This is a genomic window from Nonomuraea typhae (assembly GCF_009760925.1).
GTDB lineage: Bacteria > Actinomycetota > Actinomycetes > Streptosporangiales > Streptosporangiaceae > Nonomuraea > Nonomuraea typhae.
This window is the reverse complement of sequence record NZ_VRLV01000002.1, coordinates 906094-1132952: the sequence shown is the minus strand read 5'-3', so window position 1 is coordinate 1132952 and position 226859 is coordinate 906094. Positions and strand designations below refer to the sequence as shown.

The window sequence follows — 226859 nt, the reverse complement described above, 5'->3', positions numbered from 1 at the left end:
CCCGGCCAGCGGCGCCCCCAGACCGTCCGTGGCGGCCACCGCCGCGGCCAGGCTCTCGCGGGCGCTCTCGGCCAGAGCGGGCATCTCGGCCGCGCCGGATCCCGAGGCCGCGCCGGATCCCGAGGGCATGCCGGGTCCTGAGGGCATGCCGGGTCCCGAGGGCATGCCGGGTCCCGAGGGCATGCCGGATCCCGAGGGCATGCCGGATCCCATGGGCACACCGGGTCCCCAAGCCAGGCCGGGCAGCGACGCGTCCATGGTCGCCCGGTAGGCCGCGGTGCCCACGCTGCCCAGGACCGCGATGCCGACGGCCAGTCCCAGCTCACCGCTGGTCTCACCCAGCGCCGAGGCCGCACCCGCCTTCTCCGGCGGCGCCGCGCCCACGACCATGTCCGTGGCCAGCGCGCTGACCGGCCCCGAGCCCGCGTACAGGACGAAGAACGCGGCCAGCATGAGCACCGGGGCGTCGGCCGTGGCCTGCGTCAGCCACAGGTAGCCCAGCGCGGAGACGGCCAGGGAGCCGGCCAGCACGTATCCGGGCCGGATCCGCCGGGCCAGCAGGGGCGCCGCCATCGAGGTGGCGATCAGGCCGATCGCCGGGACCAGCAGCCACAGCCCGGCCGTCATGGGCGGCAGCTCCGCCACGAGCTGCAGGTACTGGGTGACGAACAGGTAGATCCCGCCCAGCACGGCCAGGCTGACCATCATGACCAGGAGCGCCCCGCGGAAGGCCCGGTTGCCGAAGAGTCGCAGGTCCAGCAGGGGCTCGGTGAGCCGGCGCTGCCGGTGCACGAACGCCGCCCCGGCCGCCAGCCCGGCCGCCAGGGCGAGCAGGGGAAGGGGCCGCATGCCGTACACCGGCAGCTCCTTGACCGCGAACGTGATCGGGAGCAGGGTCGCCAGCGACAGCAGGACGCTGACCAGGTCCAGCCGCCCGGCGCCCGGGTCGCGGAACTCCGGCAGCAGGACCGGCCCCGCCGCCAGCAGCAGCACCATCACCGGGACGCCCAGCAGGAACACCGACCCCCACCGGAAGTGCTCGAGCAGCAGCCCGCCCACGACCGGGCCGAGCGCGATGCCCACGGAGAACATCGTGGCCCACACCCCGATCGCCAGCCCGCGCTGCCGCGGGTCGCGGAACATGTTGCTGATCAGCGACAGCGTGGACGGCATGATCGTGGCCCCGGCCACGCCGAGCAGCGTGCGGGCGGCGATGAGCATCTCGGCGGTGGTGGAGTAGGCGGCCAGCACCGAAGCGGCGCCGAACGCCGCGGCTCCCGCCAGCAGCAGCTTGCGGCGGCCGATGCGGTCGCCCAGCGTGCCCATCGTCACCAGGAACCCGGCGATCATGAAGCTGTAGATGTCGATGATCCACAAGGTCTGGGTGGCGCTGGGATTCAGGTCGGCGCCGATGTGCGGCACCGCCAGATGCAGCACGGTGACGTCCAGCGACAACAACAAGGTAGGCAGGGCCAGGACGGCCAGGCCGATCCACGCCTTGGGACCGGCGGCGGCTTCAGTGCTCACAGTCATGCGGCCCAGGGTGCGGCCAGGCGCTGAGGGCCGGCTGAGGATGGGCTGAGGGTACGGTGGAGCCCATGCGATTCGGGGTGCTCGGGCCGCTCGCGGTGTGGTCCGGCGAGGGCGAACCGATCCGGGTCCCCGAGGTCATGGTCAGGACGCTGCTGGCCCGCCTGCTCGTCGACCCCGGCCGTCCCGTCAGCGCCGACCGGCTCGCCGCCGACCTGTGGGGCGAGGACCAGCCCGCCTCCCCGGCCAACTCGCTGCAGGGCAAGGTCTCCCAGCTGCGCCGCGCGCTCGGGGGCAGGGACGTCGTGGTGTACGGCCCGGCCGGCTACCACCTGCGGGCGGAGCCTGACGCGGTGGACGCCGGCCGGTTCACCGCCCTGCTGACCGAGGCCCGCGCGATCGCCGACGCCCGCAGGCGGGCAGGCAAGCTGACGGCGGCGCTGGCCCTGTGGCGCGGCCCCGCCTTCGCCGACGTGGCCGACGAGCCGTTCGCCGCCCCGGCCATCGCCCGCCTGGAGGAGCAGCGGCTGGCCGCCCTCGAGGAGCAGGCCGAGGCCCGCCTGCTCCTGGGCGAGCACCGGGCGCTCGCCGCCGAACTGGCCGCCCCGGCCGCCGCCCACCCCCTCAGGGAACGCCTGCGCGCCGCGCACATGAAGGCCCTCTACCTGTCCGGACGGCAGAGCGAGGCGCTGGCCGCCTACGCCGGCCTGCGTGAACGGCTCCGCGACGAGCTCGGCCTGGACCCGGGTCCGGAGGTGGCCGCACTGCACCAGGCCATCCTCGAACACGCCCCCCACCTGCGCGTCCCCGTCCCGATCTCGCCGTCGGAGCTGATCGGCAGGGACCACGAGGTGGCCCAGGTGTGCGCCGCGCTCGGCAGCGCCCGGCTGGTCACGCTCACCGGCCCCGGCGGCGTCGGCAAGACGCGCCTGGCGCTGGCCGCCGCCGAGGGCGTCGAGGGCGCGTTCGTCGTCGAACTGGCCGGCCGCCACCGGCCGGGCGGCGACGGCGTGGCCGAGGTGGCCGAGTCGGTCGCCGCCGCGCTCGGCATCCGCGACGACGTCACCGCCCCCGTGGCCGAGCGGCTGGTGGGTGCTCTGCGCGCCCGGCGGCCCCTGCTCGTCCTGGACAACTGCGAACACCTCGTCGAAGCGGTCGCGGAACTGACCGGCACCCTGTTGCGGGAGGCGCCCGGGGTCCGCGTGCTGGCCACCAGCCGGGAGCCGCTGGCCCTCACCGGCGAGGTGCTGCTGGCCGTACCGCCGCTGCCGGTCCCCGCGCCGGACGCCGGCCTGGACACGATGCGGCGGGCCGGCGCGGTCCGGCTGTTCGCGGCCCGCGCCGCGGCCTCCGCGCCCGGGTTCACGCTCGACGAGGGCAACGCCGCGGCGGTCGCGGCGATCTGCCGCCGCCTGGACGGCATCCCGCTGGCGCTGGAGCTGGCCGCCACCCGGGTGCGCGCGCTGGGCGTCCAGGGGCTGGCCGACCGGCTGGACGACCGCTTCCGCCTGCTGGCCACCGGCAGGCGCGACGCCCCCGCCCGCCAGCGCACGCTCCGCGCGATGATCGACTGGAGCTGGGAGCTCCTCGGTGAGCCGGAGCGCGTGGTCCTGCGCCGGCTGGCCGTCCACGCCGACGGCTGCACGCTGGAGGCGGCCGAGGCCGTCTGCGCCGGAGGCGAGGTCGCCGCCGCGGACGTGCTCGACCTGCTGTCCCGGCTGGTGGACCGGTCGCTGGTGGTGACCGCCGGCGGCACCCGCTACCGGCTGCTGGAGTCCGTCGCCGCCTACTGCCTGGAACGCCTGCGGGAGGCGGGCGAGTCCGGGCCGGTACGGCGCCGCCGCGACGAGCACTACGCGGACCTGGCCGAGCGGGCCGAGCCGTACCTGCGGGGCGGTGACCAGCGGCGCTGGCTGTCGCGGCTCGACGAGGAGGCGGCCAACCTCAGGAACGTCCTGGAGGAGGCCCTGCAGCGCGGCGCGGCCGGGCCGGCGCTCCGCCTGGTCAACGCGCTGGCGTGGTACTGGTATCTGCGCGGCCGCCACCGCGAGGCGCATCGGGCGAGCGGCGCCGTGCTGGAGCTGGTGACCGACGGCCGGGCGCTGGCCTGGCACACCGGGTTCGCGCTGCTGACCGAGGACGGCGAGGGCCGGCGGGAGCGGGCAGACCGGGCGCTGGACCTGCTGGCCGGCGACCCGGCGGCGCACGCGATGGCCGCCTGGTTCATGGCCTGGACCCATCTGGGATTCGGCGATCTGGGGGCCAGTGAGAAGCTGGGCGAGCCGGCGCTGGCCGGGTTCGCCGCGACGGGTGAGGCGTGGGGACTGGCCGCCGCGCGGGCCCTCCAGGCGCAGCACGCGACCTTCCGCGGCGACCTGGCCGCCCTGGAGCGTCACGGCGCCGACAGCGCCGAGCGGTTCGGACGGCTGGGCGACCGCTGGGGCCTGGTCCAGATCGGCGAGTCGCTGGGTTTCCTGGCCGAGATCAACGGCGACTACGAGCGGGCCGCGGCCCTGCACGCCGAGGGCGTCAGGATCGCCGAGGAGATGGGCCTGGTCCTGGACGTGTCCTTCCGGCTGTCCGGGCTCGGCCGCATCGCCATGCTGACCGGCGACTACGCGGCGGCCAACCGCCATCACGAGCGGGCGCTGCGGGTGGCCGAGGAGCAGTCGCACACCTTCGGCGTGCAGTTCGCCGAGGTCGGTCTGGGCATGGTGGCCCGCCGGCAGGGGCGGCTGGACGCGGCCGAGCGCTATCTGTCGCGGTGGCTGGCCTGGACCCGCGAGCTGGGCGCCGACTACGCCGTGGCGCTGCTGCTGGCCGAGCTCGGATTCGTGGCCGAGCTGCGCGGCGACGCCGTACGCGCCATGGCCCTGCACGAGGAGGGGCTGGCGGCGGCGATCCCGAGCGGCGACCCCAGAGCCAGGGCGCTGGCCCTGGAGGGGCTGGCCGGGGCGCACTCGCTGGCCGGGGCGCGCGAGAAGGCGGTCGCGCTGCTGGCGGAGGCGGCGGCGCTGCGGGAGTCGGCCGGTGCGCCGCTGCCACCCGCAGAACGCGGGGACGTGGACCGGATCTCGGCTCGGGTGCATCCCTGAGGGCGAGTCAGGGCTACCCCCGGATGTGTGCGGGGTGCCCGTCTTGCCAGGATGGCGGGCATGAGGAAGACGATCGTGTTGGCGGGCGGCCTGCTGGCCTCCGCGCTGGTGTTGACGGGGTGCGGGCTGGGCAACCTGGTGGGGGCGAAGGCCCACAACAAGGAGGTGAACGAGTACACCGTGACCGACAAGGTGGCGAAGCTCCGCCTGTCGAGCGGCTCGGGCGACACCGAGATCCGCGAGGGCAGCGCCGCGGCCATCAAGATCGTGGAAACCCTGCTGTGGAACTCCGACAAGCCGAAGGCCGAGCACAAGGTCGAGGGCGACGCCCTGGCCGTGACCTACGACTGCCCCTCGTCCATGGACAACTGCAGCGTGAACTACAAGATCGAGGTGCCCAAGGGCCTGGCGCTCGAGCTGGAGACCGGTTCTGGAGACATCTCGCTCGTGGGGGTCACGGGGGCGATCAAGGCCGACGTGGGCTCGGGGGACCTGGCGGGCACGCGGCTGGGCGGTGAGCAGGTCTCGGTGACAACCGGTTCCGGTGACGCCTCGCTGAAGTACACCACCGCGCCCAAGCTGGTGAATCTGGTCGTCGGGTCCGGCAACGCCGCCATCGAACTGCCCGAGGGGCCCTACGCCATTGATGCCAAGACCTCGTCGGGCGATGAGGCGATCTCGGTGAAGAGCGACCCTGCCGCCAGCCGGAAGGTGACCGTCCGCGCGGGCTCCGGCGACGTCAGCGTCACGCCCGCGCAGGGGTGAACAGCGCGAACGCCTGGTCGACGAGGGCGAGTCTGTCGGCTCGCCCGTCGGAGCGGGTCCAGGCGCGGGCCACGCTGTCGAGCGCGGCCCCGGCCGCGGCGGTGAGCAGGTCGGCGGTGAAGGCGTCGAGCCCCGACCTGGCCTGGAGCGCCTGCGCGATGTGCCCGCGGGTCTCCTCCCGCTTCTGCTGATAGCGAGCCCGCAATGCCGGGCTCGACTCGATCAACCGCAGGCGTTCGAGCGCCTGCCGCTCGTCGTCGATGCGCTGCTCCCAGTCTCTGAGCACCGCGTGCAGGCTGGCCCAGGGCTCCTCGCCCGCGGGCCGGGCGGCGAGCTCCGCGGCGATCCGCTCGCCCATGAAGTCGATCTCGCCCAGGACCACGTCTTCCTTGACCGGGAAGTACCTGAAGAAGCTGCGCTTGGACATGCCGGCGGCCCGGGCGATGTCGTCCACGGTCGTCTCGTCGAAGCCCTGCTCGGCGAAGAGCCGCTGGGCCACCTCCACGAGCTCCGCACGCACCGCCCGCTTGGTCCGCTCCCGCAATCCCGTCATGCCATGAGTGTACCTCGTTGACATCTGTGTCACTCGGTGACACCTTTAGGGCGTCGCTCTATTGCGAGGAGGAGTCATGCGGGGAAAGACCGTCCTGATCACCGGGAGCACCGGCGGCATCGGCAGGGAGACGGCCCGGGCACTCGTGGCCAAGGGGGCGCACGTCATCGTCGTGGGCCGTGACCGCGGCCGCGCCGATGCCGCGGCCACGGAGCTGGGCGCGGAGGCCGAGACGGCCGACGTCTGCGAGCCGGCCGACGTCCGCGACCTGGTCACACGGGTGCGCGCCCGGCACGGCGGGCTGGACGTGCTCGTCAACAACGCGGGCGCCAACACCAGCCGCCGGAGGCTGAACACGGCGGGCGTGGAGGTGATGGTCGCCGCCCACGTGCTGACGCCCTACGTCCTGACCCGGGAGCTGATGCGCGACGGCGGCCGGGTGATCAACGTGACCGGCGGCATCCCGGGCGCCCCGATCGAGCTGGACAACCTCCAGGCCGAGCGCCGCTTCATCGGCTGGACGTTCAGCCAGTACAACCACACCAAGACCATGATGATGGCGATGAGCTGCCGCATGGCCGAACGCCTGGCCGAGCGGGACGTGGCGGTCAACGTCGCCTACCCGGGTCACGGGCACACCCCGATGAACCGGCGGCTGCCGCTCTCGGCCTTCCCGTACGCCTACCGGCCGGTCGCGCCGCTGGTCAAGGTGCTGGCCCCGGTGCTGTTCGGCGACCTGGCCAAGCCCAGCCGCTCCAGCGTCCACCTGGCCTCGAGCCAGGAGGTCGCGGGCGTCACCGGCGCCTACTTCGGCATGGACTGCCGCAGGCGGCCGTGGCCCGCGACCGTCCTGGACGAGCGGGTGCGCGAGGCGGTGTGGGAGATGTGCGAGAAACTGGCCGGTTAGCCGGCCTTCGGGATCGGCGGGCCCTCACTGGCCTGCACCAGCACGAAGCCCTGCCCCTGGAAGGCCAGCTGCATCGCCTCGCCGCTGCCCCGGCCGATCAGGGCGCCCGCCTTGAACGTGCGGTTGACCCCGACCTGGAGCCCGGCGCTCCAGCACACCGCCGACTGCCCGTCGGCGAACGTCGGCGCCTGCCCGGTGTTCAGCATGACCGGGCTGCCGTGGGCGGTGACCGCGACCCAGCCGGTGCCGGTGACGGTCGTGTTGAACAGCCCGCCCGCCGCCACGCCGGCGCCCTGCACCCGGCCGATGTCCCAGGTCAGCTGCGGCTCGAAGGCGAGCAGGTTGCGGCCGTTGACCGTCAGCCCCTCGTTCTCCAGATAGAACAGGTGGATGTCGTCGGCGTTGTCGGCGAGGAAGAGCAGGCCCTCGCCCTTCACCCGCATGAGCGGGACGCCCTCGCCCGTCATGACCTTCTTGAACAGTTTGCCCACGCCGCCCGAGCCTTCGTAGTCGAAGTTCATCTGGCCCTGGAAGGCGACCATGGAGCCCTGGCGGGCCAGGACTTCCTGCGGCAGCCGTACCCGGAGCATCTTGGCGTTCTGCAAAGCGAAGTTGCCGCCCGACGCCTGCTGGGGGTCGAGGTTGCCGAAGAGAGCGCTACGCATGTCCTGGTCAACGCGCGGATCGCCGCTTCGGTTCCCCCGGCCCCCGTCCGGTTACAGCCAGCCGTCGGGCAGCGGCTCGGGCACCGGCGCGCTCGTGCGCAGGCGCCTGAACTCACCCCGCTCGGCCGACTCCGTGATCGCCGTCATGATCTCCAGAACGTGCAGGCCCAGCTCACCGGAGGCCCGGTGCGGCACGCCGTGGCGCAGCGACCTGGCCAGATCCAGCACGCCCATGCCCCGGCCCACCTCGGACCCGGTCACGGGCAGCTCGCGCCACTCCCGCTCACGCGGCCCGCACACCAGCAGCGGCCCGCCGAAGGTGTTCGGGTCGGGCAGCGACAGCGCCCCCTCGGTGCCGAGGATCTCGATCCGCCGCCGGTGCACGGCCGAGTCGAAGCTGAACGTCGCCGCCACCGAAGGCCCGCTCGCCAGGTCGATCAGCGCGTGCACGTGCGTGGCCACCTCCACGGGGAAGAGCGAGCCCGCCCGCGGCCCCGCGCCCGCCACGCGCTGCTCGTGCGCCCTGCGCGTGCTCCCCGACACCTGTACGGCGGGGCCGAGCAGCGCGGCCAGCGCCGTCAGGTAGTAGGGCCCGAGGTCGAACATGGGCCCGCCGCCCCGCCGGTAGAAGAACTCGGGACTCGGATGCCATGCCTCCGGCCCCATCCCCTGCACGGCGGCGGTCACGGCGACCGGTTCCCCGATGATCCCCGAGCGCAGCGCCCGCGCGGCCGACTGCAGCCCGGCGCCGAGGAAGGTGTCTGGGGCGCTGCCCACCCGCAGGCCCAGCCCGGCGGCCTCGGCCAGCAGCTTCTCGCCCTCGTCCAGGTCGAGCGCGAGCGGCTTCTCGCCGTACACGTGCTTGCCGGCCCGTAGCGCGGCCAGGCCGACGGCGGCGTGCGCGGCGGGGACGGTGAGGTTGACCACGATCTCCACCTCGGGCACCGCCAGCACCGCGGCGACGTCGCCGGAGACGGGCACCCCGCGCTCGGCGGCGACGGCGGCGGCGCGCTCGGTGTCGAGGTCGGCCACCGCGATCACCTGGATCTCGGGGAAGGACGTGAGGTTGTCCAGGTAGGTGCCGCTGATGTTGCCCGCGCCCACGATGGCCACGCCGGTCATCGCACCTCCAGCGCGCTCAGGTAGGCGTGGCTGGCGGCCAGGGCGTCGAAGACGTCGCCGTCGCAGGAGTCGAGTTCGACGATGCGCAGCGCGCCCGGCCTGGCCGACAGGATCTCGGGCACCGGCAGGGCGCCGGCGCCGACAGCCGTGTGCGGCCGGTCCTTGACGCCGGGGCCGTCCTTGACGTGCAGGGCGAGCACCCGGTCGCCGAGCCTGCGCAGCAGCGCGGGCACGTCGGCGCCGCCCACGTGGGCCCAGTAGGTGTCGACCTCGAGGAAGATACCCGGATCCAGGTGTTCCAGGGCGTGCCGGCCGTCGATGACCGGCTCGATCTCCCACCAGTGGTTGTGGTAGCCGATCCGCACGCCGTACGCGCTGCCCTGCTCGGCCAGGGCGAGCAGGCGATCCGACGTGCGCGCCAGCCCGCCGGGGGTGGCGAAGTCCTCGTGCGGGATGCCGCCCGGGATGATCGCCAGCTCGGCGCCGAGCGTGGCGATGGCCTCGAAGACCGGGGCGGTCTCCTCGCCGAGCAGCGCGTACGCGTGCGTGCCCGGGATGGCCAGGCCGAGCTCGTCGCAGATCCGGCGCATGCCCTTGGGGTCGTTCATGGGGTCGTAGGGCTCGACGGCGCGGTAGCCGATGCCGGCGATCCGGCGCAGCGTGCCGTCGCGGTCGGCGGACAGGTGGTCTCGGACGGTGTAGAGCTGGACGTTGAGGGGATTGATCATGAGTCTCCTCGACAGGGGGGCCGCACCACCATTCGACCACGGCGCTACCGTTGCCTTGTGACCTCCCCTATCAAGCTCGACGTCGCCCTGGGAGCCGGCCTGCGCGGCGGGTGCGGCTGCGCCACCGTGGCCGTGCTCCTCCTGGTGGCCATGGCGAGCCTGTCCGCGCTGGGCGCGGGCATGACGACCTTCCAGACTGTGGTGACGCTGAGCCTGTTCGCGGGGCTGCCGATTCTGGGGCTGATCGGCTTCTGGATCTTCCTGCGCCGCGGCACCCGGGCCTGGCTGGAGGGGACGACGCTGGTCAGGAAGGTCGCCTACCGCACCAGCCGGATCGACCTGACCAAGGCCACGCTCGTCTACACCGGGCAGTCGCTGATCGTGCGCGATCCGGACAGCGGCGCCTTCCGCCTCGGACTGCGCACGCCGCTGCCGGAGGAGGTCGTCGACTTCCTCAAGCAGCACGCCGGGTCGCGGCGCGCGGACGTCACGCGCGAGCGGCCGTCCGAGTGAAGGTGTTGCGGTAGGTCAGGGGCGCCACCCCGACCGCCGCGTGCAGGTGCTGGCGCAGCGAGACCGCGGTGCCGAACCCGGCGCGCCTGGCCACCTCGTCCACCGGCAGGTCCGTGGCCTCCAGCAGCTGCCTGGCGTGGCCGACGCGCTGGCCGGTCAGCCACTTGGCCGGGCTCAGCCCGGTCTCCTCGCGGAAGCGCCGGGTGAACGTGCGCACGCTCATGCCGGCGTGGGCGGCCAGAGTGGCCAGGTCCAGCGGCTCGGTCAGCCGGTCGAGCATCCAGGTGCGGGTGGCGGCGGTGCTGGTGCCCGCCGGGTCGGGCAGGGGCCGGTCGATGTACTGGGCCTGCCCGCCGTCGCGGGAGGGCGGCATCACGCAGCGGCGGGCCGCCCTGTTGGCCACCTCGCTGCCGAAGTCGCGCCGGATCACGTGCAGGCACAGGTCGAGCCCGGCGGCCACGCCCGCCGAGGTGAGCACGTCGCCGTCGTCGATGTAGAGCACGTCGGGGTCCAGCTTCACCCGGGGGAACAATTGGGCGAACTTCGCGGCCTCGCGCCAGTGGGTGGTGGCCGGGCGGTTGTCGAGCAGCCCGGCGGCCGCCAGGACGAACGCGCCGGTGCAGATCGACATGATCCGCCGGTGCCCCTGGAGGGCGTCCCGCACGTCCTTGGGCAGCGTGCCGTCCACCATGACCCGGCCTTTGTGCACGCCGGTGACCAGCACGGTGTCGGCGCTGCCGAGGACGTTGAGGCTGTGGTCGGGGGTCACGGTGTACCCGGCGTCACACCGCACGGGCCGCCCGCCGGGGGAGCAGGTGACGATCTCGTACAGCTTCTCCCCGTCCGGCGTCTCGGCCACCCGGAACACCTGGCCGGGCACGCCGAGGTCGAGCGTGGCGAAGTGGTTGAGCACGACGACGGCGATGCGATGGACCATGGCCGGATTCTTTCACATATTGGCCGCTCGGCCACTTTCGCCGCCTAAGCCGGATAAATGACCATGAGTCGGGTGAGAAGAATCCACCGTGCTTGGCTGGTGGCCGCCGTGGCCTTTGTGGCCATCCTGGGCGCCGCCGGGTTCCGTGCCACCCCCGGCGTCCTGATCGACCCGCTTCAGCGTGAGTTCGGCTGGTCCACCGCGACGATCTCGCTGGCCGTCTCCGTCAACCTCGTCCTGTACGGCCTGACCGCCCCCTTCGCCGCCGCCCTCATGGACCGCTTCGGCATGCGCCGCGTGGTCTCGGCGGCGCTGCTGCTCGTGGCGCTGGGCAGCGGCGGCACGCTGGCCATGAACGCCTCCTGGCAGCTCCTGCTGTTCTGGGGCGTGCTGGTCGGGCTCGGCACCGGCTCCATGGCGCTGGTCTTCGCCGCCACCGTCACCGACCGCTGGTTCGTACGGCACCGCGGCCTGGTCACCGGCGTGCTCACCGCCGCGGGCGCCACCGGGCAGCTCATCTTCCTGCCCGTGCTGGCCCACCTCGCCGAGGGGCCGGGGTGGCGGGTGGCCTCGCTGACCGTGGCCGCGTCCGCGCTCGTCGTCGCGCCGCTCGTGTGGTGGCTGCTGCGCGACGACCCGGCCGACGCCGGCACCACGGCGCTCGGGGCGGAGCCCGGGGCCGTGCGCGCTCCGGCCCCTTCGGTCAACGCGGCCGTCCGGGCCGTGGGCGTGCTCAGGTCGGCGGCGCGCACCCGGCCGTTCTGGTTCCTGGCCGTCGGCTTCGCCATCTGCGGGGCCAGCACCAACGGGCTGGTCGGCACCCACTTCATCCCCGCCGCCCACGACCACGGCATGCCGCAGACCACCGCCGCCGGCCTGCTCGCGCTCGTCGGCGTCTTCGACGTGGTCGGCACCGTCGCCTCCGGCTGGCTCAGCGACCGCATGGACTCACGCATCCTGCTCGGCGTCTACTACGCGCTGCGCGGGCTGTCGCTCATGGTGCTGCCCGGATTGTTCGCCGCCAGCGCCCACCCGAGCATGCTCGTGTTCATCATCTTCTACGGCCTCGACTGGGTCGCCACCGTCCCGCCCACCGTCGCCCTCTGCCGCAAGATCTACGGCCCCGACGGCGGCGTCGTGTTCGGCTGGGTGTTCGCCTCCCACCAGGTCGGCGCCGCCATCGCCGCCGTGCTCGCCGGCCTCAGCCGCGACCAGCTCGGCAGCTACGACCTCGCCTGGTACGGCGCCGGCGCCCTCTGCCTGATCGCCGCCGCGCTCTCGGTGGCCATCGGCCGGGGGTCGCGACCGCGCGCCGACGCGCCGTCGGGCATGCTGGTCCCCGATGAACGACGAGCGTGAACTGATGGTCCTCCCCCTGGTGGTCAGGCTCGAGCGGGCCACCCCGCCCGAGCGGGCCGACGCCCTGGAGGCGGCCGCCATGGCCGTGCTCGGCGTCCTGGCCGACCCGGGGGAGTGGAGCGAGGAACTGCACGCCTGGCAGGCCACCGGGCGCATCCGCAAGGTGGTGCGCCGGGCCCGCGGCGCCGAATGGACGCGGGTGCTCGCGCTGCCGGGCCGTACCGTCGAGCACCGCACGGCCCAGGTCAGGGTGCACCCGCCGATCCCGCTCGACGGCTGGCCCAAGGACCTGTCGCGGCTTCAGGTGTCCGGCACCGACCTGGCCGACACCGCCGAGCCCGGGCCCGCCGTACCCCCGGTGTTGTGGGAGAACCCGGCGCTGGAGATGACCGCCGGCAAGGCGATGGCCCAGGCCGGGCACGCCGCCCAGCTCGCCTGGTGGTCGTGCGGCCCGGCGGAGCGGGCGGACTGGATCGCGCGGGGGCTCGCCGTGTCCGTGCGCACCTCGCCCTCGCAGGAGCACTTCGACAAGCTGGCGGCGAGCGGGCTGCCCGTCGTGCGCGACGCCGGATTCACCGAGATCGCGCCGGGCTCGTGCACGTTCGTCGCCGAGCTCACAACGTGATGACGTCCGCCAGCACGCCGCCCTGCGTGGTGTGCCGGTGCGGCCCCGGGCTGTCGTAGACCACGAGCAACCGCCCGTCGGGCATGATCGCCAGGCCCTCGGGATGGTCGCAGCCGATCCCGTAGGGCAGCTCGGCCAGCGTCTCCAGGTCGCCGGGGCCGACCACGTCGGCGTGCTTGCCCACCCGCCAGCGCACCACCTTGACCGGGCCGTCGAGATCCATGCTGGGGCCGGTGAGCAGCAGCAGGTCGCCGTTGTACGGGCACAGGTCCCGCACGCCCAGCCCGCCCAGGTCGAGGAAGTGCTTGCGGTAGACGGCCCTGCCCTCGTTCCCCGGGTACGGCGAGGCCAGCCGCAACCGGCCGCGGTCACCGGCGACGGGGGCGAGTTCCAGGACCACCGCCCAGCCGCGCAGCACCGGGCCGCGCAGGCCCAGGAAGACCCGCCGGCCCATGACCGCGATGCCCTCGATGTCCAGGCCGTTGTCCTTGCCGGGAAGGGCCAGGAACGGGGCCAGGTGCTCGTCGTCGTCCAGGTGCCGGGTGAGGTTGTCCTTGCCGGCCAGGATGTCGCCGGGCAGCGGGGCGTTGGTGACCGGGTCCAGCGGCAGCCGTACCAGGATGAAGCGGTTCTCCTCCCGGATGACCGAGGCCAGGCGCTTGACCGCCTTCTCCGGGTCCTTGGACTTGGGCTTGCGGCGCTTCAGGCTGTGGGAGCCGACCAGCCAGAGCTGGCCGTCGGTCCTGGCCAGGCCCTCGATGTCGGCCTCGTCGTCGGGGCCGGCGGGCAGGTCCACGTAGTCGGCCAGCCGGAAGGTGCGCTGGGCGTCGTAGCGCTCGCCGGTCCATGCGAGGTGCTCGATGGTGGCCGTCTCGTCGCCGGCCAGCCAGAGGCCGGTGGCGTCGTGGCGGACGGCCGACAGGTTGGTGTGGGTCAGCGTGTCCCGGGAATCGGGATGGAATCGAAGCTCCACCTGGTGCACCCTGCCATGATGACACTTCGGTAGCTTCTTGCACGCATTAGCGGGATTTGTCGTACGCTCCCGTCGTGCTCGATGGGGAAGGTGGGACCGTGGGTTCCCGTGTGACAACGGCCGGCAAGCCGCGGACGACTTCCCCGCCCAAGCGCTCCCGGATCGGCGACCTGCGCATGCGGGACGTCTACCGAGGGTCCGCCGTGCTCGCCGCGGCAGCGGTCGTCGCCGCCGCGGTGTGGCTCGTGCTCCCCTCGGGGCCGGGCGAGGGGGAACGGCCGGTCGCCGCGCCATCGGCCGCTCCCACCTCGTCCGGCGCGCCATCCCCCGCCCCCACGGACACGCGGCAGCCCACGGACGCCCGCCAGCCGGTGGGCGTCGCCCAGCCCGCGGGCTCCGCCCAGCCCGTCGCCCGGCCGACTCCCTCCCCCGGGACGACGCTGGCTCCCGGATACACCGCCATGGAGGCCCTCTACGCCGACAGGCGGCTGCCCCGGCTGCCGGGCAAGCTCAAGCAGGTCACCCGGGCCGACCCCGGCAAGAAGGTGATCTCCGACAAGCGCACCGGCCTCGCCGTACCCAGGCCGGGCGGGACGTGGAAGGTGCACCGGCCCGCGCCGTTCACCAGCAAGCAGGTGCTGCCCAAGGTGCGCGGCCAGGCCGAGCGGGGACTGCTGGTGAGCTGCCCCCTGCCGATCGAGGCGCAGAAGCATCCGCGCGACACCGCCCTGCTCGCCGCCCGCTGGACCCTCAACCACCACCCCGAGGACTCCGTCGTCCGCTGGGTCTCCTCACAGCCGGTCAAGGGCGGCTGGGCCCTCGTCTACCAGGTCACGTACGGCAAGCGGTCCTCGCTGGCCGCCGTCGTCGTGATCGACGGGGGAATGAGCAAGCCCGGACTGGTGTTCGCTTCGGTGCCGGACACGCAACGTAAGCGTTGGCGTGACATCTACCGCGTCGTCTCAGGTGCCCGTGTTCTAGGGTAGAGATCATGGATGCGGCGATTTGGGGGAGTGACGCCGTGGTGGAACGCTCAGGGCCGCCTCAGGAGCAGGACAAGAACAAACAGAAGCCCTGGCGCGCCGAGGGCCTCCCGGGCGGTTCCGGCAGCGGACGACCGAAGATCAACTGGTGGCGGTTCGTCGTCACGTTGCTGGTCGTGTACGCGGGTTTCTTCCTCATCTCCTCCTTCTTCGACAAGGAGCCGGTGGAGACGATCTCCTACACGGAGTTCACCAAGCAGGTGACCGCGAACAACGTCAAGGACGTCTACGCCGAGGGCACCTCCGTCCAGGGCGACCTCAAGGCCGGCGCCACCGACCCCGACGACAACAAGCAGTACACGAAGTTCGAGACCGAGATCCCGGTCTTCGCCAACACCGACCAGCTCTACCAGCAGCTCAGCACGGCCGGGGTGCGGATCACCGCGCAGCCGATCGGCGGGCGCGGGCTGTTCGTGAACCTGCTGCTGTCGCTGCTGCCCGTGCTGCTGCTGGCCGGCCTGTGGATCTGGATCATGCGCCGCGGCGCCAGCATGATGGGCGGCGGCGGGCTCGGCGGCCTGGGCAAGTCCAAGGCGGCCAAGCCGGTCGAGAGCTCCAAGATCCGCGTCACCTTCGACGACGTGGCCGGCATCGACGAGGTCGAGAACGAGCTCGTCGAGATCGTGGACTACCTCAAGGACCCGGACAAGTACCGCAGGCTCGGCGCCAAGCTGCCCAAGGGCGTCCTGCTGGCCGGCCCGCCCGGCACCGGCAAGACGCTGCTGGCCCGCGCGGTCGCCGGCGAGGCCAACGTGCCGTTCTTCTCCGCCAGCGCCTCCGAGTTCATCGAGATGATCGTCGGCGTGGGCGCCTCCCGGGTGCGCGACCTGTTCGAGGAGGCGCGCAAGGTGGCGCCGGCCATCGTGTTCATCGACGAGATCGACGCCATCGGCCGCGCCCGCGGCGGCGCCTCCGGCCTCGGCGGGCACGACGAGCGCGAGCAGACGCTCAACCAGATCCTCACCGAGATGGACGGATTCTCCGGGGCCGAGGGCGTCATCGTCATCGGCGCCACCAACCGGCCCGAGGTGCTCGACCCGGCCCTGCTGCGCCCCGGCCGCTTCGACCGGACCGTCCAGGTCGGCCTGCCCGACGCGGCCGGCCGTACCGCGATCCTGAAGGTGCACACGCGCGGCGTCCCGCTGGCCGGAGAGGTCAGCCTCGACCAGCTCGCCAAGACCACGCCGGGCATGACCGGCGCCGACCTGGCCAACCTGGTCAACGAGGCCGCGCTGCTGGCCGCCAAGCGCGGCAAGGAGAAGGTCGGCACCGCCGACTTCGCCGACGCGCTGGAGAAGTTGCAGCTCGGCGCGGCCCGCAGCATCGTGATGCCGGAGGAGGAGCGGGTCAGGACCGCCTACCACGAGGCGGGGCACGCGCTGCTCGGCATGCTCCAGCCAGGCGCCGACCCGGTCAGGAAGATCTCGATCATCCCGCGCGGCCGGGCGCTGGGCGTCACCCTGTCCACGCCGGACACCGACCGGTACGCCTACGACGAGCAGTACCTGCGCGGCCGGATCGCCGGCGCCCTCGGCGGCATGGCGGCCGAGCAGGTCGTCTACGACGTCATCACCACCGGCGCCGAGAACGACCTGGAGCAGGTCACCATGATCGCGCGGGGCATGGTGGGCCGGTGGGGCATGTCGGCCAAGGTCGGCCCCCTGACGATCCTGCCGAACGACGGCCAGCAGCCGCAGGCGTCGCCCGCCACCCTCGCCACCGTGGACGAGGAGGCCCGGCGGATCGTGGACGAGTGCTACGAGGTGGCGGTCCGCATCCTCTCCGACAACCGCGACAAGCTGGACGCCATCGTGGAGGCGTTGCTGGAGCACGAGACGCTGGACGAGGCCGGGGCCTACACCGCCGCCGGTGTGCCGCGGCCGGTGCACACCCCGATCGAGCAGCCGCGCCAGAACGGGCAGTTGCCCCGGGGCGAGCAGGCGGGCATCCAGGCGGGCGCCGAGGCCGCGTCCGGTCCGGCGCCGGTCCCGGAGTCCTGACCGACAGTTAGTTCAATTCTGGAAATAGCCAGATAAAGCCACGGGTAAGTCCCCCCGAGACGAACGATCGGGGGGACTTGTCGTGTCACTCAATGACGAGCTCATCGCACAACTGGGCGATTCCGGCCTGCAGCAGATCGCCGGGCTCCTCGGCACCGACGTGGCCACCGCGCGCACCGTCGTCGAGGCCGCCACGGGCACCATCGCCGGCGGCATGGCCCGCAACGCCGAGAACCTCGACGGCGCGCAGGCCCTGCGCAGCGCGCTCGACCAGCACGTCGACGCCGACCCCTTCACCGGTGACGTGGCCAACCTGACCAGGGACGGCCAGGGCATCCTGGGCCACGTCCTCGGCGCCCAGGGCACCGAACAGGCGGCGGACGGGCTGGCCCAGTTCGCCGGCATCAACAGCAACACCATCATGAAGCTGCTCCCGCTCATCGCACCGATGATCATGTCCTTGCTGGCCGACCGCGCGAGCCGGCAGAACATGGACGCCGGAGCCGTCGCCGACGACCTCAACCAGGAGCACACCGGCATGCAGGATGGCGGCCTCGGTGACCTGCTGGGCGGCCTGCTCGGCAGCATCTTCGGCGGCACGCCCGAGGGCCAGCTGCCCCAGCAGCCGCCGCAGCCACACCAGCAACAGCAGCCGAGCTCGGCCACCCAGGGCACGTCGAACCCCGACTGGTGACCGGTAAGCTGGGGCGATGATCGTCCTCGCCTCAGCTTCCCCCGCCCGCCTCGCCCTGCTGCGCAACGCCGGGCTCGATCCCAAGGTGATCGTCAGCGGGGTCGACGAGGACGCCTACACCGCCTACTCACCGGCCGCGCTCGCACTCGAACTGGCCAGGGCCAAGGCCCGCGCGGTGGCCGCCGACCTCGACGAGGGGCTGGTCATCGGCTGCGACTCGATCCTGGAGCTGGACGGCCGGCCGTACGGCAAGCCGGGCACGCCGGAGGAGACGCTCAAGCGCTGGCGCATGATGCGCGGCCGCACGGGCCGCCTGGTGACCGGCCACTGCGTCATCGACGTGGCGGCCGGCAAGGAGGCGGCCGAGACCGGCACGACCGTGATCCGCTTCGGCCGGCCCACCGACGCCGAGCTCGAGGCATACATCGACTCCGGCGAGCCGCTGCAACTGGCCGGCGGCTTCAGCATCGAGGGCAAGGGCGGCTGGTTCGTCGAGGGCATCGAGGGCGACCACGGCAACGTGCTGGGCATCTCGCTGCCGCTCACCCGCGCGCTCTTCGAAGAACTCGGCCACTCCGTGACCGGCTACTGGCGCTGACCGTGGCGCGCACCTTCGACGAACTGGTGGCCGAGGCGTCCTCCGTCTCCGTCGAAGGCTGGGACTTCTCCTGGCTCGACGGCCGCGCCACCGAAGCCCGCCCCTCCTGGGGGTACCAGCGGCTCATCCGCGAGCGCCTGGCCCGGGCCGAGACCGCACTCGACATCCAGACCGGCGGCGGCGAGGTCCTGGCCGGGGCCGCCCCGCTGCCCCGCCTGATGGCCGCCACCGAATCCTGGCCGCCCAACCTCGCCAAGGCCACCGCCCTGCTGCACCCGCTCGGCTGCGTCGTGGTCGCCAACGCCGACGAGCCGCCGCTGCCCTTCGCCGACGCCGCGTTCGACCTGGTCATCAGCCGGCACCCGGTGACCGTGTGGTGGACCGAGATCGCCCGCGTGCTGCGGCCGGGCGGGGCCTACCTGTCGCAGCAGGTGGGGCCGGAGAGCGTGTTCGAGCTGGTCGAGTACTTCCTCGGGCCACGGCCGGCGGAGGATCGGCGCTCACGGCACCCGGACGACGCCACGGCCGCGGCGGAGGAGGCCGGGCTCGAGGTGGTCGACGTACGGCTGGAGCGGCTGCGGACCGAGTTCTACGACATCGGGGCGGTGATCTACTTCCTGCGGAAGGTGATCTGGATGGTGCCCGGGTTCACGGTCGAGCAGTACCTGCCCAGGCTCCGGGAGCTACACGAGCGGCTGGAATCGGAGGGGCCCTTCGTGGCGACGACCACCCGGTACCTCTTCGAGGCGCGCAAGCCCGCGGCCGCCGGGTGACGTCCGGCCGTGACGGCGGGGCATGCGTCCGACGTGAGAAGCGACCCCCACGATCGGCGCCCGCGCACGGCGGCGGGTGGTGTGGGGGCGGCCTGCCGTAATGGCTGATGGGTTTTGTCGGCGAGGTGCGGCACCATAGCGTTGTGCTATTGATCGACGTGGTCCGGGTCTCCGAGGCGGTGACGCGGACGTCAGCCCGCCTGGGGAAGGTGGGCCACCTGGCCGAGCTGCTCGGCAGGGTCGGCCCCGACGAGGCCCGCATCGCCATCTCCTACCTGTCGGGCGAGCTGCCCCAGCGGCAGGTCGGCGTGGGGTGGCGGAGCCTGCAGGACCCGCCCGCGCCCAAACTGGTCGCCACCGCCACCCTCACCGAGGTCGACGCGCTGCTGAGCCGCATCAAGGCGGTCGCCGGGCAGGGCTCGCAGGCCGCGCGTAAGGATCTGGTGAGCGAGCTGTTCGCCGGGCTGACGAGCCAGGAGCAGGCGTTCCTGACCCGGCTGCTCGGCGGCGAGCTGCGCCAGGGCGCGCTCGACGGGGTGATGATCGAGGCGGTGGCCAAGGCGTCCGGCGCCCCGTCGGCCGACGTCCGGCGGGCGCTGACCCTGCGCGGCTGGCTGCCCGCGGTGGGGGCGGCGGCGCTGTCCGGCGGGGTCGAGGCCCTGCGCGCGTTCCGGCTCGAGGTGGGGCGGGCGGTCGCGCCCATGCTGGCGGGCAGCGCCCCCAACGTGGCCGCGGCGCTGGAGAAGGCCGGTGGGCAGCCGGTCGCGCTGGAGTGGAAGCTCGACGGCATCCGGGTCCAGGCGCACCGTTCCGGCGAGGTGGTGCGCGTCTTCACCCGCACGCTCGACGAGATCACCGCCCAGGTTCCCGAGCTGGTCGAAGCCGTGCTCGGCCTGGCCGAGGACGACCTGGTGCTCGACGGCGAGGTGATCGCCCTGCAGCCGGACGGCCGTCCGCACCCGTTCCAGGTCAGCGCCTCCCGCGTGGCCAGCAAGCTCGACGTGGCACGGCTGCGCGAGCAGACGCCGCTGAGCGTGTTCTTCTTCGACGCCCTCCGCGTGGGCGGTGCCGACCTGCTCGACCTGCCCTACTCCGAACGCCAGGAAGCGCTGGCCCGCACGGTCCCGCCCGGCCTGCTCACCCCGCGCCTGGTCACCGATGACGTGGCCAAGGCCGAGGCGTTCTTCGCCGACGTGGTCCGCGCCGGTCACGAGGGCCTGGTGGTCAAGACCCTCACCTCGCCCTACGCCGCGGGCCGCCGGGGCGCCGGGTGGATCAAGGTGAAGCCCCGGCACACGCTCGACCTCGTCGTCCTGGCCGCCGAATGGGGCCATGGCCGCAGAGAGGGCAAGCTGTCCAACCTCCATCTGGGTGCCCGTGACCCGGAGGGCGGCTACGTCATGCTGGGCAAGACGTTCAAGGGGCTGACCGACGAGCTGCTGGCCTGGCAGACCGAGCGGTTCCTGCAGATCGCCGACGGGCCCACCGACGGCTGGACGGTGCGGCTGCGGCCCGAGCTCGTGGTCGAGATCGCCTTCGACGGCGTCCAGCGCTCACCGCGCTACCCGGGCGGCATGGCCCTGCGCTTCGCCCGCGTCCTGCGCTACCGCCCGGACAAACGCCCCGACGAGGCCGACACCGTGGACACCGTCCGCGCGCTCATGCTCTAGCGTTTCGGCCACTTCCAGCTGGGCCCGTCCAGCGGCCCCTGCCCGGCGACGCCCGTCTCGCCGAACTCCTTCACCAGCTCGATCGTGGCCGCCTCACGCTTCTGCAGCGCCTTGACCAGCGGCTGGGCGTGCGTGACCACGATCACCTGGGTCTCCTCGGCGGCCGCGGCGATCAGCTCGCCCAGCGGTTCGAGCAGGTCCGGGTGCAGGCTGGTCTCCGGCTCGTTCAGCACCAGCATCTCCGGCGGCCGGGGCGTCAGCAACGCCGCCACCCACAGCAGGTACCTCAGCGTGCCGTCGGAAAGCTCCGCGCTGCCCAGCGGACGCAGCAGCCCGTGTTGCCTGAGCCTGAGCTCCATCAGCGTGCCTTCGACGCCGATCTCCACCCGGCTGCCGGGGAAGGCGTGGTCCACCGCCTCGTCCAGGGCCTTCGCGTTGCCGATCTCGCGGATCGTCTGCAGCGCCGCCGCGACGTCCCCGCCGTCGTGGCTCAGCACCGGCGTGCGGGTCCCGATCCTCGCCTGCCGGGCCGGCGCGTGCGCGTCGGTGCGTAGATGGTCGTAGAAGCGCCACGACCTGATCCGCTCCCGCAACGCCAGCAGATCGGGCGCGCGCACCGGATCCGCCATCTCGCTCAGCATGCTGTCGAACGGCTGCAGGTCGTGCGGCACGAACTCCCACCGTCCCGCGCCATCACGAATCTGTACGGCGGGGCCGCCCCGCTGGGCCAGCATCGTGGCCGGGCGCAGAATCGGCCCCGCCCAGGTGGCCTCCGCCTTGATCTCCGGATCCAGCGAGAACGCCGACGGCATCCCGTCGCTCCCACCGCCCGGAATGGGCAGCCCCAGGTCCATGGCGTAGCCGAAGTCGTCCCCGGCGAACCCCAGCTTGAGGCTGACCGGCGCGGAACGCGTGGTGCCCTGCACCGGGTATGTCCCGTCGCGTACCTTGCGCCCGATGCTCTCCGGCCCCGCCCACAGGGTGGAGGCCAGCCCGCCCTCCCTGGCCAGCGCGGCCACGGCGCCGTTGCGGGCGGAGTCGGCCAGCAGGCGCAGGGCCCGGTAGAGGCTGGACTTGCCGCTGCCGTTGGCGCCGGTCACGACGTTGAGCCGCGCCAGGGACACGTAGAGGCGGCGCAGCGACCGGTAGTTCTCGACGGCGAGCGTGGTCATCACCGTGCCAGGGTACGGCGTCGCCGCCTGGGCTCCGGACTCCCATAATGATCACGGAGCGTGATTTACCGAATTTCCCGGACTTCGGAAGATCAACCGCGTACTCTTTCAAGGCAAGGTAAAGATGTGATCAAAGTGAGATATATCACTACTTGACTCATTAAGTTGCCTTTGCTCGGCCTTTGTCGCGTATGTTCGCGGAATCGCCGGGGCGCAGCGCCGCCCCGCCCCGCAGGGAACGGCACCGGCACGCCCCCACACCCCTCTCCGCCTGGCCTTTCCCTGTCCTGTCCCCTATCTAGGACTGTGGTCTCCCTTGGGTCAGCATTCGGCCAAGCCCGCCCGCGAAAACACCTCAACCCGTCCGCCCGCCTCCACCCGGCGCCGCTGGGCCACCGTGGCCGCCGGCGCCGCCGTACTCGCGGTCGCCTCGACCACGGCCTGGGCAGCGGTTACCAACGGTAACGAAGCCAGCAGAGCCGGAGCCATGAACCTCCCCCCAGCCCCCGCAGGGGGCACAGGAGCCGCCGGAGCCGCCGGCGGTACCGGCGGCGCTGGAGCCGCAGGAGCCGCCCCCACCCCCGGCGCCCCGGCCGGAGGCGCCCCCTCAGCCGCAACCGAAGCTCCCGCCGGAGGCGCTCCTTCGGCACCCACAGGCGGCACCCCCTCGACGCCGGCAGGTGGCAGCCCTTCGGCGCCGGCAGGCGACACCCCCTCCACCACAGGGGCCGCCACCCCATCGAAAACCGGCCCGTCCAGCACCAAGCCGCCCGCGGACAAGCCCGCCCCCAAGGCCGAGGCCAAGCCCACCTCGAAGCCACGCGCCCGCGTCGTCTCCTCGGGAACCTGCGGCGCCTCCTTCTACGGCGAACCCCAGATGACCGCCAGCGGCGAACGCTTCAACCCCTCCGCCATGACCGCCGCCCACAAGACGCTGCCGCTGGGCAGCCGGGTCCGCGTCACCAACCCGTCGAGCGGCGAGTCGGTGACGGTCCGGATCAACGACCGCGGTCCCTACGTGGGCGGCCGCTGCCTGGACCTGTCCGAGGCCGCCTTCGACCGCATCGGCAACACCGGCGCAGGCGTGATGACCGTCAAGTACGAGGTCCTGGCCAGATAACCACCCCACCCCACCACCCAGTCAGCCCCCGGCAGCCTGGGCACCACCCTGCCCCCCGGCCAGGCACCGCCCTGTCCCACTGGCCAGGCAGCACCCCTAGCGGGACGGTCTCGCCGCGTAGCACTCCTGTCGCGCCGGCCCCGGTCCGGAAGCGCTCTGTCGTGGGCCGGTTGGGGTGATGCTCTGAAGGCCGGTTGGGGATGCTCCGCCGCACGTCTTGCTCGCGCGGCCGTCTACCGGGTGGACCGGTCGCGCGGCGTTCTATCGGGTGGACCGGACACGTGGTGTCTACCGGATGGACCGGTCACGCGGCGCTCTGCCGTGCGGCACGTCGGACCGTGGCCCGTCGCGCAGGCTGGCTGTTTCAAGCGCTTGCCGCCACGCCGACGGGCCACGAGGCAGGCGCTGGCCGTTGCGGCTACGGGTCGCGAGGTAGGCGCTTGCCCCTACGTCAGTGGAGCGTCGGCGGTTACTTGACGAGACGGACGGTCAAGGGGTACTGGAAGTCGCGGTCGGCCAGGGCGGAGACACCGCCGGCGATCGAGAGGACGACGGCGGCGATCCACATGAACGGGATCAGGATGACGCCGATGATCGTGAACGGGAGCAGGAGCGTGGCGCCCGTGACCGTTAGGTGGAAGTTCAGGGACTCCAAGGCGTGGCGGCGGATGAACGGCGAGGTTTTGCCGCCGGTCAGCAAGAGGATCAACGGGCCGATCACCGGGAGGCCGACCAAGGCCAGGAGGTGGGCCGCTGAGGCGCCCAGGCGTTCGTTGCTTTCCGTGGGTGCGGAAACTCGGGGTGGGGCGGTGGTCGGCCGCAGGGAGTCGCGGAGGTGGGCCGAGGGGCGGGAGCCGTACAGCTCGGTCATGATCGGCATCAGGTCGCCATGGGTGCGGGCGGTCATGGCGCGTTCGAGGCGGTCGTCGAACTCGAACTTGTCGAACCTGCCCTCGGCGTAGGCGGCCTTGACGTGCTCCACCACGTGCTCGCGGTCCTGATTGGTCACTCGCATGTTGGCCTGCGGCACCTGTCCGGGGCTGCCCGGATACGTGGATGCCCCTGTCATCGCTGCCATGCCTCTCCTTAGTTCAGGGCGCTCTGCCCCTATGGTGCCCTGTTCTTCTTGGGTATGGATCGGGAGGAACCCCGATGTCTCCCTTAGAACAGCCCCGACGCGACGGGCGCGGAACGGATATAAAAAGGAACTATGAGATGGCGAGACCGCTATGGGCTCCGGCGTCTGCGCGGGCCGAAGGTCGCCAAGTTCGACCGTGAGGCGACAGATGCTGACATCGAAGCGCTCATCGACTTCGCCAAGTCCCGGCGTGGTGTTGAGTTCTATGTCGAACCGGAGACCTTTGCCACCGACACCACCGCCGTGGCCGTGGCCGACGATGGAGAGTGGACACGGAGACGGGTTGGCTCTCCTGCCGTGATCCACAAGGTAGCGCGGGACCTCGCGTTGCCTGTCTACGACGTACAGCTCACTGGATATCCGCCACGGATGCGGGCCTACAACGAACGGCGCCGGAAGGAAGGGCGCCCCGAACTGTAGGCCGCCCCGTCTCCAGGGTTCTCCCATTCCCTTCCGCCACGCCCCGCTCCATTTCCGCGCCCCCTGCCCCCGCGCCCCCTACCCACGCCCCACGCCCCCTGCCCCCTGCCCACGCCTATGCCCCCCTGCCCACACCTGCGCTTCCCGGTCCACACCTGCGCTTCCCGGTCCACACCTGCGCTTCCCGGTCCACACCTGCGCTTCCCGGTCCACACCTGCGCTTCCCGGTCCACACCTGCGCTTCCCGGTCCGCGTCTGCGCTTCCTGGTCCGCGCCCCTGTCCACGCCGCCGCCCGTGGCCCACCACCTCTGTGCCTTCGTCCCAACCTCTGCGTCAGGGGGTGGCTGTCTCGGAGAGCGTGTGTTGCTGTGCGGCGCATGTCGCCGGATGAGTTCTGGGTGGCGTGGGTGTTGGCAGGGGTCCCGTTTGTGCATGGCTGTGGTCTTAGTGTTCGGGCGGTGGAGTGGTGTTGTGGGTGCTGCGGGGTGGTCAGGCCGTGGCGGATTCCTGGGGGTCGTCCAGGAGGGTGGTCAAGGGGAGGAGCCAGGCGGCCTTGGGAGTGCCCATGGCGGTCTCCAGTTCGGCGGGGGTGGGGAGGCGGCCCCGGAGCATGGCGGGGGAGAGCAGGTGTTGCAGGGCGTGCATCAAGAGGTTGGCCATCGAGTAGGCGGGGTCTATGGTCAGGGCGCGTTCGAGGGCTATGACCGCCAGGACGCTGTCGCCTGCCCGCCAGCTCGACATGGCCAGGAGGGACGCGGCGGCGGGGACGAAGCGGGGTTCCAGCCTGCGGGTGAGGTCTTTCCAGAGAGGGACGTGGGCGTCGTCGATCAAGGTCCAGGCCTCGTCACGGACTCTGATGACCGTGAGGTCCAGGCCCAGCCTGGCGGCTTCGGTGTCGTCCAGGCGCCTGCCGGCCGCTTGGGCGGCGATGGCGGAGCGTACGCGGACCAAGCCCTCGGCCACGAACGTGCGGGCGAAGGCTTCTACGTCTGTCGAGTGGGATAGGCGGGATCTTACGTCCGCTATTGCGCTGGCTGTGGCGGTGCGCATGGACATGCGGACCGGGCCCGGGAAGGGGGCGATGGTGCGTTCCAGGGCTTGGCGGCTGGGGAGGGCGACCATGCCGTGGACGGTGGCTTGCGCGGCCACTGGGCTGGACGTCGGGTCGTAGGGGGTGCCGGTCGGCAGGCAGCATTCGGGGCGGTCGCACACGTAGGACCAGTAGCGGCCGTGCTCTGCTCTTAGGGCTTCGGCCACCTTCACGCCGGTTCTTGTGGCCAGGGTCCGGGCTTTGTCTATGGCCGGGGTGACCAAGGGGCCGGGGCCGTAGCCGACCAGGATCAATTCGGTGATCTTCTCCCGCTCCAGGACGGGGAGGAGGGGGGTCAGGGCGTCGGGCGGGAGCGGGAGGTTCCAGCGGGCGGCGATCTGGATCTGGTCCTCGGCCATGCCGATCACGATCAGGCTTTCGGCTGGGTGGAAGCCGACCAAGTACGGGATCGCGGACAGGATGTCGGCAGGGCTGACGAGGGTGAGGTAGGGCTCGGGGGTCATGCGTTGTAGGGTGCCCGGGGTCGGGCGGCCCTTGAGGGGGCGAACGGGGTTCTGGGGATGAGGGTGCGTACGGCGCTGCGGGGTTGTGGATAAGGTCCCCTGGGCGCCTCCGGTCAATCTGCGGGCCGCCCGGTCAACGTGTGGGCCGCCCGGTCAATCTGCGGGTCGCTCCGGCCGACCTGTGGCCGCCCCGGTCAACCTGCGGGTCGCTCCGGCCGACCTCTGGGTCGCTCTCGTCGACCTGTGAGTCGCTCTGGCCGGCCTCTGGGTCGTTCTCTGGCCAGCTGACTGGCCGTTCCGGTCAGGGTGCCTCGGTGGGGGCCGGGGACAGGCGGTCGCGGACCAGGAGGGCGGCGCCGGCCACTGCGGCGGGCATGGCGATCACGGAGATGAACGGGATCAGGAACAGCAGGAAGACCGCCACCCCGAAACCCAGCGCGGAGGGCTTGCTGGCGCGGAGTACGGCGAAGCGTTGCCTGCGGATCAGGCCCCGGCGTTCCAGGGAGAGCGTGGTGAGCTCCACTGTCAGGAAAAATCCGGAAATGGCGGCACCGATCACCGGGATCACCGTCTGGCCGACCACCGGGATGAAGCCCAGGAAGAACAGCGGGATCGTGAACATCAGCACCCAGCCCAGCGTCACCAGGCTGTCCTTGATCGACCGGGGGATCGACTTCCACCAGGGCTGCTCGACCTCGCCGGGCAGCGGGTCCACGGCGGCCGACAGCTTCTCGTAGAACGGCTCCCCGATGGCGAGGGTTACCGCCGTGAACGTCACCACCGCCAGCGCCAGCCCGCCCGCGAAGATCACAATCGCGATCATGACCCGGAACGCGTCCCGCCACCCCCACGAGTCGGCGAACGGCGTCATCCAGTCGGCCAGTTCCATGGCGTTGTTGCCCAGGTACACCAGCGCCGCCACATAGATGGCGAACGCGATCAGCGCGGGGATCAGCCCGAACAGCCACCAGCGGCCATGACGGGCCACCCATCCCAGGCCCTGGAAGAAGAAGCCGACGCCGGCGAAGAAGTCCCGCACAGGTTGCATGCCCGGCATGCTAGCGCCGCCCACCCTGATCCACGCACGGGGCAAACCCCCGCACAAACCCATATATCCGGATGTGTGCCCAGGCCCACCCACCCACGCGCCCCAAGCAGGCCCACACGCACCACGGGCCTGCCCCCGAAACCATGGAGGCAGGCCCGCACGCGCACAGTTCAGCTGACCCCGAGCAGGTCCACCACGAAGATGAGGGTCTCGCCGGGCTTGATGCGCGCCCCGGCCCCCCGGCTGCCATAGCCCAGGTGCGGCGGGATGACCAGCTTGCGCCGCCCCCCGACCTTCATCCCGGCCACGCCCCGGTCCCAGCCGGCGATGACCCGGCCGCCGCCCAGCGGGAACTCGAATGCCTGCCCCCGGTTCCACGAGGCGTCGAACTCCTCGCCCGTGGAGAAGGCCACGCCGACGTAGTGGACGCGGACCTCGTGCCCGGGCTTGGCCTCCTCGCCCTCGCCCACGACAAGGTCGACGATCTCCAGGTCGGCGGGCGGGTTGCCCTCGGGGAAGTCGATTTCCGGCTTCGTGAGTGCCACGAAAGTGCTCCTGATGAACGATGGGAATGGACCCGACGACTCTATGCTGTCGGGATATCCTCATCGTCCATGGCGGCCCTTTCTCCCGACGGGATCCTGCTGACCGGGCGCGTCGCCGTCGTCACCGGCGGTGCCAGGGGGATCGGGCGGGCGGTGACGGAGGCGTTCGAGGCTTTCGGCGCGTCGGTGGCGGCATGCGACCGCATCAAGGCGAACGACGTCCACGACTCCGAGCGCCGCCTGACGATGACGCTCGACGTGCGCGACCCCGTCGCCGCAGAGGTGTTCGCCCAAGCCGTCCACGAGCGGTTCGGCCGTGTCGACATCCTGGTCAACAATGCCGGCGGCACGTTCCACGCGGGCTTCGCCGACACCTCGGCCAAGGGCGAGCGCGCCCTGATCGACGAGAACTTCATCCAGCTCACCGCCATGATCCGCCGCCTGCTCCCGATGATGCACGCGGGCTCGTCCATCATCAACATCACCTCAAGCGAGGCATACCAGGCGGCCCCGGGGTTCGCGATCTACGCGGCGATGAAGGCGGCCGTGGTGAGCCTCACCAAGTCGCTGGCGGTGGAGCTGGCGCCGATCAGGGTCAACGCGATCGCCCCCGACGCCCTGCCGACCGAGGGCGAGGAGGAGGTAAGGGCGAGCATGCGCGACGAACCGCCCCGCCTGCCCCCGCTGGGCCGCCTGGGCGACCCGGCCGACGCCGCGGCGGCGGCGATCTTCCTGGCGGGGGAGATGGCGCGGTTCATCACGGGAACCACCATCCACGTGGACGGCGGCATCAACGCCGCGGGCGGACGGCGGACCTGATCACCAGCTCTGGTGCAGCGGCATGCCCTCGGTGTAGCCGGAGGACGACTGGATGCCGACCACGGCTCGCTCGTAAAACTCCTCGAGCGTCGTGGCCCCGGCGTAGGTGCACGAGGACCTGAGGCCGGCCACGATCGCGTCGATCTGGTCCTCGACGCTGGGCCGCTGCGGGTCGAGGTACATGCGCGAGGTGGAGATGCCCTCCTCGAACAACGCCTTGCGGGCGCGGTCGAACGGGCTGTCGTCCGCGGTGCGCAGCCGTACGGCTCGCGCGGAGGCCATGCCGAAGTTCTCCTTGTACTTGCGCCCGTCGGCCGCGGTGCGGGTGTCGCCCGGCGACTCGTAGGTGCCGGCGAACCAGGAGCCGATCATGACGTTGGAGGCCCCGGCGGCCAGGGCGAGCGCGACGTCGCGGGGGTGGCGCACGCCGCCGTCGGCCCACACGTGCTTGCCGAGCTGCCTGGCCATGTGCGCGCACTCGAGGACGGCGGAGAACTGTGGCCGCCCGACGCCGGTCATCATGCGCGTGGTGCACATGGCGCCTGGCCCGACGCCGACCTTGAGGATGTCGGCCCCGGCGTCCACGAGGTCGCGCACGCCTTCCGCGGTGACGACGTTCCCGGCCGCGACGGGCACGCCGGGGTCGAGGGCGCGTACGGCACGCAGCGCGGAGATCATCTTCTCCTGGTGCCCGTGGGCCGTGTCCACGACGAGCACGTCGATGCCCGCCTCGAGAAGTTCCTTGGCCTTGGCCGCCACGTCGCCGTTGACGCCGACGGCGGCGGCGACGCGCAGGCGGCCGCCGGTGTCGAGCGCGGGCTGGTAGAGGGTGGCGCGCAGGGCGCCGGTGCGGGTGAGGATGCCGATGAGGCGGCCTTCGCCGTCCACGATCGGCGCTAGGCGGTGGCGGCCCTCGTGCAGCCGGTCGAAGGCGACGCGCGGGTCGAGCCCGGCGGGCAGCGTCAGCAGTTCGGCGGACATCACCTGCGACAGCTGCGTGAACATGTCGACGCCCTGGCAGTCGGCCTCGGTCACGACGCCGACCGGGCGGTGGTCCCCGTCGACCACGATGACGGCGCCGTGGGCCCGCTTGGGCAGGAGCTGGAGGGCCTCGCCGACGGTGTCGTGGCCGGTGAGGGTGAGCGGCGTGTCGTGGACCAGGTCCCGCTTCTTGACCCAGTCGACGACGTCGGCCACCACGTCGATGGGGATGTCCTGCGGGATGACGGTGATGCCGCCCCGCCGGGCGACGGTCTCGGCCATGCGCCGACCGGCGACCGCGGTCATGTTCGCCACGACGAGGGGGATGGTGGTGCCGGTTCCGTCGTTCGTCGAGAGATCGACGCCGAGCCGGGATCCGACCGAGGAGCGCGACGGGACCATGAACACGTCGCTGTAGGTCAGGTCGTGGGACGGCTGGAGACCGTTGAGAAACTTCACGTTCGTCCATCCTATGCGGTGTCAAGTCAAGTCCGGCCATATGATCAGCCCTGGATACTTATGGGGGCTGGAGGAGCCGTGGACGTCACCGAGCGCGCCGAGCTGCTGGTCGTCGGCTTTGCCGTACGCACGACGAACGCCGACGAGATGGACCCCTCGCGCGCCCGGCTGGGCGCGCTGTGGCAGAGGGCGGGGGCGCCGGGGGCCTTCGCGCACGTGCCCGGGCGGATCGACGAGAACCTCTACGCGGTCCTGAACGACTACGAGAGCGACCACAACGGCGCCTACACCCAGGTCGTGGGCGTCGCGGTCAGGACCGTTCCAAGGCTGCCCGAGGGCATGGTGGCCGTGCGGGTGCCGGCCGGCCCCGCGCTGACGCTGGCCGCCCGCGGGCCGATGCCGCAGGCTCTCATCGAGGCGTGGCAGCAGGTGTGGAAGCACACCGAGTCGGGCGGCACGCCGCCGCGCGCCTTCACCACGGACCTGGAGGTCCATCACGCCGAGGGCGCGGACCTCTACCTAGCCATCTAGGCCCAGTGCGCCGCAGCCCGCGCGGACGGCGGCGGCGCGCAGGTCCGCCTCGGGCCGGTCGCGGAACTGCACCGCGCAGTCGGCCACCCCGCCCAGCGCCACGGTGGCGCGCGCGGCCTGCTCCAGCGTCGGGTTCTCGCCGACCAGCAGGACGGCCAGCCGTTCGCGCGAGTCGAAGGCCCAGTCCACCAGGCCCAGCTCGGTCAGCGCGATGAGCTCCTTGAGCAGGAGCATGACGAGGTCGCGGTGCCGGTAGTGGAAGTCGAAGTACTCGCCGAGCAGGTCGGCCGCGCTCACCTGCCCGCGCGACTCCAGTGACGACACGTACGCCTCGCCGTCGGCGAAGAGCGGCTGGATGATGCTGCGCACCAGCTCGTCGCGTGAGGAGAAGTGGTAGTACAGCGCCGGTTTGGTCATGCCGAGCCGGTCGGCGATGTCCTGGAGGCTCGTGCCGCGCACGCCCTTTTCCAGGAACAGCTCGCGAGCGACCGCCTGGATGCGGCTCTTGGTGTCACCGGGTCTTGCCATGCCTTCGAGTATGACTTACCTTCCGTTAAGTAACCTACTTACCTACCGTTAGGTAAAACGATGCGCGTTCTCATCTCCGGTGCCAGCATCGCCGGCCCCGTCCTCGCTTACTGGCTGTCCCGGTACGGCTTCGCCGTCACGGTCGTCGAGCGTGCCCCGAGCCTGCGCAAGACCGGCGGCCACGCCGTGGACCTCTTCCGCCCCGCCATGGACATCGCCGAGCGTATGGGCGTCATCGACCAGGTGGAACGGGCCGAGACCGGCACCAAGCAGCTCGTTTACCACCGCGCTGGCAAACGCCCCGTCGAGCTCGACATCACCCGCCTGATGGGCGCGGTCTCCGACCGGCACGTCGAGATCATGCGCGACGACCTGAGCGAGATCTTCTACGAGCGCTCCCGCGACGGCGTCGAGTACGTCTTCGGCGACTCCATCACCTCGATCTCCGAGGCGGGCGAGGTGACCTTCGAGAAAGCCGCCCCACGCCGCTTCGACCTGATCGTGGGCGCCGACGGCCTGCACTCCAACGTGCGCCACCTGACGTTCGGCGCGGCCGAGGAGCATTGGATCGGCGCCTATCTCGCGGTCGCCTCCGTCCCCAACCACCTGGGCCTCGACGGCCGCATGGAGATGCTCGCCGAGCCCGGCAGGCTGGCCGGGATCTACGGCGCCCGCCGCCTGCCGGACGCGCGGGCCCTGTTCCTGTGGCGTCCGGAGGCGCGGCTCGACTACCACCACCGCGATCAGGCCCGCCAGAAGGAGCTCCTGCGCGCGCACTTCGGCCACCTGGGCTGGGAGGTCCCGAGGCTGCTCGACGCGGCCGAGCACGCCACGGCCTTCTTCTTCGACTCGATCACCCAGCTCCGCCTGAACTCGTGGTCACGCGGCCGGGTCACGCTGGTCGGCGACGCCGGCTACTGCCCCGGCCCGGCCGTGGGCGGCAGCACGAGCCTGGCCGTCGTGGGCGCCTACATCCTGGCCGGCGAACTGGCCACGTACGGCGGAGACCACACCAAAGCCTTCCCCGCCTACGAAACCGAAATTTCAGACTATGTACGGCGAAGCCGCGCCTTCGCGCTCACCGCTGCCCGACACCTCGTCCCCAGCCGCCCGAGAGACGTGTGGGCCCTCGCCCAGGGCGCCCGCCTGATCAACCACCTCCCGACGGCCCTGTCCCGCCGCCTGGCCAAGATGAACAGCGGCGGCGTCCGCCTCCACGACTCGATCACCCTGAAGGACTACGACGGACTCCGCCTGACAACACGATCGGGAACGAGGTGACCCCGCGCACGAAGGAGTTGCGCATGATGCGCGGCCCGTCCGCGTCGGCCCACGCGGCGTCGTCCACGCGGGCCACCCACTCCTCGAAGAAGATCTTGAGCTCCAGCCGGGCCAGCGCCGCCCCCAGGCAGAAGTGGGTGCCGAGGCCGAAGGCGATGTGACCGCCGGGCCTGCGGGTGAGGTCGAACTCGTCAGGCCGTTCGAACACCGCCTGGTCACGGTTGGCGGCGCCGTACATGAGCAGGACCTGCTGGCCCTTCTTGATCGTCTGGCCGTGGAGCTCGGTGTCGCGGGTGGCGGCGCGGCACATGTTGAGGATCGGGGTGGTCCAGCGGATGAACTCCTCGACGGCGCCCTCCATGAGCGACGGGTCCTCGCGCAGCAGGCGCCACTGGGCGGGGTGGCGGATGAGGGCGTCGATGGCGGTGGCGATGACGGTCCTGGTGGTCTCGGCGCCGCCGTCCAGCAGCAGGAGGGCCTCGTTGGCCAGGTGCTCGTCGTCGTAGTCCGGCCGGTTCGACCACACCGACAGCAGGTCGTCGTGGGGGCAGGTGCGGCGCTGCCCGGCGAGGTCCAGGACGGCTTCGCCGAACTCGCCCGCCGCCACGGCCGCCTCGTGGGTGACGTAGCGCAGGCCGCCTCCGGCCGCGATCGTCGTCTCCGACCAGTGCTTGAGCCTGGGCCAGTCCTCGTCGGGGAAGCCGAGCAGCCAGCCGATCATGCGGGCGGGCAGCGGGGCGGCCAGGGCGGTGACGGCGTCCACGGTGCCCTCCTCCAGGGCGCGGGTGATCTGCTCGACCACCACGGCGCGGATCCGGCCGGCGTAGCGCTCGTGGACGTATCGCGGGGTGAAGCGGCGGTAGACCAGGCGGCGGCGCTCGGCGTGCATGGGGTCGTCCATGCCGATCATCGACGGATCGGAGGGCAACTGGGGTCGGTAGCCGCCGGTGCTGGTCCACAGTTTGGCGTCGCGCTCGATCGCGCTGATGTCGGCGTGGCGCGAGATGCCCCACAGGTCGTTGGCCGCGTCGTAGTGGACGGGCGAGTGCTCGCGCAGCCACGCGTACAGTGGCCAGGGGTCGTCGGCGTACATGTCACCGTCGAGCAGGTCGATCCCATCGTGCATGGTCAGCTCCGGGGGTCAGAGCCGCCTTCATCGCTCGCGCCGACGACTGGGCGGTCAGGGGGTCAGATCGGTTTGCTCCAGAGGGGTTCGTCCACGGTGAAGCCGACCGGCTCGCCCCAGCGGTTGCGGTAGCTGACCTCGTGGACGGGCCGCCTCGGGGCCACGTCCCAGCGGCCGGTCGGGTAGCCGAAGGTGACGGCGCAGGCCAGCCGCCAGCCCTCGCCTTCGGGTACGCCGAGCACCCGCAACGTCTCCTTGGGATGGAACAGGCCGAGGATGGTGGTCAGCGAGGTGCCGACGCCGTACGCCCGGGCCGCAAGCTGGGCGCTCCAGACGGCGGGGAAGACGGAGGCGCCGCTCGGATCGTGCTGGACGAAGGCGAACAGCATGAGCGGGTAGCCCTCGAAGTGGTCGGCCAGGTGCTGCGCGGAGGCGAAGACCCGGCGCCCCTGGTCGTCGGCGTTCTCCCGGGCCTCCTTGTAGTGCGTCTCGAACAGCCGGTGCAGGCCGTCGCGGTACAGGGGTCCGAGCTCGGCCTTGATCGCCGGGTCGTCGGCCAGCAGGAAGCGCCAGTTCTGGGCGTTGCCGCCGCTGGGGGCGCGCACGGCGGCGTCCAGGATCGCGCGCTGCACCTCCACGGGGATCGGGTCGGGCCGGACCCGGCGCATGGCACGGGTGGTGTAGAGCGCTTCGAAGAGGTCCATCAGGCCAGCACCCCCGCCTCGCGCAGCTTGCCGGTCTCGGTGGCGTCGAGGCCCCACGCGCCGAGGTCGGTCAGGCGGGTGGCGGGCGACAGGTCGGGGGCGGGCGCGCCGTCCAGCCGGGGCGCGGGCAGGGGCTGCTTGTAGTCGCCGACCTGCACGAAGCTGCCGCGGGCCACGTTGTGCGGGTGCTCGGCGGCCTCGGTCATCGACAGCACGGGCGAGACGCAGGCGTCGGAGCCGTCGAAGACCGCCTCCCACTCGGCCCGCGTCCTCGATCGGAACGCCTCGGCCAGGCGGGCCTTCAGCGCCGGCCACTGGGCGCGGTCGTCGCGGTCGGGCAGATCGGTCAGGCCCATGAGGCGGATCATCTCCTCCCAGAACTGCGGCTCCAGCGCGCCGACCGCCAGGTGCTGCCCGTCGGCGGTCTCGTAGGTGTCGTACATGGGGGCGCCGGTGTCGAGCAGGTTGGTGCCGCGCGGTCCCCAGAACCCGGACTGCGCGCCGTGGCTGAACATGGCGAACAGGATGGCGGCGCCGTCCACCATGGCGGCGTCGATGACCCGCCCCCTGCCGGTGCGCTCGCGCTCGAACAACGCCAGCAGGACGCCGTAGGCGAGCATCAGGCCGCCGCCGGCGAAGTCGCCGAGGATGTTGATCGGCGGCGTCGGCTGCTCGCCCGCGCGCCCGAGCATCGACAGGACGCCGGAGATCGCGATGTAGTCGATGTCGTGCCCGGCGGTCGGGGCCAGCGGCCCGTCCTGGCCCCATCCGGTCATGCGCCCGTAGACGAGCCGGGGGTTGACCGCGTGGAGGTCGGCGGGCCCGATGCCGAGCCGTTCGGCGACGCCGGGGCGGAACACCTCGATCACCACGTCGGCGTGCCGGGCCAGTTCCTTGAAGGCGCCCACGCCCTCGGGCGCCTTCAGGTCCAGCCCGATCGTGTGCTTGCCGCGGTCCATCACGTCGGTGCGCGGCCGGTCGTGGACCGCCTTGACGCGATCGACGCGCAGCACGTCGGCGCCGTGGTCGGCGAGCATCATCCCGGCGAACGGCCCGGGCGCGAGCCCGGCCAGCTCCAGCACCCGCACGCCGGCCAGGGGACCTTCACGCATGCACATCTCCTCGACTCTAGTCCGGTACGGCTGGCTCAAGCAAGCGCTTGGTAACAAGCTCCAGCCGCGTTCTCCCAAGTAGAACAACATTCGGGATCAGCCCGCAAGCATGCCGGGGTGTGGTGATCACGCTTCCCAGGACCCCCACATATGGGAAACTTGCCCACTGTTGTGGAGGTTGGACATGATTTCGGAACGGCTCGTCGCTCGGCGGTACCAGTTACTGCGCGAGCTGGGGCGCGGCGGCATGGGCGTGGTCTGGGAAGGTCGCGACACGCTCCTCAACAGGCAGATCGCGATCAAGGAGGTGCTTCTGCCGGAGGGCGTGCCCCCGGCCGATCGTGAGCGGCAGCTCATGCGCACTGCCCGCGAGGCCCGCACCGCCGCACGGCTCAACCACCCGTCGGTCGTCGCCATCTACGACGTCGTCGAGGAGGACGGCCGCCCCTGGATCATCATGGAGCTCATCAGGGCCCGCTCCATCGAGGAGATCGTGGCCGGCACCGGCGCGCTGCCCATCCCGCAGGCGGCCGACGTCGGCCGGCAGGTGCTCTCCGCGCTGCGCGCCGCCCACGAGCAGGGCATCCTGCACCGCGACGTCAAACCGAGCAACATCCTGCTCGACGCGGACGGCAGAGCCGTGCTCACCGACTTCGGCATCGCCACCGCCGAAGGCGACTCCTCGCTGACCACGACCGGCATGGTCACCGGCTCGCCCAGCTTCCTCGCGCCGGAACGGGTGCGCGGCGCGGAAGCAGGGCCCGCCTCCGACCTGTGGTCGCTCGGCGCCACCCTGTTCGCCTCGCTCACCGGGCGCTCGCCCTTCGAGCGCGGCGACCCCATGGCCACGCTGACCGCGCTGCTCAACGACGAGCCCGACTACCGGCGCATCCCGCCCGCCATGCATCCCGTGCTGCGCGGGCTGCTGCGCAAGGAGGCGCACGAACGGCTCAGCCCGGAGGAGGCCGACCGGCTGCTGGCCGGGCTGGTGGCCGGCCGTACCGAGGAGTCGAGTGAGGCGGCGGGCAGCAGGAGGACGCTCATCGCCGCGGTGACCGCGACCGTCCTCGTGCTCGGCGGCGGCGTGGCCGCCTATTCGGCATGGGCGGCCGATCCGTCGGCGGACCCGCCGCTGGCGCAGCGCGTGGCCAGCAGCTCGGTGCCCACCGTCACCACCGCGCCGCAGCCGCTCCAGACGACGACCCCGGCGCCGTCGCCCGTCACCCCGACGCCGACCAGGACCAGGCCGCAGGTGCGCACGTGGGCCTCGCCGGACGGCTGGTCCATCTCCCGGCCGACCGGCTGGCGCGGCGCCCGAGGGGAGGGCGCGGCCACCTGGACCCGGCCCGACCGGCGTGGCCACCTGGCCGTCGAGACCGTCTTCTCCGAGCTCGACCCGCACCAGCTCCTGCGCGACTCCGAGGAGATGTTCAAGGAGACCGGGCAGGAGTACGCCAACGTCGGCCGCAAGGTCGTGCGCCATCGCGGCCGGACGGCCGTGGAGTGGGAGTTCACCTGGCGGGCCACGGGGGTCCCCGGCGACACCGGCTGGGCGCGGGCCGGGCAGAACTACCGCGAGATCAGGCGGGCGGTGACCGTCGGCGAGACCGCCTACGTCGTGTCCTGGACCTTCACCGAGGAACAGTGGCGGCGCCACCGCGTCCTCATGCGCAGAGTGATCAACAGCTTTACCGTGGGGACATGACACCCTGGGATCTGCTGGCGCTGCCCCCGCTGCCGGAGGGCGTCCTGCGCGCCCTCGTCGCGCCTTTGGGGGAGCGGGTACGGCTGCGCGTGCCCGCACGACGGGACCGGGCGGCGCTGCTGGAGGCGCTGCCCGAGGCCGAGATCGTGCTCGGCGACTGGTCGGGGGAACTCGCCCTCGACGCCGAGGCGGTCGCGGCCGCGCCGCTGCTGGCGTTCGTCCAGCAGCCGTCGGTCGGCGTGGACGGGCACGACCTGGCCGCCCTGGCCGCCGCCGGGGTGCCGCTGGCCAACACCGCGGGCGTCAGCGCCGTGGCCGTGGCCGAGTGGTGCCTGTCGGCGGCGCTGGCCGTACGCAGGAAGCTGACGCAGGCGGACGCGGCCGTGCGCGCGGGAGGGTGGCCGCAGCTGGAGCTCGGCACGAGCGAGCTGTCCGGGTCGAAGGTCGGGCTCGTCGGCTACGGGCCGATCGGCGCGGAGTGCGAGCGCCTGTTCGGCGCGTTCGGCTGCGAGGTCTCCTACTGGACGCGCACCCCGCGGGAGACGGCCGCGTTCCGGCCGCTGGAGCGCGTCGTGGCCGAGTCCGACGTGCTCGTCGTGGTCATCGCGCTGTCGGAGCAGACCCGCGCCCTCGTCGACCCCCGGCGGATGAAGCAGGGCGCGGTCCTGGTCAACGCCGCCCGCGGCGGGGTCGTGGACCAGGCGGCGCTCGTCGAGGCGCTCGGCGGGCACCTGGGCGGGGCGGCGCTGGACGTCTTCGAGACCGAGCCGCTGCCCGCCGGCGACCCGCTGCTGGGATTCGCGCACGTGCTGCTCTCGCCGCACGTCGCCGGCGTCACCGGGCAGTCGACCGGCCGGGTGGTCGAGGCGGTCATGGACAACCTGGGGGCCGTCCTCGACGGCCGGCCCGTGGCGCACGTGGTCAACGGCCTCGCCCCGGACGTCTCCCGGAAGTTTGGTCATTCTCCTGTGGTGTAAGGTCTCCACCTGCCACTATGAACAGTTTTCGGCTCTGTAACAGACCCCGGGCTGTTCTAGGGGTTAGCAGGGTTATACGGTCTTACGGACGATCTCTACCAGCTCCAGGGGGTGTTCCGTGGCGACGGACATGTCGGCACACCAGAGGGCCGTAGAGCAGATCCGGCAGTCATACGCCGAGATTCCCGGGGACGCCGCGCCCCGCCTGGCCAAGGCCACGTCCAACCTCTTCAGGTTCCGCGACAACGGCAAGACGGCCAAGCTCTCCGCCCGTGACCTCGCCGAGGTCATCAGCGTCGACCCGGTCACGAAGACGGCGGAAGTCCAGGGGATGACGACCTACGAGGACCTCGTGGACGCCACGTTGCCCCACGGGCTCATGCCGTACGTCGTGCCCCAGCTCAAGACCATCACGCTCGGGGGAGCGGTGACGGGGCTGGGCATCGAGTCCACCAGCTTCAGGGACGGGCTCCCGCACGAGTCGGTCGAGGAGCTCGAGATCCTCACCGGCGACGGGCGCGTCGTCATCGCCCGTGACGACAACGAGCACCGCGACCTGTTCCGTGCCTTTCCCAACTCGTACGGCACGCTGGGCTACGCGCTGCGCATCCGGATCAAGCTCAAGCCGGTCCAGCCGTACGTGCATCTGACGCACGTGAGATTCACCGACGCGGACAAGTGCATGCTGGCCATGCAGGAGATCTGCGACACGATGGTCCACGACGGCGAGCAGGTCGACTTCGTGGACGGGGTGTTCTTCACCCCCGACGAGATGTACCTCACGCTCGGCCGCTTCGCCGAGCGCGCCCCGTACGTCTCCGACTACACGGGGATGCGCATCTACTACCAGTCCATCCGCAAACGCAACCGCGACTGGCTGACCGTCCGCGACTACCTGTGGCGCTGGGACACCGACTGGTTCTGGTGCTCGCGGGCCTTCGGCGTGCAGCAGCCCGTCGTGCGCTCGCTCATCCCGCGCCGCTACATGCGCTCCGACGTCTACCGCAGGCTCGTCGCCCTCGACCGCAAGTACGGCCTGACCGCCCGCATCGACCGGTGGCGGAACCAGCCCGTGCAGGAGTCGGTCATCCAGGACGTCGAGACCCCGGTCGAGCGGGGCGCCGACTTCCTGCGCTTCTTCCATGACAAGGTCGGCATGACGCCGGTCTGGATGTGCCCCCTCAAGTCGAACAGCGAATGGCCGCTGTATCCGCTGGAGAAGGGCAAGCTGTACGTCAATTTCGGGTTCTGGGGGCTGGTCCCGTTGCCTCGGGGGCAGTTCGACGGGTACTACAACCGGCTCATCGAGAACTCCGTGCACGAACTGGACGGGCACAAGTCGCTGTACTCGACCTCTTTCTATGCCCGTGAGCAGTTCTGGCAGCTGTACAACGGCGATGCTTACTGGCCGGTCAAGCGGGAATACGATCCGAACGGTCGTTTGCTTGACCTGTACGACAAGTGTGTGCGGGGAAGGTAAGTGATGGCGCTCGCAACCATCTTTGAGAAAATCGTCGGTTCCAATGCAAATGTGTCGTTCCTGGCCTACGACGGCAGTAAGGCCGGGCCGGACGGCGCGGACATCACCATCGAGGTGAAGTCACCCATCGCGGTGGCTTACCTGTCGCAGGCTCCGGGGGAGCTTGGTCTGGCGCGTGCCTACGTTTCCGGTCACATCGATGTGCATGGCGACATGTACACGTTGCTCGACCGGATGTGGAACATCACCACCAACGACCTGACTTTTGCCGAGAAAGTGGATGCTGTCCGGGCTTTGGGGATGAAACCCCTCCTCATGCGTGTTCCGCCGCCCCCGCAGGAGATGCGGCAGAGCACTCTCGCCAAGCTCGGCTCCCGCCACGCCAAGCAGCGTGACGCCGAAGCCATCCACCACCACTACGACGTCTCCAACCGCTTCTACGAGTGGGTCCTCGGCCCGTCGATGGCCTACACCTGCGCCGTCTACCCGGAGCAGGACTCCTCCCTCGAAGAGGCCCAGTTCACCAAGTTCGACCTGGTGGCCAGGAAGCTCGACCTGAAGCCCGGCATGCGCCTGCTCGACGTCGGCTGCGGCTGGGGCGGCATGGTCATGCACGCCGCCAAGCACTACGGCGTGAAGGCCCTGGGCGTCACCCTGTCCAGGCAGCAGGCCGAATGGGCCCAGGCCGCCATCAAGGAAGCCGGCCTGGAGGACCTGGCCGAAGTCCGCTTCATGGACTACCGCGACGTGCCGGAGTCGGATTTCGACGCCGTCAGCAGCATCGGCCTGACCGAGCACATCGGCGCGGCCAACGTCCCGTCGTACTTCGCCTTCCTGTACGGCAAGCTCAGGCCGGGCGGCCGCATCCTCAACCACTGCATCACCCGGCCCACCGGCAAGGAGAAGACGTTCAACAAGGGCGGCTTCATCAACCGCTACGTCTTCCCCGACGGCGAACTCGAGTCGGTCGGCTGGCTCGTCCGCCAGATGGAGGACCTCGGCTTCGAGATCCGCCACGAGGAGAACCTGCGCGAGCACTACGCCAAGACCCTCCGCGCCTGGTGCGACAACCTGGACGCCAACTGGGAGGACGCCGTCCAGGAGGTCGGCATGGGCACCGCCCGCGTCTGGGCGCTGTACATGGCCGGCTGCATCGTCGGCTTCGAGCGCAACAAGGTCCAGCTCCACCAGGTGCTCGGCGTCAAACTGGACAAGGAGGGCCGCTCCGGCATGCCCCTCCGCCCCTCCGTCACCTGGCCCTGACCCCTCGTCACCCCGTGAGGCCCATCCCGGGCCTCACGGGGCGGTGAGACTCCCGAACGGGATCGTGACGAGGAAGGGGGCCTCCAACTCCAACTCCGTGCGATGCAGGCGGTGCAGCCGGTAGCTGCGGACCACCGCGTCCAGGTGGAACTCTCTGACCTCCTCGATCTCGTGTTTCTCATCGAGCAGGATCACCAGGTAGAGCGGAATGCCCGCCGTGCTGTACTGGATCAGCTTGCTGGTGAGATCGTCGGTCATGGTGCCCGGCGTGGACACTTCCACAACCCCCACGGTCTCCGACGCGTCGGGACTGCGTCCGGGGACGTCCAGGCAGGTGTAGATCACGACATCGGGGCGCCGGACGATGGACTCCGGCGGCCGGGACAACAGGACGTCGATGCCCGTCTCCACCTTCAAGGGCTTCCACGCCACGCACGGCGCGGACTCCAGGGCGCAGGCCAGCCGACGGGCGATCCGGTTGTGCAGCGGACTCGTCACGCCGGGAACCGTATCAGCCGGTGACCGGGTCGAGGCGTTGGAACAGACCGTAGACGAAGCGGGCACGGTAGGCGGCCGTGCCGTACCGGAAGGACACCACCCAGTGGTGCGGCGCCGAGCCCTCGTCCTGGGTGGCGCCCGGGAAGGCGACGTCCGCGACCACGTACTCCCACGGGACCAGGCCGGCGACGTCCGGCACGCGGGCCGCGCCGGGGCGGACGAACCATGCGTTCCACACCTCGCCGCCGGGCCCGGTCAGCACCTCGAACTCCAGGCCGGGCCAGGATGGCAGCGGCCAGCTGAGGGCGTCGCAGGTCAGGCTGCCGACCGGGCGTTCGCTCAGCGACGGCGGGCGGCCGAGGGCCGTGACGAAGCGGCGGGCGCCGCGGGGTGCGGCGGCGGTCAGGCGGGTCCAGTGGGCGTGTGCCTGGCGGAGTTCGGCGCGGGTGGCGTCCATGGCGGCGAGCGCGTCCTCCACCCGGTCGGGGTTGAGGTCGCGCATGCGGTGCATCAGGGCCAGCTCGAACTCCCGGACGCCGAATCCCATGGCCATGATTCTGCCTCCTGAGCACAGATGACTCCATAGTGGTGCCATCATGGGTTGTCGTGGCACCATCGACATGTCATAGTGGTGTCATGGAACTCGCGCCGTATGTCGACCACCTCCGCCGCGAGCTGGCGGTCGCCGCAGAAGCAGGCGGGCCAGAGGCCCGTGCCACGGCTGACAGGCTCATCGCCACGCTGGAGTCGGCCACCCGCATGGCCATGCTGGAGGCGTTGTCCGCCGCCGCCGCCGAGATCACCCGGGAGCTCGCCCCTGGCTCGGTCGACGTACGGCTGCGCGGACGCGACCCCGACTTCGTCGTGACCCCGCCACCGGCGCCGCAGGTGCGCGAGGCGGAGCCGGTCGCCACGGCCCGGCCGGTGCGGCAGCCGGAGGCCGACGACGGCGGCACCACCCGGGTCGCGCTGCGGGTTCCCGAGCACCTCAAGCCGCGCATCGACGAGGCGGCGGCCCGCGAGGGGCTGTCGGTCAACGCCTGGCTGGTCCGGGCGGTCTCGGCGGCGCTCGACTCCGGCGAGGCGGGCGGGGGTCCGAGAGCCTCCCAAGGGGGCCAGCGCTACACCGGCTGGGTCCGCTGACACACAACGCACCGCTCAGGAAGGCAGCGCCATGCCCCAGTTCGACACGAACGAACCGATCTCGGCGGTCATCGAGGTCGGCACCGGATATATCCGGATCGTCGCGAGCGAGCGCACCGACACCCTGGTGGAGGTGCACCCGTCCGATCCGGGGAGCGACGGTGACGTCAGCGCCGCCGCGCAGACCAGGGTGGAGTACGCCAACGGCCGGCTGACCGTGAAGGCGCACAAGAACGCCCACCAGCACTCGTGGTGGTGGTTCTGGGGCGGCTCGGTCGAGGTCTCGATCGAGCTGCCCGCCGACTCCGGGGTGGACCTGCGCGCCGACGCCGAGGTGCGCGCCATGGGACGCCTCGGGGAGTGCCGCTTCACCACCTCCATGGGCGACGTGGAGGTCGACGAGACGGCCAAACTCCTCGTGCACACCGGGGACGGCGACGTCTCCGTCTCCCGCGCCTCCGGCTTCGCCGAGATCACCACCGCCAACGGCGACATCCGCGTCCGCGAGATCGACGGCGGCGCCCTGGTCAAGACGTCCAACGGCGACATCAGCCTCGGCCGGGTCGGCGGCGACGCCCGGCTCAACACCGCCAACGGCGACATCCAGGTCGAGAGCGCGCTGGCGGGCCTGTCCGCCAGGACCGCTTCCGGCGACGTACGGCTGGGCCAGGTCGTCCGGGGCGCGATCACCCTCGACACCGGCACCGGCGAGGTGGAAGTCGGCGTCAGGAAGGGCACGGCCGCCTGGCTCAACGTGTCCTCCCAGTACGGCGACGTCCGCGTCACCATGGACGCCCACGACGGCCCCGCCGAGGCCGACGACCTGGTCGAGGTGAACGCCACGACCGCCTACGGCGACATCCTCATCCACCGCGCCTGATCCACCCCTTTCCGCCGCGGCCGCCCGCCCGGTGCCCGCTCCCGGGCCAGGCCCGCGTGCCCCCCTTTTTCATCAAGCCCCGAGAGACGAGGCATCATGCCGACCTCCCATGCCCAAACCGCCATCGAGGTGACCGGTCTCCGCAAGTCCTACGGCGACAAGCTCGTCCTGGACGGCATCGACCTGACCGTCAGAGCCGGCACCATCTTCTCCCTCCTCGGCCCGAACGGCGCAGGTAAGACCACCGCGGTGGAAATCCTCGCCACCCTCAAGAAGGCCGACGCCGGCCGCGCCCGCGTGGCCGGGTACGACATCGACACCCAGGCCCAGCGGGTGCGCGCCGCGATCGGCGTCACCGGCCAGTTCGCCGCGGTGGACGGCTACCTGACCGGCGAGGAGAACCTCCTGCTCATGGCCGACCTGAACCACCTGCCCAAGCGCGAGGGCCGCCGGCGCGCGGCCGGCCTGCTGGAGCGCTTCGACCTGGTGGAGGCGGGCAAGAAGGTCGCCTCCACCTACTCCGGCGGCATGCGCCGCCGCCTCGACCTGGCGATGACGCTGGTCGGCCGGCCGAGCGTCATCTTCCTCGACGAGCCCACGACCGGCCTGGACCCGCGCAGCCGGCACACCATGTGGCAGATCATCCGCCACCTGGTGGCCGACGGCGTGACGATCCTGCTGACCACGCAGTATCTCGACGAGGCCGACGAACTGGCCGACCGCATCGCCGTACTCGACCATGGCCGGATCGTGGCGGAGGGCAGCGCGGAGGAGCTCAAGCGCCGCATTCCGGGTGGCCACGTGAGCCTGCGCTTCGCCGACCCGCGCGCGCTGCACGCGGCGGCGGGGGCGATCGGCGGCGGGGCGACCCGCGACGACGAGGCGCTGACGCTGCAGGTGCCGGGCGACGGAAGCTTCCGCTCGCTGCGCGCCCTGATCGACCGCCTGGACGGCGCCGGCGTCGAGGCCGACGAACTGGCGGTGCACACGCCCGACCTCGACGACGTCTTCTTCGCCCTGACCGGGCACTCCCACGAGCCTCGGAAGGAGGCCCTGCGATGAGCGCGTTCTCCCACGCCATGGGCGATTCCCTGACGATGTTGCGGCGCAACCTGCTGCACGCCAAGCGCTACCCGAACATGACGCTCTCGATCGTGTTCATGCCGATCTTCATGTTGCTGCTGTTCGTGTTCGTGTTCGGCGGTGCGATCGGCGCCGGGCTGGCCAAGGGCGACTACATCGACTACGTCACCCCCGGCATCATCCTCATGACGGCCACCTCCGGCTCCGTGGTCGTCGCCGTCGCGGTCGCGGTGGACAAGACCGAGGGCATCATCAACCGCTTCCGCACGCTGGCCATCTCGCCGGGCTCGGTGATGACCGGGCAGGTCGTGGGCAGCGTCATCCAGACGATGCTCAGCGTCGCGCTGGTCACGGGGTTCGCGGTGCTGATCGGCTTCCGGCCGGCGGGCGGGCCGCTGGGCTGGCTGGGCGCGTTCGGGCTGCTCACGCTGGTGGCGCTGGCGGTGACCTGGTGCTCGGCGGCGTTCGGCCTGATCGCCAAGGGCGCGGAGACGGCCAGCAACATCGCGTTGCCCTTCCAGTTCCTGCCCTTCCTGGGCAGCGCGATCGTGACGCCGGAGTCGATGCCGGCGGGGATGCGGTGGTTCGCCGAGTACCAGCCGTTCACGCCGATCATCGACACGCTGCGGGGGCTGCTGATGGGCCAGCCGGTCGGCGGCGGCACCGCTCTGGCCGCGGTGGCCTGGTGCCTGGCGATCGCTGCGGGCGGATACCTGTGGTCTCGCTCGCTTTTCCACCGCCGCAAGGACGCTTGACGCGCATACTCGGTTCATGGAGCCGACAGCCGAAGTGCTCGACCTGCCCGACGGATACCGCACCGCGCCACAGACCATCACGCTGACCTGGGACGAAGTGCGGGGCAAGCTCGCGGCCGCGCAAAGCTACTGGCTGGCCACGACCCGGCCGGACGGCCGCCCGCACGTCGTCCCGGTCGACGGGCTGTGGGTGGAGGACCGGTTCTACTTCAGCGGCGGCGAGCAGACCGTGCACATCCGCAACTTGCGCGAGGACGGCCGCGCCGGCGTTCATCTGGAGGACGCCAAGGCGGCCGTCATCGTCGAGGGCCGGGCCGCCCTCGTCCGCCTCGACCCCGCGCTGGCCGCCCGCGTCGAGGCCGCCGACCGGGAGAAGTACGGCTACGGCGCGTTCACCCCCGAGGCGTGGGAGCTGACGCCGGAACGGGTCCTGGCCTGGAACTGGCTGCCGCAGGACGCCACCCGGTTCACCTGGACATGACACATGTCATCTCCAGCCGATGACGGACCGGACTAACCCCGCGCAGCCCGTCCGATCATGCTGAACGCATGAGACGATCACTGATCGCGACCGTCGCCGCTCTCGCGGCGGCGCTCTCCCTGAGCACCGTTCCGGCCGCCGCGACCACCGGCGACCTCGACCCGCGTGAGCTGCAGCAGTCGTCGGACGCCGTCCACGCCGCGGGCATGTACGGGTTCTACTCCCAGGCCCGCGCCGGCCACGAGAGGTGGTCGGGCGCGTCGGGTGTCGCCGACGTCCAGACCCGGCGTCCGGTACGGCCCGGCATGCCGCACCGGATCGGCAGCATCACCAAGACCTTCGTCTCGGTCGCCATCCTCCAGCAGGTCGAACGCGGCCGGATCGACCTGGACGCCCCCGTGGCCCGCTACCTGCCGGGCCTCATCCCCGGCGAACGCGGCGACAAGGTCACCGTCCGGATGCTGCTCAACCACACCAGCGGCATCGGCGACCACATCGCCGGCATCTTCCCTTCGCTCCTGGAGGGCTCCCCGAAGAGCCTCGACGACAACCGCTTCCGCACCTTCACCTCGGCCGAACTGGTCCGGCACGGCCTGGCCGCCCCCTCGCCCGGCGCGCCGGGATCGCAGCCCGGCTCCTACTCCAACACCAACTACGTGATCGCCGGCCTGGTGCTGCAGAAGGTCACCAGGATGCCGGTCGAGGACTACATCACCCGCTACGTCATCAGGCGGGCGGGCCTGCGAGAGACGGCCTTCCCGCGCTCGCCGTACATCCGGGGTGAGCACTCCAAGGCGTACGAGAACATGTACGGCCTGATCGACCCGCCGAAGGACTACAGCGTCTACGACATGTCGTGGGCCGGGGTGGCGGGCAACCTGGTCTCGACCATGGACGACCTCAACACCTTCTACCGGGCCCTGCTGCGGGGCAAGCTGGTCGGCGGCGCGTCGCTGGCGGAGATGCGGCGCACCGTCAAGATCTCGGTGGGCGGCTTCGTCATGGACTACGGGCTCGGCCTCTACCCGCTCGAGCTGCCCTGCGGCCGCTTCTGGGGTCACGACGGCGGCGTGTTCGGGATGGGCACCCAGTCACTGATCAGCGAGGACGGCCGGCGCGAGCTCTCCTTCGGCATGAACCTCATGAAGTACCAGCGCTTTGACGAGAACGGGCAGATGCTGCCCAACGACATCGATCCCGCCGTGTTCAGGTTCCTGATGACGGCGGCCTGCGGTGGTACGGCGGCGCCGAGCCTCAAGGCGGCTCCGTCGATCCCCCTGCTGCCCACCTCGCGTTCCCTCGCGGGAATCCGCTGACCAGATGCAGAGATGGTGTGGCTATTGTGCCTGAGTGAGCGCAATCTTCCGCCTATGTGAGCAGTACATCCTGAAAGCGGCCGCCCTCGACCCGGTCGAGGCCGTCTACCTGGGCCTCGCCGGCGACTTCGGGGCGGCCACCGACTACAGCCCCGACGGCCACGAGGCCCGGCACGAACTGGTCCAGCACACGCTGGCCGAGCTGAGCCGCCTGGCCCCGGAAACCGGCACCGACCGCAGGGCCGCCGCCCACCTGCGCGAACGACTCGAGGCCCAGGCCGCCGTCCACACGATCGGCGAGCCGTACCGGGAGGTCAGCTCGCCCTTCGGGCTGATCACCGCGATCAGGGACAGCATCGACCTGCTGCCGCGCGGCACCGAGGAGCACTGGCGGGAGATCGCGGTCCGGCTGGCCGCCATCCCGGGCATGCTGGCCGGCTGGCGCACCACGCTCGACGCCGGCCTCGGCCGCGGGCTGCGGGCGGCGCGGCGGCAGGCGCTCGGCGCCGCCGACCAGGCCGAGCGGCTGGCCGGCACCCACGACGAGCTGATCGCCGGCCACGGCGACGGGCCGGCCGCCGCCGAGCTCGCCGAGGCCGCGCGGGCCGCCTACCGCGGCTACGCCGAGATCGCGCGCTACCTGCGCGAGGAGTACGCGCCCCGGGCCGACGAGCGGGATGCGGTCGGCGCCGAGCGCTACGCCGTGGCCGCCCGGCTGCAGCTCGGCGAGGAGATCGACCTGCACGACGCCTACCAGTGGGGCTGGGCCGAACTGGAGCGCATCGAGGCCGAGATGGCCGCCGAGGCCCGCGCCATCCTGCCCGGCGCCACCGTGAGCGAGGCCATCGCCCACCTCGACTCCACCCAGTACGTGGTCGGCCCCGACGCCTACCTCGCCTGGCTGGAGCAGGAGCACGAGCGGGCCGTCGCCGCGCTCAACGGCGTCGCCTTCGACATCCCGGAAGCGCTGCGCACCGTGGACGTGGTGCTCGCGCCCGGCTCCACCTCGGGCGCGCCGTACTACACCCAGCCCAGCGAGGACCTCACCCGGCCCGGGCGCACCTGGTGGCCGCTCGGCGGACGGGAGAAGTTCGCCACGTGGAGCGACTTCACCACCGTCTTCCACGAGGGCGTGCCGGGACACCACCTGCAGCTCGGCGCGGTCGCCGTCGCCGGTGACAAGCTCTCGCGGCACGCGAAGATGTCCTGGGTCGGCGGCCACGGCGAGGGCTGGGCCCTCTACGCCGAGCGGCTGGCCGACGAACTGGGCTGGCTCAGCGCACCCGGCGCCAGGCTGGGCATGCTGGCCGCCTCCGCGCTGCGCGCCGCCCGCGTGGTCATCGACATCGGCGTCCACCTGGAACTGCCGCTGCCGGACGGCTCGCGCTGGACGTTCGAGAAGGCGTGCGAGGTGCTGCGCGACCGCGGCCGGGCCGAGGCGCACCAGGTCAACCCCGAGGTGCTGCGCTACTTCGGCTGGCCCGGCCAGGCGATCTGCTACAAGCTCGGCGAGCGCGCCTGGATGGAGGCACGGGCCGAGGCGCAGGCCAGGCCCGGCTTCGACCTGAAGACCTGGCACACCGCCGCGCTCGACCTCGGCCCGATGGGGCTGGGCACCATGCGCGAGGAACTGGCCCGCATCTAGGGGGCGCCATGCGCGAGGAACCGGCCCGCATCCAGCGGCGCCTTGCGCGCGGAACCGGCCCGTATCTAGGGGGCTCCCTGCGCAAGAATCGGCCCGCATGTAGGCGGTCCGGGCAGCAGTACGGCTCGCGCCCCAGGGGGGAGGGCGCGAGCCGTACGGGCCGGTGGGGCTTGCCTTCTAGCGCAGTTCGCGCTTGAGGATCTTGCCGGAGGCGGTCATCGGCAGCTCGTCGCGGAACTCGATGATCCGCGGGTACTTGTAGGCCGCCATGTTCTCCTTGGACCAGCCGATGAGCTCGTCCTCGGTGACCGACGACCCGGCGGTGCGGATGACGTACGCCTTGATCTCCTCGCCGTGCGACTCGTGCGCGATGCCGAGCACGGCCACCAGCGAGACGTCCGGGTGGCTCATGAGGACCTCTTCGACCTCGCGCGGGTAGACGTTGAAGCCACCCCGGATGATCATGTCCTTGGCCCGGTCGAAGATCGAGTAGTAGCCGTCGGCGTCGCGGGTGGCGATGTCGCCGGTGCGGAACCAGCCGTCGTTCATGACCTCGGCCGTGGCCTCGGGCCGGTTGTAGTAGCCCTTCATGATGTTGTGGCCGCGGATGGCGATCTCGCCCGGGCCCTCGCCCTCGACCGTGTTCCACTCGGCGTCGACGAGCTTCATCTCCACCCCCCAGATCGGGGTGCCGATCGTGCCCGGCTTGGTCGGCCGGCCGAGCTGGTTGAAGCTGGCCACCGGCGAGGTCTCCGACAGGCCGTAGCCCTCGAGGATGCCGAAGCCGAAGGTCTTCTCGAAGTCGTTGAGCACCTCGACCGGCGAGGCGGCGCCGCCCGCGACGGCCACCTTCAGCGACGACGGCGGCTCGGCGCCCTCGGCGTGGATCTTCGTCAGCAGGCCCCAGTACATCGTCGGCACGCCCGCGAAGAACGTCACGCCCTCCTTGCCCATGAGCGCCAGCGCGTCACCCGCCTCGAACCGCGGTAGCAGCACGACCGTCGAGCCGCGCAGGAACCCGGTGTTCTGGATGACCGTCTGGCCGAAGGAGTGGAACAGCGGCAGCACGCCCAGGTAGACGTCGCCGCCGTCGGTCCTGGGGAACATCTTGTCGGAGACCATGGCGTTGAGCAGCATGTTCTGGTGGCTCAGCTCGGCGCCCTTGGGCTGGCCCGTGGTGCCCGAGGTGTAGAGGATCACCGCGGTGTCGTCCGGCGCGGTCTGCACGGTGGCGAACTCGCTGGACATCCCGCCCAGCGCCGCCCAGATGGACTCGCCGTGTTCCGACTCGGTGGCCAGCGCGGTGGCCGGCAGCACGAAGAAGTGCTCGCAGCCCTCCGCCGCCTCGAACCCGGCCTTGCCCCGCGCGCCCAGCGGCAGCTCGGGCGTCCCCTCGAAGCAGAACAACGCCTTGGCGTCGCTGTCGTCGAGGTGGTAGGCGATCTCCCTGCCCTGGAGCAGCACGCTCAGCGGCACCACGGTGGCGCCCGCCTTGAGGATGCCGAAATAGACGAACGGGAAGTACGGCAGGTTCGGACAGGCCAGCGCGACCTTGTCACCCTTCCCGATTCCGCGCGAGACCAGCAGGTTCGCCACCTGGTTGGCCACTGAGTCGATCATCGAGTACGGCAGGCGCATATCGCCGAAGACGATGGCCGTCTTGTCCGGAGCGTTCCTTGCGCTGTCCTCCAGGACAATCGACAGGTTGAGCATGGAGAGCCTTCCTCCTCTGTACCGGCTTGGCGCCATCTAAGCAGCCGAGGCATACCAACCGGTAGGTAACTGAGGTTACAACTGCATATGGACGTGATCTTTCTCGTGGCGTATGCAAGTACCAAGTTACTCACGCCACGGAGGGGGCCATGGAGTACGACTACGTGATCGTCGGAGCGGGGTCGGCGGGATGTGTGCTGGCCAACAGGCTGTCGGCGGACACGGCGGTGACCGTGGCCCTGGTCGAGGCCGGCGGGCAGGACGACAAGCTGGAGATCCGGATGCCCGCCGGGTTCAAGGCGCTGTTCAAGACCGAGTACGACTGGAACTACACCACCGTCAAGCAGGCCGAACTGGCCGGGCGCGAGCTCTACTGGCCGCGCGGGCGGGTCATCGGCGGCTCCTCCTCGCTCAACGCCCAGATGTGGGTGCGCGGCTGCGCCGCAGACTACGACCAATGGGGCGTCCCCGGCTGGCGGTACGACGACGTCCTGCCGTACTTCAAGAAGGCCGAGCACCGCGTCGGCAGCAACAACGGCGGCGTGTACGGCACCGCCGGCCCTTTGCACGTCTCGGAGCTGCGCAGCCCCAACGTGACCACCGCGGCCTTCCTCAAGGCGTGCCAGGAACTCGGCATGCACCGCCTCGGCGAACTCAACGAACGCAGCAACGAGGGCTACAGCCCCACCCCGGTCACCCAGGACCGCGGGCGCCGCTGGAGCTCGGCGGACGCCTATCTGCGCCCGGCGCTCAAACGGCCCAACCTGACCGTGCTCACCGGCGCCACCGTGGACCGCGTGCTGTTCGAGGGGAGACGGGCCGTCGGCATCGAGCACGGCGGCATCCGGGTGCTGGCCAGGAAGGAGGTCATCCTGTCGGCCGGGGCGATCGGCTCGCCGTACCTGCTCATGCGGTCGGGCGTGGGCGCGGCCGACGAGCTGCGCGAGGCCGGCGTCGAGCTCGTGCACGACCTGCCCGAGGTCGGCAAGAACCTCCAGGACCACCTGTCCACCGGCGTCTACGTCGAGTGCCTGCAGCCGGTCACGCTGGTCAAGGCCGAGTCGCTGGTGCAGCTGGCCCGCTACATCGTGCTGCGCTCCGGCATGCTCACCACGAACGTGGGCGAAGCGGTCGCCTTCCTCAAGACCTCACCGGCCGAGCCCGCCCCGGACATCGAGCTGATCTTCGCGCCGGGGCCGTTCATCGACCACGGCCTCACCCCGCCGGCCGGGCACGGGCTGACCGTCGGCGTCGTCCTGCTGCAGCCGGAAAGCCGCGGGCGCATCGCGCTGAGCGGGCGCGAGGTGGCCATCGACCCCGGCTACCTCGCCCACGAGGCCGACGTGAAACGGCTGGTCGCCGGGCTGAAGGCGGCCAAGCAGGTGTTCACCACCACGGCCATGAAGCCCTACGCGGGCGGGCCCATGGCGCCTTACTGGGCGCCCGAGAGCGACGAGGAACTCGCCCAATGGGTGCGTGACCGGGCCGAAACGCTCTACCACCCGGTCGGCAGCTGCCGGATGGGCGCGGACGCCGGCTCCGTCGTCGACCCCGAGCTGCGGGTGCGCGGCGTCGACGGGCTGCGGGTGGTGGACGTGTCGATCATGCCGACGCTCAACCGCGGGCACACCCACGCGCCCGCGGTCATGATCGGGGAGAAGGCGGCCGACCTGATCCGTCAACCCTCCCGGCACGGCGCCGCGTAGCCGCCGCCGGAGACGTACCGGGCCCACTCACCGGCGCTGAGAGGAGAGGGGTCCAGCGCGCAGATGCGCTGGGCCACCGGCTCGGGGGAGAGCGCCCAGCGGCGCAGTTCGCCGCCGTCGTCCGCCGAGACCAGGGCGCCGCCGGGCAGGAAACGCAGGGCGTTGCCCCGCGTCTGCCAGATCGCCTGGAGCCGGCCGTCCTGCCAGATCCGCAGGGACCGGTCGGCGCCGATCGTGGCGATCCTGCCGCTCGCGGGGTCGAAGGAGACGTTCCTGACGATGCCGGTATGGCCCGTGAGCCGGGTGGCGGGGGTGGCGCGCGGGTCGGCGAGGTCCCAGATCAGGACGGCGCCGTCATGGCCCGCGCCGGCCAGGTAGCGGCCGTCGGGATGCCAGTCCAGGTCGTCGGAGTAGCCGATGTGGCCGGTGAGGACCCTGAGCCGCCTGGGCGCGCCGGGGCGGCTGATGTCCCAGACCTGGACGTTGCCGTCGCCGTCGCCGACGGCCAGCCTGCCCTCCCGGATCACCACGTCGGTGACGCCCTGGATGCCCTGGAGACGACCCAGTGGTGCGCCGGTCGCCGGGTCCCACAGCAGGACCTGGCCGTCCTCGCAGACGCTCGCGCCGACCCGGCCGTCCGGGCTCAGCGCGACTCCGGCCACGTTGGTGCCGTGCCCGGTGAACCGGCGCAGCAGGTGCGGGCCGCCCGGCCGGGTGGTGTCCCAGATGCCGACCGAGTCGTCGTCGCTCGCCGACGCCATCAGCCCCGGCGCCAGGGCCACGTTGTTGACCGCGCCGTCGTGCTCGCGGGCCGTGCCCAGCAGGGCCCCGTCGAGACTCCACAGGCCCACCTGGCCGTCCTCGTCGCCGGTGGCCATGACCTGCCGGCCGGTGGCCATCGCCAAGATCTCGGAGGTGTGCGGCCGCGCGGCGGGCAGCCGCGACCAGCGGTACACGGTGCCGCCGGTGATCCCGGTCAGCAGGCTGCCGTCGCCGGGGACGAACGCCAGGGCGCGCACCTCCGCCGGATGGACGAGGTCGGTCAGCAGGCGGCCGTCGGGGACGCTCCACAGGCGGACGCCGGGGCCGGTCGTCCCCGCGGCCACGGTCCTGCCGTCGGGGCTGAAATCCAGGGAGTAGATGAAGCCGGTCGTGGCCAGGTCCGTCCGTTTCCCTGACGCGAGCTCGACCAGCCACGCCTTGTTCTGCCTCGCGGCGGCGACCCACTTGCCGTCCGGGCTCAGGGCCGCGAGCGCGGAATCCTGGTCGGTGTCGACCGGCCCCTCGGAGGTCATCTCCATGACCCGGTTGCCCTGCGGGCTGCGCTCCGGGGTGGCGCCCTTCCAGACCAGCAGCTCGCCGTTGGCGACGACCGCCAGAGCGGGCCCGGAAAAGCCCGCGAAGGAGATGCCCGGCACCTTGTGCGTGGCCACGGGGGCCGCGAGGTTCGCCAGCGACCAGTGCCGGACACCCGACATCCCCGCCACCGCCACGGCCTGCCCGTCACCCCTGAAGCCCGCGTAGGTCACCGCTCCGAGATCCCACGGCAGGCGCACGGCCTCCTGCCCCGCGCGGCGCAGCCACACCTCCTGAGCCGAGTCACCGGTGACGACGGACCTGCCGTCCCGGCTGGCGGCCAGCACCGTGATCCGGCCCGAGCCCGCGCTCTCCCTGGAAGCCTCGGGGAAGCCGCTGGAGCCGAGCAGCGCGCCCAGCGACTCGGGGGTCTCGGCGCGCCGCCAAGCCGCCACGCTGAGGCCGGCGGCCAGCGGCGCGTCGTTGGCGCGCAGGGAGTTCGCGGCGGTGGCCACCTGCTGGGAGATGACCTCGTCACGCTCGATCCGGGCTTCACGTATCTGCCAGGCGACCCCGCTGGCCGTCATGGCGGCCGCGACCGCCAGCGCGGTGACGGCCACCGCGCGACGGCGCTGCTTCCGGGCGCCGCGCCGCTCCTCATGCTCGCCCGCCCGCAGGAACTCGGCCTCGACCGGGTCCAGCTCGTCCGGATGCGTCCCCGCCCATTCGCGGGCCAGCGCCAGGGAGGCGCCCCGGTAGGTGAACGACGGATCGCGCCCGGCCTGCTGCCACGCCTCGGCCGCCGCCCCGAGCCGCCGCCTGGCCTGCAGCCCGGCCCGGTCGGTCTCGATCCAGTCGCGCAGCCGCGGCCACGCGCCCAGCAGGGCCTCGTGGGTGATCGACACGCCGGCCGCGTCCACGGTCAGCAGCCGGGCCGCGACCAGGGCGTCCAGGACGGGACGTTGCTCGGCCGGCAACCGGGCCAGCGGCAGCCGCAGCCGGCTCCGGCCGCCGTCGGGGTCCAGCCGTACCAGGCGCGGCAGCAGCCTCCTGGCCACCTCGCGGCCTTGGGCGTCGAAGGCGGCGTAGACGTCCTCGGCCGTGGTGGTGACGGCGCCCCGGATCCCGCCCGTGCGGTGGTACCCGGCCACGGTCAGCGCCCCGTCCTCCCGCTGCTGCCAGAGGGCGCGCAGCGCGTGGGCCAGGAGCGGCAACGGCTCCGCCGCACACGCACCGCTGCCGCGCAGGGGCTCGGGCTCAATGCGGCCGATCTCGCGCGCACCTGCACCGGGTACGGCGGAGCCGCCTGCGGACGGCGGTTCGGCCGGGGCGGCCGCGCCGTCCCGGTGGAGGCCGAGGTCGCGGAGCAGCAGTTCGACCAGCCCCGGCTCCAGGCGGAGTCCGGCCGCGGCGGCGGGCTGGACGATGGCGGCGCGCAGCTGGGTCTCGCTCATGGGCGGCAGGGCGAGCTGGCCCCCGCGCAGGGCCGCGACGAGCTCCGGATAGGCCAGCAGGTGGCCGTAGTAGTCGGCCCGCACACCCAGCACCACCAGCGCCCGGCCGGAGGCGGCCAGGTCGCTGAGGGTGCGGACGAACTGCTCACGTTCCCCGCCTGCGGGGCAGAGCGTGAACGTCTCCTCGAACTGGTCGGCCACCAGCACCGCCTTCGGGGCCCGGAGGCCGGCGAGGATGCCGGTGAGCCGCTCCATGGGCCGGGCGGTCGGGGTGAACAGGGTCACCGGCCACTCGCTGGACCCGGCCCTGGGCAGCGCGCCGCGGGCCAGCGCGGGGAGCAGTCCGGCGCCGAGCAGCGAGGACTTGCCCGCTCCCGACGGCGCCACCACGATCAGGGGGCCGCCGCCGTCCATCCGGGAGGCGAGCCGCATGGTGAGCTCGGCGGTGGCCTCGTCCCGGCCGAAGTACCACTGGGCGCTGCCCGGCCCGAACGCGTCCAGGCCCGGGTAGGGGCACTCGCCTCCGGCGGGCTTGGCCGGCGCCAGCCGTACCAGGGCGCCGTCGGCGCCGAGCGCGCGGTCGCAGGCGTGCGCGAGCTCGGGCGTGGGCCGTTTGTCACTGTTCTCGATCTTGCTCAGGTAGCCCTTGCTGTAGTGCACGAGCTCGGCGAGCCTGGCCAGGGAGATGCCGCGAAGGGTGCGCCACTTGCGAAGCTCGCCACCGAACGCCGGACGTTGCCCATCCATTGCACTGATCGTAGTCAGGTCGTTACGCAGAGACAGGGGAATCGGTGACGTCTTGACGTAAGTGATTGCTTGCACAACGCTGGGAAAGCATGACGGCGACATCCGGCATCGATCTGTCGCAGATACCGTTCTGGGCCCTACCGCAGGCCGAGCGCATGGCGGCCTTCCGCCGGCTGCGCGAGCTGGAGCGGCCCGTGTTCGTCAGGGAGAACCGCGTCCCCTTCATCGGCGGCGGGCCCGGGTACTACGCGCTGGTACGGCACGCCGACGTCACCGAGGCCAGCAGGAACGCGGGCGCGTTCAGCAGTGAGCCGTGCGCCAACAGCATCCCCGACATGCCCCGCTGGCTCGCGGTGTACTTCGGCTCCATGATCAACATGGATGACCCGAGACACGCGCGGTTACGCAGGATCGTCTCCCGCGCGTTCACCCCGCGCATCCTGGCCAAGATGGAGGAGGACCTGGCGCGCGCCGCCGCCGAGATCGTGGACGAGGCGATCAAGGAGGGTCCCGGCGACTTCGTCGAGCAGATCGCCGCCAGACTCCCCGTGCGCGTCATCTGCGACATGATGGGGATCCCGCCGGCATTTCATGCCATGGTGCTGCGGCGGACCAACATCATCCTCGGCAACACCGACGCCGAGTACACCGGCATCGAGCCCGACTTCAAACGCCTGAACGTGGCCCGCGGCCTCCTCAAGCTCCTGCACGCCGGCCGCAGCCTGAACCGCCTGGCCGCCCGCCTCGGCGACCAGCGCCGCAGGGAGCCCACGGGCGACCTGGTCAGCCTCCTGGTCAACGGGGACGAACGCCTCACCCCGCAGGAACTCGGCTCGTTCTTCATCCTCCTCGTCGTGGCCGGCAGCGAGACCACCCGCAACGCCATCGCCTACGGGCTGAAGCTCTTCACCGACCATCCCGGGCAGCGCGAGCACCTCCTGGCCGACTTCGACGGCCGCATCGCCAAGGCGTGCGACGAGATCGTCCGCTATTCCACCCCGGTCATCCAGTTCCGCCGCACGCTCGCCGGTGACCACGAACTGAACGGCGTGCCGTACAAGAAGGGCGACAAAGTCCTGCTCTTCTACAACTCCGCCAACAGGGACGAGGCCGTCTTCACCGACCCCGACGCCTTCGACATCACGCGCGACCCCAACCCGCACGTCGGCTTCGGCGGCCCCGGACCGCACTACTGCCTCGGCGCGCACCTGGCCAAGAGGGAGATGACCGTGATGTTCCGCGAGTTGTTCACCCGGCTCCCGGCCATCAGGGCAGAGGGGGAGCCGGACTTCCTGCTGTCGAACTTCATCAACGGGATCAAGCACCTGCGCTACTCGGTATGACGGTCGGACGCGCTCCTGCGGACTGATCGACGCTCGGAGCGCCGGCCGGCCCGCAGCAGCCCGGTGGCCGGGCAGCGTCGCCGAGCGGCGGAAGGTGCGTCGCCGGCCAGCTCGCGAGCGAGGATTCTCACCAGTTCATAGGGGCGATAGCGGTTGTCCGCGCAGGGCTCCACCAGGTGGGCGTCGAGCAGCCGCTCAAGGACCTGGTCCGCTTCGTTCTGCGAGACGCCCAGCAGGGCCGCCACCACGGCGGTGTCGAGCTGCCGCATGGGCGTCAGGCTGACCAGGGACAGGACATGCGCGGCGGCCTGAGCGCGGGGGTCCCCGCTGTGCCGGAGGGCGATGAAGCTCAGCTCCATGCTCCTGCTCAACGAGACCTCGCCGGTCGCCAGCTCACCGAGCCGCCGCCGCTCGTCGGCCAGCCGATCTGCCAGCCTCTGCACGGGCCAGTCCGGGTGGGAGTTGAGCCGCGACGCGGCGATGGACAATGCGAGCGGCAGGTGCTCGCAGAACCCGGCCAGCCGGGCGGTGGCCGGCGGGTGCGCCGCCGCGCGGCCCTCGCCGATGAGGGCGGCCAGCATCGCATAGGAGGTGCCGGCGCCCAGAGGACGGAGCGCGAGGCCGGCGGCTCCGGGGACGGCCGGCAGCCGGTTACGGCTGGTGATCAGCACTCCGCTGGAGGAGCGGCCGGGCAGCAACGGCCGCACGTGAGCCGCGTTCACGGCGTTGTCCAGCAGGATCAGGACCTTGCGGTCGGCCGTCAAAGAACGAAACAGGCTCGAGGCCTCTTCCTCGTCATCGGGCACCTGCACGCCGGGCACGCCCAGCGATCGCAGGAAACGGCCCAGGACCTTGAGGGGACGCTGGGGCTCCATGCCGGGTGTCGAGCCACCGAGGTCCGCATACAGTTGCCCGTCCGGGAACGATGCGGCGACGGTGTTCGCCGCCCGTACGGCCAGCGCCGACTTGCCGGCGCCGGGCGGGCCGTGGACGACCGCCATCGGCCCCGGGCCGTCCGGGCGGCCGGCCGTGAACCATTCACGCAGCGTGGCGAGCTCGTGGCCGCGTCCGACGAAGGCCGGCACGTCCGGGGGCAACTGCCGAGGCGTGGCCGGGATGCCGGACCTCCGGGACGTGGCGGTGCGCGTGCGCGGGCTGAGCGCCGGATCCGCCCGAAGGATCTGGGCCTGTAAGGTGCTCAGCGATGCGCTCGGCTCCATGCCGAGGTCCTCGACCGACCGCGCTCGCAGCCGCTGGAAGGCGGCGAGGGCGTCGGCCTGCCGTCCGGCACGATAGAGCGCGAGCATGAGCTGCGACCAGAGCCGCTCGCGCAGCGGGTGCCGCTCAGCCCATCTCTCCAGCTCGCCGATCGTCTCCGCATGGTGCCCGAGCGTCAGGCGGACGTCGAAGAGTTGCTCCACCGCCAGCAGTCGGCGCTCGTGCAGATGCTTCGCCGCCGTCGCGAGCGCGCCGTCCTCCTGCGCGGTGTCCTGATAGGCGCGCCCTCGCCAGAGGTTCAACGCATGCTCGAAATGCTTGGCGGCGAGCTGCGGATTCTCCCGTCGCCGGGCTTCGGCGCCATCGGTGACCAGCCGGTCGAAGAGCACGGTGTCCAAGTGGTCCGGCGGAATGTCGATCAGGTAGCCGTGCGACCGCGTCCTGACGGGAGGCTGCGCCGGGTCGCCCGCCGAGAGCAGCTTGCGAAGCGTGCATACATACGTTCGCAGGTTCAGGAGCGCCGAGTCGGGCGGATCGGCTCCCCAGAGTTCGTGCGCCAGCGAGTCCACCGAGACGGGATTGTTGGGGCTGGTCAGCAAGAGGGCGAGCAACTGCCGCACCTTCCGGCGGCCGATCCGCACCTCTTTTCCTTCGGACGAGACCACCTGCAAAGACCCCAGCAGCCGAAACCGCATCCCCTTGACCCCGCTCATGACGTCACCTGCGTGCACCCTTGGAATCGGTCGCCCTTCTGAAACGTGCTCCCCACCGGAAAATAACCAAATATCCTTTCGATGATGGGAATTCAGGCGCGGGCCACGTTACGCGACTTTGTCTCCCAAGGCATGATCATCTCACTTCTACCCTCTCACCGGCTGTCCGCTTTGACAAGCGGATACGGCAGTGTATGCGGCGTGAATCTCACGTGTATGCGGGCCGGTCCGATACCGCGTAGCGTCGCCGCTGGATCGTTTCCCGAAGGAGGTGGAATATGGTCGGTTTCCTGGAGTCGATGGGCGAGCGGCTGGTTCGTCTCGTCGCCCCGTCCGTCACCGCCGACGCCATGGGGTGCACGGACTGGCAATACGATAAGTGCGTCGGCGGCTGCTTCATCCCTTGGCAGAATAAGATCAGATACGTCATGTACTGCGATGGGGAAATCTTCGGCCGGCACAAGTTCGGCGCCTGCGGCGGTTGTGCGGACAGTCCCCACTAATCCACTCCGGGTAAACCCCGGATAGAGATCAGAGCTGCTTTCCCGGCCGGCCGGAGCGCGGCCGGGAAAGCAGCCTGCCCATGGCGGAGGCGGGCCAGAGTGGAATATCTGCTGATCGGCATCCGATGGCTCTTCGGTGTCGTTTTCCTCATGTCCTTCCTGAGTAAGGTCGCCGGCCGGGAGGCGTTCAGGGCGTTCAGGGCGTTCGCGGCCTCGGTCGCCGACCTGGCCGTCGCGCGGTGGGCGGCGCCGGTGGTGATCGTCGCGGAGGCGGCGGTCGCCGTCCTTCTGGCACTGCCCTTCCGGTCCGCCCATCTGGTCGGCCTGGGTGCCGCCGCGGCGCTGCTGACGGCCTTCAGCGCGGGGATCCTGCGATCGCTCGCGCGGGGGGTCCGCGCGCCCTGCCGGTGCTTCGGCCGGTCGCGGACGCCGCTCGGCGCTTGGCACGTGGTGCGCAACTGTGTGCTGACCGCGGTGGCCGCCACCGGCGCCGTGGTGGCGCTGGGATCCGCCTCCGCGGTCGATCTCGGGGGAATGGCCGTGGCAGCGGTCGCCGGTCTCGTTCTGGGCGGGCTGGTTTCCCGGCTGGAGGCCATTGCTGATCTCTTCCGCTCCACCGACGTAGGCATCGAAGCAAGGAGGGCGCATGTCCGTTCTATCGGCGGCAGTGGTACTCGTGGGGGCGTTGGGACTGCTCAATCTGATCTTCACTCTCGGGGTGATCAAGCGGTTGCGTGAGCAGTCGGAGCTCCTCCAGGGCGCCCGCGAGTCGCCGGCTCCCGAGGTCGGCACCGAGATCGGCGACTTCACCGCGCGCACCGTGGACGGTGAACCGGTCTCCCGCGCGTCCATCGCGGAGGAGACGCTCGTCGCCTTCTTCTCCCCCGACTGCCGGCCATGCCAGGAGAAGCTTCCGCTGTTCGTCTCGCACGCGGCGACCCTTCCCGCCGGGCGCGTGGGTGCGCTCGCCGTGGTGGTGGGCTTCGACGGCGAGGAGAGCTCGTCCTTCGTGGCCCAGCTCCGTGCCGTCGCACGGGTGGTGACGGAGGGCGCCGCCGGTCCGATGGCCGCGGCTTTCGGAGTCCGCGCCTTTCCGACGATGCTGGCGGTCGCGCCGGATCACTCCGGGCGACTGGTCGTGGCGAGCGGTGATCTCGAGGTGACGCAGACCGTTCTGGCGGTGGGATGAGGCGGCCCGACGGCATGGCACCGCCTCGGGAGAAGGGCGCCGCGGGCACCGTCCGCGGGTTGGCCTCCTCCTTGTCGCTGATGGGCGGCGCCGCACCGTGGCTGCTGGCGGGCTGCGTCGTCGCCGCCGTCGCGATGGGCACGCTGCCGGTGCTCACCGCCTGGGCGACCAAGACCGTGCTCGACCTGCTGGTCGCCGGAGCGGCGTTGTCCGCGCTGGTGGGCATGGCCGCGGGGCTGGCGGGCGCGGGGCTCCTCGCCGGCGTCGTCCCCCATGCCGCGCACTACCTGCGGGCGGAGATGGACCGGTCGGTCGGGTTGGTGGCGAAGGATCGCCTGTTCGCCGCGGTGGACCGCCTCGTGGGCCTGGAACGGTTCGAGGACCCCCACTACCTGGACCGGCTGCGCATGGCGCAGCAGGCGGGCGCGTCTTCCCCTGCCATGGTGGCCGACGGCCTGCTCGGCATCGCCCGCTCGACGATCATGCTCATCGGTTTCCTGGGTTCCCTGCTCCTCCTCGCCCCCGTCATGGTCGGCCTGGTCCTGGCGGCAGGTGTCCCGATCCTGATCGGGGAGATCGCGATCGCGCGGCGGCGCGCCCGGGTGTTCTACGCGGTCGGGCCGGCCGAACGACGGGAGATCTTCTACGCGACGCTGCTGTCCAGTGCGGAGGCCGCCAAGGAGATCAGGCTCTTCGACATCGGCGGATTCCTGCGCTCGCGCATGCTGGCGGACCGGCGGGCGGCCAATGCGGCGCAGCAGGCCGTCGACCGCCGGGAGGTGTCGGTGCACGCCGGGCTGAACCTCTTGGCCGTCGTCGTCTCCGGCGCCGGGCTCCTGTGGGCGGTCCACGCGGCTCACCGGGGAACGCTCTCCGTCGGAGACGTCACCATATTCGTGGCCGCGGTCGCGGGTGTGCAGTCCGGCCTGGCCACCCTCGCCGGGGAACTGGCCAGGGCCCATCACGCGCTGCTGCTCTACGACCACTACCTCGCGGCGACCACCGCCGGTCCGGACCTGCCGCGACCGGTGGCGCCCCGGCCCCTGCCGGCGTTGCGGCGCGGCATCGAGCTTCGCGACGTCTGGTTCCGGTACTCCGACGAGCATCCCTGGATCCTGCGCGGAGTGAACCTCACTATCCCGTACGGCCAGGCCGTCGGGCTCGTGGGCGTCAACGGATGCGGCAAGTCGACCCTGGTGAAGCTGCTCTGCCGGTTCTACGACCCCACGCGAGGCGCGATCACGTGGGACGGCGTGGACCTTCGCCAAGTGGACGAGGCCCAGCTCCGGAGCCGGATCACGGCGGTCTTCCAGGACTACATGAACTACGCCATGACCGCCGCCGAGAACATCGGTCTCGGCGACCTCCCCAGTCTCGGCGACCAGGGCCTGATCGAGACCGCGGCTCGCCGGGCCCGGACACACGAGGCGCTCATGGCGCTCCCGCGCGGGTACGAGACGCTGCTGTCGCGCAGCTTCGTCATGGACGCCGAGGAGGGCGGACCCGAGTCCGGTGTGGTCCTGTCCGGCGGGCAGTGGCAGCGGCTCGCCTTGGCCCGCGCGCTCCTGCGCGTCCAGCGCGACCTGCTGATTCTCGACGAGCCTTCCGCGGGGCTGGATGCGGAGGCGGAGTATGAGATTCACCGGTCCCTCAGCCGGCACCAGGCCGGTCTGACGAGGTTGCTCATCTCCCACCGGTTGAGCGCCCTCCGGGACGCCCAGCACATCGTGGTGCTCGCGAACGGGCGCGTGTCGGAGGAAGGGGACCACGCGGCGTTGATGGCCGCCGGGGGAACCTACGCCCGGTTGTTCGGCATTCAGGCGTCCGGCTACCGCGATCCGGCGCCCAGCTCGGCGGTTCTGTAGGAGCGCGCATGTTCTATGTCCTGGGGGCGTTCGCGGCGGCCGTCGGCTTCACCGCCGGCGTTCTGCTGTGGATTCGCCGCACTCATCTGCTGGTGACGGTCAAGGGAGCCAGCATGGAGCCGGCCTTTCACGATGGGGAGCAGGTCATCGTCCGGCGCAGGCCGCCAGACGAGCTGCGCCGAGGCCAGGCCGTCGTTCTGCTCGCGCTGGAGTGGGAAGCCGGCTACGTTCCGGCCGAGGCCAGGGGAACCGCCGCACACCCGGCGCCGGAGGTGTCCACGACCTCACACGTCATCAAGCGGGTGGCGGCCGTTCCCGGGGACCCGCTGCCGCGCGAGCAGGTGCCGGTCCTCCGGCACGTCGCGGAGCCGCGCGTGCCGAGGGGCAAGGTGATCCTGCTCGGCGACAACGCGGCCGCCAGCTTCGACTCGCGCCGGCACGGCTACTTCGACATCGAGAACGTCATCGGTCCGGTGATCTGGCCGCGGCCGTCGTAGCGGGAGCGGATCAGAACGTGCACTCCATGTGCTTGATGCCGTTGATGAAGCTGGAGTGGAGCCGGTCGGGCTTGCCGGCCCGCAGGTGGGGGAGGCGGCGCAGGAGTTCGCGCAGCATGACGGTGATCTCGCGGCGGGCCAGGTGGGCGCCCAGGCAGAAGTGCGGGCCCGGGCCGCCGTAGCCGACGTGGGGGTTGGGGTCGCGGGTGATGTCGAAGGCGTAGGGGTCGGTGAAGACGCGTTCGTCGCGGTTGGCGGCCCAATAGAACAGCACGACCTTTTCCCCGGTCCGGTACATGTTGCCGTTCATCTCGTGGTCGCGGGTGACCTTGCGGCGCATGAAGTTGACCGGCGAGGCCAGGCGGACGATCTCCTCCACGGCGCCGGGCAGGCGGGCGTCGAGGTCTTCGGTCAGGAGGGCGCGCTGGTCCGGGTGGTTGGACAGCAGCCGCATGCCGTACGAGATGGCGTTGCGGGTGGTCTCGTTGCCGGCCACGACGAGGAGGATGAAGAACGAGCCGAGTTCTTGCAGGCTGAGCTGCTCGCCGTCGAGGTTGGCGTTGACCAGGGCCGAGGTGAGGTCGGTCGTGGGGTTCTCCCTGCGGTGGGCGGCTAAGTCCTGGACGAGGTGCTGCAGGTCCATGCCCGCGGTCAGGAGGCGCTCGGCGATCTTGGTGACGTCGCCGCCGGTGTACTCGGGGTCGAAGCCGCCGAGGATGAGGTTGGAGCGCTCGAAGATGTAGCCGTAGTCCTTCTCCGGGATGCCCATCATGTCGCAGATGATCTTCAGGGGCAGGCGGGCGGCGACCTCGGTGACGAAGTCGCAGCCGGGACCGGTGGCCACCAGGTCGTCGACGATGCTCGCCGCGGCCGCGTCCACGTCGGCCTCGAACTGCTTGATCATCTTGGGCGTGAAGGCGCGGGAGACGATCCGGCGCAGCCGGGCGTGGCGGGGGTCGTCCATGTTGATCATCGAGCCGAAGTACTCGGCGAACTCCGCGGGCATGTCCGGGATGTTCGTGGCGCCGCCCTGGCCGGAGCTGAACACCTCCGGGTTGCGGCTGGCCTCCAGGATGTCGGCGTGCCGGACGAGGGCGTGGTAGCCGGGGCCCTTCGGCGCGAAGCTGACGTCCATCTCCTCGAAGAAGGCCGGGGTGTCGAGAGCGCGCAGCCGGTCGAAGGCCGCCTCCCGCTCGGCCATGGGCTTGGCCCAGAACCCCTGATCCGACAGGTCGAAGTCAAGTGCGCTCATGGCCCCATGATTCGAGAAAGTGGCTACTTACGTCAATAGTGCGGACGTACACCGTACGTGCACCTGGGAAATTCGGTGGAGTCCGGCCGGGCGGGCCGATAGCCTCGCGCCGTGACCTTCTTCTTCCTGCGTTAGCGAACCGCCGGCGGGCACGCGGCCCGTGACCCACCGCCGGCGATGCGGGACGGCTCGACGCCCTCCCGAGTCGCGACGTGGGAGAAGGACACGTAGGTGCGATCCTCGCAACCTGCGGTGGGCCGCTGTGCGCCGCCCACCGTGCACACTCTCACCGTGGCCAGGTCGGTGCGCGGCATCGAACACCTGGTGGCCGCGGAGATCCGGCAAGCCCGCCTGGGCAGGGTCGTCGAGGTGCGGCATCGGGAGGTGTGGTTCGAACCGCGCCGCCCCGGGCTGCTCGGGCTGCGCCTGGCCGACGACGTGCTGCTCGTCGGCGCGGTCGTGGACGGCATCGGCCCCGGCCGCAGCTCGCTGCGCCGCCTGGCGTCGGCCGCGTCGGCCATCGACACGGCCCGCCTGACCACCCTGGCCGCCCATCTCGGCCCGCCGCCCGGCGCCGCCCCCTGCGCCACGCCGGACCCCGGCCGGGGCGTCGACGTGTCGGCCTCGTTCCTGGGGCGGCGTGGTTACACCCGCTTCGACGTCGAGGACGCCGTCGGGCCCGGGCTCGGCCGGCCGTACCACTCGCGCAGGGACGGGCGGAAGCCGCCGGCGGGCACGACGTCCTGGCGGGTGACCGTCGAAGGCGAGCGGGCCGTCATCGCCCTGCGGGCCGGCGCCCGGCCGCTGCACCGCCGTCCCTACAAGGTGCGGTCGGTGCCGGGCACGCTGCACCCGCCACTGGCCGCCGCGATGGTTCACCTGGCCGAGCCCAAGGGTCTGGTGGTGGACCCGTGCTGCGGCGCGGGCACCACGCTGATCGAGGCCGCCGCGCACACTCCCGGGGTGCGCGCGCTCGGGTTCGACCACGCGTCCCAGGCGGTCGCGGCGGCCGCGGCCAACGGGCCGGACCTGGCCTGGTCGGTGGCGGACGCGGGGCGCATCCCGCTGCCCGCGGGGAGCGTGGACCGCGTGCTGGTCAACCCGCCCTGGCAGCGTCAGGTACGGCTGGCCGGCGAGGGGCACCGGCTCTGGCGGGAGCTGCGCCGGGTGCTGGCCGGCGACGGCAGGGTGGTGGCGCTGGTGCCGGAGGTGCCGCGCGGCTGGGCCGTACAGGAAAGGCTGGAAATTTCGCTGTTTGGGCGGCATCCAGTCCTTGTCATGATGAGTCCGGACAAAAGTTGATCACCCTTTTTGGTGGGCCGGCGACAGCGGGGCACGGGCTCGGGGCTGGCAGCGTGGAGTCATGGGCGAGGTTGTCATCACCGGGCTCGGCGCGCTCACGCCGCTGGGCGCCGACGTGGCCACGACGTGGTCGGGGCTGCTGGAGGGGCGATCGGGGGTGAGGGCCCTGCGCGAGCTGTGGGCCGGGCAGCTTCCCGCGCGCATCGCCGGGCGGCTGAGCGTGGACCCGGCCGCGCTGCTGGGGCGGCCCATGGCCCGCCGGATGGACCGCTGCGAGCAGGTCGCCGTTCTGGCCGCGCGCCAGGCGTGGGCGGACGCCGGGCGGCCCGAGGTGGAACCCGAACGGCTGGCGGTCGTGATCGGCACCGGGCTCGGCGGCGTCACGACCCTGCTCGACCAGGACGACGTGCTGGAGAAGTCGGGCGTGCGCCGCGTCTCGCCGCACACGCTGCCGATGCTCATGCCGAACGGCCCGGCCGCCTGGGTGAGCATCGACCTGGGCGCGAAGGCGGGGGCCCACGCGCCGGCGAGCGGGTTCGCCGCGGGGGCCGAGGCGATCGCTCTGGGGGCCGACCTGATCCGGCTGGGCCGGGCGGACGTGGTGGTCGCGGGCGGCGCCGAGGCGTGTGTGCACCCGCTCACTATGGCCGCGTTCGCCCAGGCCAAGGCCCTGTCCACGCGCAACGACCAGCCCGAGACGGCCTGCCGGCCGTTCGGCGCGGACCGCGACGGGTTCGTACTGGGCGAGGGCGCGGCGGCGGTGGTGCTGGAACGCGCGGATTTCCGCGATCTCCGGGGTACGGCGAAGGCCGGGCTGGCCGGGCACGGGATCAGCGCCAACGCGGAACACGTCACCGCCTCCCAGCGCGACGGCCAGATGCGGGCGATGCGGGCGGCCCTGCGGGAGGCGGGGCTCACGGGCCGAGACATCGCGCACGTCCAGGCGCACGCCACCGCGACCCCGGAGGGAGACGTGGTGGAGGCGGCCGCGATCGCCGGGGCGGTGGGCGTCCATCCGGCGGTGACCGCGATCAAGTCGATGACCGGTCATCTGTGCGGCGCCGCCGGGGCCCTGGGGACCGTCGCCGCGGTGCTGGCGATGCGGGACGGGCTGATTCCCGCCACCCGCAACCTCGACCGGCTCGATCCCCGCGTCGAGCTCGATGTGGTCGCCTCGGCGCCGCGCCGCTGGCGGCCGGGTGCGGCGCTGGTGAACGCGTTCGGGTTCGGCGGGCACAACGTGTGCCTGGCGCTCACCCCAGCCAGTCGAGGATCCGCGCGTTGACCTCCTGCGGACGTTCCAGGTGCAGGAAGTGGCCGGCGCCCTCGACGATCTCGGCCCGCGAGCCCTCGGGCAGCAGCTCCGCCACGTCGGTCACCAGGTCGGCGCTCAGGCAGCCGTCCTGCGCGCCGTGCAGGTAGAGGACCGGGCGCACCGGGCCCTCGCTCGCGGCGGCCTGCTCGGCGGTGAAGCGGCCGGAGGGCGGGGTGGTCCCCAGGATGCTCTTGTAGTAGCCGATGGCGGCGGCGAGGTTCGCCGGGTTGCCGAGGCTCTGCTTGAGGAAGGCCAGCTCCTCGGTGGCGTCGTAGCCGGGTGACCAGTCCTGCCAGAGCCGCTCGAGGAAGTCCGGCGCGGCGGCGGCGCTCTCGGCCAGCGGGGTCTGGAAGAGGAAGATGTAGAAGGACCGCTTGAGCTGGTCGTAGGAGAGGAACCGGCCGCGGCCCAGCCACTTGTTCGGGGGCACGGACATCGCCACGGACCTGCGGAAGCGCTCGGTGGTCCCGTACACGGGATAGGTGCCCCAGTCGTGGCCGATGACGACGGCGTTCTCGTCGCCGCCCAGTTCCTCGTGCAGGGCGTTGACGTCGGCGACGAGCGCGCCGACCTCGAAGCTGTCGGGGATCTCGGTGGGGGCGTAGCCGCGCATGAAGGGGGCGACCGCCCGGTAGCCGCGCTCGGCCAGGGCGGGCATCAGGTGGCGCCAGGTGTGCGCGGTGTCGGGAAAACCGTGCAGGCACAGCGCCAGCGGGCCGTCGCCGAGCGCGAGGTAAGCGAACTCCACGCCGTTGGCGTGGATCGTCCTGATCTCCATGCGCGGAAACCTAGTGGCCTTCCGCCAGTCCGTCTATCGGCCGTCAAACGGATATATAGCCCAGACCATGATGATTGGGACTGTGAGGGAGCAGAACGACGAGGCGGACGGCGTGCTCGACGCCGTCGAGGCGGATTTGCACGCGCTGGTCACCCGGCTGAGCGGGCTTGCCGGTGCGCGGGGGCGCGAAGTCGTCCAGGCCGGGCTCGACGCCGTCGGCGCGCTCCGGCAGATCGCCGAGGCCGACGGGCCGGGTTCGGCCGCCTACGGGATCACCGCCGAGGCGCTGGCCAGGGCGGCGTGGAACCGCGCGGGCGCCACGCCGGACACCAGGCGGGACACCATGCGGGACAAGGTGCTCGGCCAGGCGCGGCTGGACGTCGCGTACGCGTTGTCGCGCCTGGCCAGGGCCGCCCGGGCGCCGCGGGGGCAGCGGGTGCCCCTGGCCAGGCCGTACGCCTATTGGAAAGAGTACCGAGCACACGGGGGAGCAGCGTGATCACCATCAAGGTCGTGGCACTGGCGGCGGGGGCGGCCACCATCGGTCTCATCGCCCTGACCGGCTACCTCGCCGACCGGAACACCGGTCTGGCGCTGGAGCAGATGGAGATCGACCTCAGCGACTGCGCCTGAGCCGTCAGGCCGGCTCGGTGATCTTGAGCTGCTTGACGACCGTGTTGATGTCGGGCAGCAACTGCTTGGCCTCGTCCGGCACGGACATGTAGACGATCGAGGGCAGCTCGTTGGCCGTGTTGACGGCCGCCGCGACGATCGTGGCCTTGCCGGTGGGCGAGGTCAGCTCGTAGGCGATCACGCGCCCGGCGGTCGAGCCGCCGATCTTGAGCGGCTGCTGGGCGATCTTCCTGACCTTGTTGCCGGCCGGGAAGAACCGCTTGCGGGCGTTCAGCACAACCTGCTTGATCACCGGCTCCAGGTCGTCCTTGGAGGTGAACGAGGACGCCAGGTTCTGGGGGAGCGGGCCCGTCAGCAGGTTGGCGTAGGTGTTGACGCCGACCTTGACGTACTGGCGGGTGTCGTAGCCGTACGTCGTCTTGACGATGGGGCGCTGGTCCAGGAGCCAGGTGCCGCCCAGGCGCGGGACCGAGATGCCGGCCCCCGGGTCGGGGAGCACGCCGAGGACCGGGGCGGCCCTGCCCGGGTACCGCTTCAGGGGGCCGATCGAGTTCGACGGCTTGCTCGTGGACGGCTTGGCGCTGCCGGACGGCTTGGTGGCGGGCGGCGGATCGGCCTGCGGGGGCTGACTGGCCAGCGGGCCGGCCACGAACGCCCACACCAGCGCGATCACCAAGGCCACGGCCACGGAGGCGGCCAGCGCGAACAGCCACACCGGCTTGCCGCGCTCGGCGCGGGGGCGCTTCTCGTCGAGGTCGCCCATCTCCTGGTAGTCGTCGCCGAAGACGGTGTTCCAGAGCTCCTGCTGGCGCTCGGGCGGCGGGGTGCGCGAGCCGCTGATCTGGCCGGCGGTCACGAAGGGCCGGTCGGGGTCGGACGGGTCGCGGCTCAGGTTCGCGCCCGGGCGGTCCTGCGGCGGGGACTGAGGAGACTGCGGGGGAGTTTGCTGGGGCGGCGCCGCCGGGGTCGGGTACGCCTCGTTGTAGGTGATCGTGCGGTCCATCGGGTCACCCGCGGGACGGGCGTCCTGGGCCTGCGGCTCGGGCTGCGGCGGGGCCGGCGGCCACGGGTCCTGCTGCGGAGGACCGGCCGGCGGCCAGGGGGCCGGGCTGGACAGGTTCGCCCAGCCGGTCTCGGCGGGCGGGGGCGTCTCCGGCCACACCTGCTGGCCGGGGCTCTCCTTGGCCGGCCTCGGGGTCTCCGGCCAGGCGCTCTGCGTGGCGGAGGCGTCGGACCAGGCGGGCAGCGGGTCACGCGGTGGCTCTGCGCCCAGCGGCCTGCGCGTGTCCAGGGGGTCGGCGGCCCGGGAGCCGCGCGGGCCGGGCGCGTGGGAGCCGTGGGGGCCGGGTGCGTGGCCGCCGCGCGGGTCCAGGGGGTCGGTCCCCTGGGATCCGCGCGGGTCCAGGGGGTCGGCGCCGTGGGTGGCGCGGGTGTCCAGAGGGTCTGCCGCGCGGCCGCCGCGCTGCTCGGGTCCGGGCGGTTCCGGCCAGCCGGGCTGGGGTGGCGCACTCGCGTCCGGCCAGCCGGGCTGCGACGGTGAACCGGCCTCCGGCCAGGAGGTGGGCACCTCGTCGCGTGCCTCCGGCCAGGACGTGGGCACCTCGGGCCAGGATGGCGGCAAGTGTGGTGCTCCGGAATTCTCCGTTGCCATTGCTGCCGTACCTCCCGAGGTTATGTCCGAATTAGACGCATCCGGCATGATCTCATGTGGCCCGTGGGGTTCCGCAGGGAAACGTGCGAAGCCATGCGGATCCGTCGGCGGATCCTGCATCGGCAGGTCAGCCGCTGATCGTTCGGGCTTGGCGGGGTTGGCCACGGCGACGAGGGTAATCTAATAGGACATATGAGGTCACAACGGATAGATCTCAACGCGGTCTCATGAGACCGGGAGGGCCCATTCTGCCGGTCAACCCACGCGTAGTCCCGGCATTCTTCCGAAGAGGTGCGCTAGGCTTGACCTATGCGTTCCGCGACCCTGCTTCTTAGCGGGCCGCGACGGCCCTGAGATCTCGCCGTCGCGGCAGCCCCTCGTTGTGACACGAGGGGTTTTCTTATGGGGTCAGAATCAAACCAGAAGGACAACGCCGTGAGTGAGTACGACCCGCAGGCGCTGCAGGCCAAGTGGTTGCAGCGATGGGAGGAGCAAGACCCGTTCCGGGCCAGCGAGGACGCCGCCGACCCCCGCGAGCGCCGCTACATGCTCGACATGTTCCCGTACCCTTCGGGCGACCTGCACATGGGTCACGGTGAGGTGTTCGCCATCGGCGACGTCGTCGCCCGCTACTGGTTCCAGAAGGGCTACAACGTCCTGCACCCCATCGGCTGGGACTCCTTCGGCCTGCCCGCCGAGAACGCCGCGATCAAGCGCAACGCCCACCCGGCCGAGTGGACCTACGCCAACATCGACGTCCAGGCCAACTCCTTCAAGCGCTACGCGATCTCCTTCGACTGGTCGCGCCGCCTGCACACCAGCGACCCCGAGTACTACCGCTGGAACCAATGGCTGTTCAACCGCTTCTTCGAGCGCGGCCTGGCCTACCGCAAGGGCGGACTGGTCAACTGGTGCCCCAACGACCAGACCGTGCTGGCCAACGAGCAGGTCGTGGCCGGGCGGTGCGAGCGCTGCGGGGCCGAGGTGGTCCGCCGCGAGCTGACGCAGTGGTATTTCAAGATCACTGACTACGCGCAGCGCCTGCTGGACGACATGAGCCAGCTGCAGGGCGGCTGGCCGGAGCGCGTGCTGAGCATGCAGCGCAACTGGATCGGCCGCTCCGAGGGCGCCGACGTGGCGTTCGAGATCGAGGGCCGCGAGGAGCCGGTCCACGTCTTCACCACGCGGCCCGACACCCTGTTCGGGTCCACCTTCTTCGTGGTCGCCGTGGACGCCGCACTGGCCAACGAGATCGTCACCGACGAGCACCGGCCCGCCTTCGAGGCATACCGCGCCGAGGTGGCCAAGCTGAGCGACATCGAGCGCCTGTCCACCGACAAGGACAAGTCCGGCGTCTTCCTGGGCCGCTACGCGATCAACCCGGTCAACGGCGAGCGGATCCCGGTCTGGGCGGCCGACTACGTGCTGGCCGACTACGGCCACGGCGCCATCATGGCGGTGCCCGCCCACGACCAGCGCGACCTGGACTTCGCCAGGAAGTTCGGCCTGCCGGTGCGGGTCGTCGTGCACACCGGCCTGGCCGACCCCGGCGAGAGCGGCGAGGCGACGCCGGGCGAGGGCAAGCTGGTCAACTCGGGCCCGCTGGACGGCCTGTCCAAGGCCGAGGCGATCGCCAAGATCATCGGGATCCTGGAGGCCGGCGGCCGGGGCAAGGGCACGATCAACTTCCGGCTGCGCGACTGGCTGCTGTCCCGCCAGCGTTTCTGGGGCACGCCGATCCCGATCATCCACTGCGCCGACTGCGGCGAGGTCCCGGTCCCCGACGACCAGCTGCCGGTCACGCTGCCCGACCTGCGCGGCGAGGCCCTGGCGCCCAAGGGCATCTCCCCGCTGGCCGGGGCGACCGAGTGGGTCAACGTGTCCTGTCCCAAGTGCGGCGGCGCCGCCAAGCGCGACACCGACACGATGGACACCTTCGTCGACTCCGCCTGGTACTTCCTGCGCTACGTCGACCCCCACTACACCGACGGCCCGTTCGACGTGGAGAAGGTCCGCGAGTGGGGCCCGATCGACATGTACGTCGGCGGCGTCGAGCACGCGGTGCTGCACCTGCTGTACTCCCGCTTCTTCGTCAAGGTCCTGCACGACATGGGCATGGTCGACTTCACCGAGCCGTTCATGCGCCAGCTGGGCCAGGGCCAGGTGATCAACGGCGGCAAGGCCATGTCGAAGTCCCTGGGCAACGGCGTGGACCTGGGCAAGCAGATCGACGACTTCGGAGTCGACGCGGTCCGGCTGACCATGCTGTTCGCCAGCCCGCCCGAGGACGACATCGACTGGGCCGACGTCTCGCCGCAGGCCTCGCAGAAGTTCCTGGCCCGCGCCTTCCGCGTGATAGACGAGGTCGCCAGTGACCTGGGCGCCGACGTCGCCGCGGGTGACCTCGAACTGCGCAGGGTCACCCACAAGACCATCGACGAGGTCACCAAGCTGATCGAGTCCTACCGGTTCAACGTGGCGATCGCGCGCATGATGGAGCTGACCTCGGCGGCCCGCAAGGCGATCGACTCGGGTCCCGGCGCCGCCGACCCGGCGGTGCGCGAGGCGGCCGAGTCGCTGGCGGTCATGCTGTCGCTGATCGCCCCTTACACCGCGGAGGAGGGCTGGGAGCGCCTGGGCCACACGGGCGGCTCGGTCGCGCTGGCCGGCTGGCCGGTGGCCGACCCGGCGCTGCTGGTGGAGGACTCGGTGACCTGCGTCGTGCAGGTGGCCGGCAAGGTCCGCGACCGGCTGGAGGTGGCTCCGACGATCTCCGAGGACGAGCTGAGGACTCTGGCCCTGGCCTCGGAGAAGGTGCAGGGGTTCCTGTCGGGTGAGCCGCGCAAGGTGATCGTCCGCGCGCCGAAGCTGGTCAACATCGTTCCGTGAGGCCACGCCCGCGTCCCGCCGACGTGGGCGTGCCGCCCCTCCAGAAGGTACGGCGAAGCCACCCCCACACCACCCGCCGACCCGGGCGGGCGCCGATCGTGGGGGTCGCTTCTCACGTCGGACCCATGGCCCGCCGTCACGGCCCTTCGTCAGCCAGGGCCGCGGCCCTCTGCCGCAGGAACGCCTTCTCGGCCTGGTTGCCCGTCAGCGCGATCGCCCGTTCGTAGGCCAGGACCGCCTCCCCAGGGCGGCTCAGGCGGCGCAGCAGGTCGGCCCGGACCGCGTGGAAGACGTGGTATCCCTCCAGGTCGAGCGCGTCCACGAGAGCCAGAGCCGGAGCGGCCCCGGAGACTTCGGCCACCGCCACGGCCCGGTTGAGGGCCACGACCGGGGTGGGCGTCATCGCCAGCAGCCGGTCATACAGGGCCAGGATCTGTCCCCAGTCGGTGGGCGGCGGGTCGCTGTGCACCGCGTTGATCGCCGCCTGGATCTGGTAGGGCCCGGGCTGCCCGCGGCGCAGGCAGCGCCGTACCAGATCGCGTCCTTCTGCCATGAGGGCCTGATCCCATGACGTGCGGTCCTGTGCCGTGAGCGGGACCAGCTCGCCCGAGGCCCCCGTGCGGCCCGGGCGGCGGGACTCGATCAGCAGCATGAGCGCCAGCAATCCGGTGACCTCGGGCTCGTCCGGCATGAGGCCGGCCAGCACGCGCCCGAGCCGGATGGCTTCCGCGCACAGGTCCTGGCGGGTCAGGTGGTCGCCGGCCCCGGCGGTGTAGCCCTCGTTGAAGACGAGGTAGATCACGGCCAGGACCGAGCGCAGGCGGGCGGGCAGGTCGGCCGGGCGCGGCACCCGGTAGGGGATGCGCGCGTCCCGGATCTTGCCCTTGGCGCGGACCAGGCGCTGGGCCATGGTCGGCTCGGGCACCAGGAACGCGCGGGCGATCTCGGCGGTGGTGAGGCCGCCGAGCAGGCGCAGGGTGAGCGCGACCTGGGCGTTCCTGGCCAGCGCCGGGTGGCAGCAGGTGAAGATGAGGCGTAGCCGTTCGTCGCGCACGGGTCCCTCCTCGGCGGGCTCCTGGCCGGAGGCGTGCAGGAGCGCGGCCTGCGCGTGCCGGTCCTGGCGGGAGGACTCCCTGCGCAGCCGGTCGACGGCCCGGTTGCGGGCGGTGGTGATGATCCAGCCGGCCGGGCTGGGCGGCAGGCCGTCCTCTGGCCAGCGGCGCAGCGCGGTCGCGAAGGCGTCCTGGACCGCCTCTTCCGCGACGTCGATGTCGCCGAAGGCGCGCACCAGGACCGCGACCGCGCGGCCGTACTCCTCGCGGAAGACGCGTTCGACCTGGTCAGTCACCGTGGATCGGGCGGACCTCGATGGGCAGTCCGGTCGCCTCGGCCAGCTTGCCGGCCCATTCCAGGGCGTCGTCGAGGTCGTCGGCGCGGATGACGGTGAAGCCGCCCAGGTGTTCCTTGCCCTCGGTGAAGGGGCCGTCGGTCATGAGCAGGTCCCCGTCCCCGGCGCGGACGACGGTCGCGGTGGAGGCGGGGTGCAGCGGGGCCGCGAACACCCACTTCCCGGCGGCCTTGATCTGGTCGTCCCAGGCGAAGACGCGGGGCATGACCTCGTCGAGCAGTTCCTTCGGCGGCTCGCCGTCGGGCTGGTAGATCGCGAGCAGGTAGTTCACGTCACTGTCCTTTCCCTCGGATATCTCTTACACGAACGAGGCCGCCCGGATTCGACAGCCCGTTGACCTCAAGTCGAGTTGAGGTTGCACAGTGGAGCGCATGGTGAAGATCGGAGTCGGCCTCCCGGCCATGGACGAGATCGTGAAGCTCGGCCCCAACGGCGTCGCCCAGGCGGCCCGGCTGGCGGAGGCGGTGGGCGTGCACTCCGTGGGCGCGGCCGACGTCCTGATCGGCGACGGCACGACGGCGCTGGAGAGCGTGGTCACCCTGGCGACGGCGGCCGCGGTCACGGAGCGGGTGCGCCTGGACTTCGGGGCGCTGTCCGCGCCCACGCGCCCGGCGGCGATGCTGGCGGCTCAGGTGCAGACGCTGCAGTACCTGTCGCAGGGCAGGGTACGGCTGGGCCTCGGCATCGGCGGCTTTCCCGGCTCGCCGTTCTGGACGGCGGTCGGCGCGGCCGGCAACCGCGGCAGGGCGGCGGACGAGACGCTGGCGGTGGTGCGCGGCCTGATCGCGGGCGAGCCCACGGTGGTCAACGGCGCGGAGGTCACCCTCGCCCCGGGCGTGCAGGCACCCCCGATCCTGGTCGGCGCCGGCCCGAGTGAGGCCGGGCTGCGCCGCGTGGCCCGCCACGCCGACGGCTGGGTGCCTTCGGGGATGACGCCCGCCCAGCTCAAGGCGGCGCTGGCCAGGCTGCGGGAGTTCGCCGAGGAGTACGGCAGGCCGATGCCGTTCGTCCACCTGGGGGCGCACGCGGTGCTGGGGGACGACCACGCCGCCAGGGAGGCCATGGAGTCCATGCTGGCCCAGTTCTTCCGGCTGTCTCCGGAGGAGGTCCGCCAGGCGACGGTCAGCGGCTCACCGGCCGAGGCGGCCGAGCGGGTCCACGCCTTCGCCGAGGCGGGCGCGGACGAGGTCGGCTTCGGCCTCGACGGCAGCGACTTCCTGCACCAGATCGAACTGATCGGGGCCGTCACCGACCAGCTGACCCGGAGTTGAGCGGCCCGCCCGCCTCCATCGCCGCCGTGCCGTCGCGCTCCTCACCGTCGGCCGTGAGGAGTTGCGTACGGCCATGGCCTCCCTCCGGCACGGGACGCGGGTACGTGTCGCCGACCGGCTGCCGATCGAGCTGATCACGGCTCATGGACCTGGCCGCGTCCGCACCCGCGTCCAGCGCGGCCGGCGCGGCTGGGCCTAGCCGCCCCAGGCTTCGAACTCGTAGATCCGGGCGGCCGGGTCGCCGTTCTGGGCCGGCGTGGTGATGTTCAGGCGGACGTAGCGGGCGCCGGTCGCGACCGGGTGGTCGGAGACGGCGGCGGTGTTGGCTCTCACCGTGACCGCGGTGTTCCAGGGTTCGGAGGTGCTCGACCTGGTCTGGACGGTGAAGGCACGGGTGTTCCACGAGGCGGACTCGCCCCCGGCCTGGGCGTGCCTGACGGTGAACCTGGTCAGCGACCTGACCGCGCCGAGGTCCACCTCCAGCCACTTGGCGCCGGTCAGGGCGCACCACTTGTCGGAGTTGCCGCCGCTCACGCTGCCGTTGACCGCCTTGGCCGGGCCCTCGTTCGCGTTGCACTGGCCCGAGGCCGTGGCGGGGCGGTTCAGGGCCAGGTTGGCCTCCGTGCCTCCGCCCCAGGAGACCGTCGTGGTCGCCGGGGCCGAGCGGCCGTACTCGGCGCTGACCGCCTCGACGTCGATGGTCGTGGTGGTCTCGCCGCCCGCGCGGTCGAGCTGGGGCACGAAGTAGGCGTCGTTCGGGGTGGCGCCCAGGTAGGTGCGGGTGCCATCCGGGTCGCGGCGGTAGACGTCGTAGTGGTGGGGCCGGCCGGAGCCGGTCCACGCCAGGCGGAGGGACTTGCGGGTGGCCGAGACGTCCGTCGTGCCGAGCACGCTCACGCCGGACGGGGCGGCCGGGACGTCCACGGCGCCGTCGTAGAGCGCAAGCTGGCCCACGCGGACGTCGTAGGGGCCCGCCGTACCCTCGGCGCGCAGGGCGAGCTGGGCGATGCTCTTGCCCGCGTGCGCCGACAGGTCGAGGACCTTGCGCTCCCAGCCGGTGCCGGTGGTCGAGCCGAGGTCCAGGGTGGTGAAGGTCGTGGGGGCGTCGGTGAAGGAGAGCGCCGCCTTCAGCCGGGTCGCACCCGCCTCCGGCGTCTTCACCACGACCGACAGCTTGGTGTCGGCGGCCACCGGCAGGCGCGTCTGGAACAGGCGCAGGGTGTTGGCGGCGTCGAGCGTGCCGCTCAGGCGCAGGGAGGAGCCGCCCTCGTAGGCGTCGCCGTAGTCGATCGACGGAGTGAGCTTCGTGCCGGGCGAGGTGATGATCCAGCGGTAGGTGGGCGGGACGTCCTGGAGGGACAGGTTGTTCCAGCCGCCGGTGCGCACGCGGGTGCCGCCCACGTTGTAGAAGTCGCCGTGGCCGGTGTTGAAGCCGGTGACGAAGGGCTTGGCGGTGATCGGGCTGGACTCGGCGACGTGGTGGGCCAGGCCCTTCCACGAGGAGGTGGTCGTGGTGTCGGACGGGTCGGCGTTGGCGCCCACCCAGTAGCGGGAGTCGCGGGTGCGGAAGTCGGCGGGGCCGCTGGACGCCTTCCAGGTCCACTCGGGGCGGTAGATGCCCAGCGAGGTCACGTGCGGCCGGCCCGCGGGGAAGACGGCGTTCCAGTTCACGCCGGTGTTGTAGCCGTTGGCCTCGGTGTCGATGCCGCTGTAGAGGTCGAACTCGCTGCGGCCCAGCGTCCGGGCCAGGTCGCGGGAAGAGGTCAGGCCCGACCAGCCGAAGTCGATGAACATGTTGTTGGAAGCCTGGAAGAAGCTGTCGTTGGCGCTGGTCAGCGCGTCCTGCCAGGAGATGGCGCCCGACTCGGTCATCGCGTCGTACCACATCACCTGCATGCCCTTGCCGCGCAGATAGGAGATGACGTTGCGCACCTCGGTGGCCAGCGCGGCGTCGCCGCCGGCGGTCTCCTGGTTGATGAACCAGCCCTCGAAGCCGTAGTGCCGCGCCACCTGCGCGAGCTTGTCGGCGACCGGGTAGGTCGATCCCTGCTTCCGGACGAAGTCGCGCACCCACTGGATCTGGCCGCCGTAGGCGGTGGGCGGGAAGAAGACGGTCCCGTAGACCCGGACGCCGTTGCGGTGGGCGGCGTCGATCACCGTCGGGTTGGGGGCGAGGATCAGGCCCTCACCGGCCGAGCCGCCCCAGAAGACCAGGGTGTCGATGTACTGCCAGTACGTGAAGGCGTAGTAGTTCGGGTCCAGGGCGCCCTGCGAGGGGTTGCCCGAGGTGGGGGCGAAGGCGGCCAGGGCGGCGACGCGGCCCTCGCCGGCGCGGGCGTCGGCGTTGGCCTTCAGCGCGGGGTCGGAGACGCGGGGGCGCAGCGGCACGCGCGAGCGGTTGAACCGGGCGTCGGGGTCGGAAGCCGGATCCCAGGTGAGGATCGAATCCGGGTGCCAGTAGGAGGCGTGGGGCTGATCGCCGGGAGCGGCCTGCGCGGGGAGCGCGACCAGCGTGGCCGCGAGCAGAACCCCGCACAGCAGGGGTAACAGACGACGGGTCATGGAGGGCTCCTTGATGCTAAATCCCTTTAGCAACCTGCGCTGGAGACGGTACTTGACTATCCGTTGTGGTACTAGAGCGCTTTAGCGCGGTGTTTCGCCGATAGCGAGCAAGAGCGTCACGATGGGATGGAGCATTAGTGTTCAGATGTGACAAATGGCGCATACCTGAGATACCCGCATCTGCACGGTGACCTGGTCACCTTCGTTGCCGACGACGATGTCTGGCTGGCCCCCCTGAGCGGCGGCCGAGCCTGGCGGTTCACCGCCGACCGCGCCCCGGTGAACCATCCCAGGTTCTCACCCGACGGCAGCCGCATCGCCTGGACCGGCACCCGCGAAGGCGCCCCCGAAGCCTACGCCGCGGAGATCGACGGAGCCGCCGGCGACCGGCTGACCTTCTGGGGCGACCACACCACCCAGGTACGCGGCTGGACCGCCGACGGCGACGTGCTGGCCGTCACCGCGGCCGGGCAGGCCGGGCGCAGCCGTACCTGGGCCCACGCCGTGCCCCTGGACGGCGGGCCCGCCGTCCGCCTGCCGTACGGATGGGTCAGCGAAGCGGCGACCAGCGGCGCCCGCGTCGCCACGGTCTCGTCCGTCTGGCGCGAACCCTCCCACTGGAAGCGCTACCGCGGCGGCACCGCGGGCAAGATCTGGGCCGACGCGACCGGCGACGGCGAGTTCACCCGCATGTTCGCCGACTCCGCCGCCCAATACGCCTGCGTCATGTGGATCGGCGACCGGCTGGCCTTCCTCACCGACGCCGACGGCACCGCCAACATCCACTCCGCCCTGCCCGACGGCAGCGACCTGCGCCGGCACACCTCCCACGAGGGCTTCTACGCCCGGCACGCGGCCACCGACGGGCAACGCGTGATCTACAGCCACGCCGGGGACCTCTGGCTGCTCGACAGCCTCACCGCCGAGCCCCGCAAGCTCGACATCACGCTCGGCGGCCCGCGCCCCGCCCGCGCCAAGCGGCCCGCGCCCAGCCGGGTCGGCGGCTACTCACCCGACGCCACCGGCCGCGCCAGCGCCGTCGAAATCCGCGGCACCGCCCACTGGCTCACCCACCGCGACGGGCCCGCCGGCGCCCTGCGCGCCGAAGCGGGCGTCCGCGTACGGCTGCCCAACACGCTCGACGCCGACGGCCGGGCCATCTGGGTCTCCGACGCCACCGGCGAAGACGCCCTCGAGATCGGCGTCCCCGGCGGCGACATCCGCACCCTGGCCGCCGGCGAACTCGGCCGCGTCCTCGACCTCGTCGCCGCCCCCGACGGCAAACACGCCGCCGTCGCCACCCACGACGGGCGCCTCCTGATTATCGACCTCGACAGCGGCGACCAGCGCGAACTCGACCGGACCGCCCACGGCGACATCGACGACCTGGCCTTCTCCCCCGACTCCGCCTGGCTCGCCTGGGTCCACCCGCACCCCAGCCCGCTGTCCCAGATCAAGATCGGGCGCATCGACGGCACCAGCACCATCGAGGTCACCCCGCCCCGCTTCGCCGACTACTCGCCCGTCTTCACCAAGGACGGCAAGCACCTGGCCTTCCTGTCCATGCGGACCTTCGACCCGGTCTACGACTCCCACGTGTTCGACCTGTCGTTCCCCAACGCGTGCCGGCCGTACATCGTGCCGCTGCAGGCCACCACGCCCAGCCCCTTCGACCCGAGCCTGCAGGGGCGCGGCTTCAACGGCGAGGACGAGGACAAGGGCGCGAAGTCCGGCGCGGAGAAGAAGAACGGCGACGAGCCGCCACGCACCGAAGTGGACCCCGAGGGCCTCGCCGCCCGCATCGTGCCCGTCCCGGTGCCCTCCGGCCGCTACGGCAACCTGCGCACCGCCAAGGACGCCCTCCTGTGGCTGCGCCACCCGCTCACCGGCCAGCTCGGCGACGGCAGCGAAGCCACCCCCGAGATCGTGCTGGAGCGCTACGACCTCAAGAAGCGCGCCAAGTCCGAACTCGGCAAGGAATACCGCTCCTTCGAGGTCAGCGGCGACGGCAGCCGCCTGGTCACCAACGGCAAGAACGGCCTCCAGACCCGCGCCGCCACCGAAGGCGACGACGTCGTCGGCATCGACCTCGACCGCGTCACCGTCACCGTCGACCCCGTCGCCGAATGGCGGCAGAGCTACTGGGAAGCCGGCCGCCTCATGCGCGACCACTTCTGGCGGGCCGACATGAACGGCGTCGACTGGCAGGGCACCCTCGAACGCTACGCGCCCCTCGTCGACCGGCTCGGCGCCTACTCCGAGCTCATCGACCTGCTCTGGGAAGTCCAGGGCGAGCTCGGTACCTCCCACGCCTACGCCCGCCCCAACGGCGGCGGCTACGACCCCAGGCGCCGCCAGGGCCTGCTCGGCGCCGACCTAGCCCGCGACGACGACGGCGTGTGGCGCGTGAGCAGGATCCTGCCCGGCGAGAGCTCCGACCACGACGCCCGCTCACCCCTGCTCGCCCCCGGCGTGGCGATCAGGGAAGGCGACGCCGTCATCGCCGTCGGGGGCCGTCCCGTGGACCCCGTCCGCGGCCCCCTCGCCTCGCTCGCCGGCACCGCGGGCCAGCCCACCGAGCTCACGGTACGGCCGGCCGCCGGCGGTGACCCGCGGCGCGTCGTCGTCACCCCGATCTCGGACGAGACCCAGCTCCGCTACCACGACTGGGTGGAGAACCGCCGGGCGCACGTCCGCGAGCAGTCGGGCGGACGCCTCGGCTACCTGCACGTGCCCGACATGATCGCCTCCGGGTGGGCCCAGTTCCACCGGGACCTGCGCACCGAGATGGACCACGACGGGCTGGTCGTCGACGTCCGCGAGAACAGCGGCGGCCACACCTCCGAGCTCGTGCTGGAAAAGCTGTCCCGCCGCGTCTCCGGATGGGCACGGGCACGCGGCTACGAACCCCGCCGCTACCCCGAGGACTCGCCACGCGGGCCCATTGTCGTCGTCACCGACGAGTTCGCCGGCTCCGACGGGGACATCGTCAGCGCCGGGGTCAAGATCCGCGGCATCGGGCCGCTGGTCGGGACCCGGACCTGGGGCGGCGTCATCGGCATCGACTCCCGCTACGCGCTCGTGGACGGGACCGTCGTCACCCAGCCGCGGTACGCGTTCTGGCTCGAAGGACACGGGTGGGGCGTGGAGAACCACGGCGTGGACCCCGACGTGGAGGTGGTCATCACGCCGCAGGACCGGGTCGCCGGGCGGGACCCGCAGCTCGACCGGGCCATCGACCTGGCCCTGGCCGCCCTTGACGAGCGCCCCGCCGCCACGCCGCCGGACCTGCCGCCGGTCCCGGCCTAGCGGGTGATCACCGGCCCGCCTCCTTCCGGGGGCGGGCCGTCCGTTTCCGTTTCCGTTTCCGTTTCCGGTGCCGGTGCCGGTGCCGGTTCCGTTCCCGTTCCCGTTTCCGTTTCCGTTTCCGGTTCCGTTTTAGGACAGGGCTGGGACGAGGCGGTCGAGGATCTCGGTGAGCGTGGCCTCCGTCGTGGCGAAGTTGAGCCGTACGTACTCGTCGCCGCCGGGGCCGAAGAGGGCGCCGTCGTTCAGCAGCACCTTGGCCTCGCGTTCCAGCACCTCGGCCAGGCCGGGACGGCCCACGTCCAGCCAGGCCAGGTAGGTGGCCTCGGGGATCCGGTAGCGGACGGTTGCGGGCAGCCGGGCGGCCAGCGCCGACCGGTTGCGGTCGAGCAGGGCCAGGGTCTGCTCCAGCCACGCGTCGCCGTGTCGCCAGGCGGCCACCGTGGCCTCGACGCCGAACACACCGGCCGAGCCGTACAGGAAGGGCGGTTGCTCCTCCAGCGCCTTGCGGGCCGCCGGACTGCCCACGTGGGCGATCGAGCAGCGGATGCCGCCCAGGTTGAACGCCTTGGTGGCGGAGGTGAGGGTGACGGTGCGGTCCGGGAGGATCGTGGCGAACGGGATGTGCCGGTGGGGGGCGTAGGTCAGGTCGGCGTGGATCTCGTCCGACAACACCAGCAGGTCGTGCCGCTCGGCGTGCTCGGCCAGCAGTTCGAGCTCCTGGCGGGTGAAGACCCTGCCGGTCGGGTTGTGCGGGTTGACCAGCAACAGGACCTTGCACCCGGATAGATCGGGCACCTCGCACCCCCACGACTCGCCGTCCGGCTCCAGTTGGATGGGGTGCAGCGGCCGGTCCATGGTGGCGAGGGTGCCCAGAAACGGGTGATAGGCCGGGGTGTGGAGCGCCACCCCGTCGCCCGGCTTGGTCCAGATGTGCAGGAAGACTTGGAGGGCCTGGTTGATGTCGCTGTAGGTACGGCAGTGCCCGATGTCCGGGGTCCAGTCGTAACGGGCGGCCATGCGCTCCCCGAACGCCTCGGAGATGGGGCCCGCCTGATAGCTGTCCAGCCAGGTGGGGTAACCGAGATCGCCTTCGGCTCGCGCCTTCAGGGCCTCCACGACGGCCGGTGCGGTGGGCAGGTCCATGTCCGCCACCCAGGCGGGGATCACCCCCGGGGCCACGCGGGTCCACTTCAATCCATCGCGCTTCACCGGGTCATTGTAGTTTGACCGGATTTTGGTAGATCTGGATGGCGTTAGCTGGATTTTTCAGGACTTCAGCATGGGGCCGTGCCCGACTTACGCTCACATTCACAACCCGGCTCCAGCCCGCCGCCACATTGGCCGGCCTCCTGGTAATGCCACCCTCGCGCAAGCGGGCAGTGCCACCCTCGCGCAAGCCCGCCCTCGCGTTAGCCCGCCCTCGCGCCCGACCTCGGGTTGGCACATCCCGTGGGCTGACCATGCGCTCCTGCGATGTCTGCTTTGTCCCCCGGTTGGCGGATCCCGCGACCTGGCTATCCGCTCGTGTGACGCCTGCTTGGTCCTCGGGCCAGCGCATCCTGTGGTCTCGCAATGGCTCGTGTGCCACCCGCGCCGCCGTACCTGACCGCCAGCGCTTGTGCGCAGGCACGCACCACCCAGAGGCTTGTGCGCAGGCAGGAACCACCACCCCCAAAGGGCCCTATGTGCGCAGGAGACGCGCTCCCGTGCGTGCCCGGCGCCTGGGTGTGGGCGCCGGGCAGGGCGTGGGGCGTCAGAGGCGGCGGAGCACCGCGACGACCTTGCCCAGGACGCTCGCCTCGTCACCGGGGATCGGGTCGTAGTTGGAGTTGTGGGGGACCAGCCAGATGTGCCCGTCCTTGCGCTTGAACGTCTTCACCGTGGCCTCGCCGTCGATCATGGCGGCCACGATGTCACCGCTCTCCGCGACCGGCTGCTGCCGCACCACGACCCAGTCGCCGTCGGCGATCGCGGCCTCGATCATCGAGTCACCGGTGACCTGGAGCAGGAAGAGCGTGCCTTCACCGACCAGCTGCTTGGGCAGGGCGAAGACGTCCTCCACGCTCTCCTCGGCCAAGATCGGGCCACCGGCGGCGATCCGGCCGACCAGCGGGACGTACGCCGCCGTCGGCCTGCTGACCGACGGCTCCTCGTCGGTGGCGTCGGGGTCCACCCACAGCACGGGCTCGCCCGGCAGCCGCACCTCCAGAGCGCGCGGACGGTGGGGGTCACGGCGCAGGTAGCCCTTGCGCTGCAAGGCCGTCAGTTGGTGCGACACGCTGGACGTGCTGGTCAGCTGGACGGCCTCGCCGATCTCCCGCATGGACGGGGGATAACCGCGCTGCTGGACGGAGTCGCGGATCACCTCGAGGATCTTGCGCTGCCGTGGGGTCAGCCCCAGGGAGTCACGCCGGCGCACCGCGAGGTCGCTGACCCCGTTTGCGTCATCCCGCTCGCTCATGCTCTCCTCCTCGCCCGGTGGACCGCCTCTCCGGCGGGCCTGCCGGCCTGTGGTCTTCATGTCGCACACAGCGACGATATCGCCGTCGAAGATCATCCTCAAACAATTGTTCGAGTCTTCCTCGAAAATGTCGCCAGCGTGGTGTACAACATCGTACGGGAGTTCGATCGACACCGTGTTCGATTTGCCGATCTTTATTGGGCCTTTTGTGGAGGCCACAGGGGCGGGAGGCCAATCGTGCGAGCGACCACAACCACACAGCCGACCAGCGACGACGTCCAGGGGCTCACCCTGATCGCCGACATCGTCCTGGCCGGGTCCCGGCGTGCCGCCGGCAACACCCGTTCGAACGCCGCCGGGGGGCAGCGTTCGAACACCGACGCCGCCCCTCACCGGGATCGCCCGGCACGGCGTTCGAACAGCGACGCCCCTGCACACGGGGAGACCACAGGCCGCCCGGGCCGACGCCGTTCGCCACGCGCGGACGCCTCGCCTGGCGGGGACGCCCCGGCTGGTAGGGATGTCCCGGCCCGCAGGAACGTCCCGACGCACGGGGATAGCCCGGCCCGCGGTGATGGCTCAGCCCGTCGGGATGGCTCAGTTCGCGGTGACGGCTCTGTCCGCGGTGACGGCTCGGTTCGCGGTGACGGCTCGGTTCGCGGTGACGTCGGTGCGCGTACGGCGCGGCGGCGCTCGGACACCGGTGCCTCCGGGTGCGGGGAGGTTGGTGTGGCGGGGACACGGCGTACGGGTCCGGAGGATGGTGGCCCGGTTTCCGGGGAGGGCAACGAGCGGGTCGTGGCGCACGCGGGCGGGCAGGGCTCACGTCCCGTCCGCGTACGTCGCGGCCGTCCGGGCGGTCCGACCCTCTGGCTGGTCCCACCGCCGCGTCCCGAAACGGAATCGGACTCTCGGGATCACACGCCTGCCCCTCGGGACCATGCGAACTCTCAGCCCAACGCGCGCTCACGCGCAGACAGCGGCGCGGGGTGCGGGGCGGCTTCGCGTGGCAATACGGGGTCGCCGTCCACGAATACGGAGTCGTACGCGAACGTGGGGCCTTCCGCGGAGGCGGGCCCGTACGCGAACGCGGGGCCGTATGCGGAGGCGGGGCCGTACGCGAACGCGAGGTCCTATGCGGAGGCGGACCCCTACACCCAGGCGGGCCCCTACACCCAGGCGGGGCCGTCTGCGGAGGAGGGCAGCGGCCGGCGCAGAGCTTCGGTCGGGCAGATCGCCACGGGAGGTGTCGCCGGGGCTGCGGGGGCTCCCGGGGACGTCGGAGTGGCGGACACCCGGCCGGGCGGGCGGCGCTCACAGGCTGGCGGGCGCGGATCGGAGCGCGGCCAGTCTGAGGGGCGTCCGTCCGGAAAGCGCGGGTCCGGAAGGCAGGAGTCTGGGGTCCGTGGCGCCGCGATGCGTGGGGCCAGGGCCCGGGAGTCCGAGGTTGGCCGGTCTGAGGTGCACGGGGCTGGGAGGCAAGAACCTGAGGCTCGCCGAGCTGGGATGCGTAAGGCCGGGCGGCGCGGGGTTGGGGAGCGTAAGGCCGGGCGGCGCGGGGTTGGGGAGCGTAAGGCCGGGCGGCGCGGGGTTGGGGAGCGTAAGGCCGGGCGGCGCGGGGTTGGGGAGCGTAAGGCCGGGCGGCGCGGGGTTGGTGGGCGTGGGGAGCGGGTTGGTCGGCCGCGGCCTCCGGTACGGCTGACGCGGCGCGGCAGGGCGGCGTTGGTGGTTGTCGTGGCGGCCTTGGCCCTGGGCGGCTTCTGGCTCGGGACGCGGGCGGTGAGCCTGGCGTCCGTGGGGCAGCCCGTGCCCAGTCATGCGGGGCTGCCCTGGGTGGTGGTCGGGCCGGGCGACACCTTGTGGACCATCGCCGACGCCGTCTCGCCTGCTGACGACGCCACCGCGGTGGCGGACGAGATCATGCGGCTGAACGGGCTGCGGAGTTCCCTGATCCGGCCCGGGACCAAGCTCTACATCCCGTCCGATCGCTGATCCGGCCGCGGGATAAGCGTCCGCTCGTTCGGCGGTCGGCACTCACTGGCGGGCGCCTGCTCCGGCACTCGCCGGCCGGGCACCTGTTCCGGCACTCGCCGGCCGGGCACCTGCTCCGGCGCTCACCGGCCGGGCCTCGCGTCTCGCGGGTCCGGCCTTGCGCCGTTCCGGTCGGTACTTCCGGCCGTGCCGCCTTCACCTACGAGCCACCCCCGGCCGCCGGCCAACGCCGTCCGGGAGGGCCTCGCACCCGCCGGCCGTACCAAAAAGCCACTGCCCGCGGACAGCGCCACAGCACTCCCCGGAGCCCCACGAACCCCCCACGCCCTGAGCCCCTCAGAAACCCCGGGAGAACCACGGAAACCCCCGCCGCACAAGGGCTTCCCGCACCCAATCAAGATCGACAAGCCTCGCCGGCAAACCCCACTCCACCTGCGAAAACAACCACGGGAACACTCCACATCCCCAGGTTGTTGACCGCGACACGCCCGGCTGGAACACCCATCACCGCGCTGATCAGCGACTTCGGCCGGAAGCGCGTCGCCAACTTGCGTTCATGGTCCCGCGCTTCTACGGTTGGACCACAACATCTAGTAGTTACACCGATGTAGTTCACCACACCTTGTGTTTCCGTGACTGCTCCATGGTCAGCCGTGGGGTGTGCGCGAGCGTACGGGGACAACCGCTTTACGCGGACGTTCGAGGAGGCGAAAGCAGCGTGCACTGTCCGTTCTGTCGCCACCCCGACACGAGGGTCATCGACAGCCGTTCCACGGACGACGGCGCGGCCATCCGGCGCCGCCGTACCTGTCCGGAGTGCGGGCGCAGGTTCACCACCCAGGAGACGGTCCTGCTGATGGTGAGCAAGCGTAGCGGGGTGACCGAGCCCTTCTCGCGGGACAAGGTCGTCGCGGGCGTACGGCGGGCCTGCCAGGGCAGGCCGGTGACGGAGGATTCGCTGGCCCAGCTGGGGCAGCGGGTCGAGGAGGCCATCCGGGCCAGGGGCGCGGCGGAGATCCCCTCCAACGAGGTGGGGCTGGCGATCCTGGGCCCGTTGCGGGAGCTGGACGAGGTGGCGTACCTGCGGTTCGCATCGGTATATCGCGGTTTCGAGAGCCTGGCGGACTTCGAGGCCGAGATCGAACAGTTGAAGGCGGAGAAGGGGGAGTCATGACGGAGACGGTCAGCGGTTCAGAGGCGCGCGGAGGCAGGAAGCCTCGCAAGGGCCTGAAGATGAAGCGGATCTTCACCAAGGCGGGCGTGCATCCCTATGACGAGATCACGTGGGAGCGCCGCGACGTCGTCATGACCAACTGGCGCGACGGGTCGATCAACTTTGAGCAGCGGGGCGTGGAGTTCCCCGAGTTCTGGTCGGTCAACGCGGCCAACATCGTGACCACCAAGTACTTCCGCGGCGCCGTGGGCACGCCGCAGCGCGAGTGGAGCCTGAAGCAGCTCGTCGACCGCGTCGTCGGCATGTACACGAAGACCGCGGTGGAGCACGGCTACTTCGCCACCGACGAGGACGCCGAGATCTTCGACCACGAGCTGAAGTACGCGCTCACCCACCAGGTGTTCGCCTTCAACTCGCCGGTCTGGTTCAACGTGGGCACGCAGTCCCCGCAGCAGGTCAGCGCCTGTTTCATCCTTGCCGTGGACGACCAGATGGAGTCGATCCTGGAGTGGTACAAGGAAGAGGGCGTGATCTTCAAGGGCGGTTCCGGCTCGGGCATCAACCTGTCGCGCATCCGCTCCTCGAAGGAGCTTCTGTCCAGCGGCGGTACGGCCAGCGGCCCGGTCTCCTTCATGCGGGGCGCGGACGCGAGCGCGGGCACCATCAAGTCGGGCGGCGCCACGCGGCGCGCGGCCAAGATGGTCGTCCTCGACGTGGATCACCCCGACATCGAGGAGTTCATCGAGACCAAGGCCCGCGAAGAGGACAAGATCCGGGCCCTGCGCGACGCCGGTTTCGACATGGACCTGGGCGGCAAGGACATCGTGTCCGTGCAGTACCAGAACGCCAACAACTCGGTGCGCGTCTCCGGCGAGTTCATGCACGCGGTGGAGAAGGGCGAGAAGTTCGGCCTGCGCGCCCGGCTGACGGGCGAGGTCATCGAGGAGATCGACGCCAAGGATCTCTTCCGCAAGATGGCGCAGGCGGCGTGGGAGTGCGCCGACCCGGGCATCCAGTACGACGACACGATCAACGACTGGCACACCAGCCCGGAGACGGGCCGCATCACCGCCTCCAACCCGTGCTCGGAGTACGTCCACCTGGACAACTCCTCCTGCAACCTGGCCAGCATCAACCTGCTGAAGTTCCTGAAGGACGACAACTCCTTCGACGTCGCGAACTTCGTCAAGCTGACCGAGCTGATCATCACGGCGATGGACGTCTCGATCACGTTCGCCGACTTCCCGACCGAGAAGATCGGCGAGACCACCCGCGCCTACCGCCAGCTCGGCATCGGCTACGCCAACCTGGGCGCGCTGCTGATGGCGACGGGCCACGCCTACGACTCCGACGGCGGCCGCGCGGTGGCCGGCGCCATCACCAGCCTGATGACCGGCGTCTCCTACCGCCGCAGTGCGGAGCTGGCCGGCGTGGTCGGCGCCTATGAGGGCTACGCCCGCAACGCCGAGCCGCACAAGCGCGTCATGCGCAAGCACGCGGCGGCCAACGACAACCTGCGCACGGTCGGCATCATGGACTCCAAGATCCACGCCGAGGCGTCGAAGCAGTGGTCGGAGTGCCTCAAGCAGGGCGAGAAGAACGGCTACCGCAACGCGCAGGCCAGCCTCCTGGCGCCGACCGGCACCATCGGCCTGATGATGGACTGCGACACCACCGGCATCGAGCCGGATCTCGCGCTGGTCAAGTTCAAGAAGCTCGTCGGCGGCGGTTCGATGCAGATCGTCAACCAGACGATTCCGCGCGCGCTGAAGCAGCTCGGCTACCAGCAGGAGCAGATCGAGGCGATCGTCGAGTACATCGCCGAGCACGCCCACGTGGTCGACGCCCCCGGCCTCAAGCAGGAGCACTACGAGGTGTTCGACTGCGCGATGGGCGAGCGCGCGATCGCGCCGATGGGCCACGTGCGCATGATGGCCGCCACGCAGCCGTTCCTGTCGGGCGCCATCTCCAAGACGGTCAACCTGCCCGAGTCGGCCACGGTCGACGACATCGAGCAGGTCTACATGGAGGGCTGGAAGCTCGGACTGAAGGCGCTGGCCGTCTACCGCGACAACTGCAAGGTCGGCCAGCCGCTGTCGGCCGGGGGCAAGAAGGAGGAGGCCAAGACGGCCGCCGCCGAGGAGCCCGAGGTCAAGGTCATCGAGGTCAACCGGCCGACCCGCCGCCGCATGCCCAACCAGCGCCCCAGCACGACGACCCGGTTCACGGTCGGCGGCGCCAAGGGCTACATGACCGCCTCGTCCTACCCGGACGACGGTCTGGGCGAGGTCTTCCTCAAGATGTCCAAGCAGGGTTCGACGCTGGCGGGCGTCATGGACGCCTTCTCCGTGGCGATCTCGATAGGTCTGCAGTACGGCGTGCCGCTCGAGACGTACATGAGCAAGTTCGTCAACATGCGCTTCGAGCCCGCGGGCATGACGGACGACCCGGACATCCGGATGGCCACGTCGGTGATGGACTACATCTTCCGCCGCCTGGCCCTCGACCACCTGCCCTACGACGAGCGCGCGGCCCTGGGCATCTTCTCGGCGGCCGAGCGCGCCGCGCAGCAGCGTGGCGAGGACCCGGCGCCGCTGCAGGAGAGCGTGGACCGGGAGCTCCTGGCCCAGTCGGCCCCGATAGAGGCGGCCAAGCCGGAGGCGCCCGCGCAGCCGGCCAAGGAGCTGACGCTGGAGAGCCACCAGCGCTTCACCGCCGACGCGCCGCTGTGCATGACGTGCGGCACGAAGATGCGCCCGGCGGGCAGCTGCTACGTCTGTGAGGGCTGCGGCTCGACCAGCGGCTGCAGCTAGCCGATACGGCGAGGGGGGATCCGGGGTTCCGGGTCCCCCTTTCGGCTGCTCCGGGCTCGAGGTCCTAGCGTGAACGTGTGAAACGCGGACGTATGCTCGCAGTGCTGCTCGTGGCGTGGTTCATGGCGCAGTTCGACTTCTTCGTGGTCAACGTGGCCGCGCCCGCCTTCGAGCGGGAGCTGGGCGCGAGACCGGCCGAGCTGGAGCTCATCGTCGGCGGGTACGCCTTCACCTTCGCCACCGGCATGATCACCGGTGGCCGTCTCGGCGACCGGTACGGCTACCGGCGGATGTTCGTCATCGGCATGGCCGCCTTCACGCTGGCCTCGGTGTTGTGCGGGCTGGCGGTCAGCCCGGCTCAGCTCATCGCCGCCCGCCTGCTGCAGGGGCTGGCCGGGGCGATCATGGTGCCGCAGGTGCTGGCCATGATCCCGGTGATCTACGAGCCGGCGGACCGCCCCCGGGCGGTCGGCTGGTACGGGCTGGCCGGTGGCGTCGGGGCGATCGCCGGGCAGGTGCTGGGCGGGCTCCTGCTGACGGCCGACGTGCTCGGGCTGGGGTGGCGGGTGGTGTTCCTGCTCAACCTGCCGATCGGGGTGGTGACGGCGGTGCTGGCGGCCAGGCTGCTGCCCGGGGCCGCCTCCGGGTCCTACGCCCGGCTGGATCTGCGCGGGGCCGCGGGGCTGGCGCTCGGGCTGGGGCTGGTGCTGGTGCCGCTCGGCCTGGGGCACGGCATGGGCTGGGCGTGGGCGGCGATGGCGGCAGCCGTACCGGTGCTGGGGCTGACGGCGTGGTGGCAGCACGCGCTGGCCCGGCGCGGCGGGCAGCCCGTGCTGGACCTGGCCTTGCTGAAGGTGCGCTCCTACCTGGCCGGGGTCGGCGCGGTCACCGCGTTCACCGCCTACTTCGTCTCGTTCATGTTCACGCTGACGCTGCTGCTGCAGGGCGGGTACGAGCTCACGGCCTTCCAGGCGGGGCTGGCGTTCGCGCCGATGGCGGTGATGTTCTCGCTCACCTCTCTCACCGGCACGGGCCTCGTGCGCAGGTACGGCTTGCGCGTGGTGCTGATCGGCGGCGGGATCGCGGCGTTCGGGCTGATCCTGATGCTGCTGGCCCAGGGGCTGCCGTCGACGATCGCCGCGCTGGTGATCGTCGGGACCGGCAACGGGCTGGTGCTGCCGCAGCTGATCGGAGCCGCGCTGGTGGAGGTCGAGCCGGGGCAGGCGGGCATCGCCGCCGGGTTCCTGACGACGGCGCAGCAGTTCGCGGGCGCGGGCGGGGTCGCGGTCATCGGTGCGGTGTTCTTCGCCGTGGCGGCGGGCGGCGGCTACATCATGGCCATGCGCTGGGCGGCCGGGATCGACCTGGGGCTGATTCTCGTCGTGCTCGTGGTGGTGGCCTACACGATGCGCCGGGCCGTCAACCGAGCTGCGCCTCCAGCCCCTTCACATCCGACATGACCCAGTATTCGGCGAACCGGTCGCCCTCGGCGCGCAGGATGTCGTGGCCGCTGAAGGCGACCCGGCGGCCCCGGTAGTCGCCGGAGAACGTCCAGCGGGCGGCGACGAGGTCCCCGGCGGCGATCGGGCCGACGTCCAGCGTGACCGCGACGTCGCCGAAGGGGGCGTGGCCCTGCTTCAGGGCCTCGATGAGCTCGCCGGGGCCGTGCACCTCCATGCCCGGCCAGTGGCCGACGAAGCCGTCGGTGACCAGGTCGTGGGCGAGGCCGAAGTCGCCGTTCCACATCTCGAGCAGCCAGCGTTCGTAAAGTCCGTTCCTCATGAACACCGCCCTACCCACTAGGTTGCCCTCCATGAACGTTGCGATTACCGGGGGATATGTCGTGCCCGTGACGGGCGCGCCGATCGAGGGCGGAACCGTCCTGATCCAGGATGGGAAGATCACCGCTGTGGGCGCCGAGGTCGGGATTCCGGACGGCGTCGAGGTCGTGGACGCGGCGGGCGGCTGGGTGCTGCCGGGGTTCGTGGAGGCCCACGGGCACATGGGCGTGCACGAGGAGGCCGACGGCTGGGCCGGCCAGGACACCAACGAGATGACCGATCCGAACGGCGCCCGCCTGCGCGCCCTGGACGCCATCAACCCCGCCGATCTGGGCTTCGGCGACGCGTTGTCCGGCGGCGTCACCACGGCGGTGATCAAGCCGGGTTCCGGCAACCCGATCGGCGGCCAGACCGTGGCCGTCAAGTGCTGGGGCAGGACCGTGGAGGAGATGCTCATCCGCGAGCCGGTCAGCGTGAAGAGCGCGCTCGGTGAGAACCCCAAGCGGGTGTACGGCGACCAGAAGAAGCTGCCCTCGACCCGGCAGGGCGTCGCGGCGGTCATCCGCGACGCGTTCATGAAGGCTCAGGACTACCGGGCCAAGCGGGCGGCGGCGGAGGACGAGGGCAAGCCGTTCGACCGGGACGGCACGCTGGAGGTGCTGGTCAGGGTGCTCGACGGTGAGCTGCCCTGGTGCCAGCACACCCATCGGGCCGACGACATCGCCACCGCGCTGCGCCTGGCCGACGAGTTCGGCTACAAGCTGATCGTCAACCACGGCACCGAGGGGCACCTGCTGGCCGACATCCTGGCCGAGCGGCGGATCCCGGTGATCATCGGGCCGTTGTTCACCAGCAGGACGAAGGTCGAGCTGCGCCACCGTTCCCTCCGCAACCCGGGCATCCTGGCCCGCGCGGGCGTGGAGGTGGCCATCACCACCGACCATCCCGTCGTGCCCATCCACTTCCTCGTCCACCAGGCGACGCTGGCGGTCAAGGAGGGGCTGGACCGGGAGGAGGCGCTGCGCACGATCACGGTCAACCCGGCGCGGATCATGGGACTGGCCGATCAGGTGGGTGCGCTGGCCCCGGGGCTGGACGGCGACGTGGTGATCTGGTCGGGCGATCCGCTGGACGTCATGAGCAGGGCGCTGCGCGTGTTCGTCAACGGGCGTGAGGTGTACACGTTCTCGGAGGAGCGCGGGGAGGGCGTGGTCGCCACGCCGTACTACCGCGAGTCCTGATATTTCGTGAATCAAGGCGCCGTGCTCCCGGCCGGGGGCGCGGCGCTTCTGCGTGTGTAGGGTGGAGAAAATCTAACATTCGTTCAAGTTGTTACCGGGAGCCCTCATGGCCAACCCCTACGCGGCCCTCTTCAGAACCCCCGGCGCCCTGGCCTTCTCGGCCGCCGGATTCATCGGCCGCATGCCCATCTCCATGGCCGGAATCGGCATTCTGACGATGTTGTCGCAGCTGACCGGCGGTTACGCCCTGGCCGGAGCCGTCTCGGCCACCTTCACCCTGTTCACCGCCCTGGCCGGCCCGCAGGTCTCCCGCCTGGTGGACCGTTTCGGCCAGAGCCGCGTGCTGCCGCCGGCCACCGTCCTCAGCGTGACCGGCCTGACCGCCTTGCTGCTGTGCGCCCGGTACGGCCTGCCGGCCTGGACCCTCTTCGCCGGCGCCGCGCTGGCCGGGACGCTGCCCAACCTGGCCGCCATGGTCCGCGCACGCTGGTCCTACGTGCACCGGGGCTCCCGTCACCTGCACACCGCCTTCTCCCTGGAGTCGGTGGTGGACGAGCTGACCTTCGTCATCGGCCCCGCCCTGTCGGTGGCTCTGTCCACGGCGTGGTTCCCGGAGGCCGGGCCGCTGATCGCGGGCATCCTGCTGGTCGCCGGCGTCGTGCTGCTGGCCCCCCAGAAGCGCACCGAGCCCCCCGTCGCGCGGTACGGCCCGGCCGAGGCGACCGGCTCGGCCGTCCGGTCGCCGGCGGTCAGGCTGCTGGCGCTCCTGCTCATGGCCGGAGGCGTGATCGCCGGAACCGTGGACGTGGTCAGCGTGGCCTTCGCCGCCGAGGCCGGGGCGCCGGCGGGCGCCGGGCTCGTCCTGGCCGCCTACGCGGCCGGATCGGCGCTGGCCGGTCTGGCCTTCGGCGCGCTGCGCCTGACCACGCCGCTGCCCCGGCTGCTGGTGCTGAGCGTGACCGGGACCGCGCTGACCACGCTGCCGTTCCTGCTGGCCGGGGGCATCCCGGCGCTGGCCGCCGCGGTCTTCGCGGCCGGGTTGTTCTTCGCCCCTACGATGATCGTGGTGATGAGGCTGGTCGAGCGGGCGGTCCCGGCAGGTGCCCTGACGGAGGGGATGACCTGGGCCATCACCGGCCTGAGCGCCGGCATCGCGCTGGGCGCGGCGGTGTCGGGCGCGCTGGTGGACCGCTTCGGGCCGGCGAGCGGCTTCGGGGTCGCGGTCGCCGCCGGGGCGGCGGCGCTGCTCCTGGCGCTGTTCGCCGCAGGCCGCGTCGGAGAAGCGCGGGTAGAAGAAGGGCGGTAGGAGAGGAACGTGACGGAGCCGACCACTGACGGCCGCCGCCTCAAGGGCGAGCAGCGCAAACGCGAGCTCATCGAGGCCACGATCCGGGTCGTCGCCCGCGACGGCGTCGCCGGCGTCAGCCACCGGACCGTCGCCAAGGAGGCGGGCCAGCCGTACACCGCCGCGGCGTACTACTTCAAGACCATCGACGACCTGCTGACCGCCGCCCTGACCTCCTGCATGGAGGAGGACGCCGAGCGCCTGCGCCGCCTGGCCGACGAATTCACCGGCCCCGTCGAGGGGCTGTGCGACCTGGCGGAGCTGATGTGCCGGGTGGTCGCGGCGCCCGCGCGCCTGCTGGCCGAGTTCGAGCTGTACCTGCTGGCCGCGCGCCGCCCCGAGCTGCGCGCCGCCACCCGCCACTGGCTGGCCGCGGTCGAACGGTTCGGCCGCCGCTACACCGATGACCCGGTACGGCTGCGCGTCCTGGCCGGAACCATCGACGGCGTGCTCATGCAGGCCCTGCTGACCGACGCGCCGCCGGGTCCGCGGGAGTGGGAGGAGGTGCTGCGGGCGATCCTGCTCACGACGGCACCCGGTCGAGAAAGCGGGCGATGAGCGGGGCGATCCCGGCCAGGTCCTCTTCCAGGGCGAAGTGGCCGGTGTCGAAGACGTGCAGCTCGGCCTCGGGCAGGTCGCGCAGGTAGGCGTGCGCTCCGGGCTCGGGGAAGAACATGTCGTTGCGGCCCCAGACGATCAGCGCGGGCGGGGTGTGCGCACGCATCCACTCCTGCCACCGGTCGTACTGCTCGACGTTGGAGTGGTAGTCGAAGGCCAGCGCCACCTGGGCCTCCTTGCGGCCGGGCAGGTCCAGGAAGTGCTGGTCGAGGGTCCAGCCGTCGGGGGAGACGGTGGCGGGTTCCCTGGTGCCGCCCTCGTACTGGCCGCGGGTGCCCTCCAGCGTGAGCAGCCCCCGGATCTTCTCCTCGGCTCCGGGCTGCTCCGGGCGCAGGGCGACGAAGTCGCGGGCCCCGGCCGACAGGCCCTCCTCGTAGGCGTTGCCGTTCTGGACGACGAGCCCGGCGATCCACTCGGGATGGCGCAGCGCGAGGCGGAAGCCGACCGGGGCGCCGAAGTCGAAGACGTACATGACGAACCGGCTCAGCCCGAGCCCTTTCACGAACCCCTCGGTGACGTCGGCCAGCCGGTCGAAGGAGTAGATGAAGCCCGCGGGCGTCTCGGTGTGCCCGAAGCCCGGGGAGTCCGGGGCGATGAGCCGGTACGTCCCGCCGAGCTCGTCGATCAGCCGCCGGAACTGGTGGGAGGCGGAGGGGAAGCCGTGCAGCAGCAGGAGCACGGGCGCGTCCGGCCGGTCCGGGACGGATTCCCGGTAGAACACGCGAACGCCGTCGACGTCGATGAAGCGGTGGAGGGTGCTCATGCCTATGCCTTCCAGCGGAGAAGATGCGTTAGTTCTAGTGTGTCGCCACCTAATGTGTCAACTTGCTGATTTACCATTAGGACGCTTGGCCGCCGACCTCCTGGCCCGCCACTGATCTGAGTACCCCCCTGCTCATTGCCGCCGGGCCTCCGGAGCGGGACATTGTTCGGTGTGAGCAGTGAGTCGCAGGAGGATCCACCCGGAGTGATGCGCGGCGGCGTCGCCCGCAAGGTGCGTGCGGCCGGCGCACGGGCACGGGCGTGGACGCCGTCGGTGCTGCTGGCCACGTTGTCGGCGGGGGCGTTCGCGCCCTTGCTGACGTCGGGGCTGGGCGCGCCGGCCCTGGCCGCCGCGGGCGTCAACGTGCTGGCCGCGATCGGCGGCAACATGCTGACCGACGTGATGAAGAACGGCGTGACGAACCTCCGCAACCGCGGTGGGCAGCCCTCCCGCGAGGAGGTCGAGGACGAGCTGGAGCAGCGCTTCCACGAGGTGCTGGAGTCCGGCGGCGAGGAGGCCGACCGGCTGCGCGCGGAGATGGGCCGGCTTCTGCGGGAGTTCGGGCTGGTGGGGGCGGCGATCGAGGCGGCCGTCGAGTCCGCGGACCGGGACCTGCAGACGGCGCTGGCCGACGGGCTGGCCGGTCTGGGCGCGGAGTTCGCCGAGTTCGGCTTCGTGCTGACCGAGGTCGGCAGCCAACTGCGCCTGATCAGGGAGGGCGTCGACCAGCAGCGCGCCGACCTGCGGGTGACCGTGGGCCTGCAGTACCAGCAGGCGACCGACACCCGGCTGCTCCTGGAACGGCTGGCGGTGATCGAGCGGCGCACCCGCGCGAACGACGCGCCGCGCGAGCCGTCCGCGCCGCGCTGGAGCGACGCCAGCCCCTACAAGGGCCTGGCGACCTACGGCGAGTCCGACGCGGAGGTCTTCTCCGGCCGGGAGGTCGTCACCGCCCAGCTCGTCAGCACCCTGTCCGAGCGCCTGTCGGGACCCGGCCTGGTGGTGGTGACCGGCGCCTCGGGCGCGGGCAAGTCCTCGTTGTTACGCGCCGGCCTGTTCCCCGCGATCGCCAGGGGCGACCTGTCGGAGGCCGCCGCCCACTGGCCGCGCCACGTGCTCACCCTGCCCGCCCCCTCGCCGCTGGCGGTGCTGGCGACGCTGCTGGCGAGCCTGTCCGGCCTGGCCGCCACCGCCGTCCTGGACGCGCTGCGCCGCCGCCCGCACGACGCCTCCCTGCTGGTACGGCAGGCGGTCGACCACGACGCCCGGCGCAAGGGGCGGTCCGCCGCGGCCGCGGCCGGATCGCGGCTGATCCTGGTCGTGGACCAGTTCGAGGAGATCTTCGCGGCCGGGCAGGAGGAACAGGCCGCGTTCATCGCCGCCCTGCACGCCGCAGGCACGGTCCCGGAGGGGGAGGCCGGCATCCCCGCGGCGATGGTGGTGGTCGCGGTGCGCGGCGACATGATCGACCGCTGTGCCGGGTATCAGGAGCTGGTCGGCGCGCTGCGATCGGCGTTCGTCCTCGGCACGATGACCGAGGCGGAGCTGCGCGCGGCGATCACCGTTCCGGCGGAGGTGGCCGGGCTGGAGATCGAGGCGGGGCTGGCCGACACCATCCTGGGCGAGCTGCGCTCCTCGGCGGGCGGGTTCGACGCGGGCGTGCTCCCGCTGCTGTCGCAGACCATGCTGACCGTCTGGGAGCACCGGGAGGGCCCGTTGCTGACGCGGCACGGCTACGCCCGCACCGGCGGCGTCACCCACGCGGTCGCCACCAGCGCGGAGGTGGCCTACAGCCGCCTGGACACGGCGCACCAGGAAGAGGCACGGCAGGTGTTCCAGCGGCTGACCGGGGTCTCGTCCGAGGTGAAGCTGACCCGCCGCAAGGTGGGCCGCGCGGAGCTGGAGGAGGCGGAGGTCCTGGAGGTGTTCGCCCGCAGCCGCCTGATCGTGGTCGACACCGACTCCGTGCAGATCGCCCACGACGCCCTGCTCCAGCACTGGCCGCGCCTGCGCGGGTGGCTGGAGGCCGACCTGACCGGGCACGCCCTGCGCAGCCAGCTCGCCGACGACGCCGACGACTGGGTGCGCAACGAGCGCGCCCCCTCCTACCTCTACCGCGGCGAACGGCTGGCCGCCGTCCTGCACGCCGAGCACCGCTGGCGCGACGATCCGCTCACCGGCCCGGCCCGGCAGTTCCTGGACGCGGGCGTGCGGGAGGAGGCGCGCGGCCGCCGGCGCCGCCGGCAGACGTTCGCCGCGCTCTCGGCGCTCCTCGCGGTCGCCCTGGTCATGGGCGGCGTGGCCGTACTCCAGGTCAGGACGGCGCAGCAGCAGCGCGACGCGACGCGCGAGCAGGAGCTGGTGGCCCTGGCCCGGCAGCTCGTGGCCAAGGCCGAGGCGGCGCTGGACTCCGACGCCAGGACCGCGCTCATGCTCAACGTCGCCGCCCACCGCATCCACCCCGACGTCGAGACGGCCGCCTCCCTGCGCCGCGCGGTCACCACCACGGCGTACGCGGGCCAGCTCATCGGGGTGAACAGCCCCGTCAGCTCGATCGCCTACTCCGGCGACGGCAGGTACCTGGCGGCGGGTTTCAACTCCGGCGCGATGATGCTCTGGGACGTCTCCGACCCGCTGCGCCCACGCCAGCTCGGCGATCCCTTCGTCTTCCTGGACTTCCACAGCAACGTCACGGTCGCCTTCGCCGCCGGGGACACCCGGCTGGTCGCGGCCAGTGACACCGGCGCGGTCACGATGTGGGACCTGGCCGACCCCGCCCGCCCGCGCCGGGTCGGCACGCCGGTGAAGGGCGTGCAGTACCGCCAAGGGGGCGCGTGGTTCTCGCCGGACGCCACCGTGCTGGCCACCTCGACGGAGAAGAAGCCCGCGCTGCAGTTGTGGGACCTGCGCGATCCCGCCCGGATCCGCCCGCTCGGGGGGCCGATGCGGGTCCTGCCCGGATACGTGGACAACCTGGCGTTCTCTCCAGACGGCAACCTGATCGCCGCCGCGGGCAGCTCGCACAAGCACCCCGTGGTCCTCTACGACCTGCGGCGCCGCAAGGAGATCAGCCGCGTCACCCCGAAGGAGTCCGACATCATCGGCTCGCTCTCCTTCAGCCCCGACGGCCGGACGCTGGCCGTCGAAGGCGACTTCCGCGGCATCATGCTGTGGAACGTGAGCGACCCGGCGCGTCCCCGCCCCGCCCGGGATCTGCTGTGGGCGGCCATGGGCGCGAAGGCCACCTTCGGGCCGGAGGGCGCGGTGCTGGCCACCACCGGCGGCCGGGACACCGGCCTGCTGCTGTGGGACGTCAGCGAGATCGACTACCCGTCCCGCACCGAACGGCTGCGCGCCGGGCAGGACGACAACGAGGTGGCCTTCGCCCCGCGCGGCGGCGCGCTGGCCTCCGGCAGCGAGGAGGGCCGCATCACCCTGTGGAACCTGGTGCGCGCCGGGCAGCCCCGCGGGTACGGCCCGCCGTTCGTGGGGCACAAGGAGCGCTACAAGCAGGAGATCTACGCGATGGCGTGGTCCGAGGACGGCTCGATGCTCGTGACCGGCGGCCGGGACACCACGATCGCCTTGTGGCGGGTCGGCGACCGTGCCCATCCCCGGCTGCTGGCCAAGCTCTGGGGGCACATCGGCGAGGGCGTCGACGCCGTCGCCTTCTCGCCCGGCGGCAAGCTGCTGGCCACCGGCGACGGCAAGGGGACCGTCATCCTGTGGGACCTCAGCGTGCCGGAACGGCCCCGCCGGCTGGCGCGCTCGCTGAGCGGGCGTGGTGACATCATCCGCTCGATCGTGTTCTCCGCCGACGGCAGGAGGGTCACGGTCGGCGGCGACTCGCTGATCGACGTCTGGGACGTCGGCGACCCGGAACGCCCCCGCCACCTGGCCAGGGCGCTGGGGGACTCCGCCGGGGTGGTCAAGGCGTGGCGGCTGCGCGACGGCCGCGTGCTGGCGGTGCTGCGCGGGAAGGGGCAGCCGGTCGAGGACGTGGGCGTGCGCCCCTCGGTGCCGCCGTCGCCGGGCGCGGGCCAGATCGTCTCCTCTCCGGCGTCGCAGGAGCCGGGTTCCAACACCGCCGGGCTCTTCGACATCAGCGACCCCGCCCGGCCGAGGGCGCTCGGGCCGTGGCTGAGCGGGCTCAGGCAGTACCTGGTCGGAGCCGAGCTGTCCCCCACGGGCGCCCTGCTGGCGCTGTCGGACCGCAACGGCGCGGTCGTGCTGTGGGACTTCACCGACCGGGCCCGGCCCCTGCGCCTGGGCGACCCGCTGATCCCGCACGGGACGCTGTCCGGCGTGAGCGTGGCCTTCGCCCCCGGCGCCGACCTCATGGTCACCGGCGGCATCGACGGCGACGGCTATCTGTGGGACCTCGGCAACCGGATCCTGCCCCGGCAGGTGGGCGCCTCCCTGGACGACAACGAGGACTCCATCGGGCACATGGCCTTCTCCGCCGACGGCGACACCCTGGCCACGGCCGGGAGCCGGGGTGAGGTCGTGCTGTGGGACCTGCGGCCGACCTACGCGCTGCGCGAGCGGCTGGACGAGACCGCCTGCCTGGTGACCGGTGGCGGGCTGAACCGCGAGCAGTGGTCGCGGTACGTGTCGGCGCTGCCGTACCAGGACGTCTGCGCCCGCTGAGCGGTCAGGGGGCGTAGCTCAGGATGTGCGCCCGCAGCATGGCGGGGGCCTCGGGGGAGCGGGTGCGGAAGGCGTCGAGGAGAGGGCGGTGGTCGGCGGCGTTCTCGTGGAGTTCGGCGCGGAACAGCCGGATCGACAGATGCGTCCACACCTCCAGCCCCAGGCCCTCCCAGACCGACAGCAGCAGCGCGTTGCCCGAGGCGGCCACGATCTCGCGGTGGAAGGCGATCCCGGCGCTCACCTGGTCGGCCAGGGCGCCGTCGGCCGCCGCGTCGCCGAGGCGGGCGGTGCACGACTCCAGGACCTCGACCGAGGGCGCGCCCAGGCGGGCGGCGGTCTCCTCCAGGCCGGCCCGCACCTGGTAGACCTCGCGCAGGTCGTCGCGGGTGAAGGGGCGGACCCGCGCGCCCTTGTTCGGCGAGGACTCGATCAGGCGCAACGCCTCCAGCTCTCGCAGCGCCTCGCGGACGGGGGCCTGGCTGACGCCGAGGTCCGTGGCGATGCGGCGTTCGACGATGCGCTCGCCGGGGGCCCAGCGGCCGGAGATCAGGCCGTCGACGAGCTGACGGCGGATCTCGTCGCGGAGCGGGGATCGCACTACGGGTTTCACAGGGAGATTAAATCGTGAAAACACTCGCCCTAACATCCAATGATCGATCATTGGGTGTTTAATGGATGTATGGAGAAAGATCTGGATCCTCAGGAGACCGCCGAGTGGCTCGAGTCGCTCGACGCCGTCAGGCGGGTCGCCGGTCCTGAGCGGGTCGCGTACCTGCTACGGAGGCTGGCCACGTCCTCCCGTTACGTGAACACCGTGCCCACGGCCGAGGAGCCGCCCTACCCGGGTGATCTGGAGCTGGAGGAGCGCATCGCCGCCTACGACCGCTGGAACGCCGCAGCCATGGTCAGCCGCGGCAGCAAGCTGGGCCTGGGCGGGCACATGGCCACCTACGCCTCCGCGGCCTGGCTGTACGAGGTCGGGTTCCACCATTTCTTCCACAGCGGCCACGACCAGGTCTACTTCCAGGGGCACGCCTCACCGGGCGTCTACGCCCGCGCCTTCCTCGAGGGCCGGCTGAGCGAGGAGCACCTGGACAACTTCCGGCGCGAGACGCGGGGCGGGCTGCCCTCCTACCCGCACCCGCGGGCCATGCCGGGCTTCTGGCAGTTCCCCACGGTCTCCATGGGCCTGGGCCCCCTCAACGCGGTCTACCAGGCGCGCTTCAACCGGTATCTCCACAACCGCGGCATCAAGGACACCAGCGCCGGCCATGTCTGGGCCTTCCTCGGCGACGGCGAGATGGACGAGCCCGAGTCCACGGCGGCGCTGACCCTGGCCGCCCGAGAGGGGCTCGACAACCTCACCTTCGTGATCAACTGCAATCTGCAGCGGCTCGACGGCCCGGTCCGCGGCAACACCCGGATCGTCCAGGAGCTGGAGAGCGTCTTCCGCGGTGCCGGATGGCACGTGGTGAAGGCGCTCTGGGGCGCGGAGTGGGACGGCCTGCTCCATGACGACGAGCTGGTGGCCCGGCTGGGCGAGATCCCCGACGGGCAGTTCCAGACGTTCGCCGCCTCCGACGGCGCCTACATCCGCGAGCACCTGTTCAAGGGGCTGTCCACCACGGCCACCGACGAGGACCTGCGGCGCATCGTCGGCGGCTCCCGCGCCGGGCACGAGCCGCGCAAGGTCTACGCCGCCTACCAGCGGGCCAAGAGCCTCAAGGGCGCCCCGACCGTCATCCTCGTGCAGACGGTCAAGGGCTGGACGCTGGGCGCCGGCGTCGAGGCGCGCAACGCCAACCACCAGATGAAGAAGCTCTCCCTGGAGGAGTTCCGGGTGATGGGGGAACGGCTCGGCCTGCCGGTCCCCGCGCTCGACGGGGAACTCCCGCCCTTCCTGCACCCGGGCCAGGACTCCCCGGAGGCCCGCTACGCCCGCGAGCGGCGGGCCGCGCTGGGTGGTCCCATCCCCCAGCGGGTGTATGTCCCGAAAAATCTGGACCTGCCGGGCGACAAGCCCTTCCAGGCGACGGCCAAGGGCTCCACCCAGCCGGTCGCCACCACGATGGCCTTCGTCCGTCTGGTCAAGGACCTCATGAAGGAGCCGGGAACCGGCCGCCGCTGGGTGCCCATCGTCCCCGACGAGGCCAGAACCTTCGGCATGGAGTCGCTCTTCCCCACGGCCAAGATCTACTCGCCGCTCGGCCAGCGCTACGACGCCGTGGACCGCGAGCTCCTGCTGGCCTACAAGGAGGCGGCCGACGGCCAGATCCTCATCGAGGGCATCACCGAGGCGGGCTCCATGGCCTCCTTCACCGCCGCCGCCACCAGCTACGCCACCCACGGCGAGCCGATGATCCCGTTCTACATCTTCTACTCGATGTGCGGCTGGCAGCGCACCGGCGACCAGATGTGGGCCCTGGCCGACCAGCTCGGCCGCGGGTTCCTGATCGGCGCCACGGCCGGCCGTACCACGATGACGGGGGAGGGGCTCCAGCACGCCGACGGCCACTCCCACCTGCTGGCCTCGGCCAACCCCGCGGTGCTCGCCTACGATCCGGCCTTCGCCTACGAGGTCGGCGTGATCGTGCGTGACGGCCTGCGCAGGATGTACGGCCCGGCCGCGGAGAACGTCTTCTACTACCTGACCGTCTACAACGAGCCGATGCCCCAGCCGGCCATGCCGGAAGGCGTCGAGGAGGGCGTCGTCAGGGGCATCTACCGCTACCGGGCGGGCGGCGGGCAGGCGCACATCCTGGCCAGCGGCACCGCCATGCACTGGGCCCTGGCCGCGCAGGAGCTCCTGGAGGAGGAGTACGGCGTCGGCGTGGACGTCTGGTCGGTCACCTCCTGGAGCGAGCTGCGCCGGGACGCCATGGCCACGGACGGCGTGCCGTACCTGAAGCGGGCGCTCGCCGGGACGGACGGGCCGGTGATCGCGGTCAGCGACTGGATGCGGGCGGTGCCCGACCAGATCGCGCCGTGGATCGAGCGGCCGTGGACCTCGCTCGGCACCGACGGCTTCGGCCTGTCGGACACGCGCGAGGCGGTGCGCGAGCACTTCGGTGTGGACCCGCGCGCTATCGCCGACGCGGTGCTCAAAGCGATCGAGTGATCGGGCGCTGCCGCCGGGTGCTGTAAGCGAAAGTCAAGTGGGCGTTGATGGGCGGGGACGACACTGGAGCATGGCTGTCGATCTCCGTCCTCCCGGCCTGGCTCCGCGGCCGAGCCTCGGGCTGCTCATCGGCCTGGTGGTGTCGAGCGTGCTGGCCGCGCTCGTGCTCGCCGTCATGCTGATCAGCGGCGGCCCGCTCGGGTGGGGCCTCGCCATGCTGCTCGCGCTGGCGCCGCTGCCCGTGCTGCTGGCCGCCGTGCTGTGCCTGGACCGGCTGGAGCCCGAGCCGCGGCTGCACCTCGGCTTCGCCTTCGCGTGGGGCGCGGGGGTGGCGGTCGTCCTCGCGATCGTGTTCACGCTGGCCGGGGAGGCGGTCGTCGCCGGGCTCGGGTACGGCGAAGGCGTGGCGGACGACGTGGGCACGGTGATCCTGGCGCCGGTGATCGAGGAGGCGCTGAAGGGCGCGGCACTGCTGATGCTGCTGCGCCGGAGGCGGGAGATCGACGGGCTGACCGACGGCGTCATCTACGCGTCGATGGCCGGGCTGGGCTTCGCCGCGGTCGAGAACGTGGGCTACTACCTGAGCTCGTACGACGAGGGCGGCCTCGGCGGAGCCGTGGAGACGTTCGTGCTGCGCGGGCTGATCTCGCCGCTGGGGCATCCGGTCTACACCTCGCTGATCGGGATCGGGGTGGCGGCCGCGGTCGTGCACCGGCGGTACTGGGCGATTCCGCTCGGGTACCTGGGGGCGGTGGCGTTGCACGCGATGTGGAACGGCAGCGCCTCCACGGGCTCCTTGGCCCTGTTCGGCCTCGCCTACCTGGTGATCATGACGGTGCTGGTCGTGCTGATCGTGGTGACCGTGCGCGAGCGGCGCCTGCTGGTGGCCAGGATGGCCGACGTGCTGCCGCGCTATCAGGCGACCGGCCTGGTGAGCCCGCAGGACGCCGGCATGCTGAGCACGCTCAAGGCGCGCAGGCACGCGCGCCGGTGGGCCAGGAGCGCCGGGCTGGGCCGGGCGATGTCGGACTACCAGCAGGCGGCCACCGAGCTGACCATGCTGCACGTGCGGGCCGAGCGGGAGCGGATGGACCTGGCGCTGTTCGCGGCCGAACGCGACGCTCTCCTGCATGTGATGGCGGCCACACGCCGCTGGTAGCCACATGTGACCGCTTATGGTCAACAATGGGCGGATGAGCTGGGTCGAAATCGGATCGGAAGAAGAGCTGCGCGACCTTCTGGGCGAGGTCCTGCCGCGAGCCGCCAACAAGGACCGCCCCAAGCTGCACAAGCTGGACAAGGAGTGGCTGGCGGCCTCGCCGTTCTGCCTGATCGCCACGGCCGCCGACGACGGCACCTGCGACGTGTCGCCCAAGGGCGACCCGGCGGGCTTCACCCTCGTGCTCGATGACACGACCATCGCGATCCCGGAGCGGCCGGGCAACCGGCGCGCCGACGGGTTCCGCAACATCCTGCGCAATCCCCATGTGGGGCTGATCTACATGATCCCGGGCAGGAACGAGACCCTGCGCATCAACGGCCGGGCCCGGTTGCTGCGTGACGCGCCGTTCTTCGACGAGATGATCGTCAAGGGGCATCGGCCCCAGCTCGCGATCGTGGTCGAGATCGAGCAGATCTTCCACCACTGCGCCAAGGCGTTCCTGCGCTCGGCGTTGTGGAAGCCGGAGAAGTGGGAGTCCGACACGCTGCCCTCGCACGCGAGCATCGTCAAGGGCGTCCAGAGCGTCTCCGAGACGCTCGAGCAGCTTGAGGCGTACTACGGCGCGGCGTACGCCGACAAGCTCTACAAGGTGTGACCTCAGGCGGCCGGCGTCGGCCCGCCCGGGAACAGGATCACGTTACGGCCGCTGTAGGCGCGCAGATCGACGACCTTGGGGTCGAGAGCGGCGGGCCTGCGGTGGCCGGCCGACCGGATGTCCCGGACCTTATGCCTGGCGATCCGCGGCGGTACCACCACAAGCCTCTTCATCTCCAGCCCCCCGGCGTGATGTTTTTGTTACCGATGTTATCTACAGAAACACCCGTAAGCTCCACGTAAGGAGTGCAATCAGTAAGGAAGTACCCGCCCCGAGGGAGTGCGCAGGTCCAGTTCCGGCCGCTTCTTTGTCGATGGCTTGATCTTCCGAACGCGTCGCATGGTCCGCCCCCTTTCGCTCCCCATTGCTGCAACCTACGCGGCGGGAGGCGGCCCGCTCAACGTATTTCTACCGGTACGGCCGTTACACAACCGCGGGGTCGCCGAGAACCGGCCTAGGGGTACGGCAGGCATCGTCACCAGCATGAACACGCGAAACATCCTCATCGCCGGTTCCCTGGTCGCGGGCGCGCTCGTCCTGTCCCCGGGTACGGCTACCGCCGCCGCCTGTGCCTTCGACCCGAACCGGGTGGAGTACTCCGACGACGCCAAGATCGCCAAGCGGCAGCACCGGACGTACTGCATATACCGCCTCATCGGCCGCGACGGCGCCTTCACCGCCAAGGGCCGCGCCTGGATCGACCTCAGGAACGGCGCCGTCCGCCCGGCAGGGACCGCCGGGAAGGCCGCCGCCCAGCTCAGCCGCTATCGCAAGCTCGGCCTCTGGAACCCGAACAGGATCGAGTACTCCGACAGCCCCGTCCGGGCCGTCAAGCAGTTCACGACCTGGTACGCCAAGGGCTACATCGCCCTCAGCGGCGGCTGGACCAAGCGGGGGCAGGCCCGGTTCCGCTGACCTGACCCGCCCGGAAAAGCAGGTGTTTTCCGGGCACGTGGTCCTTACCGTGGAAAACGGAGGGAGGATCATGACACTGCTGGCCTTCGGCGTGGTGACCCACCCGGGCCGGCAGGCCCGGGTACTAGGCGATGCGCTGCCCGGCGCCCCCGTCGCCGTGGGGCCCGGAGCATGCGACGCGGGTCCCGCGCTGGCCGAGCTCAGACGGCTCGTGGCCGCCGGCGGCGAGGCCGCCGCCGGGGCCGGGGTGGACCTCGGGGCCGGATTCCGCTCCGCGCGGCTGGCCGGGGCCGCCGGGGACCGGCGTGACGCCGTCCTCGCCGCGCTGCGGGTGCTCGGGCCCGAGCAGGCCCACCGGCTCGGGGAGCGCGCCGGGGTGCTGGTCGCCCTGTTCGGCCCGGCCGCCACCAGGCCCGTCGGCGCCGCCGCCTCCCTGGCCGTCGCGGAAAGCCGCTGGGCCGCCCTCACGCTGGCCTCCGCGGCCAGCGACGTCCTGGGGCCCGAGCAGCTCGAGACCGTCCTCCGCCTCGGCCGGGACCTCGAGGTGGAGGGCCCTGCCTCGCGGCTGGCCGGGCATCTGGAGAAGGTGTTCGCGGACGTGCCGCGGCCCCGGCGGGCGCGGCTCCTGACCGACCTGTGGGAGCGCGTCACCGCCGGCCGCGCCAGAGCCGACCGGCGTACGGCGCGGCTGGCCACCCAGGGGAAGACCAGCCGGGAGGACGACCTGAGCCGGCGCCACCAGGAGCACACCGACGAAGTGCTGGTCGGCCTGATGCGGCGGGCGTTCGGGCGGATGCCCGCCCTCGCCGAGGCGGCCCGCTGGACGCCCGCCGCGCACCACTGGACCGTCCTGCTCGACGAGGCGCTCCAGGACGCCATGGCCGCGACCGTTCTGCTGCGCAGCGCGGTGGCAGCGGGCGACCTGGGCCCGGAACGAGGGCTCGAGAGCGTCAAGGCGCAGGTCGGCGCCGTGGCCGAACTGCTGGACGGCTCGCTCGCCGGTCGCCCGGCGCGCAAGGTGGGCGGGAAGGACGGCCTGCCGCCGCGCCCCGGCTCCTACGTGATCGACCTCGCCCGGCGGCCCGGCCACGCCGTCCTGGTGCGGCAGCGGCTGGCCCGCGCCCGTGACTACGGGGTGGTGGTGCTGGAGGCGGTCACGGAGTTGCCGGGGGATGTGCCCGGCCACCTGCACGAGGATCTGCGGCACTGGGCGAGGCGCGACATGCGGGCCTGGCGCGCGGCCGTGCCCGCGACCCGGCCGGGCGCGACGTGGGCACAGCCGGTCCTGTTCGGCGCCGCCGAGCCGCTGGCCACCCGAGCCGGGGACGCCACCTCGGGCGAGCAGCCGGATGCGCCGGCCGCGGGGAGCGAGGAGATCGCCGGCGACCTGTTGTGGGTGGCGGACCTGGCCGACGCCCTGGCCGCGCTGCACGGGCACGACGCCGCCGTGGTCGCCCACGGGGAAGTCGTGCCCTACGCCGACTGGGACCCCGAGCAGCCGGAGCCCGAGCCGCTGCTGCCCAGGACCGATTCGCTGCCCCTGGCCCTCGCGGGCGCGGCGCAACTGGTGTCGCTGGGCGCCCGGGTGCCGCCGCGCTGCCGTACCTGGCCGGAGCTGATCGCGGGCCTCATGGCGGGCACGACGCTGGCCGAGGCCCTGACCGGCGCCTTCCCGGTGCCCGAAGAGCTGAAGCGGCTGGAGGGCAGCCGCGTCCCCGGGACGACGGTCCGGGTGACCTGGGCGCTCGACCCCCACGCGCCGGCCGGCTGGGCGACCTACATGGGCAACTGCATCGCCGGGGCCTATTACCTGAAGGAGGCGGCCGAGGGCCGCAGCGTGCTGGCCGCGCTCCTGGACGAGGACGGGCAGATCACCGTCAACCTGGAGCTCACCCCCCGAGCGTACGGCTGGCGGGTGGCGGAGATCCGCGCCCGGTTCAACGCCGACCCGGACGTGGAGCTGGAGCGCCGGGTACGCGCGTGGGCCGGACGGCTCCCGGTGCCCGCGGAGCGCGGGCAGGCGCGCCCGCCCCGGCCGCCGAAGGGTCCGGGACGGCCGCCCGGCCGCCTGTTCCGCGCCGCGAAGGAGCCGCTGTCGGCGCTGGCCGTGACCGCCCTGGCCGAGGCGGCCCCCGAACTGCGCGCCCTGACCGGCGACGGCCTGTCCGGGCTGGTGGCGCTGCGCCGGGCCGGCGCCGGGGAACTGGAGACGCGCTGCGCCGAGCTCCTGGCCGAGCAGGGCGCGGCCGGGTTCTGGGCGGTGACCGGAGCCCGGCCCCTCAGCGCGGCGATCGGCAGGCTGGAGCCCGCGCTGGCCGCCCGCGTCACGCCGCTGACCAGGGACGAACCTCCGCTCGGCTCCCTGCGCTCGCTGGCGCGCCACGAGGCGATCGCGCAGGCCAGGACGGCCGAGGTGGTGGCGCTGCGGCTGCGGGCCGCACTGGGCAGGCTGGCCGGGACCGGGCATCCGGCGCTCGCGGCGGCGATGGCCAGGCGGCCCGGCGTGGAGGCGCTGTGCGCGCTGACGATCGCCGTCACCTCGTGGGGCGAGTGCAGCCTGCGCCCGATCACCGCGGCCGGGGCGGCGGAGATCCCCGGCTATCCGTCGTCCAGCCTGGCGGAAGCCCCCTGGCAGACCGCCAGGACCGCCGCCGCCGAACTGGGCGCCGACCTCGCCGCCTTCGAGGACCGGGTCGCCGCGCACGGCCTCCTGATCCCCGGCGCCTGGCTGGGCAGGGGCGGCTGGCCGGTGCTGTGGCAACGCGCGCACCGGGGGTGAGCGGTGCCGCTCATCGCCGTCTGCGCGGTCTGGGGAGTGTTCTGGGGGTCATGGGCGGCTCTGCTGCCCGCGGTCAAGGCCGGGCTCGGCCTGTCCACGGCCGGCCTGGGGCTGGCGCTCAGCGCGATCCCGGTGGGCGCGATCCCGGCGATGGCCCTGGCCGGGCGCTGGGCCAGGGGCCGCGAGCGCGCCGGGCTCGGCCTGGCCACGGCGCTGTTCGGGCTGGGGATCCTCGCCGTCGCCGGTGCCGCCTCCGGCCTGCCGTACCCGCTGACGGCGGCGCTGCTCGTGCTCGGCGCGGGCAGCGGCGCGCTGGACGTCACGCTCAACCTCGCCACCGGCCGCGCCGAACGGCAGAGCGGGCGCAGGCTCTTCCAGCCGGTGTACGCGGCCTTCCCCGTCGCCGTCATCGCCGCCGCGCCCGCCACGGGCCTGGCCCGCGACCTGGGCGCGGGGCCGGGGGCGACGCTGGCCGTGGTGGCGGTGCCGGTGCTCGGGTGCGCGTTCGCACCGCTGGCCCTGCCGCCGGGCACCCCGGAGAGTACGGCGCGGCGCACCCGCACCCCGTGGCGGCAGGCGGCGCTCCTCGGCGCGCTGGCCGCCTGCGTGCTGATCATCGAGAACGCCGTCGAGCAGTGGTCGGCGCTGCTGCTGGAGGACCACCTGAAAGCCTCCGCCCTGGTGGCCGCGGCGGCCCCGGCGGGCTACATGGCCGCGCTGACCGCGGGACGGCTGATCGTGCAGGCGCTGCCCCGGCTCGGCCCGCGCGCCCTCTACGCGGCGGCCGGCGCGGGCGGCGGCGCGGGCATCGTGCTCGCCGGGCTGGCGCCGGCACCGGGCTGGGCCCTGGCCGGGTTCGCGCTGACCGGGCTGGCACTGGGACCGCTGGTGCCCGCCATCCTCAGCCGCGCCTCGGCCGGCGACCCGCGCGGATCGCTGGTGGCGGCCGTCTCCACGATCTCCTACGCGGGCTTCGTGGCCAGCCCGCTGCTGGTGGGAGCCCTGGCCGCCGCCGGAGGACTGCGTATGGCCCTGGCGTTGCTGGCGGTGCTGGCCGTGCCTCTGCTGGCGATGTCGGCCGCGCGATGACCGTGCCGCCGTGGGGGAGCGGCACGGTCACTCTGAGCTTTCCCGGTAAACGCCTTCCATGTCCACCCTTCCGCCGCACAATCCTGGTGTGTTGTTGGGGAAAAGCTGTGCTGGAAGGGGGTATTTCCTCCGGGCGTCCATCAACGAGAGGAATCCGGCCGTGGCTGTCTGCGAGACGTGTGGCAACGACTACGACATGTCCTTCGAAGTGCACGCGCAGGGTGCGGTGCATACCTTCGACTCCTTCCAGTGCGCCATCCAGGCCATGGCCCCCATCTGCGAGCACTGCGGGGCACGGGTGATCGGCCACGGCGTCCAGGTGAACCGCGCCTGGTACTGCTGCGCCCACTGCGCCCGCCAGGAGGGCGCCACACAGATCGTGGACCGCACCGGCGTCTACGCCTAATCCTCCAGGTAGCGCAGGATCGCCAGCACCCGGCGGTTGTAGTCGCCGTGCGCGGGCAGGTCGAGCTTGTCGAAGATGGCGTTGACGTGCTTTTCCACCGTGCTCAGCGACACGTGGAGGCGTTCGGCGACGGCCGTGTTGACCAGGCCCTGCGCCAGGTGCTCCAGGACCTCGCGCTCGCGGGCGCTGAGCCGGGACAGCGGGTCGGCGTGGGTGGTCCGGGCCAGCAACTGCCGGACCACCTCGGGATCCAGCACCGTCCCGCCCGCCCGCACGCGCTCCAGCGCGTCCAGGAACTCGGCCACCTCCGACACCCGGTCCTTCAGCAGGTAGCCGACACCCACCCCGGACAGCAGCCGAGCCGCGTACGTTTTCTCGACATACTGCGACAACACCAGCACCCCGGTCTCCGGCCGGCGGGAGCGGATCTCCAGCGCCGCCCGCAGCCCCTCGTCGGTGTGGGTGGGCGGCATCCGCACGTCCACGACCGCCACCTCCGGGCGATGCTCCTCGACCGCCGCCAGCAGCGCGCCGGCGTCGCCGACGGCGGCCACCACCTCGTGCCCGGCGTCCTCCAGCAGCCGGATCAGCCCCTCGCGCAGCAGCACCGCGTCGTCGGCCAGGATCAGCCGCACGGCAGCGCCGCCCGCACCGTGGTGCCGTCCGCGCCGCTGCGCACCTCGAAACTCCCGTCGAGCGCCCGCACCCGCCGGGCCAGCCCGGACAGGCCGCCGCCCGCCGGATCGGCGCCGCCCCGGCCGTCGTCGGAGACCGTCATCACCACCGTGCCCTCCTCCTCGCGCAGATCGACCAGGATGTCACGGGCGCCGGAGTGCTTGACCGCATTGGTGATCGCCTCGCGGGCCACGAAGTACAACGCGGTCTCCACCTCGGACACGGGCCGCTCCCGCAGGCCGTACCTGACCTGCACCGGGACGCCCGCGCGCTCGGCCACCCCGTCCAGCGCGGCGCGCAGCCCGAGCTCGTCGAGCGCGGTGGGGTACACGCGCCAGGCGACGCTGCGCAGCTCGTCCAGGAGCCTGCGCGACTCGGCGTACGCCTGCTCGACCAGCTCCGGCGCCGCCTCCGGGCTGTGCCGGGCGCGGCCGAGCAGCATGGCCAGCGCGACGCCCCGCTGCTGCACGCCGTCGTGCAGGTCCCGCTCGATCCTGCGGCGCTCGTCGTCGACGGCGCGCACGATGCCGAGGCGGGTGTCGGTGAGCTCGGCGATGCGCCGCCGCATCAGCTCCTGCGTCCCCGGCCCGAGATGCCGTACGGCCAGCCGCCGCTCGGCCCAGGCGACCAGCTCCACGGCCGCCGCGGTCAGCGCCAGCAGCACCAGGCCGAGGCTCAGCCCGATCGCCCCGCTCCCGGTCTCCAGCCGGACGCCGGGGTAGGCCAGCGAGACCACCTGGGAGTCGCCGGTGGCCATGGCCCACACCGACCCGCCCAGGAACAACACGCTCACGAACGCCAGCGCGAGCACCGCGTAGCCGCCGGTCACGCCGAGCAGGGCGCGGACCGCCAGGTAGCGGTAGACGGGCGGGCGCTCGTCGGTGCGCTGGCCGAGCCAGGCGAGCCTGCGCCGCTCGGCACGCAGCACCGCCGGGCCCCACCGGGCGCGGGCGGGCCAGGCCAGGGTCAGCAGGCAGAGTTCGAGCAGCCCGGTGACCAGCCCGGCCAGCACCCCGACCAGCCTGATCCCGACATTTCCCGACCCGACGTTCTCCGGCCTCACGTTCCCCGACCCGACGTTCCCTGGCCCGGTGTTCCCCGGCCCGATGTTCTCCGACCCGACGTTCTCCGGCTCCACGTTCTCCGACCCGATGCTCCCTGGCCCGGCGTTTCCCGGCCCGGCATTCACCGACACGGCTGCGCAGTCTAGGCGTCGCGCCGGCGCAGGACGACATACCCCGCCACCAGCGCCGCGGCCGTCCACCCCAGCAGCCACGCCAGCCCCTCACCCCACGGGTACGGCATGGGCCCGCCGGTCAGGTTCTCCGCGCTGTCCATGAACGCCAGCCCCGCGAACAGCGGCAGCCGCATCGACGCCTCGATCAACGCCGCCGACCCCGTCATCATGATCAGCAGCGGCAGCCCCAGCATGAGCATGAACACCACCGTCAGCGTGCCCGCCGCACTCCGCAACGCCGTGCCCGCGCCCACCGTCAGCACCCCCGCCAGCGCGAAGAACACCCCCAGCCGCACCAGATCCGCCACCGTCTCCCCGGCGTTCAAAGTCACCGGCACGCCGAACGCGTCCAGCCCCAGCAGCAGAGAGGTCAGCACCGCCCCCACGGCTCCGCTCACCACCCCCGCCACGAACAACACCGGCGCCACCACCAGGGCCTTGGCCGCCAGCACCCGCCCGCGCACCGGCACGGCCTGCACCGTCACCCGCATCCCGCCGGAGGAGTACTCCGCCGTGACCACCAGCATCGCCAGCGCCACCAGCGCGAACTGCGCGAAGATCGACGCGGCCACCACCGGCTCCGTCGCCGGCAGCGCCTCGGTCCTCGGCTGCCCGTTCTGCGACCCCAGCGCGCCGCCCACCGTCACCGAGGCCAGCACCATCAGCGTGACCGCCCCCGCCAGGCACCACCAGGTGGAGCGGACCGACCACAGCTTGGCCCACTCGGCCGCCACCGCCCGCCTCACACCCGGCTCCCGAACTCGGTGCTGCCCGCGGTCAGCTCGTGGAACGCCTGCTCCAGCGAGGCATCCTGCGCGCTCAGCTCGTGCAGCCTGATGCCCGCCTCGTGCGCCAGATCGCCCACCCGCTCGATCGTCGTGCCCGTGGCCACGAGCTCGTTCTCGCCCGTCCGGCTCACCTCGGCGCCCGCGGCGCGCAGCCGTACCGCCAGCTCGCCCGTGTGCGGCGAGCGCACCCGCACCACGCCGGCGGCGACCACCTCGCGCAGCGGCGCGTCCACGATGAGCCGCCCGCGCCCGATCACCACGAGGTGGTCGGCCGTCTGCTGCATCTCGCTCATCAGATGGCTGGAGACGAACACCGTCCTGCCCTCCCCGGCCAGGCGCCGCATGAGCTCGCGGATCCACCGCACGCCGTCGGGGTCCAGCCCGTTGACGGGCTCGTCGAACATCAGCACCGCCGGATCGCCGAGCAGCGCCGCCGCGATACCCAGCCGCTGGCTCATCCCCAGCGACAGCGCCCCGGCCCGCCGCCGCGCCGCGGACTCCATCCCAACGAGCTCCAGCACCTCGCCCACCCGCGCCCGGCCGATCCCGTTGCTGCGCGCCAGCCACACCAGATGCGCCCGCGCCGAGCGTCCCGGATGCACGGCGCGGGCGTCCAGCAGCGCGCCGACCGTCCGCAGCGGGTTCTCGATCCGCTGGTACGGTCGGCCGCCCACGAGCGCGGAACCGGCGTCCGGCCGGTCCAGGCCCAGGATCATGCGCATGGTCGTGGATTTCCCGGCGCCGTTGGGGCCGAGGAACCCGGTCACCGCCCCCGGGCGCACCTCCAGGCTCAGGTCGTCGACCGCGGTGCGCCCGCCGTACCGCTTGGTCAGCCCGCGTAGTGTGATCATGCCGTCAACGCTAGGGAAAGCCCAGGTGGGAGGGTATGGGGGCGGACCGCCGAGTCCGGTGGGGGTTACCTTCTATCGAAGGGCGAGCTCACGACCCCCTCTTCCACGAGCTTCGACATCATGTTCCTGATCGTGTCGCGGTCGTTGAGATGCGGGAACGGCTCCTCCGGGACCGCGACGCCCAGGAAGGCGCACAGCGGTTCCCAGCCCTCGCGCACGTCGACGACCAGCAGGCGCTCCGCCGGGACGATCCGCTTGACCGTCTCGGTGTGCAGGTCGAAGAACTCCGTCGAGACCTCCACCGGCGGCATGTCCGCGGTCATCGGGAAGTCCGGGCCCATCGCGGCGCGCCGGATCGTGTCCATGACCGGCATCATCCGCCGGAGCTGCCCCAGAACCTGCGCCGCCGCAGGGGGGACGTCCCTGGCGGCCAGCGATCTCGGCCCGTCGATCAGGGTCTGCATGCTGGCATGCCAGCGCACCGGATCCCGGACCGTCAGGATGACCTTCGCCTCCGGGTACAGCTCTGCGAGCTCCCGGTAGAAATGGCTGGCCGGCCAGTCCTGAGTGGATCGGTAGCCGTCGAAGACGCGCTCCCAGTCCATCGGTTCCCCCGAGGCCACGGGCAGCCAGTGATCCACGTGTCCCGGGTGGGTGAGGATCTCGTACATGTGGTAGCAGGGACCAAAACCCAGCCGCTCGAGGGCGGCCTTCATGGAGGAGGTCCCCGTGCGCGGGAGACCCGCGCCGATCACGTCGAGCATGTTGCCTCCTCTCGATCGCGACTTTACGCGATCATTGACTCACCGTATAGAAGAGTCTGACCTGGTGGGGCTCGACTCGCCGGTTCGGGGCAAGGTCGTCGGCCACCTCGCGGACCGGCTCGTCGCCGGGTTCGAGCTGTGCGCGGTGGCGCAGCCGGTACCACATCGGCAGCCCGAACCAGATGAGCAGGAAGCTCGCCAGCGTCGCCGCCACGATGTACCCGCCGCCGGTCAGCCCGATGACGTCGAGAAGCAGGGTGAGCGCGAAACCCACCCCGGCGATCAGGAGCACCAGGCCCATCAGGGTCAGCCGGTGGCTGATCGCGACGAGCCGTTCCCGCATCCGCCGGCCGTACACGATCCGGTGGAAGGGCCGTACATCAGGGTTTGTTGCGAAATATGCCTATCTGTCATGAGGAACAGCCCGATACGCTCCTGCCGATCCATCACATCGGGAGGACCCATGCGGCGCTGGCTGCCCGCCTACCTAGCCCTGGCGGTCATCTGGGGCAACAGCTTCTTCTTCATCAAGATCGCCGTGGGCGAGCTGCACCCGCTGCAGGTCTCCTTCAACCGCATGGTGATCGGCGCCGCCATCCTGCTCGCCGCCGTGCTGATCGGCAGGAAGGCGCTGCCCCGCGACCCCAGGCTGTGGGGGCACTTCCAGATCGCCTCCATCGTCCTGACGACTCTGCCGTTCACCCTGTTCGCCTGGGGCGAGCAGTACGTCTCCTCGGTCGTGGCCGCGATCTGGAACGCCACCACGCCCCTGTGCACGCTCGCCTTCACCCTCATGCTGCGCGCCGAGAAGCCGACCGCCTCCCGGATGGCCGGGCTGGGGCTCGGGTTCGCCGGGGTCATGGTGGTGCTGGGGGTCTGGCAGCCGATGGCCGGTGGGCAGCTGGGCGGGAGCCTGGCCTGCTTCGGGGCCGCCCTCTGCTACGGCGTCGGCGGGGCGTACATGGGGCGCTTCATCACCGGGCGGCGCACCGAGGCGCCCGTCGTGCTGGCCGCCGGGCAGTTGCTCAGCGGGGCGGTACAGCTCGGCGTGATCACGGCGGTGGCCGGGGTGCCGCTGGTGGACACCACGGCCTCCGCCGAGGTCTGGTGGAGCATGCTGGGCCTCGGCGGGTTCGGGACCGGGATCGCCTACCTGCTGCTGTACTGGGTGCAGGGGCAGGCCGGGGTCACGACCACCTCCACGGTCACGTACCTGCTGCCGGTCTTCGCGGCAGCCTCCGGCGTGGTGGTCCTGGGCGAGGCGCTGACGTGGAACCAGCCGGCCGGGGCGGCGGTCATCCTGGTGGCCATCGCGCTGACCCAGGGGGCGATCCGGCTGGGGCGACGCTCCGCCGTACCCGTAGACGGGCCCACGCCGGACCGGGCCGCCGCGAACTCCTCCGACGTCTAGTCTTCCGCGGCCTTGCGGGCGCGGTTCTTGCGGCCCGCCACGAGCGTGTCGCCCGGCGCGGGCGGTTCGCCCGCCCCTCCCGTACGGCGGCGCGGGCGCGGATGCGGCGCGGTCTCCTCCGAAGCCGGGGACGGCGCGTCGTCCGGGGAGGGAGGCTCCTCTGCCTCCTCCTTCGGCGCGGCTTCCTCCGGCCGGCTGGGCTCGCGCAGGGAGGCGATGACCTGGTCGGCCTCGTTGTCGGCGGCGAACTCCGAGGCCGCCTCCGTCTCCCGGCGCCGGATCACCACCATGTGGTCGACGGAGATGCGCCCGGCGCCCACGACGGCCAGCAGGACGGCGGCCGAGCCCAGCGCGATGAGCTCGTTGGTGGTGATGGGGTTGAGCGGTGGCGCTATGAGGAAGACGGCGAGCGCTTCGACGAAGAGGATGAGCCCGGTCACCGAGACGACGAGCCCGGCGATGAGCAGCGCGCCGCCGATGAGCTCGGTGAGCATGGTGACGGTTGCCCACGCCTTGGGCGCGGGGGCGCCCTGCCTGGCGAACTCCGCCCCGGTGGCGTTCAGGCCGACCTGCAGCTTGTTCCAGCCGTTGGCGAAGAACAGGCCGCCCACGCCGACGCGGGCGACTAATGCGGCCAGATCACGAAGAGTCTGTCTCACGGTAGATGCCTGCCCTGATCGGGACATCACACACCTCAATCGCGGCGGAGCAGCATGGCCACCGCGAGGGCGGTCAGGCTGAGGAGGACGACGCTGACCACGACGGTCGTGTGCAGCGCGTTGACGAAGGCCCAGCGGGCGGCGCCGAGGAGCGCGTGCCCGGCGCTGCCGCCGACCTGGTCGGCGACGTGGGCCGCGCCCGCCAGGGACTGCCTGGCCTGGTCCATGCCACCCTCGGGCACGCCGGGGACGGCGGGCAGCGCGGGGGAGTAGGCGAGGGTGGTGATGGTGCCGAGGACGGCCACGCCGAGCCCGGCGCCGAGCTCGTAGGCGGTCTCCTCGATGGCCGCCGCCCCGCCCGCGCGGGATTCCGGGCAGGCGGACATGATCGTGTCGGAGGCGGCCAGCAGCGCCACCTGGACGCCGAAGCCGATGCCGACGAAGCAGAAGGCCAGCATGACGGGGTGGCCTTCGACGCCCCAGGTGAGGGTGGGCGACAGGGCGACGGCCACGAGCGCGAGGCCGCCGCTCATGGTGGCCCGCATGCCGATCCTGGGCAGGATGTGGGCGGCGGCGAGCCCGCCGGTGACGGCCGACAGCACCAGCGGCAGCATGCGGACGGCTGCCTGCAGCGGGCTGTCGCCGAGCACGAGCTGGAGGTACTGGGCCAGCATGAGCTGGAGCCCCACCAGCGAGAAGACGCCGAGCAGCACGCCGGCCACGCCCGTGGTGAACTCCCGGCGCCGGAACAGCTCGACGTCCAGCAGCGGCACGGCCAGCCCGGACTGCCGCCGCACGAACCAGACCAGCAGCCCGGCCCCGGCGGCGAACACCACGAGGGCGGCCGGCAGCGGCATCAGGCCGCGCGAGCCGGCCTCCTTGAGCCCGAAGGCCAGTGCCAGGATGCCGCCGACGGACAGGGCGGCGCTGAGCGCGTCCCAGGGGCGGCCCTGCCGCTCGCGGGTGCCGGGCAGCAGCCGGACGGCGGCGGGCAGGAGCGCGAGGAGGATCGGCACGTTGACGAGGAAGACGGCGCCCCACCACCAGCCGACGAGCACGCCGCCGACGAGCGGCCCGACGGCGGCGCCCGCGGCGGCCACGGCGCTCCAGATGCCGAGGGCGAGGGCCCGCTCGCGCCGGTCGGTGAAGACCTGGCGGATGATCGAGAGTGTGGCCGGCATGATCATGGCGCCGCCGACGCCGAGCAGGGCGCGGGCGGCGATGAGCATGGCGGGGCTGGTGGCCGCGGCGGCCAGCGCGGAGGCCACCCCGAAGATCGCGTAGCCGCCGAGCACGAGCCGTTTGCGGCCGTAGCGGTCGCCGAGCGTGCCGAACAGGACGAGCAGCGGCGCCACGACCAGGGAGTAGACGTCGATGATCCACAGGAGCTGGACGGCCGTGGGCTCCAGGGCGGCGGTCAGCGCGGGCACCGCGATGTGCAGGACCGTGGCGTCCACGGTGATCAGCAGCAGACTCAGGCACAGCAGCACCAGCACGGCCCAGCGGTTGTCGTCTCCGACGCGCCGGGCGCGCTTGTAGGCGGGCGGGGCCTGGGTGACGGTCATGAAACCCCCAGCGGGCCCTCTCGGTCGCAACAGGCCCGCGTAAGCATGCGTGGCAGCTTAGGGGATGTCCGGTACCGGGGATAGCGGTATCGGATGATCCAGCGGGTGCCGTACCTCTCTAGAGAGATACAGGCATATGTCGGGATCTATCAATGTCGGGGGAACCCCCCGATCATGGCCGTGTGGGGAACGGCGAAACAGGCGGCGAACCCGGCCGATCCCCGCGTGAATGGTGTGCCCTGTCCGCCGCCCGGCTGCGCGACGGCCGCCCGGAGGCCGCCCTCGACGCCGCGCTCAGGGCCGCCGGCCTCGACCCCGCCGCCGAATGGGCCCACCGCCTGATCAGCCTCGCCGAGGAGCGCCTCGGCCACGACGAGGAGTCCCTGGTCCACGCCCGCGAGGCCGTACGGCTGTCGCCCGGCTCCTGGGCGGCCCGCCTGCGCCTGTCGGCGGCGCTCCGGCGGCTGCCCGGCGGCTGGGAGCACGCGGTCCGCGAGGCCGAACTGGCCCGCGCCTACGGCCCCGACGAGCTCACCCCGCACCTGCAGCTCGGCGACCTGGCCCTGGTCCGCGGCGACCACCGCGGGGCCAGGACCTGCTACGCCGCCGCCCTGGAGCGTGACATCGCCCACCCCCAGACCCGGGTCAACCTCGGCCTGGCCTGGCTGCGCTGGGACCACCCCCGCGCCCACCACGATCCCGCCTGGCCCGTGGACCCGCGGGAAACCGGCCGGGCCAGGCGCGCCCTGGAGGTGTGGTCCCGCCAGACGCGCCTGCTCCTGGCCCTGGCCACGGCGGCCGTCATCGTGGCCGCCTTCGTCTACGACCTGGGCGCGGCGGCCCGGGCGGGCGGCGTGGCCGTCCTGGCCGCCGTGATCGTGCTCAGCGTGCGCCAGGCCCGCCGGGTCCGGCTGTGGTCGCACGTGCCCGCCATGTTCGGGCGCGACCCCTGGCTGGGCGCCTCCACGGGTTCCGCCCTGGTCGCCGTGGCCGCGTACGCCGCCTGGCTGGTGCTGCCCGTCGTGACCACCTCCCTCGCCCCCGTCTGGGCGGGCTTGACGGGGATCCTGCTGCTCGGCTGGCCCGCCCTGGCCCTCCTGCACGCGCTCGGCGGCATCTGGCGCGGCAGGCCGCTGCGGGCGCTGGAGGAGTTCTCGCTGGCCCGCGGCGAGCGAGAGGGGCGGCGCGACGCCGGGATCGCGCTGTGGATCGTTCTCGGCCGGGTCTGGTCGGTGATGGTGCCGCTGGCCGGCGCCGCCGCGGTCCTCGAGCCCCGGGCCGCGGTGCTCGCGCTGGCGGTGCCGTACCCGCTCATCGAGGCCCGCCGCAAGGCCCGCGCCGTCGCCGACCGCTGGTTGTCCGCGGCGGTGCTGCTGGTGGTGGCGGCGGCGCCCGCGTGCGCGGCCGGCGGCGTGTTCGGCCTGGCCTGGGCCTGGTGGGCGGGGCTGGGCGCGCTGGGCGCGGTCGCGCTGCTCTTCGCGGTGCGCGCCGCCCGCTCGTGGTGGCGCGGCGCGCCCGGCCCGTGGCGCGCCTCCCTGATCATGTGCGAGCCGCTGCTCGGCGACGCGCCGCCCGTGGCGCTGTCTCCCGAGGTACGGCAGGCGTTCGCGTACGCCAGGAGCGTCGTGCTGTCCTACACCGACCCGGCCGGGCCCAGGGTGGTGGGCGCGGTCGCCTCCGTCACCCTCGCGGGCGATCTGCGGCTGATCGCCGAGACGCAGGCGTGGGCGGCGGTCGAGGCCGATCCCCGGGTGGCGGTGTTCGCCGCCGACCCGTTGCAGCGCAGGTTCTGGGTGGAGGTGCGCGGCATCGCCCTGGCCCACGCGGACGCGCTGCGGGTCACGCCCACGAAGGTCCTGGTCGGGGAGTTCCCCGGGCGGCACCAGCGCCGCTAACGCCGGGGCATGGACGTGCTGCGCACTCCCGGCGCGCGCTTCGCCGCCGTGACCGGCGGCCTGCGGATCGTGGCCGGGCACCCGGAGCGTTTCGCCAGGATCGTGGCCGCCAACACGGGCTTGCCCACCGGTGACATTCCCATGCCCGCGGTCTGGCACCGGTTCAAGGACGCCGTCACGAGCGCGCCCGTGCTGGACATCGCCCGTCTCGTCCAGGCGGGCTGCGCGAGCACGCTGCCCCAGGACGTCCGTGACGCCTACGACGCCCCATTCCCGGATGAAAGTTACAAAGCCGGACCCCGCGCCATGCCCGGCCTCGTGCCCGCCACCCCCGGCGATCCGGCCGCCCCCGCCAACCGCGCTGCCTGGCAGATCCTCACCACACTCGGACTGCCGTTCCTCGTCGCCTTCTCCGACGGCGCCCCGATCACCGGCGGCATGGCGCCCATCCTGAAGAAGACCATGGCCGGCGCCGCCGGGCTCGACCACCCGGTGCTCCACGGGGCGGGCCACTTCCTCCAGGAAGACGCCGGAGCCGACCTGGGATGGCACATCGCCGCATTCGTCACCGCCACCTAGCGTGTCAGGTCCGCCCAATCGTCGGTCCGGTGCGGTATAACCGGGGGCGGACCGGGGAGGCGTGATGCGGGAGTCCGACAGGGCCCGGCCGGCGGGCAGAGCCGCCGCACGGGATCTGTTCGAGCAGGTGCGGTTGCGGTATTTCCAGCTTCCCCCGGCCGTGCGGCGGGTGCTCTACGTCGGCGTGCTCGTCGGCGCCCTCGGCGTGGCCGCCGCCCTGCGATGGGACCTGTTCCAGACGTTTCTGTGGACGGCGGGGCTGCTCGCCTTCGCCGCGCTGACGCTGCGCTTCCCGCGCGCCGCCGCCACCCTGCTCGTCGTGGCCGGCTGGCTGCTGCTCCTGCCCGTCTTCGCCATGCTCTTCCCGCAGTCGGCCACGCCATTGCTGCTCATGGCGCTGGCCCTGCCGGTGGCCGTCGCCGCCCACCTCATCCGCTGGGTGCCGCCCTGGCTGAGCGCGCTCATGGCGCTCGTGCCCGCCGGCTCCCTGGCCGCCGCGCTCCACTCAGTTCCAGGGAGTATCGCCCTCTGGGCCGCGTACGGCGCGGCCGCCGCGGTCCTGCTCTACCGCTTCTTCACCGCCCGCCGGGTCAGGCAGGAGCTGAGCACCGAGGAGCAGGTCCGGGTCCGGGTGCGCGAGGGCAGGCAGGAACCTCAGCAGGAGCGCGGCGCCCCCCACAAGCCGATCTCGGTCGAGGAGGCGCTGGCCGAGCTGGAGAGCATGATCGGCCTGTCCCCGGTCAAGGAGCAGGTCCGCTCGATCGCCGCCTCCATCGAGGCATCCCGGCTGCGGGCCGAGGCCGGCTACACCGCCGAGCGCCCGACCCGCCACTTCGTCTTCGTCGGCCCGCCCGGCACCGGCAAGACCAGCGTGGCCCGCACGCTCGCCAAGATCTTCTACGCGTTCGGCCTCCTGGAGACCCCCGAGGTGGTCGAGGCCCAGCGGGCCGACCTGGTCGGCGAGTTCCTGGGCGCGACCGCGATCAAGACCAACGAGCTGGTCGACCGCGCGCTCGGCGGCGTGCTGTTCATCGACGAGGCATACAGCCTGATCAACTCCTCCGACGGCCAGCCCGACCGCTTCGGCGCCGAGGCCGTGCAGACCCTGCTCAAGCGGGCCGAGGACGACCGCGACCGGCTCATCATCATCCTGGCCGGCTACGAACAGGAGATGACCGGCTTCCTGGCCTCCAATCCCGGCCTGGCCAGCCGCTTCGCCACCCGGGTGCGCTTCCCCAGCTACTCGCCGGGGGAGCTGGCCGAGATCACCGAGCTGCTGCAGCGCCGCCGCGGCGACCGCATGGCGCCCGAGACGCACGCCGCGCTGCTCGGCCTGTTCGAGGACGTCCAGCGCCGCGGCCTGGTCGACGAGCTGGGCAACGCCCGCTTCGCCCGCAGCCTGGTCGAGGCCGCCGCGCAGGCGCGCGACGTGCGCGTGGTCGGCGCCGGCGGCACCCCCACCACCGAGGACCTGGTCACCACGATCACCCCCGACGTCACCAAGGCGTTCGAGGAGCTGACGGCCCGCTTCCGCGGCTACGAGGCCACCCCCACGCTGGAGGAGGCGCTCGGCGACCTCGACCGCATGGCCGGGCTGGAGCCGGTCAAGCGCCAGGTGCACGCGATCGCCGCCCAGCTCCAGGTCGCGCGCATGCGCCAGGAGCGCGGCCTGCCCACCCCGCCGCAGATGCGGCACTTCGTCTTCGTCGGCCCGCCCGGCACCGGCAAGACCACCGTCGCCCGCGTGCTCGGCCGCGTCTTCGCCGCCCTGGGCCTGCTGGCCCGGCCCGACGTGGTCGAGGCGCACCGCGCCGACCTGGTCGGCCAGCACCTCGGCGCCACCGCGATCAAGACCAACGAGCTGGTCGACCGCGCGCTCGGCGGCGTGCTGTTCATCGACGAGGCATACAGCCTGATCAACCAGGGCTACGCCGGCGGCGACGCCTTCGGCTCCGAGGCCGTGCAGACCCTGCTCAAGCGGGCCGAGGACGACCGCGACCGGCTGGTTATCGTGCTGGCCGGCTACCAGCGCGAGACCGACGCCTTCCTGGCCTCCAACCCCGGCCTGTCCAGCCGCTTCAACCAGCGCGTGGCCTTCCCCAGCTACAGCCCCCGGGAGCTGTCGGAGATCGCCGCCCTGCTGGCCGACAAGTCAGGCGACCGCTTCGACGAGGCGGCGCTGGCCGACCTCGACGAGGTCTTCGGCTGGGTGTGCAGGGAGAAGCTGATCGACGGGCTGGGCAACGGCCGCTTCGCCCGCTCGCTGTTCGAGCGCGCCGCCCTCCGGCGGGACGTGCGCCTGGCCGCGCTGGGCGGCGACGCCAGCTCCGCCGAGCTGACCACTATCACCAGCGAGGACGTCAGGGCCGCCGTCGACGAACTTTCCGGACGCTAACGTAACCCCTCTTTGACACTCGCCTGCGCTCCGTCCGTTACATGGTGTAGCACTATGACTACGGAGGGGAGGTGTGGATGGCCGGGTTCCTGGCGCGCAGGCTGGTCAGCTATCTGGTGCTCATCGCGGTCGCGTCGAGTCTCGCCTACATGCTGGCGGCCACGGCGCTCGACCCGCGCTCCAACTACGCCGACCGCACCCCCAAGCCGCCGCCCGCGGTCGTGGACGCCCAGCTGAGCGCGCTCAACCTCAACGACAAGACCCCGCTCATCCAGCGCTACGCCACCTGGGCGGCCGGCGTGCTCCACGGCGACTTCGGCAAGAGCGTCACCGGCGCCTCCGTCAACGAGGACCTCGCCCGGCGGGCCGGGGTGACCTTCCGCCTGGTCCTGCTCGGGCTGATCTGCGGCAGCCTGGCCGGCGTGTTCGCGGGGGCGTACGCGGCGGTCAAGCAGTACGGCTGGTTCGACCGGCTCTCGACCGGCATGGCGTTCCTGGTGCTGGCGATCCCCGTGGTCGTCCTGGCCACCGTGCTGATCCTGGCCGGCACCTGGCTCAACGACAACGTCTTCGGCGTCAAGGTCTTCCTGGTCAGCGGCGAGTACTCCGACGGCCTGCAGGGCGGCTTCTGGACCGGCCTGCGCGACCGGCTGCAGCACCTGATCCTGCCGACCGTCTCGCTGTCGCTCGGCCTGATCGCCACCTTCAGCCGCTACCAGCGCAACATGATGCTCGACGTGCTCGGCGCCGACTTCATCCGCACGGCGGTCGCCAAGGGGCTCAGCCGCCGCCGCGCGCTGGTCAGGCACGCGCTGCGCACCGCGCTGATCCCGGTGGTCACCTACTTCGCCTTCACCTTCGGCACGCTGCTGACCGGCGCCACGTTCACCGAGAAGATCTTCGGCTGGCACGGGCTCGGCGAACAACTGATCAACTCGATCTTCACCAACGACGTCAACACCGTGGCCGCGATCTCCTTCCTGGCCGCCATCGCCGTCCTGGCCGCCTCGCTCGCCGCCGACCTGCTGCACGCCGCCCTCGACCCCCGGGTCCGCACCTGATGAGCCTGCAGGAGGAGGAGCTCGCGGAGGAACTGCGGGAGGTCCCGCGGGCGCCGTCGCGGCTGCGCATGGTGAGCGGGCGCTTCTTCGCCTCCGCGCAGGGGCGGGCGGGCTTCGCCGTACTCGCGCTGATGTTCCTGCTGGCCTTCGCCGGGCCGCTGCTCAGCCCGTGGTCCTACACCGACAAGGACTTCACCGCCTTCCTGCAGCCGCCGTCGGCGCGGCACTGGTTCGGCACGCTGCAGACGGGCGCCGACGTCTACGCCGTCACGCTGCGCGGCATGCAGAAGTCGCTGATCGTCGGCCTGCTGGCGGCGTTGCTGTCCACCGCGCTGGCCGCCGTGGTCGGCGCCTTCGCCGGGTACTTCTCCGGCTGGACCGACCGCACGCTCAGCTGGATCACCGAACTGCTGCTGGTGCTGCCCGCCTTCCTGATCCTGGCGATCATGTCACCGCTGTTCGGCGACGGGCAGTGGGTGCTGTTCGTGGTCATGCTGGCGTTGTTCCTGTGGATGGTCACCTCGAAGATCGTGCGCGGGATGACGATCTCGCTGAAGCAGCGCGAGTACATCCAGGCCGCCCGCTTCATGGGCGTGCCCCCCGTGACGATCATCTTCCGGCACGTCATCCCCAACCTGTCCTCGCTGCTCATCGTGGATGCCACGCTCAACGTCAGCGCCGCCATCCTCACCGAGACCTCGCTGTCGTACTTCGGCTTCGGCATCCAGCCGCCGGACGTGTCGTTCGGCACGCTCATCGCCGACGGCGCCAAGACCGCGCTGTACGCGCCGTGGACGTTCTGGTTCGTGGCCGTCCTGCTGGTGGTCACCGTGCTGGCGGTCAACCTCATCGGCGACGCGCTGCGCGACGCGTTCGACCCGTCTGCCCGGAAGGGGACCCGATGACCACGCCGGCTCCGGTGCTGGAGGTGCGCGACCTGTCCGTCTCCTTCGGCGACGTGCCCGCCGTGCGCGGCGTCAGCTACACCGTACGGCCCGGCGAGGTCCTGGGCATCGTGGGCGAGTCCGGCTCCGGCAAGTCCGTCACCTCGGCCGCGATCATGGGCCTGCTGCCCCCGAGCGCCAGGGTCACGGGCTCGGTGCGGCTCAAGGGCCAGGAGCTGATCGGCGCCCCGGAGAAGACGCTGACCGCCTTCCGCGGCAAGACGATCTCCATGGTCTTCCAGGACCCGCTGTCGGCCCTCACGCCCGTCTTCCGGGTCGGCGACCAGATCGCCGAGGCGGTGCGCGTGCACCAGAAGGTCACCAAGGAGCAGGCCATGGTCCGGGCGGTGGAGCTGCTCGACCTGGTCGGCATCCCGCACGCGGGGGAGCGGGCGCTGGCGTTCCCCCACGAGTTCTCCGGCGGCATGCGCCAGCGGGCGGTCATCGCCATGGCCATCGCCAACGACCCCGACGTGATCATCTGTGACGAGCCCACGACCGCGCTCGACGTCACCATCCAGGCCCAGGTGCTGGAGGTGCTGAAGACGGCCCAGCGGGAGACGGGCGCCGCCATCGTGCTGATCACGCATGACCTCGGGGTGGTGGCGGGGGTCGCCGACCGGGTGCTGGTGATGTACGCCGGGCGGCCGGTCGAGGTGGGGGACGTGGACGACGTCTACTACCGGATGCGCATGCCGTACACGGTGGGGTTGCTCAACTCGATCCCGCGCCTCGACGACGGCGGGCGGCGGCCGCTGGTGCCCATCGAGGGCAGTCCGCCCTCGGCGGCGGCGTTGCCGTCCGGGTGCCCGTTCGAGCCGCGCTGCCCGATGGCGGTGGCGGAGTGCGCGCTGGCCGAGCCGGAGCTCGCCGAGGTCGGGCCGGGGCACGAGGCGGCCTGCATCCGCTGGGCCGACGTCGGGAGCACGCCGCCGGGCAGGCATGCCGCCCGTCCCCCGGACACGCCGCGGGAGGGGCGGGCCGCGCGCGAGGTGGTGCTGCAGGTGGACGGGCTGGTCAAGGAGTACCCGCTGATGCGGGGCGCGGTGTTCAAGCGCCGGGTCGGCACCGTGCACGCGGTCGCCGGGATCAGCTTCGACATCCGCGGGGGCGAGACGCTGGGGCTGGTCGGCGAGTCGGGCTGCGGCAAGACCACGACGCTCATGGAGATCCTGGAGCTGGTCAGGCCGCAGGACGGCCGGATCGTGGTGCTGGGCAGGGACACCGCGCGGATGGGCGCGGGCGACCGGATGGCGATCCGGCGGGACATGCAGGTCGTCTTCCAGGACCCGATGGCCGCGCTCGACCCGCGCATGACCGTGCACGACATCCTGGCCGAGCCGCTGCGCACCCACGGGCAGGGCGACGCCGGCGCGCGGGTGCTCCGGCTCCTCCGGCTGGTCGGCCTGGAGGCCGCGCACGCGGCCCGCTACCCGCAGGACTTCTCCGGCGGCCAGCGCCAGCGCATCGGCATCGCCCGCGCGCTGGCGCTGGAGCCGAAGCTGGTGGTGCTGGACGAGCCCGTCTCCGCGCTCGACGTCTCCATCCAGGCCGGGGTGGTCAACCTGCTGGAGACCCTGAAGGCGCGGCTGGGCCTGTCCTACCTGTTCGTGGCGCACGACCTGGCCGTGGTGCGGCACCTCGCCGATCGGGTGGCGGTGATGTATCTCGGCAGGATCGCCGAGATCGGCCGGGTGGAGTCCGTCTACGGCGCGCCCATGCACCCCTACACGCAGGCGCTGCTGTCGGCGATCCCGCTGCCCGACCCCCGGCGCGAGCGCGCCCGCAGGCGCATCCTCCTCGAAGGCGACCTGCCCAGTCCCGCCGATCCGCCCTCGGGCTGCCGCTTCCGTACCCGCTGCCCCAAGTTCAGGACGCTCACCGACGCCGAGCGCGGCCGCTGCGCCGAGAGCGAGCCCGACGTCCGCCAGCACGGCCACGACCACGGCGTGGCCTGTCACTACGCCGAAAAGCTCGACGTCGTTTAGTACCACGAGGAGTCACATTCCATGAAGGCATCACGACTTGCTCTCGCGGCCGTGCTGACCGGCTCGCTGGCCCTGACGGGCTGCGGTGGCGGCGGGCCGTCCGGCGGCGACGGCAGCGGCACGGCCCGGGTCGGCGACGACGCGCCGGTCCAGGCGTTCGACATCAACCTGCGGCCGCGTGAGCAGGTCCGCGACGGCGGCACGCTGCGCTGGGGCCTCAACGAGCTGCCGACGCAGTGGAACCGCAACCACGTGGACGGCAACCTCCTCATGGCCGCGGTGGTCAGCAACGCCCTGCTGCCGGCGCCGTTCCGCTCCAACGAGAAGGCGGAGATCGCCCCCAACCCCGACTACCTCCTCGACGCCCGGATCACCCAGGGCAAGCCCAAGCAGGTCATCACCTACACCCTCAACCCGAAGGCCAGATGGTCCACCGGCGACCCGATCACCTGGGCGGACTACGAGGCGCAGTGGAAGGCGCTCAACGGCGAGGACACCGCCTACCGCATCGTCACGCCGACCGGCTACCAGGACATCGAGAGCGTGAAGCGGGGCAAGGACGACTACGAGGTGGTCGTCACCTTCTCCAGGCCCTTCGCCGACTGGCAGTCGTTGTTCGGCCCGCTGCTCCCGAAGTCGGCCAACAGCTCGCCCGAGGCGTTCAACACCGGCTGGGTCAACAAGATCCCGGTGACCGCCGGGCCGTTCAGGTTCCAGGCGTTCGACCAGACCGCCAAGACCGTCACGATCGTGCGAGACGACGCCTGGTGGGGCGAGCGCGCCAAGCTCGACCAGATCATCTACCGCGCCTCGGAGCAGGACTCCCTGATCGGCGCGTTCGGCAACGGCGAACTCGACATCACCGACGTCGGCCCGTCCGCCCCCGACTACGCCCGGGCCAAGTCCACCTCGGGCGCGGAGGTACGGCAGGCCGCCGGCCCCGACTTCCGCCACTTCACCTTCAACGGCTCCAGCGAGTTGCTCAAGGACGTCAACGTGCGCCGGGCGATCCAGCTGGGCATCAACCGCCAGGCCATCGCCCAGTCCGACCTGCAGGGCCTCGACTGGCCGATCGCGCTGCTGAACAACCACTTCTTCATGAACACCCAGGAGGGCTACCAGGACAACGCCGGCGACCTGGGCGCCTACAACCCGGAGAAGGCCAAGCAGCTCCTGGACGCCGCAGGGTGGAAGCTCGACGGCGCCGTCAGGCGGAAGGACGGCAAACCGCTCGACCTGCGCTTCGTGGTGCCGACCGGGGTCCAGCTGAGCAAGTCGGAGGGCGAGCTGGCCCAGAGCATGCTCGCCCAGATCGGGGTCAAGCTCACGATCCAGGCGGTGCCGAGCGACGACTTCTTCACCAAGTACGTCATCCCCGGCAACTTCGACATCACGCCGTTCGCCTACATCGGCACGCCGTTCCCGGTCTCCAGCAGCTACGGCGTCTACGTGAACTCGCCCGACAGCGGCAAGACCTGGAACGCCAACTTCGGCCGGACCGGCTCTGCGCAGATCGACGCCGCGATGCAGAAGGCCGGCGCCGCGCTCGACCCGGCGCAGGCGCACGCCGACACCAACCAGGCCGACAAGCTGATCTGGCAGGAGGTCAACGTGCTGCCGCTCTACCAGCGCCCGCAGAACGTGGCCACCCGCGACAACCTGGCCAACGCCGGCGCCCGCGGCTTCTACGACCTGCGCTACCAGGACATAGGGTTCACCGACTAAGAAAACGCGTGGTGTAGAACTGGGCGCGTGAGAGTTGCGATGACGTGGCCGCAGGTGCTGTCGTGGCGCCTGCGGCGGCAGTACGTGAGCGGCCCGGCAGCCGCCGATCCCGTGGCGGTGGCCAGGCGGCTGTGCGGGGTGCAGACCCAGGTGGCCTCCTCGGCGCAGCACGCGGTGGCGGTGCGCAGCGCCGTGGCCGACCCCGGCGCGGTGGAGCGGGCGCTGCGGGACGAGCGCACGCTGGTGAAGACCTGGGTGATGCGCGGCACGCTGCATCTGCTGCCCGGTGACGAGCTGCCGGACTACTGCGCCGCCCTGAGCACGCTGCGCTTCTGGGAGAAGGGCGTCTGGCAGCGCGGGCACGGCGTGACCGCGGCCGAGATCGAGGCGATCGTCGCCGCCGTGCCGGAGGCGCTGGCCGGCGACCCGCTGACCCGCGAGGAGCTGGTGGACGCCGTGATCCGGGTGACCGGCGACGGCCATCTGCGCGAGGCGCTCACCTCGGGCTGGGGCGCGCTGCTCAAGCCGCTGAGCCGGTTGGGGGAGCTGTGCTACGGGCCGGCGCGCGAAGGGAAGATCACGTTCACCGCGCCGCGCCGCTGGCTGCCGTCCTGGCCGGCCGCGCTGCCGCCGTTCGAGGAGGCGGGGGTACGGCTGGCCCGCGCGTTCCTGGGCGCCCACGGCCCGGCGACGCCGGAGACGTTCGACAAGTGGCTCTTCGGCGGCGTGGCCAGGAAGGCCGTGCTGAAGGGCTGGTTCCGCGACCTGGCGCCGGAACTGACCGAGGTCGAGGTGGAGGGCGAGCGGCTGCTGGCGCTGACCGAGCACCTGGACGACCTGGCGGCGGCCCGGCCGTCGGCGGAGGTGTACCTGCTGCCCGGCTTCGACCAGTACATCCTCGGCGCCCCCAGAGACCAGGCCGCGCTGATCCCGCCCGCGGTCAAGGCCAAGGTGAGCAGGCAGGCGGGCTGGATCTCGCCGGTCGTGATCTATCGAGGGCGCGTCGCGGGCGTGTGGGAGCCCAAGGACCTGAGCGTGGAGTTGTTCGAGGAGGTCCCCGCCGGGCCGCTGGCCGACGCGGTGACGGGGACGCGGGAACTGCTGAAGGAGCTGATGGCATGACCAGGGACTTCGTCCAGGTGGACGTCTTCACCGACACCCCCTACCGGGGCAACCCCCTGGCCGTCGTACTCGACGGCGACGGCCTGAGCACCGAGCAGATGCAGCGCTTCGCCCACTGGACGAACCTGTCGGAGACCACCTTCGTCCTGCCGCCCACGACCCCGGAGGCCGACTACCGGGTGCGGATCTTCACCCCCGCCGCCGAGCTGCCGTTCGCCGGCCACCCCACGCTCGGCACCTGCCACGCCTGGCTGGAGGCGGGCGGCAGCCCGGCCGGCGGGGACACGATCGTGCAGGAGTGCGGCGCGGGCCTGGTCCGGGTGCGGCGCGACGGCGACGGGCTGGCCTTCGCCGCCCCGCCCCTGCTCAGGGATGGGCCCGTGGAGGAGGACCTGGTCGTGCGGCTGGCCGCGATGCTGGGCGTCGAGCGCGCCGCGATCGTGGACGCCCAGTGGGCCGACAACGGGCCGGGCTGGGTGGCGGTGCTGCTGGGCAGCGCCGAGGAGGTGCTGGCGCTGCGCCCCGGCCTCGTGGACCTCGACCTCGGCGTGGCCGGGCCCTATCCCGTGGGCTCGCCGGAGGCGTTCGAGGTGCGCGCGTTCTTCCCCAACAACGGCGCCACCGTCGAGGACCCGGTGACCGGCAGCCTGAACGCCTCGCTGGCCGGGTGGCTGCTGCGCACCGGCCGGGCGGCCGCGCCGTACACGGCCTCCCAGGGGACGGTGCTGGGCCGGGCCGGGCGGGTGCGCATCACCGCCGACGGGCCGGTGGTCTGGGTCGGCGGCTCCGTCGTCACCTGCGTCCGCGGCACCGTCAGCCTCTGAGAGTCAGCTTCTGAGGGTGAAGCGCACGTCGCCGCCCGGCCGCAGCTGGGCGGCGACGGGCAGGTCGGCGGCGCGCACCACGCCGATCACCGGGTAGCCGCCGGTCGGCGGATGGTCGGCCAGGAAGACGATGGGCTGCCCGCTGGGCGGCACCTGGATCGCCCCGGCGACCATGCCCTCGCTGGGCAGCTCGCCGTCCCTGGCTCGTTCCAGCTTGGGGCCGCGCAGCCGTACCCCGACGCGGTTGCTGTCCTGGCTCACCTCGTACGGCCGGCCGCACAGCTCCCGCAGCGCCCCCGGGACGAACCAGTCCGTCCGCGGGCCGGGCACCACCCGCAGCACCGCGCCGCCCACCGGCCGCGACGGCGCCACGTCCACCGTGATCTCCGGCTGCCCGTGCGCGGGGCCGACGGGCAGGAGCGTCCCGGCCCGCAGCACCTCGGGGCCGAGCCCGGACAGCGAGTCGGTGGAGCGGCTGCCGAGCACGGGCTCGACCGCGATGCCGCCCCGGACGGCCAGGTAGGTCCGCAGCCCGGTGGCGGGCGTCCCGAAGCGGAGTCCGGCGCCGGCCGGAACCCAGAACGGCGCCCCCATCCCCGCCGCACCGGCTCCGGAGACCGGGCAGGAGGCGCCCGTCACCGCGACCCAGGCCCCCGTGCGGAAGGCCAGGTGCGCGCCGCCGAAGGTGAGTTCGAGCCCCGCGGCGCCCTCCGGGTTGCCGACGAGCCGGTTGGCCAGGCGCAGGCTCGGCAGGTCGGCGGCGCCGGAGCGGGGCACGCCCAGATGGGCGAAGCCGGGGCGGCCGAGGTCCTGGACGGTCGTGTAGGGACCGGGCCTGAGCACGTCGATCATGCGGGCTCGAACCGTACGCGGGTGCCGGGCCGGAACAACGACGGGGGTTCGGCCCCCACGTCCCACACGCGCAGGCCGGTACGGCCCAGCAGCCGCCAGCCGCCGGGCGAGGCGCTGGGGTAGACCGCCGAGTACGGCCCGGCGATCGCCACCGAGCCGGCGGGCACCGAGGTGCGCGGCGTGGCCAGCCTGGACACGCGCAGCGCGGGATCCAGGCCGGTCAGGTAGGCGAACCCGGGCGCGAACCCCAGCCAGCCCACGACCAGCTCCCGCCCGCAGTGCCGGGCGATCACCTCGGCCTCCGTCAGCCCGGTCTCGCGAGCGACGTCGGCCACGTCGGCGCCGTCGTAGACCACGGGCACCACGACGGCCCGCGCCACCTCCGCCTCCCGGCCGGGGCCGTGGGCGGCGACCTCGGCCAGCTCGGCCAGCTGTACGCGCAGCCGGGCCTGGTCGGCTCCGGGCGCCACGACGAGGACGGTCTCCGGGCCCGGCACGATCTCCGCGACGGACGCGGGCCGCTCGGCGCGCAGCAGCGCGTCCAGCCGGTGGGAGATCTCCAGGGAGCCGGTCTCCACGAGCAGCCCGTGCTCTCCGGCCGTCAGGATCACGCGAACGCCTGCAGGACGACGCCGGCTTCCAGCAGCCGGTCGCGGACGGCCTGCGCCAGCCGTACCGCGTCGGGGGTGTCGCCGTGGACGCAGATGGAGCGGGCCGAGACGGCGATCTCGCTGCCGTCGGCGGCCACGACGCGGTTGTCCACGGCCATGCGGACCGCGCGGGCGGCGACCGCGGCCGGGTCGTGGATGACGGCGCCCGGCTCGCGGCGGGACACCAGGGCGCCCGCCGGGGTGTAGGCGCGGTCGGCGAACGCCTCGGTGATCGTGGGCACGCCCTCGGCGGCGGCGGCGTGGTGCACGGCCGAGCCGGGCAGGGTCAGCACCGGCAGCGACGGGTCGTAGTCGGCCACGGCGTCGATGACGGCGGCGGCCTGGCCGGGGTCGCGGCAGATGCGGTTGTAGAGGGCGCCGTGGGGTTTGACGTAGGAGACGCGGCCGCCCATGGAACGGGCGATGCCGTCCACCGCGGCGAGCTGGTAGAGCACCTCGGCGCAGAGCTCCTCGGGCTCGACCTCCATCTCCCGGCGGCCGAAGTGGGCCAGGTCGCGGTAGGAGACCTGCGCGCCGATGGACACGCCCCGGTCGACGGCGGCGGCGCAGGTGCGCCTGATGGTCACGGGGTCGCCGGCGTGGAAGCCGCAGGCGACGTTGGCGCTGGTCACGATGTCCAGCAGCGCCAGGTCGTCGCCGAGCTTCCAGATGCCGAAGCCTTCGCCGAGGTCCGCGTTGAGGTCGATCACCATGGACCTATCTTCTACCGTGGCGCGACGAAGAGTGTCTGGGTTGCCCCTCCCACCTCTCCGTGCTCGTCGAAAAGGACCGAACGGGTCAGGCCGCGCCCGGACGGGCCGACCGTGGTTTCGGCGTCCATGCAGATCCATTCGGTGGCCGGGCTGCGGAACAGCGAGACGGTCAGGTCCACGTTGACGAACAGGTGGGTCTCGAACGGCAGCGCGTAGCTGATGCCGTTGCCGCTGTCGGCGGTGGCCAGCAGGCGTTCGAGCGGGGTGACCGGCTCGCCCTCCACCAGGGGGACGCGCATGCGCATCCAGGCGGTGGCCGCGCCGGGCTCCATGGGGGTGCCCTTGACGAAGCGCCAGTCCATGGCTCTGCCGTACCCGAAGCCGGTGGACAGCCAGGACGGCGGGTCCGGCTCGTCCGGGACGGGCGCGGGCGGCGGCGCGGCGGCGGTCCGCGGGCTGTCGCTCTCGCGGATGCGCCAGGCGGTGGCGCGCACGAACTCCCGCCCGCCCGCGCGGACCGTCGCGGCCAGGCACTGCACGCGCTTGCCGTCGCGGATCACCTCGGTGGCGATCTCCAACTCGCCGACCGGGACGGGCGCGAAGACGTCGGCGGCCAGGCGGGACAGGTCCAGGCCCGCCTTGGGCGCGGCGGCGGCCAGTTCGTGGGCGATCAGGGCGGTCACCGGCCCCATGTGCTGAAATTTCGGGTCCCAGGGGCCCTGGGTGTGCTCAGAGGCGAGATAGCGGCCGGGAGCGAGCCTGGAATACATCGACATAGAAGAAGATTCTGCTACGGCGGGTGGCGTCAGATCTCGTCGGGGATGTCGGCGATGTCGTCCAGGGCCGCGGCCAGCTCCTCGGGATCGCCGCCGATGCGCTCGGCGATCTCGATCAGCACGTGCAGCACCTCGTGGCGGTCGTGGCCGAGGTCCAGCAGCCGCTGCGCGGCCTCCCAGAGCTGCGGCGGGTCACCGTCCCACAGGCGCGTGGCGATCTCCTCGTGCCAGGCCAGGTGCTCCTCGTCGATCTCGCCGACGTGGTCGAAGCGCAGCAGCGTACGGCGGTCGGCCTGGTCGGCCGGGTTCAGCTTCTCCAGATCGAGGTCGCCGTGCACGCCCTGCAGGAACGGGAAGGCGAAGACCCGCCTGGCCAGCGCCGACAGGTCGCCGTCCGGCAGCAGCCGCTCCAGCAGCGGGCGCTCCAGGCCGAAGGAGGTCGGGTCGCGATACGCCTCGGGGAACTTGGCCGTGGCCTCCCACACCGCGTCCAGCGTCGCCCGCAGCCCCCGCTCGGTCAGTCCGGTACGGCCGGCCGCGAAGCGCACCCAGGCCGACAGCACGTGCGGCATGGCGTCCTGCTCGGCCCGGCTCAGGAACACCTTGCGCGGCAGCCAGTCGAGCAGGAACGTCTCGCACTTGACCGGGCTGACCCGCATCGGGCGGCTGAAGTCCTGCTCGCAGCCGTAGTCGATGATGTGGTCGGCGCAGCGCGAGGCGGCCGAGGGGTCCGACAGGTGCTCGGCGGCGTCGGAGGCCAGGAACTCCGCGGCCAGCATGGCGCGGCGCTCGCGGCTGTAGGGGGCCTCGATGTGCAGCGGGGCTGGGCGCTTGCGGCCGGGCGGCAGCGCCTTGAGCCGGGAGCGCGCGAAGGCGTGGTAGGCGCTGTAGCTGTCGCTGACCGGCGGCGGCGTCTTCGGCTCGCGGGTGGCCTTCATGGCCGACTCCAGCAGGGCGCGCGCCTGCTGGGGCTCGATCTCCTCGAACAGCAGCATCGGGTTGGCCTCGGCCTCGGCCTTGGCCTGGTCGAGCAGTTTGTCCACGTGGGAGGAGACCCAGGCGTCACGCGCCATGCCGGACATGTTGTGATCCACCACCATGACCAGCGCGTGCCGGTCCTGTCCGGCGACGGCGAGCGCGGACGGCGCCGCGGTCTCGCCCCAGCGGTAGGCGAATGTGCAGATCACGGTGTCCTGGTCGCCGTAGGCGTCGCGCGAGACGTAGCAGCCGGTGGGCTTGACCGCGCCCACCCGCTCGGCCCAGCCGGGCCGGGCCACGCCGCCCTCCATCATGGCCAGCGCCGCGCCCTCGGCCTTGGCGCCCTGACGTGCCGTGCCGAGATAGGCCAGGCAGATGAGCAGCGTCAGCGAGGCGGGGGTGCCGGCCTTGGCGGCGTAGTCGACCAGCCCCTCGCCGAGCACCTGCTCGACGTCGCCGCCCTTGACGCGTTTGCCCCACCAGGCCCCGATCATGTCGGAGACCATCAGTTCGGCGTCGAGCGGAGTGCGGACGGCGAGAAGTTCGCGCGCCGCCTGCAGCATCTCCTGGAAGACCTCGTCAGGGTTGGTTCGGTGTCGGCGCACGCCCTCACTCTCTCGCATTCCAGGCACAAACGGCGCGATTCACGCAGCCTGGTCTCACCGATGTTATCGGGCGCTCCGGGGCGGGGGCGCGGAGTTCACGATGGCGAGCAGATGCTCCCGGGCGATGCGCTCCACGACCTGAGCGGTCGGTTCGATGCCGAGATGCTCCGCGCACGCCCGCACGTCGGCCACACATCGGTCGATCGTGTCCACGGGCACGGTGAGAAACTCTTCGGCCAGCCGGAGACTCACTGGCTCTTTGAGCATGCGTGTGGCCAGAGCGAGCATAGTCGTGAGATTCCTCTGGAGGCCCGGGGGCAAACCCCCCGGAGGTGGACGCGTGCGTCTTGCGCTCCCATTCCATCCTTTCTTGGGCAGGTGTCAAGCCTCCAGGCCGACTGTGTTCCTTTGTGTTCCTGTGCGTTCATCGTGAAGTACGGCGCAGCGGGCGCGACCGCCAAACGTGAGAGACCCTTTCGTGCGAAGCTGTTTCCATGCGCATCCAGCTCGCCCAGCGGACGGAGGCCGACGAGCTGCTCGGCCGCAGTCCGCTCGCCCTGCTCGTCGGCATGCTGCTCGATCAGCAGATCCCGATGGAGTGGGCGTTCACCGGCCCGCACACCATCTCGCAGCGGCTCGGGCACGACCTCACGGCCGAGGAGATCGCCTCCTACGACCCCGAGGCGTTCGCCGCGCTGCTCGCCGAGAAGCCCGCCGTGCACCGCTACCCGACGTCGATGGCCGGCCGCGTCCAGCAGCTCGCCGTCTACCTCGTGGAGCACTACGACGGGCGGCCGGAGCGGATCTGGGCCGACGCCGCCGACGGCAAGGACTTGCTCAAGCGACTGCAAGAGCTTCCCGGCTACGGCAAGCAGAAGGCACAGATCTTCCTGGCTCTCCTGGGCAAACAGCTCGGCGTCCAGCCCTCCGGCTGGCGCGAGGCGGCCGGGCTTTACGGTGAGGAGGGCTCCCACAGGTCCGTGGCCGACGTCGTCGGCCCCGAGAGCCTGGACAAGGTCAGGGCAACCAAGCAAGAGGCCAAAAGGGCGGCGAAGGCCAAGTAGCCTGATCTTGCTGCGTAACGTGGAGCGATTTTGACAGGATGCGTTGTCCATAGTGGAGACCGGCCGGTGGCGGGGGCTTCCGTCCACGCACACCGATCGCGGATGATGTACAGCAGAATCCGGTCGCCCGGAGCTGCGCTACGCCGATACACAGTTATGGAGATGTGCCGCGTGGGAGACCCTGGCACGCGACGGAGGTGCCGACCATGAGCGCCGAGACCTCCGTTCCCCGTCCCCGGGAGTCGGATGTGGACATCTCAGACTCCGGCCTGTTCAAGGGCCTGCTGTCCGAGGCGGAGTTCGCCTTCGCCTTCTTCGACGTCGAGGGCCGCATCCAGCGGGTCAACGACGTGTTCACCGATGTCGTGAGCGTGCCCGCCGAGCGCCTGGCCGGCAAGGCGCCGGTGGAGGTGCTGACCGCCGACCTCAGCCAGTTGGTCACGCACGGCGTCCAGGCCGTGATCGAGAGCGACGGGCCGGTCACCGAGAGCCGCGTGCGCGTGCGCACGCCGGAAGGCGACACCCGGCACTGGTCGCTGTCGTTCTCGCCGATCCACGACGAGGGCGGCGAGCTGCGTGCCGTCGCGCTGGTCGGGCTCGACGTGACCGAGAGCCGCCAGACCGAGGAGGAGCTGCGCCGCAGCGAGGAGCGCTACCGCTCGCTGGTCGAGGCGCAGTCGCAGCTGGTGTGGATCACCTCGCCCACGGGCGCGGTGGTCGAGGACGCGCCCCAGTGGCGCGCCATCACCGGCCAGGGGCTGGAGGAGTACCTCGGGCAGGGCTGGCTCGACGCGGTCCATCCCGACGAGCGCCAGCAGACCGAGGAGGCGTGGCGGGAGGCGCTGCGCGGCCGGACGATGTTCGAGTGGAACTACCGGGTCCGCACCCGGGCCAGCGGCTACCGCCACTTCGAGGTGCGGGCCGTACCGATCATCAGGCACGGCCGGGTGGTCGAGTGGGTCGGCGCCAACACCGACGTCACGCCCCAGCGCGAGGCCGAGGAGATGCGCGGCCGCCTGACCGACCAGCTCGGCGCCGCGGCGCTGCGCACGGCCCGGCTGCAGGGCGCCACGGCCATGCTGGCCGAGGCCCTGACGGTCGAGCAGGTGGTCCAGGTCATCATCGACGTCGGGCGCACCGCCCTGGCCGCCGACCGGTCGGCCGTGGCGCTGCTCGACACCGACCGGGCCGCGCTCAAGCTGGTCAACGGCGAGGGCGTGCCCGAGGTGCCGGGCGCCTCCGGCGAGGAGATCCCGCTGTCGCACTCCAGCGTGATGACGATGGCGGTCAACAGCCGGCGGCCGGTCTTCGCCGACTCGCCGGAATCGCTGAAGTCGCAGCTGCTGGAGGCGGGCGGCAGCGAGGAGGTCCTGTCGGCCTACCTCAAGCACAGCGACGAGCGGGCCTGGGTGGGCCTGCCGCTGCTGGCCGCGGGCCGCGCCCTGGGCGCGCTGCGGTTCTCCTTCACCCGGCCGCAGAAGATCTCCCAGGAGGACGGCGTCTTCCTGGAGGCGCTGGCCGGGCAGTGCGCGCTGGCCGTCGAGCGCGCCACGCTGTTCGAGCGCGAGCACCGCACCGCCGAGACCCTGCAGCGCAGCCTGCTGCCCGACCGCCTGCCGGTGGTCAAGGGCCTGGTGCTGGCCCAGCGTTTCCGCTCGGGCAGCCGGCACGTGCAGGTCGGCGGCGACTGGTACGACGCCTTCGTGCTCCAGGACGGCCGCGTGGCCGCCGTGGTGGGCGACGTCATGGGCAAGGGCGTCAAGGCCGCCGCCGGGATGGGCCGCATCCGCAACGCCATGCGGGCGCTGGCGCTGACCAATCCGCCGCCTGCCGCCGTGCTCACCGGTCTCGACCGGGTCTTCGAGGCCACCGAGGAGGAAGAGCAGGTCACCACGCTGGCCTACATGGTCGTCGAGCCGGTGACGGGCGAGGGGACGCTGGCGCTGGCCGGTCACCCGCCGCCCGTGCTGGTTTCGCCGCAGGGCACGGCGATTCTGTGTGACGCCGAGCCCGGCACTCCGCTAGGCTGGCCGACCAGCCGTAGGCAGTTCCGGTTCGTGGTGCCGCCCGGCCATACCGCCGTGCTCTACTCCGATGGTCTGGTGGAGAACCGGAAGCGAGGTCTCGACGCCGGTCTCGCGGAACTTTGCTCTGTTGTGACCGAAGCGCCGCCTGAGGTCGTCAGTAGTCCGCACATGTTGCTGGACTTCCTGGTAGACCGGATGTTGTCGGGATATGAACAGGATGATGACGTTACCGCACTGGCTATTCACGTTCCGCCGGCCACGAAGAGTGACTGAATGAAACAGTCATAACGGTTGCTTTCGGGTATCAGTGCCGCGCTTGCGTACGCACTACTGTCCGGGTCGGCCTAGGGTGGAGGTCAACCGCCGGGAGGTGGCCGTATGAGGTGCTGGGTCATGCCAGAATGCTGGTTGGTCCGTTTGCGCTCCGCACGGCCTCGTATCTCCTAGAGAGGCATAGCCCCCCAGCGGGCATCTGGGTCCATTGTCGCCACGCGTTCGTTCGAGAGGTGTTCGTGTCGCCTGCAAGTTCGACTCGCTCGAAGCCACAAGAGCTGAACGAGCCCGTCATTCAGCGACTGCTCGAGCGTGGGCGCTCGCAGGGTTTCCTCGAGTCTGAGGATGTCCGCCAAGCCTTCGAGGAGGCGGACATCCCGATGTCGCACGCCGCCGCGTTCTTGCGGAACCTCAGTAAAGAGGGCGTGACCGTGGTGGTGACCGCCGCGGATTCGGCGGCACCGAAAAAGTCTCGTGGTCCAGCAAAGCGCCGTACCGCTGCCCCCGTCAAGACGAAGACCGCAGCGGCCGCCAAGGAGCAGCAGCCGGAGACCGTGACCGCGGTCGTCGGCGAGGCTGAAGCCGAGCCGGCCCCCAAGAAGGCTGCTCCTGCCAAGAAGGCCGCCCCGGCGGCCAAGAAGGCCGCACCCGCCAAGAAGGCGGCCGACAAGCCGGAGAGCAACAGCTCCGGTCCGGCCGAGACCAAGCCCAAGGCTCCGGAAGGGGCCGACGACGAGGACATCGACCTCGAGGGCGAGGTCGACCTCGAAGACCTCGAGGACATCGAGGTCGACGACGACGAGATCGTCGCCGAGGCAGAGTCCGAGTCCGAAGAGACCGAGGAAGACACCGACGAGGAGCCCAAGCCGGAAGCCGGGGCCGAGGCCGACAAGAGCGAGGACGAAGTCCTCATCCTGTCCGACGACGACGATGACGCCCCGGTCGCCCAGGTGGCCGCCGCGGGAGCCACCGCCGACCCGGTCAAGGACTACCTCAAGCAGATCGGCAAGGTCCCCCTGCTCAACGCCGAGCAGGAGGTCGAGCTGGCCAAGCGCATCGAGGCGGGCCTGTTCGCCGAGGAGCAGCTCGGCGGCGAGGTCGACAACCTGCCCGTCGACGTGCGGGCCGAGCTGGAATGGATCGCCGAGGACGGCCGCCGGGCCAAGAACCACCTGCTGGAGGCCAACCTCCGCCTGGTGGTCTCGCTGGCCAAGCGCTACACCGGCCGCGGGATGCTGTTCCTGGACCTCATCCAGGAGGGCAACCTCGGCCTGATCCGCGCCGTGGAGAAGTTCGACTACACCAAGGGCTACAAGTTCTCCACCTACGCCACCTGGTGGATCCGGCAGGCGATCACCCGGGCCATGGCCGACCAGGCGCGGACCATCCGCATCCCGGTCCACATGGTCGAAGTGATCAACAAGCTGGCCCGGGTCCAGCGGCAGATGCTGCAGGACCTCGGCCGCGAGCCCACGCCGGAAGAGCTCGCCCGCGAGCTGGACATGACCCCCGAGAAGGTGGTCGAGGTCCAGAAGTACGGGCGCGAGCCCATCTCCCTCCACACCCCGCTGGGCGAGGAGGGCGACAGCGAGTTCGGTGACCTCATCGAGGACTCCGAGGCCATCGTGCCGGCCGACGCCGTCAGCTTCACGCTGCTGCAGGAGCAGCTGCACTCCGTTCTCGACACGTTGTCGGAACGCGAGGCGGGCGTCGTGTCGATGCGCTTCGGTCTCACCGACGGGCAGCCGAAGACGCTGGACGAGATCGGCAAGGTCTACGGCGTGACCCGCGAGCGGATCCGCCAGATCGAGTCGAAGACGATGTCCAAGCTGCGCCACCCGTCGCGCTCCCAGGTCCTCCGGGACTACCTGGACTAAGAGTTCCGCAGGTGCTCGGCCCCGTACTCCCGTCGGTGGAGTGCGGGGCCTTGCCTGTGTTTCAATCGTCGTGGTGACCGTGTGTGTTAAACGATGTGATCGTTCCGGACTTCCGCGGTCAGCAGGCGCTGAACGCCTGGCTGGCCGGCCATGACGCCGGAGTGCTGCTGCAGGGGCCCGATCCCGACAGCCCGCAGCCGGTGATGAACGGGATCGTGGTGGCCCAGCATCCGGCCCCGGGCGTGCGCGTCGCCCGGTGGGCGCCGGTGACCGTGTGGGTGCGCCCCGGCCCGGACGACGACAGCGGGGTGCGCGAGCCCCGTCGTCCCGAGCCGCCGGTGAACACGCTCAAGGCCGAAGGCTGATCTTCACGCGGGCGGCCAGCTCGACGGTCGTGACGCAGGCGACGGCCTCGGCGGCCAGCAGGGCGACGAGGACCACGAGCTGGACGACGCCCGCCTCCAGCGGGCCGGCGCCGCCGAGCAGCATGCCGACGAAGGCGCCGGGCAGCGTCACCAGGCCCACGGTCCGGGTCTGGTCCAAGGCCGGGACCAGCGCCTGGGCGGCGGCCGGGCGGCAGATCTCCAGGCGCGCCTCCCGGGGGAGGAAGCCCAGGGAGAGGGCGGCCTCGACCTCGCCGCGGCGCTGGGCCAGCTCGTCCAGGGCGCGTTTGCCCGCCAGGGTGGTGGCCGTCATGCAGCCGCCGAGCAGGATCCCGGCTATCGGAATGATCACGATCCCGTCCGGTGAGACCACCCGGGTGGCCATCAGGATCGCCAGCACGGGGAAGGTGCCGGTGGCGATCGGGAGCGCGGCCCACTGCCAGCCCGGGCCGCCGGTGATGCGGCGCCCGGCCGTGTAGGCGGCCACGCCGTACATCAGCAGGACGAAGGCGGCCACGGCGGCCGGCAGGGTGATCACCCAGGTGATGACGGCGGAGACCGCGGCGAGTTGCACGGCGGCGCGCAGGCAGGCGGTGGCGATGGCCGGGGCGTGGCCGAGCCTTCCGAGCCGGGCGGCCGCCATGCCGAGGGCGATGAGGACGAGCAGGGACAGCGGGAGCAGCGGGGTGATCTCGATCAGCGACGTGGAGCCCATGGGTCACCGATATCAGGTTTACGGGTGGGCTTCGGCCGGGGTGAAGGCGGGGCCGTGCCCCGGGACGATCGTGGTGGCCAGGCAGAGCAGGCGCCGGCGGCCGGCGTGCAGGGCCTGGAGGTCTGCGGCGTGGCGGTCGCCGGGGGAGGCGGCGGTGTTCCAGGCGTGGGTGAAGGCGACGAGGCCGCCGGAGGTGCCGGCGAGGGTGGTGATGTCCTCGTTCGTGTGGCCGGGGGTGCGGGTCAGCATGATCGAGCCGGTCAGGCGATAGCCCTCGGCGTCCCGCCAGGTCCAGCGGTCGCCCTGGTAGATGGCCCAGTGGTCGTGGAAGCGGGCGTCGGGGAACAGGGCGGCGTTGAGCGTGTGGTCGGGGTGGTGGTGGCTGAAGATCACGTCGGTGACGTCCTCCGGCTTCAGGCCCAGGTCGCGCAGGGGGTTCAGGATCAGGGAGCGGTGGCGGACCATGCCGGGGTCGATCACCGCGCGGACGTCGCCGTCCTCGAGATAGCCGACCGTGGCGGCCACCGCGTCGTCGCCGTAGCCCTCGTGGAGGATCGTGTACGTGGCGCTGGTGCCGAGGTTCATGCGAGCCAGGATGGCGATCACTGCGTAGGGTGAACAAGTGGCAGAAATGCAGATGTTCGCAGGATCGCTGCCAAAGGTCGTGACTGTTGCGGCGCTGGTGGGCGATGGAGTGAGCGCCTTCGGGCTCGGGGTGGTGGGCAAGGTGTTCGCCAACCGGGGGATCACGGGGCTGCCCGCGTTCGAGGTGGTGGTCTGCGCGGAGCGGGCCGGGGACGTCGTGACCGATCTCGGGGTGGCCCTGCGGGTCCGGCATGGGCTGGAGGCCGTGCGGCGGGCGGACGTGGTCATGGTGGTGCCCTCGGACGGGTGCACGGCGGCGCCGGACGCCCTGACGCGGGCCGTGCGCGGGGCCCATGAGCGCGGGGCGGTGGTCGCCGGGTTCTGCACGGGGACGTTCGTGCTGGCCGCCTCCGGGGTGCTGGAGGGGCGGCGGGCCGCCACGCACTGGAGCCTGGCGGCGGAACTGGCCGCGCGGCACCCGGGGGTGGAGGTGGTGCCCGAGGCGCTGTACGTGGACGAGGGGAGCGTGCTCACCGGCGCGGGCGCGGCGGCGGGCATCGACCTGTGCCTCCATCTGCTGCGGCGTGAGTACGGCGCGGCCGCGGCCAACGCCGTCGCCCGGGAGGTCGTGGTCGCGCCGCACCGCGACGGCGGGCAGGCCCAGTACGTTCCCCGGCCGGTGCCCGCCCCGGACGACGGGCGGCTGGGCGCGGTGCTGCAGTGGGTGCTCCGGAACCTGGAGCGGCCCCTGACGGTCAAGGAGATGGCGGCGCGGGCCGGGATGAGCCCGCGCACGTTCGTCCGCCGGTTCGCGGAGGCGACCGGAACCACGCCCCACGCCTGGGTGCGGCGGCACCGGCTGGACCTGGCCGAGGAACTGCTCGAACGCACCGATCTTCCGGTGGAGCAGGTGGCCTGCCGGGCGGGGTTCGGGTCGGCGTCGGTGTTGCGGGAGTCGTTCGCCAGGCGGCGGGGGGTTTCGCCGCGGGCCTATCGTCAGGCGTTCACGGCCACGACGACGGCCCAGGCGACCTAGACGGTGGCCTCGATGTCGAGGTGCCAGGGCTGGGCGGGTTTGGGCTGCGGGCCGAGCCGGACGGCGAAGCCGTACGCGTCGAGGAGCTTGGCCAGGTCGGCCGGGGTGGCGGGGTCCTCGCCCGAGCGGACCAGAGCGCGCGCGACGGCGCCGCGGGTGGCCTTGGCCATGTGGCTGACCACCTTGCCGTCGCGGAAGACGCGGACCGCCACCGAGCGGTCACCGGCCTTCCACGCCCCGGCGTAGGTGCCCGAGCGCAGGTCGACGACCAGGCCGGGCAGGCGGTCGAGCTCCTTGGTGAGCGGCGGCCGCCAGAAGGAGGCGAGGCCGCCGAGGACGGGCAGCGTGACGCCCATCGACAGGCGGTAGGGCGGCACGCGGTCGGCCGGGCGCAGCACGCCCCACAGCCCGGAGAAGATGAGGATCGACTCCTCGGCCCGGGCCCGCTCCGCCGCGGAGAGCGTGGACAGGCCGAGGTTGTCGTACAGGACGCCGGTGTACAGCTCGGCGGCGGGCAGGGCGGGCGCGCTCTCCAGGGCGAGGTTCTTGTCCAGTTCCCCGGCCAGGCCCGGGGTCAGGCCCAGGACGCCCAGGGCGTCGCGGCGCTTGGAGGCCCTGCCCAGCGCGGTGCGCACCCGCTTGCGGGCCTTGTCGAGCGCGGGGAAGGACAGCTCGCCGAGCGCGGGACCACGGCCCTCGGCGGCCTTGCCTTCGGACGGCGGCAGCAGAATCAGCACGTCAGACAGCTTAGGCCCGGTACCATCCACTGCGATGAAAGCGTCACTCTCCCCAGTTTGGCTGCCTCTGGATGCCTTCGCCCTGGCAGCGCGGTTCTTCCTGCCGCTCGCCTTTTTCTACACCGCGGGGCGGATCGTCCATGACCTCGTCCTCGTCGTCGCCGTTTACATCGGCGACGTCGAGGGGCCGCGCAGGTACCTCGGCTTCGCCGTGATGAGCCTCGCCGTCCTGGCGACGCTCGCCGCGTACGTGGCGATGTTGCGGGTGCTGCGCAAGACCTCGATCCTGCCGTCCGCGCCGGAAGGGCAGGACGGGCGGCTGTCCACGCTGATCGCCCACACCCTGCTGCCCTTCCTGGCCTTCTACGGGGCCTGGGGGCTGTTCACCGACGACGTGCGGCAGTACAACACCCTGGCCCAGGAACTGTTCGGCGTGCAGCAGGTCGGGAACCTGTCGTTCAACCCGCTGCTGACCACCTCGGTCATCGCCCTCCTCGCGTTCGCGGTCCGGGTCGCGGCCGGCAAGCTCTACGAGGCCCGGCCGAAGGGCTGGATCGGCCTGTTCTCGATCGCCTTCGAGTCGCTGTGGATGTTCTTCGCGGTGATCAGCTTCGAGCACTGGATCGGCGAGCGGATCGACTGGCTCACCTCCAGGACCGCCTGGGTCGCGGCCGCGGACGCCGCCGGCACCGTCCTCGGGCCGGTGGGGGAGGCGGCCGCGTTCGTGGTGCCCAACCTCAAGGACGCCTTGGTGCTGCCCCTGGTCTGGGTGGTGATCGCGGCCGTGGTCCACGGGCGCGACATGGAGGCGGGCGAGGCCGTCATCCAGGGGACCAGGGTCGAGTCCGGAGCCGGTCGCATCAGGGAGGCCGCGCCGGAGCCGGTGCGGAAGGCGGCCGAGTTCGTCTCGCGCGACCTGCGTGGCAAGTACACCCCGATGCTCAACGGGCTGCGGATGGTGCTGCGCGCCGGGCCGGTCTTCTTCCTGGTGTTCTGCCTGTGCTACACGCTTCTGGGCGTGGCGCGCGACTGGGCGCTCTACGGGGTGCTCAACCTGGCCGGGCCGCACGAGAGCAGCTGGTGGACTGTCTGGCACGAGCCGATCAAGTTCGGCGTCACCGCCGTCTACGAGGTGCTGCGGATCAGCCTGCTCGCGGCGGCTCTGCAGATGGCGGTCCGGGCGGCGTCAGCCGTACGAAGCTCTCGTAGTGGTCAGGAAGACGCACCTCAACCCGCAGCGAGCTGACCGCGTCGGCCGGTACGGCGAAGCTCGCCTGGAACCTGACCTCCACGCCCGGCTTGGCCAGGATCGGCTTGTAGGTCTTCCGGTCGATCTGGGTGCACAGCGTGGAGACCCCGGCCACGCCCTTCACCCGGCTGGACGTCGTCCAGACGCGCTGGCGGGCGTCGCGCACGGCGGTCTCGCACCCCTTGGCCATGGCCTTGGCGGCGGCGTCGTCGCCCGGGGTGACGCCGATGATCGCGGTCACGCCCGTGGTGCCCTGCGGCAGATCCTCGCCGGGGGTGGCGCCGATGCCGATCAGCCGCCACGTCGAGCCGCTGAAGGCGGCCCCGGACCCGGCGGCGGGGGCGATCGCGGCGCCGCCGGTGCGCAGCGCGTAGTCCTCCAGCTTGGGCAGCACCTGCACCGCGACGAGCGCGGCCACCCCGGCGACCAGGCCCAGGCCGTACCAGAGGTGCCGGACGCCCTTCTGGCGCTTGGCGCGCCGCTCGCTCATCGGTTCTCCTTCGCGATCGTCACCAGCGGTACGGCGGCGCCGGACAACCCCAGCGGCACCTCCACGCCGGGCCCGAGGGCGCCGTTGAGCCGGTGGATGGTGGAGTAGCGGGCCCTGGTCAGGCGCAGGACGGCGCCCTTGACGGCGTCCGGTGGCAGCTCGAAGGCGATGGCGCCGCGCTGGGGGATGCCCGCCTCCAGGTCGGCCGACTCGATGCCGAAGAAGCGGTCGGTGGCGCCGTACTCGGTGCCGTCCGGGGCACGCAGCTCGGCGTCGCCGAGCCGTACCCGCTCCTGGGTGGCGGTGGCGCTCAGGCGGACCACGACCCACACGCCCTTGGTGGAACGCCTCTCCTTATGGCCGGAGGAGTCGACCAGCTCCAGCTCCCGGCCGCTCTCCGCGCTTTCCACGCGGACGGTGTAGGGGGTGGTGCGGACCTCCTGGCCGATGGCGCCGGTCGAGACGAGCGGCTGGTAGACGCGGTCGGCGTCGAGCTGGAGGCGCTGGGCGGCGCCGATGGCGACCAGGAGCACGGCGGAGGCGGCCAGGGCGATGAGTTTGTTCGTCATGCCCGCTCCAGCGGGGTGTCGAGGATCCAGCGCGGCTCTTCCTGCCGGTACCAGAGCGAGGCGCCCGAGGCGTAGCCCAGCAGCGACCAGCTCGGCTTGTAGTCCTCGTCGTGGATGGCCACGGTCAGCCGTGCCGGGTCGGGAGTCTTGGCGTCCACCTCCCACGACAGGCGTACCGTCTCGGGCACGCCGGGGTTGAGGAGGTGGCCGCGGTTGTCGCCGGGCCGGATGATCAGCTGGTCCTTGATGGACATGATCTTGTCCAGGGGCCTGCCGTCGATCATGATGTCCAGGCGGATCGCCATCTCGGTCAGCGCCGCGGGGTTCTTGCCGACGTTGGTGACGTCGAGGTCGAGTACGACGTACCTGCCCTCGCGCGGGTCGCCGAAGGGGGAGGGATTGGGGTCGGCGGTCGTGTAGGCGGCCTTCTTGGGGATGAAGTGGTAGCGATTGCCGGTCAGCTTCTGGCCGATCGCGACGGTGGGGACGGCGTTCTTCCCGGCGTCCTCCAGCCCGCCGAGCGGCCAGGCGACGCCCAGCGGCAGGAGGATCGCGGCGGCGATGCCCGCGAACCACATCCAGGCCCGCCCGCGCGGCGACGTTTCGAGAGGAGGGGAGGACACCTGGGGAATCGTAGTAGATATGGTGCGCCGCATGGATATTTCCCGACTTGTCCATGAGGCGTGGCCTGCCTTTGATCAGCAGGTTCATGACGGGTGGGTGCTGCGGTACGCCGACGGTGTGACGGATCGGGCCAACTCCGTCTATGCCCGGAGCGCCCCTGCGAATCTGGACGAGGCGGTCGAGCGTGCCGAGAAGTTCTACGCCGATCGGGGCCTGCCGGCGGTCTTCATGGTGACCGATTCCGCGCTGGATCGGGAGCTGGAGCGGCGTGGGTACCGCACCGGCCGGCCCGTGCTCGCCATGACCGCCGCGCTGCAGGCCGCCCCGGTCTCCCGTGACGTGCGGATCGCGGACGAGCCCTGGGACGGATGGATGCGGTCCTGGTGGGCCGTGGACGGGCGCTACGACGGCAAACTCGCCGCCGCCCGGCGCATCCTCACCGGGGCGCCCGCCTGGTACGCGGCCGTGGAGGAGGACGGGGCCGCCCTGGCCGTCGGCAGGGGCGTGCCGCAGGGGGAGACCCTCGGGATCTACTGCCTGGCCACCCTGCCCGCCGCGCGCCGCCGGGGGCTGGCTCGTGAGGTCGTCCGGGCATTGGTACGGCGGGCCGTACAGGAAGGGTTGTCCTCGGCCTATCTGGTGGTCACCGAGACGAACGAGGGGGCTCGGCGGCTCTACCGGAGCGAGGGCTTCGAGGTGGCCGGCGGTTACCACTACCGGGTGGGAAACAGCACGACGCGGCGACACCTCAGCTGAGAGGCCGCCGCGTCGTGCATGTGTTGCTATATGTGGTTATCTCGTAACGGTGAGCGCTGGGGTCAGCGCTCACCGTCAGGGGCAATGGTTGGGGTTTCGCTGAGCCGAGCCGACTCGTCCAGGATTTCGGCGCCCTTCTCGCGAAGCGCTGCGACGTGCTGACGCCCGTGGTGGGCGCAGAACAACAGCTCCCCGCCCACGGGCAGGGTCGCGCGAATGTAGGCCTGGGCGCCGCAACGGTCGCAACGGTCGAGGGCCGTCAACGGCTTAACGGGGGCGAGAGCTCCAGTCACGTATCGCCTTTCTGGTCACCCCCGCCGAAGCGAGGATCTGGCGCAGTCACTTGAGACAACATCTAACCGGACCTGGACGTTCCCAACCGGCACGTCGCTACGCCCAGAGCTTAATGTGTCCCAAAGTAATGACGATCAGCCCGTTCGTAACGGCAAACGTGTCGGGATGGCAAGCTTGTACGCGCTGCGGCGGGAAGAACGGTAAGCTACGCACACGTGTTCGATGGCTAGACCAGGGGAGCGGGAGTGACGGTAGTGGAGGCGGGTTACACAGCTCGTCACCTGTCGGTGCTTGAGGGCCTCGAGGCCGTCCGCAAGCGACCGGGCATGTACATCGGGTCCACCGACTCCCGCGGTCTCATGCACTGCCTCTGGGAGATCGTGGACAACGGCGTCGACGAGGCGCTGGGCGGCTACTGCACGCGCATCGAGGTCGAGCTGTTCGAGGACGGCTCCATCGAGGTGCGCGACAACGGCCGCGGCATCCCCGTCGACATCGAGCCCAAGAGCGGCCTGGCGGGCGTCGAGCTCGTCTACACCAAGCTCCACGCGGGCGGAAAGTTCGGCGGCGGCTCCTACGCCGCCTCCGGCGGCCTCCACGGCGTCGGCGCCTCCGTGGTCAACGCCCTGTCCGCCCGCCTCGACGTCGAGGTCGACCGCGGCGGCCAGATCCACCTGATCAGCTTCCGCCGCGGCGTCCCCGGCGTCTTCGACGGCGACGGCCCCACGGCCAAGTTCAGGAAGAAGTCCGGCCTGCGCGACGGCGGCAAGCTCCGCAAGCGGGTCACCGGCACCCGCGTGCGCTTCTGGGCCGACACGCAGATCTTCCTGCCCGACGCCGAGGTCTCCATCGACGAGATCCACGTACGGCTGCGCCAGACCGCCTTCCTGGTGCCCGGCCTCACCCTGGCCCTCATCCACGACGGCCAGACCGAGGAGTTCTGCTTCGACGGCGGCATCTCGGAGTTCACCGACTTCCTGGCCCGCGACGAGGCCGTCTGCGACGTCCTGCGCCTGCAGGGCCTCGGCCACTTCCACGAGACCGTCCCGGTCCTCGACGACCAGGGCCACATGACCCCGACCGAGGTCGAGCGCGAGCTGACGGTCGACGTCGCCGTGCGCTGGGGCAAGGGCTACGACTCCACGGTCCGCTCCTTCGTCAACGTCATCGCCACCCCCAAGGGCGGCACCCACGTCACCGGCTTCGAACGCGCCCTGGTCAAGACGCTCAACGAGCAACTGCGCGAGACCCGCCTGCTCAAGAACGGCGACGACCCGGTCACCAAGGAGGACATCCTCGAGGGCCTGACCGCGGTCGTCACGGTCCGCGTGCCCGAGCCGCAGTTCGAAGGCCAGACCAAGGAGGTCCTGGGCACCTCCGCGGCCACCCGCATCGTCTCCCACGTGGTCTCCCGCGAGCTCAAAGCCGTCTTCACCAACCCGCCGCGCGGCATGAAGCAGCCGCTGCGCGCGATGCTGGAGAAGATCGTCGCCGCCGCGAAGGCCCGCATCGCCGCCCGCGAACACCGCGACAACCAGCGCCGCAAGAGCGCGCTGGAAAACTCCGCCCTCCCGGCGAAGCTCGTGGACTGCCGGGCCGACGACGTCGACCGCAGTGAGCTGTTCATCGTCGAGGGCGACTCCGCCCTGGGCACGGCCAAGCTCGCCCGCGACTCCGAATTCCAGGCGCTGCTGCCCATCCGGGGCAAGATCCTCAACGTGCAGAAGGCCTCGGTGGCCGACATGCTGAAGAACGCGGAATGCGCCGCGATCATCCAGGTGGTCGGGGCCGGGTCCGGTCGTTCCTTCGACATCGAGGCCGCCCGGTACGGCAAGATCATCCTGATGGCCGACGCCGACGTCGACGGGGCACACATCCGGTGCCTGCTGCTGACCCTGTTCCATCGGTACATGCGGCCGATGGTGGAGGCCGGCCGGGTCTTCGCCGCCGTACCGCCCCTGCACCGCATCGAGCTCACCAACCCCGGCAGAGGGCAGGAGAAGTACATCTACTGCTACACCGATGCCGAGCTGCACAAGGTCCTGCGCGACCTGGAGCGGCGCGGGAAGCGGTGGAAGGATCCGGTCCAGCGGTACAAGGGCCTGGGTGAGATGGACGCCGACCAGCTGGCCGAGACGACCATGGACCCGCGGCACCGGATGCTGCGCCGGGTGCGGATCGAGGACGCGGAGGCGGCGGAGAGCATCTTCAACCTGCTCATGGGCAGTGACGTGGCGCCTCGGCGGGAGTTCATCGTCAACTCGGCAGCCGAGGTCGACCGCGACCACATCGACGCCTAGCGCTTCCCGGGGCCCGAAGGCGAGGTCCTTCGCTCGGCGCGCTTCGCGCTAGGGGCTCGGGCAGTCCTGAGTGGGGGCCGCGCCCCCACACCCCGGCCCAAAGGCAAGGTCCTTCGCCTCGGGCGCTTCGCGCTGAGGGCTCGGGCAGTTCTCAGTGGGGGCCAAGCCTCCACACCCCCAGCCGGGGGCCCGCCCCCGGACCCCGAGCGGTCACCGGGCACCGGGGAGGGTTGTGGGCGTGTTCGTGGTGGTGTGATGGACCTACCTGGGCCTGCTGGCTCAACCACGCCAGGTGGTTCTGGAACACGCGCTTCCGTGAGGAAGCAAACCCCAGACCTGTGGATCGTGTTCTTCGGCGGAGCCGGCTGGTCTCGTGTAGGTGGTCGAAGATGATCTGGTCGACCGGGGAGACGCGGTGGCGGTCGACATAGGTCAGCCAGATGACCTCTGCGATTTCGCCGGTGCTACGGGCTGATCCTCTGTGGGTGGAAACGTTCGCGGGGCTGCAGCCGACCCGCTTCGAACGGCTGATGCGCACGTCTGGCGTGCTTCCGGGCTCACGTCGCTCTGTCAGGGCACGGACACCTGGCAGACGGCATCTAACGGAAATCCGGCTTGATTGTTGCTCATCGCCGGCGGATGAACCGACTGCGGCTTCGCCCGGGCGAAGGAGTCCATGCTCTGCAGACGATTTACGCTGGGCGGGCGATCTGGCTAGGTCAGATGGAGATATATTCCCAGTTCGCGGTCTATATCGTGAGCCTGAGTCTGCCTATTGCTTGCCGTCATTCACGGTCATTTGTCGGCAACGTACTGACCTCGTGCTACCGGTGATGATGGTCAAGCCGGCGGAGGGATTGACGCTGCGCAGCCCTCGCGTGAGCCCTGGGCTCACGGTGTAGACCAGGAGGGCGAAATCTCATGCAATCCAAGAGCGACGGGGACGATCTCTCTTTCCTTCTGCTGCTGGTTTTGCGAATGTGGCGCTTGGCATCATCCCTTTGGGCCGACTCCGAACCATCTGGCCGGGGGAAGGGTTCTCCATCTATGACGACTCGCTGGTTCGTAGCGAGCACTGGACCGGGGGTTACCGCACCAATCGACCCAGCGAAATAGAGACTTATGTCCGGATATTTCGTCTTCTGCAGGCGCTGGCCGTCTACGGCAACGCCGCACGAGCCGGGATAGCTGCGGCACGGAGGTCGCTGCAATCTCGGGAAATCTTCTAGCCGCAGCTCCGGCCCAATTCCTGCCGTCGTTGCATGGCCCCCATGCAGAGATTTCTCAGAGAAGAGTCGGTGAGTTCACTGGCTCGGGCGGCGATGAGGGCGTCTGGCGCGTTGGTGACCCTGCGCCCGACGAGCTTGAGTCGCTCGGGCCGGATACGCCGACGCCGAGCTGGACGCGGGAGGAGCACCGGACCCAGATGCTCTTGCGCGGTGTGCAAGATTGCGATCATCCCGATGCGGCCGGGATATGCATTCAGCCTTCGGATCCGGGAGCCCGGCGGCTCGGGCCCGCGATCAGAAATACGCCTCGTATCAGGGCTGGCCGTGCGGTGGTTCCCGCCGGTGCCCTAACGGCGAGGGCCATCAAGAACCCATCCATCACTTCGTTAGGAGGTCTGTTCACCATGTCTGTGGACTTGTACGCGGCCGATCCCGGCCAGCTGGCGTTCCGCCGTTTGTGCGGCGGCGGCAACAACCAGGACGGCGAGGGCGAGTCGTGCATGGAGATCGCCCCGCTCGGAGGCGTGGAGGACGCGTTCGCCCTGCGTGACTCCAAGAACCCGGGGGCCGGGATGCTCCGTTTCACCGGCGCCGAGTTGCGTGCTTTCCAGGACGCCACGATCTGACACGCCGTCTTGGGACGGCCCCTGCCCGCCCGAATCAGGCCATCAGGCAGGGGCCGCCTCGTCTTTCGACAGAACCGGGGGAACATGTGGAACGGTCATGGTGTAGACCTTGCTCGCGAGGGCGAGCGGCGACCGACGTCGCCGGACTTCTTCGGTTCGGTCTTGCCGCCGATGCGGACTGGGGAGTGGCCGGCCAAACCCGCCTCGCGGATGGCCGAGACGTTCGAGGACGCGGCCAAGGCCATCGCCTGGATGCGGTCGGAGTATGAGGCGACCTCAGGCCACGATTCGATTCCCTGTCTCGGCGTACGGATGAGGCGTACGCCTGTTGCCGCGTGGAGTGGTCCACGTGGCTCCCAGGAGGCCGCTTCGCCAGGGTCAGCATGATCTGTTGCCCGAATCGGCACGTGAGGCATCCGTGCCCCAGGCCGGTCCAGGTCGGGGTAGCCGAGTGGCGGTGATCGGGCGTTGATCCATGGTGACTCGGGTGGACGTGCGGGTTGTGTCAGTGGTCGCGTCAGGGCGGTGACGGTGCGGTATCAGGGCGGCGGGCCATCGTTGAGGTCATGAACGGTCCGCCGGTTGCGGCAGCAAGCAACTGGGGGGCAGTTCGGCCACATCGATCTTCCCGCCAGATTTGAGGAGCACACCATGTCCGTCACCCTTTCCGACCAGGACAAGCTCACCCTCCGTGTCGCCGCCTGGGGTGCTGTTTCGCTGATGTCCGCCGCGGGTGCCGCCGGTTCGGCGCACAAGGTCGCCACCGATGGTTCCATCGCCTTGACCTCCGCTACCGGCCTGGTCGGGCATGTGCTGACCAAGGCGCCCAAGGGTGTGAAGTACGGCAAGTCCGTGGCTGAGCTGGCCGACGTGGTGCTGCCGGCTCTGCCGGCGGCCATGAGGCTGCTCAAGCGGCAGGACCCGGCCGAGGCCGACAACTTCCGCAACACCGTCATCGTCGCCATCGAAGCGGCCGCCCGCACCCACCAGGGCCGGCCCAGCCCCACCCTGGCCGACATGATCCGCAAGATCACCGCGGCCCTCGACGCGGCCTGACCAGGATGGCGCACTACCGGCGACCCCGGTCGGAAGTACCTAAGCACGACAGATTCCCCGGGGTTCCGGTCGTCCTAAGGTGAGGGTTATCGACAGCTGACTGGAGTGTGGACCCATGACCGCTTACATGCTCGCGCATCTTCGCAAGACGGAAGAGATCCACCCCGAGGTGCTGGAATACCTGGAGAGGATCCAGGCGGCCCTGGACCCCTACTCGGGCCGGTTCCTCGTGCACGGGGGCACTGTGGACGTCCGGGAGGGGACGTGGCCGGGTGATGTGATCCTGGTGGAGTTCCCGTCCATGGAGCATGCCAGGAACTTCTACGACTCGGATGCCTACCAGGCGATTCTGCCGCTTCGCAAGAACCACCTGCAGGGTGAGCTGATCATCGTCGAGGGCGTCGAGCCCGGCCACGACTCGGCGGCGATGGCGGCCGAGCTGAAGAAGGTCATCCGGTAACTCCCGCAGAACGCGGCCGGGGGCCCGGCATGCCGGCCACGGAGCGCACGGCGGCCGGGACGTGCCGATGGAGCTGATCGCCCGCCGCGCCGGCGCCGTCGTCCTCACCGCCGGGACCTCCCGGGCCGGCCCGGTGGAACTGGCCGGCGAGCTGGTACGGCAGGCGCGATGCGGTCGGGCGCCGGCGACGTCATGGAGCCGCGAGGCGTGTTCGCCTGCCGCCCCGGCGTCATCCCGGAGCGTTTCCTCCCGGCGGGCTCAGCCGGACAGCGATGAGTTCCGGTGAGCCGAGGGGTCTGCATGGTGAGAAACCTCCCCCGGATGACCGGATGAGCTGACAAGGAGCGTCCACGCCATGAACCAGGAGACCGTCCGCGCCACCCTGACCGTCGCCGCGCCCGCCGAGAAGGTGTTCGCGGTGCTGGCCGACCCCATGACCCATTCCGCGATCGACGGCACCGGCTGGATTCAGAAAGCCGTCAACCAGGCGCCGCTCACCGAAGTGGGGCAGATCTTCCGGATGGACATGTATCACGCCGAGCATCCGGACGGCGACTACCAGGTGGCCAACAAGGTCCGGGTGCTCGACCCGCCGCGCGCCATCAGCTGGCTGACGGGGCAGGACAAAGGCGACGGGAACCTGGAGTTCGGCGGCTGGTTCTGGCGGTACGACCTTGTGCCGCTCGGTCCGTCCGAGACCGAGGTCACGCTGACCTATGACTGGTCGGCGGTGCCGCCGTACATCCGGGAGTACCTTCAGTTCCCGCCGTTCGGCCCCGAGCATCTCACCAACTCGCTGGACCACCTGGCCGAGCTCGCCGGCGGTCTCAGGAGCCGCTGAGGAACTGGGCGCGCAGCCTGGCCTTGGCCTCCTCGCCCGCCCCGATGGCGTCCAGGCCGCGCAGCGCCGCCCCCACGATGGGCGGGGTGTCGGTGACGATCGGCTTGGCCTCGGGGGCGTGCTTGACGAAGCGGGCGTCCAGCAGCTCCGTCAGCAGCGGGTGCCGTGCCCGCAGCACCCCGCCGCCCAGCACCACCTCGGTGGGCGTCTCCAGCAGGTCCAGCCGGGTCAGGCAGACCCGGGCCATGCCCACGATCTCGTCGGCCATCCTGGTGACGATCATGGTGGCGATCTCGTCCCCGGCGGCGGCGACGTCGAAGAGCCCGGCGGTGAGTTCGAGCAGCCGCAGGGCGTCCACGCGGCCGAAGTACACGTCGAGGGCGACCTGCTCCACGGTGGGGGCGCCGAAGTGCGAGGTGACCAGCTCCACCAGAGCCGTGGGGCCGCCGCGGCCGTCCTCGGCGCGGGCGGCGTGCCACATGAGCTCGTTGGTGAGGCCGACGCCGCCGCCCCAGTCGCCGACCAGGGGGCCGATCGCGGGGAAGCGGGCCACCTGGCCGGTGGGGGAGACGCCGACGGCGTTGATCCCGGCCCCGCAGACCACGGCGACGCCCCACGGGCCGGAGGCGCCGGCCCGCAGGAGGGCGAAGGTGTCGTTGCCCACCACGATGTCGCGGGCGAACCCGCGGGCGGCGAACTCGGCGGCCAGCGCCTCCTCCTCGTCGGGCAGGTCGGCGCCGGCGAGGTAGGCGGCCATCCGGTCGGCGTACGGCGGGGCGGCTCCTGGGCCGAGCGCCTGCCGTACCGCGTCTTCGAGGACGTCGGCGGCGGCGGGCACGCCGGCGCTCTGCGGCACGAACGGGCCGCCCTTGGCGCGCGCCAGCACCTCGCCGTCGGTGGTGAGCACGAGCACGTCGGTCTTGCTGTTGCCGCCGTCCACGGCCAGCAGGGTGTTCACCGGTTCACCCACGGCAGGTGCGCGGCGTTGGCCTCGAGGAGGAGATCGGTCAGTTCGCCGGCGACGGCCTCCTGGCCGATGAGGGGGTGGGCCAGCAGGGCGTTGCGGACGCGGCCGGCGCCGCCCTTGAGCGCCGCCTCCAGGGCGAGGCTCTCGTAGGCGGAGACGTTGGCGATGAGGCCGGCGTACAGCGGCTCGACGGGGTCGATGGGCAGCGGGGCGGCGCCGGTCGCGGTGATCGTAGCCGGGACCTCGATGACCGCCTCGTCCGGCAGGAACGGCAGGGCGCCGCCGTTGCGGGTGTTGACGACCTGGACGTCGCCGCGGTCGCCGAGCAGGGAGGCGATGAGGGCGACGGCGGCCTCGGAGTAGAAGGCGCCGCCGCGCTTGGCCAGCAGGTCGGGCTTGGTGTCGACGGCCGGGTCGGCGTACATCTCCAGCAGCTGCCTCTCCATGGCGGCGACCTCGTCGGCGCGGGAGGGCTTGGTGCGCTGCTCGGCGACGACGATGTCGTGGGCGTAGAAGTAGCGCAGGTAGTAGGAGGGGATCACGCCGAGGCGGGTGAACAGCTCCAGGGGGAGGCCGACGTTGTCGGCGATCTCCTGGCCGTGGGTCTCCAGGAGGCGGGGCAGGACGTCCTCGCCGTCGAGGTAGACGGCGCGCTCCCAGGTGAGGTGGTTCAGGCCGACGTGGCCGAGGCCGATGCGCTCGGGCGTGACGCCGAGGTGGCGGGCGAAGGTGCGCTGGAAGCCGATGGCCACGTTGCACAGGCCGATGGCGCGGTGGCCGGCGTCGAGCAGGGCGCGGGTGACGATGCCCACGGGGTTGGTGAAGTCGACGATCCAGGCGTCCGGGGCGTGCCGCCGTACCTGCTCGGCGAGGTCGAGGACGACCGGGACGGTGCGCAGCGCCTTGGCCAGGCCGCCGGCGCCGGTGGTCTCCTGCCCGACGCAGCCGCACTGCAGCGGCAGCGTCTCGTCCACGTTGCGGGCGGCCTGCCCGCCGACGCGCAGCTGGAAGAGTACGGCTTGCGCGCCGGCGACGCCCTCCTCGACCGAGGACGTGGCGACGACCTTCGCCGGATGCCCGGCGCGGGCAAGCATGCGGCGCGAGACGCCGGCGACCAGGCCCACGCGTTCGGCGTGCGGGTCGATCAGCGCGATCTCGGTGATCGGCAGGTCGTCGCGCAGGCGGGCGAACCCGTCGATCAGTTCCGGCGTGTACGTCGAGCCGCCCCCGACAACGGCGAGTTTCACCCTGACTCCTAGCTTATTAGGAAAGTTTCCTAACTCATTCTAGAGTCAAGGGTGGTCTCGTGAAAAGGGCCCCCTTCTTTACGCTTGGTCCTGGTGCTCGGGGAAGGCGTTGATCGTCACCCTGTGCATGCGGCGGCGCTCGGTGTAGTCGGCCACCGCGTAGTGCTGGGTGGGCCGGTTGTCCCAGAACGCCAGCGTGCCGGGCCGCCAGCGCAGCCGCACCTGGTACTCGGGCGAGCGGATGTGGTCGATGAGCAGGGGCAGCAACGCCTCGTTCTCGCGGTCGGTCAGCCCGATCAGGCGCGTGGTCGAGGCCCGGTTGACGAACAGCGCCTTGCGGCCGGTCTCGGCGTGCACCCGCACCACCGGCCGGACGAGGGGCGGCCACTTGGCCTGGATCTCCTCCAGGTCGAACGGGTGCCCCTTGGAGATGGCCTTCTTCATCGACATCGTGATGTCGTGCTCGGCGGTCAGCTCGTCGCACAGCCGCTGCAGGGACGGCGAGAGCGACTCGTAGGCCAGGTAGGTGTTGGCCCAGCAGGTGTCGCCGCCGATGCTGGGCAGCTGGACGCAGCGCAGCAGCGAGCCCATCGGGGGCGTGGGCTCGAAGGTGTTGTCGCTGTGCCACTCGTCGCCGCCCTCGCCCTTGGGGCTGGTCTGGTCCAGGACGTGGATGGGGCTGCCGGAGTCCTTCTTGAACGCCGGATGGTTGAGCGAACCGAAGTTGAGCGCGAACTGCAGGTGCTGGTCGTCGTCGATGTGCTGGTCGCGGAAGAACAGCACGAGGTGGTTCAGCCAGCCCTGGCGGAGCGTGGCCACCTCCTCGGGGGAGAGGGGCTTGCGCAGGTCGACCCCGGTCACCTCGGCGCCGATGTGCTTGGTCACAGGGTGAAACTCCATCATGGCCAGAACGTATGTCCCAAGCAATTGCTTGGTCAAGACAGACTCGTGTGCCCATTGAGTCGCGGACACCCCTGCCTGTCCGCCAAAATGTTCGACATGGCCCGACGCACCACAACCCCGCCTCCGGAGGACTTCGAGGAGCGGATCGTCGACATCGACGTCTCCTCCGAGATGCGCACCAGCTTCCTCGAGTACGCCTACTCGGTGATCTACCAGCGGGCGCTGCCCGACGCCCGCGACGGCCTGAAGCCGGTCCAGCGCCGCATCCTCTACTCCATGAGCGAGATGGGGCTGCGTCCCGACCGCGGGCACGTCAAGTGCTCGCGCGTCGTCGGCGACGTCATGGGCAAGCTCCACCCCCACGGCGACACCGCCATCTACGACGCGCTCGTCCGGCTGGCCCAGCCGTTCTCCATGCGGCTGCCGCTCGTCGACGGCCACGGCAACTTCGGCTCGCCCGACGACCTGCCCGCCGCCATGCGCTACACCGAGGCCAGGCTCGCCCCGGCCGCGATGCTCATGGTGGAGTCGCTCGACGAGGACACCGTCGACTTCAAGCCCAACTACGACGGCCAGGAGACCGAGCCCACGGTCATGCCGGCCGCCTTCCCCAACCTCCTGGTCAACGGCACCACCGGCATCGCCGTCGGCATGGCCACCAACATGGCGCCGCACAACCTCGGCGAGGTCGTGGCCGCGGCCCGCCACCTCATCAAGAAGCCGGGCGCCTCGCTCGACGAGCTCATGCGCTACATTCCCGGCCCCGACCTGCCCACCGGCGGCTCGATCATCGGCCTGCAGGGCATCCGCGACGCCTACGAGAGCGGCCGCGGCACCTTCCGCATGCGCGCCAAGTGCACGGTCGAGCAGATCACCCCCCGCCGCAAGGGCATCGTCGTCACCGAACTGCCCTACGCCGTCGGCCCCGAGCGCGTGGTCACCAAGATCAAGGACCTGGTGACCAGCAAGAAGCTCCAGGGCATCGCCGACCTCAAGGACCTCACCGACCGGCACAAGGGCCTGCGCCTGGTCATCGAGATCAAGAACGGTTTCGTCCCCGAGGCCGTGCTGGAGGAGCTCTACCGGCTCACGCCGATGGAGGAGACCTTCGGCATCAACAACGTCGCCCTCGTCGACGGCGAGCCGCGCACCCTGGGCCTGCGCGAGCTGCTGCAGGTCTACGTCGACCACCGTCTCGAGGTCGTACGGCGGCGCTCCGAATACCGGCGCCGCAAGCGCGAGGAACGCCTCCACCTCGTCGACGGCCTCATCGTCGCCCTGCTCAACATCGACGAGGTCATCCAGGTCATCCGCTCCTCCGACGACTCCGCCCAGGCGCGTCAGCGGCTCATGGAGGTCTTCGACCTCACCGACGTCCAGGCCGCCTACATCCTCGACACGCCGCTGCGCCGCCTGACCCGCTACGACAAGCTGGAGCTGGACCGCGAGAAGGCCCAGCTGAGCGAGGAGATCGCGGAGCTGAGCGCGATCCTGGCCTCGCCCGAGCGGCTGCGCCAGGTGGTCTCGGCCGAGCTCGCCGAGGTGGCCAAGAAGTACGGCACGCCGCGCCGTACCGTGCTGCTGGAGTCGGCCGGGGTGGCGCGCACGCCGGCGGCCTCGCTGATGATCGCCGACGACCCGTGCCTGGTGCTGCTGTCCTCCACCGGCCTGCTGGCCCGCACCCCCGACGCGTCGCCGCTGCCCGGTGAGGGTGAACGCGCCGCCCACGACGTGCTGGTCTCCACGGTCCGAAGTACGGCGCTGGGCAACGTCGGCGTGGTCACCTCGGAGGGCCGCATGGTCCGCGTGGCCGTGGCCGACCTGCCCACGCTGCCGCCGTCGGCGAACCCGCCGTCGCTGTCGGGCGGGCACCCGGTGGCCGAGTACATCACGCTGAACCCGGGTGAGACCGTGGTCGGGCTCGGCTCGATGGACCCCGACAGCCCCGGCCTCGCCCTGGGCACCGCGCAGGGCGTGGTCAAGCGGGTCGTCCCCGAGTACCCGGGCAACCGCGACGACTTCGAGGTCATCACCCTCAAGGAGGGCGATGCGGTCATCGGCGCCGTCGAACTCGACTCCGACGAGGCCGACCTGGTCTTCATCACCACCGACGCGCAACTGCTGCGCTTCTCCGCCGCGTCGGTCCGCCCGCAGGGCCGCCCGGCCGGCGGCATGGCCGGCATCAGGCTCGACGGGACCGCCACGGCCCTGTTCTTCGGCGCCATCGACCCGTCGCGGCCCGCCCACGTGGTGACCGTCGCCGGGTCCGCCACCGCGCTGCCCGGCACCCAGGTGGGCGGCGGCAAGGTCTCCGACTACGCCGAGTTCCCGCCCAAGGGCCGGGCCACCGGAGGCGTCCGCGCCCAGCGTTTCCTGAAGGGCGAGGACACGCTGCTGCTGGCCTGGGCCGGCCCCGCTCCGGCCAAGGCCGTCTCGGCGACCGGCAAGCCGATCCCGCTGCCCGAAGAGATCGGCCGGCGCGACGGCTCCGGGGTGCGCCTCACCCACACGATCGGGGCCGTCGGCGGCTCCCTGGGCGCGGGCGAGCCGGTGGAACCGGCCACTGCCGCCCCGGAAGGCGACGGCACGGCGGCCGACGAACTGTTCTGAGCCCCGGGTCTCCGCCGAAAGGCGGGGACCCGGCGCCGGGCCCATCCAGAGAGCGCTCTCTGGCCGGACGCCGGGATTCGGGTCACTATGGGTCTCCACCCATTCCCTGGAGGCGACGTGACCCCGCACCGCCGCAGAACGCGCTTTCTCGCGCTCCTCGCCCTGTTATGCACGGCGTTCCTGGCCACACCCGCGCAGGCCGCGGCCGAGCCGTACACCGTCACCGACTTCGAAGCCGACACCCTCCCCCCGGGCGTGATCCCCTGGGGGAACGACGCCGCCTCCACGCCGCGCCTGACCGTCCTCCCGGCCCCCGAGCGGCCCGGGGCGGCAGGGACGAACCGGGCCATGAGCGCCGAATACACCGTCAGCCAGTGGGGCGGCTGGTCCCACGAACTGGCGGCGGCCCAGGACTGGGCGCCCTACGCGGGCTTCTCGTTCTGGGTGAAGGGCACCGCCTCGGGGCAGCGCGTGTTCTTCGAGGTCAAGGACGGCGGCGCGGGCCCGGGCTCCGCCGAGCTGTTCGAGGCCGCCTTCACCGACGACGTCGCGGGCTGGCGTCAGGTTCAGGTGGCGTTCGCGGACTTCGTCCGCCGCGGCGACTACCAGCCGGGCGGCGCACCCACGGACGGAGAGCTGGACCTGGTCGCGATGTGGGGATATGCCATGCGTTTCCCCACCGCCTCGGGCACGCTCGTCTTCGACGAGGTCCAGGTGTACGGCACGGCGCCCCCGAGACCGGTGCGGCTGAGCACCGACGCCCCGGTCTACCCGGTGGACGAGAAGGGCAGCGCCAGGGTCAAGGTCACGGTCACCACCGCGGACGGCAAACCCCTGCCCGTCCCCGCCGACGTCGCCTACAAGACCGGCGCCGGGACCGCCACCCCCGGCCGCGACTACACGCCGGCCGAAGGGGTGCTGACCTTCCCCGCGGGCACGGCCTCGGGCGCCACCCGGGAGTTCACCGTGCGGACCCTGGCGGACCGGGAGGCCGAGACGGCCGAGACGATCCCGGTCCTGCTGTCGGGCGACGGCGTCCGGCCGCCCGCCGACGAGCCCGCGATCGTGGTCAACGCGCACGGCCTGCCGTACCTCGACCGGAAGCGCGGGACGCAGGAGCGCGTCGGCGACCTGATGGGCCGGATGACGCTCGCGGAGAAGGTCGGGCAGATGACGCAGGCCGAGCGCGGGGCGCTGGGCAAGCAGGACGACATCGCCGCCTACCTGCTCGGCTCGCTGCTGTCGGGCGGCGGGTCCACTCCGGCCACGAACACGCCGCGGGCCTGGGCGGACATGGTGGACGGGTTCCAGCTGCGCGCGCGGCAGACACGGCTGCAGATCCCGCTGATCTACGGCGTGGACGCGGTCCACGGGCACAACAACGTGGTCGGCGCCACGATCTTCCCGCACAACGCGGGCATGGGCGCCACGCGTGACCCGGCCCTGGTGGAGAAGTCCGGGGAGATCACCGCGAAGGAGATGAAGGCGACCGGCATCCCGTGGGACTTCGCGCCGTGCCTGTGCGTCTCCCGCGACGAGCGCTGGGGACGCGCCTACGAGTCGTTCGGCGAGGACCCGGCGCTGGTCAGCCGGATGACCACGATCGTGGACGGCCTGCAGAAGCGCGGCGTGCTGGCCACGGCCAAGCACTACGTCGCCGACGGCGGCACCGCCTACGGCACGTCCACCACCGGCGACTACACCATCGACCAGGGCGTGTTCACCGGCACCCGGCAGGAGCTGGAGGTCCTTCACCTGGCGCCGTTCGCCGAGGCGGTACGGCGGGGCGCGGGCAGCGTCATGCCGTCTTACTCCAGTGTCGGCCCGGTCAAGATGCACGCCCACCGGGAGCTGATCACCGACACGCTCAAAGGCCGGATGGGCTTCAAGGGCTTCGTGATCAGCGACTGGGCGGCGATCGACCAGATTCCCGGGGACTACCCGTCCGACGTGCGCACCTCGGTCAACGCCGGGCTCGACATGATCATGGTGCCGCACCAGTATCCGCAGTTCGTCGCCGCGCTCACCGCCGAGGTGGCCGCGGGCCGGGTGACCATGGCGCGCGTGGACGACGCGGTGCGGCGCATCCTCACGCAGAAGTTCCGGCTCGGGCTGTTCGAGCGGCCCTTCGCCGACCGGTCGGGGCTGCCCGCCGTCGGCTCGCCCGCACACCGCGCGGTGGCCCGTACGGCGGCGGCCAAGTCGCAGGTGCTGCTGAAGAACGCGGGCGGCCTGCTGCCGCTGCCCGCCACGGCCAAGGTGTACGTGGCCGGGTCGAACGCCGACGACGTCGGCAGCCAGTCGGGCGGCTGGACGATCACCTGGCAGGGCTCCTCCGGGCCGATCACGCCGGGCACCACGATCCTGGCCGGGATCCGGCAGCGGGCCGCGAACGTCACCTACTCGGCCGACGCCTCCGCGCCGACCGCCGGGCACGACGCCGGCATCGTGGTCGTGGGCGAGAAGCCGTACGCCGAGGGCTGGGGCGACGTCGGGCGGCAGGGGCGCACGCTGGAGCTGTCGGCGGCCGACCGGGCGGCGGTGGACGCCGTCTGCGGCGCGATGCGCTGCGTCGTCGTCGTGGTCTCCGGGCGGCCCATGATGCTCGGGGACCTGTCGGGCGTCGCGGCCGTGGTCGCCGCCTGGCTGCCGGGGACCGAGGGGGCCGGGGTCTCCGACCCGATGTTCGGGGCCGTGCCGTACACGGGAAGGCTGCCCTTCACCTGGCCGGCCTCGATGGCGCAGGTGCCGATCAACGTGGGTGACCCCGTCTATCGGCCGTTGTTCCCCTACGGCTGGGGCCTGCGCACCGACCGGGCGCGCACCCGGCTGGAGGACGTGCGTGCGCAGCTGGGCAGGGGTGACGGGTGGTCCAGGGCGGCGGCGGCCGCTCTCGAGCCCGCGCTGGCCGGACGGCACTGGAACGTCGACGGCTCGGTGCGCGCGGCCCGGGTGGTGCTGCGGGCGCTCGGCGCGACCGCGGCGCTGCTGGAGCGCTCGCGCAGCGACACCTACGCCCAGGACGACGCGCTGGTCTCGGTGGCCAGGGACCTGGCGCAGGCGTCGGGGCTGGAGGCGGCCGCGCAGGCACGGGCCGACCAGGCGCTGGCCGCCGGCGACCTGACCACGGCCGTGGAACTGCTCGGCTAGTCCACGTCCACGCACAGGCAGAACGGGTGACCGGCCGGGTCGAGGAAGACGCGGAAGGTGCCGTCCTCGCTCGGCTGGTGCTCGTGCTTGTGCGCCCCGATCTTCAGGACCTGGTCCTCGGCCAGGTCCAGGTCGTCCACGGTGACGTCGATGTGCAGCTGCTGGGGCTTGTCGGGGTTCGGCCAGTCCGGCGGCTGGTGGTCCTCGGCCAGCTGGAAGGCCAGCCGCCGAGGGGAGCCGCCCTCGGTGACCACGACCCAGGTCGGGTCGTCCTCGCTCTCGACGGGCCAGCCGAGGAGCTGGGAGTAGAACCTGGCCAGCTCGATGGGGTCGGGACAGTCGAGAACAGTGGTACGGAACGTGGCTATGCCTGTCATGTCCATACTTCTACCCCGAAGTCAGCCGACAGTCGGGAGGGCCAGGAGCAGCTCGTGCGGCTCGCCGTTCTCCCAGCCGCGGATCAGGCGGGCGCCGGCCTCACCTGGGTCGAAATCCTCGCAGCCGAGCGGGCCGAAGCAGCCCGCCCGGTCGAGCATCGAGATGAGCGGGTCGTCGTCCGGCAGGCTGTCGGCGTAGGCGGCGGCGTCGAGCAGCGCGAGCGCGCCACGCGCGTTTCTGCCGCCGTCGTTGGACTCGACGCGGTCGAGGCGGCGGCGCGCTTGCGAACGCAGGTAGGCGGCGAGCGTTTCTGACCTACTCACGGAAACCTTCTTCGATCATGTACACGGGGCAACGACATCATCACGCACAGTCATCGATGATCGTGGGACGTTCGCCAAGTCCAGCCCGTCGCTGGACCCCGGAAATCCTGATGAAACGGGCGTGCGGGATTATCTCTTCATGAGTGAGTTCGACGACCTGCTTGCCGCCAACGCCGAGTACGCCGCCAGGTTCTCCGGCTCGGACCTCAGCGGCCGCGCGGCCCGCGGGCTCGCGGTGGTGACCTGCATGGACTCGCGCATCGACCCTCTCGGCCTGCTCGGCCTGGCGCCGGGCGACGCGAAGATCCTGCGCAACGCCGGCGCCCGCGTCACCGACGACGTCTTGCGCACCCTCGTCCTGGCCGTCTACCTCCTGGGCGTCGAACGCGTCCTGGTCATGCCGCACACCGACTGCGGCATGTCCAAGGTCACCGACGCCGACGTGCACGCGCTGACCCAGGAACAGGGCGTGGACACCCGCAGCCTGGAGTTCCACACCGTCCCCGACCAGCAGGCGGCCCTGCGCCACGACCTCACCCGGATCCGGACCACCCCGTTCTTCCCGCACCCGCTGCCCGTCGGCGGCGCCATCTACGACGTGCGTACCGGGCAACTTCACCCTGTAGAGCTCTGAACTGGACGAATACCCTTATCGATCGCTTCGGCATGTCCTCCGGGACATAGCTCGCCCGATGCGCTCGAATAGGGATCATGTTTGATCCGGACCCGCTGATCGTGGCCCACCGCGGCGCGCCCAGGGTCGCGCCGGAGAACACCCTGGCCGCCTTCCGCGCCGCCCGGACCGCCGGAGCCGACCTGTACGAGCTGGACGTCCACCTGACCAAGGACGACCGGCTCGTGGTCATCCACGACGCCTCCCTGGCCCGCACCACCAACGTCGAGGAGGTCTTCCCCGACCGGACCCCGTGGCGGGTGCGCGACTTCACCCTGGAGGAGATCCGCCGCCTCGACGCCGGAAGCTGGTTCGACCCGCGCTTCGCAGGGGAGCCCGTGCCGACCCTGGAGAAGGTCCTGGAGGCCATGAAAGGCGGGCCGGGCCTGCTGCTGGAGGTCAAGCAGCCCGTGCAGACGCCGGACATCGGCGCCCGCCTCGCCGCCATGATGACGCTGGCGCCGCCGGTGACGATCGTGCAGAGCTTCGACTGGCAGTTCATCAAGGCGTTCCAGACCAGAGGGGAGCGGGCGGTCCTGGGCACGCCGGCTGCGGCGGATCTGCCGGCGATCGCGGCTTACGCGAACTACGTGAGTGTCAAGCACCGGACGATCACGCCCGACTACGTACGGCAGGCCCACCAGCTCGGGCTCAAGGTGATGGCCTACACGGTCAACAAGCGGCCGGCCATGCGCAGGCTGATGCTGGCCGGGGTGGACGGGGTCATCACCAACCGGCCGAAGATGCTGCGGCGCGTCCTGAACCCCGACGTGTGCTTCCCCCACCCGTCGGACCCGGCCCCGGTGCTGACCACGGCCCAGCTCGTGAACGGCAAGCGGGCCTGCCCGGCGCCGGCTCCGGTCGTCGAGCCGAGCCCCGCCCCGCCGCCGGTCTAGCGTGGCGGCCTGCCGTACCCGATGATTGTGCTTTCGTCGGTGCGGGCTGATAACAAGGACACCATGTTTGACGACACCGTCGCGCTGCGCGAAGAGGCAGAGGAGAGACTCAGGGCGCTCGCGGGGGAGCACGCGCGGCTGCGCGACGACCAGTGGGCCGCGATCGAGGCGCTCGTCGTGGAGCGGCGGCGCGTGCTGGTGGTGCAGCGGACCGGCTGGGGCAAGTCGGCCGTCTACTTCGTGGCCACCGGGCTGCTGCGCGCCATGGACGAGGGGCCCACGGTCATCGTCTCACCGCTGCTGGCGCTCATGCGCAACCAGATCGCCGCCGCCGAGCGGGCCGGGATCAGGGCCGTCACCATCAACTCCGCCAACCCGGAGGACTGGGACCGGATCTACGAGCAGGTCGCCGACGGCATGGTCGACGTGCTGCTGGTCAGCCCCGAGCGGCTCAACAACCCCGACTTCCGCGACAACGTCCTGCCCGAGCTGGCCGAGAGCGCCGGGCTCGTGGTCGTCGACGAGGCCCACTGCATCTCCGACTGGGGGCACGACTTCCGGCCCGACTACCGGCGGCTGGCCACGCTGTTCGAGGAACTGCCGCCGGGCATCCCGGTCCTGGCCACGACCGCGACCGCCAACGCCCGGGTCACCCGCGACGTCGCCGAGCAGATGGGCGGGGACACGCTGGTGCTCCGCGGCCCGCTGGAGCGTGAGAGCCTGCACCTCGGCGTGGTCAAGCTGCCCACCGCCGAGCAACGGCTGGCCTGGCTGGCCCAGACGCTGCACGAGCTGCCCGGCTCCGGCATCGTCTACACCCTCACCGTCGCCGCCGCCCACGAGATCGCCGGCCACCTGCGCGAGCAGGGTCACGAGGTGGCCGCCTACTCCGGCCAGACCGACCCGGCCGAACGGCTGGCGGCCGAGGAGGCGCTGCTCACCAACAAGATCAAGGCGCTGGTCGCCACGAGCGCGCTCGGCATGGGCTTCGACAAGCCCGACCTCGGCTTCGTCATCCACGTGGGCGCACCGCAGTCGCCCGTCGCCTACTACCAGCAGGTCGGCCGGGCCGGGCGCGGGGTCGAGCGGGCCGAGGTCATCCTGCTGCCGGGCACCGAGGACCGCGACATCTGGGCCTATTTCTCCTCCCTGGCCTTCCCGCCCGAGCCGCAGGTGCGTGCCACCCTGGCCGCGCTGGAGGAGGGCGGCGTCCTGTCCACGCCCGCGCTGGAGAGCCGGGTCGACCTCAGCCGCGGCCGCCTGGAGATGATGCTGAAGGTCCTCGACGTCGACGGGGCCGTCCGGCGGGTCAAGGGCGGCTGGGAGGCCACCGGGCGGCCCTGGGAATACGACGCCGAACGCTACGCCCGCATCGCCGCCGAGCGCCGGGCCGAGCAGGAGGCCATGCTCACCTACCAGAGCACCACCGAGTGCCGCGAGGAATACCTCCGCAGGCTCCTCGACGACGACGCGGCCACGCCGTGCGGCCGCTGCGACAACTGCACGGGCCGGCACCGCTCCGCCGAGGTCGCCGCCGGCGCCGTCGAGTCCGCACGGCAACGGCTGGTGCGCCCCGGCGTCGAGATCGAGGCGCGCAGGCAGTGGCCGACCGGCCTGGCCGACCTCTCCGGCCGCATCAAGGCCGAACTCGGGGCAGAACCCGGCCGGGCGCTCGGGCGGCTGACCGACATCGGGTGGGGCAACCGGCTGCGCGAGCTGTTCGCCGGCGGCGACGGGGTGATCACCGACGAGATGTTCAAGGCCGTCGTGCAGGTGCTCGCCGCCTGGGACTGGCGCGAGCGGCCGGTGGCCGTGGTCAGCGTGCCGTCCGGGTCACGGCCCGCGCTGGTGCGCGGTTTCGCCGAACGGCTGGCCCAGGTCGGCCGCCTGACGTACCTGGGCGAGCTGGGGTACCGAGCGGGGTCGCCGGGCAGCCAGTACAACAGCGCCAAGCGGGTTCAGGCGATCCGGGCCACGCTGGCGATGCCCAAGGAACTGGGCGCCGCGATCGCGCAGTGCGGCGGGCCCGTGCTGCTCGTGGACGACCGCATCGACACCGGCTGGACCATGACCCTGGGGGCCGCCCTGATCCGTCATGCGGGGGCCCCGGCGGTGCTGCCGTTCGCGCTGGCCACCACGTCATGACCGGCTGACGGCGACTCAGAGCCGGGGGCGGGCGCCCAGGTGGATGATCGCCTTGGCGGCCAGGCGGTTGCCCGCGGCCAGCGCCTCGGCCGGCGGCTTGCCCGACAGCCACGGTGGGAGGAAGCCCGCGCAGAACGCGTCACCGGCGCCGGTGCCGTCGACGATCCGGTCGACCGGCTCGGCGGCCGCGCGCACCGACTCCGGCCGCCCGTTGGCGGACCACAGCGCGCCCTCGGCGTTCATCTTGATCACGACCTGCGGGAAGAACGCGGTCAGCTTCTTGACGGCCGCGGCGGGGTCCTCGGTGCCGGTCAGGATCCTGGCCTGGTCGACGTTGGCGAACAGCAGCTTGGCGCCGCTGGTCCACTCGAAGAACGGTTCGGCCCCGGTGCGCTCCAGCGGCGCGGAGGAGGAGCAGTCGACCGAGATCGACATGCCGCCCCGCCGGGCCATGTCGAGCGCGGCCAGCCCGGCGTCGCGCGAGCCCTCGTTGATCAGCGTGTAGCCGGACAGGTGGAGGTGGCTGCCCCCGGTGAACAGGTCACGGGGCAGGTCCTCCGGCGACAGGGCGGCGTTGGCGCCGGGATCGGAGAGCATGGTCCGCTCACCCTTGTGGGTGACCAGCACCACGCACGTGCCGGTGGGGCGCTCCGGGTCCATGACGAGCCGGGCGTCCACGCCGTAGCCCATCAGCTCCATGTCGCGGTTGCGGCCGGTGATGTCGGCTCCCCTGCGGCCGATGAAGGCCACTTCGGCGCCCTCCACAGCCAGCCAGGAGGCGATGTTGGCCCCCGATCCACCACCGTGCATCGTCACGATCGCCGGGGTGTCGCTGGCTCTGGCGAGCGCATAACGGGCGCGCGCCACCGCGTCGGTCATGAGATCGCCCACCACGACGACCCGCGTCATGAGGCCACCACCTTGCGTCTTCTCAACAAGCCTGCCGCCGCAAAACTAACAGCTCTTGGCCAGCTCGTGGGGCGGAGACCGGACACAGGTGCCCAGTCGATGCACAAGCGTTGCCCAACGGTCTTGGCATCTGGGATGCAGGTCTACGCTCGGGGCTGTGGAGGCACAGTATCCGGCCCACTGGGAGGCCGACGTCGTTCTGGCGGACGGCGGCACCGCCCACGTGCGCCCGATCCGCCCGGCGGACGCCGACCGCCTGCGGGCGTTCTATTCGCGGCTGTCCGACGAATCCATCTACTTCCGCTTCTTCGGTCCGCGGCCCAAGCTGTCCGACAAGGAAGTGACCTGGTTCACCAACGTCGACTACGCCAACCGGGTCGCCCTCATCGCCACGATCGGCACCGAGATGGTGGCCGTCATCCGCTACGACCGGGTCAGCGCCACCGAGGGCGAGGTCGCCTTCCTCGTCGAGGACGCCCACCAGGGCCGCGGCGTCGCCTCCGTCCTGCTCGAGCACCTGGCCGCCACCGCCCGCGAGAACGGCATCGAGACGTTCATCGCCGACGTGCTGCCCGCCAACATGAAGATGATGGGCGTCCTGCGCCAGGCCGGATACACCGCGCAGAGCGCCTTCGCCGACGGCGTGGTCCGCATGACGCTCGACCTGGCGCCCACCGAGACCTCGGCCGAGGTGACCGCCTCGCGCGAGCACCGCGCCGAGGCCCGCTCGATCGAGCGCCTGCTCACCCCGGGCTCGGTCGCGGTCATCGGCGCCTCGCGCGAGCCCGGCGGCGTCGGCCAGACCGTCCTGCGCAACCTGCTGGCCGCCGACTTCACCGGCCCCGTCTACCCCGTCCACCGCGAGGTGCGGGCGGTCGCCGGCGTGCGCGCCTACCCGAGCGTCGGCGCCATCGACGGCGAGGTGGACCTGGCCGTCGTGGCCGTCCCCGCCGAAAGCGTCGTCAACGTGGTCAAGGAGTGCGCCGAGAAGGGCGTCCACGGCCTGGTCGTGGTCTCCTCCGGCTTCGGCGAGACCGGCGCCGACGGCCGCGCCCGCCAGGACGAGGTCGCCCGCATCGCCCGCTCCTACGGGCTGCGCGTGGTCGGCCCCAACTGCCTCGGCATCGCCAACACCGACCCGGCGGTCCGCCTGAACGCGACCCTGGCCGCCACCCTGCCCGGCCGCGGCCGGGTCGGCTTCTTCAGCCAGTCGGGCGCGCTCGGCACCGCGCTGCTCCAGCGGGTCGCCCAGCGCGGCATGGGCATCTCGGCGTTCGTCTCGGCCGGCAACCGCGCCGACGTCTCCGGCAACGACCTCCTGCAGTACTGGGAGGAGGACGACAGCACCGAGGTCATCCTCCTCTACCTCGAATCCCTCGGAAACCCGCGCAAGTTCACCCGCCTGGCCCGCCGGATCGCCCGCCGCAAGCCGATCGTCGCGGTCAAGAGCGGCGGCTCCCCGGCCGGCCACTCCGCCCGCGCCCTGCGCCTGCCCGACTCGGCCATCAGCTCGTTGTTCGCCCAGGCCGGGCTGATCCGGGTGGACGACCTCATCCAGCTCTTCGACGTCGGCCAGCTCCTGGCCCACCAGCCCCTGCCCGCGGGCCCCCGGGTGGGCCTGGTCACCAACTCCGACGCGCTCGGCCTGCTCGCCGTGCACGCCTGCGCCGACGCCGGTCTCGAGCCCCGCCCGCCGGTCAACCTCGGCGCCGCCGCCGCTCCGGCCGAGTTCGGTACGGCTCTCGCCGGCGTGCTGGCCCACGCCGAGGTGGACGCGGCCGTGGTCGTCTACATGCCGCCGATCCCCGGGGACACCGACGGGGTCGCCGCCGAGCTGCTGAAGGTCGCGCAGGGCTCGGGCAAGCCGGTGCTGGCCACGTTCCAGGGGCACCTCGGCATGCATCCGGGCCTGCGCGTCGGCCAGACCCCGGCCCGCGGCTCGATCCCCTCGTACGCGGCCCCGGAGGAGGCGGTCAGGGCGCTGGCCCACGTGGTCCGCTACGCCGCCTGGCTGGCCCACCCGGCGGGGACGCCGCCGGAGCTGGCCGACGTCGACACCGAGGCCGCCCGCGAGCTGGTCTCCGCCGCCGAGGACGGGCCGGTGGAGATCGACGCCACCGAGCTGCTGGCCCGCTACGGCATCACCGTCTGGCCCGCGCCCGTGGTGCGCACCGCGGACGAGGCGGTCGAAGTGGCCGAGGAGCTCGGCTGGCCCGTCGTGGTGAAGGTCACCGGGGCGGAGGCGGCCCGCCGGGCCGGCACCGTCCGCCTCGGCCTGGGCACGCCGGAGGCCGTCCGGGCCGCCTTCACCGAGCTGGCCGGGCAGTACGGCGAGGACGTGGAGCTGGCCGTCCAGCACATGGTTCCCCAGCCGGCGGTGCCCACGGTGGTGGGGGTGACCGAGGACCCGGCGTTCGGCCCGGTCGTCTCCTTCGGGCTCGGCGAGGTCACCGCCCGGCTGCTGGAGGACGAGGGCTTCCGGCTGGCGCCGCTGACCCCGGAGGACGCCGCGGGGCTCGTCCGCTCGGTCCGCGCCGCGCCGCTGCTGTTCGGCGAGTACGGTTACCCGCCCGTGGCCGTCGAGGCGCTGGAGCGCCTGCTGGTCAGGGTGGGCCGCCTGGCGCACGACCTGCCGGAGGTGGCCCGGCTGGACCTGGATCAGGTGCTGGTGGGGGAGTTCGAGGTGATCGTGCTGGCGGCCAGGGCGGTGCTCAGGACGCCTCCGGGGCCGCGCCAGGACGGCGGCCCGAGGCGCCTGGCCTGAGCAGGCCGGAAGCCGGTGCGATAGAGCCTGGATGATCAGGCCCCGTGCGCTCAGGGTCCGTGCGACCCGGGCTCTGTGCGTCAAGGCAGAGAAAAGACAGGGTCGTTGTCCGGAATGCGAGCGGGCATAACCATTCAGGCCACTCCCCAAGCCTCATGTCCGGAAATATTGGCTTTGGGCGTGGTATAAGGTGGTCTGTCCGGTGGGTGAGAGCATTGCCGAGCCCTGGCAGGATGGACCCATGAGGGAAACCCGAGTCTCAGCCGCGGGTCTGCGCGAAGCGATCGAGCGCAGCGGCTACTACCCCGACCTCGTCACGGATGCGGTCGAATCCGCGCTGGGCAAGGAGGCCGTGACCGCCTTCGTGGTCCACCATGAGGCCACGTTCGACCCCGCGATGGAGGTGCGCCGGCACGTCACCGTCCTGGTGCTGTCGGCCTCGCGGCTGCTGGTGTGCCACACCGACGAGCACCCGGCGGTCGAGGGCGTCTCCGCCTCCCACGCCTCCACCACCACGGAAGCCGTCCGCCTGAGCCGCGTGCAGTCCGTCGCGGTCACCCGCGTGGTCCCCGACCCGGCCACCTACGCCCCCGGCGTGCCCCCGACCGAGGTCACGCTGACCATCGGCTGGGGCGCGATCTCCCACGTGGACCTCGAACCCGCCACCTGCGGCGACGAGAACTGCGACGCCGACCACGGCTACACCGGCGCCATCACCGCCGACGACCTCTCCCTGCGCGTCAGCGAAGCCGCCGACGGCCCCGAGGCGGTCACCCACGTTCTCGCCTTCGCCAAATCCCTTTCCGAGGCCACCGCCCGCGCCGCTTCCTGATTAACCCGGCCCTACCGCAATAAAGATGAAATAGCGGCAGTTACTAGGATCTGGGGATGAATCTGGAGACTGGGCCAACAGTGCCCGGGTATGGCGGATCATCATTGCCGGATCTGCCGCCATCGCTGCTGGCCGCGCTCGGCGTGGGCGACGGCAACGTGCTCGGCCTGGAGCCGGCCCGCAGCGTCTGCCTGTTCCTCGTCGACGGCCTGGGCGCCGAGCTGCTCGCCGCGCACCCCGAGGCCGCGCCGTTCCTGTCCGCCGCCACCCGCAGGGTGCTGACGGCCGGGTTCCCCGCCACCACGGTCACCAGCCTGACCTCCCTGGGCACGGGCCTGACCCCGGGCGAGCACGGCATGCTCGGCCTGATGCTGGCCGTGCCCGGAGCCGGCCACCTCTTCAACTGCCTGCGCTGGACGCTCCCCGGCGAGCAGGTCATGGACCCGCTGGCCTGGCAACCGGCGGACACGGTCTACCAGCGGGCCGCCACCGCCGGCGTCACGTGCAGCTACGTGGCGCCCCGGCAGTACGAGGGCTCGGGACTGACCGAGGCCGTCTACCGCGGCAAGCGCTACCTCGGGGCCGACACCGTCGACGAGCGGATCGAGGCGGCCGCGGCCGCGCTGGCCGAGCCCCGCTCCTACGTCACCGTCTACTACGCCGACCTGGACGCCATGGGACACCTCACCGGCTGGGGCAGCCCGGAATGGCTCGGCCAGCTCGCCGTCGTCGACCAGATGGCCGAACGCCTGGCCGCCGCGCTGCCCCCGGGCGGCGCGCTCTACGTGACGGCCGACCACGGCATGGTCAACGCGGGCGAGAAGATCGAGGCCGACCAGCTGCCGGAGCTGACCGCGGGCGTGGCCATGCTCGGCGGAGAATCCCGGGCCCGGCACGTCTACGCGGAACCGGGTGCGGCGGAGGCGGTCCTGGAGGCGTGGCGTGAGACCCTTGCCGGGCGGGCATGGGTGGTGTCCAGGCAGGACGCCGTCGACGCCGGCTGGTTCGGGCCGAAGGTCAAGAAGGAGTGGCTTGCCCGCATCGGTGATGTGGTGGCCGTGCCGTACACCGATCTGGCGCTCGTCCACACCGCGCACAAGCTGGAGGCGACCTTCACCGGTTACCACGGCTCGCTGACCACGGCAGAGCAACTCGTTCCCCTTCTGGAGGTAACCAGCAGATGAGCCCGCTCATCACCCCGGCCGAGCTGGCCGAGCTCGGCGGCACCGTGACCCTGCTGGACGTGCGCGGCGGGATCAGCGGGCCGCCCGGCATCGACCGCTATCGCGAGGGCCACCTGCCCGGCGCGATCTTCTGCGACCTGGACGCCGACCTCGCCGCCACGCCCGGCGCCGCGGGCCGCCACCCGCTGCCCACGGCCGAGCACTTCCAGGCGGCGATGCGCCGGCTGGGCGTCAGCCGCGGCAGGACCGTCGTGGTCTACGACGACGCCGGCGCCACGATCGCCGCCCGCGCCTGGTGGACGCTGCGCTACTACGGCCACCACGAGGTCAAGGTGCTCGACGGCGGGCTGCCTGCCTGGTCGGCCCTGGGCCTGCCCGTCGTCAAGGACGAGCCCGTCGTCACCCCCGGCGACTTCACCGCCGTCCCGGGCGGCATGCCGGTGCTCGACGCCGACGAGGCGGCCGCCCTGGCCACCGCCGGCGTCCTGCTCGACGCCCGCTCCGGCGAGCGCTACCGCGGCGAGACCGAGCCCGTCGACCCGGTCGCCGGCCATGTGCCGGGGGCGGTCAGCGCGCCCACCACCGAGAACGTCGGCCAGGACGGCCGCTTCCACCCGGCCACCGGCCTGCGGGAGCGCTTCACCGCGCTGGGCGTGGCCGACGGGGTGCCCACCGGCGCCTACTGCGGCTCCGGCGTCACCGCCGCCCACGAGGTGCTCGCCCTGGAACTGGCCGGATTCCCCGCCGCCCTCTACGTCGGCTCCTGGTCCAACTGGGTGGCCGACCCCTCGCGCCCGGTGGCCACCGGCTCGCCGAGGGGATGATCGCCGGCCCCGAAGCAGGCGAAGCCCAGCACTCCGGTCTTGGCGGTGGCCTCGGCCAGCGCCCGGGCCGGACTGTGCCCGATGGCCAGCAACGCGTGGAAACAGGACATCAGCGCCGCGGCCTCCTCATCGCGCACCGGCACCATCCCGGCCACCACGCAGGCCGTGCCCTGCGCGAGGAACGTGCCCGCCAGCCCGAGCGGCGCGCCTTCGCACGGCACCCGCGACATCCCGGCGTCACAGGCCGACAACACCACCAGCCGTGCCGGCCGCGGCACGCCCAGCAGGTCGTAGGCCATCAGCGGCCCGTCGGCCAGCGTGATCCCCGACAGCAGCGGGCTGCGCGAGTGGAACACCCCGTGCGCGGCCAGATGGAGGACGTCCACCTCGCCCAGCGCCTTCAGCACCGGCGCCACCCGCCCCTCGACCTCCCGCGCCCCCGGATGGCAGGCCAGCACCTGCCGTACCTCCTCCGGCGCGCACTCCAGATCGGGCCCCGACGCGGCGGCCACCACCGGCATCGCGGCGCCCATGACCGCGCGGGCTCGCAGCCACGCCAGCGCCCCCGCCGCCACCGTCACCGGCCGCTCCCTCAGGTACGGCAGCGCCGACCAGGGCAGCGTGTGCAGGGGACCCGACGGGATCACGACCAGCGGCCGATCGCCGATCCAGGCGGCCAGCGGCAGGAACAACATCCGGTCCAGGTCACTCCCGCACAGCGCGACCTCCCCGCCGGCGCCCGGGCAGTCGCCGAGCGCCGCCCGCCGCATGGCGTACCGCAGCCGCACGACCGCCTCGCCCAGCGTGGACACCTCGCACATCCGCCGCACCCGGACCCGGCCGGCGGTCAGCACCACGGCCAGCAGGCTGCCGCGATCGATCACGAACTCCACCAGCGCCGTCGCGCCGAGCGCGGCCCGGACCCGCTGCTCCAGCAACCCCGGAGCCTCATCGGCCCACGGCTCGGATGCGCCGGGCCGTACCGGGGAGGACTGAATCCGGCCGGTCACCGAACGCCAGTGCTCGCTCCACTCGAACACCTCCTCCGCCCGCCCGCCGCGCACCGCCAGCGAGAGCCCGAAGGCGGCCAGCCGCTCGCCCGCGCGGGCGGCGTGGGCGCGCAGCGCGGGGTCGTCGAGCGGTTCGACCTGCTGGCCCAGCTCGGCCAGCCCGTCGCGGACCGCGCGGAACGCGCCCGTCTGGTCCTCCTGCAACGCCGCCTCCAGGGCCATCGCGTGCTGTCGGATGAGCGGGGGCGTGGCCGAGGTCTGGGCCAGGTGGGCGGCCTGCGCCTTGGAGGCCAGCGGGATGCCCGCCGGCGGCGGCACCTTCCTGCTGGCCGCCGTCAGCCGGCTGAGCAGCTTCGAGGCGGTCGGATGGCAGTCGATCGACAACGCCGCCTCCGCCGCCGTCAGCCGCAGCGACGCCGCCGCCGCGGCGCACGCCGGGCCGTTCTCCAGGTCGTCGGCGCAGCCGATCAGCTCACGCACCAGTGCGGCGTTGACCGGCCCGATCGCCAGCGCAGCCCGCAACCGCACCTCCCTGGCCAGCGGCAGCCACGTCTCGCGATCCTGCGCCGCCAGCTCCCGCTCGGCGCGCTCGGCCACCTCCACCGCCCGGCGCGGGTCACCGGTCAGCAGTTCCACCTGCGCCAGCTTCAGCCGGGCCTCGGCCAGCGCGGCCATCGCCCCGGCCGCTTCGAGATCGGGTACGGCGAGGCTCAGCAGCGCCCTGGCCTCCCCGGGCAGGTGGGCGGCGAGCAGGGCGCCGGCGAAGTCGGCCCGCATCGTGGCCAGGCGTTCCGGGAACCCGAACAGGGTGTCCTCGGCCGCCCGGTAGTGGACGAACGCGGCGGCCAGGTCGCCTCGCCGTACCGCGAGGAAGGGCAGGTTGGCGGCGGCCAGGCGGGACAGGTGGGCCAGCCCGGCGGCGCGCGAGATCTCCAGGCACGCGGAGATGTCCTCGGTGGCGCGATGCCAGTCGCCGCGGTAGGCGCGCACGAGGCCGCGGTTGAGCAGCCCTCCGGCCAGGAACCTGCGGTCGTCGATGGTGCCGGGGGCGCCGGCCAGCGTTTCGAGGGAGCGGTCGCAGGCGGCGATGGCCTCTTGGTAGCGGCCGAGGTGGGCCAGGGCGACGGCCCGCTGGGTGTCGAGCTTGGCCCGGTCGAGCGGGCTCAGGTAGGCCCAGGCCAGGGCGGCCACGCGCAGTGCCTGGAGGGGATGGCCGCGTTCGGTCCTGACGGTGACGAGGGAGAGCCTGGCCTGCGCGATCCGCTGCGCCGGCGCGCCGGGGGTGGCGATGGCCTTGCGCAGGTGGTGCTCGGCCGCCTGAAGGTCGCCGAGCTCACGGGCGGACAGGCCCATGGCGCGCAGGGCGACGACGACGGCCTCCATCGCGCCGGCGTGCTGGGCCGAGACCAGCACGAGGCGGCCGGCGGCCAGCGCCTGCTCGGGGTCGACCACGGATCGGGAGACCGCGGCCTCGGCGGCGGCCAGCAGCGCGGCCGGGTCGGTGCTCTGGTGGTGGGAGGCGGATGACAGGGGGCCTGGTGGGTTCGGGTCTGGATGCACGGGGGCTGAGGACTCGCTGTCGGGCGGTAATGAGGCGGCCGGTCGCGGGACGGCGGGTCCACCGTCCCTGCGGGCAACACGGCCGCTCGGGGTCACGGGCGGATTCGCAGCCACCTCGTCGCCACGGGCGGCTTGCCCGGGCGATGGCAGACCACGTTGAACCAGCCGGGTGGCATGCCGGTGACGGCGAACTGTCCCGTGCCGGCCAGCCTGCGGTTCATGGTCATGTGCGGAGTCCGTACGTCTACGTGACTGCCTTCGCCCGGATACGGCAGGATCTGCCCGGCCACATCGATGAGTCCGTCGTTCACGGTGAACTCCAGGTCGAAGGCGAAGTCGTCGGTCGCGAATCGGATGGTGTGCGGACCTGGCACCCCTCGCACGTTCCGCATGGTGACGCACTCGACGGTGGCCGCGGTCACCACGTGGGGAACCCGCAGCGAGTACGCCTCGCGTGCGGCCTCCGACACGTGCGCGGGAACGGCGTCGTTCCCCGCGGCGAGCCGTATCGCCGCCAGGAGGTAGTCCTCGTTGCTCATTGCACCGTCTCCTCTGGTGAGATCAGGGTGCGCAGTTTGCTCAGGCAGCGGATCTTGCTAGGCCCGATGCTGCCCAAGGGGACTCCCAGGTGGACCGCGAGTTGCCGGTTGCCCACCTGATGGGCCGACAGGGTGAGCAGGGTGCGGCACGGCTCGTGGAGGGTGGCGATCGCCTGCCAGAGCAGGCGGTGATCGTCGGCCTCCAGGACGGCCGCCGCCGGATCGTGCTCCTCCATCGGCGGTGGTGGTAGCGGGACCGGCTCCTTGCGGAGGATGTGCAGCGCTTCGCGCCGGGCCGTCGTGGCCAGCCAGGCGCCCAGTCCGTCGGGGTTCTTGATGCGGTGCAGATTTTCCAGAAGGCGAAGCCAGGCGCCCTGGACCGCGTCCGCGGCGTCACTCTCGTCGAGCCCGCAGGTGCGAACGACGGACCACATACGCGGAGTGAACCTGGCTACCAGGACGTCCCAGGCGGGCCGGTCGCCGCCCGCGGCTGCTGCCAGCACGTCCGCCGTGGCGCGCGGATCGCTCATACGGCCTCCTTCCGCCCGGCTCGCCGGGTCACGAAAGACCCTCATGTTGCCCTTCGTAATGACCTGAGGACTGAGCGTAAACTCTACAGAATCGCGGGAACCACCACGCCCAGATCGGGAATTTGCCGGTCCCCGGCCAAGATTTGACCCGCCGCCTCCCTGGCCGGCATCTCCCGTGCCAGCTCCGCCACCGCCCCCGCCACCAGGGCCGTGGCGAAGGACGTGCCGCTCCACGTGGCGTATCCGCCGAACCCGGGGAAGCTGCTGGCCAGCCATTCGCCGCGGGCCCAGGCGTCCACCCACGGGCCGTGGGCCGAGAACGGCGCCCGCCGCTCCTCGCCGGGGTCGAGCGCGCCGACGCCGATCACCGACGGCAGCGCCGCGGGCCAGAAGGGCCGGTCGGCGGCGGTGTTCCCGGCACAGGCGACCGCCACCGCCTCCGGCATCGCCCCCAGCGCGTCGGCGAGCATCGGCGGCGGCTGGTCGTCGAAGGTGTGGCCGCCGAACGACAGGTTGAGCACGTGCACCTCCCGGCCCGCCGCGCGCATCCGGTACAGGGCGCGCACGATCCCCGCCTCGTCGCCCACGCCCTCGCCGTCCAGGACCCTGGCCACCCTGATGGTCACCCCCGGCGCGCGGCGCAGCAGCAGCCCGGCGATGAACGTCCCATGCCCCGCCTGGCCGCCCTCGCTCGCGTCGGCCGCCTCCTTGCCCAGCTCGCCGTACCACTCACTGCGCTCCCACCACGGGTGGGCGGCCACGCCGGTGTCCAGGAGCCCCACCGCGACCGGCGAGCGCTCCCCGCCCGGCCGGAACGGCACCGGCTCGGCCGGGAAGGGCCGCGAGGCCGGTCCGCCGAAGAACAACGGCTGCCCGGAGAAGACGTGATTGGGGGAGGCGCGGTGTCCTTTGCCGCGCAACTCCAGGGCCAGCTCGCACGGATCCACCCCCGGTGTCAAGCGGACGGCGCACACCCCGTCCGCCTCGGCCAGCGCCTGCGTCCACCGCGACACGGCCGTGGCCGCGCTGCGATCCACAAGGAGCTGACCTGGCCGGATGAGAGCCTGCCCGGCAGATTGCATGTCCATGAGCGGGTATCTTTCCGCGTCGCGCTACACGTCACGTGCCACAGCCGCAACAACTTGGTATGGCCCTGCTCTGGTGCCCGATAGCGACCGACGGTAGTCTCTCCCTAGTCACTTGTGATCATCCTGGGGCCGAGGCCGTTGGGGAAGGCGCACCTCGTACCGAAACGGGAGGTCCGGTGTCTGCTCGTGGCGTGCTGTACGTCCACTCGGCTCAGCCTGCGCTGTGCCCGCATATTGAATGGGCGGTCGCGGGTGTCCTCGGCGTGCCCGTAGACCTGACGTGGACGCCGCAACCCGCCGCGCCCAATGTCGTGCGCGCCCAGGCGGAGTGGGAAGGCCCTCCCGGCATCGCGGCGGCCATCGCCTCCTCGCTCATGGGCTGGCAACGCCTGCGCTTCGAGGTCACCGAGGACGCCTCGCCCGGCATCGACGGCTCCCGCCACGCCTACACCCCGACGCTCGGCGCCTTCACCGCGGTGATCGGCGCGGCGGGCGACATCATGATCCCCGAGGACCGGCTGCGCACGGCCATGCTGAAGTCCGCCCAGGGCCGCGCCATCCTGGAGGAGGAGCTCGACCTCATGCTCGGCCGCCCCTGGGACGAGGAGCTCGAGCCGTTCCGTTACGCCGGCGACGGAGCCCCGGTGCGCTGGCTGCACGCCGCCGTCTAGCGCCCGGCTGAGATCGCCGGGAAGGGCCGGCCGGGAGCGGGCCATCACCGGTGTCCGCAAGCCCCGGGGAGAGAGACCCTTGCATGACCATGGTCCTTGACGGAGCGATCGCCGATTCCGAGCGCTTCTCCGTCGCTTTCGACACCCATGACGAGGAAATACGCCGCGGCCAGGGGCGGCCTAAGGCCCTGGCCGTACGGCATCGCCACCAACCCCATCGGCCGGCACCGGCGGGCCGAGCTGCGTCGATACCGGGCACTGCCCAGATCGGGGCCGCCCGCCGCCGCCGAAGGTCATGACCAGCGGGTGGCCGATCAGGTCTCGGCGCGGATGACCGTACGCGAACTGCCGGCCGCACTGGCCACGCCGCGACGGCGGCCGCCCGCGCCAGGATGCCGGGCAGCGCCCGCGGCGGCGCCGGGTGGCGGCCTGGCCCACGATGGCGCTCGCGGCGGCGGCGGTCAGCGCCGTGATGGCCGGCGGCTTCGTGGCGTTGCCCATGCTCCGGGGGACCGGAGCCGAGACGGCCGCGGTGCCGGGTCCGCGCGCGGTGCTCGGCTGGCCGCCCAGCCCCCGGCCAAGGCGCCTGGTGGCGGCGCGACATGACGCGCGTGCTGCGTGCTGCCCCTCTAGACAGGAGCATCAGGCACTTGCGGATCCGCGGCGCCCGCGGCAATGATCGATCTCCCAGCCCGAGCCGATCCCGGGAGCCGCGGTGCACCCCCACGATCCGAGCAGCCCATGACACCGCCCGCTTCCCGGAGGAGGCCGGTCTTCGAGCGGCTGCGCACGCTGGCCGGCCTGTCCCTCCTCGCCCTGGTGCTGCTGCTGGCCGCGGTCCTGGCCGGCGCCGCCGGCACCGGGACCAGCCTGCGCACCATTGGGCACGACGCCGGCCCGCAGGTCCTGGCCACCACGGGCCTGCACCGGCAGATGTCGGAGATGGACGCGCTGATGGCCGAGACACTGCTGCTGGGCAGGGAGTACGGCCCGCAGCAGCAGGCCGACGTGACCACCTACGACCAGCGGCGGCTGGAGATCTCCGAGAGCCTGCTCAAGGCCTACCGGCTGGCCCTGGACAACCCCGCCGAGCAGCGCACGGTCGAGTCGCTGATCGAGGGCCTGGGTCGCTACGAACGGCTGGCCGCCCAGGCCAGGCTCCTGGACGTCCAGTCGCGGCACACCGCCGGGCAGCCGCCCGACACCGTGGTCAGGGCCTATCAGAAGGCCACCGACCTCATGCACCGCGAGCTGCTGCCCCAGGCGTACAACCTGACCCTGGAAACCGGGACGATCGTCCGGCGCGCCCACGACGCGGAGCGCTCGGCCACCGCGCTGGCCCGCGTCGCCGTCCTCGTGACGGGGCTGCTCGCGCTGGCCTGCCTGCTGGTTCTGCAGATCTACCTGACGCGCAGGTTCCGCCGGGTCTTCGCGCCCGCCCTGGTGCTGGCCACCGTGCTGACCGCCGCCGGCCTGGTGACCGGCACCGCCCTGCTCAACCAGCAGGGCCGGGCGCTGGAGGAGGCCAAGGCCCGCGGGTTCGACGCGGTGCTCACCCTGACCAGGGCGCGGGCGATCAGCAAGAGCATGTACGGCGACCAGAGCCGCTACCTGCTCGACCGCTTCCGCAAGGACACCTACGAGCACACCTTCCTGGACAAGGCGCGCACGATCGTCGCGGTCGAGTCCACGAGCCTGCCCGACTACCAGAGCAAGCTCCACGTGCGCTTCCAGGGCCTGCTCGGCACTCTGACCGGCGAGGAGCGGCAGCGGCTGTTCACCGCCTACCAGGGCTTCCAGCAGGCCGACGCCCGGATGCGGGCGATGACGGGCGAGGAGGCGATCAAGTACTGGGACGGCGAGCTCACCCAGTCCTACGAGGGCTACGACAAGGTGCTGGAGGAGCTGGTCCGGCGGCACGAGTCCGACTTCGAGCGGGCCATCGACAGCGGCGACGGCTCGCTGGAGGCGCTGTGGCGGTTCATCCCCGCGGGGCTCGCCGCCGGAGCGCTGTTCATCCTGGCCGGCGTCTGGCCCCGCCTGAGGGAGTACCGGTGAGAAGACTGCTGATCTGCCTGGTCCTGCTGGTCACCGCCTGCGGCGCCGCGCGCGCGGAGTCGCTGGTGGACAAGGATGAGCTGATCGTCGCCATCCGCTCCGACGTCCCGCTGATCAGCTTCAAGAAGCCGGACGGCGCCTACGACGGGTTCAACATCGACGTGGCCGAGGACCTCATCTCGCGGCTGGGCAAGAAGATCCGCTGGCTGGAGATCAAGGCCGGCGACCAGCTCACGGTCCTCACCGGCGGCCGGGCCGACCTGGTCTTCGCCCACATGTCGGTCACTCCCGAGCGGAAGAAGGTGATCGACTTCGCCGGGCCGTACCACGTGGACTTTCAGGACATCGCGGTACGGCCGGCCGACAAGGGCGCCATCCGCGACGTCCGCGACCTGGAGGGACGCAAGATCTGCTGGGTGCGCGGCACCAACATCGCCCAGCGGATCGTCGACGAGCGGCAGGTCAAGGCGATCCCCGTGCCCGCCGACGACTACAGCGCCTGCCTGGAGATGATCAAGGACGGGCGGATCGACGCCATCTCCACCAACAGCCAGATCCTGGCCGGGCTGCTCACCCGGCCCGGCGTCGACCTGCGCCTGGTCGGCGCGACGTTCAACGAGCAGCGCACCGCGATCGGCGTGCGCAAGGGCGACGTGGACGGCTGCGAGGAGCTCAACCGTGCCATCACCCAGATGTACCAGGACGGCACCGCGCACATGCTGCTGGACAAGTGGTTCGGCACGTCGGGCATCGACCTGTCGGTGGTCTCGGTGCCGCAGTTCGAGGGCTGCTCCTAGGGTTTGGCGATCGTCGCGCTGAACCGGCCGACCAGGTCCTCCTTGGCCCGGCCGGCGACCTCCACGTCGTAGGGGACCAGCTTGACCGTCGCCGGGTCGGCGGCCTTGGAGTGGGCGGGCACGTTGGCGTTGGTGGGCAGCGCGTAGAACTGCACCAGCGGCCCCAGCCGCTGGGAGGCTCCGCTCAGCGCCCAGTCCACGTATCTGCGGGCGCCGGCGGGGTTGTGCGCCCCGGCGAGTACGGCCAGCCCGCCGAGCTCGTAGCCGGTGCCCTCCTGCGGGAAGGTCACCTCGAGGTTCGGGTAGCCCTGCTGCTGGGCGGCGACGCAGTCGTGGGAGAACACGACGCCGACCGCCACCTCCTCCTTGGCCGCCTGGAGGGCGGCGACGCTGCCGGAGGAGTTGTAGCGCAGCACGTTCGGGTGGAGGTCGCGCATGTAGTCCAGGGCCGCGTTCCGGTCGTCGCCGTTGAGCTCCACCTGGGTCCACAGGGCGGTGTAGGCGGTGCCGGAGGTGGCCGGGTGGGCCAGGGCGACGCCGCCGCGCAGCCGCCGGTCCAGCAGTTCCCGCCAGGAGCGGATCGGCTTCATGCCGCGCTTGGCCAGCTCTTTGGTGTTGTTGCAGAAGGACAGCACGCCGGCGTAGATCCCGCTCCAGGTGTTCGCGCGGTCAAGCCACTCCGGCCGGATTTCCTGCGAAATTTCGGACTTGTATGGCTCCAGCAGTCCCTGATTCTTCGCGGCCACGTAGGAGTCGGCCGGGCCGCCGTGCCAGACGTCGAACTCCTGCCGCTCCCTGGCCGACTTGATCCGCTCCAGCGCCTCCCCGCTCGAAAGCCGGACGTAGTCGGCCTCCACTCCGGTCGCGTCGGAGAACCGCTTGACCATCATCGCGCACCAGCGCTCGCTCGCCCCGCACGCGACCGTGATCTTGTCCCGCCGCGGCGCCGCACACCCCGCGGCCACCAGGACCGCTACCAGCACGATGGCCAACGGCCGCATGGTCTCTCCCAACGGTGTGCCGACGTGATGCCGATCCCCATTCGACACTCCGCCGCCCGCCGCCCGCAAGCGATCACCCCTTGCCCGGCGGCGCCGTTCTGGATCATTCTCGGCAGATGAGGTGGTGGCTGGCGTTCCTGGCCTGGTGCGGCAACCGGGCGGCGACCCGCGCACTGTGGCGGCGCTGGCGCTACTGCGGCGACCCGCGCCTGTGGGAGCTGCTGCAGCGCATCGGCCTGCGGGATGACGAACTGATGCTCGCGATGGTCCTCGGCGGCCCGGAGGTGCGGGCCACCGCGCTGGCGGCCATCATCGCCCGCGGCGACCAGGACGTGATCGACCGGCTCTTCCGCCCGGACTGGGGCCATCCGGAAGCGGCGATCAAGCTGCTGCGCGAGCTGACCGCCGCCGGCCTGGCTCCCAGCGCCCCCGGCCACCGGGCCAGGGTGCTGCTGGCGCTCGGCGACTGGGACGGCTACCTGGAAGCCGGCGGGCTGGTGACCGACTACGTGCCCGGGCTCCGCTGGCCGCACGAGATCATCGTGCAACACGTGATCGCGCTGGAGGCGCAGGACGCGTTCCTCCGTGACACGCTGCGCCGCGACGATCCGGACTTCGCGACCTTCGCCGGGCTGCTCGACCGCGCCGTCCCGCTCGACCTGGTGGACGAGGCCCTGCGCAGCAGGTACCCGATGACCGTCGACCTCGCCCAGGAACGCTGCCGCACCGCCCGCGGCAAAGACCTCACGGCCCTGTGGGCACAGGCCGGCGAGCCCTGGCCCGCGCTGCTCGCCAACCCCTCCCGGCTCGACGCCGAGGCCAGCCGCAGCGCGTGGCGGCTGTGGCTGGCCGGCCCCGACGCCGATCTGACCGGCCACCTGCTGAAGCGCGGGAGCGAGGTCACCGACCCCGCCCTGGGCGACGCGACCGTGGCCGGTGAACCGGACGTGCTCCTCGAGGCCCTGGCCTCCGCGCGGACGCCCGAGCCGATCCGCGCGCTCATCCGGCGCTCGCCGGCCGTACGCGGCCACGCGGTCCACGACCTGCTGACCAGAAGAGCGCCTACGACAACCCCAAACTCTGCCGCCTGGCCAGAGCCGTCGAGGCGTGCATGACGGAAAAAGGGCCCTTCCCGTAGAGGAAGGGCCCTTCTCCGCGATCGTCAGAGCGGGATGTTGCCGTGGGCGCCGCGGGCCGGCGTGGCCTGCGCGAGCAGCTTGGCGATGGCGCCGCGGGTCTCCTCCGGCTTGATGACCTCGTCGATCACGCCGAGGTCCTGGGCCCTGCTCAGGCCGCCGGCCAGCCTCTCGTGCTCCTCGGCCAGGCGCTGCTCCAGCTCGGCCCGCTCCTCCTCGGGAACGGCGGCCAGCTCACGCCGCTTGAGGATGCGCACCGCGGCCACCGCGCCCATGACCGCCACCTGGGTGGTCGGCCAGGCGAAGACCTTGGTCGCGCCCAGGGCGCGGGAGTTCATGGCGATGTACGCGCCGCCGTACGCCTTGCGGGTCACCAGCGTCACGCGCGGGACCGACGCCTCCGCGAAGGCGTGCAGGAGCTTGGCGCCGCGGCGGACCACGCCGTCGTGCTCCTGGCCGACACCCGGCAGGTAGCCGGGGACGTCCACCAGGACGACCAGCGGGACGCCGAAGGCATCGCACATCCGGACGAACCGGGCGGCCTTCTCGGCGGAGGTCGCGTCCAGGCAGCCGCCCAGCCGCATCGGGTTGTTGGCGATGACGCCCACCGTGCGACCGCCCAGGCGGCCCAGCGTGGTGACGATGTTGGGCGCCCACTTCGGGTGCAGCTCGATGCCCTTCTCGTCCAGCAGCCCGTTGACCAGCGGCTTGACGTCGTAGGCGCGGCGCGGCGACTCGGGCAGCAGCGTGCTGAAGTCCGTCTCGCCGACCGAGGACAGGCGCACCCGGCCCTGGTGGCCCAGCAGCGAGGCGAGTTCCCTCGCCTTGACGAAGGCGTCGGTCTCGGTCTTCGTGACCACGTGCACGACGCCGCTGCGCTTGCTGTGCGGCTCGGGGCCGCCCAGGGAGGCCGCGTCCACGTCCTCGCCGGTGACGCTGCGGACCACGTCGGGCCCGGTGACGAAGATGCGGCCCTGGTCGGCCAGGATGACGATGTCGGTCAGCGCCGGGCCGTAGGCGGCGCCACCGGCGGCGGCGCCCACCACGACGGAGATCTGCGGGACCACGCCGGACGCCTTGGTCATCGCGAAGAAGACCCGGCCCACAGCGTGCAGCGACTCGACGCCTTCGGCGAGTCGCGCACCGCCGGAGTGCCAGATCCCGATGACCGGCACCCGCTCGCGGACGGCCACGTCGTAGGCGTGCACGATGTGCTCGCAGCCCTCGCTGCCCATCGCGCCGCCCTGGAAGCGGGCGTCACTGCAGAACGCGACGACGGGGACACCCTCGACGCGGCCCATGGCGGCGAGGACGCCGCTCTTGTCCTGGGGAGTGATCAACCGCAGCGAGCCCTCGTCGAGGAGCGCGGTCAGTCGGACAAAAGGATCACGAGGATCAGCGGGCTCCGCATCGGAGTCCTTCGTCACCACCCGGTTGTCCAGCACGGTCATTGAGAACTCCCTCAGTGCGATGCGAACACGACGGTCACGTTGTGGCCGCCGAATCCGAACGAGTTGTTCACCGCGGCGATGTCGCCCTCCGGGAGCGCGCGGTTCTTGCCGTGGACGAGGTCCACCTCGATGCCGTCGTCGACGTTGTCCAGGTTGATGGTGGCCGGCACGATGCGGTCCTGCAGCGCCTTGACGGTGAAGACGGACTCGATGCCGCCCGCACCGCCGAGCAGGTGCCCGGTCATCGACTTGGTCGAGGTCACCAGCGGGTGGGTGCCGATCGCCTTGGCGACCGCTTGCACCTCGCCGACGTCACCCGCCGGGGTCGAGGTGGCGTGCGCGTTGACGTGCCTGACGTCCAGCCCGCCCAGCCCCGAGTCGCCCAGGGCCATCGTCATCGCCTGGATGATGCCGCGGCCGTCGGGCTCGGGCTGGGTGATGTGGTGGGCGTCGGCGGAGTAGCCGACACCGGCGGCGTAGGCGTAGATGCGCGCGCCGCGGGCGCGGGCGTGCTCCTCGGACTCCAGGACCACGATGCCGGCGCCCTCGCCGAGCACGAACCCGTCACGGTCGCGGTCCCACGGCCGCGAAGCGCCCTGCGGGTCGTCATTGCGGGTGGACATCGCGCGGGCCGCGGCGAACGCGGCCATGTTCAGGCCGTGGATCGCCGCCTCGGTGCCGCCGGCGACCACCATGTCGGCGCGGCCGGCCCGGATCATGTCCATCGCGTACCCGATGGCCTCGGCGCCGGAGGCGCAGGCCGACACGGTCGCGTGCACACCGGCCTGGGCCTTGAGGTCGAGACCGATCCAGGCGGCGGGCCCGTTGGGCATGAGCATCGGCACGGTGAACGGCGAAAGGCGGTTCCAGCCCTTCTCCTTCCACGTGTCGTAGGCGGCCAGGGTCGTGCTGATGCCGCCGATGCCGCTGGAGACGACGACGCCGAGCCGCTCGGGCGCGACGTCGGGCGCGCCGGCGTCCTGCCAGGCTTCGCGGGCGGCCACGAGCGCGAACTGCTCGCTGCGGTCCAGCCTGCGCGCCTCCGGCCGCGGCAGCACCTCGGCTGGGTCGACGGCGGCCGTCCCCGCGAACTTCACGGGGACGTTGTCGACCCAGTCCTCGGTGAGAGTCTCCACACCAGACTGACCGGCGAGGAGCGCCGACCAGGTCGAGGTGACGTCTCCACCGACGGGCGTCGTCGCGCCGAGCCCGGTGACGACGACACGTACCCGGTTTGCACTCACGTGTTTACGCTCCTTGTCGATCAGAGGAATGCGGCCGGAACTCAGGCCTGGATGTAGGTGAGGACGTCCTTGACCGTCTTCAGGTTCTTGAGCTGGTCGTCGGGAATCTCCACACCGAACTCGTCCTGAGCGGCTACGGCGATCTCGACCATGGACAGAGAGTCGATGTCGAGGTCGTCCACGAAGTTCTTCTCGGGCGTCACTTCGGAGGCCGGAATGCCGGTGATCTCGTTGATGATCTTGCCGAGACCTTCGAGGATCTCCTGCTCGGTCGCCATGTCGCTAGTTCTCCTTCTGGGTTTTCTGGATTTTGCACGGCTCCGCCGTACAAGCCTGGTGGTGGTACGGCGGGGCCGTACCGGATCCTACGGAATCTCGATCACTTGTCCGGCATAGGTGAGCCCCGCGCCGAACCCGAGGAGCAGCGCCAGCCCGCCGGAGCGGACCTCGCCACGCTCGATCATGCGCGAGAGCGCGAGCGGGACGGACGCGGCCGAGGTGTTGCCCGCGGTCACGATGTCGCGGGCGATGACCGCGTCGTCGGCGCCGATCTTGCGGGCGATGGCCTCGATGATGCGCAGGTTGGCCTGGTGGGGGACGAACGCCGACAGCTCGGACGGGTCCACCCCGGCCCGCTCGCACGCCTCCTTGGCCACCGGGTGCAGGGCGGTGGTCGCCCAGCGGAAGACCGTCTGCCCCTCCTGGCGCAGGAAGGTGTGGCGGTCGTCGACGATGATCGCGTCGGACTTGTCGCCGGAACTGCCCCAGACGACCGGGCCGATGCGCGGCACGTCGGACGGGCCGACCACTGCGGCGCCCGCGCCGTCGGCGAAGATGACGGCGGTGGAGCGGTCGGACCAGTCGAGCCACTGCGAGAGCTTCTCCGCGCCGATCACCAGCACGTTGCGGGCGGCCCCGCCGCGGACGGCGGCGCTGGCGGCGCCCAGCGCGTAGCAGAACCCGGCGCAGGCGGCGTTGACGTCGAACGCGCCCGGCGACTGGATGCCGAGGCGGTGGGCGACGACGGCCGAGGCGTTCGGGATCTGCGACTCGAGGGTGCAGGTGGCGACGATGACGAGGTCCACGTCGTCGGCCGACAGGCCACTGGCCGCCAGGGCCTTGCCGCCGGCCTGGGTGGCCATGTCCTCGAGCGACTCGGTGGGGCCGGCGACGCGGCGCTCCTTGATGCCGACGCGCGACTGGATCCACTCGTCGGTGGTGTCGATGGTCTTGGCCAGATCGTCGTTGGTGACGATGCCGGCCGGCTGGTAGTGGCCGAAGGCCAGGATCTTGGCTCCCGGGGCGGCGTCGGGAATCCTCACTTGATCAGCTCCCTGGCGGCGTCGAGGTCGTCCGGTGTCTTCAGCGCCACGGTCCGCACACCGGGCATGCCGCGCTTGGCCAGCCCGGTCAGCGTGCCGCCGGGCAGCAGCTCGATCATCTCGGTGACACCGAGCTCGGTCATCGTGGCCATGCAGGCGTCCCAGCGGACCGGGTTGCTCACCTGGTTGATGAGCCGCTCGACGAACTCGCTACCGCTGCCGACGACCTTGCCGTCGGCGTTGGACAGGAGCTTGACCCGCGGCTCGGCCGGGGTGATCGCGGTGGCGCTCTCGCGCAGCGCGGTCACGGCCGGGGCCATGTGGACGGTGTGGAACGCGCCGGCGACCTTCAGCGGAATGAGGCGGGCGCGTGCCGGCGGCTCCTCCTTCAACGCGGCGAGCTGCTCGAGTGTTCCGCCGGCGACGATCTGACCTGCGCCGTTGGTGTTGGCGGGGGTCAGGCCGTGCCGGTCGAGGGCGGCCAGGACCTCCTGCTCGTCACCGCCCAGGACGGCGGTCATGCCGGTCTCGGTGACCGTGGCCGCCTTGGCCATGGCCTGGGCGCGCACCCGCACCAGCTCCAGCGCCTGCTCGGCGGTGACGACCCCGGCGAGGGCGGCCGCGGCCAGCTCGCCGACGCTGTGGCCGGCCAGCAGATCGGGCGTGGCGTCCAGGGCCTCGGCGGCGGCGATCGCGGTGGCCACCAGCAGCGGCTGGGCGACGGCGGTGTCCTTGATCTCGTCCTCACCGGCCGTGGTGCCGTAGGCGATGAGGTCGATGCCGGCGATGTCGGACCACGCGGCCAGCCGGTCGGCGAGGCCGGGCAGCTCAAGCCACGGGGTCACGAAGCCGGGTTTCTGGGCACCTTGGCCCGGAGCGACGAGTACAAGCACGAAATCCACCATGCCCTGTAGAGGTTCGACACGCGGATGGAGATCCGTACGAACTTTGTCCACGGGGTTTTGTAGGAACCCTACAGCGGGAGTTTCGGCCAGGTTACGTTAGGGCGCGCCAGGTTACGGAGCTCTCCGACAGGCGTCCCAGGATAAGCCCCACCTGCAGGGTGAAGGCGGAGCGGCCCTCCGTCGGCTGGTAGCCGGTCAGCTCGGTGATCTTCTTCAGCCGGTACCTGACGGTGTTGGGGTGAACGAACAGCAGCCGGGCCGTGGCCTCCAGCGACGTGCCCTGCTCCAGATAGGTGGCCAGGGTGTCGAGCAGCGGGGTGCCGGCCAGCGGCAGGTAGACGTTCTCCACGAGCTGCTGCCTGGCGTCGTCGTCGCCGTCGAGCGCGCGCTCGGCCAGCAGGTCCTCGGCGTGCACCGGGCGGGGCGCGTCCGGCCAGCCGGCGGACGCCTTCAGCCCGGCCAGCGCCGCGCTCGCCGAGCGGGCGGCGGCGTGCAGGTCGGGCACCTCGGGCCCGATGACGATCGGCCCCTGGCCGAAGCGGGGCACGACCTGCTTGGCCGCCTCGTTGACGCTCTCGGCGCCGCCGACGATCACGATCAGCCGGTCGGCCTGGACGCCGGCCAGCAGATCCATGCCGATGCGCCGGCCCTTGTCGCGCAGCCCGTCGATCACCGCCCGGGGGTCGCCCTCCGGAGCGTGCCCGGCGACCACGACGACGGGGGAGGAGGTCCAGCCCAGCGCGGCGGCCCAGGAGTGCAGGCCGTCGTCCACCTCGCCGCGCACCAGGGCGTCGACGATCAGCGCCTCCAGGCGGGAGTCCCAGGAGCCGCGGGCCTCGGCCTCGCGGGCGTAGACATGGGCGGCGGCGAAGGCCACGTCGCGGGTGTAGCGCAGCATGGCCTGCTGGAGCTGGTCCTCGCCGCCGGGGGCGGCCAGCTGGTCGGTCTGCGTCTCGACGACCTCGACCACGGCCCGGATGATGTCCACGGTCTGCTGGAGGCTGATGACCCGCTTCAGCTCGCGCGGCGCCGTACCGAAGAACTCGATGCTGGGCGTCGGGCGCTTCTCGTCGGCGTGCTGGAACCACTCCACGAAGGCGGCGATGCCGGCCTGCGCCACCAGGCCGACCCAGGAGCGGTCTTCGGCGCTGAGCGCGCGGAACCAGGGCAGCCGATCGTCCATGCGCGCCATGGCCGCGGTGCCGAGCGCGCCCATCGCGCGCTCCAGCCGCCGTGTGGTGTCTTCCCGGGTGGTCACCCTTCTAGGGTGCCAGGTCGGTTCAGATGACCGCGACGGCGGTGATCAGGCCGATCGCCAGATGGGTGACGGCCAGCAGGCGGGTGCCGGGCTGCAGCTCCGGCTCCTTGACCAGCTCACGCACGGAGATGCCGACGATCCGGTCGAAGACGAGCATCGCGACGGTCTGTACGGCGATGCCGACGAGACCGAAGACCGCCGTCTGGGCCAGGCCGTCCAGGAGCGCTCCGCCGGAGGACCAGATGGAGGCGGTGACGATGAGGCCGACGGCGGCCAGGCCGGAGGTGGTCAGGAGGGTGGCGTTGGGGTTGCGGTCGGTCTTGATGATCTGGCTGAGCTTGCCGGGGATGGCCAGGTCGATGACGTAGAAGCCGATGATCATCAGGATGACGCCGAGGGCGGCGTAGGAGGCGATGTATCCGGCGCCGCGGACCAGGGTTTCGAGGAGGGTCACGTTAGTGCTCTATTCGGTGGGGAACGAACGACGAGGTGTCGTCGGTGATGTAACCGGTGGTCTCGCGGATGCCGAGGCCGGCGGACTCGTCGGCGACCACCCACGCGCCCAGCACCGGCCGCTGCCCGTCGAACCCGGGCAGCGCCTCGAAGCCCTGGTAGACGTAGCCCTCGGCGCCGTAGGAGCCGGTGGTCTCCTGGGTGCCGGTCGGGGTGACGATGCGCATGGAGGCGCCTTCCCGGCCCAGCAGGGGTTTCGCGATGTAGGACGACATGTCACGAGGACCGTCGAGGTAGGCGGGCAGAAGGTTGGGATGGCCGGGGAACAACTCCCACAGGACCGCCAGCAGCGCCTTGTTCGACAGCAGCGTCTTCCACAGCGGCTCGATCCAGGTGGCGTGCCGTACCGCCTGCCTGCCGAAGTCGTCGGCGAGCATCCACTCCCACGGATACAGCTTGAACGCCGACCGGATCCACCGCTCCTCCACGTCCACGAAGCGGCGGTTGCGGCGGTCCCAGCCGATGTCCTCCATGGCGATGGCCACGGTCTCGCGCCCGGCCTGCCCGGCGGTCTCCTGCAAGTAGGCCAGGGTCATGGCCTCCTCGCCGGTCTCGTCCATGTTCGTCCAGGCGAAGTGGGTGGGGCCGGGCGGCAGGTGGAGCTCCCGCCAGCGGTCGATGAGGCGCTCGTGGATGGAGTTCCACTGATCGTCGTCCGGGTGGGTGTCCTTCAGCCAGAACCACTGCACGACCGACGACTCCACCAGCGACGTGGGCGTGTCGGCGTTGTACTCCAGCAGCTTGGCCGGGCCGGCGCCGTCGTAGCGCAGGTCGAAGCGGGCGTACAGGTGGCCGTCGCGCCGCGTCCAGGAGCGGGCCACCTCCTCGCGGGCCCACTCGGGGATGGCGAAGTCGGCGTAGCGGCCGGCCGTGACCACGTGCTCGACCGCCTCCAGGCACATCCGGTGCAGCTCCTCGACCTGCTCTTCCAGGCTGAGGACCTCGTCCATGGAGAAGACGTAGTGGGCGGACTCGTCCCAGTACGGCCGGGCCAGTCCGGCCGGGTGCGCGGCCCGGTGATAGGCCAGGCCCTGGCTCTCGATCGTCTTCTCCCAGCCGTCGCGGGGCGTCCCCGTCTCGCGTCGCACCGCTCAGCTCCCTGTCGTGTCGCGCCCGCCGAAGCCGTCGCGGGAGATCCGGCCGCTTCTGCCGATCTCGTCGCCGGCCGCGGTGGTGATGGTGACGCCGCGGGGGCGCCGGGTGGTGCCGTCCCTGACGTGCTTCTTGATTCTGGTGCCGCCGTAATACCACATGTAGGCGCTGTGCTTGCCGGCTCCGTCGCAATGACGGTCCGCGGCCACCGGGTAGCGGCCGTTCACCTCGCCGCCACGCCGTACACAGGTGGCGGTGACGTCCGCGGGCTCGTCGGCGTCCTCTGCGTCTTCGGCGTAGGCCGGGGGATCGACGGCGGGAAGGGGCGGCGCGGCGGCCTGCGCGCACGCGGCCAGGACCAGCGTGGACAGCGCCGTCATGGCGCCGATCGAGACGTTCCGGGAGGCGAGCCTTCTGCCCATCTCAGCTGCCACCGCTCCAGCGGCCGCCGAAGCCGCCGCGCTGGATGGACTTGCCGTCGCGGCTGCTGATCGTGACGTCGGCCGGGCGGACGGTGGTGCCGCCGTGGACGCGGGCGCCGCTGCGGGTGCCGCCGTAGTACCAGCGGTAGGCGCTGTAGCCGCCGGAGTGGTAGTGGTCGTCGTCGCACAGGTCGTCGTCGACCACCACGTACGAGCCGCCGTCGATGCTGCTCGCCTCGACGCAGTCGGCGGTCACCTCGTCGTCGCCCTGGGCCGCGCAGTAGCCGACGACCATGACCGAGACGATGCCGATCACGGTCAGCGTGATCACCTTGGAGGACTTGCCGGACTTCGGGGCGGCTGGCGGGGCGGTCATCAAGCTCCAGATCAACGTGGGCCGGTAAGCCTATCGACGCTGTTTGTCCGCCTCAATATGTAGTCCGCAACGCTTTCAAAACACTTAACCCCCTGCTTGGGGTATTTATCTCTCTATGGACCCGGTTCAGGCGTTGCGCGACATCGCCTTCCTTCTGGAGCGCGCGGGCGAGCCCACCTACCGGGTGCGCGCCTTCCGACGCGCCGCCGCCGTCGTCGCCGATCTGCCCCACGACGAGCTGGTACGGCTGGCGGACACGGGCGGCCTGGCCGAGCTGCCCGGCATCGGCAAGGTCACCGCCCTGGCCGTCACCGAGGCGCTGGCCGGGCAGACGCCCACGTACCTGCGCCGCCTGCAGGCCACGGAGGGCGCCGACCTGGACGGCGCCACCGCGGCCCTGCGCGCCGCGCTCAAGGGCGACCTGCACAGCCATTCCGACTGGTCCGACGGCGGCTCCCCGATCGAGGAGATGGCCGCGGCGGCCAAGTCGCTGGGCCACGAGTACTGGGCGCTGACCGACCACTCGCCCCGCCTGACCGTGGCCAACGGCCTGTCGCCGGCCCGCCTGAAGCGCCAGCTCGACCAGGTGGAGCGGCTCAACGAGGAGCTCGCGCCGTTCAGGATCCTGACCGGCATCGAGGTGGACATCCACCCCGACGGCACCCTCGACCAGGAGCCCGAGCTGCTGGCCCGCCTGGACGTCGTGGTGGCCAGCGTGCACTCCAAGCTGCGCATGAACCGCCACGAGATGACCCGCCGCATGGTCACCGCCATCGCCAACCCCCACGTCGACGTGCTCGGCCACTGCACCGGCCGCATCGTCAAGGCCGGGACCAGGCGCGGCGGCCTGCGGCCCGAGTCGGAGTTCGACGCCGAGCTGGTCTTCGAGGCATGCCGCCGCTTCGGCGTCGCGGTCGAGATCAACTCCCGGCCCGACCGGCTGGACCCGCCCAAGCGCCTCATGCGCCAGGCGTACGAGTGGGGATGCCTGTTCGCGATCGACTCCGACGCCCACGCGCCGGGGCAGCTCGACTGGCAGCGCTTCGGCTGCGAACGGGCGGCGCTGTGCGGCATCGAGCCCGAGCGGATCGTCAACACGTGGCCGTTGGACCGGCTGCTCGACTGGACCGGCGAGGTGATCACAGGGTAGCTCGGGGGCCAGAACAACCTGCCTGGCGTGCGCGAATCCCGAGTTTGTCGGTGTTCCCGCGTACCGTCGGGAACGTGAACCGGACTGATCGGCTCTACGCGCTGGTGGAAGAACTGCGCGCGATCGCCCCCAGATCCCGGTCGGCGAGGGAGCTGGCCAAGCGCTTCGAGGTGAGCGCGCGCACGATCGAGCGCGACATCCTGGCGCTCCAGGAGTCCGGCGTGCCCATCTACGCCGCGACCGGCCGCAAGGGCGGCTACGCCATCGACAAGAAGATGTCGCTGCCGCCGCTCAACTTCACCCCGCCCGAGGCGGTGGCCATCGCGGTGGCGCTCAGCCGGGCCGGCGACGACCAGCCCTTCGCCCAGCAGGCCCGCAGCGCGCTGCGCAAGCTCGTGGCGGCCATGCCGGGCCCCGAGGGCGAGCTGGCCAGGGAGCTGGCCCGTCGGGTGCAGCTCATGGCGCCGGCCGACCCGCCCGAGGAGATCCTGCCTTTGGGCGGCGAGGGCGTCTCGCGCACCATCGAGGACGCGCTACTGCGCCGCCGCGTGCTCAGCCTCGACTACGTCGACCGCAAGGGCACGCTGACCCAGCGGGAGGTGGAGCCGGGGGTGTTCCTGGGCGGCAGGGGCGGCTTCTGGTACCTCGTGGCCTGGTGCCGGCTCCGCGACGACGTCCGCGTCTTCCGCCTCGACCGCATCGCGGCGGCCGCGGTGACGGAGGAGAAGGCTCCCGATCGCCCCCTGGAGGGCTTCGCCACGGACGTCCCCGAGATGATCGTGAGAGGCACGGTGATCGATTAATCAATCGAAAACACCGACATAGGGTTGTCGCACCGCCGGTTTATCGTTGTCTTGTTCGAAAGTTTGAGGAGGACAACGTGGACAACACCGTCACCTGGTTCGAGGTGTCGACCGACGACCCCGACGGCGCCGAGCGCTTCTACGGCGGCCTGTTCGGGTGGGCCTACACCCGTGACACCAGCGGCGCGATGGACTACCGCCTGGTCACCGCCCCGGGCGCCGACCAGCCCACCGGCGGCCTGTACAACACCAAGGGCGAGTTCCCCTCCCACGCGATCTTCCACGTGCAGGTGGCCGACGTGGACGCCGCCTGCGAGAAGGCCGAGTCGCTGGGCGGCAAGGTCGTCTTCAAGATCATTGATGACGGCGCCGGCACCGACTTCGCCTACCTGCTGGACACCTCGGGCAACAAGTTCGGCGTGTTCCACCGCAGGGACTGACGCCACCGGTGAGGGCCGGCCGCGACGCTTCCCCGTCGCCCGCACCCTCGCCACCCGCGCCGGTCACCAACCCCGGGCACGCCGCCTCCCGCCGAACGGCGGCGCGCCCGGGGGCCAAAAGATCTCGGACCGGTTCTCAGGTTTCCCGGGCACGGACCGTGCGCCCGGCTGCACAATGGGTGACGCGGCCATCGCCGACCAACTCTTCGGTCCAGGTCATGTTCTCGAGGAGAACCCTCGCGATGGCCGCCCCTGCGTTGGTCAGCCCTGCTTACGGAGCTCGGCCTGGATCGCCCGCTCCCGCCCCAGCCACTCGGGGTTCTCCGCCTTCAGCGCGTTGATCTGCGCGGTCGTGAGCGGCTCGGTGACCCCGCCCCGCGCCAGCCCAGAAATCGAGACCCCGAGCCTGGCGGCGACGACCTGCCGGGGATGCGGGCCGTTGCGGCGCAGATCGGCGAGCCAGGTGGGCGGCTTGGCCTGCAGCGCGTTCAACTCGTCCCTGGAGACGACACCCTCCTGGAACTCGGCGGGAGTGGCCGAGAGGAGGACACCCAGCTTCTTGGCCGCGGTCGCGGGCTTCATCGTCTGGATGGTCTTCGGCTTGGACGAGGTCATGGCGACAAGGGTAGCCACCCGGAGCAGGGGTTTCCGACATCGGTACCCTGACGAGGTGACTGGTGAGGAGAACGGCCGGGCCTTCCGCCTGGCCTACGTGCCCGGGGTGACGCCCGCGAAATGGGCCGGCATCTGGGCCGAGCGGCTGCCCGACGTGCCCCTCACCCTGATCACCACCCCGGTTGCCGAGGCGATACCCCTCCTGCGCGACACCGGCGCCGACGCCGCCTTCGTCCGCCTGCCCGTCGACCGCGAACAGCTCAGCGTGATCCCCCTGTACGTGGAGACCACGGTGGTCATGGTGCCCAAGGACCACGAGATGGCCGCCGTGGAGGAGGTCTCCGTCCCCGACCTGGCCGGCTACGACGTTCTCCACCCCCTGGACGACACCCTGGAATGGACGGCCCGGCCCGGCGAACCCGCGTTCACCCGCCCGGCCACGACGGCGGAGGCCGTCGAACTGGTGGCCTCCGGCGCGGGCCTCCTCCTGGTCCCGCAATCCCTGGCCCGCCTCCACCACCGAAGAGACCTCACCTACCGGCCGGTCACGGACGCGCCACAGTCCCAGGTCGCGCTGGCCTGGCTCACAGAGGCGACGACCGATTTGGTGGAGGACTTCATCGGCATCGTCCGCGGCCGCACGGCCAACAGCTCGCGCGGCCGTACCCCCACCCCACCCGCCAAGAAGCCGGCCCAGCGGAAAACCAGCGGCCGGGCCGTACCCTCCAACCGCGGCAAGAAGGGCCACCGGCCCAGGTGACGAGGCAGGTCCCATGCCATGATCCAACGGTGTGGACACCGCCGGTTCGGCACCTCACTGAGCAATCGCCCGCGAACGCGTGGACACCTGGCTCATGCGCGCCCCGTTCGGGTACGGCTCCGCCGATGGCTTCCGGTACTTCCAGACGTGGCTCCTGGACCTCGGCCGAAAGGCGTGCGCCGGGAGGAATCCGCCCGAAGGCTACCCATGAGCGATCACGACCGGGCGGCCAGTAGAGGCCCGAGCCGCAGGCGTGTATGTGCAGGTGGACGATACTGGGATGGTCGCTTGGGGAGCAAAAACCCCTGTTTTCTAGGGTCTGCACGGTTTTGGGGCAGCACAACGTCAGCACCCCTCACGCCGCCTGAGCTGTTGGGGTGGCTTCCCGGTAGGCGGCGTCAAGGACCTTGGCGGCCTTAGACGGCCCCCGAGCCCGAGCCCGTGGAGGAGATCACGGAGGAGCCTGCCGTCTCTGAGGACGCCGTCAAGGCATACCTGGCCTCCCCGGCAGGGGCGGAACTCCTTCAGGGCATCCTGTCTCAGATGCTCGCCGCACAGGCACCCGCCCCCAAGCCTGCCCGTAAGAGCCGCGCCAAGAGCGCTTCTGAGGCGCTGTTCCCCGCCACTGAGGCAGCAGCCTGATTCATAAGGACACCCCCGGTCTCCCTCCGGGGGTGTTCTCTTCTCATCGGTTCCCAGGTGCTTCCCAGAGCGTGTACACGGCCTAGGCCGGTACGTGTACGTGACCCCCGACAGCCCGAGTACGTGAAATACGAAACGTACAAGCCCCCGGCCTGGCCGGTCGGCTCAGAAGTCCATCACCGCCAGCCACCAGCCGAACGCCAAGGCCAGCAACAGGAATGGCGCCAGGATGTACAGGTGCTTGCGCAGCAACGCGGAGCCTCCTTCCACAGGGCCTTGACCAGGGCGGGCCGTTTGCCGGCCACTACCCGCCGTCACCGGTTGAGCGGGCAGGGGTGGGGCACGTGCCGGTTCGGGCAACAGATCATGCTGACCTTGACGAAGCGACCACCGGCCAACCACGTGGACCACTCCACATCCACCCCGCCCGGCAACAGGCCATACGCCTCGCGCTGGCGGTGAGCTATGGGAATCGGGTCGTGCCCCGCGGCTGGCGCGTACTGCGACCGCATCCATTCGATGGCCTTGTCCACGTCATCGAACGTCTCGGCGATGCGAGAGGCAGGTTTGGCCAGCCATTCCCCGGTCCGCATCGGCGGCAAGAGAGAAGTAAGAAAGTCCGGCGACGTCGGCCGGCGTTCGCCTTCGTGGGCCAGCTCCGCGCCGTTGCCGTTCCAGGTGTAGCCGTGCCAGTGCACTCGTTCCCCCGTACAGTCAGAATGAAGGGACGGCCCCTGCCTGATTTAGGCGGGCAGGGACCGTCCGTGGGCGGTGTGCTAGATGGCGCTCATCCCGGCAGCGCGAAGCTCGGCACCGGTGAAGCGAAGCGGCCCGACACCGGGGTTCTTTGAGTCACGCAGCGCGAACGCATCGCTCTCGCCGGGAATCTGGGCGATCTCCACGCAGGACTCGCTTTCCCCGTCCTCGTTGTTGCTGCCGCCGCACAGGCGGCGGAACTCCAGCGGGCCGAGACTCCTCGCGTACAGATCCATCTATCTGCCCTCCTTCACCCGGGCCGGACGGCCCGAGAAGGTGACACGGCTGACCGGGTGGTGTTCCTCGGGCAGGTTCACGGCCAGCCGTGAGCTTCTAAGAGGCTTTGCTCGCGGGCTTGGACCCGGCTAGGAAGAGCGTCAGGAACTCCCCGAGCAGCACCTCAGCGCGAGCTTTCGCCTTGTCCGTGCTCGGGAACTTCTCCGCCTGCGTCATGCCCTTACGGTCGGGCAGCCGGGGATAGAGGATGTCCTCGTATCCATGATCAACGACCGAGAACGCTTTGATCTCGCCGACCATCCCGTACTCGGTGTCTTGGAAGTGCCCTTTCCAGCGGATCTCAAGTCTCATGACGCCGCCCCTCACCTGCACAACCAGCACCGCTGGCGCGCATAGATCCGCTCCATGAGCGCCCTCAGCTCGCTGGCACGCCGCCGCAGCTCTTCCAGGTCCTCACCCGGCACGAACACGTCATAGCCACTGCGGTCATGAACCGCCCGCAACCCCGACGCCTCCCGCGTCACCGTGAAGCCGTCAATGACGTCCACGATCTGACTTCGCACGGCAGGCGCGTCATTGCAGGTGAAGGGCTTCGCGTACCGGTGGTGTGGTCTGTGTCCGGGGGCCATGCATCGACGGTAGGAGTCAGCGTTTCCACGGGACTACAAACTTGCGGATACTTGCGGGCACTCACTCAAGCGTGTCCATGGCAGCCTTGATTAGGGCACGTGCCTCGCGACCGAAAACGGCGATTTCGTGAAAGCGGATGAACGTCTCCACGTACATCGCGATCTCTCGCGGTTGCGTGATCGTCAGGAACCCGGAGACCAGCTCCACGTTGGCCTGTACTTCGTCGAAGATGTAGAAGTTCTCGACGGGCCATCTACCTGCACGTTCCGCGTGAGTTGGGATCACAGCCAGGGACACGGAGGGTAGGGCCATGGCTTCCAGGAGGTAGCCGAGCTGTCCGATCATGACCTCCGGGCCTCCGCGCCGGTAGGTCAGGGCTGCCGCCTCCAGGATGAAGACGAACCGGTGATCACCCTCGTAAAGGATGTGCTGCCGTGCCAGACGTTCGGCCACTGCATCCGCGACATCGTCAACGGGTACCTGCCTGCGGTCTCGGATGGCCTCCAACGTCGCCGTGGTGTATCCGGCTGTCTGGAGGAGGCCGGGGATCACGTCCTGACAGTACGAGCGGTAGAGCTTGGTTCGTTCGTACAGTTCACGAACAGCGACGTTGAGATGCGTCAGGCCGGATTTCTCCGCGCGCCGCCAGTCAAGCCACGCCGAATCGACCGCCCGTAGCTCGGCGATCAACTCTGGGAGCAGGCCAGGTACTCCACACACCCGGACCCAGGCTGCTAGATCGCTTTCGGAGGGTTGCTTCTTGCCGTGCTCGATCCGGGAGGTCTTGGCCTCATGCCATCCGGCCAAGGCCGCCAGCGCCCGAGCAGTCAGGCCCGCGTCGAGTCGTAGTTCACGCAGTCGGGAGGCGAGTGCCTCCCTGGCTGCCTGAGCGCTGGAGCTAGCCGAGTGCGAAGTGGACATGGATCTATGTGCCCAGCGTGATCTGTTGTGCGATCAGAGCTGGTACTCCGCATGATCCGTGGCCCGATCCCAGGCCGAGGCGAAGGCTGTAGCGCAGAGCTTCACCGTGGCCGGGTCTTCCGTCTCATCGTTGGCGGTCCAGGCACCGTCACCAGCGAAGTGGCAGAACTGGACCAGCCGGTCATCGAAGATCCAGACGTCGTTCCCCGGTAGGGCCAGGTCTGAAGCCCTATGCCTGGGAAGCCACCGAATCGCCTCTCCGGCAGTCAGATTGACTCCCGGAGTGACGGCGTGCTCGAAGGTGATGTAGGTACTCACCGGCTCGGAAACGATGCGCACACGCCGCATGGCCACCCCTCGCTCAGTGGCCATGCGGGCGGTGTCTGTCCAGTCGGCGTACTGCCGAACCGCCTCGTCGAGATCTCCGGCTTCCCAAGCCCGGTATCCCGGATCGCCGGTCATGTACTGATCGCGCATCTCCAGCTTGAAGGCTGAGTGCTTACACGTCGCCAGGAGTTCGCTGAAGTCCGCCACGGCACGCCTCCATGATGATCTCGATCATGCGCGCCGGAAGGCGCACAACCGACTCGGTGTCCAGGATCGGGCTGTTCTCCGCAACCATCGCCCGTATCTCCGGGTCTGTCACGGTCTCGCCCTGGAAGTAGAAGTCGCCCGTGATGGGGTCCCGGAAGACAGCCGGGCAGTTGTTGCCTGGATTGATGGGGTCCTTGCCGTAGAACGCTATCGCCACGATGGCCTCCTGTGTTTGGGGCTTGCGACTGCTTGCGTCAACGCGAGAGTGAATCACGGTAAGGGGAGAGTCAACACCTGAGAGCGGAGTCGAGCCAGCACGGGTCAGCACAACGTCATCACACAGCCGACGAATGACCGTGAACAACGGCAAACAACGAGAAGCCCCAGACTTCCGGCATGGGCCGTGAGCTGGGGCTCTGTCTCCTGTTTGACCAGGTCAGACCTGATCTGCTATGGAGCGCGGTGGACGATACTGGGTTCGAACCAGTGACCCCTCGCTTGTAAGTCACACCAGGTGAGGGCCGGATCATCGCGGATCTAAGCCCTCACCTGGGCCTACGGTCCGGGGGAGTCCGCCGCTGTCCGGTCATGTCCGGGGCGATTGTCACGCAGTTCGTCACTCAGTCGTGACGGCCTGGCCGTGCTCCAGATACACGGTTTCGCCCTGCTCACGGGCGGCCACAGCGGCCTTTACCCGGCGGGCAAGACGCTCGATCAACAACCCCTCCAGCTCCTCGGCCGGATGGAAGCTGTAGCCGGTCAGCTCCTTGTCTGCGAAGCTGATCCGCTTAAGCGTCTCCTCGTCGATCACGCCGCCGTCGAACACGAAGAGGACCTTGTCTCCCTCCTCGGGATGAGGTGCCCAGTCCACCGCGAGGAGACGCCCGATCGGCGGCTCGATGCCGAGTTCCTCACGTACCTCGCGCACGCAGGCGGCGTAGGGCGTCTCTCCCGGCTCGAGGTAGCCGCCCGGGATGTCGCGGTATTCCTTGTAAGCCGGTTGGACCAGGAGGACTCGCCCATCGCGGTCGAAGAACAGCACTCCGGCTGCGGCCAAGGCCCGGGCGAACGGCGGCGCTTCGTGATCGCTCACCTACCCGACCCTACGCGACAGCGCCTCGTCACACGATGCGCAGGCGGCGTGCCAACTCGGTGAGTTGGAAGCTCGGCCTTCCCTTCTGTCTCCTGATCCAGGAGAGCACGAGTTGGCGGCCAAGGTAGTGGTAGCGGACCTGTTCGGGAGCCATCTTCTCGGCGTCCAGCAGGGTGGCGAACGCTTCGTCGGTGCGGTTCCACAGGCTCAGCGCGTGGGCGACGGCGAGGGCGTGCCGAACGCGCCGTTCGGTGGGGAGGGCTGTGGTGTCGAGCTTGGGACCGATGTCAATGGCGACTTGGATGTCTCCCAGCTCGATCGCTGTGGCCACTCGGTGGATGGCGACATTGGTGGGACCGAAGGCGGTCCATGCGTGGTTGGCGTCGGTGCCCAGTCGTTTGGCCGATTCCTGCGCTTCGGAGAGAAAGGCCCTTGTCGTCGTGCGGTCCTCCGCTCGCGCGGCGGCCATGGACCCGGCGAGGAACAGCGTCCCGTAGACCGACAGAAGTTCGGGCGTGGCCTTGGGGAGGTCGCCCTCAAGGAGCGCGGCGGCATCGCTGGTGAGTTGGATGGCGGCGTTGTAGCGGCCATTGGCCAGCAACGCGTGCGTGACTGAGCGCAGGAGCGAGACGGTCACGACCTGGCTGCCTGACTCTTGGGCGAAAGCCAGCCCTCGCTCGGCGGCGATCCATGCCAGGTCCGTCTCGCCCACCTTCGTCAGGATGCTGGCTGCGGCGTGGTACACCTGGCCGAGCACCCCCAAAGCAGCATGCCGGGCGTCTCCGTGAGCGGAACGCTCGGCATGATGGGCTTCCGCCAGGAGCGCCGGAAGACGCTCCACGACCTTGGTGTACTGAGACGACTGGTACGCCCTCCACACCTCGGCGATCTCGCCTGCGAGCCCGGCCAATGAGGGCGGCTCCTCTTGCCTGATCCGGACAGCCATCGGGGAGAGCTGCCGGTAATCCGTGAGCGCGGCCCGCAGCGCCGGGATCGATTGGCCGCCTCGATCATCGCTCCACTCGAACAAGCTGGGTTCGGCAAGGAGAACCCCCAGAGAGACGTCCAGGGCGTTGGCCATCGACTTGATGACCGAGAGCCGGTCCAGGGAGATGCGATCGTTCTCCACCTTGCTCAACCAGTCCGTGGTCCGGCCGACCAGTCCGGCCAGCACCTCCTGAGAGAGCCCTCGTCGCCGCCGGTACCAGGCGATGCGCTGGCCCACGGTCAGGTTGCTGGCCATTCCTCGCATGCCCACCATCCTCACGTCGGCCTGGCACGCGACCCCGGAAAACTCTTCCGGGTCCTGCGCAGCACGCGCACCTACTGTCCCTCCTGGATGACGCTCAGTCCACGCAGAGGGAGGAGATGTCTATGGCCCACGTCGTTCCTGGAGAGATACGGGCCGCCCAACGCCTGGTCCGGGCGCTGGAACCGCACGGCATTGCGGCCGACATCCACGACGGTTACGGCCTCGCCCTGGTCTCGGTCTGGATCGACCTGGTCGTCTGGACTGACGGCCTGGTCTACCGCTGGTGGAGCGGAAGCGTGTCCGGCAGGTCCGGGCGGCGTGTCTATGCCGCTTGCCCGGCGGACGCCCCTGAGACCGCTGCCAGACGGATCGCCCTACGCCACGGAGTGCTGCGGCAAACTCACCCGCCATGCGTCCCGATGAGGCGCGAAGCCTCATGACAAACCTCGATGAGTGTCTGAGTCCGCATGTCGCGGCGATGCGTAGGGGTAGCGGGCGGCTGCGGTGGTATGCGGTGGACCCATATGCGAGGCGGGTGAGGGTGGTGGATTGGACGTGTGCGTGCCGGGCGACGGTGTACGAGCTGTGTGTGGCAGGTGGCCGGGCTTTCGTCCGGCGCACCGTGCAGGGTGAGCCGGTGGCGCAGGTCCATGAGACCGACTGGGCATCGCTCGGGCAGACACGGGAGATCTGGGGTGCGTTGCTTGCCGGGTACGTCCGATAGTCCCTAAGGGGCTTGGCACGGCCCACATTTCCCCCGCCCCCGATAGCTGCCGGACTGTGTGGCCCGACCGAGGTGTCAACTCTGTCTTTCACAACCTCAGCCCTGTGAGGTTCCACGTGGCCCACCCCTTCGCCGCACAGACGGAGTTGACGCCGACCGAGGGACACGAACACTGCGGTATCGGGGGCGGGGGTACGGACCCCGGCCCGTGGGTGATCGATCGGGGAGTGCAGTGGCCGGCGTCCATGCGAAGCACCCCGGAGGGGCCGCGTAGCGGTGGAGGCCGGTGACGGAACGGCCTTGATGTCCAGGTGATGACTGAAGGGTTGTCGCGCCGCCTTGGAGCGGTGGGCAGCGCGCGCCGGGACCGGCCCCCAGGCCGCATGCCCGGCGCGCTGGCCGCCCGGAGCGGGCGGCGGCGCGGCGAGCGAAGCGAGCCCTTGACCCAGTAAAGAAATTCTGAACCAGCTACAGGGCGAGCACGATAGGCCCGTCCGGGCTCATCTCCGGCCATCGCTGCCCCTCGCCCTGTGGGAGATCGGCCAGGTACTCGCCGACTGTGGTCGTCTCGAACTCCTCTGCGGCGGCCTTGATCTCGGTGGCCTCCAGCGGCTGGCCGTCCCGGCTGAGCATGATGCGGCGAATCAGCAGGATCGGTGCGCCAACCTCCATGCGCAGGCGCAGGCGTTCGGTCTCGTATGGCATGCGGGCGGTGACGGTGGTGAGCCAGTCGATCGGTCCCCGGTCGGCTTGGATGAGGTCGTAGAACGGCTCGCGGCGGGCTCGTACTCGGCCTGCTTTGTCCTTCTTGGGGGGTGGGATGACGTCGGCGTTGGTGTAGGAGTTGATCTCGATGAAGCGCTTCTTGACGTGCATCCACACGTTGAAGCGGTGGTAGACCTTGTGGCCGGTGCGGGTGCCGAGCAGGGCGGCGACCTCGCGGTTGGCCGCTACGGTGCTGGAGCGGCCGTAGACCTCGCCGCCCTCCCCGTCGTCCTCGCCGGGGATCGGCACGCGTAGCCAGCCCCAGGACTGGTTGACCTCGTTGAAACGCAGCTCCACCAGATCGGGCCGTGGCTGAACGCCGAGCAGGACCAGGAAGCGGTCCGGGACGGTGCGCACGAAGGTGCCGCGCCCGCGCACGATGGTGACCAGCCCCTCGAGCACGAGGGTCTTGAGGGCTTGGCGGACGGTGGGGCGGGAGACGGTATAGCGGCTGGCGAGCTGGGTCTCGCTGGGCAGCGGGCTGCCGGGGGTGTAGTGGCCGTCCAGGATGTCGGCGCGCAGGGCTGAGGCGATGGCGCGCCAGGCGTAGTCGTCGGCGGGCCCGGCCGCCTCCTCGGGGATCTCCTCGAAATCCATGCAACTTCCTTATCCCGGCAGTTGGCGGGCGCAAGCTCCGTGACCTCTCGGTGGAGGACGTGGACAAGTGGCTCGCTGACAAGAAGTCCTTGCTCAGCACGCGGTCGCTCAAGCTGATCCACGGCATCCTCAACCGTGCCGTCAAGAGTGCGATGCGGCGCGACAAGGTGAAGCGGAACGTCGTCGATCTCTGCGAGATCCCGGAGGGCCGCAGCGGGCGTCTGTCCAAGGCGCTCACCCTCGACCAGGCGGAAGCGGTGGTTGAGGAGGCTCTCCGGGCCGGTGTGCGGATGCGGGCCTATGTCCTGCTCTCGCTGCTCATCGGGGCTCGCACGGAAGAACTCCGGGCCCTCACCTGGACGCATGTGGTCGCCTACGACAAGCAGCGCAAGGCGTGGCGACCCGTCGCTGAGGCGGGATGGGACCACGACCAGTTCGCGATCTACGTGTGGCGGTCGGTCCGGCGGAAGGGCGACACCAAGACCGTGAAGTCCCGCCGCTCCCTGAAGCTGCCCCGCCTCTGTGTGGACGCGCTAAGGGAGCTGCACGCCAAGAAGGAGAGCGTGCCGTCCCCGCTCGTCTTCAGGACGGCCACAGGCACCGGGATGACCGCTCACAACGTCCGGCGGGACTTCCGCAAGGTGCTCGACAAGGCGGGGCTCAAGGGTTCGGAGTGGACGCCTCGGGAGATGCGGCACAGCTTCGTCTCGCTGCTGTCGGACTCGGGCATGCCCATCGAGGACATCTCCCGTCTGGTCGGCCATCGCAACACGGTGGTGACCGAGACCGTGTACCGCAAGCAGATCCGCCCGGTGATCCAGCAGGGGGCGGAGAGGATGGACGAGCTCTTCCGGGGCTCTGTCACTCAGTTGGTCACTCAGCGACGGCAGACAAGATCGGGAAGAAGGTGTAAGACCAGGTGGACGATACTGGGTTCGAACCAGTGACCCCTCGCTTGTAAGGAGCCAAGAACGTCCGCGTCCGGTCTGCGTCCAGCAGTCGGGCGTTTTTTGTATGGGTGGCGAAGCACCTGCGACCGCCACCTAATGGCACGCAAATGGCACGGTGATCATGCTCTTCCGTGCCTCTTCCTGAGGTTTCATGACGCCGGCCGCGACCGTCACGCGCGCTTCTGGCACGGAGATGGCACGAAGTGTCCGTGCGAACGCACATGCGCCCCCCGCCTGGTCATCCCGTCTGCCGTCGCCCACCCGAAGGGGAAGCGGGCCAAGGCCATGGGACAAGCTGGAGCGCCCCACTGGACGAACGACCTTGTCCCCATGGCCTTGGTCTGCTCGGCTTTGCCTGGGCGATGGCAGGCGGAATGACCAGGCTTCCACCTCGGCCACTCCTGGACCGGCAGCCCGGTGCGGCGATCATCCCGGAGCCAGAGCCCCCGCCGGAGGCGTGGGTGTGATCTTTCGTCGGAAGTGAGGCTCAGGGGCCTCGTCGCGTGGAATCAAATTCACGCATCTGACACTCTGCCGCATGTCACTATGGTTTCGTGACTTTGGTCTTCAGCTTGCATAGTCGTTACACCATGTGGGTGGTGGTCGACCGGCGACTGTCGTACGGCGCTGGCAGACCTCCTAGCGACAATGCGATGAAGGTTGCGCATCTCGAGACCACCGACGGTGTCGCCATTCTGGCGTATGCGGGGCTGGGAGCCACGTCCCTAGGTAGGGAACCATCCGACTGGATGGCATCTGTACTGCGTGGACGTGGAGGGCTGACCCTTGAGCAGGCCCTTGGTGTTCTATCGACTGCTGCAACGAGAGAACTTCCCAAGCACTTGTCGATGTTGCCAAAGGGTGTTAGTCGATCGCATTCCATTATTGCTCCCGCCTTCATTAGGAGTATAGGGGCCCGGCTCTACAGTATCGATACACTTATTGACAATGGATCCATCTATCGCAGGTATACGAGCCATCAGCATGTCGATAAGCCCGGATTCCCCAGCCGTCGCCTTGCTGTGGGCGGAAGCGGTGGAGCACATCTAGACAGGCTTGACAAGAAGTGCAAGACCTGGCGGAGGGATCTGCTTGGTCTACTCAGAGCGCACGACCGTGGCAAGGTGTCCGATCTCATGATTGCGGATCGACTGGCCGAAATTAACTATGAGACACACCAGGCAGTTCCGGAGACGGTCGGTCCGCGATGCATCGTCGTCTGGCGCCGCCAGCCTGATGCTCGTCCGCGTCAGTCGCGTGGTAGCGGGCATCAAGCTTACACGGGAACTGATCGTGATCGAAATTCCGATGCACTTCCGACCATCGCAAATGGGTTGGATGTGCGGTCTATCGCTAACGTGTTGATTGGTGAATTTATGGGCCAGCTCACTGAGGACGGAAAGCGGGTGCGCGATTTGGAGATTGACCCAGTAAAAATCAATCAACTGCTTGCGCAGCTTCCGTCTGAACCGGATGAGAGGCTGCGCTGACCGGTGTCGGAGCCGTGAAGGCAGCAGGTCGTTTCGCTAGAACCGACAGTTGCTTGATATGGGACGTAGCAAGCAAGGCATGCCGCTGGTGACTAGCTGCTGTATCCCATGTTGATCTAGCTGGCGGATACATTGGGCTATCGACATGACCCAAGCTGCCGCCGTCCGGGACCGGCCCCTAGGCCGCATGCCCGGACGGCGGGCAGGCGGCGGTGCACCGCCGCCTTGATCCTTATAAGCGCAATTCGGCAGTCGTTGATGCTGGCCTGCCACGCTTAAGGGTCGGCAGCCGTGTCAATAGAGGGTGTCGTTACGAACGGCGACCTATGTATCACTGTTCGATTTTCTCCAGTTTTTGTACGTTCCAGATCATGGCGCGTAAGGGGCAGGGATTCTTCGGGAAGTACTGGGGCTATGCCGTGCTCGTAGCTCTGGCCGCCGGCTGGTTGCTGGTGGAGGACAAGGGGAAGATCGCACCCTTGTTGATCGCGGGCTCACTGATGGCGCTCGTCTACTTCCTCTTTCGAGTTCCGCGCACCTGCGGTGCGCGAGGTCGGCAAGGGCCATGCCGCAACAACGCCCGAGGGCTCCTCTTCGGCTGCAACCAAGTTCGGGAGCACAAACGGCAGAATTTTGCCAGAAAGCTGGGGCGTGACCGCTGGCGAGAGCTTAACCGAGGGTTGTGGATCTCTCCGAAGGAGCGAATTGCGACTCTCGCTTGTATAGGCTCGACCTTCTCGGGAGTTGCCGCCGTAGCTGCAGTGATTCTGGATCGAGGCTGACTAGTTCAGTGACGCCAATGCGAGACCCCACGGGTAGGTGTCGAAGCGGTCGCCTCCGGAGCCGGGAGGGTGTGGTTCGAACTGGCCGGGGCCGAAGAGGATACGGACGCCTTCGGCTCGCAGGGTCTCGACGGCTCGGCGGAAGGCGGTTCGTCCGGCGAGGGCGCTGTTGACGAAGGGCAGGATGGCCACGGGGATGCCGAGTCCGGGGGCTTCGGACAGGACGCCTAGAGCGTAGGTGTCGGCGATGCCTTGGGCGAACTTGTTGATGGTGTTGTAGGTGGCTGGGGCGACGATGATGGCGTCGGCTCTGGGGGACTTGGGCTCGTGGGGCTTGCGGTACTCGCTGCGCACCGGGCGGCCGGTCTGTTTCTCCAGGGCGGCGGTGTCGATGAAGCCAAGCGCTGGTGGGGTGGCGATGAGTTGGACGGTCCAGCCGTCGTCCTGGGCGAGGGTGACGAGGCGGCCGACGTGGGCGGCTGGTCCGGCGGCGCAGACGATGATGTACAGGACCTTGCCGGGTTCGCTCACGCGTGGACTCCCAGGGATGCGGCGTACTCACGAGCTTCGCGCCGGACGCTGATCGGCGCCGTTGCCAGGATGTCACGGATGAGGCGGTGGGCTGCGGCTCGGCCGGTCACCTCTTCGGGGGCAATCTGCTCGGCTGCGCACAGGACGTGAAGGGCCTGCTCGTGCTTACCGCACTGGAGGAACGCGGTGGAGGTGTCCAGCAGGAGCGTCGCCTTGCGTTCGTTGATCGGCAACTGGTCTATCTGGACCTGGCGGGCGTAGTCGATGGCGGTGCCGGCGTCGCCGAGCCGGAGCGCAATGTTCACCCGGTGGCATAGGACGTTGTTGGGGCCGAACGCGGTCCACATGTGGTTGCCGTCGTGTCCGAGCCGGTCGCCGGCGTCCGCGGCTTCGTCCAGGAGTTCGGCGCTGTTGTGCCGGTCGCCGCTGTGCGCTGCGGCGATAGAGCCGCGTAGGAGCAGGGAACCGTAGATGGACAGCTCGTCGTCCGTGGGGTCGCGCATGTCGGCATGCATGCGTACGGCTGCAGCTCGGGTTGCGTCGGTGGCGGCTCGGTGGTGCCCGCCGTCCATGAGGGCGTGGGTGATGATTCGCGAGCTTGATCCGATCATGAGGGGACTCTGGCTGGCGTAAGCCGCTTGGACGCTGCGGTCCGCAGCGAGCCACGCGAGGCCCTTGTCCTCCTGTTTCAGCAGGATGGAGGCGGCCACGTGGTGGGCCTCGGCCGACAGCACGTAGGCGCGGAGCTGGTCATCGCCGGTGAGCCTGCTGCAGGCGGCGCGTGCCGTACGGAGAAGTCCGGGTAGAGCGGCCGTGACCTTTGCGTACTGGCATGCCTGGTAGTTCTGCTTGGCGGCCACCACGGCGGCCGACAGCGCCGCGAGGTCGATCGGGCCATCCGCAGGCGCGGCGTAGTCCACGAGCACGCTGGCGAGAGGTTCCAGGTCGGTGCCGACCTTCGGTATGTCCTCGACCGTGCTCACAACGGCGCTGAAGAGCGCGGCCCCGGTGAGTCCCACGAATTCACGTCGTCGCACGTCGCCCTCCTCCACATGGGTGATCTTCGGGCCGCGTCGGTTGGGGACGAATCCGAGGTCTTCGGGGCTCTTGCCGGTGACTTCGGTGATGGCCAGTCGGTACGGCTCACGCGGCCACTTGACCTCCCCGATTTCCCATCGCCTGACTCGTTCCTCGTCGCAGGTCAGACGGTGACGGAGGCCGCTCTTGCTGAGGTTGATGCTCTGCGCGAAGTCGGCTCGGGATAGCTCATGCTCTTCGCGCCACTTGCGGAGGAGGACGTTGGGCGTCGCCTCAGCCATTCAGGACCTGCTTTCCGACGGGGATCGAAAAGGGGGCTAAGAGGGGGGTCTCTTAGGTGGTCTCGTATCGCGGAATTGCCGGTGGACTTGCCATCAAGCAACAACGTTACGTCAAGCGGCCTCCCGCCACAGGGTGCGCCGGACAAACAAGGAGTTGGCGACGGTGATCCGGCCAGACGAGACGAGCGAGACATCCCCCTGTCCCTCATGTCGGGGGCTTGGGGTCAAGCTGCGCACCTCGCGTCGTGCGCTGTTCGTGGCGGGCGACGGTTCGGATCAACGGATGGACAGGGAGCGGGAGTGTCTCGACTGCCTCGGAGAAGGCCGGGTCGAAGGGAGCGGAAGATGAACCAGAGCGCGGCCGGCCTGGCGGCCGACGTCCTGCACTGGGATGAGGAGCAAAAGCTCGTGCGTCTGGGCTTGCAGCTCGATGCGATTGGCGTCGATGCGACGTTGCGGGACAACAACTCCCTGCTGCTCGTATGGAGGAGCGGGCCGGGGCTGCCGGTGGCGGTCACCGTGGCCGGGCAGGGTGCGTACTACTCGTGGCAGGAGTCGGAGATGCGGCATCCGGCCGACGATGCGACGGGCGCGGCTGCGGCTCTGGCCAAGTACATCGCAGACGCCTGAGGACCGGCGCGGCGAGGTGGATGAGCCCTACCAGGAGGGACGGGTCTCAGCTGGGTCACGTTGACTGCCTCGTCGCGCCTTTTACTACCCCGGCAGACAGTGACATGGTGCTTCCCCCCGTGGCCCAACCCGTAGCGAGGGGCCTGTCTGCCGGGGTCTTCTCGTTGTTGCCGTACAGGTATGTAGACAGGTATGGCGTGGGGGAGTTACCCTCCAACTTGGTAAAACAACCTGTTGGGTGTAGGACGGTCATGATGCCACTTGAGTCCGTGCCGCCGAAGTATGCGCAGCTTGTGCAGACTCTCAAGCGGCGTATTGAAGCCGGCGACTACCCGCCGGGGTCGCTGCTTCCCAGCGAACACCAGCTCATACAGGAGTTCGGCGTTTCGCGGCCTACTGTCGTTGCTGCTTTGCGGGTGTTGCGGGAGGACGGCTGGATCGAGTCTCAGCAGGGCAAGGGGCGTTTCGTGCGTGGCCGGCCTGCGATGTCCTCGGTTGAGCGGTCTCGTCCGGGTCAGGCGTATCTAGTGACGCCTGAGACCGAGTCCTCGGGTGAGGTGGTTGAGGTGGGGGCGGTTGTCGTACCTCATCGGGTGGCGGCGCTGTTGGAGCTGGAGCCCAAGAGCAAGGCGTTCTTGCGGCGACGTGTGGTCACCCGGGATGGTGAAGCCTCTGAGGTCGTCTCGGTGTGGATGGCGTCGGAGTTGTCACAGGGCACCGACCTGACCAGTACCGAACCGCTGCCGCAGGGGCTTCGGGAGCATCTACAGGCGCGCAAGGGTGTGCGCTTCGACCACGTGATGGAGCAGATCACCGCCCGCATGCCCACGGCCGGTGAGGTCAAGCAGCTCGGCATGCCGAAGAACGTGCCCTTGCTGGCGGTCTTCGGCGCTGTCCGGGACGCCACCGGGCAATCGCTTCTGGTGGTGGAAGTGCTTCTTCCCGCCGACCGTCACGAGCTGGAGGACGCGTACCCGGTCTCGTAGGGGACAACCACCACTTGGTCGGCGTCTTCGTAGATCACCCTTCCTGGATCTGAGGACTCGACGCGCACGCATGGCACGTCATGGGCTTTGAGGATCTCCAGGTACCCAGTCACGCGGTCGATGAGATGCGCCGCAGACCTCTTGAACCAGGCGGCAGCTCCGGGGTTCAGCGCGCGGTCGTAGACCGTGGGGTCCTCGTCGGAGGGGTTGGTGAAGTTGGCGTTGTACCAGTCGTTGCTGCTACGCCGAAACTTCTCTTCCGCCTCGGTTAGCTCACCCTCAAAGGCGAGACTGTTCACCAACCCGAACACGCCCGGATAGGTCCCGCGTTGGTTGGGCGTCGGGCTCTGGAACCTCACGTACAACGGGCAACTCCTCGCGTAGGCACCCCGTCTATCTATCGCAACGGTTAGATCGCCGTCACCCTCTCCAGGGCACTTGACCTACCAAGTTGAGTGACCTAATCTCAGATTAGCACTTGATAGGTTAAGTGACTGTCTCTCAAGAGGGGAGCCGTTATGGCTCTGCAAGGTCCGATCCCCGTCACCTACGAGATGCTCTTCCCCCACGGCTGCTACCTGGTCGGGGACGTCGAACCGGTCAAGGACTTCGACGCCTCGACCAACGGCCGGTTCGTCCAGGCACGTGACAAGCAGACGCAAGAGCCGGTCTGGCAGGTCGCGGTCATGGACGCCGACCCGGCCGTCAAGGCCGCGCAGAAGACCGTCGCGGTCAAGATCCTCGCGTCGGTTCAGCCGGTACCGCCGCCCGCGATGCCGGGGATGCCGTTCACCCCAGTCCGGTTCGACCACATCACCGTCACCCCCTACGTCAACGCCAACGGGCGGCTCGCCTACTCGATCCGGGTGCGCGAGATGACCGCCGTACGGCCGGCCGCACCGAAGCCGGTCCGGGAGAACGCCGTATGACCCGCCGCCGCAGCCCGCGCCGCAGCGTCATCCGGCTGACCACTGGCCAGGAAGCACGCGCCACCTGCCACCCGTATCCCTACCGCTCGCCGGTCCTGGCCCTGGACTGCGGCGCCACGTCCGTCCTGCTCACCAGCGACGGCCCGCCCACCCACGCTGACCTGGCGTTCGCTCGTCAGCTCGCGGCGGCCGCCACCCGCTACGCCCTGGCCATCGAGTCCCGCATCCATCAGGCGAAGGAGATCGCCGCATGAGCATCGACCTCGGTCCCTACACCTACGTGACCCTCACCATGACCCCGGACGAGACGCCCCACCTCAACATCACCTTCCACAGCAACGACCTGTGGATCCGTAACAGCGTCCTCGACGATCGGCGGCCGCTGCTGTCGATCAGAAGTCGCGAGGCGGACGTCTCCCTGTCCACCAGCGGACCGGTCACCGACACCGACCTGAGCATCGCCCGCACGCTCGCCGACTCGGCTGCGCGCTACCTGGCCGACTGCGAACGCCTGCACGCCACTCAAAACACCGCCGACACCCCCGTCGTCGCGCTCACCCCGGACGCGGCTGGCTGATGAGAGGTGGGGCCGCTGGAAGCGGCAACTTCCGGCGGCCCCCGATCTTCTCCCCTGACTGCATCATCACGAGAGGCCACCAGCTTATGTTCCGCAAGCTCCCCGGGGACGAGACACACAACCTCGTCTCCACCACCCCCGATACGGCCATCGTCTTCAAACCGGCCGTCGTCAAGACCCCCGCTATTCTCACGATCCTCGTCCTGGTCTGGCGGATGCTCTCCAGCCTGGTTCGCACCACCTGGCGTCACCCCATCGCGGTCTTCTTGATCGTCGCGCCGGTCGTCTTAACCGTCCTGTACGGCTGGCGCGTCGCGCTCCTACTGCTCGCCCCACCGGTGTCCGGGCTGATCGCCTGGGCGCTGCTGGATCGGACCACCTTCGCCCGGCACGTCGGCTATCGGCTGCTGGCCTGGTGGCGGCTGATCTGGGTGTATCGGCGGCACTGGCAACCCGTCATGATCGTCTCCGGGCTCGGCCGCCACCTGCGCGGCCGCGACTACCTGCCCAAGCTCGGCAAGGTCACTTGCACGTCGTGGGCCGACCAGGTCACCGCCCGCGTGCTCAACGGCCAGGCCGTCAAGGACTGGTCCGACCGCACCGAGCAACTCGCGCACGGCTTCGGCTCCGTCACGTGCCGCGTCGCTGTCCTGAAGAGCGGCCACGTGCTGCTCACCTTCCCCCGCCACGACCCCCTCGCCACCCCACTCCCAGCCCTGGCCATCCCGGCCGCGCCAACGCTCGGGCCGGTGGAGATCGGCAAGCGTGAAGACGGCACCCCGTGGACACTGAAATTCCTCGGCACCCACATCTTGATCTCCGGAGCCACCGGCGCAGGCAAAGGCTCCATCATCTGGTCAGTCATCCGCGCCCTCCTCCCAGCCCTGGCCGCCGGCCTGGTCCAGATCTGGGCACTCGACCCGAAACTGATGGAGCTGTCATACGGCAAGCCGCTGTTCGGCGGCCACTACGCAGCCACCCCCGAAGCCTGCGCCGACCTCCTCGACGCCGCCGTCACCCTCATGCAGGAACGCGCGGCACGGCTGGCCGGCGTCCAGCGCACCCACACCCCTACCGAAGAGGATCCGTTCGTCCTGGTCGTGGTGGACGAGGTGGCATTCCTGACCGCCTACCAGCAAGACCGCGACCTCAAACGCCGCATCTCCGCCGCACTGGCCACCCTCACCACACAAGGGCGTGCGGTCGGCGTCGGGGTCATGGCCGCATTGCAGGACCCGCGCAAGGAGGTCATGAACATTCGCAACCTGTTCCCCGACAAGATCGCCCTCAGGTTGGACGAGTCCGAGCAGGTGGACATGGTCCTCGGCGACGGTGCCCGCGACCGGGGCGCCCTGGCCGACCAGATTTCCTCCACCCCGGAGCTGGGTGCCGGGGTCGGCTACGTTCGGCTCGAAACCAGCCCTGACCCGGTTCGCGTGCGGGCCGCGTTCGTCTCCGATGCCGACATCCGCGCCATGGTCACCACCTTCGTGAAAAGCGGTGGTGCGGCATGAAGGTCTCCTTCCTGGGCACCTCCGACGAACTCGAACACGTCGCCGGACGACCCACCCTCATCCTGCTCGGCCTCAACCACCTGCCCCGCCTGACTCTCTTCACCCTCTTCCACCCGCGCATCCTGCGGCACCCGTACCGGGACCTGTACCGGCTCCAGGCAGACATGGCACCACTCGACGAGCGGGGGCGGGCATGAAGCTCACCGCCTTCTTCCTCGACGGTCTGACCTGCGCCTGCTGCCACACCGAGAACACGCTTTGGCTCGACCTGGACGCCGGAACCGCCGAGTGCCGCGAATGCGGCCAGACCGCCGTGACTGACCGGGGGAGTGGCCTATGACAGTTCCCCGTACGCCCCGTGTCGTTCGGCTGGCCCAGCCTCTGGCGCGCGAGGTGGTCGAAGAGATCGCCAAGCTGCACGGCGTCTGCATCCGGCCCGTCGCCCTCAAACGGCTCGACATCCGCACCGGCAAGAGCGACATCATCGACGTCCCATGCGGCGCCACGCTCGACAGCAAGTGCGGTCCCTGCGCTCGACGCAACCGTTTCTTGCGGATGGCCCAGTGCCGAGAAGGGTGGCACCTGGAGCACGAGCCCATCACTGACCCCGCTCCCGCTACCGAGAATCAGCGCTGGCTGGTTGAGTTCCGTGCCGACCTGCAAGCGCGCCGCGACTGCGCCACCGATGAAGACGAGGCGGCCGACTGGGACCAGGCCATCACTGAACTCGACGCCGAGATCAACCGAGCGGGTATGCGTGGCAACGTAGTCGGCCGCACCACCATCAAGCGCAACCGCACCACCAAGCGACGTCAGGACGCCCCCGACCTGCCCAAGCGGAAGATGGCCGCCACCACCTTGGGGCGGGCCTTCGAATCCGGGGACGGTAAGTCCTACCGGCCGTCGCTCTTCGTCACCCTGACCCTGCCGTCCTACGGCAAGGTTCTTAACGGGACCCCCGTTGACCCCGACACCTACAACTAGCGGCGCGCTGCCCGTGACGCGCTGCACTTCTCCAAGCTGGTGGACCGCTTCGTGCAGAACCTGCGCCGCGTGGCCGGGTACGACGTCCAGTACTTCGCCACTGTCGAGCCCCAAAGGCGCCTCGCCCCACACCTGCACATGGCAATCCGCGGGACACTTCCCCGCGCCGAGATGAAGCAGATAGCCGCCGCCACCTACCACCAAGTGTGGTGGCCACAGGCAGACGAACCCCTCGACCATGTCCCGGTGTGGGACGAGACAGCCGGGTACATCGACAAGGCGACCGGCGAAGTCCTACCCACGTGGGATGAAGCCCTCGACCAGCTCGAAGAACCCCAGCACGTCATCCGCTTCGGTGACCAGATCGACGTCAAAGGCGTCCTCGCCGGCACCCCGGACGCCGACCAGACCATTCGCTACCTGTCCAAGTACCTCACGAAGTCGCTCGGACAGACCCCAGACAGCCAGGCCCAGCGCGACCACGCGGCCCGCTTCGTCGACGCCCTGCGCTTCGAACCCTGCTCACCGACCTGCCCCAACTGGCTCAGGTACGGCGTGCAGCCCAAAAACGCCCGGCGGGGGATGACTCCCGGCCAATGCCGCTCCAAAGCTCACAAACCCGAACACCTCGGCTACGCCGGACGCCGCGTCCTGGTCTCCCGCAAGTGGAGCAACAAGACCCTCGCCGAGCACAGGCAAGACCGCCGCACCTGGGTCCTGGAAGCCCTCGGCCAACCCGACGAGCCCACCGACCCTCACCGATACCTCTGGACCCCTGTACCAGCCGGAGACGCCAATCTGGCCCCGCTGACGGTGCGTCTCCTGCACTCCATCCACCAACGCCAACGCTGGCGCGCGCACCTCCGCGAACTCGAAGCCGCCACAAGCTGCCAAGCCCTTTCGGCAACCAAGCAGAGCAGGGCAGCGTGATGGCGAACAAGCCGGGCAAGCGCCGGTTCGGGAGTATCCGCAAGCTCCCCTCCGGGCGATTCCAGATCCGGTATCCGGGGCCAGACGGCAACCTACGTCCGGGGGAGACGACCTATGAGCGTGAAGACATGGCCGAGCAGGCTCTCGCGCTGGTCGAAGCCTCGTTGATCACTGGCAACTGGAGCGACCCTCAACGGGCGAAGGTCAAGCTGGACAAGTACGCGACCAAGTGGATCGCCGAGCGGATCGGCCTGCGTCCACGTACGGTCGAGATCTACAAAGGGCTCCTCCGGCGCCTCATCAGGCCGTACCTCGGCAACGTCACTCTTGCGAAGCTCGACACGGCGGCGGTCCGTGAGTGGCGGGCAACGCTGGAGGCCAAGGGCGTCGGTCAATCCGAGATAGCTAAGGCGTACAGGTTCCTGCGAGCCGTCCTCATGACGGCGGCCGACGATCGAGTCATCCCGCGCAATCCGTGCCGCATTCGGGGTGCCGGTGAGGAGAAGCCGGAGGAGCGGCCGACCCTCCCCGTAGCCAAGGTGTTCGAGCTGGCCAAGCTTGTGCCTAAGCGCTTCCTTGCCTTGATCCTGCTCGCCACCTTCGCGAGTCTGCGGTGGGGTGAGGTCGCGGCACTTCGCCGCAAGGACCTGAACCTCAAGGCTGGCACCGTCAGCGTTCGGCAACAACATGTCGAACTTGACACCGGCGAACTGCTGGTCGGCCCGCCCAAGTCCCGCGCGGGCGTCCGGACCGTGGCCTTCCCATCAGCGATCATCCCCGAACTCCAAGAGCACGTGGACACGTTCGTGGCCGACGAAGACGACGCCCTCATCTTCACCGGAGCAAGAGGCGGCATCCTGCGCCGCAGCAACTTCCGTCGCGCGGCCAAGTGGGATGAGAACACCAAGAAGATCGGTTTCCCAGACCTCCACTTCCACGATCTCCGCCACACGGGCAACACGATCGCGGCCAGTACGGGCGCAAGCCTGAGAGACCTCATGGACCGCATGGGCCACGACTCGGTCCGCGCCGCGCTGATCTACCAGCACGGTACGGCGGAGGCCGACCGCAGGATCGCCAACGCCATGGACGCGATGATCAACCCCGCCTAATGGCACGCTAATGGCATGAAAGCCCCGCAGCATGATCGCTGCGGGGCATGTATGTGCAGGTGGACGATACTGGGTTCGAACCAGTGACCCCTCGCTTGTAAGGCGAGTGCTCTACCGCTGAGCTAATCGTCCTGAACGGCACTACACCTTACGACACCAACGGTGCCGAGCGCACATTGACCGTCCAGCCTGCCCCGATCTCCGGGCGGCCGGCGGCGCGCCAGCCCAGGAGGGAGGCGCCGAGCATGCCGGCGTCCACGCCCAGGGCGGCGGGGAGCAGGGGTGGGGCGTCGCGGAAGGCCAGGCGCTTGACCAGTCGGGTGCGGACGGGGTCGAACAAGGCGGGGCCCGCTTCGGCCAGGCCGCCGCCCAGGACGATCATGGTGGGGTCCAGGAGGAGCGTGTAGGTGGCCAGGGCCAGGGACAGGGCTTCTACGGCTTCGTCCCAGACCTCTACCGCTATCGGGTCGTCGGAGGCCACTACCTCTTCCGCCTTCACGCCGGAGACGTTGGCTCGTTGGCTGTAGCGGCGGCCTACCGAGGCGGCCGAGGCGTAGGTTTCCAGGCAGCCGAACTGGCCGCAGGCGCATTGTTCGCCGTCGGGGAAGACCGGGATGTGGCCGATTTCGCCGCCCCAGCCCGAGGCGCCGCCGTAGGGCTCGCCGCGGAGGATCAGGGCGCCGGCTATGCCTGTGCCTATGGGCAGGAAGAGGAAGTCGTCGACGCCTCTGCCCGCGCCCAGGACGCTTTCCGCCAGGCCGCCCGTCTGGACGTCGTGGCCCAGGCGGACCGGGACGTCGAGGGCGGTGAAGTCGGCGGCGGGGACGTCACGCCAGCCGATGTTGGCCGAGTACAGGGCTGAGTTCTCCGAGACCAGGCCCGGGACCGCCAGGCCGACGCCTGCGGGGATGCCGTCGCCGGAGGCGGCCAGGTGGCTGATGAAGTCGCGGATGGCCGTCACGACTGCGGCGGGGCCGTCTTCGCGCGGGGTCGGGCGGCGCTCGGTCAGGAGGACGACGCCGGACTCGCTGACCAGGCCGCCCTTCATGGACGTGCCACCGACGTCGAGCGCGACAACGAACGAACTCATTGCGGACACGAAAGGAGACGATAGCGCAGCTCAGCATATGTCCGGAAAAATCGCTGGCTCATGTACGGCCCAGCACCCGGTTCAACGCCGCCTCCACCTCGGCGGACAAGCCGGGCGGAGCCTCGGGGGTCAGGAGGCCGGCCGAGCGCGCCTGCCGTACCGAACCACAGGAGCGGCATTCGACCTCGCCCAGCCTGCAGATCAGCGCGTTGGACCCGCACGTGGCGCAGGTGTCGAGGTCGAGGTCGTGCAGGCGCTGGCAGTCCGGGCAGATGAGCACCTGCGACTCGTCGCGTACCCCGCGCTTCCACGGGCTCGCGCCGCGCACCGGGTCCGTCTGCCGGGCCCCGCAGCGATAGCAGGGCATCGCATCCTCCGTCGTCACGAAATCTCGGCGAGTGCCTTTGCGTAGTCGGCCACGTCACGTGCCGTGCCGATCGGGTTCACGATCGACCAGCGGATCACGCCGTCGCCGTCGATGATGAAGGTCCCCCGCTGAGCGAGCCCCTTCGCCTCATCGAACACACCGTACGCCCGCGCGACCTGTCCGTGTGGCCAGAAATCTGACAGCAGTGGGAATGTATAGCCCTCTTGGTCCGCCCATGCACGGTGGGTGAACACGGAGTCCACTGAGACGGTCAGGATGTGCGCGTCCGCCGCGAAGTCCTGCAACGCCGACAGTTCGCTGTTGCAGACGTTGGTGAAGGCCAGCGGATAGAAGACCAGCACGACCCGGCGGCCCCGGAAGCCGGAGAGCTTGACGGGGGTGCCGTGCTGGTCCTGGAGTTCGAAGTCTGGAGCAAGGGCGCCCACCACTGCGTTCACACAGCCATGATGGCAGGCGCTCAGGCTCCCTTAGCGTCGGCCCTTGCTGGGCGTGACGAGTCTGGTCCCCGACCAGTCGGGTGCGGCGGAGATGCTGCTCGTCTGCGAAAGACCCGCGGTAGCGGCATCCTCCCCGATGTCGCTCGGCTCCACGTGGCCGTCGCGCCCGGCCTTGGGAGTCAGCAGCCAGATCTGGCCGCCCTCTGCGAGAGATCGCATGGCATCGCTCAGAGCGTCGAAGAGGTCGCCGTCGCCGTCGCGCCACCACAGCAGCACCACGTCCACGACATCGTCGCTGTCCTCATCGAGCAACTCACTGCCGGTCAGGTTCTCGATGGACGAACGAAGTTCGTCGTCGGTGTCCTCGTCCCAACCGATCTCCTGCACCACCTGACCCGGCTTGAGACCGAGTCGTTCGGCCAGGCCGCGCTCGCCCTGCGCCTGACCCGCGGTCGCGCTCACGTTTATCCCTCCTGCTTGAGTGACCCCGCTTTTGCGGTTTATCGCTTCGGGACAGTCCACACGCTGTGACCCTCAGTCGTCAACGGTCGCCACGGGTACGGCGACAGGACCGTCCGAATCAACCCGACAAAAACGACAGACGAACCCGGCGTTCACGGTTGTCGACGTTCAGGTCAACGATTGATATCGATTGCCAGGTGCCCAGCGCGAGCCGTCCCCCGAGGACGGGCACCGTCGCGTAGGGCGGAATCAGCGCGGGCATGACATGCGATCTGCCGTGGCCGCGCGTGCCGTGCGCGTGCCGCCAGCGGTCGTCGGCGGGCAGCAGGTCGGCCAGGGCGGACAGCAGGTCGTCGTCGCTGCCCGCGCCGAGCTCGATCAGCGCCACGCCGGCCGTGGCGTGCGGGACGAAGACGTGCAAGAGGCCGTCGCCGCCCTGCTCGCGCACGAACTCCGCGCACTGCGGGGTGATGTCGTGCACCGTCTCGCGCGACCCGGTGGTCAGCGAGATGATCTGGGATTCCACAGGGAAATCCTACTGAGGCACAACGACCGCATCAGGTCCGGGAAACACCAGCCCCTCGTGCCCGTCCTCGAATCGTACGATGTACGGTGGCCCGCCGTCGTTGCCGCGGACCTCGATGATCTCGCCTTGCCGGTCCTTTTGGCCAACGGTGTTGCCGTGCAGAAGGAGCCGGTCGCCTACCGTCGCGTTCATACCTCTCACATTGGTACGGCAGGCGCGCTTGGGAAAGAGGGGTATTGCCCACCCCGGAGGGACGAGCCTCAATCCTGACCCAAACGTTACCAATTTCATGATCAACCGCTTTTGATCTATTACCGGGGACCCGTCCATTCCCAGGTCGAACCCCGGTTTACGGCGAAGCCGCCGCCACCGCCCCTCGCCGCACCGGCGGGCGCCGATCGCGGAGCCGCGCCGCCGGGGTCCACCTCCCGCCATATCGGGAAATCTCGTAGGTTTTCTGGTCTTGTTAAATTGCTGGGCCGATGTAACCTAAGTGGCGATTCGTCCTACCATCGGTGGTCTAGGCCACCTCTCAGGGCCCTGCCAGCAGGGATGTCCTGGTTACTCGTCAGTAGAGATGCACTTTCTACGGCAAGCCTCCAGGATGGAAGACGACCCACGACCAGACATCAGACCTCGGAAGGCGAGACCCAGTGGCTTCCGGACGCCAGCGTTTCTCGATCATCAGCGACGGCCTACCCAGCCAGCTGCCTGATGTCGACCCCAGCGAGACCAACGAGTGGCTCGAGTCGCTCGACAACGTCGTGAAGACGGAGGGCCGCACGCGCGCCCGCTACCTGATGCTCCGCATGCTGGAAAGGGCCCGCGAACACCAGGTCGGCGTGCCGGGCCTGCGCAGCACCGACTACATCAACACCATCCCGCCGGAGCGCGAACCCTGGTTCCCCGGCGACGAGCACGTCGAGCGGCGCATCCGCGCGTACATCCGGTGGAACGCCGCGGTCATGGTCTCCCGCGCCAACGCGCGCACCAACGTGGGCGGTCACATCGCCACCTACGCCTCGGCCGCATCGCTGTACGAGGTCGGCTTCAACCACTTCTTCCGCGGCAAGGACCACGGCGAGTCCGGCGACCAGGTCTTCTTCCAGGGTCACGCCGCGCCCGGCATCTACGCCCGCGCCTTCCTGGAGGGCCGCCTCAACGAGGCCCAGCTCGACGCCTTCCGCCAGGAGCTGAGCCACGGCTTCCACGGCCTGCCCTCCTACCCGCACCCGCGCCTCATGCCGGACTTCTGGGAGTTCCCCACGGTCTCCATGGGCCTGGGCCCGATCAGCGCGATCTACCAGGCGCGGTTCAACCGCTACCTGCTCAACCGCCAGCTCAAGGACACCAGCCGCAGCCACGTGTGGGCCTTCCTCGGCGACGGCGAGATGGACGAGCCGGAGTCGCTGGGCGCGATCGGCCTGGCCGCCCGTGAGGAGCTCGACAACCTCACGTTCGTCATCAACTGCAACCTGCAGCGCCTCGACGGCCCGGTCCGCGGCAACGGCAAGATCATCCAGGAGCTGGAGTCGTACTTCCGCGGCGCCGGCTGGAACGTCATCAAGGTCGTCTGGGGCCGTGACTGGGACCCGCTGCTGGCCGCCGACGTCGACGGCGTGCTGGTCAACCAGATGAACACCACGCCCGACGGCCAGTTCCAGACCTACTCCGTCGAGTCCGGCGAGTACATCCGCGAGCACTTCTTCGCCGGCGACCCGCGCCTGCGCAAGATGGTCGAGCACCTCACCGACGACGACATCCGCAAGCTGTCGCGCGGCGGCCACGACTATCGCAAGGTCTACGCGGCCTTCAAGGCGGCCCGCGAGCACGTCGGCCAGCCGACGGTCATCCTGGCCCAGACCATCAAGGGCTGGACCCTGGGCAAGGACTTCGAGGCGCGCAACGCCACGCACCAGATGAAGAAGATGACCAAGGCCGAGCTCAAGGAGTTCCGCGACCGGCTCTACCTGCCGATTCCGGACTCGGCCCTGGAAGGCGACCTGCCGCCGTACTTCCACCCGGGTGAGAACGACCCGGAGATCGAGTACATGAAGGAGCGCCGCGCGGCGCTCGGCGGCGTGCTGCCCAAGCGCGTGGTCCGCGCCAAGGCGCTCAAGCTGCCCGGCGACGAGGTCTACACGCAGTTCTCCAAGGGCTCGGGCAAGCAGCAGGTGGCCACCACGATGGCCTTCGTCCGCCTGCTCAAGGACCTCATCCGGGACAAGGAGATCGGCAAGCGGTTCGTGCCGATCATCCCCGACGAGGCGCGCACGTTCGGCATGGACGCGATGTTCCCGAGCGCCAAGATCTACAACCCGCACGGCCAGACCTACGAGGCCGTCGACCGGGAACTGCTGCTGTCGTACAAGGAGTCCGAGCAGGGCCAGATCCTGCACGAGGGCATCAACGAGGCCGGTTCGATGGCCTCGGCCACGGCGGTCGGCACGTCGTACGCCACGCACGGCGAGCACATGATCCCGATCTACATCTTCTACTCGATGTTCGGCTGGCAGCGCACCGGCGACCAGATGTGGCAGATGGCCGACCAGATGACGCGCGGCTTCCTGCTGGGCGCCACGGCCGGCCGTACCACGCTGAACGGCGAGGGCCTGCAGCACGAGGACGGCCACACGCCGCTCATCGCCTCGACGAACCCCGCGGCCGTCTCCTACGACCCGAGCTGGGCCTACGAGACCGCCTACATCGTCAAGGACGGCCTGCGCCGCATGTACGGCGAGGAGCAGGAGAACATCTTCTACTACCTCACCGTCTACAACGAGCCGTACGTCCAGCCCGCCGAGCCGGCCGGGCTCGACGTCGAGGGGCTGCTCAAGGGCCTGTACAAGTTCGCCGAGGGGCCGCAGGTGCAGGGGCCCAAGGCCAACATCCTGGCCTCGGGCGTGGCCGGGCCGTGGGCCATGGAGGCCCAGCGCCTGCTGGCCGAGGAGTGGGGCGTGTCGGCCGACGTCTGGTCGGCCACCTCCTGGTCGGAGCTGCGCCGCGACGCGCTGGCCGCCGAGGAGCACAACCTGCTCAACCCCGACGCCGAGCAGCGCGCGCCGTACGTGACGCAGAAGCTGTCGGGCGCGCAGGGCCCGTTCGTGGGCGTCAGCGACTACATGAAGGCGGTGCCGGACCAGATCGCGCAGTGGGTGCCGGGCGACTGGAGCTCGCTGGGCACCGACGGGTTCGGCCTGTCCGACACGCGCTCGGCGCTGCGCCGCCACTTCCACGTGGACGCGGCCTCGATCACGCTGGCCGTGCTCACCCGGCTCGTCAAGCGCGGCGAGCTCGACGGTGAGGTGCTGCGCGAGGCGATCGCGCGCTACCACCTGAAGAACGGCGTCACCGAGGCCGGTGGCGCGGAGAGCAACGACGCCGAGTCCATGGGCGTCTGACACGCCGAGTTGGCGCTCCCGGGAAGTTTTTTCCCGGGAGCGCCGTCATATTCGGCCGGTGTCTTCGTGAGGAAGGATGAGGCGGCACGTTCAGGAGGGGTACGTGCCGCCTCGCCCTTGTCGCGTATTGTGGGCACTACCTCCCCCTGAGACTCGAGGGGAAGGTCTGTCTATGCGCCTCGTCCTGGCCGCCGCCGTCACGCTGACCGTGCTGTCCACGTCCTGTGCCGAGGCCACCCAGCAACGCGAGATATCCGCGCCTTCCGCGCCTTCCGGGGCGCCGTCGGCGACGGGGATCACCTGGGGCGCGTGCACGGACATCATGCGGCCCGGCGGCGCGCCGCCCGCCAAGGAGGACGCCAGTCAGCAGTGCGGCAAGCTGGCCGTACCGCTCGACTACGGCAAACCGGACGGCGGGACGATCGACCTGGCGCTCATCCGCGTCCCGGCGACCGACAAGGCCAAACGCATCGGCTCGCTCGTCTTCAACTTCGGCGGGCCCGGCGGCTCGGGCGTCGACGGGCTGGCCCAGGCGGCCAAGTCGTTCGGCACCCTCAACACCCGCTACGACCTGGTCAGCTTCGACCCCAGGGGCGTGGAGCGCAGCTCCGGGGTGCGCTGCGGCGACGGCAAGGAGATGGACGAGTTCACCTCGCTGAACACGCTGCCCGCCAACGAGCGGACCAGCATCGCCCTCGACGAGGCCAACAAGAAGTTCGCGAAGCTGTGCGAGCAGGACTCCGGCAAGGTCCTGCCCTACATCGGCACCGTCAGCGCCGCCCGCGACATGGACCGCATCCGCGCGGCGGTGGGTGACGCGAAGCTCAACTACCTCGGCATGTCGTACGGCACGCATCTCGGCGCCATGTACGCCACCGAGTTCCCCGGCAACGTGGGCCGGATGCTCCTGGACGCGCCGCTGGACCCGACCGTCACCTTCGAGCAGCGCACCCTGGTCCAGACGGCCGGCTTCCAGAAGGCGTACGAGAGCTTCCTGAAGGCGTGCATGCAGGAGGGCTGCGCGCTGGGCGCGAACGTCGAGGCGGCGAACAAGAACGTGGACAAGCTCATGGACCGCCTGGTCGTCAAGCCGCTGAAGGTCGGCAACCGCGATCTCACGCAGGGCCTGGCCTCGACCGGCGTCGCCGCGGCGCTGTACTCGGCGCTGAGCTGGCCGTTCCTGGAGTCCGCCCTGGACCAGGCGATGAGGGAGGGCGAGGGCGCGGCGCTGATGTACCTGGCCGACTCCTACACCGGGCGCTCGCCCGACGGCAAGTACACCACCCAGATGACCAGCTTCCCGGCGATCACCTGCGTGGACACGGCCGAGCGGCCCGACGCGGCGACGCTGAAGAAGACCGAGGAGGCGGCGCTGAAGATCTCGCCGATGTTCGGCAGCGCCGGAGCCGGGTCGTTGTGCTCGGTCTGGCCGGTGCCGGGCAGTGACGAGGCCAGGCACGTGGACGCCACCGGGTCGGCCCCGATCGTGGTGGTGGGGGGCAAGGGCGACCCGGCCACGCCGTACGAGTGGGCGCCGAAGCTGACCGAGCAGCTCAAGACCGCCACGCTCGTGACGTACGAGGGGGAGGGGCACGGCGCCTACCTGTCCGGCAGCAAGTGCGTGAAGGGCATCGTGGACGCGTACCTGCTGGACGGGAAGGTGCCTCAGGCGGGCGCGACCTGCGCGGGCTGAGCGGGGGCGCCCAGGCGGCCTCTGGTGGCGATCACGATGAGGACGGCCAGCGCGCCGGCGCCCAGGACCGGTCCCCAGTTCCACTGGTGGTCCATGCCGGGGAACATCTCGGGCGCCAGCACCGACGAGAGGTTGTTGAACGTCCCGTGCAGCAGCATGATCAGCGGCAGGCTCTGCCGGGCCCGGTTGAACACCCAGGTGAAGATGATGCTCAGCACGACGGCCAGGACGGTGAACAGCACCAGGGACAGGGGCGTCACCGGCCCGGCCCATGCGGTCAGGAACAGCGGCAGGTGCCAGCCCGCCCACAGCACGCCCAGGATGAGGGTGCCGCCCAGGGGGCCGTGGCGCTCCTGGATCCGGGGGAGGGCGAAGTCGCGCCAGCCGGGTTCCTCGGCCAGGCCCGTGGTGAGGAACTGCAGCACGAGCATGACGGCGTAGGTGACCCACACGCCCGGGGGCGGGAGCACCATCCGCGCCCCCGGGAGCACCAGCGTGCCGAGCAGGCACACGGCGGGGAAGCCGACCAGCGCGAAGAGGTACCAGCGCCCGCCGACCCGCCAGGTGAGCAGGCGCCGCCGCCAGGCCCGCAGCCCGGGGCGGCCCTCGGTCACGGCCGTCACCAGGAAGGCGGCGGTCAGGGGACCCAGGTAGGCGCCCGGCAGGACGCCGGTGAGCTGGCCGTCACCGAGTAAGTACGGCACGCGGTAGGCGAACACGCCGATGCCGTCGGCCGACAGGAGGTACGGGAGCCAGGCGATCCAGCTGATCGCGTAGGCCAGCCCGAAGTAGGCGAGAAGCGGATGACGTCGCATGATTCGACGCTAGGAACCCCCGGAGCCCTCCTCCTCGGCCCCAAGAGGGAACCTCACGCCGTCCCGGCTGCGGAGGCGGCGCATCTTTCGATTCCCGGCAAGTGTTTGACCTGCGCAGATTCAAAAAGCCCAGCAGATTGGGAAATATCCGAGATATCTGGGATCGTTGAAGGCTCGGCGGCGGGAGGAGCGCCGCCACGGGCTGCGACCCGCCACAAGAGCGCGTGAGGTCATGATCCGGGGCCCGCCATCGTCGACGCATGAGGTGAGCCTTGGTAGTCCATTCCGTGATGCCGCAGGATGCCGTCTTCCTGTCCGAGAGCGCCGCTCCGCCGGCCCGGACGCTGATCGACCTCCTCCACGAGAGCGCGAGATCCCATCCCGGCGCGGCCGCGATCGACGACGGCACGACCGTCCTCGACTACGCCCGGCTGACCAAGGAGGTCGCCCACCTGGCCGCCCGGCTCGGCGACCTGG

General features: G+C 71.0%; 211 protein-coding genes, 1 tRNA gene and 1 pseudogene (2 of these 213 only partly in view). 114 read left to right on the top strand and 99 right to left on the bottom strand.

The window, feature by feature from the left end; genetic code table 11:
- Window positions 1–1533 carry the 5' portion of an MFS transporter gene (locus FVE25_RS11720; RefSeq protein ID WP_157246428.1) on the bottom strand. Its footprint begins 123 nt before the window's first position, so 1533 of the gene's 1656 nt are visible here — the first part of the coding sequence; its start codon is at window positions 1531–1533; the stop codon falls past the left edge of the window.
- Between the two features lie 65 nt (window positions 1534–1598).
- On the opposite strand from FVE25_RS11720, the gene FVE25_RS11715 reads away from it, so the two are divergent.
- Together FVE25_RS11715 and FVE25_RS11710 are read left to right on the top strand one after the other, a co-directional pair.
- The gene (locus FVE25_RS11715) at window positions 1599–4625 is read left to right on the top strand and encodes an AfsR/SARP family transcriptional regulator (protein WP_157246427.1); all 3027 of its coding nucleotides are present in this window, start codon (window positions 1599–1601) and stop codon (window positions 4623–4625) included.
- Window positions 4626–4685: 60 nt separating this feature from the next.
- Window positions 4686–5390: a DUF4097 family beta strand repeat-containing protein gene (locus FVE25_RS11710; protein WP_157246426.1), complete on the top strand. Its 705-nt coding sequence runs from the start codon at window positions 4686–4688 to the stop codon at window positions 5388–5390.
- On the opposite strand, the gene FVE25_RS11705 is transcribed toward FVE25_RS11710, so the two are convergent.
- On the bottom strand, window positions 5371–5943 hold the full coding sequence (locus FVE25_RS11705; protein ID WP_219825428.1) for a TetR family transcriptional regulator: 573 nt from the start codon (window positions 5941–5943) through the stop codon (window positions 5371–5373). The genes FVE25_RS11710 and FVE25_RS11705 overlap by 20 nt on opposite strands.
- Before the next feature lie 76 nt (window positions 5944–6019).
- Here FVE25_RS11705 and FVE25_RS11700 point away from each other — a divergent pair, with 76 nt between their 5' ends.
- A complete protein-coding gene (locus FVE25_RS11700; protein ID WP_157246425.1) occupies window positions 6020–6850 on the top strand; it encodes an SDR family NAD(P)-dependent oxidoreductase in 831 nt (276 codons plus the stop codon).
- On the opposite strand, the gene FVE25_RS11695 is transcribed toward FVE25_RS11700, so the two are convergent.
- From FVE25_RS11695 to FVE25_RS11685, 3 genes are read right to left on the bottom strand one after another with little or no spacing between them, the layout of a single operon-like run.
- Window positions 6847–7515 carry an AIM24 family protein gene (locus FVE25_RS11695; protein WP_157246424.1) on the bottom strand — a complete coding sequence of 223 codons (669 nt, stop codon included), beginning with the start codon at window positions 7513–7515 and terminating at the stop codon, window positions 6847–6849. The two genes, FVE25_RS11700 and FVE25_RS11695, sit on opposite strands and share 4 nt — an antisense overlap.
- Window positions 7516–7566: 51 nt before the next feature.
- Window positions 7567–8637: a Gfo/Idh/MocA family protein gene (locus FVE25_RS11690; RefSeq protein ID WP_157246423.1), complete on the bottom strand. Its 1071-nt coding sequence runs from the start codon at window positions 8635–8637 to the stop codon at window positions 7567–7569.
- A complete protein-coding gene (locus FVE25_RS11685) occupies window positions 8634–9365 on the bottom strand; it encodes a sugar phosphate isomerase/epimerase family protein (RefSeq protein ID WP_157246422.1) in 732 nt (243 codons plus the stop codon). The genes FVE25_RS11690 and FVE25_RS11685 overlap by 4 nt, the downstream gene beginning before the upstream one ends.
- A gap of 57 nt (window positions 9366–9422) precedes the next feature.
- Between FVE25_RS11685 and FVE25_RS11680 the strand changes: the two genes are divergently transcribed.
- Window positions 9423–9878 carry a hypothetical protein gene (locus tag FVE25_RS11680; protein WP_157246421.1) on the top strand — a complete coding sequence of 152 codons (456 nt, stop codon included), beginning with the start codon at window positions 9423–9425 and terminating at the stop codon, window positions 9876–9878.
- Here FVE25_RS11680 and FVE25_RS11675 read toward each other — a convergent pair.
- On the bottom strand, window positions 9853–10815 hold the full coding sequence (locus tag FVE25_RS11675) for a GlxA family transcriptional regulator (protein ID WP_157246420.1): 963 nt from the start codon (window positions 10813–10815) through the stop codon (window positions 9853–9855). The genes FVE25_RS11680 and FVE25_RS11675 overlap by 26 nt on opposite strands.
- Window positions 10816–10878: 63 nt before the next feature.
- Here FVE25_RS11675 and FVE25_RS11670 point away from each other — a divergent pair, with 63 nt between their 5' ends.
- A complete protein-coding gene (locus FVE25_RS11670; RefSeq protein WP_219825427.1) occupies window positions 10879–12174 on the top strand; it encodes an MFS transporter in 1296 nt (431 codons plus the stop codon).
- Window positions 12158–12799, top strand: coding sequence for an aminoacyl-tRNA hydrolase (locus FVE25_RS11665; RefSeq protein WP_157246418.1), 642 nt, complete (start codon window positions 12158–12160; stop codon window positions 12797–12799). Before FVE25_RS11670 ends, FVE25_RS11665 begins: the two co-directional genes overlap by 17 nt.
- On the opposite strand, the gene FVE25_RS11660 is transcribed toward FVE25_RS11665, so the two are convergent.
- On the bottom strand, window positions 12789–13772 hold the full coding sequence (locus FVE25_RS11660) for a DUF3616 domain-containing protein (RefSeq protein ID WP_246266920.1): 984 nt from the start codon (window positions 13770–13772) through the stop codon (window positions 12789–12791). The genes FVE25_RS11665 and FVE25_RS11660 overlap by 11 nt on opposite strands.
- 98 nt (window positions 13773–13870) lie before the next feature.
- Between FVE25_RS11660 and FVE25_RS11655 the strand changes: the two genes are divergently transcribed.
- From FVE25_RS11655 to FVE25_RS11630, 6 genes are all read left to right on the top strand, one after another.
- On the top strand, window positions 13871–14758 hold the full coding sequence (locus FVE25_RS11655; protein ID WP_246266918.1) for a hypothetical protein: 888 nt from the start codon (window positions 13871–13873) through the stop codon (window positions 14756–14758).
- A 5-nt stretch (window positions 14759–14763) separates the two neighbouring features.
- Complete coding sequence (ftsH, locus tag FVE25_RS11650) at window positions 14764–16815, top strand: ATP-dependent zinc metalloprotease FtsH (RefSeq protein ID WP_157246415.1); 2052 nt, start codon at window positions 14764–14766, stop codon at window positions 16813–16815.
- An 82-nt stretch (window positions 16816–16897) separates the two neighbouring features.
- Window positions 16898–17509 (top strand): DUF937 domain-containing protein, encoded by a 612-nt coding sequence (locus FVE25_RS11645; protein WP_157246414.1) that lies wholly within the window; start codon window positions 16898–16900, stop codon window positions 17507–17509.
- Window positions 17510–17525: 16 nt separating this feature from the next.
- Window positions 17526–18107: a Maf family protein gene (locus FVE25_RS11640; RefSeq protein WP_157246413.1), complete on the top strand. Its 582-nt coding sequence runs from the start codon at window positions 17526–17528 to the stop codon at window positions 18105–18107.
- Window positions 18108–18109: 2 nt separating this feature from the next.
- Window positions 18110–18880 carry a class I SAM-dependent methyltransferase gene (locus FVE25_RS11635; RefSeq protein ID WP_157246412.1) on the top strand — a complete coding sequence of 257 codons (771 nt, stop codon included), beginning with the start codon at window positions 18110–18112 and terminating at the stop codon, window positions 18878–18880.
- Between the two features lie 143 nt (window positions 18881–19023).
- The gene (locus tag FVE25_RS11630) at window positions 19024–20550 is read left to right on the top strand and encodes an ATP-dependent DNA ligase (RefSeq protein WP_157246411.1); all 1527 of its coding nucleotides are present in this window, start codon (window positions 19024–19026) and stop codon (window positions 20548–20550) included.
- On the opposite strand, the gene FVE25_RS11625 is transcribed toward FVE25_RS11630, so the two are convergent.
- Entirely contained in the window at window positions 20547–21722 is a 1176-nt protein-coding gene (locus FVE25_RS11625; RefSeq protein WP_246266958.1) for an AAA family ATPase, read from the bottom strand. The two genes, FVE25_RS11630 and FVE25_RS11625, sit on opposite strands and share 4 nt — an antisense overlap.
- Before the next feature lie 487 nt (window positions 21723–22209).
- Between FVE25_RS11625 and FVE25_RS55085 the strand changes: the two genes are divergently transcribed.
- The gene (locus FVE25_RS55085; RefSeq protein WP_246266917.1) at window positions 22210–22842 is read left to right on the top strand and encodes a septal ring lytic transglycosylase RlpA family protein; all 633 of its coding nucleotides are present in this window, start codon (window positions 22210–22212) and stop codon (window positions 22840–22842) included.
- A gap of 469 nt (window positions 22843–23311) precedes the next feature.
- Here FVE25_RS55085 and FVE25_RS11615 read toward each other — a convergent pair whose 3' ends face one another.
- A complete protein-coding gene (locus FVE25_RS11615; protein ID WP_246266915.1) occupies window positions 23312–23920 on the bottom strand; it encodes a DUF1707 and DUF4870 domain-containing protein in 609 nt (202 codons plus the stop codon).
- Between the two features lie 132 nt (window positions 23921–24052).
- Between FVE25_RS11615 and FVE25_RS11610 the strand changes: the two genes are divergently transcribed.
- Window positions 24053–24400: a hypothetical protein gene (locus FVE25_RS11610; RefSeq protein WP_157246409.1), complete on the top strand. Its 348-nt coding sequence runs from the start codon at window positions 24053–24055 to the stop codon at window positions 24398–24400.
- 490 nt (window positions 24401–24890) lie between these two features.
- Here FVE25_RS11610 and FVE25_RS11605 read toward each other — a convergent pair whose 3' ends face one another.
- The 3 genes from FVE25_RS11605 to FVE25_RS11595 all read right to left on the bottom strand — a co-directional run bounded on the left by FVE25_RS11605 (window position 24891) and on the right by FVE25_RS11595 (window position 27548).
- A complete protein-coding gene (locus FVE25_RS11605) occupies window positions 24891–25955 on the bottom strand; it encodes a DUF4192 domain-containing protein (protein WP_157246408.1) in 1065 nt (354 codons plus the stop codon).
- A 301-nt stretch (window positions 25956–26256) separates the two neighbouring features.
- On the bottom strand, window positions 26257–27003 hold the full coding sequence (locus FVE25_RS11600; protein ID WP_181019535.1) for an EI24 domain-containing protein: 747 nt from the start codon (window positions 27001–27003) through the stop codon (window positions 26257–26259).
- Between the two features lie 170 nt (window positions 27004–27173).
- Window positions 27174–27548, bottom strand: coding sequence for an FKBP-type peptidyl-prolyl cis-trans isomerase (locus FVE25_RS11595; RefSeq protein WP_157246407.1), 375 nt, complete (start codon window positions 27546–27548; stop codon window positions 27174–27176).
- Between the two features lie 69 nt (window positions 27549–27617).
- Here FVE25_RS11595 and FVE25_RS11590 point away from each other — a divergent pair, with 69 nt between their 5' ends.
- A complete protein-coding gene (locus FVE25_RS11590) occupies window positions 27618–28367 on the top strand; it encodes an SDR family NAD(P)-dependent oxidoreductase (RefSeq protein WP_157246406.1) in 750 nt (249 codons plus the stop codon).
- On the opposite strand, the gene FVE25_RS11585 is transcribed toward FVE25_RS11590, so the two are convergent.
- A complete protein-coding gene (locus tag FVE25_RS11585; protein WP_157246405.1) occupies window positions 28368–29807 on the bottom strand; it encodes a GuaB1 family IMP dehydrogenase-related protein in 1440 nt (479 codons plus the stop codon).
- Window positions 29808–29885: 78 nt separating this feature from the next.
- Between FVE25_RS11585 and FVE25_RS11580 the strand changes: the two genes are divergently transcribed.
- Window positions 29886–30338, top strand: coding sequence for a GyrI-like domain-containing protein (locus FVE25_RS11580; RefSeq protein ID WP_157246404.1), 453 nt, complete (start codon window positions 29886–29888; stop codon window positions 30336–30338).
- Here the strand turns inward: FVE25_RS11580 and FVE25_RS11575 are convergent.
- Window positions 30327–30866: a TetR/AcrR family transcriptional regulator gene (locus FVE25_RS11575; protein ID WP_157246403.1), complete on the bottom strand. Its 540-nt coding sequence runs from the start codon at window positions 30864–30866 to the stop codon at window positions 30327–30329. The genes FVE25_RS11580 and FVE25_RS11575 overlap by 12 nt on opposite strands.
- 60 nt (window positions 30867–30926) lie before the next feature.
- Here FVE25_RS11575 and FVE25_RS11570 point away from each other — a divergent pair, with 60 nt between their 5' ends.
- Window positions 30927–32147, top strand: coding sequence for an FAD-dependent monooxygenase (locus tag FVE25_RS11570; protein ID WP_157246402.1), 1221 nt, complete (start codon window positions 30927–30929; stop codon window positions 32145–32147).
- Here FVE25_RS11570 and FVE25_RS11565 read toward each other — a convergent pair.
- The 3 genes from FVE25_RS11565 to FVE25_RS11555 all read right to left on the bottom strand — a co-directional run bounded on the left by FVE25_RS11565 (window position 32092) and on the right by FVE25_RS11555 (window position 35089).
- A complete protein-coding gene (locus tag FVE25_RS11565; RefSeq protein WP_157246401.1) occupies window positions 32092–33273 on the bottom strand; it encodes a cytochrome P450 in 1182 nt (393 codons plus the stop codon). The genes FVE25_RS11570 and FVE25_RS11565 overlap by 56 nt on opposite strands.
- A 62-nt stretch (window positions 33274–33335) precedes the next feature.
- Window positions 33336–33977, bottom strand: a complete 642-nt coding sequence (locus tag FVE25_RS11560; protein ID WP_157246400.1) for a nitroreductase family protein — start codon at window positions 33975–33977, stop codon at window positions 33336–33338.
- Window positions 33977–35089: a CaiB/BaiF CoA transferase family protein gene (locus tag FVE25_RS11555; RefSeq protein WP_157246399.1), complete on the bottom strand. Its 1113-nt coding sequence runs from the start codon at window positions 35087–35089 to the stop codon at window positions 33977–33979. The genes FVE25_RS11560 and FVE25_RS11555 overlap by 1 nt, the downstream gene beginning before the upstream one ends.
- A 184-nt stretch (window positions 35090–35273) precedes the next feature.
- Between FVE25_RS11555 and FVE25_RS54365 the strand changes: the two genes are divergently transcribed.
- The 4 genes from FVE25_RS54365 (at window position 35274) to FVE25_RS11535 (ending at window position 40514) form a co-directional block, all read left to right on the top strand.
- Window positions 35274–36794 (top strand): serine/threonine-protein kinase, encoded by a 1521-nt coding sequence (locus tag FVE25_RS54365; protein ID WP_219825426.1) that lies wholly within the window; start codon window positions 35274–35276, stop codon window positions 36792–36794.
- Window positions 36791–37771: an NAD(P)-dependent oxidoreductase gene (locus FVE25_RS11545; RefSeq protein ID WP_157246398.1), complete on the top strand. Its 981-nt coding sequence runs from the start codon at window positions 36791–36793 to the stop codon at window positions 37769–37771. The genes FVE25_RS54365 and FVE25_RS11545 overlap by 4 nt, the downstream gene beginning before the upstream one ends.
- 130 nt (window positions 37772–37901) lie before the next feature.
- Window positions 37902–39251: an FAD-binding oxidoreductase gene (locus tag FVE25_RS11540; protein ID WP_157246397.1), complete on the top strand. Its 1350-nt coding sequence runs from the start codon at window positions 37902–37904 to the stop codon at window positions 39249–39251.
- A gap of 3 nt (window positions 39252–39254) precedes the next feature.
- Complete coding sequence (locus tag FVE25_RS11535; RefSeq protein ID WP_157246396.1) at window positions 39255–40514, top strand: SAM-dependent methyltransferase; 1260 nt, start codon at window positions 39255–39257, stop codon at window positions 40512–40514.
- A gap of 33 nt (window positions 40515–40547) precedes the next feature.
- Here the strand turns inward: FVE25_RS11535 and FVE25_RS11530 are convergent, their stop codons facing one another.
- Together FVE25_RS11530 and FVE25_RS11525 are read right to left on the bottom strand one after the other, a co-directional pair.
- Window positions 40548–41012, bottom strand: coding sequence for a Uma2 family endonuclease (locus FVE25_RS11530; RefSeq protein WP_157246395.1), 465 nt, complete (start codon window positions 41010–41012; stop codon window positions 40548–40550).
- A gap of 13 nt (window positions 41013–41025) precedes the next feature.
- Window positions 41026–41559: a hypothetical protein gene (locus tag FVE25_RS11525; RefSeq protein ID WP_219825425.1), complete on the bottom strand. Its 534-nt coding sequence runs from the start codon at window positions 41557–41559 to the stop codon at window positions 41026–41028.
- Between the two features lie 89 nt (window positions 41560–41648).
- On the opposite strand from FVE25_RS11525, the gene FVE25_RS11520 reads away from it, so the two are divergent.
- The 7 genes from FVE25_RS11520 (at window position 41649) to FVE25_RS11490 (ending at window position 48315) form a co-directional block, all read left to right on the top strand.
- The gene (locus tag FVE25_RS11520) at window positions 41649–42155 is read left to right on the top strand and encodes a toxin-antitoxin system HicB family antitoxin (RefSeq protein WP_157246393.1); all 507 of its coding nucleotides are present in this window, start codon (window positions 41649–41651) and stop codon (window positions 42153–42155) included.
- Between the two features lie 31 nt (window positions 42156–42186).
- Complete coding sequence (locus FVE25_RS11515) at window positions 42187–43035, top strand: DUF4097 family beta strand repeat-containing protein (protein ID WP_157246392.1); 849 nt, start codon at window positions 42187–42189, stop codon at window positions 43033–43035.
- A 96-nt stretch (window positions 43036–43131) separates the two neighbouring features.
- Complete coding sequence (locus FVE25_RS11510; RefSeq protein ID WP_157246391.1) at window positions 43132–44097, top strand: ATP-binding cassette domain-containing protein; 966 nt, start codon at window positions 43132–43134, stop codon at window positions 44095–44097.
- Window positions 44094–44873: an ABC transporter permease gene (locus tag FVE25_RS11505; RefSeq protein WP_157246390.1), complete on the top strand. Its 780-nt coding sequence runs from the start codon at window positions 44094–44096 to the stop codon at window positions 44871–44873. Before FVE25_RS11510 ends, FVE25_RS11505 begins: the two co-directional genes overlap by 4 nt.
- Window positions 44874–44889: 16 nt before the next feature.
- Window positions 44890–45354, top strand: coding sequence for a pyridoxamine 5'-phosphate oxidase family protein (locus FVE25_RS11500; RefSeq protein WP_157246389.1), 465 nt, complete (start codon window positions 44890–44892; stop codon window positions 45352–45354).
- A 68-nt stretch (window positions 45355–45422) separates the two neighbouring features.
- A complete protein-coding gene (locus FVE25_RS11495; protein WP_157246388.1) occupies window positions 45423–46670 on the top strand; it encodes a serine hydrolase domain-containing protein in 1248 nt (415 codons plus the stop codon).
- Between the two features lie 34 nt (window positions 46671–46704).
- The gene (locus FVE25_RS11490; RefSeq protein ID WP_157246387.1) at window positions 46705–48315 is read left to right on the top strand and encodes a DUF885 domain-containing protein; all 1611 of its coding nucleotides are present in this window, start codon (window positions 46705–46707) and stop codon (window positions 48313–48315) included.
- A gap of 177 nt (window positions 48316–48492) precedes the next feature.
- Here FVE25_RS11490 and FVE25_RS11485 read toward each other — a convergent pair whose 3' ends face one another.
- The gene (locus FVE25_RS11485; protein ID WP_157246386.1) at window positions 48493–50028 is read right to left on the bottom strand and encodes a long-chain-fatty-acid--CoA ligase; all 1536 of its coding nucleotides are present in this window, start codon (window positions 50026–50028) and stop codon (window positions 48493–48495) included.
- A 149-nt stretch (window positions 50029–50177) separates the two neighbouring features.
- Here FVE25_RS11485 and FVE25_RS11480 point away from each other — a divergent pair, with 149 nt between their 5' ends.
- Complete coding sequence (locus FVE25_RS11480; RefSeq protein WP_157246385.1) at window positions 50178–51734, top strand: GMC family oxidoreductase; 1557 nt, start codon at window positions 50178–50180, stop codon at window positions 51732–51734.
- Here FVE25_RS11480 and FVE25_RS11475 read toward each other — a convergent pair.
- The gene (locus tag FVE25_RS11475) at window positions 51707–55231 is read right to left on the bottom strand and encodes an nSTAND1 domain-containing NTPase (RefSeq protein ID WP_181019534.1); all 3525 of its coding nucleotides are present in this window, start codon (window positions 55229–55231) and stop codon (window positions 51707–51709) included. The genes FVE25_RS11480 and FVE25_RS11475 overlap by 28 nt on opposite strands.
- A gap of 89 nt (window positions 55232–55320) precedes the next feature.
- On the opposite strand from FVE25_RS11475, the gene FVE25_RS11470 reads away from it, so the two are divergent.
- Window positions 55321–56574 carry a cytochrome P450 gene (locus FVE25_RS11470; protein ID WP_157246383.1) on the top strand — a complete coding sequence of 418 codons (1254 nt, stop codon included), beginning with the start codon at window positions 55321–55323 and terminating at the stop codon, window positions 56572–56574.
- Here the strand turns inward: FVE25_RS11470 and FVE25_RS11465 are convergent.
- The gene (locus tag FVE25_RS11465) at window positions 56562–58505 is read right to left on the bottom strand and encodes an AfsR/SARP family transcriptional regulator (protein WP_157246382.1); all 1944 of its coding nucleotides are present in this window, start codon (window positions 58503–58505) and stop codon (window positions 56562–56564) included. The two genes, FVE25_RS11470 and FVE25_RS11465, sit on opposite strands and share 13 nt — an antisense overlap.
- 278 nt (window positions 58506–58783) lie before the next feature.
- On the opposite strand from FVE25_RS11465, the gene FVE25_RS11460 reads away from it, so the two are divergent.
- The 5 genes from FVE25_RS11460 to FVE25_RS11440 all read left to right on the top strand — a co-directional run bounded on the left by FVE25_RS11460 (window position 58784) and on the right by FVE25_RS11440 (window position 62559).
- Window positions 58784–59008: a hypothetical protein gene (locus tag FVE25_RS11460; RefSeq protein WP_157246381.1), complete on the top strand. Its 225-nt coding sequence runs from the start codon at window positions 58784–58786 to the stop codon at window positions 59006–59008.
- A gap of 99 nt (window positions 59009–59107) precedes the next feature.
- Window positions 59108–59746, top strand: a complete 639-nt coding sequence (locus FVE25_RS11455) for a MauE/DoxX family redox-associated membrane protein (protein WP_157246380.1) — start codon at window positions 59108–59110, stop codon at window positions 59744–59746.
- The gene (locus FVE25_RS11450) at window positions 59727–60197 is read left to right on the top strand and encodes a TlpA family protein disulfide reductase (RefSeq protein WP_181019533.1); all 471 of its coding nucleotides are present in this window, start codon (window positions 59727–59729) and stop codon (window positions 60195–60197) included. The genes FVE25_RS11455 and FVE25_RS11450 overlap by 20 nt, the downstream gene beginning before the upstream one ends.
- A gap of 14 nt (window positions 60198–60211) precedes the next feature.
- Window positions 60212–62062, top strand: a complete 1851-nt coding sequence (locus FVE25_RS11445) for an ABC transporter ATP-binding protein (protein WP_157246378.1) — start codon at window positions 60212–60214, stop codon at window positions 62060–62062.
- 8 nt (window positions 62063–62070) lie between these two features.
- Window positions 62071–62559, top strand: coding sequence for a S26 family signal peptidase (locus tag FVE25_RS11440; protein ID WP_157246377.1), 489 nt, complete (start codon window positions 62071–62073; stop codon window positions 62557–62559).
- 10 nt (window positions 62560–62569) lie between these two features.
- Here FVE25_RS11440 and FVE25_RS11435 read toward each other — a convergent pair whose 3' ends face one another.
- A complete protein-coding gene (locus tag FVE25_RS11435) occupies window positions 62570–63811 on the bottom strand; it encodes a cytochrome P450 (protein WP_157246376.1) in 1242 nt (413 codons plus the stop codon).
- A gap of 291 nt (window positions 63812–64102) precedes the next feature.
- On the opposite strand from FVE25_RS11435, the gene FVE25_RS11430 reads away from it, so the two are divergent.
- Window positions 64103–65113 carry a methyltransferase domain-containing protein gene (locus FVE25_RS11430; RefSeq protein ID WP_157246375.1) on the top strand — a complete coding sequence of 337 codons (1011 nt, stop codon included), beginning with the start codon at window positions 64103–64105 and terminating at the stop codon, window positions 65111–65113.
- 61 nt (window positions 65114–65174) lie between these two features.
- A complete protein-coding gene (locus tag FVE25_RS11425; protein WP_157246374.1) occupies window positions 65175–66398 on the top strand; it encodes a beta-ketoacyl-[acyl-carrier-protein] synthase family protein in 1224 nt (407 codons plus the stop codon).
- On the opposite strand, the gene FVE25_RS11420 is transcribed toward FVE25_RS11425, so the two are convergent.
- Complete coding sequence (locus FVE25_RS11420) at window positions 66367–67206, bottom strand: alpha/beta fold hydrolase (protein WP_157246373.1); 840 nt, start codon at window positions 67204–67206, stop codon at window positions 66367–66369. The two genes, FVE25_RS11425 and FVE25_RS11420, sit on opposite strands and share 32 nt — an antisense overlap.
- Before the next feature lie 82 nt (window positions 67207–67288).
- Between FVE25_RS11420 and FVE25_RS11415 the strand changes: the two genes are divergently transcribed.
- Together FVE25_RS11415 and FVE25_RS11410 are read left to right on the top strand one after the other, a co-directional pair.
- Window positions 67289–67705, top strand: coding sequence for a hypothetical protein (locus tag FVE25_RS11415; RefSeq protein ID WP_157246372.1), 417 nt, complete (start codon window positions 67289–67291; stop codon window positions 67703–67705).
- Window positions 67702–67839, top strand: a complete 138-nt coding sequence (locus FVE25_RS11410; protein WP_157246371.1) for a hypothetical protein — start codon at window positions 67702–67704, stop codon at window positions 67837–67839. Before FVE25_RS11415 ends, FVE25_RS11410 begins: the two co-directional genes overlap by 4 nt.
- 4 nt (window positions 67840–67843) lie before the next feature.
- On the opposite strand, the gene FVE25_RS11405 is transcribed toward FVE25_RS11410, so the two are convergent.
- Window positions 67844–69439 carry a hypothetical protein gene (locus FVE25_RS11405; RefSeq protein ID WP_157246370.1) on the bottom strand — a complete coding sequence of 532 codons (1596 nt, stop codon included), beginning with the start codon at window positions 69437–69439 and terminating at the stop codon, window positions 67844–67846.
- A 453-nt stretch (window positions 69440–69892) separates the two neighbouring features.
- On the opposite strand from FVE25_RS11405, the gene leuS reads away from it, so the two are divergent.
- Complete coding sequence (gene leuS / locus FVE25_RS11400; protein ID WP_157246369.1) at window positions 69893–72379, top strand: leucine--tRNA ligase; 2487 nt, start codon at window positions 69893–69895, stop codon at window positions 72377–72379.
- Window positions 72380–72515: 136 nt separating this feature from the next.
- On the opposite strand, the gene FVE25_RS11395 is transcribed toward leuS, so the two are convergent.
- Window positions 72516–73727: an RNA polymerase sigma factor gene (locus tag FVE25_RS11395; RefSeq protein WP_157246368.1), complete on the bottom strand. Its 1212-nt coding sequence runs from the start codon at window positions 73725–73727 to the stop codon at window positions 72516–72518.
- Window positions 73720–74058, bottom strand: coding sequence for a YciI family protein (locus FVE25_RS11390; RefSeq protein ID WP_157246367.1), 339 nt, complete (start codon window positions 74056–74058; stop codon window positions 73720–73722). The genes FVE25_RS11395 and FVE25_RS11390 overlap by 8 nt, the downstream gene beginning before the upstream one ends.
- Before the next feature lie 100 nt (window positions 74059–74158).
- Between FVE25_RS11390 and FVE25_RS11385 the strand changes: the two genes are divergently transcribed.
- Window positions 74159–75058: an LLM class flavin-dependent oxidoreductase gene (locus FVE25_RS11385; protein ID WP_157246366.1), complete on the top strand. Its 900-nt coding sequence runs from the start codon at window positions 74159–74161 to the stop codon at window positions 75056–75058.
- Window positions 75059–75131: 73 nt separating this feature from the next.
- The gene (locus FVE25_RS56240; RefSeq protein WP_281367840.1) at window positions 75132–75257 is read left to right on the top strand and encodes a hypothetical protein; all 126 of its coding nucleotides are present in this window, start codon (window positions 75132–75134) and stop codon (window positions 75255–75257) included.
- On the opposite strand, the gene FVE25_RS11380 is transcribed toward FVE25_RS56240, so the two are convergent.
- Window positions 75254–77620, bottom strand: coding sequence for an endo-beta-N-acetylglucosaminidase (locus FVE25_RS11380; RefSeq protein WP_157246365.1), 2367 nt, complete (start codon window positions 77618–77620; stop codon window positions 75254–75256). The genes FVE25_RS56240 and FVE25_RS11380 overlap by 4 nt on opposite strands.
- Before the next feature lie 147 nt (window positions 77621–77767).
- Between FVE25_RS11380 and FVE25_RS11375 the strand changes: the two genes are divergently transcribed.
- Window positions 77768–80929, top strand: coding sequence for a S41 family peptidase (locus FVE25_RS11375; protein ID WP_157246364.1), 3162 nt, complete (start codon window positions 77768–77770; stop codon window positions 80927–80929).
- A gap of 129 nt (window positions 80930–81058) precedes the next feature.
- Here the strand turns inward: FVE25_RS11375 and FVE25_RS11370 are convergent, their stop codons facing one another.
- Together FVE25_RS11370 and lexA are read right to left on the bottom strand one after the other, a co-directional pair.
- Window positions 81059–82138 (bottom strand): MalY/PatB family protein, encoded by a 1080-nt coding sequence (locus FVE25_RS11370; RefSeq protein ID WP_246266914.1) that lies wholly within the window; start codon window positions 82136–82138, stop codon window positions 81059–81061.
- Window positions 82139–82682: 544 nt separating this feature from the next.
- Window positions 82683–83390 carry a transcriptional repressor LexA gene (gene lexA, locus FVE25_RS11365; RefSeq protein ID WP_157246363.1) on the bottom strand — a complete coding sequence of 236 codons (708 nt, stop codon included), beginning with the start codon at window positions 83388–83390 and terminating at the stop codon, window positions 82683–82685.
- Window positions 83391–85124: 1734 nt separating this feature from the next.
- Here lexA and FVE25_RS11360 point away from each other — a divergent pair.
- From FVE25_RS11360 to FVE25_RS11345, 4 genes are all read left to right on the top strand, one after another.
- A complete protein-coding gene (locus tag FVE25_RS11360; protein WP_157246362.1) occupies window positions 85125–85382 on the top strand; it encodes a LysM peptidoglycan-binding domain-containing protein in 258 nt (85 codons plus the stop codon).
- A gap of 718 nt (window positions 85383–86100) precedes the next feature.
- Entirely contained in the window at window positions 86101–86556 is a 456-nt protein-coding gene (nrdR, locus tag FVE25_RS11355; RefSeq protein ID WP_157246361.1) for a transcriptional regulator NrdR, read from the top strand.
- A complete protein-coding gene (locus FVE25_RS11350) occupies window positions 86553–89369 on the top strand; it encodes a vitamin B12-dependent ribonucleotide reductase (protein WP_157246360.1) in 2817 nt (938 codons plus the stop codon). Before nrdR ends, FVE25_RS11350 begins: the two co-directional genes overlap by 4 nt.
- Before the next feature lie 77 nt (window positions 89370–89446).
- Window positions 89447–90829 carry an MFS transporter gene (locus FVE25_RS11345; protein WP_219825422.1) on the top strand — a complete coding sequence of 461 codons (1383 nt, stop codon included), beginning with the start codon at window positions 89447–89449 and terminating at the stop codon, window positions 90827–90829.
- Here the strand turns inward: FVE25_RS11345 and FVE25_RS11340 are convergent.
- Window positions 90789–91151 carry an ester cyclase gene (locus tag FVE25_RS11340; RefSeq protein WP_157246359.1) on the bottom strand — a complete coding sequence of 121 codons (363 nt, stop codon included), beginning with the start codon at window positions 91149–91151 and terminating at the stop codon, window positions 90789–90791. The two genes, FVE25_RS11345 and FVE25_RS11340, sit on opposite strands and share 41 nt — an antisense overlap.
- Before the next feature lie 31 nt (window positions 91152–91182).
- Here FVE25_RS11340 and FVE25_RS11335 point away from each other — a divergent pair, with 31 nt between their 5' ends.
- From FVE25_RS11335 to FVE25_RS11325, 3 genes are all read left to right on the top strand, one after another.
- Window positions 91183–92391, top strand: coding sequence for an amidohydrolase (locus FVE25_RS11335; protein ID WP_157246358.1), 1209 nt, complete (start codon window positions 91183–91185; stop codon window positions 92389–92391).
- Between the two features lie 106 nt (window positions 92392–92497).
- Entirely contained in the window at window positions 92498–93697 is a 1200-nt protein-coding gene (locus FVE25_RS11330; RefSeq protein WP_157246357.1) for an MFS transporter, read from the top strand.
- 9 nt (window positions 93698–93706) lie between these two features.
- Window positions 93707–94294 carry a TetR/AcrR family transcriptional regulator gene (locus tag FVE25_RS11325; RefSeq protein WP_157246356.1) on the top strand — a complete coding sequence of 196 codons (588 nt, stop codon included), beginning with the start codon at window positions 93707–93709 and terminating at the stop codon, window positions 94292–94294.
- Here FVE25_RS11325 and FVE25_RS11320 read toward each other — a convergent pair.
- Window positions 94260–95117: an alpha/beta fold hydrolase gene (locus FVE25_RS11320; protein WP_157246355.1), complete on the bottom strand. Its 858-nt coding sequence runs from the start codon at window positions 95115–95117 to the stop codon at window positions 94260–94262. The two genes, FVE25_RS11325 and FVE25_RS11320, sit on opposite strands and share 35 nt — an antisense overlap.
- Before the next feature lie 171 nt (window positions 95118–95288).
- On the opposite strand from FVE25_RS11320, the gene FVE25_RS11315 reads away from it, so the two are divergent.
- Complete coding sequence (locus FVE25_RS11315) at window positions 95289–99767, top strand: nSTAND1 domain-containing NTPase (protein ID WP_157246354.1); 4479 nt, start codon at window positions 95289–95291, stop codon at window positions 99765–99767.
- Between the two features lie 4 nt (window positions 99768–99771).
- Here FVE25_RS11315 and FVE25_RS11310 read toward each other — a convergent pair whose 3' ends face one another.
- A complete protein-coding gene (locus tag FVE25_RS11310) occupies window positions 99772–100413 on the bottom strand; it encodes a GntR family transcriptional regulator (RefSeq protein ID WP_157246353.1) in 642 nt (213 codons plus the stop codon).
- Between the two features lie 33 nt (window positions 100414–100446).
- On the opposite strand from FVE25_RS11310, the gene aceE (FVE25_RS11305) reads away from it, so the two are divergent.
- From aceE (FVE25_RS11305) to FVE25_RS11295, 3 genes are all read left to right on the top strand, one after another.
- Window positions 100447–102885, top strand: a complete 2439-nt coding sequence (gene aceE, locus FVE25_RS11305) for a pyruvate dehydrogenase (acetyl-transferring), homodimeric type (protein WP_157246352.1) — start codon at window positions 100447–100449, stop codon at window positions 102883–102885.
- Between the two features lie 70 nt (window positions 102886–102955).
- Window positions 102956–104044 carry a PrsW family intramembrane metalloprotease gene (locus FVE25_RS11300; RefSeq protein ID WP_157246351.1) on the top strand — a complete coding sequence of 363 codons (1089 nt, stop codon included), beginning with the start codon at window positions 102956–102958 and terminating at the stop codon, window positions 104042–104044.
- A 34-nt stretch (window positions 104045–104078) separates the two neighbouring features.
- On the top strand, window positions 104079–104702 hold the full coding sequence (locus FVE25_RS11295) for a pyridoxamine 5'-phosphate oxidase family protein (protein ID WP_157246350.1): 624 nt from the start codon (window positions 104079–104081) through the stop codon (window positions 104700–104702).
- 2 nt (window positions 104703–104704) lie between these two features.
- Here FVE25_RS11295 and FVE25_RS11290 read toward each other — a convergent pair whose 3' ends face one another.
- On the bottom strand, window positions 104705–104875 hold the full coding sequence (locus FVE25_RS11290; protein ID WP_157246349.1) for a hypothetical protein: 171 nt from the start codon (window positions 104873–104875) through the stop codon (window positions 104705–104707).
- A 310-nt stretch (window positions 104876–105185) separates the two neighbouring features.
- Between FVE25_RS11290 and FVE25_RS11285 the strand changes: the two genes are divergently transcribed.
- The 4 genes from FVE25_RS11285 (at window position 105186) to FVE25_RS11270 (ending at window position 109891) form a co-directional block, all read left to right on the top strand.
- Window positions 105186–105617 (top strand): hypothetical protein, encoded by a 432-nt coding sequence (locus FVE25_RS11285; RefSeq protein WP_157246348.1) that lies wholly within the window; start codon window positions 105186–105188, stop codon window positions 105615–105617.
- 70 nt (window positions 105618–105687) lie between these two features.
- Window positions 105688–108396, top strand: coding sequence for a hypothetical protein (locus FVE25_RS11280; RefSeq protein WP_157246347.1), 2709 nt, complete (start codon window positions 105688–105690; stop codon window positions 108394–108396).
- A gap of 3 nt (window positions 108397–108399) precedes the next feature.
- Entirely contained in the window at window positions 108400–109485 is a 1086-nt protein-coding gene (locus FVE25_RS11275; protein ID WP_157246346.1) for an MFS transporter, read from the top strand.
- A gap of 160 nt (window positions 109486–109645) precedes the next feature.
- Window positions 109646–109891: a hypothetical protein gene (locus FVE25_RS11270; RefSeq protein WP_157246345.1), complete on the top strand. Its 246-nt coding sequence runs from the start codon at window positions 109646–109648 to the stop codon at window positions 109889–109891.
- On the opposite strand, the gene FVE25_RS11265 is transcribed toward FVE25_RS11270, so the two are convergent.
- The 6 genes from FVE25_RS11265 to FVE25_RS11240 form a co-directional block, all read right to left on the bottom strand.
- The gene (locus FVE25_RS11265) at window positions 109888–110526 is read right to left on the bottom strand and encodes a response regulator transcription factor (RefSeq protein ID WP_157246344.1); all 639 of its coding nucleotides are present in this window, start codon (window positions 110524–110526) and stop codon (window positions 109888–109890) included. The two genes, FVE25_RS11270 and FVE25_RS11265, sit on opposite strands and share 4 nt — an antisense overlap.
- Entirely contained in the window at window positions 110517–111761 is a 1245-nt protein-coding gene (locus FVE25_RS11260) for a histidine kinase (protein WP_157246343.1), read from the bottom strand. The genes FVE25_RS11265 and FVE25_RS11260 overlap by 10 nt, the downstream gene beginning before the upstream one ends.
- 11 nt (window positions 111762–111772) lie before the next feature.
- Complete coding sequence (locus FVE25_RS11255; RefSeq protein ID WP_157246342.1) at window positions 111773–112549, bottom strand: ABC transporter permease; 777 nt, start codon at window positions 112547–112549, stop codon at window positions 111773–111775.
- A complete protein-coding gene (locus FVE25_RS11250) occupies window positions 112546–113442 on the bottom strand; it encodes an ABC transporter ATP-binding protein (RefSeq protein ID WP_157246341.1) in 897 nt (298 codons plus the stop codon). Before FVE25_RS11250 ends, FVE25_RS11255 begins: the two co-directional genes overlap by 4 nt.
- Before the next feature lie 65 nt (window positions 113443–113507).
- Complete coding sequence (locus tag FVE25_RS11245) at window positions 113508–114206, bottom strand: sulfotransferase family protein (protein ID WP_181019532.1); 699 nt, start codon at window positions 114204–114206, stop codon at window positions 113508–113510.
- 31 nt (window positions 114207–114237) lie between these two features.
- Complete coding sequence (locus FVE25_RS11240; RefSeq protein WP_281367839.1) at window positions 114238–114564, bottom strand: DUF6328 family protein; 327 nt, start codon at window positions 114562–114564, stop codon at window positions 114238–114240.
- A gap of 105 nt (window positions 114565–114669) precedes the next feature.
- Between FVE25_RS11240 and FVE25_RS11235 the strand changes: the two genes are divergently transcribed.
- Complete coding sequence (locus FVE25_RS11235) at window positions 114670–115617, top strand: DMT family transporter (protein WP_157246339.1); 948 nt, start codon at window positions 114670–114672, stop codon at window positions 115615–115617.
- Here the strand turns inward: FVE25_RS11235 and FVE25_RS11230 are convergent.
- Both FVE25_RS11230 and FVE25_RS11225 read right to left on the bottom strand, forming a co-directional pair.
- Complete coding sequence (locus FVE25_RS11230; protein WP_157246338.1) at window positions 115614–116276, bottom strand: DoxX family protein; 663 nt, start codon at window positions 116274–116276, stop codon at window positions 115614–115616. The two genes, FVE25_RS11235 and FVE25_RS11230, sit on opposite strands and share 4 nt — an antisense overlap.
- Window positions 116277–116311: 35 nt before the next feature.
- On the bottom strand, window positions 116312–117841 hold the full coding sequence (locus tag FVE25_RS11225; RefSeq protein WP_157246337.1) for an MFS transporter: 1530 nt from the start codon (window positions 117839–117841) through the stop codon (window positions 116312–116314).
- Between the two features lie 182 nt (window positions 117842–118023).
- Between FVE25_RS11225 and FVE25_RS11220 the strand changes: the two genes are divergently transcribed.
- The 9 genes from FVE25_RS11220 (at window position 118024) to FVE25_RS11180 (ending at window position 130374) form a co-directional block, all read left to right on the top strand.
- Window positions 118024–119736, top strand: coding sequence for a tetratricopeptide repeat protein (locus FVE25_RS11220; RefSeq protein ID WP_157246336.1), 1713 nt, complete (start codon window positions 118024–118026; stop codon window positions 119734–119736).
- 9 nt (window positions 119737–119745) lie between these two features.
- Window positions 119746–120315: an alpha/beta hydrolase family protein gene (locus tag FVE25_RS11215; protein ID WP_219825420.1), complete on the top strand. Its 570-nt coding sequence runs from the start codon at window positions 119746–119748 to the stop codon at window positions 120313–120315.
- Between the two features lie 64 nt (window positions 120316–120379).
- The gene (locus tag FVE25_RS11210; RefSeq protein WP_157246335.1) at window positions 120380–122710 is read left to right on the top strand and encodes an AAA family ATPase; all 2331 of its coding nucleotides are present in this window, start codon (window positions 120380–120382) and stop codon (window positions 122708–122710) included.
- Window positions 122711–122787: 77 nt separating this feature from the next.
- Complete coding sequence (locus FVE25_RS11205) at window positions 122788–123771, top strand: ABC transporter permease (protein WP_157246334.1); 984 nt, start codon at window positions 122788–122790, stop codon at window positions 123769–123771.
- Window positions 123771–124676, top strand: a complete 906-nt coding sequence (locus tag FVE25_RS11200; RefSeq protein ID WP_157246333.1) for an ABC transporter permease — start codon at window positions 123771–123773, stop codon at window positions 124674–124676. Before FVE25_RS11205 ends, FVE25_RS11200 begins: the two co-directional genes overlap by 1 nt.
- Window positions 124673–126703: a dipeptide ABC transporter ATP-binding protein gene (locus FVE25_RS11195; protein WP_157246332.1), complete on the top strand. Its 2031-nt coding sequence runs from the start codon at window positions 124673–124675 to the stop codon at window positions 126701–126703. Before FVE25_RS11200 ends, FVE25_RS11195 begins: the two co-directional genes overlap by 4 nt.
- Before the next feature lie 21 nt (window positions 126704–126724).
- Window positions 126725–128428, top strand: coding sequence for an ABC transporter family substrate-binding protein (locus FVE25_RS11190; RefSeq protein ID WP_246266910.1), 1704 nt, complete (start codon window positions 126725–126727; stop codon window positions 128426–128428).
- Window positions 128429–128455: 27 nt separating this feature from the next.
- A complete protein-coding gene (locus tag FVE25_RS11185; RefSeq protein WP_246266909.1) occupies window positions 128456–129550 on the top strand; it encodes a winged helix DNA-binding domain-containing protein in 1095 nt (364 codons plus the stop codon).
- Window positions 129547–130374: a PhzF family phenazine biosynthesis protein gene (locus FVE25_RS11180; RefSeq protein WP_157246331.1), complete on the top strand. Its 828-nt coding sequence runs from the start codon at window positions 129547–129549 to the stop codon at window positions 130372–130374. Before FVE25_RS11185 ends, FVE25_RS11180 begins: the two co-directional genes overlap by 4 nt.
- A gap of 3 nt (window positions 130375–130377) precedes the next feature.
- On the opposite strand, the gene FVE25_RS11175 is transcribed toward FVE25_RS11180, so the two are convergent.
- The 6 genes from FVE25_RS11175 to FVE25_RS11150 form a co-directional block, all read right to left on the bottom strand.
- A complete protein-coding gene (locus tag FVE25_RS11175) occupies window positions 130378–131226 on the bottom strand; it encodes a 5-oxoprolinase subunit C family protein (protein ID WP_157246330.1) in 849 nt (282 codons plus the stop codon).
- Window positions 131223–131837, bottom strand: a complete 615-nt coding sequence (locus FVE25_RS11170) for a 5-oxoprolinase subunit B family protein (protein ID WP_157246329.1) — start codon at window positions 131835–131837, stop codon at window positions 131223–131225. The genes FVE25_RS11175 and FVE25_RS11170 overlap by 4 nt, the downstream gene beginning before the upstream one ends.
- Complete coding sequence (locus tag FVE25_RS11165) at window positions 131834–132589, bottom strand: LamB/YcsF family protein (protein WP_157246328.1); 756 nt, start codon at window positions 132587–132589, stop codon at window positions 131834–131836. The genes FVE25_RS11170 and FVE25_RS11165 overlap by 4 nt, the downstream gene beginning before the upstream one ends.
- Window positions 132590–132600: 11 nt before the next feature.
- Window positions 132601–133359: a thioesterase family protein gene (locus FVE25_RS11160; protein WP_181019531.1), complete on the bottom strand. Its 759-nt coding sequence runs from the start codon at window positions 133357–133359 to the stop codon at window positions 132601–132603.
- Between the two features lie 35 nt (window positions 133360–133394).
- Window positions 133395–134906 (bottom strand): hypothetical protein, encoded by a 1512-nt coding sequence (locus FVE25_RS11155; RefSeq protein WP_246266957.1) that lies wholly within the window; start codon window positions 134904–134906, stop codon window positions 133395–133397.
- Between the two features lie 105 nt (window positions 134907–135011).
- Entirely contained in the window at window positions 135012–135200 is a 189-nt protein-coding gene (locus FVE25_RS11150) for a hypothetical protein (protein WP_246266907.1), read from the bottom strand.
- A gap of 242 nt (window positions 135201–135442) precedes the next feature.
- Here FVE25_RS11150 and FVE25_RS11145 point away from each other — a divergent pair, with 242 nt between their 5' ends.
- The 4 genes from FVE25_RS11145 (at window position 135443) to FVE25_RS11130 (ending at window position 140554) form a co-directional block, all read left to right on the top strand.
- On the top strand, window positions 135443–136012 hold the full coding sequence (locus FVE25_RS11145; RefSeq protein ID WP_157246324.1) for an HhH-GPD-type base excision DNA repair protein: 570 nt from the start codon (window positions 135443–135445) through the stop codon (window positions 136010–136012).
- Window positions 136013–136218: 206 nt separating this feature from the next.
- Window positions 136219–138312 carry a SpoIIE family protein phosphatase gene (locus tag FVE25_RS11140; RefSeq protein ID WP_157246323.1) on the top strand — a complete coding sequence of 698 codons (2094 nt, stop codon included), beginning with the start codon at window positions 136219–136221 and terminating at the stop codon, window positions 138310–138312.
- A gap of 239 nt (window positions 138313–138551) precedes the next feature.
- Complete coding sequence (locus FVE25_RS11135) at window positions 138552–140189, top strand: RNA polymerase sigma factor (protein WP_157246322.1); 1638 nt, start codon at window positions 138552–138554, stop codon at window positions 140187–140189.
- Between the two features lie 83 nt (window positions 140190–140272).
- A complete protein-coding gene (locus tag FVE25_RS11130) occupies window positions 140273–140554 on the top strand; it encodes a PASTA domain-containing protein (RefSeq protein ID WP_181019529.1) in 282 nt (93 codons plus the stop codon).
- On the opposite strand, the gene FVE25_RS11125 is transcribed toward FVE25_RS11130, so the two are convergent.
- Window positions 140538–141287 (bottom strand): ABC transporter permease, encoded by a 750-nt coding sequence (locus tag FVE25_RS11125; protein WP_157246321.1) that lies wholly within the window; start codon window positions 141285–141287, stop codon window positions 140538–140540. The genes FVE25_RS11130 and FVE25_RS11125 overlap by 17 nt on opposite strands.
- Window positions 141288–141305: 18 nt before the next feature.
- Complete coding sequence (locus FVE25_RS11120) at window positions 141306–141872, bottom strand: MBL fold metallo-hydrolase (protein WP_157246320.1); 567 nt, start codon at window positions 141870–141872, stop codon at window positions 141306–141308.
- 79 nt (window positions 141873–141951) lie between these two features.
- Between FVE25_RS11120 and FVE25_RS11115 the strand changes: the two genes are divergently transcribed.
- The gene (locus FVE25_RS11115; protein ID WP_246266905.1) at window positions 141952–142908 is read left to right on the top strand and encodes a GlxA family transcriptional regulator; all 957 of its coding nucleotides are present in this window, start codon (window positions 141952–141954) and stop codon (window positions 142906–142908) included.
- On the opposite strand, the gene FVE25_RS11110 is transcribed toward FVE25_RS11115, so the two are convergent.
- Window positions 142905–143645: a YaaA family protein gene (locus FVE25_RS11110; RefSeq protein ID WP_181019528.1), complete on the bottom strand. Its 741-nt coding sequence runs from the start codon at window positions 143643–143645 to the stop codon at window positions 142905–142907. The two genes, FVE25_RS11115 and FVE25_RS11110, sit on opposite strands and share 4 nt — an antisense overlap.
- Before the next feature lie 34 nt (window positions 143646–143679).
- Between FVE25_RS11110 and FVE25_RS11105 the strand changes: the two genes are divergently transcribed.
- Window positions 143680–144891, top strand: coding sequence for a hypothetical protein (locus FVE25_RS11105; RefSeq protein ID WP_157246319.1), 1212 nt, complete (start codon window positions 143680–143682; stop codon window positions 144889–144891).
- Here FVE25_RS11105 and FVE25_RS11100 read toward each other — a convergent pair.
- Genes FVE25_RS11100 through FVE25_RS11090 form a run of 3 tightly spaced genes read right to left on the bottom strand, consistent with a single transcriptional unit; the run spans window position 144788 to window position 146576 of the window.
- Window positions 144788–145384, bottom strand: coding sequence for a hypothetical protein (locus tag FVE25_RS11100; protein WP_157246318.1), 597 nt, complete (start codon window positions 145382–145384; stop codon window positions 144788–144790). The two genes, FVE25_RS11105 and FVE25_RS11100, sit on opposite strands and share 104 nt — an antisense overlap.
- Window positions 145381–145953: a hypothetical protein gene (locus FVE25_RS11095; protein WP_157246317.1), complete on the bottom strand. Its 573-nt coding sequence runs from the start codon at window positions 145951–145953 to the stop codon at window positions 145381–145383. The genes FVE25_RS11100 and FVE25_RS11095 overlap by 4 nt, the downstream gene beginning before the upstream one ends.
- Complete coding sequence (locus tag FVE25_RS11090) at window positions 145950–146576, bottom strand: hypothetical protein (RefSeq protein ID WP_157246316.1); 627 nt, start codon at window positions 146574–146576, stop codon at window positions 145950–145952. Before FVE25_RS11090 ends, FVE25_RS11095 begins: the two co-directional genes overlap by 4 nt.
- Before the next feature lie 19 nt (window positions 146577–146595).
- On the opposite strand from FVE25_RS11090, the gene FVE25_RS11085 reads away from it, so the two are divergent.
- Entirely contained in the window at window positions 146596–147333 is a 738-nt protein-coding gene (locus FVE25_RS11085; protein WP_425489483.1) for a GNAT family N-acetyltransferase, read from the top strand.
- 62 nt (window positions 147334–147395) lie between these two features.
- On the opposite strand, the gene FVE25_RS55080 is transcribed toward FVE25_RS11085, so the two are convergent.
- Entirely contained in the window at window positions 147396–147626 is a 231-nt protein-coding gene (locus tag FVE25_RS55080) for a DUF7455 domain-containing protein (RefSeq protein WP_246266902.1), read from the bottom strand.
- Between the two features lie 246 nt (window positions 147627–147872).
- Between FVE25_RS55080 and FVE25_RS11080 the strand changes: the two genes are divergently transcribed.
- The 6 genes from FVE25_RS11080 (at window position 147873) to FVE25_RS11055 (ending at window position 154139) form a co-directional block, all read left to right on the top strand.
- Window positions 147873–149927 (top strand): DNA gyrase/topoisomerase IV subunit B, encoded by a 2055-nt coding sequence (locus FVE25_RS11080; RefSeq protein WP_157246314.1) that lies wholly within the window; start codon window positions 147873–147875, stop codon window positions 149925–149927.
- 1633 nt (window positions 149928–151560) lie between these two features.
- Window positions 151561–151782, top strand: a complete 222-nt coding sequence (locus tag FVE25_RS11075) for a DUF397 domain-containing protein (protein WP_157246313.1) — start codon at window positions 151561–151563, stop codon at window positions 151780–151782.
- A 651-nt stretch (window positions 151783–152433) separates the two neighbouring features.
- Window positions 152434–152838, top strand: coding sequence for a hypothetical protein (locus FVE25_RS11070; protein WP_157246312.1), 405 nt, complete (start codon window positions 152434–152436; stop codon window positions 152836–152838).
- Window positions 152839–152953: 115 nt separating this feature from the next.
- A complete protein-coding gene (locus tag FVE25_RS11065; protein ID WP_157246311.1) occupies window positions 152954–153298 on the top strand; it encodes a DUF1330 domain-containing protein in 345 nt (114 codons plus the stop codon).
- Between the two features lie 67 nt (window positions 153299–153365).
- Complete coding sequence (locus tag FVE25_RS11060) at window positions 153366–153584, top strand: hypothetical protein (protein WP_157246310.1); 219 nt, start codon at window positions 153366–153368, stop codon at window positions 153582–153584.
- Between the two features lie 69 nt (window positions 153585–153653).
- Window positions 153654–154139 (top strand): SRPBCC family protein, encoded by a 486-nt coding sequence (locus FVE25_RS11055; protein ID WP_157246309.1) that lies wholly within the window; start codon window positions 153654–153656, stop codon window positions 154137–154139.
- Here the strand turns inward: FVE25_RS11055 and FVE25_RS11050 are convergent.
- From FVE25_RS11050 to FVE25_RS11040, 3 genes are all read right to left on the bottom strand, one after another.
- Complete coding sequence (locus tag FVE25_RS11050) at window positions 154126–155097, bottom strand: N-acetylglucosamine kinase (RefSeq protein WP_157246308.1); 972 nt, start codon at window positions 155095–155097, stop codon at window positions 154126–154128. The two genes, FVE25_RS11055 and FVE25_RS11050, sit on opposite strands and share 14 nt — an antisense overlap.
- Window positions 155094–156353, bottom strand: a complete 1260-nt coding sequence (locus tag FVE25_RS11045; protein WP_157246307.1) for a 6-phospho-beta-glucosidase — start codon at window positions 156351–156353, stop codon at window positions 155094–155096. The genes FVE25_RS11050 and FVE25_RS11045 overlap by 4 nt, the downstream gene beginning before the upstream one ends.
- Window positions 156354–156431: 78 nt before the next feature.
- The gene (locus tag FVE25_RS11040; RefSeq protein WP_157246306.1) at window positions 156432–157256 is read right to left on the bottom strand and encodes a TauD/TfdA dioxygenase family protein; all 825 of its coding nucleotides are present in this window, start codon (window positions 157254–157256) and stop codon (window positions 156432–156434) included.
- A gap of 87 nt (window positions 157257–157343) precedes the next feature.
- On the opposite strand from FVE25_RS11040, the gene FVE25_RS11035 reads away from it, so the two are divergent.
- Window positions 157344–159866 carry a DNA gyrase/topoisomerase IV subunit A gene (locus FVE25_RS11035; protein ID WP_219825419.1) on the top strand — a complete coding sequence of 841 codons (2523 nt, stop codon included), beginning with the start codon at window positions 157344–157346 and terminating at the stop codon, window positions 159864–159866.
- 117 nt (window positions 159867–159983) lie between these two features.
- Window positions 159984–163016: a glycoside hydrolase family 3 N-terminal domain-containing protein gene (locus FVE25_RS11030; RefSeq protein ID WP_246266901.1), complete on the top strand. Its 3033-nt coding sequence runs from the start codon at window positions 159984–159986 to the stop codon at window positions 163014–163016.
- On the opposite strand, the gene FVE25_RS11025 is transcribed toward FVE25_RS11030, so the two are convergent.
- Complete coding sequence (locus tag FVE25_RS11025) at window positions 163013–163393, bottom strand: VOC family protein (protein WP_157246303.1); 381 nt, start codon at window positions 163391–163393, stop codon at window positions 163013–163015. The genes FVE25_RS11030 and FVE25_RS11025 overlap by 4 nt on opposite strands.
- Before the next feature lie 21 nt (window positions 163394–163414).
- Entirely contained in the window at window positions 163415–163717 is a 303-nt protein-coding gene (locus FVE25_RS11020) for a hypothetical protein (RefSeq protein WP_157246302.1), read from the bottom strand.
- Between the two features lie 139 nt (window positions 163718–163856).
- Here FVE25_RS11020 and FVE25_RS11015 point away from each other — a divergent pair, with 139 nt between their 5' ends.
- From FVE25_RS11015 to FVE25_RS11005, 3 genes are all read left to right on the top strand, one after another.
- Window positions 163857–164351, top strand: a complete 495-nt coding sequence (locus tag FVE25_RS11015; protein WP_157246301.1) for a beta-class carbonic anhydrase — start codon at window positions 163857–163859, stop codon at window positions 164349–164351.
- A 77-nt stretch (window positions 164352–164428) separates the two neighbouring features.
- Window positions 164429–165286, top strand: coding sequence for a glycerophosphodiester phosphodiesterase (locus FVE25_RS11010; RefSeq protein ID WP_157246300.1), 858 nt, complete (start codon window positions 164429–164431; stop codon window positions 165284–165286).
- Between the two features lie 63 nt (window positions 165287–165349).
- The gene (locus tag FVE25_RS11005) at window positions 165350–167431 is read left to right on the top strand and encodes a RecQ family ATP-dependent DNA helicase (protein WP_157246299.1); all 2082 of its coding nucleotides are present in this window, start codon (window positions 165350–165352) and stop codon (window positions 167429–167431) included.
- Window positions 167432–167446: 15 nt separating this feature from the next.
- Here FVE25_RS11005 and FVE25_RS11000 read toward each other — a convergent pair whose 3' ends face one another.
- Window positions 167447–168340, bottom strand: coding sequence for a carbohydrate kinase family protein (locus FVE25_RS11000; protein WP_157246298.1), 894 nt, complete (start codon window positions 168338–168340; stop codon window positions 167447–167449).
- 157 nt (window positions 168341–168497) lie between these two features.
- Here FVE25_RS11000 and FVE25_RS10995 point away from each other — a divergent pair, with 157 nt between their 5' ends.
- The 4 genes from FVE25_RS10995 to FVE25_RS10980 all read left to right on the top strand — a co-directional run bounded on the left by FVE25_RS10995 (window position 168498) and on the right by FVE25_RS10980 (window position 173944).
- On the top strand, window positions 168498–171104 hold the full coding sequence (locus FVE25_RS10995; protein ID WP_157246297.1) for a bifunctional acetate--CoA ligase family protein/GNAT family N-acetyltransferase: 2607 nt from the start codon (window positions 168498–168500) through the stop codon (window positions 171102–171104).
- Window positions 171105–171345: 241 nt separating this feature from the next.
- The gene (locus FVE25_RS10990) at window positions 171346–171936 is read left to right on the top strand and encodes a DUF5998 family protein (RefSeq protein ID WP_157246296.1); all 591 of its coding nucleotides are present in this window, start codon (window positions 171346–171348) and stop codon (window positions 171934–171936) included.
- A 104-nt stretch (window positions 171937–172040) separates the two neighbouring features.
- Window positions 172041–173120: an alkaline phosphatase family protein gene (locus FVE25_RS10985; RefSeq protein WP_343046134.1), complete on the top strand. Its 1080-nt coding sequence runs from the start codon at window positions 172041–172043 to the stop codon at window positions 173118–173120.
- A complete protein-coding gene (locus FVE25_RS10980) occupies window positions 173117–173944 on the top strand; it encodes a sulfurtransferase (protein ID WP_157246294.1) in 828 nt (275 codons plus the stop codon). The genes FVE25_RS10985 and FVE25_RS10980 overlap by 4 nt, the downstream gene beginning before the upstream one ends.
- On the opposite strand, the gene FVE25_RS10975 is transcribed toward FVE25_RS10980, so the two are convergent.
- From FVE25_RS10975 to FVE25_RS10960, 4 genes are all read right to left on the bottom strand, one after another.
- A complete protein-coding gene (locus FVE25_RS10975; RefSeq protein WP_157246293.1) occupies window positions 173872–176514 on the bottom strand; it encodes a CHAT domain-containing protein in 2643 nt (880 codons plus the stop codon). The two genes, FVE25_RS10980 and FVE25_RS10975, sit on opposite strands and share 73 nt — an antisense overlap.
- A 92-nt stretch (window positions 176515–176606) precedes the next feature.
- The gene (locus FVE25_RS10970; RefSeq protein WP_157246292.1) at window positions 176607–177053 is read right to left on the bottom strand and encodes a hypothetical protein; all 447 of its coding nucleotides are present in this window, start codon (window positions 177051–177053) and stop codon (window positions 176607–176609) included.
- Complete coding sequence (locus tag FVE25_RS10965) at window positions 177050–177583, bottom strand: RNA polymerase sigma factor (RefSeq protein WP_157246291.1); 534 nt, start codon at window positions 177581–177583, stop codon at window positions 177050–177052. The genes FVE25_RS10970 and FVE25_RS10965 overlap by 4 nt, the downstream gene beginning before the upstream one ends.
- An 83-nt stretch (window positions 177584–177666) precedes the next feature.
- A complete protein-coding gene (locus tag FVE25_RS10960) occupies window positions 177667–178671 on the bottom strand; it encodes a S8 family peptidase (protein ID WP_157246290.1) in 1005 nt (334 codons plus the stop codon).
- A 176-nt stretch (window positions 178672–178847) separates the two neighbouring features.
- On the opposite strand from FVE25_RS10960, the gene FVE25_RS10955 reads away from it, so the two are divergent.
- Window positions 178848–179342, top strand: coding sequence for a DUF3145 domain-containing protein (locus tag FVE25_RS10955; protein ID WP_181019527.1), 495 nt, complete (start codon window positions 178848–178850; stop codon window positions 179340–179342).
- Window positions 179343–179522: 180 nt separating this feature from the next.
- Here the strand turns inward: FVE25_RS10955 and FVE25_RS10950 are convergent, their stop codons facing one another.
- Window positions 179523–179843 carry a hypothetical protein gene (locus FVE25_RS10950; protein ID WP_157246289.1) on the bottom strand — a complete coding sequence of 107 codons (321 nt, stop codon included), beginning with the start codon at window positions 179841–179843 and terminating at the stop codon, window positions 179523–179525.
- Window positions 179844–180083: 240 nt separating this feature from the next.
- On the opposite strand from FVE25_RS10950, the gene FVE25_RS10945 reads away from it, so the two are divergent.
- Window positions 180084–181400: a hypothetical protein gene (locus tag FVE25_RS10945; RefSeq protein WP_157246288.1), complete on the top strand. Its 1317-nt coding sequence runs from the start codon at window positions 180084–180086 to the stop codon at window positions 181398–181400.
- Window positions 181397–182197, top strand: a complete 801-nt coding sequence (locus FVE25_RS10940) for a substrate-binding periplasmic protein (RefSeq protein ID WP_157246287.1) — start codon at window positions 181397–181399, stop codon at window positions 182195–182197. Before FVE25_RS10945 ends, FVE25_RS10940 begins: the two co-directional genes overlap by 4 nt.
- Here the strand turns inward: FVE25_RS10940 and FVE25_RS10935 are convergent.
- A complete protein-coding gene (locus tag FVE25_RS10935; RefSeq protein WP_157246286.1) occupies window positions 182194–183198 on the bottom strand; it encodes an ABC transporter substrate-binding protein in 1005 nt (334 codons plus the stop codon). The genes FVE25_RS10940 and FVE25_RS10935 overlap by 4 nt on opposite strands.
- A gap of 116 nt (window positions 183199–183314) precedes the next feature.
- On the opposite strand from FVE25_RS10935, the gene FVE25_RS10930 reads away from it, so the two are divergent.
- Entirely contained in the window at window positions 183315–184313 is a 999-nt protein-coding gene (locus tag FVE25_RS10930) for a hypothetical protein (RefSeq protein WP_157246285.1), read from the top strand.
- A 47-nt stretch (window positions 184314–184360) separates the two neighbouring features.
- Here FVE25_RS10930 and FVE25_RS10925 read toward each other — a convergent pair whose 3' ends face one another.
- The 10 genes from FVE25_RS10925 to FVE25_RS10880 form a co-directional block, all read right to left on the bottom strand.
- On the bottom strand, window positions 184361–185785 hold the full coding sequence (locus FVE25_RS10925; protein WP_157246284.1) for an acyl-CoA carboxylase subunit beta: 1425 nt from the start codon (window positions 185783–185785) through the stop codon (window positions 184361–184363).
- 11 nt (window positions 185786–185796) lie between these two features.
- Complete coding sequence (gene fabF, locus FVE25_RS10920) at window positions 185797–187029, bottom strand: beta-ketoacyl-ACP synthase II (RefSeq protein ID WP_157246283.1); 1233 nt, start codon at window positions 187027–187029, stop codon at window positions 185797–185799.
- Window positions 187030–187070: 41 nt separating this feature from the next.
- Window positions 187071–187307 carry an acyl carrier protein gene (locus tag FVE25_RS10915; RefSeq protein ID WP_157246282.1) on the bottom strand — a complete coding sequence of 79 codons (237 nt, stop codon included), beginning with the start codon at window positions 187305–187307 and terminating at the stop codon, window positions 187071–187073.
- An 87-nt stretch (window positions 187308–187394) separates the two neighbouring features.
- Window positions 187395–188351 carry a beta-ketoacyl-ACP synthase III gene (locus tag FVE25_RS10910; RefSeq protein WP_157246281.1) on the bottom strand — a complete coding sequence of 319 codons (957 nt, stop codon included), beginning with the start codon at window positions 188349–188351 and terminating at the stop codon, window positions 187395–187397.
- The gene (locus FVE25_RS10905) at window positions 188348–189244 is read right to left on the bottom strand and encodes an ACP S-malonyltransferase (protein WP_157246280.1); all 897 of its coding nucleotides are present in this window, start codon (window positions 189242–189244) and stop codon (window positions 188348–188350) included. Before FVE25_RS10905 ends, FVE25_RS10910 begins: the two co-directional genes overlap by 4 nt.
- 103 nt (window positions 189245–189347) lie before the next feature.
- Window positions 189348–190472 carry a PucR family transcriptional regulator gene (locus tag FVE25_RS10900; protein WP_157246639.1) on the bottom strand — a complete coding sequence of 375 codons (1125 nt, stop codon included), beginning with the start codon at window positions 190470–190472 and terminating at the stop codon, window positions 189348–189350.
- A 64-nt stretch (window positions 190473–190536) separates the two neighbouring features.
- Window positions 190537–190968, bottom strand: a complete 432-nt coding sequence (locus FVE25_RS10895) for a DUF350 domain-containing protein (RefSeq protein ID WP_157246279.1) — start codon at window positions 190966–190968, stop codon at window positions 190537–190539.
- A gap of 1 nt (window position 190969) precedes the next feature.
- A complete protein-coding gene (locus tag FVE25_RS10890) occupies window positions 190970–192115 on the bottom strand; it encodes a glutathionylspermidine synthase family protein (RefSeq protein ID WP_157246278.1) in 1146 nt (381 codons plus the stop codon).
- 3 nt (window positions 192116–192118) lie between these two features.
- Window positions 192119–192541: a hypothetical protein gene (locus FVE25_RS10885; RefSeq protein ID WP_157246277.1), complete on the bottom strand. Its 423-nt coding sequence runs from the start codon at window positions 192539–192541 to the stop codon at window positions 192119–192121.
- Between the two features lies 1 nt (window position 192542).
- Complete coding sequence (locus FVE25_RS10880) at window positions 192543–192917, bottom strand: hypothetical protein (RefSeq protein ID WP_157246276.1); 375 nt, start codon at window positions 192915–192917, stop codon at window positions 192543–192545.
- Window positions 192918–193032: 115 nt separating this feature from the next.
- Between FVE25_RS10880 and FVE25_RS10875 the strand changes: the two genes are divergently transcribed.
- The 3 genes from FVE25_RS10875 (at window position 193033) to FVE25_RS10865 (ending at window position 195310) form a co-directional block, all read left to right on the top strand.
- Complete coding sequence (locus FVE25_RS10875; protein WP_157246275.1) at window positions 193033–194067, top strand: PHP domain-containing protein; 1035 nt, start codon at window positions 193033–193035, stop codon at window positions 194065–194067.
- 74 nt (window positions 194068–194141) lie between these two features.
- Window positions 194142–194870 (top strand): helix-turn-helix transcriptional regulator, encoded by a 729-nt coding sequence (locus FVE25_RS10870; RefSeq protein WP_157246274.1) that lies wholly within the window; start codon window positions 194142–194144, stop codon window positions 194868–194870.
- 77 nt (window positions 194871–194947) lie between these two features.
- Window positions 194948–195310, top strand: coding sequence for a VOC family protein (locus FVE25_RS10865; protein WP_157246273.1), 363 nt, complete (start codon window positions 194948–194950; stop codon window positions 195308–195310).
- A 261-nt stretch (window positions 195311–195571) separates the two neighbouring features.
- On the opposite strand, the gene FVE25_RS10860 is transcribed toward FVE25_RS10865, so the two are convergent.
- A complete protein-coding gene (locus FVE25_RS10860; RefSeq protein WP_157246272.1) occupies window positions 195572–195925 on the bottom strand; it encodes a DUF5997 family protein in 354 nt (117 codons plus the stop codon).
- Between the two features lie 55 nt (window positions 195926–195980).
- Here FVE25_RS10860 and FVE25_RS10855 point away from each other — a divergent pair, with 55 nt between their 5' ends.
- Complete coding sequence (locus FVE25_RS10855) at window positions 195981–196685, top strand: LysR family substrate-binding domain-containing protein (protein WP_157246271.1); 705 nt, start codon at window positions 195981–195983, stop codon at window positions 196683–196685.
- Between the two features lie 956 nt (window positions 196686–197641).
- Here the strand turns inward: FVE25_RS10855 and FVE25_RS10850 are convergent.
- The 10 genes from FVE25_RS10850 to FVE25_RS56235 form a co-directional block, all read right to left on the bottom strand.
- Window positions 197642–198025 (bottom strand): hypothetical protein, encoded by a 384-nt coding sequence (locus tag FVE25_RS10850; protein ID WP_157246270.1) that lies wholly within the window; start codon window positions 198023–198025, stop codon window positions 197642–197644.
- A gap of 78 nt (window positions 198026–198103) precedes the next feature.
- The gene (locus FVE25_RS10845; RefSeq protein ID WP_157246269.1) at window positions 198104–198319 is read right to left on the bottom strand and encodes a DUF397 domain-containing protein; all 216 of its coding nucleotides are present in this window, start codon (window positions 198317–198319) and stop codon (window positions 198104–198106) included.
- Between the two features lie 97 nt (window positions 198320–198416).
- Entirely contained in the window at window positions 198417–198671 is a 255-nt protein-coding gene (locus FVE25_RS10840; RefSeq protein ID WP_157246268.1) for a hypothetical protein, read from the bottom strand.
- Window positions 198672–198682: 11 nt separating this feature from the next.
- Window positions 198683–198868 (bottom strand): hypothetical protein, encoded by a 186-nt coding sequence (locus FVE25_RS10835; RefSeq protein ID WP_157246267.1) that lies wholly within the window; start codon window positions 198866–198868, stop codon window positions 198683–198685.
- Window positions 198869–199010: 142 nt separating this feature from the next.
- Window positions 199011–199871, bottom strand: a complete 861-nt coding sequence (locus FVE25_RS10830; protein WP_157246266.1) for a DUF5753 domain-containing protein — start codon at window positions 199869–199871, stop codon at window positions 199011–199013.
- 33 nt (window positions 199872–199904) lie between these two features.
- The gene (locus tag FVE25_RS10825) at window positions 199905–200405 is read right to left on the bottom strand and encodes a DUF6879 family protein (RefSeq protein WP_157246265.1); all 501 of its coding nucleotides are present in this window, start codon (window positions 200403–200405) and stop codon (window positions 199905–199907) included.
- Window positions 200371–200622 (bottom strand): hypothetical protein, encoded by a 252-nt coding sequence (locus tag FVE25_RS10820; RefSeq protein ID WP_157246264.1) that lies wholly within the window; start codon window positions 200620–200622, stop codon window positions 200371–200373. Before FVE25_RS10820 ends, FVE25_RS10825 begins: the two co-directional genes overlap by 35 nt.
- Before the next feature lie 399 nt (window positions 200623–201021).
- Window positions 201022–201498 (bottom strand): NUDIX domain-containing protein, encoded by a 477-nt coding sequence (locus tag FVE25_RS10815; RefSeq protein ID WP_157246263.1) that lies wholly within the window; start codon window positions 201496–201498, stop codon window positions 201022–201024.
- Window positions 201499–201526: 28 nt separating this feature from the next.
- Entirely contained in the window at window positions 201527–202741 is a 1215-nt protein-coding gene (locus FVE25_RS10810) for a helix-turn-helix domain-containing protein (RefSeq protein ID WP_157246262.1), read from the bottom strand.
- Between the two features lie 1201 nt (window positions 202742–203942).
- The gene (locus FVE25_RS56235) at window positions 203943–204836 is read right to left on the bottom strand and encodes a GntR family transcriptional regulator (protein WP_157246261.1); all 894 of its coding nucleotides are present in this window, start codon (window positions 204834–204836) and stop codon (window positions 203943–203945) included.
- A gap of 59 nt (window positions 204837–204895) precedes the next feature.
- Here FVE25_RS56235 and FVE25_RS10800 point away from each other — a divergent pair, with 59 nt between their 5' ends.
- From FVE25_RS10800 to FVE25_RS10790, 3 genes are all read left to right on the top strand, one after another.
- Entirely contained in the window at window positions 204896–205783 is an 888-nt protein-coding gene (locus FVE25_RS10800; RefSeq protein ID WP_246266899.1) for a site-specific integrase, read from the top strand.
- A 1127-nt stretch (window positions 205784–206910) separates the two neighbouring features.
- Window positions 206911–207276: a GatB/YqeY domain-containing protein gene (locus FVE25_RS10795; RefSeq protein ID WP_157246260.1), complete on the top strand. Its 366-nt coding sequence runs from the start codon at window positions 206911–206913 to the stop codon at window positions 207274–207276.
- 371 nt (window positions 207277–207647) lie between these two features.
- On the top strand, window positions 207648–208058 hold the full coding sequence (locus tag FVE25_RS10790) for a hypothetical protein (RefSeq protein WP_157246259.1): 411 nt from the start codon (window positions 207648–207650) through the stop codon (window positions 208056–208058).
- Here FVE25_RS10790 and FVE25_RS10785 read toward each other — a convergent pair whose 3' ends face one another.
- Window positions 208059–208589, bottom strand: coding sequence for a flavoprotein (locus FVE25_RS10785; RefSeq protein ID WP_157246258.1), 531 nt, complete (start codon window positions 208587–208589; stop codon window positions 208059–208061).
- The gene (locus FVE25_RS10780) at window positions 208586–209908 is read right to left on the bottom strand and encodes a helix-turn-helix domain-containing protein (RefSeq protein ID WP_157246257.1); all 1323 of its coding nucleotides are present in this window, start codon (window positions 209906–209908) and stop codon (window positions 208586–208588) included. The genes FVE25_RS10785 and FVE25_RS10780 overlap by 4 nt, the downstream gene beginning before the upstream one ends.
- A gap of 345 nt (window positions 209909–210253) precedes the next feature.
- On the opposite strand from FVE25_RS10780, the gene FVE25_RS10775 reads away from it, so the two are divergent.
- Window positions 210254–210538, top strand: coding sequence for a hypothetical protein (locus tag FVE25_RS10775; RefSeq protein WP_157246256.1), 285 nt, complete (start codon window positions 210254–210256; stop codon window positions 210536–210538).
- Window positions 210539–210789: 251 nt separating this feature from the next.
- Window positions 210790–211524 (top strand): GntR family transcriptional regulator, encoded by a 735-nt coding sequence (locus FVE25_RS10770; protein WP_219825418.1) that lies wholly within the window; start codon window positions 210790–210792, stop codon window positions 211522–211524.
- Here the strand turns inward: FVE25_RS10770 and FVE25_RS10765 are convergent.
- Complete coding sequence (locus FVE25_RS10765; RefSeq protein ID WP_246266953.1) at window positions 211491–211883, bottom strand: hypothetical protein; 393 nt, start codon at window positions 211881–211883, stop codon at window positions 211491–211493. The two genes, FVE25_RS10770 and FVE25_RS10765, sit on opposite strands and share 34 nt — an antisense overlap.
- Window positions 211884–212042: 159 nt before the next feature.
- On the opposite strand from FVE25_RS10765, the gene FVE25_RS10760 reads away from it, so the two are divergent.
- The 8 genes and pseudogenes from FVE25_RS10760 to FVE25_RS10725 all read left to right on the top strand — a co-directional run bounded on the left by FVE25_RS10760 (window position 212043) and on the right by FVE25_RS10725 (window position 217570).
- On the top strand, window positions 212043–212453 hold the full coding sequence (locus FVE25_RS10760; protein ID WP_157246255.1) for a plasmid replication, integration and excision activator: 411 nt from the start codon (window positions 212043–212045) through the stop codon (window positions 212451–212453).
- Window positions 212450–212707, top strand: a complete 258-nt coding sequence (locus FVE25_RS10755; RefSeq protein ID WP_157246254.1) for a hypothetical protein — start codon at window positions 212450–212452, stop codon at window positions 212705–212707. The genes FVE25_RS10760 and FVE25_RS10755 overlap by 4 nt, the downstream gene beginning before the upstream one ends.
- Complete coding sequence (locus FVE25_RS10750; RefSeq protein ID WP_157246253.1) at window positions 212704–213030, top strand: hypothetical protein; 327 nt, start codon at window positions 212704–212706, stop codon at window positions 213028–213030. Before FVE25_RS10755 ends, FVE25_RS10750 begins: the two co-directional genes overlap by 4 nt.
- 86 nt (window positions 213031–213116) lie before the next feature.
- Window positions 213117–214544 carry an FtsK/SpoIIIE domain-containing protein gene (locus tag FVE25_RS10745; protein ID WP_157246252.1) on the top strand — a complete coding sequence of 476 codons (1428 nt, stop codon included), beginning with the start codon at window positions 213117–213119 and terminating at the stop codon, window positions 214542–214544.
- On the top strand, window positions 214541–214741 hold the full coding sequence (locus FVE25_RS10740) for a hypothetical protein (protein ID WP_157246251.1): 201 nt from the start codon (window positions 214541–214543) through the stop codon (window positions 214739–214741). Before FVE25_RS10745 ends, FVE25_RS10740 begins: the two co-directional genes overlap by 4 nt.
- Window positions 214738–214884, top strand: coding sequence for a hypothetical protein (locus FVE25_RS10735; protein ID WP_157246250.1), 147 nt, complete (start codon window positions 214738–214740; stop codon window positions 214882–214884). The genes FVE25_RS10740 and FVE25_RS10735 overlap by 4 nt, the downstream gene beginning before the upstream one ends.
- Window positions 214881–216458 (top strand): annotated as a pseudogene (locus tag FVE25_RS10730) (replication initiator). The gene FVE25_RS10735 and the pseudogene FVE25_RS10730 overlap by 4 nt, the downstream one beginning before the upstream one ends.
- The gene (locus FVE25_RS10725; protein WP_157246635.1) at window positions 216458–217570 is read left to right on the top strand and encodes a tyrosine-type recombinase/integrase; all 1113 of its coding nucleotides are present in this window, start codon (window positions 216458–216460) and stop codon (window positions 217568–217570) included. The pseudogene FVE25_RS10730 and the gene FVE25_RS10725 overlap by 1 nt, the downstream one beginning before the upstream one ends.
- Before the next feature lie 60 nt (window positions 217571–217630).
- On the opposite strand, the gene FVE25_RS10720 is transcribed toward FVE25_RS10725, so the two are convergent.
- The 7 genes from FVE25_RS10720 to FVE25_RS10690 form a co-directional block, all read right to left on the bottom strand.
- Window positions 217631–217702: transfer RNA gene (locus FVE25_RS10720), tRNA-Val, on the bottom strand.
- A gap of 16 nt (window positions 217703–217718) precedes the next feature.
- Window positions 217719–218660, bottom strand: coding sequence for an ROK family protein (locus tag FVE25_RS10715; protein ID WP_157246249.1), 942 nt, complete (start codon window positions 218658–218660; stop codon window positions 217719–217721).
- Window positions 218661–218718: 58 nt separating this feature from the next.
- Window positions 218719–219027 (bottom strand): hypothetical protein, encoded by a 309-nt coding sequence (locus tag FVE25_RS10710; protein ID WP_157246248.1) that lies wholly within the window; start codon window positions 219025–219027, stop codon window positions 218719–218721.
- Between the two features lie 14 nt (window positions 219028–219041).
- Window positions 219042–219485 carry a peroxiredoxin gene (locus FVE25_RS10705; RefSeq protein WP_157246247.1) on the bottom strand — a complete coding sequence of 148 codons (444 nt, stop codon included), beginning with the start codon at window positions 219483–219485 and terminating at the stop codon, window positions 219042–219044.
- 30 nt (window positions 219486–219515) lie between these two features.
- Window positions 219516–219947, bottom strand: a complete 432-nt coding sequence (locus FVE25_RS10700; protein WP_157246246.1) for a DUF3052 domain-containing protein — start codon at window positions 219945–219947, stop codon at window positions 219516–219518.
- Between the two features lie 118 nt (window positions 219948–220065).
- A complete protein-coding gene (locus FVE25_RS10695) occupies window positions 220066–220473 on the bottom strand; it encodes a secondary thiamine-phosphate synthase enzyme YjbQ (protein ID WP_157246245.1) in 408 nt (135 codons plus the stop codon).
- 9 nt (window positions 220474–220482) lie between these two features.
- The gene (locus tag FVE25_RS10690) at window positions 220483–220665 is read right to left on the bottom strand and encodes a DUF1918 domain-containing protein (RefSeq protein ID WP_157246244.1); all 183 of its coding nucleotides are present in this window, start codon (window positions 220663–220665) and stop codon (window positions 220483–220485) included.
- Window positions 220666–221126: 461 nt separating this feature from the next.
- On the opposite strand from FVE25_RS10690, the gene aceE (FVE25_RS10685) reads away from it, so the two are divergent.
- Both aceE (FVE25_RS10685) and FVE25_RS10680 read left to right on the top strand, forming a co-directional pair.
- A complete protein-coding gene (gene aceE / locus FVE25_RS10685; protein ID WP_157246243.1) occupies window positions 221127–223874 on the top strand; it encodes a pyruvate dehydrogenase (acetyl-transferring), homodimeric type in 2748 nt (915 codons plus the stop codon).
- A gap of 172 nt (window positions 223875–224046) precedes the next feature.
- On the top strand, window positions 224047–225567 hold the full coding sequence (locus tag FVE25_RS10680; protein ID WP_157246242.1) for an alpha/beta hydrolase: 1521 nt from the start codon (window positions 224047–224049) through the stop codon (window positions 225565–225567).
- On the opposite strand, the gene FVE25_RS10675 is transcribed toward FVE25_RS10680, so the two are convergent.
- Window positions 225540–226382, bottom strand: coding sequence for a CPBP family intramembrane glutamic endopeptidase (locus tag FVE25_RS10675; protein WP_157246241.1), 843 nt, complete (start codon window positions 226380–226382; stop codon window positions 225540–225542). The two genes, FVE25_RS10680 and FVE25_RS10675, sit on opposite strands and share 28 nt — an antisense overlap.
- A gap of 290 nt (window positions 226383–226672) precedes the next feature.
- Between FVE25_RS10675 and FVE25_RS10670 the strand changes: the two genes are divergently transcribed.
- A protein-coding gene (locus tag FVE25_RS10670; RefSeq protein ID WP_157246240.1) for a Pls/PosA family non-ribosomal peptide synthetase crosses the window boundary here: on the top strand, window positions 226673–226859 show its start. It continues 3578 nt past the right edge of the window; the window shows 187 of its 3765 coding nt (coding positions 1–187); the start codon lies at window positions 226673–226675; its stop codon lies beyond the right edge, outside the window.

Bases quoted from the DNA above. Each gene is read 5' to 3' on its own strand.
- FVE25_RS10965 (WP_157246291.1), bottom strand. From the start codon at position 177,583: ATGAGCGATCCGCGCGCCACGGCGGACGTGCTGGCAGCAGCCGCGGGC.
- FVE25_RS11040 (WP_157246306.1), bottom strand. From the start codon at position 157,256: ATGATGGAGTTTCACCCTGTGACCAAGCACATCGGCGCCGAGGTGACC.
- FVE25_RS11600 (WP_181019535.1), bottom strand. From the start codon at position 27,003: ATGCAACCTGTGCGGGACTTCTTCGCCGGCGTCGGCTTCTTCTTCCAG.
- FVE25_RS11120 (WP_157246320.1), bottom strand. From the start codon at position 141,872: ATGAACCTCGGCACCAGCGCCACGTACACGATCCTCCACGAGGGCTAC.
- FVE25_RS11420 (WP_157246373.1), bottom strand. From the start codon at position 67,206: ATGGAGATCAGGACGATCCACGCCAACGGCGTGGAGTTCGCTTACCTC.
- FVE25_RS11320 (WP_157246355.1), bottom strand. From the start codon at position 95,117: ATGAGCACCCTCCACCGCTTCATCGACGTCGACGGCGTTCGCGTGTTC.
- FVE25_RS11715 (WP_157246427.1), top strand. From the start codon at position 1,599: ATGCGATTCGGGGTGCTCGGGCCGCTCGCGGTGTGGTCCGGCGAGGGC.
- FVE25_RS11070 (WP_157246312.1), top strand. From the start codon at position 152,434: ATGTCCGTCACCCTTTCCGACCAGGACAAGCTCACCCTCCGTGTCGCC.
- FVE25_RS11340 (WP_157246359.1), bottom strand. From the start codon at position 91,151: ATGAGGAACGGACTTTACGAACGCTGGCTGCTCGAGATGTGGAACGGC.
- FVE25_RS11510 (WP_157246391.1), top strand. From the start codon at position 43,132: ATGCCGACCTCCCATGCCCAAACCGCCATCGAGGTGACCGGTCTCCGC.
- FVE25_RS10960 (WP_157246290.1), bottom strand. From the start codon at position 178,671: ATGGACATGCAATCTGCCGGGCAGGCTCTCATCCGGCCAGGTCAGCTC.
- FVE25_RS11285 (WP_157246348.1), top strand. From the start codon at position 105,186: ATGAACACGCGAAACATCCTCATCGCCGGTTCCCTGGTCGCGGGCGCG.
- FVE25_RS11330 (WP_157246357.1), top strand. From the start codon at position 92,498: ATGGCCAACCCCTACGCGGCCCTCTTCAGAACCCCCGGCGCCCTGGCC.
- FVE25_RS11225 (WP_157246337.1), bottom strand. From the start codon at position 117,841: ATGACCGTCACCCAGGCCCCGCCCGCCTACAAGCGCGCCCGGCGCGTC.
- FVE25_RS56235 (WP_157246261.1), bottom strand. From the start codon at position 204,836: ATGGATTTCGAGGAGATCCCCGAGGAGGCGGCCGGGCCCGCCGACGAC.
- FVE25_RS54365 (WP_219825426.1), top strand. From the start codon at position 35,274: ATGATTTCGGAACGGCTCGTCGCTCGGCGGTACCAGTTACTGCGCGAG.
- FVE25_RS10750 (WP_157246253.1), top strand. From the start codon at position 212,704: ATGAGCATCGACCTCGGTCCCTACACCTACGTGACCCTCACCATGACC.
- FVE25_RS10970 (WP_157246292.1), bottom strand. From the start codon at position 177,053: ATGAGCAACGAGGACTACCTCCTGGCGGCGATACGGCTCGCCGCGGGG.
- FVE25_RS11670 (WP_219825427.1), top strand. From the start codon at position 10,879: ATGAGTCGGGTGAGAAGAATCCACCGTGCTTGGCTGGTGGCCGCCGTG.
- FVE25_RS11590 (WP_157246406.1), top strand. From the start codon at position 27,618: ATGGCGGCCCTTTCTCCCGACGGGATCCTGCTGACCGGGCGCGTCGCC.
- FVE25_RS10840 (WP_157246268.1), bottom strand. From the start codon at position 198,671: ATGAGACTTGAGATCCGCTGGAAAGGGCACTTCCAAGACACCGAGTAC.
- FVE25_RS11545 (WP_157246398.1), top strand. From the start codon at position 36,791: ATGACACCCTGGGATCTGCTGGCGCTGCCCCCGCTGCCGGAGGGCGTC.
- FVE25_RS10770 (WP_219825418.1), top strand. From the start codon at position 210,790: ATGATGCCACTTGAGTCCGTGCCGCCGAAGTATGCGCAGCTTGTGCAG.
- FVE25_RS11025 (WP_157246303.1), bottom strand. From the start codon at position 163,393: ATGACAGGCATAGCCACGTTCCGTACCACTGTTCTCGACTGTCCCGAC.
- FVE25_RS11685 (WP_157246422.1), bottom strand. From the start codon at position 9,365: ATGATCAATCCCCTCAACGTCCAGCTCTACACCGTCCGAGACCACCTG.
- FVE25_RS11300 (WP_157246351.1), top strand. From the start codon at position 102,956: ATGGCTGTCGATCTCCGTCCTCCCGGCCTGGCTCCGCGGCCGAGCCTC.
- FVE25_RS11615 (WP_246266915.1), bottom strand. From the start codon at position 23,920: ATGGCAGCGATGACAGGGGCATCCACGTATCCGGGCAGCCCCGGACAG.
- FVE25_RS10790 (WP_157246259.1), top strand. From the start codon at position 207,648: ATGGCGCGTAAGGGGCAGGGATTCTTCGGGAAGTACTGGGGCTATGCC.
- FVE25_RS11575 (WP_157246403.1), bottom strand. From the start codon at position 30,866: ATGGCAAGACCCGGTGACACCAAGAGCCGCATCCAGGCGGTCGCTCGC.
- FVE25_RS10885 (WP_157246277.1), bottom strand. From the start codon at position 192,541: ATGGGCAGAAGGCTCGCCTCCCGGAACGTCTCGATCGGCGCCATGACG.
- FVE25_RS10675 (WP_157246241.1), bottom strand. From the start codon at position 226,382: ATGCGACGTCATCCGCTTCTCGCCTACTTCGGGCTGGCCTACGCGATC.
- FVE25_RS10755 (WP_157246254.1), top strand. From the start codon at position 212,450: ATGACCCGCCGCCGCAGCCCGCGCCGCAGCGTCATCCGGCTGACCACT.
- FVE25_RS10680 (WP_157246242.1), top strand. From the start codon at position 224,047: ATGCGCCTCGTCCTGGCCGCCGCCGTCACGCTGACCGTGCTGTCCACG.
- FVE25_RS11495 (WP_157246388.1), top strand. From the start codon at position 45,423: ATGAGACGATCACTGATCGCGACCGTCGCCGCTCTCGCGGCGGCGCTC.
- FVE25_RS10990 (WP_157246296.1), top strand. From the start codon at position 171,346: ATGAGGGAAACCCGAGTCTCAGCCGCGGGTCTGCGCGAAGCGATCGAG.
- FVE25_RS11000 (WP_157246298.1), bottom strand. From the start codon at position 168,340: ATGACGCGGGTCGTCGTGGTGGGCGATCTCATGACCGACGCGGTGGCG.
- FVE25_RS11350 (WP_157246360.1), top strand. From the start codon at position 86,553: ATGACGGAGACGGTCAGCGGTTCAGAGGCGCGCGGAGGCAGGAAGCCT.
- FVE25_RS10945 (WP_157246288.1), top strand. From the start codon at position 180,084: ATGACACCGCCCGCTTCCCGGAGGAGGCCGGTCTTCGAGCGGCTGCGC.
- FVE25_RS11565 (WP_157246401.1), bottom strand. From the start codon at position 33,273: ATGCACGATGGGATCGACCTGCTCGACGGTGACATGTACGCCGACGAC.
- FVE25_RS10950 (WP_157246289.1), bottom strand. From the start codon at position 179,843: ATGGGCAACGCCACGAAGCCGCCGGCCATCACGGCGCTGACCGCCGCC.
- FVE25_RS11470 (WP_157246383.1), top strand. From the start codon at position 55,321: ATGACGGCGACATCCGGCATCGATCTGTCGCAGATACCGTTCTGGGCC.
- FVE25_RS11435 (WP_157246376.1), bottom strand. From the start codon at position 63,811: ATGAGCGCACTTGACTTCGACCTGTCGGATCAGGGGTTCTGGGCCAAG.
- FVE25_RS11445 (WP_157246378.1), top strand. From the start codon at position 60,212: ATGGCACCGCCTCGGGAGAAGGGCGCCGCGGGCACCGTCCGCGGGTTG.
- FVE25_RS11105 (WP_157246319.1), top strand. From the start codon at position 143,680: ATGAAAGCGTCACTCTCCCCAGTTTGGCTGCCTCTGGATGCCTTCGCC.
- FVE25_RS11235 (WP_157246339.1), top strand. From the start codon at position 114,670: ATGCGGCGCTGGCTGCCCGCCTACCTAGCCCTGGCGGTCATCTGGGGC.
- FVE25_RS11705 (WP_219825428.1), bottom strand. From the start codon at position 5,943: ATGACGGGATTGCGGGAGCGGACCAAGCGGGCGGTGCGTGCGGAGCTC.
- FVE25_RS10725 (WP_157246635.1), top strand. From the start codon at position 216,458: ATGGCGAACAAGCCGGGCAAGCGCCGGTTCGGGAGTATCCGCAAGCTC.
- FVE25_RS11095 (WP_157246317.1), bottom strand. From the start codon at position 145,953: ATGACGAACAAACTCATCGCCCTGGCCGCCTCCGCCGTGCTCCTGGTC.
- FVE25_RS10735 (WP_157246250.1), top strand. From the start codon at position 214,738: ATGAAGCTCACCGCCTTCTTCCTCGACGGTCTGACCTGCGCCTGCTGC.
- FVE25_RS11640 (WP_157246413.1), top strand. From the start codon at position 17,526: ATGATCGTCCTCGCCTCAGCTTCCCCCGCCCGCCTCGCCCTGCTGCGC.
- FVE25_RS11460 (WP_157246381.1), top strand. From the start codon at position 58,784: ATGGTCGGTTTCCTGGAGTCGATGGGCGAGCGGCTGGTTCGTCTCGTC.
- FVE25_RS10810 (WP_157246262.1), bottom strand. From the start codon at position 202,741: ATGGCCAGCAACCTGACCGTGGGCCAGCGCATCGCCTGGTACCGGCGG.
- FVE25_RS55085 (WP_246266917.1), top strand. From the start codon at position 22,210: ATGAACCTCCCCCCAGCCCCCGCAGGGGGCACAGGAGCCGCCGGAGCC.
- FVE25_RS11535 (WP_157246396.1), top strand. From the start codon at position 39,255: ATGGCGCTCGCAACCATCTTTGAGAAAATCGTCGGTTCCAATGCAAAT.
- FVE25_RS11125 (WP_157246321.1), bottom strand. From the start codon at position 141,287: ATGGGCTCCACGTCGCTGATCGAGATCACCCCGCTGCTCCCGCTGTCC.
- FVE25_RS10980 (WP_157246294.1), top strand. From the start codon at position 173,117: ATGAGCCCGCTCATCACCCCGGCCGAGCTGGCCGAGCTCGGCGGCACC.
- FVE25_RS11035 (WP_219825419.1), top strand. From the start codon at position 157,344: ATGTTCGACATGGCCCGACGCACCACAACCCCGCCTCCGGAGGACTTC.
- FVE25_RS11055 (WP_157246309.1), top strand. From the start codon at position 153,654: ATGAACCAGGAGACCGTCCGCGCCACCCTGACCGTCGCCGCGCCCGCC.
- FVE25_RS11605 (WP_157246408.1), bottom strand. From the start codon at position 25,955: ATGACCCCCGAGCCCTACCTCACCCTCGTCAGCCCTGCCGACATCCTG.
- FVE25_RS11440 (WP_157246377.1), top strand. From the start codon at position 62,071: ATGTTCTATGTCCTGGGGGCGTTCGCGGCGGCCGTCGGCTTCACCGCC.
- FVE25_RS11465 (WP_157246382.1), bottom strand. From the start codon at position 58,505: ATGAGCGGGGTCAAGGGGATGCGGTTTCGGCTGCTGGGGTCTTTGCAG.
- FVE25_RS10715 (WP_157246249.1), bottom strand. From the start codon at position 218,660: ATGAGTTCGTTCGTTGTCGCGCTCGACGTCGGTGGCACGTCCATGAAG.
- FVE25_RS11540 (WP_157246397.1), top strand. From the start codon at position 37,902: ATGTCGGCACACCAGAGGGCCGTAGAGCAGATCCGGCAGTCATACGCC.
- FVE25_RS11485 (WP_157246386.1), bottom strand. From the start codon at position 50,028: ATGCTCAACCTGTCGATTGTCCTGGAGGACAGCGCAAGGAACGCTCCG.
- FVE25_RS11190 (WP_246266910.1), top strand. From the start codon at position 126,725: ATGAAGGCATCACGACTTGCTCTCGCGGCCGTGCTGACCGGCTCGCTG.
- FVE25_RS10780 (WP_157246257.1), bottom strand. From the start codon at position 209,908: ATGGCTGAGGCGACGCCCAACGTCCTCCTCCGCAAGTGGCGCGAAGAG.
- FVE25_RS11675 (WP_157246420.1), bottom strand. From the start codon at position 10,815: ATGGTCCATCGCATCGCCGTCGTCGTGCTCAACCACTTCGCCACGCTC.
- FVE25_RS11155 (WP_246266957.1), bottom strand. From the start codon at position 134,906: ATGCTGCAGGCGGCGCGCGAACTTCTCGCCGTCCGCACTCCGCTCGAC.
- FVE25_RS11665 (WP_157246418.1), top strand. From the start codon at position 12,158: ATGAACGACGAGCGTGAACTGATGGTCCTCCCCCTGGTGGTCAGGCTC.
- FVE25_RS11310 (WP_157246353.1), bottom strand. From the start codon at position 100,413: ATGTTAGGGCGAGTGTTTTCACGATTTAATCTCCCTGTGAAACCCGTA.
- FVE25_RS11425 (WP_157246374.1), top strand. From the start codon at position 65,175: ATGGGCGAGGTTGTCATCACCGGGCTCGGCGCGCTCACGCCGCTGGGC.
- FVE25_RS11505 (WP_157246390.1), top strand. From the start codon at position 44,094: ATGAGCGCGTTCTCCCACGCCATGGGCGATTCCCTGACGATGTTGCGG.
- FVE25_RS10740 (WP_157246251.1), top strand. From the start codon at position 214,541: ATGAAGGTCTCCTTCCTGGGCACCTCCGACGAACTCGAACACGTCGCC.
- FVE25_RS11180 (WP_157246331.1), top strand. From the start codon at position 129,547: ATGACCAGGGACTTCGTCCAGGTGGACGTCTTCACCGACACCCCCTAC.
- FVE25_RS11515 (WP_157246392.1), top strand. From the start codon at position 42,187: ATGCCCCAGTTCGACACGAACGAACCGATCTCGGCGGTCATCGAGGTC.
- FVE25_RS11475 (WP_181019534.1), bottom strand. From the start codon at position 55,231: ATGGATGGGCAACGTCCGGCGTTCGGTGGCGAGCTTCGCAAGTGGCGC.
- lexA (WP_157246363.1), bottom strand. From the start codon at position 83,390: ATGAGCGAGCGGGATGACGCAAACGGGGTCAGCGACCTCGCGGTGCGC.
- FVE25_RS11015 (WP_157246301.1), top strand. From the start codon at position 163,857: ATGAGTGAGTTCGACGACCTGCTTGCCGCCAACGCCGAGTACGCCGCC.
- FVE25_RS11165 (WP_157246328.1), bottom strand. From the start codon at position 132,589: ATGGTGATCGACCTCAACGCGGACCTCGGCGAAGGCTTCGGCATCTGG.
- FVE25_RS10925 (WP_157246284.1), bottom strand. From the start codon at position 185,785: ATGACCGTGCTGGACAACCGGGTGGTGACGAAGGACTCCGATGCGGAG.
- FVE25_RS10935 (WP_157246286.1), bottom strand. From the start codon at position 183,198: ATGCGGCCGTTGGCCATCGTGCTGGTAGCGGTCCTGGTGGCCGCGGGG.
- FVE25_RS11610 (WP_157246409.1), top strand. From the start codon at position 24,053: ATGAGATGGCGAGACCGCTATGGGCTCCGGCGTCTGCGCGGGCCGAAG.
- FVE25_RS11385 (WP_157246366.1), top strand. From the start codon at position 74,159: ATGGTGAAGATCGGAGTCGGCCTCCCGGCCATGGACGAGATCGTGAAG.
- FVE25_RS11690 (WP_157246423.1), bottom strand. From the start codon at position 8,637: ATGACCGGCGTGGCCATCGTGGGCGCGGGCAACATCAGCGGCACCTAC.
- FVE25_RS11480 (WP_157246385.1), top strand. From the start codon at position 50,178: ATGGAGTACGACTACGTGATCGTCGGAGCGGGGTCGGCGGGATGTGTG.
- FVE25_RS10690 (WP_157246244.1), bottom strand. From the start codon at position 220,665: ATGAACGCGACGGTAGGCGACCGGCTCCTTCTGCACGGCAACACCGTT.
- FVE25_RS11085 (WP_425489483.1), top strand. From the start codon at position 146,596: ATGGTGCGCCGCATGGATATTTCCCGACTTGTCCATGAGGCGTGGCCT.
- FVE25_RS11295 (WP_157246350.1), top strand. From the start codon at position 104,079: ATGAGCTGGGTCGAAATCGGATCGGAAGAAGAGCTGCGCGACCTTCTG.
- FVE25_RS11160 (WP_181019531.1), bottom strand. From the start codon at position 133,359: ATGTATTCCAGGCTCGCTCCCGGCCGCTATCTCGCCTCTGAGCACACC.
- FVE25_RS11290 (WP_157246349.1), bottom strand. From the start codon at position 104,875: ATGAAGAGGCTTGTGGTGGTACCGCCGCGGATCGCCAGGCATAAGGTC.
- FVE25_RS11520 (WP_157246393.1), top strand. From the start codon at position 41,649: ATGGAACTCGCGCCGTATGTCGACCACCTCCGCCGCGAGCTGGCGGTC.
- FVE25_RS56240 (WP_281367840.1), top strand. From the start codon at position 75,132: ATGGCCTCCCTCCGGCACGGGACGCGGGTACGTGTCGCCGACCGGCTG.
- FVE25_RS11210 (WP_157246335.1), top strand. From the start codon at position 120,380: ATGCGGGAGTCCGACAGGGCCCGGCCGGCGGGCAGAGCCGCCGCACGG.
- FVE25_RS11200 (WP_157246333.1), top strand. From the start codon at position 123,771: ATGAGCCTGCAGGAGGAGGAGCTCGCGGAGGAACTGCGGGAGGTCCCG.
- FVE25_RS11280 (WP_157246347.1), top strand. From the start codon at position 105,688: ATGACACTGCTGGCCTTCGGCGTGGTGACCCACCCGGGCCGGCAGGCC.
- FVE25_RS11555 (WP_157246399.1), bottom strand. From the start codon at position 35,089: ATGCGTGAAGGTCCCCTGGCCGGCGTGCGGGTGCTGGAGCTGGCCGGG.
- FVE25_RS11570 (WP_157246402.1), top strand. From the start codon at position 30,927: ATGCGCGTTCTCATCTCCGGTGCCAGCATCGCCGGCCCCGTCCTCGCT.
- FVE25_RS11010 (WP_157246300.1), top strand. From the start codon at position 164,429: ATGTTTGATCCGGACCCGCTGATCGTGGCCCACCGCGGCGCGCCCAGG.
- FVE25_RS11175 (WP_157246330.1), bottom strand. From the start codon at position 131,226: ATGATCGACGTGCTCAGGCCCGGTCCCTACACGACCGTCCAGGACCTC.
- leuS (WP_157246369.1), top strand. From the start codon at position 69,893: ATGGGGTCAGAATCAAACCAGAAGGACAACGCCGTGAGTGAGTACGAC.
- FVE25_RS10830 (WP_157246266.1), bottom strand. From the start codon at position 199,871: ATGTCCACTTCGCACTCGGCTAGCTCCAGCGCTCAGGCAGCCAGGGAG.
- FVE25_RS11205 (WP_157246334.1), top strand. From the start codon at position 122,788: ATGGCCGGGTTCCTGGCGCGCAGGCTGGTCAGCTATCTGGTGCTCATC.
- FVE25_RS10930 (WP_157246285.1), top strand. From the start codon at position 183,315: ATGAGGTGGTGGCTGGCGTTCCTGGCCTGGTGCGGCAACCGGGCGGCG.
- ftsH (WP_157246415.1), top strand. From the start codon at position 14,764: ATGGATGCGGCGATTTGGGGGAGTGACGCCGTGGTGGAACGCTCAGGG.
- FVE25_RS11060 (WP_157246310.1), top strand. From the start codon at position 153,366: ATGGAGCTGATCGCCCGCCGCGCCGGCGCCGTCGTCCTCACCGCCGGG.
- aceE (WP_157246352.1), top strand. From the start codon at position 100,447: ATGGAGAAAGATCTGGATCCTCAGGAGACCGCCGAGTGGCTCGAGTCG.
- FVE25_RS11710 (WP_157246426.1), top strand. From the start codon at position 4,686: ATGAGGAAGACGATCGTGTTGGCGGGCGGCCTGCTGGCCTCCGCGCTG.
- FVE25_RS10860 (WP_157246272.1), bottom strand. From the start codon at position 195,925: ATGACCTCGTCCAAGCCGAAGACCATCCAGACGATGAAGCCCGCGACC.
- FVE25_RS10760 (WP_157246255.1), top strand. From the start codon at position 212,043: ATGGCTCTGCAAGGTCCGATCCCCGTCACCTACGAGATGCTCTTCCCC.
- FVE25_RS10775 (WP_157246256.1), top strand. From the start codon at position 210,254: ATGAACCAGAGCGCGGCCGGCCTGGCGGCCGACGTCCTGCACTGGGAT.
- FVE25_RS10915 (WP_157246282.1), bottom strand. From the start codon at position 187,307: ATGGCGACCGAGCAGGAGATCCTCGAAGGTCTCGGCAAGATCATCAAC.
- FVE25_RS11075 (WP_157246313.1), top strand. From the start codon at position 151,561: ATGTCTGTGGACTTGTACGCGGCCGATCCCGGCCAGCTGGCGTTCCGC.
- FVE25_RS11145 (WP_157246324.1), top strand. From the start codon at position 135,443: ATGCGCATCCAGCTCGCCCAGCGGACGGAGGCCGACGAGCTGCTCGGC.
- FVE25_RS11525 (WP_219825425.1), bottom strand. From the start codon at position 41,559: ATGGGATTCGGCGTCCGGGAGTTCGAGCTGGCCCTGATGCACCGCATG.
- FVE25_RS11560 (WP_157246400.1), bottom strand. From the start codon at position 33,977: ATGGACCTCTTCGAAGCGCTCTACACCACCCGTGCCATGCGCCGGGTC.
- FVE25_RS11695 (WP_157246424.1), bottom strand. From the start codon at position 7,515: ATGCGTAGCGCTCTCTTCGGCAACCTCGACCCCCAGCAGGCGTCGGGC.
- FVE25_RS11245 (WP_181019532.1), bottom strand. From the start codon at position 114,206: ATGCTCGACGTGATCGGCGCGGGTCTCCCGCGCACGGGGACCTCCTCC.
- FVE25_RS11500 (WP_157246389.1), top strand. From the start codon at position 44,890: ATGGAGCCGACAGCCGAAGTGCTCGACCTGCCCGACGGATACCGCACC.
- FVE25_RS10745 (WP_157246252.1), top strand. From the start codon at position 213,117: ATGTTCCGCAAGCTCCCCGGGGACGAGACACACAACCTCGTCTCCACC.
- FVE25_RS10710 (WP_157246248.1), bottom strand. From the start codon at position 219,027: ATGCCCTGCTATCGCTGCGGGGCCCGGCAGACGGACCCGGTGCGCGGC.
- FVE25_RS10845 (WP_157246269.1), bottom strand. From the start codon at position 198,319: ATGGATCTGTACGCGAGGAGTCTCGGCCCGCTGGAGTTCCGCCGCCTG.
- FVE25_RS11625 (WP_246266958.1), bottom strand. From the start codon at position 21,722: ATGACCACGCTCGCCGTCGAGAACTACCGGTCGCTGCGCCGCCTCTAC.
- FVE25_RS11250 (WP_157246341.1), bottom strand. From the start codon at position 113,442: ATGATCACACTACGCGGGCTGACCAAGCGGTACGGCGGGCGCACCGCG.
- FVE25_RS11380 (WP_157246365.1), bottom strand. From the start codon at position 77,620: ATGACCCGTCGTCTGTTACCCCTGCTGTGCGGGGTTCTGCTCGCGGCC.
- FVE25_RS11195 (WP_157246332.1), top strand. From the start codon at position 124,673: ATGACCACGCCGGCTCCGGTGCTGGAGGTGCGCGACCTGTCCGTCTCC.
- FVE25_RS10900 (WP_157246639.1), bottom strand. From the start codon at position 190,472: ATGGGCGCGCTCGGCACCGCGGCCATGGCGCGCATGGACGATCGGCTG.
- FVE25_RS11215 (WP_219825420.1), top strand. From the start codon at position 119,746: ATGGACGTGCTGCGCACTCCCGGCGCGCGCTTCGCCGCCGTGACCGGC.
- FVE25_RS11335 (WP_157246358.1), top strand. From the start codon at position 91,183: ATGAACGTTGCGATTACCGGGGGATATGTCGTGCCCGTGACGGGCGCG.
- FVE25_RS11005 (WP_157246299.1), top strand. From the start codon at position 165,350: ATGTTTGACGACACCGTCGCGCTGCGCGAAGAGGCAGAGGAGAGACTC.
- FVE25_RS10880 (WP_157246276.1), bottom strand. From the start codon at position 192,917: ATGACCGCCCCGCCAGCCGCCCCGAAGTCCGGCAAGTCCTCCAAGGTG.
- FVE25_RS11065 (WP_157246311.1), top strand. From the start codon at position 152,954: ATGACCGCTTACATGCTCGCGCATCTTCGCAAGACGGAAGAGATCCAC.
- FVE25_RS11700 (WP_157246425.1), top strand. From the start codon at position 6,020: ATGCGGGGAAAGACCGTCCTGATCACCGGGAGCACCGGCGGCATCGGC.
- FVE25_RS11100 (WP_157246318.1), bottom strand. From the start codon at position 145,384: ATGAGCGAGCGGCGCGCCAAGCGCCAGAAGGGCGTCCGGCACCTCTGG.
- FVE25_RS10875 (WP_157246275.1), top strand. From the start codon at position 193,033: ATGGACCCGGTTCAGGCGTTGCGCGACATCGCCTTCCTTCTGGAGCGC.
- FVE25_RS11140 (WP_157246323.1), top strand. From the start codon at position 136,219: ATGAGCGCCGAGACCTCCGTTCCCCGTCCCCGGGAGTCGGATGTGGAC.